Origin of the sequence: Vibrio rumoiensis, assembly GCF_002218045.2 — a bacterium.
Taxonomy (GTDB): domain Bacteria; phylum Pseudomonadota; class Gammaproteobacteria; order Enterobacterales; family Vibrionaceae; genus Vibrio; species Vibrio rumoiensis.
Window position 1 is genome coordinate 2,244,093 of the sequence record NZ_AP018685.1, and the last position, 230,686, is coordinate 2,474,778.

Sequence of the window (230,686 nt, forward strand, 5' to 3'; positions counted from 1 at the left end):
TGCACAACGTGTAATAACGTTATCTCCACATGCGACTGAACTCGCCTATTCCGCAGGCTTAGGCCCGAAACTCGTTGGGGTTAGCCAAGCCAGTGATTACCCATTAGCCGCTCAAAAAATAGAACAAGTCGCTAATTATCAAGGTATCAAATTGGAGCGTATTTTAGCGCTTCAGCCTGACTTAGTGATCGCTTGGAAAAAGAACGCCAGTTCACGAGAACTTGAACAACTAGAGAAATTTGGTATTCCCATATACTACTCATCCATTGATAGCTTAGATGACATATCTAAAAACCTTAGACAACTCAGCCTTTGGGCGAGTGATCCCTCAATTGGTCAGAAAAATGCAGATATCTTCGACGCAACTTTAGAACAACTAAGAGCCCGATATCAGACTCAATCTAAGGTTCGTTACTTTTATCAACTTAGTCAAAAGCCGATGATGTCAGTCACCACACCTAATTGGCCGACCGATATTTTTCATCTCTGTGGTGGGGAGAATATATTGACCGATAATACCGTCGCTTATCCACAAGTTGGCGTTGAGCAAGTCATCGCGCTTAAACCCGATGTAATATTCACACCTCAGGCGGCGACAACAACTGACACTATATGGAAAAATTGGCCACACATTCCCGCTGTAAAAAACAATTTTGTTTGGTCACTTAACCCAGATTGGTCATCACGCCCAACTATGCGTAGCTTAAAAGCAATAAAGCAAGTGTGTGATTACTTTGATCAAGCACGCTCTACGTACGCTAAATAACCATTTGGCGTAAGCGGTTTTTACCAGTAGAATCAGCGCCAACGTTAACCTACATCGATACCGACTAAGAAAACACTTCATGCATATCAGCCTACTGTATTTTTTTGATTTATTCGGCACTGCCATCTTTGCCATTTCAGGAGTACTGCTCGCGGCTCGTTTGAAAATGGACCCTTTTGGTATGGTCGTACTCGCCAGCGTGACCGCTATTGGTGGCGGTTCGATTCGGGATATGATGTTAGGGGCAACTCCCGTTTTTTGGATTATCGATAATAATTATTTATGGGTTATCTTTATTACCTGTTTAGCAACACTATTACTGGTTAGACAACCTAAACAACTACCTTGGTATATTTTGCCAGTATGTGATGCTATTGGCTTGGCAGTATTTGTCGGAATTGGCGTTGAAAAAACATTGTTATTACAAGACTCAATGATGATTGCAGTGATCATGGGAGTCTTAACCGGCTGCGGCGGCGGGATTATTCGAGATATTCTTGCCCGTGAAATTCCGATGGTATTGCGCAGTGAAATCTATGCGACCGCTTGTATTGTCGGAGGAATCATTCACACCCTTGCTTTATATTTTGGCCTATCTTCCCAAGCCGCATTTTTGCTCGGGGTCGTCTCAACATTAAGCATTCGCTTAGCGGCAATACGCTGGCACTTATCTTTGCCAACCTTATCAATGAAAGGATAATCCTTTTAGATAATCGACATCGTAAAGAACGAAAAAGGGAGCACATTAGCTCCCTTTTCATTAGTATCAATCGACAAGATTACTTTATCGTTATACGAGCAAACTTACGCTTACCTACTTGATATACCGAGGTACCCGTTTCTGGTACTAATTTCGTATCTTCAATTTTAGCACCATCAATTTTAGCGGCGCCCTGACGAATCATACGCATTGCATCAGAGGTTGAACCAACTAAACCTGCTTCTTTTAATACATTACCAATAGCAGTGCCAGCTTCAAACTCAAACTCAGGCATTTCATCTGGCATGGCACCTTTTTGGAAACGGTTAATGAACTCTTGCTCAGCGGCATCTGCATCGGCTTCACTGTGGAAACGTGCAATGATTTCTTTCGCCAATAGGATCTTAATATCACGAGGGTTCTTACCCGCTTCAACATCCGCTTTAAATTGTTCTATTTCTTCTAATGGGCGGAATGAAAGCAACTCGTAGTAGCTCCACATTAACACATCAGAAATAGACATGATTTTACCAAACATTTCAGTTGGCGACTCGCTCACACCAATATAGTTATGTGCCGATTTAGACATTTTCTTTTCACCGTCTAAACCAACCAACAAAGGCATCATCAATACCACTTGCGGTTTTTGACCATTGGATTTTTGTAGTTCGCGCCCCATCAATAAATTGAACTTTTGGTCAGTACCGCCAAGCTCAACATCGGTTTCCATCGCAACAGAGTCGTAGCCTTGAAGTAAAGGATACATAAATTCATGAATTGCAATTGGCTGATTGTTTGAGTAACGCTTTTTAAAGTCATCACGCTCAAGCATACGAGCTACCGTTTGATTGGCCGCAAGACGAATCATGCCTTCTGCGCCAAGCTCAGATAACCACTCAGAGTTAAATTGAATTTTGGTTTTTGCAGGATCTAGAATTTTAAAGACTTGCTGCTTATACGTTTCCGCATTCGCCAAAACATCTTCACGAGTCAACGGTGGACGAGTCGTGTTTTTACCCGTTGGATCACCGACCATACCAGTGAAATCACCAATTAAAAAAGTCACTTCGTGGCCCAGCTCTTGGAATGCACGTAACTTGTTTAAAATAACGGTATGACCTAAATGGATATCTGGTGCCGTTGGATCGGCACCAAGTTTAATTCTTAAAGGGCGGCCTTCTTTTAATTTGGCAATCAGTTCTTCTTCTGGAATTAGCTCTTCTACACCACGCTTAATTTCAGCCAGTGCCGCTTCAATACTCGACATTCAGGTTTACTCCCAACAATTCTGTAAAAATACGTATCAGAACATAATACGCAATAGCGCTGTTTTTGGAAACCAGTTAGACTGGTTCATCTTATTTTTCCGAGCAATTTATTGCCTTAATGACAGAATAACTCTTAATAATGCGTGCATTCATCAGTCAATTACCTCTTATTCATAAATCTCTGATCGGTTTGGTCAGTGCTTTAACCGTTATTATTGCGTTTTCTTTGCCTAATATGGACGAGTTAACAACCCATGAGCCGCGTTTACAAATTGGGAAACACTACCCTCTCAGCATTCCAGAAGATATATTAACGCCACAAGGCCCCCCCAAAGTATTTACCGATTGGGAAACCTACACCGTAAAACCAGGTGAAAGCACCGCATTACTTTTTAATCGTATTGGTTTATCAGCTCAACTACTCTATCAACTCGTCTCATCGGATAAACAAATTGAGCAACAACTCACCCGTTTGCGCCCAGGTGATAAACTTATCTTTGGCTTCGATGAAGAGCATCAATTTACCCAATTAATCCGCCCTATCTCGGCTTATGAATCATTTCGTATCTCCAAAGTAAAAGATGGATTCCGCTCTCATATAGAAAAGAAAGAAATTAAAAAACATTTCAACCATTCTGAAGCGACGATTACTTCTAACTTTTGGAACGCGGCAATCACATCAGGTTTAACACCAAATCAAATTATGTCGCTTGCGGGGATTTTTGGTTGGGATATCGACTTTGCTCTCGATATTCGTTCTGGTGATCATTTTGAAGTGTTATTTGAAGAGCAATTTGTTGAAGGTCAAAACATTGGCGGTGGTAACATTCTCGCCGCCGTGTTCACCAACCAAGGTACAACGTTTAAAGCTATTTTAAACCCTGAAGATGGCAACTATTACGACCAAAATGGCCGAGCAATGAAAAAAGCCTTTCTACGCTCACCGATTGATTTTCGTCGAGTTACCTCTAACTTCAACCCAACTCGTCGCCATCCTGTAACAGGGAAAGTCGTGGCTCACCGAGGCACCGATTATGCTGCGCCGGTCGGCACTCCAATTTGGGCTGCTGGTGATGGCATTGTAGAAAAATCAGGCTATAACCAATTTAACGGTAACTACGTGTTTTTACGCCATAGTAGCACCTACATCACCAAGTATTTACACATGAAAAAGCGTTTAGTAAAAACAGGGCAAAGAGTAAAACAAGGTGACACTATTGGCACATTAGGTGGAACCGGGCGAGTAACCGGCCCTCATTTACACTATGAATTCCTCGTCAATGGCGTTCATAAAAATCCAAGGACGGTTGATTTACCTCAGTCTAGGTCTCTCACCGGAGAAAAGAAAACGCGTTTTATTGCTTTAGCAAAACAACAACTGGATAAATTAAAGCAATACGATCATCGCTTAATTGCCCAAGGAAAGTAATAAACGATTTATATCTCAGCTTTTCTATCGAGATAAAAAAGCCCAATTGATGAAGAATCAATTGGGCTTTTATTTGAACTTTATTCTATCAATTCAACAGTCTAAGCATTCAACTTTTGAAAACTACACGCTAAATGATGCACCACAGCCACATGTAGTTGTCGCATTCGGGTTGTTAACGAAGAAACGAGAACCTTCAAGGCCTTCGGTATAATCAACCACACCACCAATTAGGTATTGAAGGCTCATTGGATCAACCACCAATGTAACGCCTTGTTTGACGATCGTGGTATCTCCGTCATTCACGTTCTCATCGAAAGTAAAACCGTATTGGAAACCACTACAACCGCCACCAGTAATATACACGCGCAATTTTAGATCTGGGTTTTCTTCTTCAGAAATCAGCACCTTAACGCGAGACGCTGCAGTGTCAGAAAAAGATAATGGTAATTGCTCATCGCTCATGACGACCTCTCTCATTAGCGTTGTTACCAAGGTATTTACTTGGCACGACGATTGGGTAGAACACACTTCATCATTGAAATGAATTTCAGATAACTTGATTATCTAATACCTGACCTTATCGTTCAAGTATTCATCGTAGGTTAATCAAAATTAAACTATACCTAAGTAACATCAAGGGACGAGTTTCAGCAAGAATAAAACTGGATTGGCTTTTTTCTACTAAAAACTAGATCTTTTCTCCGAAAATTCCCACCATAGCCAAAAACCTCGGTGAAAAAAGTGCAAAACTCGTCAGCTTAGATACAATGCGACTGAAATTATCTCATCTGCTCGAGCTCTGACTTTTCAGCCCATAGAGCAGCAAAGAAATAGCATTATTTAAGGATAGAGCATGAGCAAATCTGCTGAACTATACCAAAAAGCCCAACAAACCATTCCTGGTGGCGTTAACTCTCCGGTAAGAGCCTTTAACGGTGTGGGCGGTGATCCCCTATTTATTGAACGTGCTGATGGTGCATTAATTTTTGATGCCGATGGCAAAGCTTATATTGATTATGTTGGCTCTTGGGGTCCAATGATCCTTGGGCATAATAATTCTGCAATTCGTAATGCAGTGATTAAAGCAGCAGAGCGTGGACTAAGCTTTGGCGCTCCAACCAAAACTGAAATCAAAATGGCAGAATTAGTTTCAGAGATGGTGCCATCGATGGAACAACTTCGCATGGTAAGCTCTGGTACAGAAGCCACCATGAGTGCGATTCGTTTAGCTCGTGGGTTTACCGGTCGAGATAAAATCCTAAAATTTGAAGGTTGCTATCACGGCCATGCAGATAGCTTATTAGTAAAAGCAGGCTCTGGTGCATTGACTCTAGGCCAACCTAGCTCTCCAGGCGTTCCGGCTGATTTTGCTAAGCACACCTTAACCGCCACCTTTAATGATTTAGATTCTGTACGTGCATTATTTGAAGCAAATCCAGAGCAAATCGCTTGTATTATTGTAGAGCCGGTTGCCGGCAACATGAACTGCATCCCGCCAGTTGAAGGTTTCCTAGAAGGTCTACGTGACATTTGTGATGAGCACAAAGCACTACTGATTTTTGATGAAGTCATGACGGGCTTTCGTGTTGCTCAAGGTGGCGCACAGGACTACTACGATATTAAGCCTGATTTAACCACACTAGGTAAAATCATCGGTGGTGGTATGCCTGTCGGTGCTTTCGGTGGTCGTAAAGATGTCATGCAATATATCGCACCAACCGGTCCGGTTTATCAGGCGGGTACTTTATCAGGCAACCCAATCGCAATGGCGGCAGGCCTCGCTTGTTTGAAAGAACTGAAAGGCGAAGAGAATGAAGCTCGTCTGGCTAAGCGAACAAAACAGTTAACCAAAGGCTTAAAGAAAGCCGCTGAAAAGCATGGTATTCCATTTGCCGTTAATCGTGTTGGTGGAATGTTTGGCTTCTTTTTTACCGATCAAAAACACATTACTTGCTACGAAGATGTGACCAAGTGTGATACCGAGCGCTTTAAGCGTTTCTTCCACTTAATGTTAGAGCACGGTATTTATCTTGCTCCTTCAGCATTTGAAGCAAGCTTTATGTCTCTGGCTCACTCATCTCGTGAAATTGAAGCCACACTTGAAGCCGCTGATCGTTGTTTTGCAATTATGGCGCAAGATAAATAAAGCCATATAAAAAACAAAATATGAATAAAGCAAAGGCGTTAGAGTCCATCTAACGCCTTTTTTTGGGGCAATAAAGTTAATCGAATAAAATTAATGCCAATTGACAACAACGAGTATAGCTAATATTGACACTAAAATCGCAAACCATGGAATTGGCTTTTTCGATTTAGTTTTACAGCTCTTTTTATTATCACAACAACCCATATTTACCCCCGTCGCTTTAATAAAAGCAGTGTACCCAAAAATCTTAGATTGATCACACCATCAATTATCGCCATTATAATAACTAAGGTGTTACCCATGACGGTAACAACATACTCCTGATTAATATCACTAAGCAAGGAAGATCCATGCCCAATAAATTCAAGATGACAGCCACACATTGGGTGCTGATCATTGCCCTACTTTGCGCCGCTTATGCCTGTTATTTATTAATCACACCTTATATAAACTCGATTGTTATCGCATTTATTGTTTCGCTATTAACCTTTCCATTACACAATAAATTAAACCAGCGTTGGCCAAACCATCGTAATAGTACCGCTTTTCTTTCCTGCTTATTATTGACCTTTGTGATAGTGCTTCCTTTACTTGCTATTTTTGCATCTATCATTCAGCAAGGGGCTCATTTATCGCAAACGGTTTATACATGGGCTACTCAAGGAGGAATCCAACAAGTACTCGCGGAACCTTACGTAGTAAAAGGGCTCAGCATTATTAATCACTACTTACCATTTGATAATATTGAGCCTCAAGAAATCGCTCAACGAGCCGCCAAATTTGTATCACAATTTGGCTCAACATTGGTATCGGTTGGTGCTGGCATTCTTGGTGATGCAACCAACTTCATCATGAATTTCTTCTTAATGTTATTTGTCTTATTTTTCCTGTTACGCGATCAAGAAAAGCTATTTAATGCTATTCGACACATATTACCTTTCTCTCGTAGCCAAGAAGATCGTCTATTAAGTGAAATTGAGCAAGTTTCAAAATCGGCTGTGTTAGGTTCGTTTTTAACCGCTATAGCACAAGGGATCGTTGGTGGATTAGCTTTTTGGATCGTCGGGTTACCGGGCCTATTTTTAGGCACCATGATTGGTGCCGCCTCGTTTATTCCTGTCGTCGGGACTGCATTGGTATGGGTTCCAGCAGCTGCTTATTTATTTTTCACCGGAGAAATCAGTTGGGCTATTTTCATTGTCGTATGGGGAATTGTGGTCATAGGCTCTATTGATAACCTATTACGTCCATTGTTAATGCAAGGTAGCGCTGGCATGGATACCTTAATGATTTTCTTTGCACTGCTTGGCGGGATTCAATTATTTGGTTTGATTGGGCTGATCTACGGACCACTCATTTTCGCCATTACCATTGTGCTATTTAAAATGTACGAAGAAGAATTTAAGCACTTCCTCAATATGCAGGACAACAGCTAACACTATAAAAATAACATCACACTGTTTCGATTGGTATCCAGGCTTGATTATGCGAAAATCAAGCCTGATTTATTACTAGGTAGAATATTCATGTCCTCGTACACTGCGCCAAGTCAAATTGCACAACGTCAACTCGAATACTTTCACGGCAAGCATGTATTAATTGCTGGTGAAGCTGAAGATTTATTCTGTCTCGAATTGGCCAAGCATTGTGAATCAGTATCCATTTTTACCACTCACTATGGCTATCACAAGCAATTTGAACAACATACGAATATTCAATCTTACTTTGGGGCACAATTAGAACACGACACTAAAGCAGATATGTTGCTGCTATATTGGCCCAAAGCCAAAGCAGAAGCCGAATACTTACTCGCAATGCTAATGGATAAACTTGGCGTTAATACTGAAATTTGTGTTGTTGGAGAAAACCGTTCTGGCGTCAAGAGTATTGAAAAAATGTTTAGCCAATACGGCATTGTCAAAAAATACGATTCAGCCAGACGCTGCTCATTTTATTGGGGTCAGTCCAAAGCCGCTGCAAAACCATTTAAATTAGCTGAATGGTATAAAAGCTACCCTCTCACAATTGGACAAGATACCCTAACAATTAAAAGCTTACCGGGCGTATTCAGCCATGGCGAGTTTGACAAAGGTAGCGAACTGCTCCTAGAAACCCTCCCAAGATTAAAAGGGCGAGTCTTAGATTTTGGTTGCGGAGCTGGTGTGATTGGTTGCGTCATGGCCACTCGAAATCCGAGTATTTCAGTTGAGATGTGTGACATCAGTGCTCTAGCAATTGAATCTAGTAAGGCGACTTTAGAAGCCAATGGACTAAATGGGAAAGTATTTGCCTCCGATATTTATTCCGATATCACTGGAAAATATGATTATTTGATCAGCAACCCCCCTTTCCACTCAGGGTTAGATACCAATTATTCAGCAGCAGAAATGTTACTATCACAAGCACCGCAATATTTATCTCATGCGGGGCAGATGATCATCGTGGCCAATAACTTCTTAAAATACCAATCGATTATCCATAAAGCTTTTGACGAATACCAAACTCTCGATAAAAATACTAAATTCTCGATTTATTCTGCGACAAAAAAATAACATCATTATCACCCCCCAAATAAACATGATGCTTGAATCATCGATTCTCACAGCATCATGTTTTTTATCAACCTTATCCTATCTCTCATTTTGACATTTTCTCGGCATTCATAGTGGTCGATCACCTTTTTTGCTGTCGAAAATCAAGTTTGCTTAACTATTCGCGTATAAAATAGTAAAAAGGTATATCACCTATACTATGACTTCTTTATTAAACCTATCGGCCGTCAAGGTCGTGAATTCATCAGGTTATCTATTCAAAATGGGCCAGCAGTAAAATCATGTTAAAACTTAATAAGACTCATAAATTTCAAAGACTTCAGCACACCTTAATGGTGGCTTTTTTAGTTTTAAGTCTTACGCCTTTAACCATTATCGGCTTGTTTTTCCTTCATTCACATAGCCAAGACCTGCAAGAACAAAGTACCTCATATTTGACATCAGTTCGCGACACGAAAAAACAACAAATTAACGATTATTTAAAATCTAAAGAATCGGAAGTGATGGGCATGGTCCGCTCAGAGCTTGCCTACGCTAGTGGCGGCCGCTTTTACGGCCTGATCAGTGCTTTTAACAAATTAGGCGACACACCAGAACAAGCAAGAGAAAATGCACAGCAGCGTTACATTCCTGGCTCAGGCGATCAGATCAAAACATCGGTACTACCTGATTCTGCTAATTTTGCCAGCACAGAGCGGTATCGATTACTGCACAAACGCTACCATTGGGCATACGTTGATATTTTAAAACGCTCAGATTTCAGCGATATTTTATTAGTCGACTTAGGTGGTGATGTTGCGTATTCCGTCAAAAAGAACGATGAATTTGGTACTAATCTCCTTAATGGTAAATATAAAGACTCAAGCTTAGGGAAAACCTTTAAACAATTAACCGAAACCGTCAAAGAATCTCGTAAAAATAATGAAGACTACACACCTGTTATCCTGTCTGATTTTTCAACAGAAAATGGAGAACAAGTTCTGTGGCTCGGAGCGCCAATCATTCAGCAGGGCTATCTACACAGCTATGCCATGTTTAAGCTACCAAGTACGGCACTAACCAACACGGTAACAGATAACAACAAAGACGTGACTAAGCTTTTAGTCGGTAGCGATAATCAACCAAAAATTCAAGGAATTACGACGGAACAAATTAGTGCAAGTGCTGAGGTGATCAGCAAAGCATTATCAGGTGAAACTTCTGTAGACTCCTTTAGTAATACACTTAATGAAAAAATCATCGCCGCTTATGCGCCAATAAAGATTAAAGGTAAAACGTGGGCATTGGTCATTGAATTGCCAGAAAAAGAAGCCTATTCAAGAGTGGAGCAACTAAAGCATATTTTTTATATCGTGATGCTCATTGGAATCATTGTGGTGTTTATCTGCTCTCACTATTTATCCAATTTCATCACTCTCCCTTTATTAAAATTAACTTGGGTAGCCGAAAGGGTATCAGCCGGTGATCTATCACAAGACATCATTAGCATTGACCGTAAGGATGAAATAGGCCGATTAGCAGCTAGCTTTGCTCGCATGCAACGCTCGATCAAAGATAAAATTGAGTTAATTGGCGATCAAAATACGAAACTAGAAGAGAATATTAAAATCATACGCCAGCAAAATGAAGAATTGCATTTAGCCAACAAATTAAAAGATGAGTTTTTAGCTACGACTTCTCACGAGCTCAGAACACCATTGCATGGCATGGTCGGAATTGCCGAAGCTTTAAATTCTGGGGCAAATGGTCCTATTCCGGCTAATCAAAAGCACCAACTTTCAATTATTATTAATAGTGGCCAACGCTTAGCGACTCTGGTCGATGATTTATTGGATTACCATAAAATGCGTTATGGCAACCTTGATATTCAGACCACCACGGTCGATCTCGCGGCCACAACCCAATTAGTATTAGAGCTATCCAAGCATCTTCTTGGTAGTAAGCCGATTCGTATTATTAACCAAACACCACAAGAGTTGCCTCTAGTATTAGCAGATGCTCAACGTTTAGAACAAGTGCTCTATAACCTCGTGGGTAATGCGATCAAATATACTTCTGAAGGTAAGATCATTATTTCGGCCACCATATTAGAACAAAAAGTTCGAATCCAAGTTGTCGATACAGGGCAAGGTATCCCCGCGGATCAACTAGAGCATATTTTTGAGCCTTTGATTCAAGCGGGTCAAGATGCGAGTCGTTACCGTCAAGGAGCCGGACTAGGGCTATCTATTAGCCGTCAATTGATTGAATTAATGGGTGGAACACTATACGTCAGTAGCCAGCCATTCGTTGGCACTACCTTCAGTTTTTCACTGCCAATAGCCCTGATTTCAGATAATAACTGCGACATTCATGGAATGGTGTAGAAGAGGAAACCAACTGCTGAAAGTGGTACGCTCTTCTCGCCAAAGAAACAAGCGGACTACCATGAATTATCAGCAGTTGACCGAGGGAAGACGATACCAGATTTCTGCCCTTTTAGAACAGGGAATTTCAATTTCTGAAATTGCCAAAACCGTAAAATGTCACCGCTCAACTCTCTATAGAGAGTTGAGACGATGCGGTACAAAAGAACAATATTCACCAGATACAGCCCAGCAACTATCTAGGGCAAAGCGATTAAACGCATCTAAGTATCGAGTACCGCAACAACGTGTCGAATTTATTGAGTTTTTAATAACGCAAGACTGGAGTCCAGAGCAAATATCTCACGTTCTTACTCGTATTGGAGAAAAAGTCAGTCATGAATGGATTTACCGTTTTATTGCCTGCAATAAACGGCAAGGCGGTAAACTGTTTCGTCATTTACGCCAAGGTCATAAACGCTATAGAAGAGGCAAGAAAGATAAAGCTCCCGCAATAAAAAATGCCATTTCAATAGATGAAAGACCCAAAGATGTCGATAATCGTACACGTTTTGGTGATTGGGAAATTGATACAGTTCTTGGTAAACATGGTACGGGCGCTATTGTCACAATCTTAGAGCGAGCCACACGGTTTTATTTAGTAAAAAAAGTGCCTTCAAAATCAGCAGAAGATGTGACCAGAGCGACGATAGACTTATTACGGCCATACAAACGATTTGTTCATACTATAACGGCCGATAATGGCAGAGAATTTGCGGGTCATATGGAAGTAGCACAAGCCTTAGAAACCGATGTGTATTTTGCTCACCCTTATAGTTCTTGGGAGCGCGGTGCTAATGAAAATGCTAATGGCCTGTTGAGACAATATATCAAGAAAGGAACAGATTTACGGTCGGTGAGTGATGATGAAGTTGAGCGAGCCCAACTTCGGATAAATTATCGTCCAAAGAAGTGTTTAGGGTTCAAGCAACCAGCCGTCATTTTTAGCAAAATGATGTTGGCTGCTTGAAATTACAAATGTCGCAGTTCGGAGTTGAATTTGGGGCAAACCAAGCACAAATTAATCATTATCAAAAAGATGATTTACATTCTCACTTTCAAGCGCCTGATGTGCATAACTTTGTCAACATTGACGATTCTTCATTACCTCAGAACCCAGATGGCCCATTGTTAGTGGTTGCCGATGACGAACCCGTTAACCTGCAAATTCTTGATAGTTTCTTACGATTAGAGGGGTATAGAGTTCGTACTGCAACCGATGGAATGACAGCAATACAGCTGATTGAAAAAGAAAAACCAGAGCTAGTGCTTCTTGATGTCATGATGCCTGGAATGAGTGGTTATGAAGCATGCCAAGATATTCGTAAGCAATATGACCATGGCCAATTACCTATTATTTTATTAACGGCTTTAAGTCAAACCAGTGATAGAGTCAAAGGCTTTGATTGCGGGGCCAATGATTACTTAACTAAGCCATTTAATAAGCAAGAACTCGCCGCCCGTATTCGTGCCCACTTAACCGCCAGCAAAGCAGAAATTCGTCGACTTGAAAACGCCCAGCTACAGCAAGAATTACGTATAAGAGAGCAAGTAGAAGCAAGCTTACTTGAGACTCAAGGGCGACTATTAGAACAATTAGAATCCGCTCCTGAAGCAATAATATGTATACGAGAAGATGGCCGAATACGCTTTGCTAATGATTCTGCCGCCAAGCTATTTAAACGTACACCAGAACAACTAAAACGCTCTCAAGCTGATGAAGTTATTGCCCCTAAATACCTTAAGACCACTCAAGAACATTTCTGTGGCGAAATTGACATCTTTATTGATGATAAACGTGAACACATCACAACTGATATTTTAACCCTCCCAGAAGGCTCAGGGCTAAAATACATGTATATTTTTAATGTCGGTGGCGGTGTCAATGCTCAACGCATCGATAATCTAGAAACCGCCATTGAGGCATTATCCAGTTATGCATTTGAAGGCGATAAAAATAAGCTTCAACAACTCAAAGAGCTAGGAGGAAAGTTCACTCGTTTAGCCGATAAAGTGTCACATAAGAGTGAAGATAAACAGCAAATCATGCGTGATATTTTGGTCGACACCATGAATACCGCGCTCGATTATTGGGAGTCGGATACCGGAAAAACCAAGTTTAACTTAGCCGAACAAAGTGGCTTATGGCGTGTATACCTTGATCGTAGCACCTTACAAACGCGTACTTTAGATAAGTACTTAAGAATAGAAACGTTACCTAAAACGCCTCGTTGGCGCACTGTGCTCAATACCATAGACTATATCTTACAGCACACGTCTTCTGAAACGTCTCAACGCCAACACTTATTAATTTGCCGAGATAAACTACAAACCTTAATTACAAGCTAAACGGGATGCCTACAAGACTTAAGCCCACGGTTAACTGCGTGGACTTTTTCTTTTTATTGCTAGAAAGCAACAAATCAATCAGATGACTCTATGTAAATAACAGGATATAGGGCCTTAATCCAAATAAGACTTATGAATCTCCAGCGATGTCTAGTAAGCACTTATACACATCAAATACCAACCTAGATGATAAAAAGCCACTCAATACTGCCACACAATCAACATCAAACCATTTACATTAATGAATATGCCTATTGTGAGATAACCTCTGTCAACTCATCATATTCATTATCCGTAATCAGGGATTCGACAGCTCAAAACTTAATTTACAGTGAAAATAAACCATTTAACAAACGACAAAGATGCGTTGTTTTTTAATCTAATTGATGCTTTTAAAACCATTAACTCTATTTTATTACGGGTAATGCGAACCTACTCACAACAAATTGGCAATATTATTTTTCCATTGAAAACAAAGGGTGAATCTTCAACGTGATCATCATCAACAAATAAACAATGCACAATAAAAAGCATGATAATAAAAAAATAAAAAGATAGTAAGCACTCACACCAACACATAAAAAAAACATACTACGTGAGCATAATCACATTTAAAACCAAAATAAAAAAACACCATTCAGAGTTTATTTTTACGTTTTTGACGTTAAAACCCCTTCTTTTAACGTTTTTGACGAGAATAGAAATTGACGATTTCAACGCTAAGGTGTTTTCTTGTATTGCCAAAGACCTACGGGCCACTCAGAAATACCACATTGAGTGTATAAACTTCACTCTCACTAAAATGAAGCGGTATTGATGAGGTAGGTTTTAAGCGAGTGTTTATCAATTGATGACATTCCTTTTTATTAAGCTAATTACAAAAGCAAAAGTAAGGAACAGCTATGCTTACCAATATCAAGAAAACAGCAATCGCCGCAGCAGTGCTTTCTGTCGCAGCAACTGGTTTTACTTCGATAGCCACTGCAGCAGAACGAAGTGAGCTAACGGTAGTACCAAACTTTTACCCTACATTCGTTCGTAACTTTAACCCATACTTGGGTGCAACCAACCTACATACAACCACAGATTTTATTTACGAACCTTTAGTTGTATTTAATGAAATGCACGGTAATACGCCTGTTATGCGTCTTGCTAAAGATTTCAAAATGTCTGATGACCTAATGACGGTTACTTTCGATATTCGTGAAGGCGTAAAATGGTCTGACGGTCAAAAATTCACAGCTAACGATGTGGTGTACTCTTTCAACCTAGTAAAAAAATACCCAGCACTAGACCAATCAGGCATCAACAAATGGGTAAAAAGTGTTGAGAAAAAAGGTGACTATCAAGTTATCTTCCACCTAACAGAAGCAAACTCAAACGTACCTTACGAAATATCTAAAGTGCCAGTCGTTGCAGAGCACGTATGGAAAGACGTAAAAGATCCAACCAGCTTCACTAACGAAAACCCAGTGGGTACAGGTCCATTTACTGATATTGACACCTTTACTCCACAGCTTTACATCCAATGTCGTAACCCTAATTACTGGGATGCAGACAATCTAGAAGTTGACTGTTTACGTGTCCCACAAATTGCTAACAATGACCAATTACTTGGCAAGATTGTTAACTCTGAACTTGACTGGACATCTTCATTCGTACCAGATATCGATAAAACTTACGCATCAGTAAGCCCTAATCACCACTACTGGTACCCGCCATCAGGTACACAAGCGTTTATGGTTAACTTTGCAGAAAAAGATCCTGCGAAGAAAGAAGCCCTGACTAACGTTGATTTCCGTCGCGCATTCTCTATGGCGCTAGATCGTCAAACGATTATCGACATCGCTTTCTACGGTGGCGGTACACCAAATGATTTCGCTTCAGGTCTAGGTTATGCATTTGAAGCCTGGTCTGATGAGAAAGTTCACAACGAATATAAGAAATACAACACTTATAACGTTGAAGGTGCAAAAGCATTATTGAAGAAAGCTGGCTTCGTAGATAAAGATGGTGATGGGTTTGTCGACACTCCATCTGGTAAGTCTTTCGAACTATTGATTCAATCACCAAATGGTTGGACCGACTTTAACAACACGGTACAGCTTGCGGTTGAACAGTTACAAGATGTTGGTATTAAAGCCAAAGCTCGTACTCCTGAATTTGCGGTTTATAACCAAGCAATGTTAGAGGGTGATTACGACGTCGCTTACACTAACTACTTCCACGGTGCGGATCCATACACTTACTGGAACTCAGCTTACAACTCAGCACTACAAAGCGGTGACGGTATGCCACGTTTTGCTATGCACTTCTTCAAAAATGCAGAGCTAGACAACTTACTCAACAGCTTCTACAAAACAGCGGATAAAGATGAGCAGCTAAACATCGCTCATAAAATCCAGAAGATCATTGCAGAAAACCAAGTAACGATTCCGGTAATGTCTGGTGCATACATGTTCCAGTACAACACCAAGCGCTTTACTGGTTGGTGGAATGAGAAAAACCCGAAAGGTCGTCCAAACATTTGGGCTGGTATTCCAGAGCGTCTACTACAAGTACTAGACCTAAAACCTGTTAAGTAAGATGTAAAAACCTTGCGGTGCACTCAATTCCACTGCTAGCAGTGCACCGCTTTTAAACTCCCCTCTTGATACGAAAATGTATGGCGCTCAGCGTCAGGGGATTTCTTTGTCTGAAATAGACTGCCTGAAACCAGAGTCAGGCCAAAAAATCTGGGAAAGTTAAGGTGTAAGTTATGGGATTTTTCTTAAAACGTTTAGGATTTTATTTTATCGCGCTGGTCGTGGCTGCCACGATTAATTTTGCGATTCCTCGAGCCATGCCAGGTGACCCAGTGACCATGATGTTTGCACATGCCACTGTTCAAGTCACGCCAGAACGTATCGCAGCAATGAAAGAGCTATTAGGCTTTGTCGATGGCGGTATTATCGCGCAATATTTTGCCTACATAAAAAACATTTTTAGCTGGAATTTAGGTACCTCTATCCAGTTTTATCCTCTGTCAGTTGAAAAGCTACTTGGTGGCGCATTTGGTTGGTCACTATTTCTAGCTGGTACTGCGGTTATTTTCTCATTCTCTATCGGTTCAATTCTGGGCATTTTTGCAGCATGGAAACGTGGCAGTAAATACGATGCCTTTATTTCACCAGGAATGTTAGTGATTCAAGCCGTTCCACAAGTGGTTATCGCTATGCTAGCGATGTTCGTATTTGCGGTTGGTTTACGTTGGTTCCCAACTGGTTATGCTTATACAGCAGGTAACACTCCCGACTGGACAAGCTGGCAATTTATCAAAGATGTCGCATGGCACGCTATTTTGCCTCTCTTTTGTGCCTCGGTAGTGCAGATTGGCGGCTTCCTAATCAATATGCGTAACAACATGATTAACCTTCTAAATGAAGATTACATCACGATGGCGAAAGGCAAAGGCCTCAGCGAGAACCGTGTCGTTTTCAACTACGCTGCTCGTAACGCCATGTTACCAAGTGTCACCGCGCTTTCGATGTCATTGGGCATGGCAATCGGTGGTCAGCTTATTGTAGAAATCATTTTTAACTATCCAGGTCTTGGCAGCGTGTTATTTAACGCCATCAATGCTCGTGATTACCAAGTTCTTCAAGGGCAACTTCTTATCATGACCTTATTCATGCTGTTCTTTAACTTACTCGCCGACATGCTGTATGTCGTGCTAGATCCTCGCCTACGTAAGGGAGGCAAATAATCATGAAAGCACTCATAAAATTACTTTCAGGTAACCCGAAAGCCATGTTTGGCGTAGTGATATTGGCCGTTTTCATCCTAATGGCGGTATTTGCTCCATTAATTACTAAGCATGAACCTGACCGTCGTACAGGTAACCCACATGAGTACCCAAGTGTGGTCACTCATATGGCGAAACAAAGCCCAGATGGCTGGATAGCACAGAATCTAGCTAACGATCGTCGCACCATGATCATGTCGAAGAAAGAAGATCATGTTCTAGGCACAACTCGTATGGGTCGTGATGTGTGGTCTCAATTAGCTTATGGCGCTCGAGTTTCTCTCGGTGTGGGTTTTGGCGCAGGCTTAGTGGTGTGTTTCCTCGCAACCATTATTGGTGTTTCAGCTGGCTACTTTGGCGGAAAAATTGATGACACTCTCACTGCTGCGATGAATATCATGCTGGTGATCCCACAATACCCACTGCTATTTGTCCTTGCCGCCTTTATCGGTGAAGCCGGCCCACTAACCATTGCACTGATTATTGGTTGTACTTCTTGGGCTTGGGGCGCAAGGGTTATTCGCTCCCAAACCTTAGCGCTACGTGAGAAAGAATTTGTCAAAGCGGCAGAAGTCTTAGGTGAATCATCATTTCGAATCATTTTCGTGGAAATTCTACCTAACCTAATTTCTATCGTAGGGGCTAGTTTCATCGGTTCAGTGATGTACGCCATCATGATGGAAGCAACGATTTCATTCTTAGGGCTTGGGGATCCAAACACCATCAGCTGGGGCATTATGCTTTATAACGTACAAACCTCTTCAGCCATTTTGGTCGGCGCTTGGTGGGAATTAATTACCCCATGTTTAGCTTTAACCACCTTAGCGGTTGGCCTAGCAATGCTTAACTTTGCAGTTGATGAAGTGGCTAACCCACAGCTTCGATCTCACAAAGGTATGAAGCGCTGGAAGAGGATTGCTGAGCAAGACAAAAAAGCACGCGAGCCTGAATTACCACCGCAAAATGCTGTTTGGAGCGGAGATAAATAATATGACAACGATAAATAACCAAGAACCGCTAATTTCGATTCGCAACCTATGTGTTGACTACATCACGGATGCTGGTGATGTCCGCGCGGTCAATAACGTCAGTTTTGACATTGCTCCAGGCGAAGTATTTGGCCTTGCTGGTGAGTCTGGATGTGGTAAATCCACTGTCGCGTTCTCACTCATGCGTTTACATAAGCCACCAGCATTTATCACCGGTGGTGAAGTGATCTTCAACGGCGAGAATATTTTAAAATACAGCGAGCAACGTATCCAAAGCTTCCGCTGGAGTGAGATGTCAATGGTATTTCAAAGTGCCATGAATGCATTAAATCCAGTGCTACCGATGGAAGAGCAATTTTGCGATGTGATCATGCGTCATACCAATATGACTCGTGAGCAAGCACGCAAACGCGCAGAAGGTCTATTGGAAATTGTTGATATTCATCCAGATCGTCTAGGTGACTACCCTCACCAATTCTCTGGTGGGATGCGTCAACGATTAGTCATTGCGATTGCATTAGCGCTTAATCCTAAAATGATCATCATGGATGAACCAACAACCGCTCTGGATGTTGTGGTTCAACGTGAAATTTTACAGAAAATATACGCGCTGAAAGAAGAGTTTGGTTTCTCAATCTTGTTCATCACCCATGACTTATCCTTAATGGTCGAATTCTCAGATCGAATAGGCATCATGTACTCAGGTGAGCTAATTGAAGTGGCGCCTTCAAAAGAAATTTTAGAGTCGCCGTATCACCCTTACACCAAAGGACTAGGGTCTTCTTTCCCACCATTAACCGGGCCAAAGACTAAGTTGACTGGGATTCCCGGTAACCCACTCAACCTATTAGAAATACCTGAAGGTTGTCGTTTCCAGGCTCGTTGTGAGCGTGTTCATGATACTTGTCGACATATTCCTACTCAATTACGCCAAATTGAACCAGGTCGCTTATCGAACTGCCATTTATATGGTGAGCCGATATTTCAAGCGAAAGTGTAGTTGTGTGACTAACGGCCTAAAGAAAAAGAATTAGCGAGAAGCTGGAGACAATTATGAGCTCATCAAATAAATACGGAAAATTACTGATTGAAGGGAAGAACCTCGTTAAAGATTTTCCAATTACGAGTAATTCACTCAAGCAACCTATGATGCGTGCGATCAATGACGTGTCATTCAAAATGTACAAAAGTCGCGGTTTAGCCGTCGTTGGCGAATCAGGTTCCGGTAAATCCACAACCGCCAAAATGATTGCCAAAATGTACGCGCCAACAGCCGGAATGATTGAATATAAAGGTCGAGATATTCAAGAAATCAAAAAGCGCCAAGACCTTATGCACTATCGCGAAGGGGTTCAAATGGTGTGGCAAGATCCGTTTGGATCGCTAAACCCAACCCACAACATTTTTCATCATATTGCGCGTCCATTGATTATTCATAACAAGGTAAAAAGCAGCAATAAAAAAGAACTGCAAGAACGTGTATACGAATTGCTTGAACAAGTTGGGCTTAACCCAGCGAAAGAAACTGCCGCAAAATTCCCCCACCAACTTTCCGGTGGTCAACGTCAGCGTGTCAACTTAGCACGCAACATTGCGGTGGGTGCTGAAGTGGTATTAGCCGATGAGCCAACCTCTATGCTCGATGTATCGATTCGAGCAGGGGTACTCAACTTGATGGAAGAGATGAAGTTTGAAAAGCAAATGTCGCTGCTTTACATCACCCATGATATCGCCACTGCGCGTTATATTGCGGAAGATCTTTCCGTAATGTACGTCGGTCACATGGTGGAATGGGGCGATACCGATGACATCATTCACGATCCTCAGCACCCTTATACTCAACTACTAGTGTCTGCGGTTCCGGATCCTAAAAAGTCTATTCATGAAAAGTTAAAAGGCAATAAAGGTGAGATACCACTTTGGACTCCAGATTCTGTTGGATGTCCATTTGCAGGGCGTTGTTTACATGCCACTGATAAATGCCGTGAAAAAATGCCAGGCGTCACTCAGTTAGCAGAAAACCACTTTGTTCGCTGTTACCTCTTTGAAGATTAATTCTCTTTTTTAAACTGCATATCAATCTGATAAACAACCGTCAGATTGATATGCCCAAAATCTATTTGAATGTGGTCTGTGCTGGTGATTTTTTATCGTTTCACAGCAACGGCCAGGAGGCTTGAAGCAGATATGCAAATTCTCATCAACCATATTGGTTATTCATGCTTTAGTAGCAAAAATGCGGTCGTACTTGCCTCAAAAACGGATCAATCTGAAATCAAATCCACCACAGTCCAGTTAATTAATGCGGACACTCAACAAGTGGAAGCTCAATTTCCCGTCACGTTCGCCGGCAAGGTAGCACAGTGGCATCAGGGCATTTTTTATCACATCGATTTTTCTCGCTTCTCTAAAGCGGGTCGCTACTTGCTGTCCATCGATTCTGTGCAATCCCATTGTTTTGAGATCCAAAATAATCTTTTAATCAAAAAGACCTTCTCTGATGTATTGCATTACTTTAAGTCTCAGCGTTGCGGTGGCAAGTTTGATAAACAAGATCGCAATGCCCCACTATTAGGCTCTGATAAATCGGCACAACACACCGTTGATGTACATGGCGGTTGGTATGACGCCTCGGGCGATGTCAGTAAATACTTAAGCCATCTTTCGTATGCCAATTACCTAAATCCACAGCAGATTCCGATGGTGGTATGGAATATGCTCAAAGGCTTAAATCTTGCTAAAAGTCACGATGATTTTGCCGCCTTCTCTCAAGTTCGTTTAACCGAAGAGGCCTTGTTTGGCGCTGACTTCTTAGTGCGTATGCAAAGCCCACAAGGTTTCTTCTATATGACGGTATTTGATAAGTGGAGCAAAGATACCGCTCAACGTGAAATCTGCGCCTATGAAACCCAAGAAGGTCATAAAGGTCAAGATTACCAAGCCGGATTCCGTCAAGGTGGCGGCATTGCTATTGCAGCACTCGCAGCGGCATCACGCCTTAATGAATCGGGTGAATACCGTCAGGAAACCTATTTAGATTGCGCGCGCAAAGGTTATCAGCACTTAATCGAACACAATCAACAATATCTTAATGATGGCACTGAAAATATCATCGACGAATATTGTGCCCTACTTGCCAGCGTTGAACTTTATCGTAGCACTCAAGATAGTTTTTACTTATCCGAAGCTCGTCGCTGGTCTCAAGCACTGATTCTACGTCAATGTAGTGATGGTAACTTTGAAAACTTTTGGTCAGCCAACCAAGATGGTTCAAGACCTTATTTTCATGCGGCCGAAGCAGGATTACCAACGATAGCTCTCACTGAATATTTAGCAATTGAAAGCGATGACTCCCTGCGTAAAGCTTGTTTATCGGTCATTGAAAATGCCGTGCGCTTTGAGCTCACCATTAGCCAACAAGTTACGAACCCATTTGGCTACCCTCGTCAGTACGTGAAAGCGGTTGATGGCGATAAACGTGACGCCTTCTTTATTGCTCATCACAATGAATCTGGCTATTGGTGGCAAGGCGAAAATGCACGACTTGGCTCACTTTCTGCCATGGCGAATTTAGTACAGCCTTATCTGCAAGATCCGCAGTTGAAACAGCAATTACAAAGCTATGCTCAGTCCTCACTCGATTGGATTTTAGGTTTGAATCCATACGACATGTGTATGCTCGATGGGCATGGTCACAATAACCCTGATTATCTTCCTGAGCTTGGTTTCTTTAATGCCAAAGGTGGGGTTTGCAACGGCATCACCGCAGGCTTTGATGATGAAGCGGATATTGCGTTTAATCCTGAGCCACAAAAAGATGACATGTTGCAAAACTGGCGTTGGGGCGAACAATGGATCCCACATGGTGCATGGTATTTATTAGCAATCATGGCACAACAATATGCAGTAACAGAATCAGCAATGGAGACCAATGATGAGTGATTTATTGGTCGGTATTGATGGCGGCGGTACATCTTGCCGAGCGCGCATTAGAGACAACCAAGGTCAACTTCTGGGTGAAGGTAAAAGCGGCAGCGCCAATATCTTGCTAGGTGTTGAAGTGGCAATGAGCGCAATCATTGAAGCCATCACGATCGCCGCCCAACAAGCTGGGTTATCCCGTGATGACTTTTCTCGCATGCATCTAGGACTCGCTCTCGCGGCGGCAGAACAAGAAAGTGCGTGGCAACAATTTATGTCACTGCCACACCCTTTCGCCAGTGTGGTACTCAATACCGATGCTTATGGCGCGTGCTTAGGCGCACATCAAGGACAAGATGGCGCGATCATGATCGCTGGCACTGGATCTTGCGGCATTCTATTAACTCAAGGTAAGCAACATGTGGTCGGTGGCCGTGAATTTCCGATTTCCGACTTAGGAGGTGGCGCCATTATGGGACTTAGGCTGATTCAACACAGTCTATTGGTTCAAGATGGTATCTACCCTGCCAGCCCAATAACAGAAGTAGTGATGACACATTTTAAGCATGATATCGATGCTATCGTCACTTGGTCTAAAACCGCTCGTCCATGTGATTATGGCCAATTCTCCCCACAAATTTTTGCCTGTGCTCATCAAGGTGATGTATTTGCAGAAAGCTTACTGACTCAAACCGCTCAAGATATTGAAATGTATTTAAGTGCCCTCGTTCAAAAAGGCGCACAGCGGATCGCATTAATGGGGGGGATCGGAGAACGCATCCAACCTTGGCTTTCAGACACGATTCAAGATTACTTGGTCCCCCCTCAATACGATGCCATCGAGGGGGCATTAATGATGGCATGCCAACCAAAGCACAACTTATTTACATTGAGCTGATGCTGAAATCTGACAACGCAACACGCCTCAAAGGTGAGAAAATGGATTATCGAATTGACCTTGCTGTTCTTGAAGAACAAGAAAATTACACTCGCTTTGGTTTAACCTTACACAATCTCAGCGATAACGATTTGCACGATTGGGCATTGAATGTCAGCTTCCGCCGTTACATTCAACCGGCAAGCTTAACTCAAGGCAATATTATTCAAACGGGAAGCTTCTGCCGCTTCACGCCTCATGACAATCAAAGTTTAACGGCCAATGCCCACTACTATGTCGAATTTGGCTGCCACACTTCCCCTTTCCAACTTTTAGATGATGGATTTGATGATGCTTGTATCCAAACCAACATCGAAGGAAAAATCGAACCATTAGCCGTAATTATCACGCCGGTAACACTCAAATCGGCAAGTAAACAACGCGCTTTCATACCTGAAGTATCGACGAATTTACAAGGTATTATTCCCAAACCACAAAGCTTAACCCCAACTGACGGAAGCTTTGATTTAACTCAGCCTTTAATTTTTCAGTCGCACACCAACCAAGCGAAAAGCGCGCTCAATTGGTTAGCTGGCGAACTCAGCCAAATCTTAAAATCGACAATAAAAATGAGCACCCAAGGCAACCTGTGTTTTGTCATCACCCCCAATTTGTCTGACGGGGCTTACAAGCTAGAAATACAGCCTCAACAAATCATTTTGGAAGCTAACTCTTCAAGTGGTTTTATGTACGCTTGCGCCTCTTTATGGCAATGGATAAGCCACCAAGTTCACAATGGCCAGCGCACACTACCTTGTGTATTAATTGAAGATAAACCTCGATTCTCTCATCGTGGCATGATGCTTGATTGCGCTCGTCACTTCCATAATGTCGATACGGTCAAACGCTTGATCAACCAGTTAGCACAATTGAAGTTTAATGTTTTTCACTGGCACTTAACCGACGATGAAGGCTGGCGTATTGAAATAAAAGCCCTCCCACAACTCACCAAAATCGGCGCATGGCGAGGTCTGGAAACATCTCTTGAACCACAGTATTCCAACTTATCCGGAAAACATGGTGGTTTTTATACTCAAGAAGAAATTAAAGACATCATTCAATACGCCGGTGAGCGCAATATTATAGTGATCCCTGAAATCGATATTCCTGGCCACTGCCGTGCTGCCATTCAATCCTTACCAGAACTTTTGATTGATCCAGAAGATCAATCCGAGTATCGCAGCATTCAATATTACACAGACAACGTCTTATCTCCGGCATTAGAAGGGACTTACACTTTCCTTGATCTCGTATTAGAAGAAGTGGTGCAGTTATTCCCCGCTCCTTTCGTACATATTGGTGCGGATGAAGTACCCGAAGGTGTATGGACTCGTAGCCCGAAATGCCAAGCATTAATGCAGCAACACAACTACCAAGATGCCAAAGAATTACAAGGACATTTATTACGCTACGTTGAAGACAAACTACAGCAGTTAGGCAAACGCATGATTGGTTGGGAAGAAGTACAGCATGGTAATAAAGTCAGCAAAGAGACCATTGTCTGCTCATGGCAAAGCGAAAAAGCCGGGGTGGAATGCGTCACTAAAGGCTTCGATGTGATCTTGCAACCTGCTCAATTTACCTACCTTGATATTGTACAAGATTATCATTGTGAAGAGAAAGGCGTTAACTGGGCCGGCGTTCTTCCTCTTGAGAAAGCTTACCAATACGAACCTTTTTCGGAACTTGCCGAGGACGATCCTCGTCGACAACACATCTTTGGAATTCAATGCGGCCTATGGTGCGAAATTATTGATAGCCAAGAACGCATTGATCACATGCTTTTCCCTCGCCTTCTTGCTCTATCAGAAGCGTGTTGGACAAACAAGAAACACCGCAACTGGGAAGACTTTTTAGCACGTCTCAATGGGCATTTACCCACGATGACTTACCAAGGCATTCAATTTCACCCTTGGTAAACACAAGTTAAAACTCATTCCCACGGTTTATTTTTAAGTAAGGATTACATCATGAAATACGGCTTTTTCGATAACGACAATCGTGAATATGTCATCACACGCCCTGACGTACCGGCGCCATGGACTAATTACCTAGGCACAGAGAAATTCTGTACCGTGATTTCTCATAATGCAGGTGGCTACTCGTTCTACAACTCTCCAGAATATAACCGAGTGACTAAATTCCGCCCAAATGCCAGCTTTGATCGCCCTGGACACTACGTGTATTTACGTGATGATGAAACTGGCGATTACTGGTCTATTTCATGGCAACCCGTGGCAAAAAGCTTAGATGAAGCGAGCTACGAAGTTCGCCACGGTTTGTCGTATTCTAAATTTAAATGTGAATACAACGGCATCAGCGCGACCAAAACCCTGTTCGTTCCTAAAGGAGAAGATGCGGAGGTATGGGATGTGGTGATCAAAAACACCTCTGACAAACCACGTACCATCAGTGCGTTTTCTTTTGTTGAGTTCTCATTTAGCCATATCCAATCAGATAATCAGAACCATCAAATGTCGTTGTATTCCGCAGGTACCACTTATCATGAAGGCGTGATCGAATACGATCTTTATTACAACACCAATGACTTTGAAGGCTTCTACTACTTAGCGTCAACGTTTGATCCTGACTCTTATGATGGTCAACGTGATAGCTTCCTAGGTTTATACCGTGACGAAGCCAACCCAATTGCCGTGGAGCAAGGCCGATGCTCGAATTCGGCACAAACTTGTTATAACCATTGTGGTTCGCTGCATAAACAATTTGTGATCCAACCGGGTAAAGAAGTACGTTTTGCTTTCATTCTTGGCATTGGTAAAGGCAATGGCGACAAACTGCGTACTAAATACCAAGACTTAGCCAACGTGGATGCTGCATTCGCAGGTATTAAAGCCCATTGGGATGAACGTTGCAGCAAATTTCAAGTGAAGTCACCAAACCAAGGTCTTGATACCATGATCAATGCTTGGACACTCTACCAAGCCGAAACTTGTGTGGTGTGGTCACGCTTTGCTTCTTTCATTGAAGTTGGCGGTCGAACCGGTCTTGGTTACCGTGATACTGCGCAAGATGCGATTTCAGTGCCTCACTCTAATCCTGCAATGACTCGTAAACGCTTAGTCGATCTACTACGCGGCCAAGTGAAAGCTGGTTACGGTCTGCACTTATTTGATCCTGACTGGTTTGATCCTGAAAAAGCCGACGTCAAACCATCAAAATCACCAACCGTCGTTCCGACGCCAAGTGATGAAGATAAGATCCACGGCATTGAAGACACCTGTTCAGACGATCACTTATGGCTTGTTCCTACCATCTGTAAATATGTGATGGAGACCGGTGAAGAATCCTTCTTTGATGAGCAAATTCCTTACGCCGATGGCGGAAATGCTTCTGTATATGATCACATGAAAGCGGCGCTCGATTTCTCCGCTGAATACGTGGGTAATACCGGTATTTGTAAAGGGCTACGCGCTGACTGGAACGATTGTTTAAATCTAGGTGGTGGTGAATCATCAATGGTGTCTTTCTTACACTACTGGGCGCTACAAGAATTTATCGATCTCGCCAAATACCTTGGCAAAATGGAAGATGTCAACAAATACACCACCATGGCGGAAGGCGTACGCCAGGCTTGCGAAACTCACTTATGGGATGACGAAGGCGGTTGGTATATCCGCGGCCTAACCAAAGATGGCGACAAGATCGGTACTGCGCAGCAAACTGAAGGTAAGATCCACCTAGAATCAAATACTTTAGCGGTATTATCTGGCGCCGTTTCACAAGAGCGTGGCGAACGTGCCATGGACTCAGTCGATGAACACCTGTATTCACCATACGGCTTGCACTTAAATTCACCGTCCTTCTCTACACCAAACGATGACATTGGTTTTGTCACTCGCGTTTATCAAGGGGTAAAAGAAAACGGCGCGATCTTCTCGCATCCAAACCCTTGGGCATGGGTAGCCGAAGCGAAACTGGGCCGTGGTGATAAAGCCATGAAATTCTACGATGCGCTTAACCCATACAACCAAAATGACATGATTGAAAAACGCATCGCGGAACCTTACTCCTACGTGCAATTTATCATGGGTCGCGATCATCAAGATCACGGACGTGCCAACCATCCATGGTTAACCGGTACTTCGGGTTGGGCTTATTTCGCAGTGACCAACTTTATCCTTGGCGTACGTCTAGGCTTTGATGGTTTAAATATTGATCCTTGTATTCCAACTAACTGGCCAGGCTTTGAAGTCACACGTCAATGGCGCGATGCCACTTTTAATATCAAAGTGGAAAATCCATCAGGCGTCAGTAAAGGCGTCAAATCCATCACGCTCAATGGCGCAACCATTGAAGGCGCGATTCCAGCTCAAGCAGCAGGTAGTGTTAATGATGTTGTAGTGGTGATGGGGTAAAAGTCCCTAGGTCTCGGGTCTCGGGTCTCGGGTCTCGGGTCTCGGGTCTCGGGTCTCGGGTCTCGGGTCTCGGGTCTCGGGTCTCGAAGAAAGCTTAAAAATATTCCGAATTTCAAAGCAACAATTTCGAGTCACAAGTAACGAGCATTCGTTTTTTCGGCTCTTTTAAAAGGATATCAATATGATCAAATTTGGAACCGGCGGTTGGCGCGCCTTTATTGGTGAAGAGTTCACCCAGGCCAACGTGCGACTGGTTGCTCAGGCTGTTGCCAATATCATGCAAAAGGAAAACGTGCTCAATAATGGCTTCGTGATTGGCTATGACCGCCGTTTTTTATCTGATAAAGCAGCCGTTTGGTTTGCCGAAGTATTGGCCGCAAATGGGATAACGGTTAGCTTTATTAATCGCTTTGTCCCAACACCTATTGTCATGTTTCAAAGCAACAAAATGGGGTGCACTTATTCTGCTTGTATTACCGCTTCGCATAACCCAGCCGATTACAACGGCATCAAGGTGTTTATCGAAGGTGGGCGGGATGCCGATGAAGTGATCACCCAAAAGATCGAAGCGCAAATTGCAGAATTGCAAGATAACGATGTTCAGCGTATCGACTTTGAAGACGCATTGTCATCCGGCCAAGTAGTAATCATCAACCCAATGAATGACTTTGTCGACTCAGTGATCAACTTCATTGATATTGAAGCAATCAAAAAAGCCAACTTACGCGTACTGATCGATCCTATGTTTGGCGTCGCAAAAAACGCCCTACAAACCGTATTGATCAATGGCCGTTGTGATGTTGACGTGATCAACGATGGTGAAAACCCATCTTTTGGTGGCTTAATGCCCTCACCGAGTGCCGCGACACTCTACCGCCTAAAACACCTAGTCGCTGCCGAAGGTTACGACATCGGCATTGGTACTGATGGCGATGCTGATCGTTTAGGTATTATTGATGAAAAAGGTAACTTCATTCACCCCAACGAAGTATTGATGTTGCTGTACTACTACTTGCTCGAATACAAAGGTTGGAAAGGCTCTGTGGTGCGCAATATTGCTACCACTCATCTATTGGATAAGATCGCGGCCGATCACGGTGAAAAAAGCTTTGAAGTGCCTGTCGGATTTAAGCACATCAGCAGCCAAATGGAAGCCGATGATTCATTGATTGGCGGTGAAAGTTCAGGTGGTTTAACCATTCGTGGTCATATCAAAGGTAAAGATGGCGTATTTGCCTCTAGCCTGCTGGTAGAACTCATCAGTGTCACCGGCAAAAAGTTGTCAGAAATGCTTGATGAAATCTACGCTCGTTATGGTTATGCCTATACCGCAGAAGGAGACTGCACTTTTAAACCAGCACAAAAAGAAGTGCTGTACAACAAAATCTATGTTGAAAAACAACTACCTGAATTTGAATATGAAGTTGAAAAAGTCAGCTATGAAGATGGCGCAAAAGTGTACTTCAAAAACGGTGGTTGGGTGATTACCCGCTTCTCAGGAACAGAGCCTTTACTGCGTATTTTCTCAGAAATGGAAGATAAAGAAACCGCGGAAAGTGTCGTCGCTCAAATGAAAGCGTTTTTGGCGTTATAGGTATTCGGTTACTAGGTACGAGTTCCTAGTCCCTAGATTTGGAAGAGATCGTGGTGAAAGCTGCGATCTCTTTTTTTCGTTTCTCGACTTTCGGGCGCTGCGCTGCTCGTCACTCGAAAAAGATGAAAAGCCCAAAGCACTTATGAGAGATTAGTAAGCGAGGCGACCTAGCCTTGGCTACCATTAAAAAAACTAATCCATCACATTGATTTTCTTCTTGTGAATTTACTCACATTCTTATTGCTGAAGAGACCATTAAGTTCTAATATCCACGCCAAATTCAGGGTCAATTATTCGCCCATTTTCCTTACTTAAATTTATCGTGGAGAAGATGCATGTCTGCGCCTTTTAGTTTACTTAAACTAACCTTCTTAATCGCTATCTTGGCGGCAGTGGGCCAAATGACGCAAACCATGTATGTACCATCAATGGGTTACATGGCACATGAATTTCATGTCTCTGCAGCGTCGATGCAAGCGGTCATGGCGTGTTATTTGATCCCTTATGGCTTATCACAATTTATCTATGGGCCATTATCGGATCGCTTAGGCCGTCGACCAATTATTTTAGCTGGTTTAATCATCTACGTTGCCGGCTCTATTTTGGCGTTATTTTCTCATAACTTTCATTTATTCTTAGTGGCCAGTTTTATCCAAGGTATGGGCATTGGTTGTGGCGGTGCCATGGCTCGAACATTAAGTCGCGATTGCTTTTCCGGTCCAGAGCTACATAAAGTGAATAGCTTGATCAGCATGTGCCTTATGTTTTCACCATTAATGGCTCCATTATTAGGTGGCTACTTAACGGAAGTGTTTAATTGGCGTAGCAGCTACTTATTTCTCGCGCTATTTAGTATTGGCGTCACCATTATCATGTTCACTCACATGACAGAAACGCTACCTAAAGAAGCGCGTCGTTATGATTCTGTCACGACCAGTTACCGCTATGTGATGGGCAATCGTCAGTTTCAGGGCTACTTATTATGCTTAGTGGCGACGTTTGCCGGTGTGGCATTATTTGAAGCCGCGGCGGGTGTACTGCTCGGCGGTAAGCTAAAACTGCCAGCCACCACGGTTAGCTTGTTATTTATTGTGCCTATCCCTGGTTACTTGCTAGGCGCGGCAATGTCGAGCTGGATTGCAACGCGTCACTCAGAGAAACGAGCGCTTAACTTCGGGTTGGTCGCCATTGCGATTGGTTCTTTGGTGATCTTTATTCCTGGTGTATTTGGCTATACGAACGCGGTAAGTTTAGTCGGTGGCGCAACCATCTATTTCTTAGGGGCTGGCGTACTATTTCCAGCAGCGACGACCGGTGCGATTTCACCTTTCCCGCAACACGCAGGAACGGCAGGTGCATTATTAGGCGGTATTCAAAACTTTGGCGCCGGTATGGCAACATTACTGGCTGCAATGATGCCAGCACAAAATCAACTTCCACTTGGTGCATTGATGCTTGCCATGTCATTACTGGCTGTAATGGGCTTACACAGAGTCAATAAAACTCCACTTCCGCCAGATGCGTTGGGTAGCACACTGTAATCCCCAAAGCTAGATAAAAAGCCGCGTAAGAATCATTCCTTACGCGGCTTTATTTTGAGCTGTCTTTTTGCTAATTGTTGAATTAATTCAGCGCCGGAGAGGAGAACTTAATTCCATCCCAACCATATTGAATAAAGTTACGTATATTCTGATGATCATCATTTTCTGGATGCTCTAATACATCCTGACGATAAAATTTACCGAAACAAGCTAAGGTTTGTGCTTGCGTTAGATTATGCATTTGGGCAAACGCAAAGATCTTACAAGACCCATTATTTTCTCCTGCCTTATTATGCACTTGTCCATTAATAAAATCGGTTGGTGTAAAAGTATAGCTAGCATCGATAGCGGCGATGGTTTGCTCAAATTCAACCGATAATGGCTCTGTCGTCACTTGATGCAAAAATTCCGTTAGTTCCATTGGCGTCTCCTTATATTTAGTCCCAGTTTATGTGACTTCATCCTGATTGCCAACCTTCAACCTTGCCGCAATAAATTCATCCAAGCTATAAAAACTCGCACTAGACTTAATAAATGAAGAACCACTCATAAAGGACAAATGTATGGCTAAAATACTGATTATTGCTGGCGATTTTGTAGAAGATTATGAACTCATGGTGCCTTTTCAAGCACTGTTAATGCTTGGGCACGATGTCAAAGTGGTTTGCCCAGACAAGCAATCCGGCGACACCATAAAGACCGCTATTCATGATTTTGAAGGGGACCAAACCTACACTGAAAAGCCGGGGCACCTATTCGCTCTTAACTATGATTTCTCGCATGCTCGCGGAGAGGATTTTGACGCCTTGCTTATCCCAGGTGGACGAGCACCTGAATATTTAAGGCTTAATGATAAAGTGATCGCCTTAGTTCAACATTTTGCCCAAGCCAACAAGCCGATTGCAGCGGTTTGTCATGGGGCACAGCTACTAGCGGCGGCAAAAGTTATTGATGGAAAACGAATTTCAGCTTACCCCGCTTGCGCGCCAGAAGTGCTGCTTGCCGGAGCCAGTTATGCTGAAATTGAAGTAACCGAGGCTATTACTGACGGGCTCTTTGTCACCGCGCCAGCTTGGCCTGCCCATCCAGCATGGCTAGCACAATTCAATCAATTACTCAGCGACATTTAACACAACTAAGCTTCACTCGCCTTAATAAAAAATAAATAAGCAGCCTAAAGTAACGGTTAGCGCTGCTTAAATCCCCCTTAACTAGTTAAAAAATTAAGGCACCATTGCAATCAACATCAACAGAAACTTTTTGACCGACTTCCAGTAAATGATGAGATTGGCCCAATAAATGGACCCCCTGAACATCCACAACATAACGGCAGTGATCCCCCATAAATTGTTGTTCAAGAACAGGAATGTCACCATCATCATCTTGCTGAAGAAAAATCTGCTGTGGTCTTAATAAAATTTCACAAGCTTTTCCTACTGCTATGGAGTCAGTGCTCACTATCTGCATTTCACCAAGCACAGTATCAAATCGATTTGGCGCGAGCTTTTGAGCAGGCAAATAACAGCCACCACCAAGGAAGTTCGCGACAAACTTACTCGAGGGTTGATAATACAATTGAGCAGCACTCCCAAATTGCTCGATAACCCCATTATTCATGACCGCCATTTTATCCGCAAAAGCGAAAGCCTCTTCACGCGAGTGAGTCACAAATATTGCGGTCACGCCTTGCTTCTTGAAGATACGTCGAATATCGCGGATCAATTCATGACGCACTTGCGTATCGATATTAGAAAAAGGCTCATCCAGCAATAATAAATCCGGTTGACATGCCAAGGAGCGAGCAATCGCCACTCGTTGTTGCTGACCACCAGAAAGCTGATGAGGGTATCTTTCTGCAAGACCAGTTAGATGAACCAGTTGTAGCATATTTTCAATTATCGCCTTTTGTTGCGATTGGCTTTTATCGGTCAAACCAAACGCCACATTTTCAGCCACCGTAAGATGAGGAAATAAGGCATAGTCTTGAAAAATAAGCCCGATATTACGTTCTTCCGGTGGTAGCCAGTACTTACCATCATCAATCACTTTATCATTCAGAATCATCTCACCTGATGATAAGGGTAATAAGCCGGCTATCGCTTTCAATAGCGTAGTTTTACCACACCCACTCGCCCCTAATAAGCAGACAATTTCACCTTGCTTTACTTTCAAGTTAAGCTTTTCTAATACTGCCGGAATAGCTTGATTAGAAGGAGAGTTCGATGAATAACGACACGTTAAGTTATCAATCGTCAAAGCCGTAGTGGCGACATCCAAAGGTTGAGAAGATATTGTCATTTAATGTACCTTTTCTAGTGAACGATTGACTAAAATAAGAGGAATGAGTCCAACTAAGACGAGTAATATTGCAGGTAAAGCAGCCAGCTCTAATTGCTGATCGGAGACGTAGTTATACACATAAGTCGCTAATGTTTCGAAATTGAATGGCCTCAATAAAATCGAAGCATTCAACTCTTTCATGGATTCAATAAAAACCAATAACCCTGCAATCAATGCCCCTCTCATCACTAAAGGAATATGCACACGTTTAAGCATTTGGGTGGTATTGCACCCCATTGTACGAGCCGCCATATCTAAATTGGGAGACACTTTAGCTAGACCACTTTCTACACTCCCAATTGCCACGGCAGCAAATCGAACCGTTAATGCAAAAATCAGAGCAAACATAGTGCCAGAAAAAATAAGTCCTGGTCTTCCCCACTCCATCAGTTTAGCAAGATCATTTACGCTATGATCTAATGTTAATACCGCCACCATAATCCCAATCGCTAACACCGTCCCCGGAACCGCATAACCCAGTGAAGATAAACGCATAGGGAAACTGCTTGAAGTTATCGTTCGATCATCTCCTTGAGCCATTAATCGTTGATAGAAATTCACTAATAAAGCAATCACTACGCAGACCACAGCTACACTAAACGAAACCTTTAGGCTATTGAGGGAATATTCATGAAATTCCAACGTCCAACTACGGTCAAAATAACGACAAGCATAATTAACTAATTGCATAATCGGTAAAACAAAACCTGCCAGAACCAGCCCCCAACACCATATCAGCGCAAAGAGTTTTTTCCAGCCTCGCAAACAATAACGATTATCTTCATGACTAGAAAACTGTGCTTGGAAGTGCTTTTGTTTACGGCGACTATAACGCTCCGCACTGAGTAGTAGGACAACGACCAACAACATGATCGCTGAAATTTTCGCGGCGGCAGTCAGGTTTGAATAACCAAGCCAAGTATCGTACACCGCCGTAGTTAAGGTACTGACAGCAAAGTAGCTCACTGTACCGAAATCCCCCAAGGTTTCCATCGCCACCAAAGAAAGCCCTACTGCAATTGCCGGTCTAGCTAAAGGCAAAGAAACTCTCACAAAACTTTGCCAAGGTGTACATTTTAATAATCTCGCGGATTGTAATAGCGAACTACTTTGTTCCATAAAAGCGGAGCGAGCAAGAAGATAGACGTAAGGGTATAGCACTAAAGCGAGAATAGTCATGGCGCCAGGTAAAGTACGCAAATCTGGAAACCAATACTGTTGTGGCGTCAAATCCAAAGTATTTCTTAACCAAATCTGAATGGGGCCAGCAAAGTCAAACCAATCGGTATAAATGTAGCCGACGATATACCCCGGCATCGCCAATGGTAGAACTAAAGCCCATTGCAACACTTTCTCCCCTGGAAGTCGGCACATTGCCATCAACCAGGCACTTGGCAACCCAAAAACCAACGAAAGGAACATCGTTCCTACTACCAATAAAAATGTATTCCATGTATAGGTAGGTAGAACCGTCGAAAATAAGTGACGAAATAACTCATCACTCTCACCGATAGCGGTATAAAAGATCGCGAGGATCGGCAACACCAGCAAAGCAGCAACACTCCAACTGGCAACTTTCCATGATGAATTATTTTCTTTCATTACGACGACTACATACTCAAACGGAAAAAGGGAAGCCGAGGCCTCCCTAGTAATTAATAAGTAAAGTGGGGATTATAAATCGAACTTAACTTCATCAAGTAACTTAACGGCCGCTTCATGATGAGAGGCAATGTCATCAAGTGATAGCGTATCCGCTTTATATTCGCCCCATGAAGCAACTAATTCAGAAGGCTCAACCCCCGCTTTTACCGGTGATTCAAAATTATCTTTCGCATACATTTGCTGTGCAACATCACCCGATAAAAACTCCATAAGCTTGAGTGCATTCTCTTTATTTGGTGCATATTTTGCCATCGCCATGCCACTGATATTTACGTGAGTGCCAAAAGCTTCCTGACCAGGGAAATTAATGTATACCGCTTCCGCCCAAGCTTTTTGATCTTTATCATTCAGCATTTTACCGAAATAATAACTATTACCTAATGAGTAATCGCATAAACCTTCTTTAATCGCCTGAACTTGACCACGATCGCTGCCTTGGGGTTTACGAGCAAGATTAGACTTAACACCTTCTAACCATTGTTTCGTTTCTACTTCACCGTGATGAGCAATCATCGCTGACACTAAAGAAACATTATAAGGGTGCTTACCTGGGCGAGTACAAATTTTGCCTTTATACTCCGGTTTCGCTAAATCCATATAATCAAAAGATGCAGGCAATTTACCCACACGGTCTTTTGATGAGTACACCACTCGCGCTCGTGTCGTCACGCCAAACCATTCGCCTTCTTTATCTCGATATTGTGCTGGGATATTCTCGTTGATCACATCACTATTAACCGCTTGAACAACCTCTTTATCACTTAACTCAGCTAAACGGCTAATATCAACCGTCAGCACTACATCTGCAGGGCTGTATTCGCCTTCTTGTACTAATTTTTCTGCTAGTCCATCTTTAGCAAACTTCACATTCACTTTAATCCCAGTCTCTTGAGTAAACTCTTTCAACATAGGTTCAACAAGAAATGGTTGACGATACGAGTACACATTGACTTCTTCAGAAGACATCGCCATCGGTGCAAAAGTGGTCGCGGCCACAACAGAGGCAAGTAATAGCTTTTTCATTAAACTCATCCTTAATATGAATATAAATGATAACAATTATCAATGCGCTTTATTATATGGCGACTTGGTTTTAACTCAACTACTGCCACCTCACAAATAACAAAAAACCCCACTCAAATGAGCAGGGCTTTGTAACAAATTATGACCAGATAGCGAAAATACGACTATCAACTGTTCTATAATTATTTCGTTGAGGTAAATTCAGGATAAGCCGCAACACCACAATCGTGCATATCAACACCATCCATTTCTTCTTCTTCGGTCACACGGATACCCATCGTTGCTTTTAAGATTCCCCATACCACAAGGCTTGCAACGAATACCCAAGCAAAGATAACCACAGCACCGTAGATTTGTGCACCAAAGCTCGCATCTGCGTTACTCATAGGTACCATCAACAAGCCAAATACACCACATACACCGTGTACTGAAATGGCACCAACTGGATCATCAATCTTCACCTTATCAAAGAATAAAATGCTAAAGATAACCAACACACCTGCAATGGCACCAATCACTAACGACATAATCGGTGATGGTGATGCTGGGTCCGCAGTAATCGCGACTAAACCGGCTAATGCACCATTGAGGATCATAGTGAGATCCGCTTTACCCCAAATCAGTTTCACAGTAATGAGAGCTGCGACAGCACCCGCTGCAGCTGCAGCGTTAGTGTTTAAGTATACTTGGCCAATAGCTGTTGCATCTGCTGCTGAAGATAATGCTAATTGAGAACCACCATTAAAACCAAACCAACCAAACCAAAGGATAAAGGTACCTAACGTTGCTAATGGCATGTTTGAACCTTGAATTGGATGTACTTCGCCATTTTTACCATATTTACCTTTACGAGCACCAAGTAATACGACACCGGCTAACGCAGCTGCTGCACCCGCTAAGTGAACAATACCAGAGCCCGCAAAATCACTGAAACCAGCCGCTGATAAGAAACCACCGCCCCATGTCCAGTAACCTTCAATTGGATAAATAAAGCCAGTAAGCACAACGCTAAAGATCAAGAAAGTAGACAGCTTCATACGCTCTGCAACCGCACCTGAAACTACCGACATTGCCGTTGCAACAAACACAACTTGGAAGAAGAAGTCTGACGCTAAAGAGTGTGATGCATCATCCGCTTGCGTGCCAATTAAGCCACCAAATGATGGGAATACACCACCTTCGGCATTGCCTACGTACATAATGTTATAACCGACCAATAAGAACATGGTGCAAGCAATACCGAACAGTACGAAGTTTTTGGTTAAGATTTCTGTGGTATTTTTTGAGCGAACTAAACCCGCTTCTAACATAGCAAAACCCGCAGCCATCCACATAACTAGTGCACCAGATATCAGTAAGAAAAAGGTATCTAACGCGTATTTAATTTCTGTCATTTCCATATTGTAATTCTCCAGTCCCTTTATTACTTAAAGTGCTTCATCGTCCATTTCGCCAGTACGGATACGAACCGCTTGTTGAAGGTCAAATACAAAAATTTTGCCATCACCGATTTTTCCGGTTTGCGCCGCTTTCATAATTGCTTCAATCACACGATCCACATTGTCACTTTGCGTGGCAATTTCCACTTTCACTTTAGGTAGGAAATCAACTTGGTATTCAGCGCCACGATACAACTCCGTGTGACCTTTTTGACGTCCAAAACCTTTTACTTCCGATACCGTCATACCTTCAATACCCACATCAGCTAGCGCTTCGCGGACATCATCTAATTTAAACGGTTTGATTATTGCACTAATTAATTTCATCGCATTCCCTCGTCATGATGCATTCCTTTAACATTTACATTGCTTTCAAGTTGCGTGCCAACTTTTTAAGCTATTGATATATATAGACTTGAATGCAAGCGGGGATTTAGGAGGGAAATTAGTCGCACCATTACAGTGCGCTTAATTCACAAGAACGAAGCAGAATAAAAAGAATATAAATAAAGAGAAGAGTAAAAGGTAAGCTAACGAATAAATGCACGCCAAGAATGCAAAACTTGTTCAAAATCTTCAATGCCGCACCAAGATTCACTTTCTTCATCATAAGCAGAAAGATCATCATCAAACTGTTCATCTTCTAAACTTAACAAAAGGTTAGATGAAATGTGAACCTCATTTTGTTCCAAAAATAAGCTCCAATCTTGCCCTAACAACCGCCATTCTTGGTTAATATTTCTTTGTGCACCAACTTGTAGCAAGACATGATCTAACTTGGCAATATCGCTGCCAACTTCTTCAATCAACCAATGACCAATGGCTTCATGTCCAGAGGAGAACACCACACGGTAACTGCCGTCTAATGTGTTTTTCTTAAATTCAAAGTCCATAACGGAACACTTTTTATTGTTTAGGAAGGTATCAATAGTTTACTTGGTAACGATAAAAATTGCGACATAGCGAGTAACGAGTAACGAGTAACGAGTAACGAGTAACGAGTAACGAGTAACGAGTAAATTTTGTAAATAGAGGAAAAGGAGTCAAGATCTCTTTTCTTTCTAAACAAAAAAACCGCTGACTCATCATCAGCGGTTTTATAACATGGCGAGATTAACTCAAGAACTTATGCTGGCCCTTGGAAAATCACGGTATCGGCTTTATCTGTGTAGTGCTTCATCTTATGGAAGTTCAGATAGCGGTATGTATCGGCTGCTGTGGCATTAATTTGCTCAGCATAGCTTAAATACTCTTCTTTAGTCGGAATACGACCAAGAATTGCACCGACTGCGGATAACTCAGCAGACGCTAAGAATACATTTGCACCATTACCCAAGCGGTTCGGGAAGTTACGAGTGGAAGTCGACATCACCGTTGATTTCTCGGCAACTCGCGCTTGGTTCCCCATACATAATGAACACCCTGGCGTTTCAATACGTACCCCAGCACGGCCAAAGATACCGTAGTAACCTTCTTCCGTTAGCTGATCTTTATCCATCTTAGTTGGTGGCGCAACCCATAGGCGAGTATCAAGTTCACCTTTGTGTTTTTCCAGCAACTTACCGGCGGCACGGAAGTGACCGATATTCGTCATACAAGAACCAATGAATACTTCATCAATTTCAGTGCCTTGTACATCAGAAAGTAAACGGGCATCATCCGGATCGTTTGGCGCACAAAGAATAGGTTGGTCAATCTCAGCCAGATCAATTTCAACCACATGAGCATATTCAGCGTCTTTATCAGCGCGCATTAACTCAGGCTTCGCTAACCACTCTTCCATTGCTTTGATACGGCGCTCAATCGTACGAACATCACCGTAACCTTCAGAGATCATCCACTTCAGCATCACGATATTTGAATTTAAGTATTCAGCAATCGATTCTTCTGACAACTTAACGGTACAACCGGCAGCCGAACGTTCAGCTGACGCATCAGAAAGTTCAAATGCTTGTTCAACCGTTAAGTGCTCAAGACCTTCAATCTCGAGTACGCGACCAGAAAATTCATTGATCTTACCGGCTTTTTCAACCGTCAGTAAACCTTGTTGAATGCCGTAGTAAGGAATCGCATGTACTAAATCACGTAAGGTAATACCTGGCTTCATTTCGCCTTTAAAGCGCACCAATACTGACTCAGGCATATCCAATGGCATCACGCCCGTTGCCGCAGCAAACGCCACCAAGCCAGAACCTGCAGGGAATGAAATACCAAGTGGGAAACGTGTATGTGAATCACCACCAGTACCAACCGTATCAGGTAGTAGCATACGGTTTAACCATGAGTGAATGATACCGTCACCTGGGCGAAGTGATACCCCACCACGGTTCATAATAAAATCAGGTAGTGTGTGGTGAGTATTCACATCAACCGGTTTTGGATAAGCAGACGTATGACAGAAAGACTGCATCACAAGATCGGTTGAGAAACCTAGACAAGCCAGATCTTTCAACTCATCACGAGTCATTGGGCCAGTGGTATCTTGCGAGCCTACTGTGGTCATTTTTGGCTCACAGTATGTACCAGGACGAACGCCTTCAACACCGCATGCTTTACCCACCATTTTCTGCGCCAGAGTAAAGCCTTTATCAGAATCCGCTACTGGTACTGGACGACGGAATACATCTGAAGGCTCAAGGCCTAAAGAAGTACGTGCGCGATCCGTTAGACCACGACCGATGATCAATGGAATACGACCACCAGCTCGAACTTCATCGTAAAGTACGTCGGTTTTCAGTTTAAAGGTTGAAATGACTTCATCGGTGCCATGCTTACATACTTTTCCTTCGTGAGGATAAATATCAATCACATCACCCATGTTCATTTTAGAAACATCAAGTTCGATAGGCAGTGCACCCGCATCTTCCATAGTGTTAAAGAAGATTGGCGCAATTTTACCGCCTAGGCAGAAACCACCAGCACGTTTATTCGGTACGTATGGGATATCATGCCCCATAAACCAAAGCACGGAGTTAGTGGCTGATTTACGAGAAGAACCGGTACCCACAACATCACCAACGTAAACTAATGGGTGACCTTTTTCTTCTAATTCTTGAATTTGTTTAATTGGACCAATATTACCCGGTTCGTCAGGGTTAATACCTTCACGCTCATTTTTTAGCATCGCTAATGCATGAAGTGGAATATCAGGACGAGACCATGCATCCGGTGCTGGAGACAGGTCATCAGTATTGGTTTCACCCGTTACCTTAAAGACGGTTAATGTTACTTTATCTTCAAGTTTAGGTTTATTCAGGAACCATTCAGCATCCGCCCATGACTGCATCACTTCCTTAGCGTATTCATTACCTGCTTTCGCTTTTTCTTCCACATCATGGAAAGCATCGAACATCAATAATGTTTGCTTAAGGGCTGTTACTGCAATCGGCGCAAGTAGCTCATCATCTAAAAAGCTCACTAGCGGCTCGATGTTATAACCACCTTGCATTGTGCCTAGTAGTTCAGCGGCTTTTTCGCGAGAAATTAATGGAGATTCAGCTTCGCCTTTCGCGACAGCAGTCAAAAAACCAGCTTTAACATAAGCCGCTTCATCAACACCAGGTGGGATACGATTAACAAACAGGTCAAGAATAAACTCTTCTTCACCTTGAGGTGGATTTTTCAGTAGTTCTACCAAAGCAGCGACCTGCTCTGCGTCTAAAGGTTTTGGGACAATTCCTTCAGCGGCACGCTCTTCGACGTGTTTACGGTAGGCTTCAAGCACGACTCATTCCTCTCTTTGCGGTCTACCCTCTTATGTATGATAAAGAGTAAACATCCTTGGAAATTTGGCTTCCTGCCCATGTTTTATTATGAATTAGTGTTATGGCTGATTCTTAATAATCGAATACGGTCGGAGCCAAAATGTTAGTTGGAGAATAACAAATTTAACCAAAAATTAAAATCTAACGAGTTTGACCAAGCTAGCAAAGTGAAACTAAAGTTGCTGAAAAACTTGGCCAAACACTGCATTTTATTCTATTTAGTCCGTTCAATGAGGTCATAACATTCTCTAGAAAGTTGAACCCACGATTAAATAAACCGATTGATAGCCTTCTTCAGTCTGACCATAAGACAAAATAATTGGCCCGATTGGAGAATCAACCCCGGTGAAAACCGAGCCGGCAAGATACATTGAGTCGGTATCCCATTTTTTATCAGCATCATTCCACACACCGCCATATTCGAGCGAACCACCGAGATAAACGGGTGACTTAAACAAGCCAAAGTCATTATCAAACCATTTATAACGATACACTAAACTGGTATAGGCTTTATTTCGTCCCAATAAGCTATCTCGAGGAATGCCCGATAAATTCAAAAAACCACCGAGCTCTTTAGGATCGATCGGTAAAGTGGAATTATCACTATCAACCACGCCATAATCAAAACGCCCAACTAATGAGTGTTTTTGGTAACTTTTGGCCACCATTAAGGTTGTGGTGACTTCAGTCACTTGATCATCTTCTGCATCATCATACTGATCAAACGAATACAGGTATTCCGCATCAGCGTAGTAACCTTGCGTAGGAAAACTAAAATCATCCAGAGTATCTAACCGGTAGCGTGCGTAAATGCCTTGGCGAGTGTAGTTGGTCTCACCCAATAACGGTAAACCCGTTAAACTGGTATTGCCATCGGTATAACGTATCCCAAAACGCAACTCTTGCCATAACGTTGGCTGATACCCTACCGCTAAGTCACCGACTAATTTCACGTAATCAATGGGAAATGCGTTATCGGTATCCGATAAATGTACGGCACTATCTTCGCTCCCTGTCGAACTCCCAAACCCTTCAGGAACAAAGAAACTCGACTTTTCATCACTGTAGATTCCGGAGACGGATAAAAAGTAATTTTGGTCATAAGACAAGGGGACATATAACTCAAGCCCAAATAATTTATCGGTCCCGATTTCAAGGTTAGAACGCAACTCTGCACCGGTATCCCCTAAGTCGGTAAAATTACTGGTTAAGCCAATAGAATACTTGCTCGAGTTTTTGAAGTTGTCCTCCATAAAGAAACGAAAATCGAGGTAATTTGGCCCCCATTCTTTTTCATTCACTTGAATATTTAAGTCAGTGGTACCGTCACCATTATCTTGATAATCGTAGGAAACTCGCTCAAAACGATCTAACGCATAAAGATCACGAACCTTTTGCTCGATTTCTTCACTGGTATATTCCTCACTACTTTTAATATCTAAACGGTTAAGCAAAAGCTTCTCATTGTAATGACTTTTGTTCTGAATATGGATTTGCTTAATTTCAAGTTCGGCGCCACTTTTCACCATTCTACGTTTCGCGAGCTTTTGAGCTTGGTAAGCAGAATAGTTATCAGCACTGATAGAGAGCTGACTTAATAAACTTTTTTGTGCTTCAGCGGCTTCATAACCAAGTCCATAAGCTTCTGGCATTTGTGAAAAGTCGGTGGTGCTCATCTTACCAACCGCAGGTTTGAGCAATACATCATTAGGGGTTAATAGTAGAGTTTGATCTTGAGTGCTACGACGAACTAAGTAGTTAGATAGCTGGTCACCCACACTCAAAAACGTACTTAATTGCTCTTCGGTTTTATAATCGGTACTGATATCGACCGCAATAATAATATCTGCGCCCATGGAGCGAGCAAGGTCAACTGGCATATTATTAGTAACGCCACCATCAACCAACAACATTCCTTTGTATGGGTAAGGAGGAAGTGCTCCTGGTACAGACATGCTCGCCATCATGGCATCAACAATCTCACCATCTTTAAGAACGACAGGCTCAAGATTAACAATATCAGTAGCAACCGCTCGATAATGTACCGGGAGATCATCAAAGGATTTGAAGGCAGGTAAATTGCCAGTACTTTGGCGCAAGATTTGCAGCATATTCTGCCCTTGAACCACCCCTTTAGGGACTTTGACTTCAAGCCAGCGCAATCCAAGATCGGTATGTAATTGATAGCGGTCGTCATATTCTTTGTCTCGAACACGACGTTCACTACGATTGACTCGGTCGTTATAACCCGTGTTCCAATCAATGCTCTTTATTGTGTCTTGTATTTCTTGGGCGCTCAGACCGAGAGCGTACAAACCACCAACGTAAGATCCCATGCTGGTTCCCGTCACAATATCAACCGGAATATGCATTTCTTCTAACGCTTGCAACACACCAATATGCGCGGCACCTTTTGCACCACCACCAGCAAGCACGACTGCAATCGTAGGACGAGTAGAACCATCAAGCATCACTTCTTGAGCACTAGCAGATAAACACGCGAGTGGGAGCGTCGCTAACCCCAGTAAAAAACGAACAAGTTTCAACAAAACATCCTTATAAATATTGAACCGCTGGTCTTCATATGCCCAAGTAACTTGGGCATATCAACATTTAACCACAACTTATAGAAAATACCGTGATTAAAAATCAAAGAGCGATTTTAACCAGCGAGAAGGGTTGTTTTTACATTGATCTTTTAAATCACCATTAATGTCCCATTGCGGCAATTCAATATCCCCACCACAATCAGGCTGATAACCACCGGCTTGGGTTTGCTCAAAATGAGTTGTCACAATCTTGCTCGGCCACGGCAAGGTTAAACGTTCCGGTGCTCGCTGAGCAAGGTAATTTGCATACGTTCTCAGTGAACCACTTGCCCCCGTTAATTTGGTTGGTTTGTTGTCATCACGCCCCGTCCAAATAGTGACTACTTCTCGGCCATCGACCCCCACAAACCAACTGTCGCGACTATCATTACTGGTACCGGTTTTCGCGGCTAACATTGCCCAACCGTATTGCCCTTGCAATGAGCGGCTTGTTCCTTCGCTGACAACCTTTTTCATAATATAAGTCGTTAACCACGCCGCTTGTTGGGGCACTTGTTGTGAAGCTCGAGGAATACTCTCATATAACACATTACCATCCACATCCATCACGGTTCTTAATGCCGTTAACGGTGCTCTTTTACCTGAATTAGTGATGGTCTGGAACATTTGTGACACTTGATACGGCGTTAACGAATAAGCCCCTAAAAACATCGATGGAACCGGACGGATTTCTTGTTTATCGACCCCTAATTTAGTCAAGGTATCGATGACCGCGGGAATACCAAGCTTCATACCAAGATTAACCGTTGGCACGTTTAACGAGTGCGCCATTGCTTGATACAAAGGGACTTCGCCACGGAATTTACGATCATAATTTTTTGGCGACCATTTCTTACCTTGCTTATTGGTTAACGTAATCGGCTTATCATCAATGGTAGTACCTAGATTGTACTTTTCTGGTTGTGCTAACGCCGTTAAGTACACCGAAGGTTTGGCTAACGATCCAATCTGACGACTCGCGCTTAGTGCACGGTTAAACCCATCAAAGCCACTGTCTCGACCACCGATCATAGCGCGAATTTCACCCGTTTGACGGTCTACCGCAACCACTGCCGTTTGCAAACCTTTCCCCGAACGTTGCTCGAGTTGAGGAAGTGTTTTATTCACCGCTTGCTCAAGATACGTTTGCGAGACTGGATCGAGTGTCGTAAACAAACGTAGCCCTGTATCGGCTTTAAACTTATCACCGACTTTATCTTTGAGTTCACGCTGCAATTGTTCAAAATAAGCCGGCTGACGCTTACCTAAATGAGGATTCTCCTGCAGATCCAGCTCTCGACTCACCGCTTGGCTATATTGTGAAGCCGTTAAGATATTTTGCGTCATCATGAGCTCTAGTACTAAATCACGACGTTCTTTGGTTCGCTCAGGGTGACGAATTGGATTGTAATAGGATGGCCCCTTGACCATACCCACCAACATGGCTAATTGATCAATACGCAACTCTTGCAATGGTTGGCCAAAATAATATCGAGACGCCAAAGCAAAACCGTGGATCGCTTCACCACCATTTTGTCCTAAATACACCTCATTTAAGTAGGCTTCTAAAATTCGATCTTTACTAAATCGGTAATCTAAGATCACGGCGATATAGGCTTCTTTAAACTTACGCCATAAGGTTTTTTCACTGCTTAAGAATAAATTTTTCGCCAATTGCTGAGTTAAGGTACTGCCGCCTTGTACCGCACGGCCTGCGCGTAAATTGACGACAAAAGCACGAGCAATCGCCAGCGGTGACACGCCACCATGTTGATAAAAATCACGGTCTTCGGTCGACAGTAACGCCTCAACCATCGCTTCTGGGAATTGCTCACGCTTTAAGAATAAACGAGTTTCTTGCTTTTGCGCTTCCAGCATTCCCAACATTTTTGGCTCAATGCGTAAAAAACCAAGGTCGGCTTTCGAGTCCAACGATTGAATACGCTTCAAACCACTGTTATCAAAATATAACATCACATGGCGCGCCGGCTCTGGACCGTTTTCAAAAGTAAATGGACGACGGAAAAGCTCAATTTTTGTTGAAGAGGCTGAGTATTCTCCTTCACGCATCGGACTAGATACTTTCCGATAATTTAGGACATCGAGCTCCTGACGTACCTTGGTAATGGTTTGATTGCTTCCAGGCTCCAGGTTCATCACTCTGGCATACACCACGGTTGGCAATTCAAATAGCTGGCCTGAAAAACGTTGGGTCACCACACCATTAAGATAAAACCCCGCTGCGACCATCAATGCAAAAAAGACCAACCCGAGTTTCCAACCAATACTCCACAATTTTTGCAGTAATGATTTCTTCTTGGGTGGTGTTTTACGGCCTCTCGCAGGTCCGGCTTTACGAGGCGACTTAGTGGTTGATTTTGCTGTTGATTTACGACGAGTCGTCGTTGTCTTCTTTGGTGTGTTCAATGTTCTGCCTTTTTCTTTGCAATACCTAATGGTAATGCAACATCCGTGATGGCGGTCTTTCCGCCTGGTAATACGTAACCTGAAATCAGATTATTTAGGAAAATGTCGTTTTGTTTTAGTCGTTGCAACATGGTGAGCAGGATCATCTGGCCAAACATGCTTAGGATACCGTCCTTTCATTTCTTTCTGCACATCTTTATACGAACCTTGCCAAAACCCAGCTAAATCTTGAGTAATTTGTAACGGTCGTTGCGCTGGAGAAAGTAATTCTAACACTAGCTTTTTACGACCTTGAGCAATTAATGGAGAGTCCGATTCCCCGAACACTTCTTGCATACGAACCGATAAAATAGGCTCCGCACCGTCTTGATAGCGGATCGCTTTATTGGTTCCCGTCGGCAAACGATAATGAGTGGGCAACCAACGATCAATCTCTTGATTCAGCGGCCAGCCTAAATAGGATGACAGCGCTTGATACAAAGGAATGTTCTTTATCTTGGCGACACTCTCTATATCTACCATGTAAGGTGCAAGCCATTGTTCGAGATTTGCTAAAAGAATGTCATCGCTCATCACAGGCCAATCTTGCTCTGGCATCCATTCGATACCGTTTCTGATACGATTCAATAGGTTAATACTCACCTCATTCCACGGCAATACAGATAAGCCTTTACGACGAATATAATCTAACATTGCAGCTTGCTTTAGGGCCGGCGCGATATCCGTAATGGCTTGCTTATCTAAAACTAATGCCCCTAGACGACGTTGTTTTTCCGCACGGATCCCCCCCCTCGATTCTTGCCATTGGACATGCTCCAATCTTTCGATTTGCTCAGCAAATATCTGTTCAATTTGTTGCTTCTCGACTCTCACAGCACGAAAGATCTGACTAGACATAGAATGTGTGGAACGCATGATATCGATCGCGACGATCAAGTCATAGTCGACAGGATGTTTATGACTTAAGAAATAGTTCGCCAACACATGGCGCTCATCCATTGTCGCACCGTGACCATTCGCCAGTAAAAACTGCCCCTGTCCACCAGAACGATGTTGAGCAATACGATCAGGAAACGCGAGTGCGGCGCAACTACCAATTAGCTGACTATCCACCAATGTCATATCAAATGGCACACCACAAGATCGACCGATTTGCTGGCAACGACGAGTTAACACGGAAGACTTATAATGGTGGCCTTGACTCCAGCGATGCCAATCATGACTCATATCCAAGCTATTTTTGTCCGGCTCTTCTAACATCGCCAGTGTCGCTAACGCAGTCTGATAATAACGTTCACCTAACTCTTTTGCTCGCAATAACATCGAGGCAAAACGAGGCTCTACACCTAACGATTGACTTTGCAATCCGTGGGAGGTGAGTTGATGGTGAGAATTTAATAACCCTAGCTGTTGAAGTAATCCTTTGGCTTGTTGCAAGTTCGATTGCGGTGGCAGATCTAACCAAGACAACTCATCAGCCTGAGTCGCCCCCCAAAACATCAATTCCATCTGCAAGCTAATTAAGTCGCTATGTAAAATTTCAGCTTGAGGCACTAATGGTTGTTGCTTAAGCGCTTCTTGGCTATACAAACGAATGCAAACTCCCGGTTCCAGTCGCCCTGCTCGCCCTGCACGTTGCTCAGCCGAAGACTGAGCGATCATCGATTGTTCCAGTCGAGTAATGCCGGTTTTAGGTTCAAATTTTGCTACTCGCTCTAACCCCGAATCCATCACCATGCGAATACCTTCAATGGTTAAACTGGTTTCGGCAATATTGGTCGCTAATACCACCTTGCGTCGCCCTTGAACGCTCGGAGCAATCGCTTTTTGTTGCGCTTTCACCTCTAATTGCCCATACAAAGGACACACATCAATTCCTTGCTCCGCCATACCAAGCGCTTCAAGATTAGAAGCCAGTTGACGAATATCGCGCACTCCGGGTAAAAACACCAACATCGAGCCTGATTCTTTTGCCAACCACAACGGGACCAACTGAGTTAACCGTGGCACTAAATATTGATTGGCGGCTAAAGGCGCATAATGGTAGTCAATTGGGAAGCCGCGCCCATCCGATTCGATGTAAGCAGCTTGTGGCAGCAACGTTTTCAACGCTTCATGATCCAAGGTCGCCGACATCACTAAAATTTTCAAATCATCACGCAAGGCTTGTTGTACTTCCAAACAAAAAGCCAACGCGGTATCGGCATGAAGACTACGCTCATGATACTCATCAAAAATCACCAACCCTACCCCAGTAAGTTCAGGATCACTTTGGAGCATGCGCGTCATCACCCCTTCGGTAACAATTTCTAACCGAGTTTGCTGACTTACTTTCGACTCACCTTTCACTCGAAAGCCGACGGTTTGACCAACGGTTTCTCCCAATTGCCTTGCTAAATAATGAGCAATATTTCTGGCCGCTAAGCGACGCGGCTCCATCATGATGATTTTACCTTGTAACCCAATGTCATCGCGGTCTGATTGCAATAACACTTGAGGAAGGTAGGTCGATTTCCCAGCGCCTGGAGCCGCTTTCAAGATCACTTGTGAATGAGTGCCTAACGCCGACAATAAGTCAGCAAGAACAGAAATGATAGGAAGCTGTGACAAGGGTAAATCCTTATGTCATGATGAGTTGGTGACGATTCTACCCAATAAGCTTAATGCCATCAAAATAAAGGCCATCATGATTTTTTCTCCCCCTTTGCAATCTGCCACCTTAATCAAACGCTATAAACGCTTTCTTGCCGATGTCACCTTGCCGAACGGTGACATCAAAACCATACATTGTGCCAATACTGGTGCGATGACAGGTTGCGCGGAGCCGGGTAATCAAGTGTGGTATTCAACATCCGATAACCCTAAAAGGAAATACCCCAACAGCTGGGAATTATCAGTAACTCAACAAGGCGATACTATCTGTATCAATACTGCAAGAGCGAATGGATTGGTTGTCGAAGCCATTGAGCAACAAAAAATCCCTGAGTTGGTTGGGTTTGAGATACTACGTACTGAAGTGAAATATGGCCAAGAAAATAGCCGCATTGATATCTTGTTAGAAGGGTTGCCCGCTGCCCCTGAGCGGCGTTGCTACATTGAAGTCAAAAGCGTGACCTTATTGCAAAACGAACGAGGGATAGGACAAGGGTTCTTTCCAGATGCCGTCACCACTCGCGGACAAAAACACTTACGGGAATTAATAGAGATGGTCGAGTCTGGTCATCGAGCAGTACTTTTTTTCGCTGTTTTGCATTCAGGCATTGAAAAAGTCTCTTGTGCCCACCATATAGACTCAAATTATTCACAACTTTTAAAGCAAGCAAAAGAAGCTGGAGTGGAAGTTCTCTGCTACAAAGCGAAACTATCACCCCAACAAATAGAATTGAGTTCATCCATTGAATTTATTGACTAAACTTTGTTAAAAACAAAATCTTGTTATTCGGATTCACATTCAACAATCTATTTGTTTGCCAAGCAAGATTCTTTCTGCTATATGTACCGCCCTTATTAACCAGCGATTGGTTAAAAAGAGCAAGTAGGAGCGCTGTATGCCAGAACTAACCAAGAAAAAAACGCTAGGCATTCTAGCCATTGCGGGTGTTGAACCATATCAAGAGCAAGCTGGTGAAGAGTACATGTCACCAGAGCAAATGGCTCACTTTACAAAAATTTTAAAAGCATGGCGTGATCAGCTTCATGAAGAAGTGAATCGCACTATGAGCCACATGAAAGACGAAGCTGCAAACTTCCCGGATCCGGTTGACCGTGCATCTCAAGAAGAAGAGTTTAGCTTAGAGTTGCGTAACCGTGACCGCGAGCGTCGTCTTATCAAGAAAATTGAAAAAACACTGCTCAAAATCGAAGACGATGACTTCGGTTTCTGTGAATCTTGCGGCATTGAAATCGGCATTCGTCGTTTAGAAGCAAGACCAACAGCGGATCTTTGTATCGACTGTAAAACCCTCGCAGAGCTAAAAGAAAAGCAAATGCAAGGTTAATAACACCATCAAAACCGCCCCTAAAGTTTAGGGGCGGTTTTTTTGCTATTCATTTTTAGCGAAAATCGGCTTTTGCTTTAGATAGAGAGTTACTTGGGTATATATCATGTCTACCTATATCGGTCGCTTTGCCCCATCCCCTTCCGGACCGCTGCATTTTGGCTCACTTGTCGCCGCTCTTGGCAGCTACTTTCAAGCTAAATCTCATCAAGGACAATGGTTAGTCCGAATTGAAGATCTCGATCCTCCTAGGGAAATGCCGGGGGCTGCAAGCTTAATTCTATCTACGTTAGAACATTATGGTTTGCATTGGGATCAATCCGTGATTTACCAAAGCCAACGCCACCAACGTTATCAAGAGCAAATTGAAACTTGGTTACAATCAGGACGCGCTTATTACTGCCAATGCACTCGTAAACAAATTAAACAATCTGGTGGGTTTTATTTGGGTACTTGCCGAAAAAAAAACATCATCAATAGTGAAAATTGCTCAATACGTCTCAAAGTGGATGATGCCATTGAACAATTCCACGATGAGAAACACGGTATCATCACCATTCCAAAACAATTGGCTGAAGAAGATTTTATTATCAAACGCCGAGATGGGCTCTTTGCCTACAACTTGGCGGTGGTGCTCGATGATATCGACCAGGGCATCACTCAAGTGGTGAGAGGGGCAGATTTAATCGAACCGACGGGACGACAAATCAATCTTTATCGTTATTTACAGCACCCTGAAGTGAGTTATGTTCATTTACCCTTAGCAGTCGATGCCCAAGGCCATAAATTATCCAAGCAAAACCATGCTCCAGCCGTTGATATTAAAAGCCCGAAGCAGACTTTAATGAAAGTAATGTCCTTTTTAGGCTTTACCCTTCCCAAGGATTTTGAGTCGGCCAGTATTGAACAAATGCTCGATTGGGGCACTCGTAATTGGCGCTTAACTCAACTGCCTAATGCACTAACACTAGATTCACCATTCTAAAATTGCTCTACCTAGGCTATCATTGGCGAAATTTTTAGCTTTGCTTTGAATATTTGTTCTCGCTGAAGAATTTACTCATCGCAGCATTACCAACACGACTGAGGTGGGTTATTTTCACTCAAGCTGCTAATTTGTGTCGTAAACTATTTACCAACACAAAATCAGACCAATCGAGCTCAGCGAAGAATAGCTCAAATGGAGACGTTAATCTGAACATTATCACTCGCCAAGAGCATACTATCTCGCGTGCACACATCAGTGACAACGCGCTGAAAGTGCTCTATCGATTACATAATCACGGCTACGATGCTTTTCTTGTGGGTGGAGGAGTACGCGACCTACTACTCGACAAAGAGCCGAAAGATTTTGATATTGCTACCAATGCAACCCCAGAGCAGATTAAGCAACTTTTTCGCAACTGTCGCCTAATTGGTCGTCGATTCCGCTTAGCTCATATCATGTTTGGTCGAGAAATTATTGAAGTGGCGACGTTCCGTGGCCATCATCAAGAACCAGAAAAGAATCAATCAGCACAATCAAAAGAAGGTATGCTGTTACGCGATAATGTTTACGGCACAGTGGAAGAAGATGCGGAGCGTCGTGATTTCACCATCAATGCCATGTATTACAACATTGCCGATTTCAGTATCCATGATTACGCCAATGGCGTGAAAGATCTAAAAGCTGGTGTGATCCGTATGATTGGCGATCCTGAAACTCGTTATCGCGAAGATCCAGTACGCATGATTCGTGCGATTCGCTTTGCGGCTAAATTAGATATGAAGATTGAGCCGAACACCGCCGCTCCCATTAAAGAACTCGCTCATTTAATGACAGGGGTTCCTGCTGCTCGTTTGTTTGAAGAATCCTTAAAACTACTGCAATCAGGTCAAGGTTGGGCAACCTACCAACTGCTGCGTGAGTTTGACTTATTCTCTAGCCTATTCCCTACCGTGGCTCAATACTTCACACCAGAACAAAACTCTGATGTCGAGCAAATGGTAGAAATCGCATTAAAGTCGACAGACAAACGCATTAATGAAGCTAAGCGTATTAACCCAGCCTTTATGTTTGCCGCTTTCTTGTGGTACCCATTACAAAAACGAGCACAAGAGCTTGCGGTTGAACGTAAGCTTAGTCAATACGACGCCATCATGATGGCGAGCAACGATATTTTAGATGATCAAGTTCGTCATTTAGCCATACCACGTCGCCATAGTGCGACCGTTCGTGATATTTGGCAGTTGCAACTTCGACTGACTCGCCGAACTGGCAAGCGTGCATTCCAACTGCTGGAATTAAATAAATTCCGGGCTGGCTTTGATATGCTCGAAATGCGTGGCAAAGTCGAGCAAGGCCAAACCGAAGCACTCGCTTTATGGTGGCAAGAATTCCAGGATGCCCCATCGGTTCATCGCCAAAATATGGTACAAGCGTTAGGTACACAAAAACCTACGGGACGTCGCCGTAAACGCCCAAATGCCAAGAAAAAAAGCACGAAACCAAAGGCTCAAGAATGATCACAGCCTACATCGCTATCGGCAGCAATTTAGCCGATCCAGTTGCACAAGCCAATAGAGCCATTGAAGCTTTACGTCATCACCCCCATATACAACTTATTACTTGCTCATCGTTGTATTCCAGTACGCCGATGGGCCCACAAGATCAGCCCGATTACATCAATGCTGTGGCTGAAATTCAAACCGAACTATCGCCTCTTGAATTACTCGATAACACCCAAGCTATCGAGCAACAACAAGGGCGAGTTCGCAAAGATGAACGTTGGGGTCCAAGAAGTTTAGACCTTGATATTCTTCTTTATGGCGATCAAGTGATAAATAACGAACGTTTAACTGTGCCTCATTACGGCATGAAAGTACGAGAGTTTGTAATTTACCCACTCAATGAAATTGCCCCTAATTTATCCCTCCCGGATGGGACTGAGCTCAAGTCGCTGCTCAACAGCGTCAACCGTAATGGGCTCTCGATTTGGCAAGCTTAAACCGATAAGTTTGTTGTTATAAAGGACTAAATAATGAAAAAAGTATCCATCAACACTTTACTCAAGTGGAAACAGGATGGTCGTAAGTTTGCGACATCAACCGCTTATGACGCTAGCTTTGCTCAGTTGTTTGAACAACAAGAAATGCCATTATTATTAGTTGGTGATTCACTCGGAATGGTATTGCAAGGTGAAGAAAGCACGTTACCAGTGACCATTGAAGATATTGCCTACCACACTCGCTGCGTGCGCGCAGGTAGCCCAAATTGCTTGTTATTATCAGACATGCCATTTATGAGCTACGCCACGCCAGAACAAGCCTGTGAGAATGCTGCAACCTTAATGCGTGCTGGGGCAAATATGGTAAAACTCGAAGGTGGCCGTTGGTTAATTGAAACCGTTAAGCAATTAACGGAACGTTCGGTGCCAGTATGCGCTCACCTTGGCTTAACCCCACAATCAGTCAATATTTTTGGTGGCTTCCGCATTCAAGGACGCGAGCAAGAAAAAGCTCAGCAGATCATTAATGATGCCATTGCATTACAAAATGCTGGCGCTCAGTTGTTAGTGCTTGAATGTGTACCAAGCTCACTGGCCAAGAAAATCACCGAAGAGCTTGATATTCCGGTGATCGGAATTGGCGCAGGCAAAGACACCGATGGTCAAATCTTAGTTATGCACGATATGTTTGGCATTTCAGCCAACTACATGCCTAAATTTTCAAAAAACTTTTTAACCGAAACCGGCAGCATGCAAGCCGCTGTTCAGCAATATATTCAAGATGTTGAAGCTGGGGTATTCCCTAGCCCTGAACATAGCTTTGAATAGTTTTGTGCTGATATAAGTAAGGAACAAGTATGCAAACTTTTGCCGATATTCTCTCATTAAGAGACCAGCTTAAAAACGTACGTCGCGATGGTCGTCGTATTGCTTTTGTCCCGACGATGGGCAACTTACACGAAGGTCACCTTACCTTAGTTCGCAAAGCACGTGAACACGCTGATCTAGTTGTGGTCAGCATTTTTGTTAACCCAATGCAGTTTGAACGTGCTGACGACTTAAATAACTACCCAAGAACATTAGAGGATGATCTTAGTAAATTAAATAGTGAAGGCGTCGATTTTGTCTTCACGCCAACCCCTGAAATCATCTACCCAGAAGGCCTAGATAAACAAACCTTTATCGAAGTACCTGGTTTATCACATATGCTAGAAGGCGCTTCTCGCCCTGGGCATTTTCGTGGTGTCAGCACTATCGTAACCAAGCTATTTAATATCGTACAACCTGATGTCGCTTGCTTTGGGGAAAAAGATTACCAACAGCTTGCAGTGATCCGAAAAATGGTTAGCGATCTTGCGTTAGACATTGATGTGATTGGCGTACCTACAGTTCGTGAATTGGACGGCTTGGCGATGAGTTCACGTAATGGTTTATTAAGCTTAAGCGAGCGTCAAAGAGCTCCCGTATTAGCGAGAACCATGCGTTGGATTGGTAGCCAAATCCGTGGAGGACGTGATGATTATGCCTCGCTCTTAGAAGATGGTAGCGATCAGTTACGTGCGGCAGACCTACAGCCTGATGAAATTTTTATTCGTGATGCTGCTAACTTACAATTACCGACCGAAGAAACCACTCAAGTTGTCATTCTTATGTCGGCTTTCCTAGGTAAAGCGCGCTTAATTGATAATCTCGTGGTTGAGCTGAATCCAAAAAATACTCAAGATAGCGATAATGAAGAAGAATAACCTCTTCGTTCATCTCTGATGTTTAGATAACATTTAGCCATAAAAAAGCCTGAATCATCACTTGATTCAGGCTTTTTCGTTTGTGTGTCTTTATATTAACTGCGTAGCCCGATACCCCGAGAAACCAAATAATAAGCAACACTATATAACGCCACAATAAACACAACTAAAACGCCAAATGAAGTGTAAATACCTACATCAGAAACGCCTAGGAAGCCGTAACGGAAGGCATTCACCATATAAACGATTGGGTTAATTTTCGATACGCCCTGCCAAAATTCAGGCAATAAGCTAATTGAATAAAACACCCCACCAAGATAGGTCAGTGGTGTTAGCACAAAAGTCGGAATAATCGAAATATCATCAAAGGTATCGGCAAATACTGCATTAATCAGTCCACCTAGTGCGAAGACTACTGAGGTAAAAAAGACCGTTGAGATAATGATAAACCAATGATGTACCTGTAAATCGACAAAAAATAGTGACACACCCGTTACCATTGCGCCGACCATTAAACCACGAGCGACCCCGCCCATTACATAACCACAAATTATAATATGATGAGGGACAGGGGCGACTAATAGCTCTTCAATATTCTTTTGAAATTTCGCACTAAAGAAAGAGGAAGCCACATTGGAATAAGAATTGGTGATTACAGACATCATAATCAGACCCGGAACAATATATTCCATATAGGTAAAGCCGTTCATATCACCAATGCGTGAGCCAATTAAATTACCAAAAATAATAAAATACAAGGTCATGGTGATCGCTGGCGGAACGATGGTTTGCACCCAAATACGCATAAAGCGGCGAATTTCTTTGGTGACTAAACTTTTAAAGGCAGTCCAATATAACTCAGCCATTATAGGGTTGCTCCTTGTGCTTGTTTTTTCTCAGCATTTGTCTTTTCACCATTGCGTACAATAGTGACGAATAATTCTTCTAAACGGTTAGCTTTATTGCGCATGGATAATACCTGTACCCCTTGAGCCGATAATTGCTCAAATACTCGGTTTAAACCTTGAGTCTTATCAATTTCAACTTCTAAGCTGTTTGGTGAAAAATGTGTGATATTCGCATCTTCGAGTACAGGCGATTGCTCACAATCTTGTAAATCTAAGATAAAAGTTTCAACGTGCAATTTATTCAATAACGATTTCATTGAGGTATTTTCGATCACTTCACCACGGTTAATAATGCCGATGTTTCGACAGAGCATTTCCGCTTCTTCTAAATAATGCGTGGTGAGAATGATGGTCACCCCTTCTTGGTTTATCTTCTTCAAGAACTCCCACATTGAACGACGAAGTTCAATATCAACGCCTGCGGTTGGCTCATCTAAAATCAACAATTTCGGCTCATGCATTAACGCACGTGCAATCATCAAACGGCGCTTCATCCCACCGGAGAGGTTTCTGGCACGCTCATTACGCTTTTCCCATAGATCAAGCTGTGAGAGGTATTTTTGAGCGCGCTCTTTGGCTAATGACACCGACACGCCATAATAACCAGCTTGCTGCATCACGATTTGCTCAACCGTTTCAAATGGATTGAAATTAAATTCTTGAGGAACTAAGCCTAATTGTTGCTTCGCTTTGACTAAATCAGAATCGATATCATAGCCAAATACTTTGACCTTTCCCGACGACTTATTGACTAAAGAGCTAATCACCCCAATAGTCGTCGATTTGCCTGCTCCATTTGGCCCAAGTAGCGCATAAAAGTCACCTTGTTCAACGTTCAATGAAACGCCTTTCAAAGCTTCAACGCCTCCGGCATAAACTTTACGTAACGCTTGTATTTCTAATGCATACATAATATTTTACCTTGAATTGATGATTTGATCACAAATCGGATTTGCTTTTTATCAGTCTTGTGTATAGTTAGGCAGATCAACGAGGAAGATAATATGCCAGATATTAAACAGTTATTCCAAAATAACTCAACTTGGGCTCAGTCGATAAAATCAGAACGCCCTGAGTTTTTCGCTAAATTAGAAGAATCACAACACCCTGAATATCTATGGATAGGTTGTTCGGATAGTCGAGTTCCCGCAGAACGTCTTACCGGACTCTATTCTGGGGAATTGTTTGTTCACCGCAACGTGGCAAACCAAGTTATTCATACCGATTTAAACTGCTTATCGGTGGTTCAATATGCCGTCGATGTGCTAAAAGTTAAACACATCATTATCTGTGGCCACTACGGCTGTGGCGGTGTTCAAGCTGCAATTGATAATCCAAACCTTGGTCTTATCAATAACTGGTTGCTGCACATTCGCGATCTCTACCTTAAACATCGTAACTGGCTTGCTCAATTTCCAAAAGATGAGTGGGCCAATAAGTTATGTGAAATTAATGTCGCAGAACAAGTTTACCACCTTGGTAACTCTACTGTGCTTCAACAAGCATGGGAACGTGGCCAAAAAGTAGAAATCCACGGTTGGGTATATGGTATTGGTGATGGTGTTCTCAATGACCTAGGTGTTCGATGCCACAGTCGTGAATCCCTTGAAATCTCTCACCAAGCTTCATTGGCTAAAATCCTAAATGAAGATAACCCTGATAAATTAAATATTTAGTCTCGGCATGCCCTATTGCCAAAGTGCTAATCAACAAAAGAGCGACCTATTGGGTCGCTCTTTTTGTTGCCAGTAATAAGAATACTGACTTTTGTTTCTCATCACCAATGATCTTCATTCATAATGAACATCACGGAGGAGAATGATCCATTTATTCTTGAGGTACAACTTTACCGATATAAGGTAAATGACGGTAATTCTGGGCGTAATCAATACCCACACCGACCACAAATTCATCTGGAATCTCAAAACCAATCCATTTAGCATCAACATGCACTTCGCGACGAGAAGGTTTATCAAGCAAAGTACAAATCTCAATCGAATTGGGTTCGCGAATTTCTAAAATTTCACAAACCTTACTTAAAGTATTACCGGTATCGATGATGTCTTCAACCAACAGAACATCTTTACCTTTAATATCATCATCCAAATCTTTTAAAATACGAACATCACGCGAGCTTGTCATGCTATTGCCATAGCTAGAAGCTGTCATAAAGTCGATCTGATGGTTTAAATCAATTGAACGAGATAAGTCAGCCATAAAGACATACGAACCACGCAGCAAGCCAACAATCACCAAATTTTCGGATCCTTGATAATGCTCAGCAATAGATTTGCCTAGCGCTTTCACTCGATCTTGCACGTCCTGTTCAGAGATCATTACTTCTACAGTGTGTTTCATATTTTTCTCAATATTTAGATTTTGTAGCAAAAGAAGTTCTGCATTAAGAGGCAAAACTTTAACGTCAAGCTACCTATTCTAGCACTGCAAGCCGCCAACGTTAACTTTTACCCGTCATAATCTACCTGATGATGGCATTTCAAGCAGATTGACACACCAATCAACAAGGGTAGACTTATTCATATAATAAATATAACAAACCTGACTATAATTATTTTTAGTGCGCTTATCCTATAATTGGAATCATCATACATCCAATGAAAATCGACAGTGATTCGTCGAGTGCGCTCATTCTAGGACTTTATAATGGATATGATAACAAAACGCCCAAGGACTCGGTTAAATCCTGAGAAAAGAAAACAGCAACTGCTCGATATTGGTATCGAAGTATTTGCTCGTCGTGGTATTGGTCGAGGCGGTCATGCTGATATTGCCGAAATCGCTCAAGTCTCTGTCGCGACAGTGTTTAATTACTTCCCTACTCGTGAAGATTTAGTTGATGCAGTATTAAGCGATGTCGAACAACATTTTTCTCGCTTTATCACTGACAACATCAACCCTGACCTTCCAGTCAAAACGAATCTACAAGCATTATCAGTACAATTAATCGATATCGTGCTTGATGATACACAATGGATAAAAATTTGGTTTGAATGGAGTACCTCCACCCGAGAAGATGTTTGGCCACTTTTTGTAGCCACTCACGGTCAGCACCAGAAGTTTTTCAAAGATCTATTTTCTGATGCCATTGAAAAGGGTGAATTATGCAATGACCATAAACCTGGAAACATTTCTAAACTGTTTCATGGCATCTGTTATTCTATTTTTGTCCAAGCTAATCGACGCCCCGACAAAGAATACCTAACTCAACTGGTGACAAGCTTTTTAGATATGCTGTGCATTTATAAAAAATAAACTTCGACACTCATTAATTAAATGAGTCATCGGAAAAAGAAAAAGAGCGGTACAGCACAAAACTGTATCGCTCTTTTTTATCGAGGCTCAATAGATATCGAGCCACAAAAATTACTTCTTACGCTTTACCGCTTTAGCATTTGGAAGGTCAGTAATTGTACCTTCAAATACTTCAGCTGCTAGGCCAACTGATTCATGCAATGTTGGGTGAGCATGAATAGTCAGAGCAAGATCCTCTGCATCACAACCCATTTCAATCGCAAGACCGATTTCACCTAACAATTCACCACCGTTAGTACCGACGATAGCACCACCGATGACACGGTGAGTTTCTTTATCAAAGATAAGCTTAGTCATACCTTCAGCACAATCAGAGGCGATAGCGCGGCCTGATGCAGCCCAAGGGAAAGTAGCCGTTTCGTAGTTGATACCTTCTGCTTTCGCTTCTTTCTCTGTTTTACCAACCCAAGCAACTTCTGGCTCAGTATAAGCAATCGATGGGATCACTTTAGGGTCAAAGTAATGCTTCTTACCCGCAATCACTTCCGCTGCAACGTGACCTTCATGCACACCTTTGTGAGCCAACATTGGTTGACCAACGATATCACCGATAGCATGGATATGAGGAACGTTAGTACGCATTTGCTTATCAACATTGATGAAACCGCGCTCATCTACCTCGATACCTGCTTTTTCAGCATCCATCAGTTTACCGTTTGGTACACGACCAATCGCCACAAGAACGGCATCATAACGCTCAGCTTCTGCTGGAGCTTTTTTGCCTTCCATTGAAACGTAGATACCATCTTCTTTCGCTTCAACTGCCGTTACTTTAGTTTCAAGCATTAGGTTGAATTTATCTTTGATTTGCTTAGTGAATACCTTCACTACGTCTTTATCCGCCGCAGGAATCACTTGATCAAACATTTCAACTACATCGATTTGAGAACCTAGAGAGTGGTACACAGTCCCCATTTCTAGACCGATGATGCCGCCGCCCATAACAAGCAGTTTCTTTGGAACTTCTTTCAGTTCAAGTGCATCCGTAGAATCCCAAATACGTGGATCTTCATGAGGAATAAATGGCAGTTTAATTGGGCGAGAGCCCGCTGCAATAATCGCGTTATCAAAAGTAACTGTTGTTGTTTCTTCACCAACGACTTCTAGCGTGTTTGCACCGGTAAATTTACCGAAACCATTTACAACCGTCACTTTACGCATCTTAGCCATACCAGCAAGGCCGCCAGTAAGCTGAGTAATAACTTTATCTTTCCAAGAACGAATCTTGTTAATGTCAGTTTGCGGTTCGCCAAATACTACGCCGTGAGCGGCCATCGCTTTCGCTTCTTCGATAACTTTAGAAACGTGTAATAGTGCTTTTGATGGAATACAACCCACGTTCAAACAAACACCACCTAAAGTGCTGTAACGTTCAACGATAACGGTTTCCAAACCTAAATCGGCACAACGGAAAGCTGCTGAATAACCAGCAGGACCTGCACCAAGTACCACGACTTGTGCTTTAATTTCTTTGCTCATTTTGACCTCGTTATAGTCATTTTATCCCTGACAAGCTGACGGTTCCCATTAGTACCAATGGCGAATAAACGGGAGTGAATTATCTATTTCAGAATTAAAGCCAGTTTATCGACTTGTTAACGCCCTGAAAAGCGATTCACGTTAGCCTGTGAGCTAGACAACATTCTTTTTTACTTGAGTCATATTACGTGAAAAATCAATAGCGTTTATCCACGTAACAGTAAAATCTTGTTCAAAAAAATAAGGTGGCCGCTGAGCCACCCTACTTAATTTAATTACAGTACCAAACGACGGATGTCAGATAGACAACCGTTTAGGTAAGTAATAAAGCGTGCACCCTCTGCACCATCAATCACACGGTGATCGTAAGATAGAGAAAGTGGAAGCTGTAGGCGTGGTTCAAATTCTTTACCATTCCATACTGGCTTCATTTCAGATTTAGATACCCCAAGGATACCCACTTCTGGTGCGTTAACGATTGGCGTAAACGCAGTACCACCGATACCGCCAAGGCTTGAGATCGTGAAACAACCGCCTTGCATATCAGAAGCCGTCAGTTTACCTGAACGTGCTTTCTTAGAAATAACAGCTAGCTCTTCAGATAATTCGTAGATGCCTTTTTTGTTTACATCTTTGAATACTGGAACCACTAGACCATTCGGCGTATCTACCGCGATACCGACGTTCACGTATTTCTTAAGAATGATGCTTTCGCCATCTTCAGACAGTGAAGAGTTAAACGCTGGGAATGCTTCTAGCGCTTTCGCAACGGCTTTCATGATGAACACAAGTGGAGTGATCTTCATGCCAGTGTCTTTCTTCGCTTCGATTGCGTTTTGCTCTTTACGGAACGCTTCTAGTGCAGTGATATCTGCATTATCCCACTGTGTAACGTGCGGGATCATTACCCAGTTACGGTGCAGGTTAGCGCCAGAGATTTTCTTAATCTTAGACAGTTTCTGTACTTCAGTTTCACCGAACTTGCTGAAATCAACTTTTGGCCAAGGTAGCAGACCAAGTGCGCTACCATCGCCATTGCCAGATGCTGCAGCACCAGACTCTAGACGTTTTAAGGCATCTTTCACGAAGTTTTGTACGTCTTCTTTCAAGATACGGCTCTTACGGCCAGTACCCTTCACTTTCGCTAGGTTAACACCAAACTCACGTGCTAAACGACGAACCACTGGAGAAGCATGAGCGTACTCATTGTTCTCTTGGAAATCATTAGACGCTGGCGCTTGAGCCGCTGCTGGAGCTGGAGTTGAAGCCGGTGCAGGTGCCGCAGCTTGAGCTGGAGCTGCCGCTTGTGGTGCAGGTGCTGCGCCAGCGACTTCAAAGATCATGATCAATGAACCCGTTGATACTTTATCGCCGGCATTGATTTTGATTTCTTTTACTACACCAGCAAATGGTGCTGGAACTTCCATTGATGCTTTGTCGCCTTCAACCGTGATCAAAGATTGCTCTTCTTCAACGGTATCACCAACTGCAACCATCACTTCGGTCACTTCAACTTCATCGCCACCGATATCAGGAACGTTCACTTCTTTTGCAGCTGATGCTGCAGGAGCTGCTGCTTCTTGTGGAGCCGCTACTGCTTGTTCTGCTGCTGGAGCTGAACCAGAGCCTGCCACTTCAAATACCATGATCAGTGAGCCTGTTGTCACTTTATCGCCAGTATTGACTTTAAGTTCTTTAAGCACACCTGCAAAAGGAGCCGGTACTTCCATTGAGGCTTTATCGCCTTCAACCGTCAGTAGAGATTGCTCTTCTTCAATGCTGTCGCCAATTGCCACCATGATCTCAGTGACTTCAACTTCATCACCGCCGATATCTGGAACGTGAACTTCTTTTAGTTCAGAAGCGGCAGGGGCTGCTGCTGGAGCCGCTTCTGCTTTTGGTGCTTCTTGTGCTGGAGCTGCAGCGGCTGCGCCTTCAGCTTCAAAGACCATGATGAATGAACCAGTTGAAACTGAGTCACCTACATTGATTTTAATTTCTTTTACCACGCCCGCTTGTGGAGCAGGTACTTCCATTGAAGCTTTATCGCCTTCAACAGTAATAAGAGACTGTTCTTCTTCAACCTTGTCACCAACGTTTACTAGAATCTCAGTAACTTCAACCTCATCGGCACCAATGTCAGGTACATTAATTTCGATTGTCATTATTCTTTCCTTTTTTGATTGAAGTGCGTAACGCGAAATATACGTTACGCACTGTCATTCTTATGCGTGTAGTGGGTTGATTTTATCTGCGTCGATGTTGAATTTAGCAATCGCTTCAGACACAACTGATTTTTCAATATCACCACGCTTAACTAGCTCAGTTAGAGCAGCAACCACAACATAACCCGCGTTCACTTCGAAGTGACGACGTAGGTTTTCACGGCTATCTGAGCGACCAAAGCCATCAGTACCCAATACTTTGTAAGATTCAGCAGGTACGAATGCACGTACTTGGTCTGCGTAGTTCTTCATGTAGTCCGTTGCCGCAATCGCAGGCTCTGAACCTAGTACTGTTGAGATGTAAGGGACTTTTTGCTCAGCTTCAGGGTGAAGCATGTTGTAACGCTCTACTTCTTGACCGTCACGGGTCAATTCGTTGAATGACGTTACAGAGTAAACATCAGACGCTACGCCGTAATCGTCGCTTAAGATCTGCGCCGCTTTACGAACTTCGTTCATGATAGTACCTGAGCTCATTAACTGTACTTTAGACTTGCTACCTGCGTAAGTTTCTAACTTGTAAATACCACGACGGATGCCTTCTTCAGCGCCTTCTGGCATTGCTGGCATATGGTAGTTTTCGTTCATTACCGTTAGGTAGTAGTAAACGTTCTCTTGCTCACCGTACATGCGACGAATACCGTCTTGCATGATAACCGCCACTTCATAAGCGAACGTTGGATCGTAAGAAATACAGTTTGGAACCGTGTTCGCCATGATGTGCGAATGACCATCTTCGTGCTGTAGACCTTCACCGTTCAATGTTGTACGACCAGCAGTAGCACCTAATAGGAAACCACGAGCTTGTTGGTCGCCCGCCATCCACGCCATGTCGCCCACACGTTGGAAGCCGAACATTGAGTAGTAGATGTAGAACGGAATCATTGGCAAGTTGTTGGTGCTGTATGATGTTGCAGCCGCAACCCATGAAGACATTGCACCTAGCTCATTGATACCTTCTTGTAGAACTTGACCAGAGGTTGCTTCTTTATAGTAAGACACAACACCACGGTCTTCTGGAGTATAAGTTTGGCCATTCGGGTTGTAGATACCGATTTGACGGAACAAACCTTCCATACCGAAAGTACGAGCTTCATCCGCAATGATTGGCACAACATTTTTACCAATACCTTTGTCTTTCAACAAGATGTTTAATGTACGAACAAACGCCATTGTGGTTGAGATATCACGTTTTTGCTCAGTCAGCAGTGCGTCAAACTCACCCAATTCAGGGATTTGTAGCTCTTCAGTAAAGTTAGGTAGACGCTGAGGTGTGTAACCGTGTAGCGCTTTACGACGAGCGTGTAGATATTCGTATTCTTTAGAACCTTCTTCTAGAGTCAGGTAAGGAAGCTCTTTCACTTTCTCATCAGATAGAAGCTCTTGTAGGCCTAGACGGTCACGTAGGTGAAGAACATGTGTCATGTCCATTTTCTTCACTTGGTGCGCAATGTTTTTACCTTCAGCTGCATCACCCATACCGTAACCTTTAACAGTCTTCGCTAGGATAACCGTTGGACGACCTTTGGTGTCTTGCGCGTTTTTGTAAGCGGCATATAGCTTAGAAGACTCATGACCACCACGCTTAAGAGCGAAGATTTCGTCATCTGTCATATCAGCAACAAGTGCTGCAGTTTCAGGGTATTTACCGAAGAAGTGTTCACGTACGTAAGCACCGTCTTTCGATTTGAATGTTTGGTAATCACCATCGATGGTTTCGTTCATCAATTGCAGCAATTTACCTGTTGTATCTTTCGCAAGTAGTGAATCCCAGTTGTTACCCCAGATCACTTTTACAACGTTCCAGCCTGCGCCTTTAAATAGGCCTTCAAGCTCTTGAATGATGCTGCCGTTACCCATAACAGGGCCATCTAGGCGCTGTAGGTTACAGTTGATTAGGAAGCATAGGTTATCCAATTTTTCACGAGCAGCGAAAGAGATCGCACCGCGTGATTCTGGCTCATCCATCTCACCGTCACCTAAGAACGCATATACACGTTGCTCAGAAGTATCTTTCATTCCACGACCGTCAAGGTACTTCAAGAAGCGTGCTTGATAGATAGCCGAAATTGGACCTAAGCCCATAGATACGGTTGGGAACTGCCAGAATTCAGGCATTAATTTAGGATGCGGGTATGAAGGGATACCTTTACCGTCGACTTCTTGACGGAAGTTATCAAGTTGATCTTCAGTTAAACGACCTTCTAGGAAAGCACGAGCGTAGATCCCTGGAGAAATGTGACCTTGATAGTAAACTAAATCGCCACCGTCTTTCTCATTTGGCGCACGGAAGAAGTGGTTGAAACACACTTCGTAGAACGCAGCAGAAGACTGGTAAGAAGCCATATGGCCGCCCAACTCTAAATCTTTCTTCGATGCACGCAATACGATCATGATGGCATTCCAACGAATGATCGAACGAATACGACGCTCTAACGTTGTATCACCAGGATATGCCGGCTCTTGTGCTGCCGGAATGGTGTTTACATAATTGGTATTGATGCCAGTTGGCATGTCTACACCGTCTAAACGAGCTTTATCTAGAACTTGCTCTAGTAGATATTGAGCGCGCTCGACACCTTCTTCACGTACCACTGATTCAAGGGCTTGTAACCAATCTTGAGTTTCCAGTGCATCAACGTCATTATTAATGACTTCAGACATGGCGATCTATCCTTTTGTTGGTTTGACAGATTAACTTTTGCTAGCCAATCTTATGATTCGTTAGCTTGTTGAATTCGGCGCAATGAACGCTCACGACGACTCTCTTCTCGAGTCAAATCCAACAAGGTCTCTTCGATATAAGCCAAATGGGCATGCGATGCTTTACGCGCTTTTTCTGGTTCACGTTCTAAAATCGCTTGCACAATACTGGCGCGGTGATGACTCACCTTTTCTACCACCTCATCACGACGATGAAGTAATTCTAAATTCTGTAATACGTTTTGTTGTAATAAAGGGGCTAGGCTTCGAACAATATGCAATAGCACCACATTGTGAGCCGCTTCAGAAATGGCGATTAACACCGCCATGACTGCGCTTGATTCTTGCGCCACATCTTTATTTTCAATCGCTTTTTCTACTTCTTTTTGACATGAAGAGATTCGTTCAAAATCTTCTTCAGTACCACGCAAGGCGGCAAAGTAAGCAGAAATACCTTCCATTGCATGGCGAGATTCAAGTAAGTCGAGTTGGGTTTCTGAATGCGTCGACAATAACTCTAGCAAAGGATCGGAAAAAGACGTCCATAAGGTGTCTGTAATAAAAGTGCCACCACCTTGTTTACGAGTTAACAAACGCTTAGCTTCTAAACGTTGAATCGCTTCACGAATCGAAGGACGAGACACATCAAATTGTTTTGCTAGTTCTCGCTCCGGTGGCAATTGTTGCCCGGGAGAAAGTGTGCCTTCTAAAATCAGCCGTTCGATTTCCTGTTCAATCACATCGGAAAGCTTTGGCTGACGGATCCTTTGATAAGCCATGATTAATTCGTTTTCTCACTCGTGAATGTAAATTGGTAAGACCAATTACCATGTACAACAAAAATTTTACCGAATGCAAACACAAGTGTCCAGATAAAATTGACCTACATCAAAGAAGCAATAAGCATTAACCGTGCGGTAACAAAATCAAACTAAAACAATAATAAGATTGGTAAGACCATTTAAATAGTCGACATTCAAAATGTCATTTTATGAGGTTAGATAGGGATAATTTGTTAATTATGTGATTTTGATCTCCATTAAAACACCTCTTAAGAGGTAAGAAGAACAAGATTGTTGGTGTGTTTATTACTAACATTTGTTACTAGAAAATGACAGAGTCAGCAATCAAGCTCCTCGACTCAAAGAGGAACTTCTTAGTAAAACGGATAATTTTATTAAAAATGTGAGATCAATCAGAGGCAGGAAAATCGCTGATGGTAAACGGCAAGTCGTTTCATCAATCATTTAATAAACGACGAAAGTAACGCCAATCAAATCCTAAGCCGGGATCGGATTTTCTGAGCGGTGCTATATATTGATGCCCCGTAATTCTTGGTAACGTAATTTCTGGGTATTGCTGCATAAGTAACTTGGTAATCGCAGCTAAAGATTGATATTGCACTTGGCTGTAACTATCTAAATCCGTTCCTTCGAGTTCAATACCAATCGAATAATCATTGCAACGCTCTACTCCAGCAAAGCTCGATTTCCCCGCATGCCAAGCTCTAGCATCAAATGGCACAAACTGAATGATCTCGCCATCACGACGAATAAAGCAATGCGCTGACACGCCCATTTTGTGGATCACTTTAAAAAACGGGTGTTCATTAGGTTCTAGCTGACCAGTAAAGAATTGCTCAACATACGGCCCACCATATTGCCCCGGCGGCAAACTAATATTATGCACCACCAGTAAAGAGATCGGCATTTGCTCAGGACGAGAATCAAAAAATGGTGATGGGACATGTTTAATGTCAGAAAGCCAATGATCAGGGGTGATGTGCATAGTCGGCAACCTTATTTATTCGATGGCGTTATTCTGTAGTAATCAAGGTTTAAGTCAAGGTGGGAAGATCGTTACTCGTTGCTCGGGCGCTACGCTGCTCGTAACTCGAGAAGACCAAAAGATCGAGACACGAGAAGTGAAACGACCTAGAGCGAAGCGCTCGAAAATCGTTTCCCCTTGCAGTATCATACTCGCACTACCAACCTCAACGGATCTTGCCTCATGAAAAGCACTCACGATTCTCAATCTCGTCTGGAATATTTAAAGCAACAACTGCCAACTGAAATCACCCGCATGGTGAGTGATGCGTTAAAGGAAGATCTTGGTGGTACGCTCGATCCAAATGCCGATATTACCGCTAGCTTAATTCCTGCAGAGGCAACGAACACGGCCACTATTATTACCCGTGAACACGGCGTATTTTGTGGAAAAGCTTGGGCTGATGAAGTATTCAAACAACTTGGCGGTCAAGTGAGTATCCAATGGCACGTTCAAGATGGTGATACGGTTGAGCCAAACCAAACGCTTTGTACGCTAACTGGCCCATCACGCGCGCTATTAACTGGCGAGCGCAATGCAATGAACTTTATTCAAACCCTTTCTGGTTGTGCAAGTGTAACCGCAGAGTATGTAAAAGAGCTCGCGGGTACCGATTGTCGATTACTGGATACCCGTAAAACCATTCCCGGTCTACGTAGTGCATTAAAATATGCCGTCACTTGCGGCGGCGGCTTTAATCACCGTATTGGTGTATTTGATGCCTACCTCATTAAAGAAAATCACATTATCGCTTGTGGTGGCATCGAAAAAGCCATTGCTACCGCCAAACAGCTCAACCCTGGTAAACCGGTTGAAGTGGAAACCGAATCTTTAGAAGAATTAGAGCGCGCCATTCGCGCTGGTGCCGACATCGTGATGTTAGATAATTTCACTAAACAAATGATGATTGATGCGGTTGAACTGAATAAACAAATTGGCCAAGAAAATGGTTTAACCACCGGCCAAGCCGCACTGGAAAACTCAGGCAACATTACCCTTGGAACCTTAAATGAATACGCTAAAACCGGCGTAGATTATATTTCGGTTGGCGCACTGACCAAGCATGTTAAAGCCATGGATTTATCGATGAGAATAAAGGATTAGGGTTACTCGTCCCTAGTTTCTAGGAAAAGCAAAGAGAGCGTGGATGGGTTTTGTTTTCGTGTATCGTCTCTCGGGCGCTTTGCTTCTCGTTGCTTGGAAAAGCAGAGGCGAGGTTCGGGAACGCTGCGCTCGGGAGCCGAAAAGATTGTTGCGTGTAAAAACAAAAGCGATCTCGATCCGCTCTTCCTAAAAACTAGGGACCAGGAACTATCTCTCGAGCCTCGAGAAGTGAAACGCCCTAGTTACGAGTTACGAAAATTCCCCGTGACCTCCCTCTCATTCCCCTCCCAAATTTCATACTAAATTCATACTTCCCTTACGTCAGCATATGGTCAAAAAAACACCTCACATCACCCAATAGTTTAATATTGCTCGCAATAAATTGTTTTTCCAATGTAATCAATGACTCAGTTTTCAAACTGGCTCGAATAGGCCGCTATCGACAATTTTCTTTTTTACCGCTCACTCTACTCTTTCCGTGGTAATACCACTCAATTATTCACGGAGATGAAAATGAAACAATTACAACAAGGTAAGAAGAAACTACAAAAAGGTTTTACGCTAATTGAATTGATGATCGTAGTTGCGGTTATCGGTGTGCTGGCGGCGATTGCGATTCCTCAGTATCAAAACTATGTGAAAAAAGCCGCTTTAGGTTCTGCTTTGGCGACGGCAACGGCATTAAAGACCAATGTAGAAGATACAATTGCAATTAAAGGTACATTTCCAAATAACACACTTTCTTTCGCACTTGGAAGTCTTAAGCTAACACCAACCGCATCAGCTGCCGATGGCTCAATCATCGCAACAGTAGATGAGGGTCCTGCACAAAATTCAACTCTAACGTTAGAGCGTGATGCTGATGGTATTTGGACGTGTAAAGTTGAAGGAGATTCAGTCAATGATGAAGTAACTCCATCTGCGTGTGAGTTTTCATCTGGCTCATAACTAAAAATAATTTACATGCTTAAAATTAAAGGCTTCACTTTAATTGAACTAATGATCACCGTGGCGATTATCGGTGTGCTTGCGACGATTGCAATACCTCAGTATCAGCAATATGTTCAAAAAGCCGCTCTCGCCACGGCGATCGGTTCTGCTAATAACTATAAAACCATTGTCGAAGAATACGTCGACTCACATTTTACTTTTCCGCAGATCTCTGCAGCATTTCCACTAGGTTCAATTACTACGGTATCCGGTGCCGTCGGCAACAACGACTTATTGACCCAAATAAATAAAGGTATCGCCAAAGGTACAAAAGTAAGAATGCAACGAGATGCACAAGGTCGCTGGCAATGCCATCACAATAAAACCCACTTAACCGTTCAAGGCTGTGGGTATGATGCCAGTTTGTAGAATGTATTTATTCAAACACCAACGCTTAGTAAGGATGCTATGAACACCAACCTCGCTTCCATATTACGCCAAGCGGAGCTTTTGACTACAGAGCAAGAGCTTATGGTGGTGAGTACGGTTTTAAATGATAAAAAAAGCGTCCCCGTGGCTTGCGTGGACGCTGGTTTTATTTCTAGCGATCAATTGCTAGTTAAGCTTTGCCACTTATTTGCCCTCCCGCAAGCCAACCTTGAACATTACAGCTTTGCTCAAGTGTGTGAACAACTGGGAATGCGCGATTTAATCATTACCCACCAAGTGCTGCCGCTACAAGTGGATTCTCATAGCGTATTACTCGCGGTAGCGGACCCGACCAATACTAATGTGGAGGACGATTTTCGTTTCGCAACCGGTAAACAAATCGAGTTTATTCTTGCCGATTGTAAAGAATTAGAAGGGGCAATTCGCCGTTTGTATGGCCGAGCGGTCAACTCGGATACCACTCAAGGCAAAGATATCACCCAAGATGAACTGGCGAACTTAGTTGAAGTTGGCAGTGACGAAATCCAAGAAACTGAAGATCTCAGCCAAGATGAAGCGCCGGTCAGCCGTTTCATCAACCAAATATTACTCGATGCAGTACGTAAAGGCGCTTCAGATATTCACTTTGAACCTTATGAAGATATCTACCGAGTCCGTTTGCGTTGCGATGGTATGTTAGTTGAAACCAACCGCCCTGCGCCGCATTTAGGTCGACGCCTTGCCGCGAGGATCAAGATCCTATCCAAACTGGATATTGCGGAACGTCGCCTGCCGCAAGATGGACGGATCAAGATCCGACTCAATGCTGATACCGCGATCGATATGAGAGTTTCAACCTTGCCGACATTGTGGGGAGAGAAGATCGTATTGCGCTTACTAGACAGTAGTGCAGCCAATCTTAACATTGATAAGCTCGGTTACAGCGAAGCGCAAAAACAATTATATCTAGATGCCCTGCAACAACCACAAGGCATGATCTTAATGACCGGCCCAACCGGTAGTGGTAAAACCGTTTCGCTTTATACTGGCCTACGAATTCTCAACACTCCCGATAAAAATATATCGACCGCCGAAGACCCGGTCGAAATTAACTTAACCGGCATCAATCAAGTACAAGTCAAACCTAAGATTGGCTTTACCTTCGCAGCGGCTTTAAGAGCTTTTTTACGTCAAGATCCCGATGTAGTGATGGTCGGTGAGATCCGCGATTTAGAGACAGCCGAAATTGCGGTAAAAGCAGCGCAGACTGGCCACTTAGTGCTTTCAACTTTACATACTAACTCTTCTGCCGAAACCGTGGTTCGTCTATCCAATATGGGGATTGAAGCATTTAACTTAGCTTCATCGCTGAGCTTGATCATTGCGCAACGTTTGGCGCGTCGTTTATGCAATCACTGTAAGAAACCCGATGACTTTCCTGAAGTGTTACGTGAAAAATTTCATATCTCGCCCGATGTAGTGATTTATAAATCGTCGAAACAAGGTTGTCCGGAATGCACTGGCGGTTATTCAGGTCGAGTGGGGATTTATGAAGTGATGCCATTTACCACTGAATTGGCCAGTGCTGTCATCAAAAAAGCCTCTGCCAATGACATTGAAATGATCGCGGTAAAACAAGGTATGGCGACGCTACGCCAATCAGGAATAGAAAACTTAAAGCAAGGCGTCACCAGCTTTGCAGAATTGCAGCGTGTGCTGTACTTCTAGCCCCTTATACCAAGAAATTCAATCAATAAACTCGACAAATTTGGAATGCTAAACAAGGACAGAATCTCATGGCACAAGCATCCACTCTCAAAGCACCTGCATTAAAAAACTTTCAATGGCGTGGAGTAAATAGCTCTGGCAAAAAAGTGTCAGGACAAATGTTGGCGATCAACGAAGTTGAGGTGCGCGCTAAACTCAAAGAGCAGCGCGTTCAAATCAAGAAACTCAAACGACGTAGCGTGTCGATCTTTGCCAAAATGAGCCACAAAGTAAAACATAAAGACATTACAGTATTCACTAGACAGTTGGCCACGATGCTTGGCACTGGCGTTCCCATCGTTCAGGCGATCAAATTGATCTCAGATAGCCAACGAAAAGCCGAAATGAAATCGGTACTCTCGCAGATTTGTACTCAAGTAGAAGCCGGTACGCCAATCTCCAAAGCTATGCTCGCCAGTAGCCCTTTCTTTGATGAATTCTATTGTGATCTTGTGGCGACAGGTGAGCAAACCGGTAACTTGGCTGATGTGTTTGATCGTCTTGCGACCTATCGTGAAAAAAGTGAAGAGCTAAGATCAAAAGTAATAAAAGCCATGATCTACCCGGCGATGGTTATTTTAGTTGCCACCAGCGTATCAATTCTGATGTTAACCATGGTGATCCCTGAATTTGAAGCCATGTTTAAGGGCTTTGGCGCCGAACTGCCTTGGTTTACTCAACAAGTGATCAATTTATCTCACTTTATTCAAAGTTATTTATTCATCATGATCCTAGCGCTATTTGGCTTCATCTTTGCAATGAAAGAAGCACGTAAACGATCCTTTACTTTTCGACTTAAAACCAGTCGCTTCGCCTTACAAATGCCAGTATTAGGCGGCGTTTTTTCCAAAGCGGCGATTGCCAAATTTAGCCGCACATTAGCCACCAGCTTTAGTGCCGGTATTCCTATTTTAACGAGTTTATTAACGACCGCTAAAACCTCTGGCAATTTGCATTATCAAGTGGCAATAGAGCAAGTACACAAAGACACCGCCGCGGGCATGCCAATGTACATTGCAATGCGTAACGCCGATGCGTTTCCTGAAATGGTACTGCAAATGGTGATGATAGGTGAAGAGTCCGGTAACCTCGATGATATGCTCAATAAGGTCGCAGCAATTTATGAATTTGAAGTGGATAATACCGTCGATAACCTAGGTAAAATTATTGAACCGGTGATTATTGTGTTCCTTGGTGTTGTAGTAGGCGGTTTAGTTGTGTCACTTTATCTGCCAATCTTTAAGTTAGTTAGTGTATTCTAGAGCCCATATTATTTATTTGTTTATTGGACATTATCGTATCTCATGGTGATCTTTGATTATTACCCAGCTCTCTTTCCAATTGCAGCTGGTATCTTTGGCTTATTAATTGGCAGCTTTTTAAATGTCGTGATCCATCGACTACCTATCATGATGGAGCGAGAGTGGAAGCAAGAGTGCATCGAGTTTTTCCCGCAACTGAAAAAAGATCCAAAAATCAAACAAGAGCTTACCGATCTCAATAAGCCATTTAATCTCAATGTGCCACGTTCACGTTGCCCAAAATGCGATACGCAAATTCGTGCGGTAGATAATATCCCAGTGATAAGTTGGTTAATGCTCAAAGGCAAGTGCCACAAATGCGCTAACCCAATCAGCTTTCGCTATCCAGCTATCGAACTCCTAACCGCTATTTTATGTGTGGTGATCGGTATTCATTTTACTGCCGATTGGTATGGCCTCGCCTTACTGTTTTTCACTTTTACGCTAGTGTCAGCTACCTTTATCGATCTAGATACGATGTTACTACCCGATCAATTGACCCTGCCTTTAATGTGGGCAGGCTTGGCTTTGTCTTTGTTTGAGATTAGCCCAGTATCACTACAAGATGCTGTCATTGGCGCAATGGCGGGTTACCTATGTCTATGGTCCATCTTCTGGGCGTTTAAATTACTTACTGGCAAAGAAGGTATGGGTTACGGTGACTTTAAACTACTGGCTGCGCTCGGAGCTTGGCTCGGTTGGCAACAACTCCCTTTACTCATATTGCTATCTTCTGTCATCGGGTTAATTTTTGGTATTATCCAATTGCGTTTACAAAAGAAAGGGATAGAGAAAGCCTTCCCATTTGGTCCTTACCTCGCGATTGCTGGTTGGTTTTGTCTAATCTGGGGTAATGACTTAACCTCTTGGTATCTCACCAATATGCTAGGAATGTAAGCAATGACCATGGTAGTTGGCTTAACAGGTGGCATTGGCAGCGGTAAAACCACCATTGCCAATCTGTTTCATGATCAATTTGGTATTGAAATTATCGATGCTGATGTCGTAGCAAGAGAAGTTGTCGAACCGGGAACCCGAGGGCTTAATGCCATTGCCGAATATTTTGGTGAGCAGGTATTAACTTCCGAGGGAGAACTTGATCGTGCGGCATTAAGAGAGCGTATTTTTAGCAATGTTGATGAAAAAAAGTGGCTTAATAATTTATTGCACCCTCTTATTCGCCAGAGTATCACTCAGCAACTCTCAAAAGTAAGTTCCGATTACTCTTTATTAGTTGTACCATTGTTAGTTGAAAATAGCTGGCAGCCGATGATCGATAGATTATTAGTGATTGATGTGCAACCTGAAACCCAGATTGCACGCACTCGCCAAAGGGATGGTGTATCCGAAGATCAAGTGCATTCGATCTTAGCCTCTCAAGCATCTCGAGAGGAGCGGTTATCATTTGCTGACGATGTTATTAATAACGATGCGCCATTAAACGAGCAAACAAAACAGAAACTTTTATCTCAAGTCACAGTTTTACACAAAAAGTATCTAGCTTTATCTCATTCATATCTGTGACAATAGTAAAGGAATACTCACCGCAATCTATAACTTGAAGTCATTATGCTCAAATTCGAACACCCACTGACAGAAAAAGTACGAATTTACCTTAGAGTCGAAGCTCTTATGAGGCAACTGCATAACTCTGCTCACTTTGCAGCACCACTCGACTATCAATTATTCTTTCGTTCCTTATTTGATTTAATGGATTTATTTGAACAAATCCATATCAAATCAGAACTCACCAAAGATCTCGATAAAAAGAAACTGACATTTAAAAACTGGGCAAATGTTCCAGGTGTCGATCAGGCGGTACTCTCCGGTGTGTTAAATGACATTGATGAAAACTTCAAAAACTTAATGTCATCAGAACGGTTTGGCCAATCATTAAAAGAAGATCGTTTTTTAAGTACTATTCGACAGCGATTTAGTATTCCTGGTGGCAGTTGTTGCTTTGATCTCCCTTCTCTTCACTTTTGGCTACACCAACCTTTACAAAGGCGTTTAGCGGATGCCACAGTTTGGGTAGAAAAGCTCGCACCACTACACGGAGCATTAGAGCTACTCTTAAAGCTCACCCGAGAAACGGCTCACTACAAACCTCAAATTGCTCGTAATGGATTTTTCCAAAGTGATGCGGATGATGCCAATATTTTACGTCTAGAGATCCCGACAGATCTCAGTATTTACCCAATGATTTCTGGCCATAAAAACCGTTTCGTCATCAAGTTTATAAATTTTGAAACCAGCATGGCTTATAGCCAAGATGTCGAGTTTAAGCTAGCAGTCTGTTAGAATCTGATGATTACTCATATTCTAAATTCAGGTTCCCTTTCAATATGACTCAAGCAACCCCAAAAAAAGTGACTGTCGTAAAATGCCCAACATGCAAAACTGATGTCGTGTGGGGCGAAATTAGTACTTACCGTCCATTTTGCAGTAAGCAGTGCCAGATGATCGATTTTGGTGAATGGGCGGATGAAGAAAAAGCGATTCCTGGTGCGCCAGATATGTCCGATTCAGATGGTTGGTCAGAAGGGTAACGCTTTAAAAAATGGTTTTTAAAGGAGATCACACAAACGTTGTGAGCTCCTTTTTTATTACTCATAAAAAGTGAATTACGAGAATCTAGACTCATTCGTGAAATGAGCTATCACTTTCTCTAATACAGGTTCGTTTGCCTCTGGAAATGTATATTCAGTTAATTGCTCAATCGCGACCCATTTCCCTTCTTGCCCTTCTTTCCCATACGGTTTACCACTAAAACCAGACACGATAAAAAAATCAAAAGTTAAGCTTTTTTCTGGATAGTCGAAATCAAAATGCTCAAACAACGACATCTCGGTAGCGGTAATATCGATCTCTTCTTGTAGCTCGCGGATCAACCCCTGCTCTGCTGATTCACCAACTTCCACCTTTCCACCAGGAAATTCCCAATATCCACCTTTATGCAGCTTTTCAGGACGCTTAGTAATAAAAATTTGGTCTTGCTGCGTATTTAAGATGATTGCCGCGACGATATGTATACGTTTCATGATTATTCCTTTGGCTATTGCCAATAAAAAGGCCGCAATCTCTGCGGCCTAATTGTATTACCCAATGCTAAGGTTAGATTTTACCGTGGCATTGTTTGTACTTTTTGCCAGAACCACATGGACAAGGTTCATTACGTCCCACTTTACGCTCCTCACGAACGCTTGGTTGGTTTGCTGTTTCACCTGACTCATCTTCCATGCCTTCCGCTGATTCATGCTGGAATTGTTGATTACGTGCCGCTTCTTCTGCTTGAATACGACGTTGCTCTTCCATACGGTCAACTTCTTCACGTTGTTGTACTCGCACGCGGCTCAAGGTAGAAATCACATCAAACTTCAAGCTATCTAGTAGTTCACCAAACAGCTCAAACGATTCACGCTTAAACTCTTGCTTTGGATCTTTTTGAGCATAACCACGCAGATGAATACCTTGACGCAAGTGATCCATCGCCGCTAAGTGTTCTTTCCATAAATTATCAAGTGTTTGCAGCATCACTTGGCGCTCAAAGTTACGTAGAACTTCTGGACCAACCGCTTCCTCTTTTTGCTTATAGATAGCATTAGCTTCACTAATTACGCGCTCTAACAGAACTTCTTCATATAACTTGTCATCTTCATCTAACCAAGATTGAATAGGTAATGGCAAGTCAAAATCAGCTTGTAAACGCTCTTCTAAGCCCTTGACATCCCACATTTCATCCAGTGATTGTGGTGGGATATACTGTTCAAATACAGAACTTAAAACATCAGTACGGTTTTGCTCAAGCATTTCACTGATGTCTTCTGCGCTCATCAACTCATCACGAAGTTCATAAACCACTTTGCGCTGGTCATTGGCTACATCATCATAATCAAGCAATTGTTTACGCACATCGAAGTTGCGACCTTCAACCTTACGCTGCGCTTTCTCAATCGAACGAGAGAGCATACGGCTTTCGATTGCCTCACCTTCTTCCATACCGCTTTGGATTAAACCCGCCATACGGTCAGAGGTGAAAATACGTAATAGTGAATCTTCCATAGAAAGGTAGAAACGTGAAGAACCCGCATCACCTTGACGTCCTGAACGGCCACGTAGCTGATTATCAATACGGCGAGATTCATGACGTTCAGTACCAATAATGTGTAAACCGCCAGATTCAAGAACCGCATCATGCACTTTTTGCCACTCAGCTTTAATCTGTGCAATTTGTTCTGCTGTTGCAGGTGAACCTTGAGACTCTTCTAATTTCTCAACTTGGTTTTCCCAGCTACCGCCTAATTTAATATCGGTACCACGACCGGCCATATTCGTTGCAATGGTGACTGCACCAGGTGTACCTGCTTGAGCAACAATTTCAGCCTCTTGTTCATGGAACTTCGCATTCAAAACATTGTGTTTAATTTTTGATGCTTTTAACGCATTCGATAGTAATTCAGATTTTTCTATCGAAACCGTACCAACAAGAATCGGTTGACCATTAGCAACACGCTCTTTGATGTCTTCAATGATCGCATCAAACTTCTCTTTTTCTGTACGATAAACGACATCAGGCATATCAATACGGATCATTGGACGGTTAGTAGGGATCACTACGGTGTCTAAACCGTAGATAGATTGGAATTCGAACGCTTCAGTATCCGCAGTACCTGTCATACCAGAAAGTTTTTCATACAAACGGAAATAGTTCTGGAAAGTAATCGATGCCAAAGTTTGGTTTTCATTTTGAATCTTAACGCCTTCTTTCGCCTCTACAGCTTGATGAAGACCTTCAGACCAACGACGTCCTGGCATGGTACGACCGGTGTGTTCATCAACGATGATCACTTCGCCATCTTTAACGATGTAATCAACGTCTTTTTCAAACAATACATGAGCACGGAGCGCTGCATTGACATGGTGTAATAAGCTAATATTAGCCGGTGAATACAACGTCTCACCCTCTTCCATTAAGCCATTCGTCACCAATAACTCTTCAACGTACTCTTGACCAGTTTCAGTCATGTGTACTTGCTTGGCTTTTTCATCAATGGTGTAGTGCTTGTCGCCACGGTATTCTTCCGTATCTTCTTCATCCTGACGCTCTAGGTAAGGGATCAAAGTATTGATACGAGTATAAAGCTCTGAGCTATCTTCAGCAGGCCCTGAGATAATCAATGGTGTGCGCGCTTCATCGATTAAAATCGAATCGACTTCATCGATTACCGCAAAGAAGCGTTCACGTTGAACACGGTCTTCTGGGCGAAATGCCATATTATCGCGCAGATAATCAAAGCCAAATTCGTTATTTGTGCCATAAAGAATGTCACATTGATAAGCGGCTTTCTTCTCTGCTGGAATCATGTTTGGTACGTTGATACCAACCGTCATGCCTAAAAATTCAAATAATTCACGGTTAGTTTCAGCATCACGCTTAGCTAGGTAATCATTAACCGTAATAACATGAACGCCTTTACCCGCGATACCATTCAAGTATGCAGATAACGTTGCTGTTAACGTTTTACCTTCACCCGTACGCATCTCTGCAATTTTACCTGCATTCAATACCATACCGCCGATAAGCTGAACGTCGAAATGACGCATACCATAGATACGTTTTGATGCTTCACGTACTGTAGCGAAAGCTTCTGGTAATAATTTATCTAAAGACTCACCATTGCTGTAACGTTCACGAAATTCAATGGTTTTATGTTGAAGTTGCTCATCCGTTAATGCTTCATAATCTGGTTCAAAACTATTAATTTGATTAACGATCTTTCTCAGCTGGCGTAACGTTCTATCATTACGGCTGCCGATGACACTGGTCAGTAGCTTAGTTAACATTATTTACGAATCTCTCTTTCTGATCTTTCAGATCTCTGCTTTCAGTTTCTCACACTTTAATACTAAGAATACTGAGTAAATTTGGTCTACTTGTCATATGGTGCCAATAAAGCCCATTTTCAAGACTAAAAAACAAGTGCCTATATAGTATGGGATTATCGCACTATCTTCTATCTACAAACGCCTTTGTTTGCGCTCATCCTCATTATTTTTGATTAAAAATAGTTTTTTTTGACATTAATAACTTCTCATAACGCATAATAATAGTCTTAAGCTTTAATTTGATGAGATGACTTATGCGTGACCACCGTCCAAAACTAACTCAAGATTTAATTGGCAATAACCAGTTAAAAGCATTTTCTCAGCATGTTTCGGAAATTTTATCGATCAATGAAGCTCTTAAATTAATCCTACCGAAAAACTTGTTACCGCACTGCCGAGCTGCAAATGTGCGTCAAAGTCAGTTATTAATAGAAGTGGCTAATGCTTCTTTTCAGATGAAGCTCAATTACGAACGGATTAGAATTTTATCAGAATTAAGGGCCGCAGGATTTTCTCGTTTAGTAGGAATAGAGTTTAAGGTCAACCCAGATCTTTACCGTGGCGAAGCTATAAAAGAACCGAAAAAAAGCTATAAACAACATGCCTTAAGTGAAGAAGCCGCTCAATCTATTTTGATGGTAGCTGACTTTGCACCACCAAAACTAAAGCAAAGAATGGAAAGTTTAGCGAAACTCGCTCAAGTTAATAAAAAGTAAGAAACCAAGTTACTCATAATATTCAGGCACAAAAAAACCAGACTTTTCAGTCTGGTTTTTCTTTATACTCAATATAATATTAAGCTAATACTGTATTCGGCATTACTTCACCAAATGCGACAGGTGAGCCAGCTTCTTCTTCAAAAGTTGCCCATTCCCAAGCTTCTTGGTCTGCTAACACTGCACGTAGTAACTGATTGTTTAAAGCATGGCCTGTTTTATAAGCACGTAACTCACCAACAATGCTATGTCCACACATGTATAAGTCACCAATAGCGTCTAATACTTTATGTGTCACAAATTCATTACTAAAACGTAAACCTTCTTCATTCAAGATGCGATATTCATCAAGAACGATGGCGCAGTCAAAGCTACCACCTAAACATAGGTTCTGTGACTGTAAATATTCGATATCGCGCATAAAACCAAAAGTACGTGCGCGAGAAATATCTTTGATAAATGCCTGAGAAGAGAAATCAAACAACATATGCTGTTGCTCAGAGTCAATGGCAGGATGATCAAATTCAATTTCAAAATCCATACGAAAACCGTTATAAGGTACAAGTTCTGCCCACTTATCACCGTCTTCGATACGAATAGGTTTTTTAATACGAATAAAACGTTTTGGTGCATTTAGAGTTTCGACCCCTGCTGATTGCAGCAAGTATACAAACGGGCTAGCACTACCATCCATAATTGGGATTTCAGGTGCGTCTACCTCGATAATAATATTGTCGATCCCCATACCCGCTAGAGCCGCATTTAAGTGCTCAACGGTAGAAATTCGAATGCCTTCATCGTTCACTAACGCAGTACACAACATAGTGTCGCGTACTGAGTTTGGATCAGAAGGGAAATCCACTGGTGGATTCATATCTGTACGACGATAAATTATACCGGTATTAGCTGGTGCAGGACGTAGCGTAAGCGTGACTTTACGCCCAGAGTGGAGACCCACACCAGTCGTTTTCACCATTTCTTTCAATGTACGTTGTCTGATCATCTAACTTTACCTCTAATTCACGCTATATATCGCAATCAGTATATGACTGGTCAGATATGATATCACATCTTAGACACACTTCAAGTTTTTGTATAAAACTCAATCAGCTTGGTGTCTTAAAAATGCAGGAATATCAAGATAGCCACTATCATTCTCATCTGGCTTCTTCACAGTATTTGAATTACCGTTTGAAGCACTTGAGCTTGATGAACCACTATTTGAAGGTCCTTTATTCGTACGAAGCATCGGTTGTGGTTCTTCTTCTGGTTTTGACGCTTGTACTGGAGCATGTGCTGCAGGTTGAGGCGCAGAAACAGATTTAGTACCACCTTTCACTAAGGTAATATCGGGTTGGTGTGAATGACCAATACCAGTTGCGACAACTGTCACTCGAATCTCATCACTCATATCTGGGTCAAGAGAAGTACCGATAACGACCGTTGCATTATCTGAAGCAAACGCTTTGACTGTATTACCAACCGTTTCGAATTCTTCTAAACGCATGTCGAGGCCAGCTGTAATGTTAACAAGTACGCCACGAGCGCCAGCAAGATCGATATCTTCAAGTAATGGGCTAGAAATAGCGATTTCAGCCGCTTCTTCAGCACGGTCTTCACCCGTTGCAACACCGCTGCCCATCATGGCATGTCCCATTTCAGACATAACGGTACGCACATCGGCGAAATCGACATTCATCATACCAGGACGAGTAATCAGCTCTGCAATACCTTGAACGGCATTACGTAGTACATCATTTGCTTTAGCAAACGCTTCAAGCAATGTGATACCGCGGCCAAGTACTTTCAATAGCTTTTCATTAGGAATGGTGATCAAAGAGTCAACATGCTTTGAAAGTTCCTCAATACCTTGCTCAGCAAAAGCCATACGCTTTTTACCTTCAAAACTAAACGGCTTAGTCACAACTGCAACCGTTAAGATACCAAGTTCTTTAGCCACTTCCGCAATAACAGGGGCCGCACCAGTACCGGTACCTCCACCCATACCAGCAGCAATAAACACCATATCAGCGCCCATGAGTACTGCTTTAATTGCTTCACGATCTTCTAGTGCAGAATCACGGCCAACTTGAGGGTTTGCGCCCGCACCAAGACCTTTAGTGATATCACCACCAATTTGAATAACGTTGCTTACACTTACTTTACGTAGCGCTTGGGCATCTGTATTAACAGTGATGAACTCCACCCCTTCGATGGATTCTCTCACCATGTGTTCTACAGCGTTACCGCCACCGCCACCTACTCCAACGACTTTAATTACAGCATCGTCAGACATTTCCATCATCGGTTCAAACATGTGTTTTCTCCGTTTCTTCCTGTTCGCCTCAGGTTAAAACTCTTTTTGTATCCAATTACGTACCTTTTGAATGAATTCAGCAATTGAGGTCCCAGAGCGTTGCTTTGGAACTGTATGCTGATATTCACCCTCATCATAAAACTGGCTGTCTTTGGCGTAATGTAATAATCCAACCGCCGTTGCATGATATGGCTCTTTAACGTAGTCAGTTAACCCTCTGACTTCTAGGGGTTTACCAATTCTTACTTGATTACGGAATACGCGTTCTGCACATTCCACTAATCCTTCAATTTGTGACGCGCCACCCGTCAATACGATACCGGCAGCTAAATGGTGCTTAATACCATCTTCACGTAGCTTTGCTTGCACAGAATCAATGCTTTGATTAACCATGCCCATAAGCTCAGTATATCGGGGTTCTATCACTTCTGCCAAAGTTTGACGTTGTAAGCTTCGAGAAGGTCGCCCACCGACACTTGGGACATTTACAGTATCATCTTTACTGACTAGTTCACTAAGCGCACAGCCAAATTTTACTTTTATCTCTTCAGCATCGCTGACAGGAGTGCCAAATGCAAAGGCAATATCACTTGTAACGGCATTACCTGCATAAGAAAATACTTTTGTGTGACGTAGCGCACCACCGGTCCAAATAGATAGCTCCATTGTACCAGCGCCAATATCAATGACACAGACGCCTAACTCACGTTCATCATCAGTAATGACAGCATTACTTGACGCTAAACCTGAATAAATTAATTGCTCAACTTTTAAATTACAGCGTTCAACGGCTTTAATGATGTTTCTCGCCATATCATTATGACAAGAAATCAGATGAACACTGGCTTCCATACGAACACCAGATAAACCGAGAGGGTTCTTAATGCCCTCTTGGTAATCAATAGTAAACTCTTGTGGAATAACATGTAAAATACGCTGTTCTTCACCGATTTTTATTGATTTAGCAGTATGAATAACACGGTCCATATCTTCCTGAGAAACTTCTTCCTCAGAAATCGCGCCCATACCTTTTTCTATACGGCTTGCAATATGCTTACCAGAAAGAGAAAGGTAGACGCTGGTTATCTGGCATTCAGCCATTAATTCAGCTTGATCAATCGCGCGCTGTACAGATTTTACAACTGATTCAAGGTCGTTAACCCCGCCTTTATCCATACCGTGAGATGGGCTAGTTCCAGATCCGATGATATTAATTTGTCCATCGGGAAGTACTTCACCAACCAAAGCCGATACGGTAGCGGTGCCGATATCAAGACCAACGACAATGTTTCCTTCTGCGGTCTTCGTCATTTATTTCTCTCTTGTGCTGAATCATCATCTGGAATCCACCCGACGGCGGCTCCAGTATCATATCGAAGATCGATGTAGCTAATTTGCTCAACTTTATCGCCTAAGCGTTTGTAAAGTTCAACAAAACGATTCAAACGGTCTTCACGAGCATCTTTACCAAGCTCTAAGCGAATACCATTATCTAATATTAATTGCCAAGCACGCCTATCGTTTAATACCACCGATGTAATAGTGCGCCCTAGTGGTTTTAATTCTTGAGTACTTTTTTTCCAGACCGATAAGACTTGCTTGCTCGATCCTTCTGGACCATAAAGGTTGACTGTATTTTCACCGGCATCTTCAGGATGACCATTAAATACATTTCCATCTGGATTTAATAATGAATTACCATTCCAAATGGCAATCGCTTTATATTCAACAATATAGACTTTTATTAAGTCAGGCCATTGCTTTCTGATCGAAATTTGTTCAACCCAAGGTAATGTTTGTAACACTTGTTGTAACTGATTGACGTCTTGAGTCATAAATGTCCCAATACGTGGTATATCAGCTAATGCAGTTTGCACTTCTTCAGGGCTAACATGAACTAGGTTACCTTCTACCATAAGGCGAGAAAGAGGCAAACGCTGATCATCAGTCATCCAACTAAATGTAGAATAAATTAAAGCGCCAATAGCAATCACAACCAACAACAAAAACACACCACCAAACCAATGCTGTTTTGATGATGGTGCTTGGGTCGCATTTTCGCTTAAAATTTCTGCAGTGATATTCATAATGAGCAGCTAGACTCTAAATTATTCATTAAACGCCCATAATTAGATGTTAACGACAACGACATCCCTGAAAATAACCACAATTAACAGGGATTATACTGACCCAAGCCCATAGTGCCAATACAACTCGTCGCTATTTTACTCACTAATGACTTTCATTTTGCCAATATTCAGCTGAAAATCGGCTAAATCCTTTGCAACACGGCCTACATCACCCGCACCTTGAGTTAAAACTAAATCATTATCTTCTAATAAATTAGCTAATGTTGATGGTAGTTTATTAGAGGAATCAACAAATATCGGATCAATTTTTCCACGACTCCGGATTGTGCGACATAAAGAACGACTATCTGCACCTGAAATTGGTTTTTCACCCGCAGCATAAACATCTAGCATAATTAAAACGTCGACTTTCTCTAATACATTAGCAAAATCATCATACAAATCACGAGTACGGCTATAACGATGTGGTTGGAAAATCATTACTAAGCGTTTATCTGGCCAGCCCGAACGAGCCGCTTGGATAGTCACATCTACCTCGCTAGGATGATGGCCGTAGTCATCCACTAGCATCGCGTGCCCATTACCTGTATCAAACTCACCTAAATGGTCAAAGCGGCGACCTGTTCCTTGCGTGCTAACTAAAGCTCGAACAATTGCATCATCTGCAATATCATCTTCCGTTGCGACAGCAATCGCAGCAGATGCATTCAAGGCATTGTGCTTACCCGGAATATTAAGCGTAATATCTAAATCCGCTCGACCTTGACGAACAACGGTAAAGTTACCTTGCTGACCTTTTTGGTGATAATTCACAATGCGTACATCCGCATCTTCAGAGAAACCATAAGTGATAACCTGACGGCTTACGCGAGGAATTAATTCTCTCACAACAGGATCATCGACGCACATAATAGCTTGTCCATAGAATGGTAAGTTATGTAAAAAATCAATAAATGTCTGTTTTAAGGTTTCAAAGTCACCGCCATACGTATCCATATGATCGGCCTCAATATTGGTCACAATGCTTACCATTGGCTGCAAGTGTAAGAAAGAGGCGTCACTTTCATCTGCTTCAGCGATTAAATAACGGCTCGAACCTAAACGAGCGTTAGTTCCCGCGCTTTTAACTAAACCACCATTAACAAAAGTAGGATCAAGACCCGCTTCAAAATAAATTTGTGTCACTAAAGCAGTGGTAGTGGTTTTCCCATGAGTACCGGCAACCGCAATACCATGTCGAAAACGCATTAACTCAGCCAGCATTTCAGCGCGACGCACAACCGGAATACGTAATTTTTTAGCCGCAACCAGTTCAGGGTTCTCATTAGAAATGGCGGTTGAGACAACGACCACACTCGCCTGTTGAATATTACTTTCTTGGTGGCCAAAATAAATAGTCGCACCTTTCGCACTCAACCTTTCTGTCACAGGGTTAGAAGCTAAATCGGACCCACTGATATCATAACCTTCGTTAAGCAACACTTCGGCTATACCACTCATCCCTGCGCCACCAATCCCCACAAAGTGAATGCATTTTACGCGGCGCATTTCAGGTACAATTGAACGCAACTCAGATAAGTTAGGGTTTTGTTTTGTTAACATCAATTATTTCTCAATCTTGGCTTACAGCGATAATCGCCGAAGCTACTCGGGTATCGGCATCGGTAATAGCAGCTGCTCGTGCTTTTTCTGCCATTGCTAGTAACTGAGTTCTATCCAGTTTTTGTATATGTTCAATTAAAGCTTGTTCTGTTAAGTCCGGTTGCTCAATCATGAGCGCCGCTCCACACTGAACAAGATGATCAGCATTAAGCGCTTGTTGACGATCTTTATGCATAAATGGAATAAAGATCGCACCGACACCAGCCGCTGAGACTTCAGAAACCGTCAAGGCACCAGAACGACAAACTAATAAATCGGCCCAGGCATAAGCTTGTGCAACATCATCAATAAACTCGGAAACTTCTGCATTGATGACGGCATTATCTTGATAGAGAGACTCAACCATTTGTTGCTGACCTTTACCAGCCTGATGACGAATTTGATAGTCACGACCTAACTGTTTCATCACTGGCGGTAATGTTGTATTTAATATTCTGGCACCTTGGCTTCCACCCATCACCAAAATTCGAATCGGATCATCTCGATTTTCAAAGCGAAGCTTTGGTTCCGCTATATCGACAACATCTTGGCGAACAGGGTTGCCGACAACTTCAGCATTTGGAAACGCACCAGGAAATGCTTGCATAACTCGCTTAGCGATTTTAGACAGCCATTGATTAGTTAAACCTGCAACCGCATTTTGCTCATGCAATACGACAGGAATACCGGAGAGCCAAGCAGCAACACCACCCGGACCACTCACATACCCTCCCATTCCTAGCACCACATCAGGTTGCCAAGCTTTAATATGCTTTCTTGCTTGCATGATGGCGTTGATAATTTGAAACGGTGCTTTGATAAGCTTAGTAATACCTTGACCGCGCAAACCTTTGACATGGATGAAATCGATCTCAATACCATGTTTAGGCACTAATTCTGCCTCCATACGATCAGGCGTCCCCAACCAGCGAATTTCCCAACCTTGCAGTTGTAATTGTTTAGCCACAGCCAAGCCTGGAAAAACATGTCCTCCAGTTCCACCAGCCATCACTAATAAACGTTTAGTTTTTTTCATTATCATCTAATTCTTGTTGAGTTTTCTCTGGTTGCGGTTTCTTTTCGCTTATTGGCTTTGCGGCCAATGACAAAGTCGCCACTCGACGTTCATAATCAATACGCAGTAGCAAAGCTACCGCCGTCATCATGATGATTAAACTTGAGCCACCATAACTAATGAGAGGTAGTGTTAAACCTTTTGTTGGAACGATGGCAGCTGCAGCTCCTACGTTAACTAACGTTTGGAAGGCAAACCAAATACTAATGCTAGTGGCAAGAAAACCACCAAATAAATGACCAGATTCAAGAGATTGTTTTCCTATTGACAACGCCTTGTACACCAAAGCAAAAATCATTAATAACACAAACGTCACGCCAATAAAGCCGAGTTCTTCCCCGACGACCGCAAAGACAAAGTCAGTATGAGCTTCTGGAAGGTATTCCAACTTTTGAATTGAGTTGCCTAACCCTTGTCCAAACAAACCACCACGGCCAAATGCCATGAGTGATTGTGTCAATTGGTAACCACTCCCGAATGGATCTTCAAATGGGTTCATAAATGAAGTCACACGACGAATACGGTATGGTTCAGCGAGAATAAGTAAAACTACTGCGCCGATACCAACTAATAATAAGGAAATAAATTGCTTTAATTTCGCTCCGGCAATAAACAGCATGCCGAATAAAGTGACCAGCATTACAACAACCGTCCCTAAATCCGGTTGAGCGAGTAATAATACGGCCAAGCAACCAAAGACGATAATTGGCTTAATAAAACCACCAAAAAAAGAGGTTTTCACTTCATCATGCTTACGAACTAGATAACTAGACATAAAAATAAACAACGATAGTTTTGCCACTTCAGCTGGTTGTAAGTTAAATAAACCAAGAGGGATCCAACGAGATGCACCATTAACCGAATGCCCAACTAGCAATACCACTAATAGTAAAAACATAGAAAGCAAAAGTAAGTGCATACTATGCTTCATCCATCTATTTAGCGGAATTTGTACAACGACCACGGCCGCACATAAAGCTAAAAATAAGAAAATGGCATGTCGCACCATAAAGTGAAATGGTTCCCCCGTTAAACGGGTACTAATAGGAAAAGAAGCCGACGTTACCATCACCAAACCAATTAACATCAAACCAAATGCTAACCACACCAATTGGCGATCATAAAGTACGTCCGGTGAAGGCTGACGCACCCAACCTTGAAATCCTTTGCCCATATTTTGTACTTTTGTTTTAACCACGGTTAGCCTTTAATTCGATAAATAAGCAATGAGAAAATTATTAGGATGCTAATGCCGCATAATGTTGTGCTAGACGGGTAAATTCATCGCCTCTAGCCATAAAGTTTTTAAATTGATCAAAACTGGCACAAGCTGGTGATAACATCACTAAATCCCCCGGCTTCAATTCAGGATAAATCGATTCAAGTGCCTGTTCCATCGTATCCCAACGTTGTGCAGAAGAGTGTAACGAAACAAACAAATCACCATCTTGACCAAAACAGTGCAATTTAACATTTAAGCCTTGCAACACTGGTGCTAAATCAGAAAAATCCGCCCCTTTGCCAACACCGCCCACCAGCAAATGCAAACACCCAGTTAGTTGTAACCCTGACAATGCAGCAAGTGTGCTCGCAACATTAGTGGCCTTTGAGTCGTTAATCCATTTAATACCGTGATTATCCGCAACTAACTGGCATCGGTGTGTTAGCCCCGTGTAAGTTTTAAGTGCTGGGATGACAGTTGATAAGTCAATGTTTACGGCATCAAGCAATGCCAATGCGACTAAACTGTTAGAAAGGTTATGTCGTCCGACTAAACTCAAATCTTCGACCGCAACAACCGGTTGCCCTTGCTTAGACAGATATTCTTGCGCTTCTAGCCATACCACACCGAAATCTTGCTCATCAAAGCCAAAAGTGACCACTGGAATATCATCTTGCTGAGGATAAGTTTCCGGTTCATTACGATTAACGATGGCCGTTTCTGCATGCAGGAAAATACGTTGTTTTGCCGCTGCATAATCCTCCATCCCTTGATAACGGTCCATATGATCTTCAGAAAGATTTAAATAAGCGGCTGCCGCTAACTTCAGTGAAGAAGTGGTTTCAAGTTGAAAGCTAGACAATTCCAATACATACAAATCAATATCATCAGCTAACAACTCAAGAGCTGGCACGCCAATATTGCCTCCAACACCGACCGTTAATCCTACTGATTTAGCCAGTACCCCGGTTAAATCCGTTACCGTGCTTTTACCATTTGATCCAGTAATAGCAACGACAGGTGCGTTTGCCGCCCAAGCAAATAATTCAATATCACCAACGACAGGAATACTGCGAGCCAGCGCTTGTTGGATTTCAGGTGTCGCAAGAGCAATACCAGGATTCGTTACAATCAGATCCGCGTCTAATAACCAATCGAGTTGCCAACTCCCCGTATGAACCTCAATACTAGAATCAAGTAATTCAACACCAGGTGGTTGAGAACGAGTATCTATAACTTTAATTGACAGCTCTTGAGGTAAGCTCTGTAAATATTTAACGACAGATAAACCTGTCACACCCAAACCAACCACAACGACACGTTGGATTCCTTGCCATTTTGCGAATAATGAGTGTGACATAACATAGTATCCTATAAAAATTAACGAACTTTCAGAGTTGCCAAGCCAATCAGTACTAGTACGATCGAGATTATCCAAAAACGCACGATCACGCGCGGCTCTGGCCAGCCTTTCAATTCATAGTGATGGTGAATCGGCGCCATACGGAAGATGCGCTGACCACGTAATTTATAGGAGCCGACTTGCAAAATAACCGACAAGGTTTCCATCACAAATACCCCACCCATGATCACCAATACAAATTCTTGACGAACCAAAACAGCAATCGTCCCTAAGGCGCCACCAAGTGCTAATGAACCAACATCGCCCATGAACACTTGTGCTGGATAGGTGTTAAACCATAAGAAACCTAACCCTGCCCCGACAATGGCAGTACAAACCACAACTAATTCGCTAGCATAAGGGACATATGGAATATGGAGGTATTCTGAAAAGTTCACATTACTAGTAGCCCAAGCAATGACAGCAAAACCTGCAGAGACTAACACAGTTGGCAAAATCGCCAGTCCGTCCAGGCCATCCGTTAAGTTAACTGCATTACTCGTCCCAACGATGACAAAGTATGTTAAAACGATATACATCAAACCAAGTTGAGGCATCACGTCTTTAAAGAAAGGAACCACCAGCTGCGTTGCTGATGTATCTTTACCCATTGCATATAAAGCAAAGGCAACACCAAACGCAATCACCGACTGCCAGAAATACTTCCAACGAGCAATTAATCCATCGGTATTTTTACGAACGACTTTACGATAATCATCGACAAAACCGACCACACCATAACCAAGTAGTACCGCCATGACGGCCCAAACATAAGGATTAGATAAATCTGCCCATAAAAACACCGTCGCCGTAATAGCAGCCAAGATCATCACACCGCCCATGGTTGGGGTGCCACGTTTGCTAAAGTGAGACTCAGGCCCATCATTACGGACGACTTGGCCAATTTGTAAAAGTTGCAAACGTTGAATTAATTTAGGGCCCATCCAAAGTGATAAACCTAAAGCCGTTAAAATGCTTAAAATGGCTCTAAAAGAGAGGTATTCAAACAATCGGAAAAAGGATAAATATGGCTGTAACAGTTCTGCGAGCCAGATAATCATGCGTAAATCTCCTTCAAAGCAGCAACAACCTGACTCATTTTAGAGCTATTTGCTCCTTTGATCAGTAAAGTATGTTTTTCTTCTGCTTGCATTTCTAGTTGTTGGTTAGGTAAGTGCTGCTTAATAAAATCAATCATAGCGCTATGAGTTGCAAAGTGTTTACCACAAGTCGATAAATCATGCGCTTGCTGGCAAAGCTGGCTAATGATTGCGGTATCCTCGCCAAAAGTGAGGACATAGTCAAAATTATATTGCGCGGCATGTTCGCCGACTTCTTTATGTAAGGCTTGGCTTTCTGCACCGAGCTCAGCCATATAACCTAAAATGAGCCAACGTTTACCTTGATAATTTGCTAATAAATCAACAGCCGCCTTCATCGCAGGAACGCTGGCATTATAACTATCATCAATAATGCGAATTGTATCGGTAAGATCAATCGCTTCAACTCGGCCTTTAACATGGCTTGGCATTTGCAAACCGCTCACGACTTCATCTAATGTTGCGCCAGCTTGAATGGCCATTGCCGCAGCGGCTAAAGCATTACTAATATTATGCTCACCAATCATTGGTAAACACACCGTTTTTTTACCCAAAGGGCACACAAGGATAAATGAAGCTTCTCCACGTTGATTCACCTCGATTTGCTCGGGGTAAAAATCTGCCTCATTATTATTCATCGAAAAAGTAATGACGTTTTTATCTTCCAGAACCGAATGCCAACCAGGCAAGCCATTGCTGTCTAAATTGACAACGGCATAACCACCTGAATCCAGCCCTTGATAAATTTCACCTTTTGCTTTTGCTACGCCTTCAATAGAACCAAAGCCCTCTAGATGTGCAGCGGCAACATTGTTGACTAAAGCAATATCAGGTTGAACCAAACTAGTGGTATAAGCGATTTCACCTTGGTGGTTCGCCCCTAATTCAATTACAGCATAATCATCATTACGTTCACTTCGCAAAAGAGTCAAAGGGACGCCAATCTCATTATTAAAGTTTCCTGCCGTCGCGAGAACTTGCCCCTTTTGTTTTAAAATAGCGGCTAACATTTCTTTGACTGTGGTTTTCCCACAACTACCGGTAAGAGCTAAGGTTTTGGCTGTTGATTGTTGATGCATCCATTGCCCTAACTGGCCCAGCGCTTTTTGGGTATCTTCAACCACCACTTGACTAATATTCAGATCAAGTTTTCTAGAGACTAATAATGCCTTCGCGCCACAATCAAGCGCTTGTTGGCAAAAATCATGGGCATCAAAACGCTCACCAATTAAAGCAATAAATAAAGCGCCCGATTCAACTTGGCGAGTATCGGTAGTCACCGAGATAATCTCGGTATTTTCACCAATAACGGTACCCGATGTTATTTGTGCGAGTTGCTGGAGAGAAAATGGGATCATAACGGTAATCCTAATAAAGCTTGAGCGGTTTCGCGGTCAGAATAATGCACAGTTTTGCCATCGATGATTTGATAATCTTCATGGCCTTTGCCCGCTAATAAAATAATATCGTTCTCACTCGCTTGCTGAAGAGCATACTCACAAGCTTGATAACGGGAGTGGATCACGTGAATGTGTTCAGGATTTATCGCACCTTGCAACATATCGGCAACGATTTGACTGGGATCTTCTGAGCGCGGATTATCATCAGTAATAATGGATTCATCGGCCAGTCGTTCAGAAATCTCGGTCATCATTGGGCGTTTTCCTGTATCACGATCACCGCCACAACCAAAGATTGACCATAATTTCCCTTGGCAATGTACTCTCAATGCCATCAACGCTTTCTCAAGTGCATCTGGTGTGTGTGCATAATCAACGACAATTTTGGCTTGCGCTTTCGGGGACTGAAAAAGCTCCATACGACCAATAACAGGTGTCAATTGAGGAGCCACTTGAACGAGTTGATCTAACTCAAAACCTAGACTTAACAACGTTGCCAATGCCACCAGTAAATTACTGGCATTAAAAGCACCTATTAAAGGCGCCTGAAATTGAGTTTTGCCCCAATCTCCATTGAGCTGCAATGAAATTCCATTATCAGAATAAAGTACTTTATCGGCCCACAAAGATTTATGTGTTGGCACTTTTTCTGGTTTATATAGTGAAATAGAAATGGCATCAGGCAAGCGCTTTAACCATTGCTGGCCAATGGCGTCATCAGCATTGATAATTTTATGCTGACAATCGTGCTGAGAAAATAAACTGAACTTTGCTTCCGCGTACTCTTCCATCGTACCGTGATAATCAAGATGATCACGGCTAAGGTTAGTAAATGCGGCCGCAGCAAAAGGCAACGATTTGACTCGCCCTTGAACTAAACCATGTGAAGACACTTCTAGTGCGGTATATTGCGCGCCTTGTTGTTGTAATTGACTTAATGTTTGTTGAATTTCAATGGCATTACCAGTCGTGTTTGCTGCAGGTTTCAAATCATTAAGAAAGCCATTCCCCGTCGTTCCCATCACAGCGGCTTTTTGACCCACTAAATCGATCCATTGAGCAATTAACTGTGAAATAGTGGTTTTACCATTGGTGCCCGTAATACCAATCAGTTTCATCGGGGAGAATTGATACAAACGTCCCGCTAATAATGAAAGTTGAGATCCAATATTATCTAAATAAATAACAGGGATAGATTCTCGTTTTTCAATGTACTGATCAGGGTGCAGATGATCAGCATCGGCAATAATCGCAATGGCACCTGATGCAATGGCTTTATCAATAAATAAGCGCCCATCGACCGCATGTCCTTTAATCGCAACAAATACATCGCCACTAGATACTTTGCGGCTATCTAGTTGTAAATTATCAACACAGATTGAAAAATCCGCATCCAATTCAATCCAAGGTTGTAATAAATCAGAAAGTAATTTAGCCATAGATTTTATTCTCCGACCTCTGATTCAGGCGTCGCATCCGGTGTGACATTCATAATTTGCAGAGCCCCTTTCATAATTTCAGAAAAAACAGGCCCTGCGACCGAACCACCATAGAACTTATCACCTTGTGGTTCATTCACGACTACAACAAGCGCTAAACGAGGATCACTGATTGGCGCAATACCCGCCGTCAGTGCTACATATTGATCACTATACCCCCCCGCTTTTGCTTTACGGGACGTCCCCGTTTTCGCCCCAACACGATAACCAGGCACTTTAGCTGAACGAGCAGTGCCGCCCTTATGCGTCACTTGCTCAAGCATATTAATAACCTTACGTGCCGCATCCGCATCCGCAGCTCTGAAAGTACGTCCTGGTGTCCCGCCTTTCAAGATATTTAGAGGTTTGTTCACGCCCATATTTCCCAAGGTGGCATAAGCATGAGCCAATTGCAGTGGTGTAACTGAGATACCATAACCAAACGCGAGTGTAGCTTCTTCAAATGGAGACCAACGACGGCGATCAGGGAAAATACCGGTCACTTCACCTGGCAACCTAAGCCCAGAAACGTTGCCAAAGCCAACAGCGCTATACATAGCAAGAATCTCTTTCACATCCATTTTTAATGCAATCGTAGCAATACCAACGTTACTGGATTTCTTCAAAATTGTAGTCAGATCTGCTTTACCTGCCGCCTCTGAATCACGAACTCGGCTACCACCGACTCTCATTATGCCATTACCGGTATCTATGATCGTTTTATCATCAATAATCCCTTTATCTAAACCCGCTAAGATCACAAATGGCTTCATGGTTGAACCCGGCTCAATCGAGTCCGTCAACGCACGGTTACGCATTCTAAAACTTTGTAGCTGATCACGATTATTGGGGTTATAAGAAGGCGCATTGACCATCGCAAGCACATTACCCGTTTTCACATCAATCAGCACCACAGTACCGGATGTTGCTCGGAAATCAGCAACGGCTTGTTTAATCGCACGATATGAAATGGCTTGTAATCGTTGGTCTATTGTTAACTGTAAAGGCTTACCCGGCTCTTGTGTTTTTAAAGAAATGTTTTCGACAACACGACCAAAGCGGTCTTTTCGAATAGTTCGCTTACCCGCTTCACCTGTTAGCCAGTCATCAAAGCTGCGTTCCATGCCCTCAAGACCATGGCCATCAATTCCGGTCACACCAACGACATGAGCACTCACTTCACCCGCGGGATAGAAACGACGAGATTCATCTTTCAAACCAATGCCTGGCAGTTTTAGCTCTTTTACGTATTTAGACATAGCAGGGCTAACTTGGCGTTGTAAGTAAATGAATCGTTTATTTTTATTTTGTTCGATCTTGCGAACTAGACCTTTTTGATCTAATCCAAGAACGTTAGCCAATGCGTACCAACGATCAAGTTCATCTAAACCATTGGCTTTTATAATGGTGGCCGGATCAGCCCACACCGCTTGAACTGGTACACTTACCGCAAGCTGCTCACCATTGCGATCAGAGATAATGCCACGAGCCGTAGCAATCGCTTTAACGCGAACCGAACGCATATCTGCCTGCTGAATTAATTGATCTGGTTCGAACACCTGGATATAAGCAGTTCGAGCCACCAGCACAAAAAGAGCGAGCACAATAAAACCAACAACAAGGTTGTAGCGCCACGAGATCAAAATAGAAGATGTTTGAGTTGAAACCTTTTTATTTACTGGCTTTTTATTTTTCTTCACTGTTTTTTTATTTTCAGGCTTCTTCATTTCAAGTTCACAACCACTTCTTTATCGGAATCAGGACGCTTCATATCAAGATCTTTCACTGCGATTCTCTGAACTCGAGTATGCTCTGCAAGCGCATTCTCTTCCAAAATTAAGTTACGCCACTCACTATCAAGCTTTTCTCTACTTTCTAATAGTTCATCACGTAAAGTAATTTGATGACGAGTGTTATAAGTCGTCAATACCACCGCAATTGAGCTGGCAAAAATAAGAAACAACAATATTAATGGCACCCGACCTACGGAAATAAGATCGTTCCATATGCTACGAATTAAAGTTGGTGGTTGTTTGTTTATCATAACTTTTCAGCAATACGTAATACGGAGCTACGTGAACGAGTATTCACTTCAACTTCTGATTTTGAAGGTTTAATGGCTTTGCCTATTGTTTTCATATTCGCCGAACCAAGCGCCTTAATTTGATCTTCCGTCATCGGAATACCATGAGGTACTTGAGGGCCTTGACTTTCACGGCGCATAAAACGTTTCACCATACGATCTTCTAACGAGTGGAAGCTGATCACCGACAAACGACCTTCTGGCGCTAAAATATTCATCGCCCCTTTGAGGGCAAAGTCGATTTCTTCTAATTCACTGTTAATGTAAATTCGAATGGCTTGAAAGCTGCGCGTCGCAGGATGCTTCTTTTCTTTAAAATTCTTAGGTGCTACATCGGAAATAAGCTTGGCAAGTTGACTGGTTCTCATCAATGGCTCATTTTCAGGGTTTTCGCGATATTCAACTAAACCACGAGCAATACGTCTCGCATGCTTCTCCTCACCAAACTCACGCAGCACCCACGTAATATCATCCAGTTCAGCCTCAGCTAACCATTCAGCAGCGGACTGACCTGTTGTTGGATCCATACGCATATCAAGAGGGCCATCTTTCATGAAGCTGAAGCCACGATCCGCATCATCAAGTTGCGGGGATGACACTCCAAGGTCGAATAATACGCCATCAACCTTACCAACAAGTTGATATTGCTCGGCATAAGATTGAATACCAGAAAAAGGGCCATGGATAATCGTAAAGCGAGGATCGTCGATCTTTTTCGCTTCGGCAATCGCTTGTGGATCTCGGTCGATACTATACAAACGACCTTCAGGCCCTAATTGAGATAAGATTGTTCTGCTATGACCACCACGACCAAACGTGCCGTCAATATAGGTACCATTTGGCTTGATATTCAATCCGTCTATCGATTCATTTAGGAGTACAGAAACGTGTTGAAAGGTATTGGTCATAGGGTTCATTGCTCAATTTAATGTGAAGGGCTTAGGATATTCATGTCGGCCGCGCAACGCAAGAAATCAGCGGATATTATGCGGTTATTTAGCCTAGTTTATGCTAATTCTAGCTAGAATCGTTAACAGCACGTCAAAAGGCCGATATTGGATAAACAAATTCATAAAAAAACCCATCGCAGAAAACTGCAATGGGTTAATTAAAAAGTTGGAGTTGACATCATAAGCCGGGTTCTGTCTCCGCTTGCGCGGCGATAGCCATTCGTCTAGGCCAGCAATCGCTCACTGGCTCAAGCAACCTACCCGCCCCCTTACGCGAGCAACGCAATGTGAGGGCCTATTTGGTCTTGCTTCGGGTGGAGTTTACCTTGCTACGAACTGTTACCAGACGTACGGTGCGCTCTTACCGCACCCTTTCACCCTTACCTGTTCGCTTCTTACTTCCGAAGAAATGAAGAATAGCGTCATCGGCGGTTTTCTCTCTGCTGCACTTGTCGTGAGCTCACGCTCCCCAGGCGTTACCTGGCACCCTGCTCTTTGAAGCCCGGACTTTCCTCCCCTTCGACAGTCTCCCACTCATTTTTACCGAAATAAAAACCAGTAAGGACATCAACGAAGCAGCGACTATCCAGTCAACTCCGACGCGGATTATACGCACCTCACCTTAGAAGACAAGAAATTCAAAGCATTCGGATCCACATTGGCTCATCTCCAACCGGATAACGGTATAAATGCTGCCAATCACCTGTTGCTGAATTAATTTGTTCAACACTGATATGATGGGATAGTTGACCCGCAATGATTAGAAATGTCCCACTTGGATCAAGACAAAATCCTCGAGGAAAATGCTCGGTAGGGCGTTGAAAGCGTAAATAGAGCTCTTTCTTAGAGTAATCGACTTCAAAGCAAGCGAGTGTATTTAAACTACGCTCTGTTACATATAAAAACTGCCCGTTAGCACTTAAAGTGATATCCGCTGCTTTATGCACAAACGTTGAACTTTGATTCATATAGGAAAGTTTTTGAACTTGCAGCCAATCTCTTTGACGCTCTCTGGTGTTAGCTTGATACCATAGGATGTCACCATTTAATTCATTAATGACAAAAAACTGCTCTCCGTCGGGATGAACTGTGATGTGCCTTGGGCCAGCTCCTGCTTCAGTTTGAAAAGTTTGGGCATCGTCAGCATGTAGTTTTCCACGTAAGTCGAGTTGATACCCGCGAATCAAATCATCGCCTAAACATGAGACTAAAATAAAATTATCATTTAGCGCCGCAACACAATGAGCGTTGGTTAAATTATTAATCACTTGATGAGGAGTCTGAGCAATTCCATCAGCTCCCAACCTACAGACACTCACACAATGCCCCGCATAAGAGGCGATCAATAAAAACTGACCACTGGTATCTAAACAACTAGCAGTACCACTTGATGGTAAGGGCGCGCGGCCGATCTGCGTAAGACGACCATCGCTTTCAATTTTATAACTCAGTACTGCAAAGTCTGGTCGTATTGTCGCGTATAAGTACTGCTTATCAGCGCTAATAGTGGTAGGTTGAACCTCACCACCGGTATCAACAACTTGCAATAAATCTAATTCACCATTCAAAGCCATGGTAAACACATGGATCTGATGGCTGACAGGACAGGAAACATAAACAACAGACATATTTATCACCTTAAATACCCAAACGTTAAATTAGTCTAAATTATCTAACCCCCATTTGTATAAGGCATTTTTTTTCAAATTATGTATCTCAGCAACAAGTGCGGCAGCTTTTTTCAGCGGTAATTCTTGAGTCAATATCTTCAACGTTCTCAATGCATCATCTGGTAACGCATCCGCAATTTTATCTTCTCGATAACCATGGATAAGAATGACCATCTCTCCGCGCTTACGGTTATCATCCTCATTTAACCATTCAATAAGCTCACCTAAAGGAGCCCCATAAATGGTTTCAAAGGTTTTGGTTAATTCACGTGCGAGCACGACCTCACGTTCCGGACCAAGAACCGCTAACATATCATCTAAACAATCATTAATACGATGCGGGGATTCGTAAAAGATACAAGTTCGCTCTGCTTTACTAATCTCTAGTAATTTATCTTTACGTCCTTTACTTTTAGCGGGTAGAAAACCTTCAAAGCTAAAACGATCCGACGGCAACCCTGAAGCACTCAATGCAGTGATTACCGCACAGGCTCCAGGTAATGGCACAACTTTTACTCCAGCTTGACGACATTTCGTCACAAGGTGATATCCTGGATCACTAATTAGTGGCGTGCCAGCATCAGAAATTAATGCTATCGACTCTCCTGCTAATACTTTATCAACTAACACTTGTGCTTTTTGCTGCTCATTATGATCATGCAATGCGTATGTCTTAGTTGATATGCCGAAATGAGAGAGTAAACGGCCTGAATGTCTTGTATCTTCAGCCGCAATCAGGTCAACTTGATTTAAAATATCTAATGAACGTTGAGTGATATCGCCTAAATTACCGATGGGTGTAGGAACAATATACAGGGCTGGGCACTCTAAAAGAGCAGTTTTGTTATCTATCATTTGTTTACCGTCACTTGAGCGATTAATATAGAGTCAATCTTTCACAAAAAGAATAAAACGCATGCAAATTATGAATCATAAGAGCTTCAGTGTACCACGCTTATTTACATCCATCGCCTTGATGTTATTAGTATCAGCGTGTTCATCACTTACATCTGAATCAGATAAAGTTGATATTACCGCCCCACCGGCGCAAACCTCACTTGCCTATACCAATAAGGCAAATGAAACTAAACCTTCAACTGAACAGACTGATTTATTCATCATGGCTCTAAAAGCCGCGGTCGTTGAAAAAAATTACGACCAAGGTCAAACCTTACTTAAACGTATCGTACAATTACCATTGAACGATATGCAGCAAGCCGAATGGCAGATGGCAAAAGCTCAAATTACCGCAGCAACGGTTGACTCTGAGACCGCGCTAAAAGAATTGAACTTTAAAGATCAATGGCAGTTAGCTGACATTCAATGGCAAAACTACCGTCAACAACGTGCCAAACTTTTTGAAGATATTCGTGATTATTTCAACGCTGATCGCGAATGGATCGCCTACAAAGAATTTCAACCAGTTAACAAACAAGAATCAACCGATAAACGTATTTGGAATAACTTAGAGCAATACTCTAAAAATGAAATTGTTCAACTCAGTGCTCAACCAAGTGAGAGCGAGTTGAAAGGCTGGTTATACGTAGCAACCCAAATGAAAACGAAGTTAAATAATCCATCAGGTCTTCAAACTGAGTTACAACAATGGTTTGCTCTCAACATTAGCCACCCGATCGTCACTCATACACCTGAAGATGTACAAAAAATATTAGATTTAGATATTTCCACACCTAAAAATGTTGCAGTTTTACTACCTCTATCAGGAAAGTATGAGAAACCTGCAAAATTGATTCGTGATGGATTTATGCATTCTATGACAAATGATGTCGATAAAGACCCTGCACTAAAAATGACTATTTACGATACATCAACTCAAAGCTTACAAGATATTTATAATACATTAAAAGCAAACAACACTGACTTCATCATTGGCCCATTGATCAAAGATAATGTTGATCAATTGCAAGGCATCAATGCTGATTCAATCCCAATGCTTGCGCTTAACTTTCCTGATGAGCTCGAACAAGGGTCACAAGTTTGCTATTTAACCCTATCGCCAGAGCAAGAAGGTGCTCAAGCAGCTAAACATCTATTTGAGTCAGGCTTTAAATACCCTCTCGTTTTAGCACCAAAAGGCAAATTAGGTGAGCGAATTACAGAAGCATTTAACCAAAAATGGAATTCTTTGAGTAATACGAAAACAGCCACAGCACCATTTGGTAATCGCTCTGAGTTACAAAAAAATGTCAAAGATGCATTCGGTTTATCGGATAGCCAAGCTAGAATCAATCAAGTTAAACAAATCACGAATATGGACATGGAAACGGAAGCCCGTAGCCGCAGAGACATTGACTCCGTCTACATCATCGCAAATCGTTCAGAGCTAACATTACTAAAACCATTTATCGAAGTCGCAATTAACCCTGATGCTAAACCACCTAAGTTATTCTCAAACTCTAGTAGTAACAATGGTAAAGCGCGTGCATATCAAGACGTCAGCGGGATTGTATTCAGCGATATTCCAATGCTATTAGATAAAGATAATACCGCGATAAATGAGTATGAAGCTCAATGGCCAAATAGTAGCAATACAGAAAAGCGCTTACATGCACTAGGAATGGATTCATACAGCCTCTTAGCACAGCTCCCAACAATGAAGGTTGTTCAAAGTTATAAATATCAAGGACAAACCGGTATTTTAAGTATCAATGACCAATGTGTTGTTCAACGAGAGTTAAGCTGGGCTGAACATGCCGATTTTCAGTCTAAAGAACAAGAATAATCGAGACGTAGGTTCTCAATATGAAGCTCTGGCCAGCAACTACTTAGCTGGTCAGGGACTTAAATTGATTGATAAAAATATAAATAGCCGCTTTGGCGAAATAGATCTGATCATGAAAGATAAAAACACGATCGTATTTATCGAAGTCAAATATCGGTCTAACCAACGATATGGCCATGCAGCAGAAATGGTTACTTATCAAAAAAGTCAGAAGCTAATAAAAACAGCCATGTTCTGGCTAAATAGACAGTCATTATCAATCGAAAAAACTTCATTTCGTTTTGATGTCATTGCCATTCACCAAAATGGCAACGATATTAATTGGATACAAAATGCAATCACCCAAGGATAAATGATGCTAGAAAGCATTAACGACAGCTTCAAAGAAAGCATTCAAATTCAAATTGCTGCAGCAGAATCGCTACCAGATGCTATTACTCACGCAGCACAGGCGATGGTAAGTAGTTTGCTCAATGGCAATAAAATACTTTGCTGCGGCAATGGTGGCTCAGCAGCCAATGCACAGCAATTCGTATCTTGCCTTTTAAATCGATTTGAAACAGAAAGACCAAGCCTTCCCGCAATGGCACTTACCGCAGATACATCAACGTTGACGGCAATAGCCAATGACTATCACTACCAAGAGATATTCTCAAAACAAGTGAGAGCATTTGGACAAGCTGGAGATGTTCTAATTGCCATTTCAACCAGTGGAAACAGCAGCAACATAATAAAAGCGGTAGAAGCAGCTGTAACACGGGATATGACCATCATTGCATTTACAGGTAAAGATGGTGGCGAGTTAGCTGGCTTGCTAGGAGAATCTGATGTAGAAATACGCATCCCATCTCATCGCACTGCCCGAATTCATGAGGTGCACATGCTGACATTACACTGCCTATGTGACCTCATTGACCAAGTGATCTTCCCATCTCATGAAGGATAAGTATTGTGAAAAAAGCCATCCTCACACTTTGTATCTCTAGCTTATTTCTCACAGGCTGCGTCACAACTCAAAGCAGCCAAGAAGGTGCACAGCAACAGAAGTGGCAAGAAAAAAACATCAAATCAAATATCAATGCATTAAATCAAGCACCTCAATATAAAGGAAAAATAAGAGTAACTTCGGAAGTTAATAATGGTGAAGTACTACTTATGGGTCAAGCAATTGATGATGATAACAAGCAATCTGTTGAAGGTTATGTGCAAAACTTGCAAGGCGTGAAAAAAACTTATAATCAAATTCGTATAGGCCAACCTATCGCATTCGATCAAATAAGTTATGACATATGGTTAACGACTCGAGTAAAAAGTGCCTTATTATCAGAAAATCGTTTAGATAAATACTCTGTAAAAGTGACCACAGAAAATAAAGAAGTCTTTTTAACCGGAAACATCCCAGCAGAAGAAGCGCAAATAGCGGCTGATATTGCAAGAAAGGTGGATGGTGTTACTAAGGTAGTCAAAGCATTCAAATACGTAAACAGCACATCTGATATTAAACAAGAAACCATCAATAAGAATACTGTAGCTACAAGTGACGTTAATTCAGGTGCTAATGATAACTCACAGCTAATAAATGATAACAATATAGATGAGCCGCAAACTATCCGCGAAAATGCATCTCCTATATTTGAAGAGCCTGCACAATCTATCAATGAAGATGATGTTATTCAATAATACTCATTGCGCGTAAATTTGATGGTTCTGCAGTAATATTGCAGATCCATCATGATCCCCTCACGAGTTAAACTTACAATTAAATCGCGAATAAGCAACTTTTCAAAGTATTCACTGGGTACGCAAGTTTAATCAACAATTAAAAGCTGACTTAAAATAAAGACACTTAAATAAACTCAGAAGATGTACAAGGGCTACTACGAACAATCAAAAGAGTCAGAGCCGATCGAATTCTAAAGCAAATACTATAACATCAGCTAGCCTAGGTTAATTTACCTAGGCTTTTTTATTCCTATGAGCACACTCATACGATAATAACTCTCTGTAACCAATCTATTTTAACTTATACATAACCATTTCCCTTGTAGTCATGGACACTATCTATAACGCACTCGATAATCATAAAGATCTCCATTTTCTACAGACGAAAAAAAACCTGATTCTTTCGAATCAGGTTTCTCAAAATAAGTGGCGGAGTGGACGGGACTCGAACCCGCGACCCCCGGCGTGACAGGCCGGTATTCTAACCAACTGAACTACCACTCCGCAGTGTCTATTCAGTATGTTGCAATTTAAAGCCTGGCGATGTCCTACTCTCACATGGGGAAACCCCACACTACCATCGGCGCTACTTCGTTTCACTTCTGAGTTCGGCATGGAATCAGGTGGGTCCAAAGCGCTATGGTCGCCAAGCAAATTCTTTTGTTAAAACATCTCTAGGATGCTTTAACTTAATTCGGAAAGCTGTTTGTTCTCACACTCATTCAAGTATGTCTTATATCTATTCAGTCCAACCAAAACCCTTTAGGTGTTGTATGGTTAAGCCTCACGGGCAATTAGTACAGGTTAGCTCAATGCCTCGCAGCACTTACACACCCTGCCTATCAACGTTCTAGTCTCGAACAACCCTTTAGGACGCTTAAAGCGCCAGGGAAGACTCATCTTAGGGCTCGCTTCGTGCTTAGATGCTTTCAGCACTTATCGATTCCGAACTTAGCTACCGGGCAATGCCATTGGCATGACAACCCGAACACCAGAGGTTCGTCCACTCCGGTCCTCTCGTACTAGGAGCAGCCCCTTCAATCTTCCAACGCCCACGGCGAATAGGGACCGAACTGTCTCACGACGTTCTAAACCCAGCTCGCGTACCACTTTAAATGGCGAACAGCCATACCCTTGGGACCGACTTCAGCCCCAGGATGTGATGAGCCGACATCGAGGTGCCAAACACCGCCGTCGATATGAACTCTTGGGCGGTATCAGCCTGTTATCCCCGGAGTACCTTTTATCCGTTGAGCGATGGCCCTTCCATTCAGAACCACCGGATCACTATGACCTGCTTTCGCACCTGCTCGAATTGTCATTCTCGCAGTCAAGCGGGCTTATGCCATTGCACTAACCACACGATGTCCAACCGTGTTTAGCCCACCTTCGTGCTCCTCCGTTACTCTTTGGGAGGAGACCGCCCCAGTCAAACTACCCACCAGGCACTGTCCTCACCCCAGATAATGGGGCTAAGTTAGAACATCAACACTACAAGGGTGGTATTTCAAGGTTGACTCCACAACCACTGGCGTGATTGCTTCAAAGTCTCCCACCTATCCTACACATGTAGGGTCAATGTTCAGTGCCAAGCTGTAGTAAAGGTTCACGGGGTCTTTCCGTCTAGCCGCGGGTACACTGCATCTTCACAGCGATTTCAATTTCACTGAGTCTCGGGTGGAGACAGCGTGGCCATCATTACGCCATTCGTGCAGGTCGGAACTTACCCGACAAGGAATTTCGCTACCTTAGGACCGTTATAGTTACGGCCGCCGTTTACCGGGGCTTCGATCAAGAGCTTCTCCGAAGATAACCCCATCAATTAACCTTCCGGCACCGGGCAGGCGTCACACCGTATACGTCATCTTACGATTTTGCACAGTGCTGTGTTTTAATAAACAGTTGCAGCCACCTGGTATCTGCGACTCCCGGCAGCTTAGAGAGCAAGTCTCATCACCGCTAGAGCGTACCTTCTCCCGAAGTTACGGTACCATTTTGCCTAGTTCCTTCACCCGAGTTCTCTCAAGCGCCTTGGTATTCTCTACCCGACCACCTGTGTCGGTTTGGGGTACGATTTCTTACAAACTGAAGCTTAGAGGCTTTTCCTGGAAGCATGGCATCAATGACTTCACTACCGTAGTAGCTCGACATCGTGTCTCAGCCTAACAATTTCCCGGATTTACCTAAGAAATTAGCCTACGCACTTGAACCTGGACAACCATCGCCAGGCCCACCTAGCCTTCTCCGTCCCCCCATCGCATTTGTAAGAAGTACGGGAATATTAACCCGTTTCCCATCGACTACGCTTTTCAGCCTCGCCTTAGGGGTCGACTTACCCTGCCCCGATTAACGTTGGACAGGAACCCTTGGTCTTCCGGCGAGGGAGTTTTTCACTCCCTTTATCGTTACTCATGTCAGCATTCGCACTTCTGATACCTCCAGCAAACTTCTCAGTTCACCTTCAACGGCTTACAGAACGCTCCCCTACCCATCATAGTAAACTATGATGCCGCAGCTTCGGTGTATAGCTTAGCCCCGTTACATCTTCCGCGCAGGCCGACTCGACCAGTGAGCTATTACGCTTTCTTTAAATGATGGCTGCTTCTAAGCCAACATCCTGGCTGTCTGAGCCTTCCCACATCGTTTCCCACTTAGCTATACTTTGGGACCTTAGCTGGCGGTCTGGGTTGTTTCCCTCTCCACGACGGACGTTAGCACCCGCCGTGTGTCTCCCGGATATTACTTACTGGTATTCGGAGTTTGCAAAGGGTTGGTAAGTCGGGATGACCCCCTAGCCTTAACAGTGCTCTACCCCCAGTAGTATTCGTCCGAGGCGCTACCTAAATAGCTTTCGGGGAGAACCAGCTATCTCCAGGTTTGATTGGCCTTTCACCCCTAGCCACAAGTCATCCGCTAATTTTTCAACATTAGTCGGTTCGGTCCTCCAATTGATGTTACTCAATCTTCAACCTGCCCATGGCTAGATCACCTGGTTTCGGGTCTATACCTAGCAACTCGACGCCCAGTTAAGACTCGGTTTCCCTACGGCTCCCCTATACGGTTAACCTTGCTACTAAATATAAGTCGCTGACCCATTATACAAAAGGTACGCAGTCACACCACGAAGGTGCTCCTACTGCTTGTACGTACACGGTTTCAGGTTCTATTTCACTCCCCTCACAGGGGTTCTTTTCGCCTTTCCCTCACGGTACTGGTTCACTATCGGTCAATCAGGAGTATTTAGCCTTGGAGGATGGTCCCCCCATGTTCAGACAGGATATCACGTGTCCCGCCTTACTCGTTTTCACTTAGTATACGTTGTCGGTTACGGGGCTATCACCCTGTATCGCGGCACTTTCCAGAGCCTTCACCTGACGTATATAAAGCTTAAGGGCTAATCCAATTTCGCTCGCCGCTACTTTCGGAATCTCGGTTGATTTCTCTTCCTTCGGGTACTTAGATGTTTCAATTCCCCGAGTTCGCCTTATTAACCTATGTATTCAGTTAATAATACGTGCTTATGCACGTGGGTTTCCCCATTCGGAAATCGTAGACTCAAGTGGCTTTTACTGCCTAATCTACGCTTATCGCAAGTTAATACGTCCTTCATCGCCTCTGACTGCCTAGGCATCCACCGTGTACGCTTATTCACTTAACCATACAACCCAAAAGGGTCTTAATGTATGTTCAACTAAATAAGGTTTTAGTTTTTTGACAATTAAGAGGGTAATCTTAATTGTCGTTTGCCGGACTCAATAGAATCAATTGCAAGCAATTGATTTGAATACAAGACACTTGAATGTGTGTTGTTGTGTTTATCACAAGGATAAACATTGAGAACTTTTATTAAGATAAACATTAAAATGTTTATCTAGTCAGCTTTCCAAATTGTTAAAGAGCAAAGAGTTTCTTTCGAAACCATTTTTAAAAACATTCCCTTTTTCAGGAAGTGTGCTTAAAGATGGTATCCCGTAGGGGAGTCGAACCCCTGTTACCGCCGTGAAAGGGCGGTGTCCTAGGCCTCTAGACGAACGGGACACGGACTATGAAAGCATTGGGATGCTTTCAAAACTCTTTTCTATATAAACCTAATCAATCTGTGTGGGTACTCATCAAAAATAATCTTTCGTATAAGGAGGTGATCCAGCCCCAGGTTCCCCTAGGGCTACCTTGTTACGACTTCACCCCAGTCATGAACCACAAAGTGGTAAGCGTCCTCCCGAAGGTTAAACTACCTACTTCTTTTGCAGCCCACTCCCATGGTGTGACGGGCGGTGTGTACAAGGCCCGGGAACGTATTCACCGTGGCATTCTGATCCACGATTACTAGCGATTCCGACTTCATGGAGTCGAGTTGCAGACTCCAATCCGGACTACGACGCACTTTTTGGGATTCGCTCACTATCGCTAGCTTGCTGCCCTCTGTATGCGCCATTGTAGCACGTGTGTAGCCCTACTCGTAAGGGCCATGATGACTTGACGTCGTCCCCACCTTCCTCCGGTTTATCACCGGCAGTCTCCCTGGAGTTCCCGACATTACTCGCTGGCAAACAAGGATAAGGGTTGCGCTCGTTGCGGGACTTAACCCAACATTTCACAACACGAGCTGACGACAGCCATGCAGCACCTGTCTCAGAGTTCCCGAAGGCACCAATCCATCTCTGGAAAGTTCTCTGGATGTCAAGAGTAGGTAAGGTTCTTCGCGTTGCATCGAATTAAACCACATGCTCCACCGCTTGTGCGGGCCCCCGTCAATTCATTTGAGTTTTAATCTTGCGACCGTACTCCCCAGGCGGTCTACTTAACGCGTTAGCTCCGAAAGCCACGGCTCAAGGCCACAACCTCCAAGTAGACATCGTTTACGGCGTGGACTACCAGGGTATCTAATCCTGTTTGCTCCCCACGCTTTCGCATCTGAGTGTCAGTATCTGTCCAGGGGGCCGCCTTCGCCACTGGTATTCCTTCAGATCTCTACGCATTTCACCGCTACACCTGAAATTCTACCCCCCTCTACAGTACTCTAGTTTGCCAGTTTCAAATGACCTTCCGAGGTTGAGCCCCGGGCTTTCACATCTGACTTAACAAACCACCTGCATGCGCTTTACGCCCAGTAATTCCGATTAACGCTCGCACCCTCCGTATTACCGCGGCTGCTGGCACGGAGTTAGCCGGTGCTTCTTCTGTTGCTAACGTCAAGCAACGCAGTTATTAACTACGAAACCTTCCTCACAACTGAAAGTACTTTACAACCCGAAGGCCTTCTTCATACACGCGGCATGGCTGCATCAGGCTTTCGCCCATTGTGCAATATTCCCCACTGCTGCCTCCCGTAGGAGTCTGGGCCGTGTCTCAGTCCCAGTGTGGCTGATCATCCTCTCAGACCAGCTAGGGATCGTCGCCTTGGTGAGCCATTACCTCACCAACTAGCTAATCCCACATAGGCGTATCCAGTAGCGCGAGGCCCGAAGGTCCCCCGCTTTGCTCCGAAGAGGTTATGCGGTATTAGCCATCGTTTCCAATGGTTATCCCCCTCTACTGGGCAACTTCCTATGCATTACTCACCCGTCCGCCGCTCGACGCCGAAGTAGCAAGCTACTTCTCGTTTCCGCTCGACTTGCATGTGTTAGGCCTGCCGCCAGCGTTCAATCTGAGCCATGATCAAACTCTTCAATTTAAGATTTTGTGACTCAACGAATACTGACTTCAAACTACCTAAGTAATTTAAAGCTATTATCATTCCAACAGAATGATAATGAATTGACTGTGCCAATTATTAGTAAACTAATAACTGATTGGTCACTCAGTTCATTGAAATCATTTTGCTTCCTAAGAAGCTATATTGATTATGATCAACGAGTGCCCACACAGATTGATAGGTTTAAATTGTTAAAGAGCATTGCTTTCAACGACTTGCGTCGTAAGCAGGAGGCGTATAATACGTCATCCTAAATGAAAGTCAAGATAGTATTTTCAATTAAAACTACTATTTTTACTTCACTTTTTATTTCAATCTATTTTAGAGAGAAATAGAGCCCGTTGTTTTCAACGGGCTCTTAAAAATAAAGCCTGGCGATGTCCTACTCTCACATGGGGAAACCCCACACTACCATCGGCGCTACTTCGTTTCACTTCTGAGTTCGGCATGGAATCAGGTGGGTCCAAAGCGCTATGGTCGCCAAGCAAATTCTTTTGTTAAAACATCTCTAGGATGCTTTAACTTAATTCGGAAAGCTGTTTGTTCTCACACTCATTCAAGTATGTCTTATATCTATTCAGTCCAACCAAAACCCTTTAGGTGTTGTATGGTTAAGCCTCACGGGCAATTAGTACAGGTTAGCTCAATGCCTCGCAGCACTTACACACCCTGCCTATCAACGTTCTAGTCTCGAACAACCCTTTAGGACGCTTAAAGCGCCAGGGAAGACTCATCTTAGGGCTCGCTTCGTGCTTAGATGCTTTCAGCACTTATCGATTCCGAACTTAGCTACCGGGCAATGCCATTGGCATGACAACCCGAACACCAGAGGTTCGTCCACTCCGGTCCTCTCGTACTAGGAGCAGCCCCCTTCAATCTTCCAACGCCCACGGCAGATAGGGACCGAACTGTCTCACGACGTTCTAAACCCAGCTCGCGTACCACTTTAAATGGCGAACAGCCATACCCTTGGGACCGACTTCAGCCCCAGGATGTGATGAGCCGACATCGAGGTGCCAAACACCGCCGTCGATATGAACTCTTGGGCGGTATCAGCCTGTTATCCCCGGAGTACCTTTTATCCGTTGAGCGATGGCCCTTCCATTCAGAACCACCGGATCACTATGACCTGCTTTCGCACCTGCTCGAATTGTCATTCTCGCAGTCAAGCGGGCTTATGCCATTGCACTAACCACACGATGTCCAACCGTGTTTAGCCCACCTTCGTGCTCCTCCGTTACTCTTTGGGAGGAGACCGCCCCAGTCAAACTACCCACCAGGCACTGTCCTCACCCCAGATAATGGGGCTAAGTTAGAACATCAACACTACAAGGGTGGTATTTCAAGGTTGACTCCACAACCACTGGCGTGATTGCTTCAAAGTCTCCCACCTATCCTACACATGTAGGGTCAATGTTCAGTGCCAAGCTGTAGTAAAGGTTCACGGGGTCTTTCCGTCTAGCCGCGGGTACACTGCATCTTCACAGCGATTTCAATTTCACTGAGTCTCGGGTGGAGACAGCGTGGCCATCATTACGCCATTCGTGCAGGTCGGAACTTACCCGACAAGGAATTTCGCTACCTTAGGACCGTTATAGTTACGGCCGCCGTTTACCGGGGCTTCGATCAAGAGCTTCTCCGAAGATAACCCCATCAATTAACCTTCCGGCACCGGGCAGGCGTCACACCGTATACGTCATCTTACGATTTTGCACAGTGCTGTGTTTTAATAAACAGTTGCAGCCACCTGGTATCTGCGACTCCCGGCAGCAGAGAGCAAGTCTCATCACCGCTAGGAGCGTACCTTCTCGAAGTTACGGTACCATTTTGCCTAGTTCCTTCACCCGAGTTCTCTCAAGCGCCTTGGTATTCTCTACCCGACCACCTGTGTCGGTTTGGGGTACGATTTCTTACAAACTGAAGCTTAGAGGCTTTTCCTGGAAGCATGGCATCAATGACTTCACTACCGTAGTAGCTCGACATCGTGTCTCAGCCTAACAATTTCCCGGATTTACCTAAGAAATTAGCCTACGCACTTGAACCTGGACAACCATCGCCAGGCCCACCTAGCCTTCTCCGTCCCCCCCCATCGCATTTGTAAGAAGTACGGGAATATTAACCCGTTTCCCATCGACTACGCTTTTCAGCCTCGCCTTAGGGGTCGACTTACCCTGCCCCGATTAACGTTGGACAGGAACCCTTGGTCTTCCGGCGAGGGAGTTTTTCACTCCCTTTATCGTTACTCATGTCAGCATTCGCACTTCTGATACCTCCAGCAAACTTCTCAGTTCACCTTCAACGGCTTACAGAACGCTCCCCTACCCATCATAGTAAACTATGATGCCGCAGCTTCGGTGTATAGCTTAGCCCCCGTTACATCTTCCGCGCAGGCCGACTCGACCAGTGAGCTATTACGCTTTCTTTAAATGATGGCTGCTTCTAAGCCAACATCCTGGCTGTCTGAGCCTTCCCACATCGTTTCCCACTTAGCTATACTTTGGGACCTTAGCTGGCGGTCTGGGTTGTTTCCCTCTCCACGACGGACGTTAGCACCCGCCGTGTGTCTCCCGGATATTACTTACTGGTATTCGGAGTTTGCAAAGGGTTGGTAAGTCGGGATGACCCCCTAGCCTTAACAGTGCTCTACCCCCAGTAGTATTCGTCCGAGGCGCTACCTAAATAGCTTTCGGGGAGAACCAGCTATCTCCAGGTTTGATTGGCCTTTCACCTAGCCACAAGTCATCCGCTAATTTTTCAACATTAGTCGGTTCGGTCCTCAATTGATGTTACTCAATCTTCAACCTGCCCATGGCTGAATCACCTGGTTTCGGGTCTATACCTAGCAACTCGACGCCCAGTTAAGACTCGGTTTCCCTACGGCTCCCTATACGGTTAACCTTGCTACTAAATATAAGTCGCTGACCCATTATACAAAGGTACGCAGTCACACCACGAAGGTGCTCCTACTGCTTGTACGTACACGGTTTCAGGTTCTATTTCACTCCCTCACAGGGTTCTTTTCGCCTTTCCCTCACGGTACTGGTTCACTATCGGTCAATCAGGGTATTTAGCCTTGGAGGATGGTCCCCATGTTCAGACAGGATATCACGTGTCCCGCCTTACTCGTTTTCACTTAGTATACGTTGTCGGTTACGGGGCTATCACCCTGTATCGCGGCACTTTCCAGAGCCTTCACCTGACGTATATAAAGCTTAGGGCTAATCAATTTCGCTCGCCGCTACTTTCGGAATCTCGGTTGATTTCTCTTCCTTCGGGTACTTAGATGTTTCAATTCCCCGAGTTCGCCTTATTAACCTATGTATTCAGTTAATAATACGTGCTTATGCACGTGGGTTTCCCCATTCGGAAATCGTAGACTCAAGTGGCTTTTACTGCCTAATCTACGCTTATCGCAAGTTAATACGTCCTTCATCGCCTCTGACTGCCTAGGCATCCACCGTGTACGCTTATTCACTTAACCATACAACCCAAAAGGGTCTTAATGTATGTTCAACTAAATAAGGTTTTAGTTTTTTGACAATTAAGAGGGTAATCTTAATTGTCGTTTGCCGGACTCAATAGAATCAATTGCAAGCAATTGATTTGAATACAAGACACTTGAATGTGTGTTGTTGTGTTTATCACAAGGATAAACATTGAGAACTTTTATTAAGATAAACATTAAATGTTTATCTAGTCAGCTTTCCAAATTGTTAAAGAGCAAGTTTTCTAATGAAAACCATTTTTAAATATTCTGTATAAAAACATTTAAAGATGGTGGAGCTATGCGGGATCGAACCGCAGACCTCCTCGCTGCCAGCGAGGCGCTCTCCCAGCTGAGCTATAGCCCCAACTTTATCTCTTAACTTCTAAACCTAATCAATCTGTGTGGGTACTCATCAAAAATAATCTTCGTATAAGGAGGTGATCCAGCCCCAGGTTCCCCTAGGGCTACCTTGTTACGACTTCACCCCAGTCATGAACCACAAAGTGGTAAGCGTCCTCCCGAAGGTTAAACTACCTACTTCTTTTGCAGCCCACTCCCATGGTGTGACGGGCGGTGTGTACAAGGCCCGGGAACGTATTCACCGTGGCATTCTGATCCACGATTACTAGCGATTCCGACTTCATGGAGTCGAGTTGCAGACTCCAATCCGGACTACGACGCACTTTTTGGGATTCGCTCACTATCGCTAGCTTGCTGCCCTCTGTATGCGCCATTGTAGCACGTGTGTAGCCCTACTCGTAGGGCCATGATGACTTGACGTCGTCCCCACCTTCCTCCGGTTTATCACCGGCAGTCTCCTGGAGTTCCCGACATTACTCGCTGGCAAACAAGGATAAGGGTTGCGCTCGTTGCGGGACTTAACCCAACATTTCACAACACGAGCTGACGACAGCCATGCAGCACCTGTCTCAGAGTTCCCGAAGGCACCAATCCATCTCTGGAAAGTTCTCTGGATGTCAAGAGTAGGTAAGGTTCTTCGCGTTGCATCGAATTAAACCACATGCTCCACCGCTTGTGCGGGCCCCGTCAATTCATTTGAGTTTTAATCTTGCGACCGTACTCCCCAGGCGGTCTACTTAACGCGTTAGCTCCGAAAGCCACGGCTCAAGGCCACAACCTCCAAGTAGACATCGTTTACGGCGTGGACTACCAGGGTATCTAATCCTGTTTGCTCCCCACGCTTTCGCATCTGAGTGTCAGTATCTGTCAGGGGCCGCCTTCGCCACTGGTATTCCTTCAGATCTCTACGCATTTCACCGCTACACCTGAAATTCTACCCCCTCTACAGTACTCTAGTTTGCCAGTTTCAAATGACCTTCCGAGGTTGAGCCCGGGCTTTCACATCTGACTTAACAAACCACCTGCATGCGCTTTACGCCCAGTAATTCCGATTAACGCTCGCACCCTCCGTATTACCGCGGCTGCTGGCACGGAGTTAGCCGGTGCTTCTTCTGTTGCTAACGTCAAGCAACGCAGTTATTAACTACGAAACCTTCCTCACAACTGAAAGTACTTTACAACCCGAAGGCCTTCTTCATACACGCGGCATGGCTGCATCAGGCTTTCGCCCATTGTGCAATATTCCCCACTGCCTCCGTAGGAGTCTGGGCCGTGTCTCAGTCCCAGTGTGGCTGATCATCCTCTCAGACCAGCTAGGGATCGTCGCCTTGGTGAGCCATTACCTCACCAACTAGCTAATCCACATAGGCGTATCCAGTAGCGCGAGGCCGAAGGTCCCCGCTTTGCTCCGAAGAGGTTATGCGGTATTAGCCATCGTTTCCAATGGTTATCCCCTCTACTGGGCAACTTCCTATGCATTACTCACCCGTCCGCCGCTCGACGCCGAAGTAGCAAGCTACTTCTCGTTTCCGCTCGACTTGCATGTGTTAGGCCTGCCGCCAGCGTTCAATCTGAGCCATGATCAAACTCTTCAATTTAAGATTTTGTGACTCAACGAATACTGACTTCAAACTACCTAAGTAATTTAAAGCTATTATCATTCCAACAGAATGATAATGAATTGACTGTTGCCAATTATTAGTAAACTAATAACTGATTGGTCACTCAGTTCATTGAAATCATTTTGCTTCCTAAGAAGCTATATTGATTATGATCAACGAGTGCCCACACAGATTGATAGGTTTAAATTGTTAAAGAGCATTGCTTTCAACGACTTGCGTCGTAAGCAGGAGGCGTATAATACGTCATCCTAAATGAAAGTCAAGATAGTATTTTCAATTAAAACTACTATTTTTACTTCACTTTTTATTTCAATCTATTTTAGAGAATAGAGCCCGTTGTTTTCAACGGGCTCTTAAAATAAACCTGGCGATGTCCTACTCTCACATGGAAACCCCACTACCATCGGCGCTACTTCGTTTCACTTCTGAGTTCGGCATGGAATCAGGTGGGTCCAAAGCGCTATGGTCGCCAAGCAAATTCTTTTGTTAAAACATCTCTAGGATGCTTTAACTTAATTCGGAAAGCTGTTTGTTCTCACACTCATTCAAGTATGTCTTATATCTATTCAGTCCAACCAAAACCCTTTAGGTGTTGTATGGTTAAGCCTCACGGGCAATTAGTACAGGTTAGCTCAATGCCTCGCAGCACTTACACCCTGCCTATCAACGTTCTAGTCTCGAACAACCCTTTAGGACGCTTAAAGCGCCAGGGAAGACTCATCTTAGGGCTCGCTTCGTGCTTAGATGCTTTCAGCACTTATCGATTCCGAACTTAGCTACCGGGCAATGCCATTGGCATGACAACCCGAACACCAGAGGTTCGTCCACTCCGGTCCTCTCGTACTAGGAGCAGCCCCTTCAATCTTCCAACGCCCACGGCGATAGGGACCGAACTGTCTCGACGTTCTAAACCCAGCTCGCGTACCACTTTAAATGGCGAACAGCCATACCCTTGGGACCGACTTCAGCCCAGGATGTGATGAGCCGACATCGAGGTGCCAAACACCGCCGTCGATATGAACTCTTGGGCGGTATCAGCCTGTTATCCCCGGGTACCTTTTATCCGTTGAGCGATGGCCCTTCCATTCAGAACCACCGGATCACTATGACCTGCTTTCGCACCTGCTCGAATTGTCATTCTCGCAGTCAAGCGGGCTTATGCCATTGCACTAACCACACGATGTCCAACCGTGTTTAGCCCACCTTCGTGCTCCTCCGTTACTCTTTGGGAGGAGACCGCTGATCAAACTACCCACCAACTGTCCTCACCCCAGATAATGGGGCTAAGTTAGAACATCAACACTACAAGGGTGGTATTTCAAGGTTGACTCCACAACCACTGGCGTGATTGCTTCAAAGTCTCCCACCTATCCTACACATGTAGGGTCAATGTTCAGTGCCAAGCTGTAGTAAAGGTTCACGGGGTCTTTCCGTCTAGCCGCGGGTACACTGCATCTTCACAGCGATTTCAATTTCACTGAGTCTCGGGTGGAGACAGCGTGGCCATCATTACGCCATTCGTGCAGGTCGGAACTTACCCGACAAGGAATTTCGCTACCTTAGGACCGTTATAGTTACGGCCGCCGTTTACCGGGGCTTCGATCAAGAGCTTCTCCGAAGATAACCCCATCAATTAACCTTCCGGCACCGGGCAGGCGTCACACCGTATACGTCATCTTACGATTTTGCACAGTGCTGTGTTTTTAATAAACAGTTGCAGCCACCTGGTATCTGCGACTCCCGGCAGCTTAGAGAGCAAGTCTCATCACCGCTAGGAGCGTACCTTCTCCCGAAGTTACGGTACCATTTTGCCTAGTTCCTTCACCCGAGTTCTCTCAAGCGCCTTGGTATTCTCTACCCGACCACCTGTGTCGGTTTGAAGTACGATTTCTTACAAACTGAAGCTTAGAGGCTTTCCTGGAAGCATGGCATCAATGACTTCACTACCGTAGTAGCTCGACATCGTGTCTCAGCCTAACAATTTCCCGGATTTACCTAAGAAATTAGCCTACGCGCGAACCTGGACAACCATCGCCAGGCCCACCTAGCCTTCTCCGTCCCCATCGCATTTGTAAGAAGTACGGGAATATTAACCCGTTTCCCATCGACTACGCTTTTCAGCCTCGCCTTGGGGTCGACTTACCCTGCCCCGATTAACGTTGGACAGGAACCCTTGGTCTTCCGGCGAGGAGTTTTCACTCCTTTATCGTTACTCATGTCAGCATTCGCACTTCTGATACCTCCAGCAAACTTCTCAGTTCACCTTCAACGGCTTACAGAACGCTCCCTACATCATAGTAAACTATGATGCCGCAGCTTCGGTGTATAGCTTAGCCCGTTACATCTTCCGCGCAGGCCGACTCGACCAGTGAGCTATTACGCTTTCTTTAAATGATGGCTGCTTCTAAGCCAACATCCTGGCTGTCTGAGCCTTCCCACATCGTTTCCCACTTAGCTATACTTTGGGACCTTAGCTGGCGGTCTGGGTTGTTTCCCTCTCCACGACGGACGTTAGCACCCGCCGTGTGTCTCCCGGATATTACTTACTGGTATTCGGGTTTGCAAAGGGTTGGTAAGTCAGGATGACCCTAGCCTTAACAGTGCTCTACCCCAGTAGTATTCGTCCGAGGCGCTACCTAAATAGCTTTCGGGGAGAACCAGCTATCTCCAGGTTTGATTGGCCTTTCACCTAGCCACAAGTCATCCGCTAATTTTCAACATTAGTCGGTTCGGTCCTCAATTGATGTTACTCAATCTTCAACCTGCCCATGGCTGAATCACCTGGTTTCGGGTCTATACCTAGCAACTCGACGCCCAGTTAAGACTCGGTTTCCCTACGGCTCCCTATACGGTTAACCTTGCTACTAAATATAAGTCGCTGACCCATTATACAAAGGTACGCAGTCACACCACGAAGGTGCTCCTACTGCTTGTACGTACACGGTTTCAGGTTCTATTTCACTCCCCTCACAGGGGTTCTTTTCGCCTTTCCCTCACGGTACTGGTTCACTATCGGTCAGTCAGGAGTATTTAGCCTTGGAGGATGGTCCCCCCATGTTCAGACAGGATATCACGTGTCCCGCCTTACTCGTTTTCACTTAGTATGCGTTGTCGGTTACGGGGCTATCACCCTGTATCGCGGCACTTTCCAGAGCCTTCACCTGACGCATATAAAGCTTAGGCTAATCAATTTCGCTCGCCGCTACTTTCGGAATCTCGGTTGATTTCTCTTCCTTCGGGTACTTAGATGTTTCAATTCCCCGAGTTCGCCTTATTAACCTATGTATTCAGTTAATAATACGTGCTTATGCACGTGGGTTTCCCATTCGGAAATCGTAGACTCAAGTGGCTTTTACTGCCTAATCTACGCTTATCGCAAGTTAATACGTCCTTCATCGCCTCTGACTGCCTAGGCATCCACCGTGTACGCTTATTCACTTAACCATACAACCCAAAGGGTCTTAATGTATGTTCAACTAAATAAGGTTTTAGTTTTTTGACAATTAAGAGGGTAATCTTAATTGTCGTTTGCCGGACTCAATAGAATCAATTGCAAGCAATTGATTTGAATACAAGACACTTGAATGTGTGTTGTTGTGTTTATCACAAGGATAAACATTGAGAACTTTTATTAAGATAAACATTAAAATGTTTATCTAGTCAGCTTTCCAAATTGTTAAAGAGCAAAGAGTTTCTTTCGAAACCATTTTTAAAAACATTCCCTTTTTCAGGAAGTGTGCTTAAAGATGGTATCCCGTAGGGGAGTCGAACCCCTGTTACCGCCGTGAAAGGGCGGTGTCCTAGGCCTCTAGACGAACGGGACACGGACTATGAAAGCATTGGGATGCTTTCAAAACTCTTTTCTATATAAACCTAATCAATCTGTGTGGGTACTCATCAAAAATAATCTTTCGTATAAGGAGGTGATCCAGCCCCAGGTTCCCCTAGGGCTACCTTGTTACGACTTCACTGATCATGAACCACAAAGTGGTAAGCGTCCTCCCGAAGGTTAAACTACCTACTTCTTTGCAGCCCACTCCCATGGTGTGACGGGCGGTGTGTACAAGGCCGGGAACGTATTCACCGTGGCATTCTGATCCACGATTACTAGCGATTCCGACTTCATGGAGTCGAGTTGCAGACTCAATCCGGACTACGACGCACTTTTGGGATTCGCTCACTATCGCTAGCTTGCTGCCCTCTGTATGCGCCATTGCAGCACGTGTAGCCCTACTCGTAAGGGCCATGATGACTTGACGTCGTCCCCACCTTCCTCCGGTTTATCACCGGCAGTCTCCTGGAGTTCCCGACATTACTCGCTGGCAAACAAGGATAAGGGTTGCGCTCGTTGCGGGACTTAACCCAACATTTCACAACACGAGCTGACGACAGCCATGCAGCACCTGTCTCAGAGTTCCCGAAGGCACCAATCCATCTCTGGAAAGTTCTCTGGATGTCAAGAGTAGGTAAGGTTCTTCGCGTTGCATCGAATTAAACCACATGCTCCACCGCTTGTGCGGGCCCCCGTCAATTCATTTGAGTTTTAATCTTGCGACCGTACTCCCCAGGCGGTCTACTTAACGCGTTAGCTCCGAAAGCCACGGCTCAAGGCCACAACCTCCAAGTAGACATCGTTTACGGCGTGGACTACCAGGGTATCTAATCCTGTTTGCTCCCCACGCTTTCGCATCTGAGTGTCAGTATCTGTCCAGGGGGCCGCCTTCGCCACTGGTATTCCTTCAGATCTCTACGCATTTCACCGCTACACCTGAAATTCTACCCCCCTCTACAGTACTCTAGTTTGCCAGTTTCAAATGACCTTCCGAGGTTGAGCCCCGGGCTTTCACATCTGACTTAACAAACCACCTGCATGCGCTTTACGCCCAGTAATTCCGATTAACGCTCGCACCCTCCGTATTACCGCGGCTGCTGGCACGGAGTTAGCCGGTGCTTCTTCTGTTGCTAACGTCAAGCAACGCAGTTATTAACTACGAAACCTTCCTCACAACTGAAAGTACTTTACAACCCGAAGGCCTTCTTCATACACGCGGCATGGCTGCATCAGGCTTTCGCCCATTGTGCAATATTCCCCACTGCTGCCTCCCGTAGGAGTCTGGGCCGTGTCTCAGTCCCAGTGTGGCTGATCATCCTCTCAGACCAGCTAGGGATCGTCGCCTTGGTGAGCCATTACCTCACCAACTAGCTAATCCACATAGGCGTATCCAGTAGCGCGAGGCCGAAGGTCCCCGCTTTGCTCGAAGAGGTTATGCGGTATTAGCCATCGTTTCAATGGTTATCCCCTCTACTGGGCAACTTCCTATGCATTACTCACCCGTCCGCCGCTCGACGCCGAAGTAGCAAGCTACTTCTCGTTTCCGCTCGACTTGCATGTGTTAGGCCTGCCGCCAGCGTTCAATCTGAGCCATGATCAAACTCTTCAATTTAAGATTTTGTGACTCAACGAATACTGACTTCAAACTACCTAAGTAATTTAAAGCTATTATCATTCCAACAGAATGATAATGAATTGACTGTGCCAATTATTAGTAAACTAATAACTGATTGGTCACTCAGTTCATTGAAATCATTTTGCTTCCTAAGAAGCTATATTGATTATGATCAACGAGTGCCCACACAGATTGATAGGTTTAAATTGTTAAAGAGCGTTGTTCTTCGTGACTGCGTCTCGTTGAACAGGGCGGCCATTCTAACGATTTAATTGAGAGTGTCAAACACTTTTTCAATTTAATTTCGTTAACCTTTTTGAGAAGGTCTGAACCGCTTGACTCGTTGCTGCAGCTAGGCTGCGTGCTCCGTGTCAGTGAGGTCGCATTATAGAGACGCAGCTCACATTAGCAAGGCTTTTTTTTGAAAAACTTTAAAAACACGCATTAAGCGTTCATATTTCACCCAAACGCTTATTTATACAACTTTAATCTTAACTTAATAACAAGTTACCCACAGGGTGGAGAGGTTTCTATCAATTTTATATATAAAAGAGGCTCCTTAATCAGGAGCCTCTCTCATTTACATTAGATTAATGGCGGGAGCGATCTTTTATATTCCCGAGCCATCTTGTTGCTGTTCAGGATCATCTTCATGGAGTCCACACTCTCTTTTTAGTCCAAAGAACCGTGTTTCTTCTTCTGACATTCCAGGTTCCCACTTGCGAGTGGTATGCGTATCTCCAACTGAAAGGTATCCTTCCTCCCATAGAGGATGATAGGACAAACCGTTTCTTTCTAGGTATTGATGTATCTCTTTATTACTCCAGTCAATGATAGGTAAAAACTTAAAGACACCATTTTGAACCGCGAGTATAGGTAATCCATTACGGCTATTTGATTGATCACGTCTCAAGCCAGAAAACCAAGTAGATACATTGAGCTCTTTTAATGCACGTCGCATTGGTTCTACTTTATTTATCTTATTGTACTTTTCTATTCCGTCGACACCTTGCTCCCAAAGTTTGCCATAAGAAGCTTCCTGCCAATTAGGGCTTTGTTCAGCTCGGAAAACTTGCAAGTTAAGATTCAGTTTCTCTTTTAACTCGTCAATAAATCGATATGTCTCAGGAAATAGATACCCGGTATCAGTCAATATAACCGGAATATTAGCTTTAGCTTCTGTCGCCAAGTGCAACATCACAGCTGCTTGGATACCGAAACTTGAAGATACGGCAGCTTCACCTGGTAAATTTTCCAGCGCCCATCGAATTCTTTCTTGGGCAGTCATCTCTTCGAGTTGCGCATTAATCTCTGCAAGCTTTAAGCTTTGTTCGACTTTATTAAGATTGACTAGCTCTTCTAAATCAAGACTCTTTTCTTGTGTACTATGCATGGAAGTCCCTCTTCGAGATCACGACCTCTTCTATAATACCAACACGGATGACAAAATCGCCAAACGCTTCTTTTTCGTCACGTTCTTTGGACCAACGAGCCACCAGCCCATCAATCTCTTGTAGAATTTGCTTATCCGTAATGTTCTCTTTATACATCTTAGGAATACGAGTACCACTACGATTACCGCCTAAGTGTAAGTTATAACGCCCAGGGGCTTTGCCAACTAAACCAATCTCAGCCAACATTGCTCGCCCACATCCGTTAGGACAACCTGTGACACGTAAAATAATGTTATCTTCTTTAGGTAACTGGTGTTTTTCTAAAACCCCTTCGACTTCAGTTACAAAAGAGGGAAGGAAACGTTCTGCCTCTGCCATCGCTAATGGACAGGTTGGAAATGCCACACACGCCATTGAGTTTTTACGCTGCTCACTAATAGAAGCATCCATTAACCCATGTGCTACAGCAATACTTTCTATTAGTTCTTTTTGATCTGCTGATACGCCTGCAACAATCAAGTTTTGGTTTGCAGTAATACGGAAGTCACCTTTATGTACTTTTGCTAATTCAGCCATACCAGTCTTAAGTGGTTTACCTGGATAATCTAAAATACGACCATTCTCTATAAACAGAGACAAGTAGTGTTTACCATCAATACCTTCAGACCAACCAATGCGATCACCACGCTCAGTAAACTCATAAGGACGACTTTCTTCAAATTTACTACCAGCGCGTTTTTCAACTTCCGCTTTAAATACATCAATACCAACGCGGTCTAGTGTATATTTAGTTTTGGCATTTTTACGGTTAGAACGGTTGCCCCAATCACGTTGAGTCGTTACCACAGCTTCAGCAAACGCCAAAGTTTGATCGACTGGAATAAAGCCAAAGTCATCTGCACGACGAGGATACGTTGAGGTATCACCATGTGTCATTGCAAGGCCCCCGCCCACCAGTACGTTAAAACCGATTAACTTACCGTCTTCTTCAATTGCTACAAAGTTCAGATCATTGGCATGAACATCGACATCATTCAGTGGTGGAATAGCAATCGTGGTTTTAAATTTACGTGGTAAGTAAGTTCGACCTAAAATAGGTTCTTCCTCTTGTACGGTACTATCGATTTTTTCCGCATCCAACCAAACTTCCGCATAACCTCGAGCATGTGGCAAAAAGTGTTCACTGATTTTCTTTGACCACTCATACGCTTCTTGGTGTACTTCTGATTGATAAGGGTTCGCTGTACATAGCACATTTCGGTTCATATCAGCCGCAGTACCAATCGAGTCAATACCGATCGAATTAAGCGCCTTATGCACCTTCTTAATATTGGGTTTTAAAATACCGTGATATTGAAACGTTTGACGTGTGGTTAAACGAATACTGCCATATAGAGTATGTTCATCAGCCCACTTATCAACACCAAGCCATTGGGTTGGAGTGATCACACCAGCCGGTAAACGCGCACGAACCATTAAAGTATGCAATGGCTCCAGTTTTTGCTTGGCACGCTCAGCTCGGATGTCACGGTCATCTTGTAAATACATGCCGTGGAAACGAATCAATGTAAAGTTGTCGCCTGTCACTGCACCGGTGATGGGGTTTTGTAGATCTTCTGCAATCGTGCCACGTAAAAAATTACTTTCGGCTTTTAAACGCTCACCATCAGAAAGTGGACCTAATACTTCACCTAATACTACTTGTTCTTTCGTGCTCATTAGTACACATCCCTTTGATAACGTTTTGCTTTGCGTAGGTCATTTACAAAAGATTCCGCTTGCTCTCGACCTAGTTTCCCTTGTTCTTGCGTAACTGAAATTAATGCTTCATGAACATCTTTAGCCATACGATTTGCATCGCCACATATATAAACGTATGCACCTTGCTGTAACCATTGCCACACTTCAGCAGCATTTTCTAAAATTCGATCTTGCACATATACTTTCTCAGCCTGATCTCGGCTAAAGGCAACATCTAATTTTGTTAACACACCTGATTTCAAATATTTTTGCCATTCAACTTGGTATAAGAAATCCTGAGTGAAGGTACGATCGCCAAAGAATAACCAGTTTTTACCTTCTGCATCTCGTGCTTCTCGTTCTTGGATAAAACTACGAAATGGCGCGATCCCCGTTCCAGGACCAATCATGATTACAGGGGTATTATCATCTTCTGGCAGCTTGAAGTTATTATTGTGCTCTATAAAGACCTTAACTTTATCGCCTTCTTCCAATCGATGAGTCAGATAATGAGACGCACCACCATAGCGGGTTTCATCACCTTGTTGATATTCAACTAGACCGACGGTTAAATGCACTTCATCCTCCACTTCCGCTTGGCTTGACGCTATCGAATAAAGCCTTGGCGTTAATTTTCGGAATAGTCCAGCAAGCTCTTCTGCCGTAAGTTTGGTTTTCTTTTCTTTTAAAACATCAAGGATCTGAGTATTACCGGCATACTCACGCAGTTTATCTTTATCTTCCACCAGCTTTTGTAGCTTCTTACTACCAGAGAGCTCGGAATACTTTGTGACAAGTTGCGGGTTAGATGCCGTAATTTCAAACTTATTAACCAAAGCGCTATGAATAGAAATACTATCGCCATCCAGTTCGATACTTTCGATTCCAGATAAACTAACTTGATCTAAAATTGCCGCAACGAGATCTGAACTGTTTTCATACCATACACCGAGTGCATCACCAGGTTGATAAGTGATCCCTGAGCCTTCAAGATCTATTTCAATATGTCGAACATCTTTACCTGAATCACGCCCGGTAATCTTCTGGCTTGTCAGTAAACTAGCAGTGTAAGGGGTTTGTTTATTCCATGGGTTTTCTGTATGAGCCGCTTGACCTACAGGTAATTGCACAACTTGAGCATCGCTTGCCGATAGTGTTTCTTTTACTTTTTCTAAAGCTTGTTTACGCCACTCACTGGCTGATGCTTCATAGTCAACATCACAATCAAGACGATCAAGGAAAGCGGTTGCACCAAGCTTGCTTAAATAGTTATCAAAGTCTTTACCAGTTTGGCAGAAAAACTCATAGCTAGAATCACCTAATGCAATAACGGCATATTTTAAGTTCGCTAATTTAGGCGCTTTTTTCGATTGAAGAAATTCATGCAACTCAATGGCATTATCTGGCGCTTCACCTTCACCATTGGTTGAAGCAACAATGATGACATGGGTTTCTTTGGCGAGATTCTTACCTTTGTAGTCACTAGCATCAAATAGTTCTACCGCGATACCATTAGCATCGGCTTCATTCTTTAACGCTTCAGCGACACCTTTGGCATTCCCCGTTTGCGAGGCATAGATAATAGTCAATTTGCCAGCAGGCTCAGCAGCTACTGAAAGTTGAGATTGACTCGCACCTGCGGTTGATGGTTGCCCGGTCTGGCTTAGCCCCCAGAAGTAACCACTCACCCACGCAAGTTGCTGTGGTGATAACTCAGACATAGCCTGCTGCAATTGACCGATTTGCTGATCATTGAGCGGACTAGCCAAAGCTGAAAGATCCTTAAGTAACATGTCACGACATCCTATCTTTTATATAAGCTGAAATGCTCTCAGTTCAAGTGGGAACATTTAGGGATACAATATTATTGCTTCATGACAATAGATTAACGATTCTGATGAATCGCGAGAAAGAATTGATAAGTATGTTTTATAACTTTTTGGAAATAAGGAAGGTGCTAAACAATAAGAGGATAGGAAAATGGCCATTAGACCACTTATTTATAGAAGGCTATTTGTTAGCAATACGAACTTGTTTAAAACCGACATCTAAAGCAGAACGAGAGGCTTCATCAGCATCTTGATAATGACATTCTTGTCCATGCTCATCAGTAAGCAACACTAAGCCACCTCGGTTATGACGAAACTCCACTATCCAGCTCTCCTCTTCAATAGAGGATTCAATAATCGCTTCAATCAATTGCTTATCTTTATATAAGCGGCGAAGTTCTGTCACTGTCATGATGTGTCCTTCCATGTCACCCACAATGCTTACTCATTAATCATGGCGCAAATTTCAGAACTTGCTAGTTTGGATAGTGAATTGCTCTACCTCTATCAAAAAATCAATTAGAGGTAGGCTTATTGTAGTGTTTATAAATATACAGACCGATCAATGCGACAATAATCCAAGGCAGTAATTTTATCACCGCCCCAACCATACTCACTATAAAGGCAAACAGCAGCGCTGCCGCTAAAGCAATAAAGAAAGTCACTATTGTTACACCGGTGAACATCAACATACCGATAAATACGAGAATACAAAGCAGCTCAAACATAAATAGCCCTATTTCATCAAAGTTAGATTATTGCATTTACTTAGTTATGCAGATTACGCGCCAAGTTTCACAAAATTTAAAGCCATAATATTCAATAAGTTAAAATCAACAACAGTAAATACAAAATAAAAAAGGCGGATTTAGCCAATAAAAGGTCAAATCCGCCATCTTAATAAAGAGGGTTATACGTCTAATTCTGCTGGAATTTTTGCGAGTGCAGCTTCAACCACTTCAACCCCTGAACCTGGCTTATGCGCATTCTCACTAATATAGCGTCGCCATTGACGCGCACCTGGCATTGCTTGGAATAAACCTAACATATGGCGAGTGATGTGACCGAGGCTAGCGCCGGCTGCCATTTCTTGTTCAATATAAGGCAGCATTTCTTGGACAACTTGACGGCGTTTTTTTATCGGTTTGTCACAACCAAATATTTTCTGGTCGACCTCTGCTAACAAATACGGATTTTGATAAGCTTCGCGCCCCACCATCACCCCATCAAGATGTTCAAGATGCGTTAATGAATCCTCAATAGTTTTCACGCCACCATTGATCGCAATGGTCAAATGAGGGAAATCTTGCTTGAGTTGGTACGCGCGAGGGTAGTCCAATTCTGGGATTTCACGGTTTTCTTTTGGGCTTAATCCACTCAACCACGCTTTACGAGCATGAATCGTAAATTGATCAACGCCGCCCTGTTCACTCACCATAGAAATAAAGCGAGTTAAAAACTCATAGGAGTCTTGGTCATCAATCCCAATACGTGTTTTTACCGTTACAGGAATATCGACGACTTCACGCATCGCCGACATGCAATCGGCCACCAGTTCAGGCTCCGCCATTAAACACGCGCCAAATTTACCATTTTGTACACGATCAGATGGACAACCGACGTTTAAGTTAATTTCGTCATAGCCACGCTCTTGAGCAAGCTTAGCGCAATGGGCTAAATCAACTGGATTCGAACCACCAAGTTGCAGTGCAATTGGGTGTTCCTGTTGACTAAACTGAAGAAAGTCACCTTTACCATGAATAATTGCCCCCGTTGTTACCATTTCGGTATACAACAGCGTATGCTCAGTTAATAAACGATGGAAATAACGACAGTGACGATCGGTCCAATCGAGCATGGGAGCGATAGAAAAACGTTGCATTGGGTAATTATTCATAATGGTATATGGGATAAATATCTCTGATTTATGTAGCCAAATATTTTACCATAGGCAGCAAAGGCGTACACCAATGAAAAAGAAATAGCGGTGACTCGCTCTATCATTGTTGTATTTAAAAGAAAAAATTAAGGCTAAAAATTTTGAATAAACGTTTAATCCAACAAGTGACTGACCTTTGCCAGCAAAGAGGGGTTCGCCTCACCTCGCAACGTCAACAAGTACTTGAACTTATTTGGCAGCAAAAGGGCTCTTCTACCGCTTATGAATTACTGGATAAACTCAAACAAACCGAACCTCAAGCGAAACCGCCTACTGTCTATCGCGCATTAGAGTTTTTACTTGAACAAGGCTTTATTCATCGTGTGGAGTCGACCAATAGCTTTGTTTCTTGCTGCTTTTTTGATGAGCATGATTGCCATGGTAACAATAAGCATTTTTCACACTTATTAATTTGTGATCAATGTGGTGATGTTAGTGAACTTCAAGATGACGCTTTAGTGGCATTATTGACTAAAAATATTGCTCAACATGGATTTAAGCTAACGAACCATGTCATCGAAACACATGGGATTTGCCGAAACTGTCAATCTGACTAATTTTTCTCATTCTTCATTTCCAAATTCACGCATAAAAAAAGAGAAGCCAATTTGAGCTTCTCTTTTTATATCAGATTCTTAATAACTTAAGCTTTAAACGCTTTAAATGCATTAATTAAACCATTGGTTGAACTATCATGTGAATCAACCGCGTTATTATCCGCTAGCTCTGGTAAAATTTGGTTAGCCAGTTGCTTACCAAGCTCTACACCCCATTGGTCAAAACTAAAGATATTCCAAATCACCCCTTGAACAAAAATCTTATGCTCATACATGGCAATTAGGTTACCTAATGTTTTCGGCGTAATTTGTTTCACCAAAATAGAGTTGGTAGGGCGATTACCTTCAAACACTTTAAAGTTCACTAAATCTTTCACTTCTTCAGGTGTTTTACCTGCTGCTGCAAACTCTGCTTCCACTTGAGCTTTCGACTTACCAAACGCAAGAGCTTCTGTCTGAGCAAAGAAGTTCGACATCAATTTCTGATGATGATCGCCCACTTGGTTATGACTGATCGCCGGTGCGATGAAATCACAAGGGATCAACTTGGTACCTTGGTGGATCAATTGGTAGAAAGCATGTTGACCGTTAGTACCAGGCTCACCCCAAATGATTGGGCCAGTTTGGTAATCAACAGCGTCGCCATTACGATCGACGTATTTACCATTTGACTCCATATTCCCTTGTTGGAAGTAAGCAGCAAAGCGATGTAAATATTGATCGTAAGGTAAGATAGCTTCTGATTCCGCACCATGGAAATTGTTATACCAAATACCAATCAATGCCAAAATTACAGGAATGTTATTTTCAAATTCTGTATTAGCAAAATGATTGTCCATTTCATGCGCCCCTTCCAATAACTCAATAAAGTTATCAAAACCAACGGCAAGACAAATAGACAGACCGATTGCAGACCATAAAGAGTAGCGGCCGCCAACCCAATCCCAGAATTCAAACATGTTATCAGTATCAATACCAAACTCAGAGACTGATTTAGCATTCGTAGAAAGTGCCGCAAAGTGCTTAGCAACGTGAGCAGAATCTTGCGCAGTCGCTAGGAACCAATCACGAGCACTGTGTGCGTTAGTCATCGTTTCTTGCGTCGTAAAGGTTTTTGATGCCACTAAGAATAACGTCGTTTCTGGGTTTAAATTCTTTAGTGTTTCAGCAATATGAGTACCATCAACGTTAGACACAAAGTGCATATTTAAACGCGTTTTATAAGCCGCTAATGCTTCAGACACCATGTAAGGGCCAAGGTCAGAGCCGCCAATACCAATGTTAACCACATCGGTGATTTCTTTACCGGTATAACCTTTCCACTCACCCGATACGATACGGTTAGTGAAGCTTTCCATCTTAGCCAATACCGCATTCACGCCAGGCATCACATCTTCACCATCGACCAAAACAGGTGTATTGCTACGGTTACGTAACGCCGTGTGTAATACTGCACGGCCTTCGGTTTGGTTGATCTTATCACCAGCAAACATAGCTTGAATGGCGGCTTTAAGTTCGGTTTGCTCAGCAAGGGCGAACAAATGAGTGAACGTTTCTGTATCCAACAAGTTTTTAGAGTAGTCGACTAAAATGTCGGAGCCAAATGTTGCAGAAAATTGATTGAAACGGTCAGCATCTTGAGCAAATAAAGCGGCCAGCTCCATATCTTGTGCTGATTCAAAATGCTCTGTCAGCGCTTTCCATGCTGCCGTTGTGGTTGGATTGATATTTTTCAACATTACTCATTCCTGATAAGTCTATTGGATTTACTCAGAACAAAAAACTGAGATGGTTAATTGCCCTGCCCCGATACAAAACAAGCTTAGCCGAATAAATAGGCTCAACTTACAATAATTTTATGACTGAGCATTGTCTCAGTACTTTAGTTTCACTGCCATTAATAGGATTATCGCAGTGATTTATGTGATCGATATTGCGTTACGTCAGTTTAATTAAAAGTCCGCTCTAAAGAAATCATCAAATTCCTTTTCAACAGGCCAATCAATAAAAATCATGATTAGAACGGTTGATTGACCATCACACGGAACATACTTTCTTCATCTCCCCACGCCATTTCAGCGCGAACCACGACACCTTCAACTTGAAAACGTACTGCGCCACCGTAACTTACTTGCATATTTTCATGCAGCTCAGCAAGATCATAGTCATCCGCTACTCGACCAACATCGGTAAATAATACCCATTGCCACCACGGCACATTATACCAATCAAACACTGGCCAGTTTTGCAATGGCTGCCAATCGGGCATCACACGATACTCTAAACTATAGTTAATTGCGGCTCGGCCAGTAAATCGACCTGACGAAAAACCACGTTGACGATATAGTCCACCTAAGCGTACCCCCGCATATTCAGGCGGCCGATGTTTACCATCCGAGCCTTGCTCCCAACTTGGCGTACCGGCAGTATAAAAATCAAAAGCAATAACTTGTTTATTAAACAAATTGCCTAGTGAGCCGATATCAAAGTACTGACTGTTTTGAAACTCCCACGTACTCCATGATTCATCATTTCCTAAATCTGGCGCATAAGTGTAATTGAATATGGTGTGTGAACCTTGCGTGGTATTGCGGGTACTGTCTCGATTATCCCAATCAACACTAAAGGTTGCCCCCCAAGTTGAATCAGCCTCGTCATAATCAATATCATCGAGCTTGCGGGTTTTATAAAATGGTGCAATACCGAGCGTCGTCACCCCACTGTCCCAAGGTGTCATGCCAGTAATGGTACGGCGAGGGGAGTAACTGGCTTTGGCCGCTTGTTCTTTTCCTAAACCAAGAGGTAAAACATATCGAAATTTTGCTTGAATTCGAGACTCTCGGCCGTCGGTTTCAACATAATCATCAAAATCCGAATGATTGCGAGTTGCTTCACCAAGGTAGTAATTGTAATCATTAAATTGAGCTAGGTAGGCATCAGAATCCACTAACCAACGATCGCTCAGTTGATAGTTATACCCTCCCAGGTAAGTCACGTAACTGCCTTTATCTGACACAAATGCCGCACCCAACAATGCCGCTTGCGGTTGACCCACTCCTTTTAATAAACCCGCAGCACCAATTGAGTTACCTATCGAATCAGAAATAAAGCCAAATGGAACCACTTTAAAATCGGAATACCAAGAGTCATCTTTTTTATCATTAGAAGCGGAGTGAGGTTCGTCTGCGTGCACAGTCTCTGAATTTGATTCTTCGGGTTGGGAAATGTGTATATTGGGTTCAGCTTGGATAGTAACGGAATAAAAGCTTGCCATGCCAAAACAAAATAGCAGTTTACATAATGATCGTGCATTTCCTTGCATCAATAGCATTATTTTTTTCATCGTTCGATTAATACTCGTCAGAATAAAGCATAACAACTCGCCCTGTGAGCTTAGTGACTAACTCATAAGCGATGGTGCCGACATGATGAGCCACTTCTTCTGCGGGTAACCCATTCCCCCACAAAACCGCTTCATCTCCAACGCTGTCTTGACTATCTTTACCTAAATCAACGGTTAGCATATCCATTGACACCCGACCAGCCAATGGAACACGACGCCCATTGATCAACACAGGCGTACCATTCGGAGCCGTGCGTGGGTAACCATCGCCATATCCCATCGCCACTACGCCGACTTTGGTATCACTTTGAGCCGTCCAGGTTGCCCCATAACCAACACTCTCGCCCGCCTTCACATCGCGTACTGCGATTAACTGAGAGGTCAATGTCATCACTGGCTCAAAGTTCATCGATGTTGCAATTTTATCTTCGAAAGGGGAAATACCGTACAAGATAATTCCAGGTCTCACCCACTCAAGATGGCTATCCGGCCACGCTAAAATTCCTGACGATGCAGCGATAGAGCGCTCACAGTCTGCTTCTGCTAATTGGGTAAAGAGTGTGATTTGCTGCATGGTCACTGGATTATCTAATTCATCTGCACAGCCAAAGTGACTAATAAAACGTAGCGGTTTTACCACATTAGGGCAGGCATGCAAACGTTGAATAAACACATCAAGCTCTTCAGGGCGAACACCAAGTCGGTGCATCCCCGTATCAATTTTTAGCCACACATCGATCGGAGAAGCCAATGTTGCTTTCTCTAATGCAATTAATTGCTCTTCACAATGTAGTGCCGTATGCAGGTTATTGGCCTGTAAGATAGGCAAATCTGAGTCAGCGTAAAAGCCTTCCAACAGTAGAATAGGTTTGCTAATACCCGCCCTTCTTAGCTCCAAGGCTTCCTCAATTCTTGCCACACCAAAATTATCAGATAAGGATTCAAGCGCTAAAGCAACAGGAACCGAACCATGACCATAGCCATTGGCTTTAACAATTGAAGTAATTTGGCTATTAGGTACCTTAAGCTTAATTTGCTCAAAGTTATGGCGCAATGCCGCTAAATTTATCTTCGCAGTCGCGGCCAAAGTCGGCTTCATGAATATGTGTCCTTGAAATACGGCAGGTGGTATAACCGAAAAAGTAGCTGGCTTACGCCAACCAATCTTACTAATTTTCTTTATTCGTCATCAAAAGCTGGGCCAGCGTAATTATCAAAACGAGAGAACTGCCCTTGGAAGGTTAATCGAACCGAGCCAATGGGACCATTACGTTGCTTACCGATAATGATCTCAGCAATCCCTTTCAGAGCACTATCTGGATGATAAACCTCATCTCGATAGATAAACATAATCAAATCCGCATCCTGCTCTATCGCGCCCGATTCACGTAAATCCGAGTTAATTGGACGTTTATCCGCACGTTGCTCCAAAGAACGGTTAAGCTGAGATAGTGCCACAACGGGTACGTTTAACTCTTTGGCCAGTGCTTTTAGCGAGCGCGAAATCTCAGAAATTTCTAAGGTACGGTTATCTTGCAAACCCGGTACGCGCATCAACTGAAGGTAATCAACCATAATCATTGATAAGCCCCCCGTTTCTCGAGCAATTCGACGCGCGCGTGAACGTAAATCGGTTGGTGTTAGACCTGAACTATCATCGATATACATATTCTTCTTCTGCATCAGAATACCCATGGTCGACGAAATACGGGCCCAGTCTTCATCATCCAATTGGCCTGTACGGATCTTCGTTTGATCGACACGAGATAATGACGCAAGCATACGCATCATCAATTGTTCAGCGGGCATCTCTAGTGAAAATATGAGAACTGGCTTATCTTGATCCATCGCCGCATTTTCACATAAGTTCATCGCAAAGGTCGTTTTACCCATCGAAGGACGAGCGGCCACAATAATTAAATCCGAGCCTTGCAGACCCGCGGTTTTCTTATTGAGATCATTAAAACCAGTTGAAACCCCAGTCACGCCATCTTGAGGAGATTTATATAGCTCTTCGATACGCTCTAAGGTTTTTTCTAAAATATTATCGACGCTTTGAGGACCTTCGCTTTCCGTGGTTCGCTCTTCAGCAATGGCAAAGACTTTACTTTCGGCCATGTCAAGTAAGTCAGCCGAGCTACGCCCTTGCGGATCATAACCAGCATCGGCGATTTCATTGGCAATACCAATAAGGTTACGAACTAACGCTCGCTCACAGACAATATCCGCATAAGCGTTAATATTGGCAGCACTTGGGGTATTTTTGGCAAGATCGGCAAGATAAGCGAAGCCACCGACAGATTCTAACTCTTCTCGTTGTTCGAGATGCTCTGATAAGGTGATAAGATCCAGCGGTTGGTTATTCTCTAAAATGACTTTAATAGCGGCAAAAATAAGGCGATGTGGTCGACTATAGAAATCCTTATCCACCACTTTACCTGAGATCGAATCCCAACGTTCGTTATCGAGTAAAAGTCCACCTAGAACAGATTGCTCTGCCTCAAGTGAGTGAGGAGGTACTTTGAGGGCATCGACTTGAGCGTCTACGATTTTTCGAGGTTTATTTTCTGCCATGGGACCACTTACTTGAAAAATTAAGTCAACTATTATAACTGAGTGTGTGGATTTGTAATCACACTATCGTATAAAAAAAAATTTAACGTTATGATGACGGCAAAATGCAGACATCCTTTATTATCGTCCGCTGTTATTTTATTGAGGTATGGCTCTTAGTGCAAAATCGATTACTACCGCTATTGTATTTAATCATAAGCAGCCAAGCTTATAGTGAAGACTCAATAACCAGTCGCTCAGTGGAAAGTAGCTCGACGGCCAATAGTTCGCTAACGGTACCCAAGGATGATACTCAAACGACATCAACCCCTTCTGAATCTGATCAGCAGGCGAATTCGGATACCGATTCGACAGAGCAAGGACTCACATTCGAACCGACTCCTCCTCCCCCTGAAGAGCCGCCATCGACGACCGAGCAACATGATACCCCTACCTCGTCATCTAACAATGAAGATATTGTCACTACACCATCTGAAAACAAAGATAACGCCGCGTCCGATGACGGTATCGACGAAGAGTTAATTGCCGAGCTTCTCAATGAAGATGACAGCAGTGCTGACGATGAAAAAAAAGATTCGGATACGAAAGACAGCGGAAAAACCGCAGTAAAAAGTAAAACGGCACAAACCAAAAGCACGGAGAGCTCAGTTGGTAGTGCAACCTGGTTGCCTGAAATAGAGTTTGGTTATCGCTCTGAGCAAGGTAACGAAGATGAACGCTCTCTCAATGCCCGCTTAGCCTTGTCTCACATCTCTGGTCGTTTGCGTAATAGCGGTTCAATCAAAATCTACATGAAAAATGAAGATGGAAAAGAAGATGAACGCGATCAAACTTACCAATTACAAAGTGACTATAAAATCAGTCCTAGATTCTATATTTATGGCAACTTTAAAGGCATCGATTCAAAGTACAGTTCCTATTTTCACGATTACACAGTTTCAAGCGGTCTGGGTTACCAGCTCACCAATACTGAAACACTAAAAATAGAAACTGAACTTGGCCCGGGTTATCGCTACCAAGAACCAAATACCGATGAGATAGATGATGACGATCCTATTTTTCCAGACAATGTCGCTGAACCTATTATTCGAGCAAGCTTAACGGCGAATTGGAAGCCGCTCGATAACACGTCTTTCAAATTTGATGGAACGATGGTAAGTGGTTCGAGTAATACCCGTTTCAATACGGAAATTAGTATTATCAACTATATCACCGAAGATATTGCTTTAAAGATCTCACAAAATATCGAACACCTTAGTCGTGTACCCAATAACTTAGAGAAAACAGATACCATATTAACCATCAATATTCTGTATGCACCTAAATAAACAGGCATCCTTTATGGTGATTCCAAGGGATAAGTACAAAGCAAATTCTGACATTTTCCGATTAAGGGCTATACCACATTGAGTGGGTCTACTTTAGATAGCTCCTTAAAACAAACTTAGCCACATTACTTTACGGTCCCTCATCAATTATTACTCGGACAGAATAAACGCATTTTCAAGATATAAAAAAACCGACACTAGGTCGGTTTTTTTATTGTGCTTTTGATACTGACAATTAGCCAGCAGCAACCACTTCAAGTTTAACTTCAGCGAACACTTCAGAATGAAGTTGGATGCTGATTTCAAACTCACCAGTGTTACGTAGTGCACCTTCAGGAAGGCGAACTTCGCTCTTAGCAACTTCAACGCCTGCTGCAGTAATTGCATCAGCGATATCACGAGTACCGATAGAACCAAATAGTTTACCTTCGTCACCCGCTTTAGAAGCGATAACAACTGCTTCTAGTGCGTTAACTTTCTCAGCGCGAGCTTGAGCAGCAGCTAGTTGCTCAGCAACTTTAGCTTCTAATTCAGCGCGACGTGCTTCGAAAACTTCAACGTTAGCTTTAGTAGCCATAACTGCTTTACCCTGTGGGATAAGGAAGTTACGAGCGTAACCAGATTTAACGTTAACTTGGTCGCCAAGGTTGCCTAGGTTACCGATTTTATCAAGTAGAATAACTTGCATTATCTTAGTCCTCTTAAACTTAATTAAACTGCTGCCAATTACTGATGTTTGTCAGTATATGGAAGAAGTGCTAGGTAACGAGAACGCTTGATAGCGCGAGCTAGTTGACGCTGATATTTAGCACTTGTGCCAGTGATACGGCTAGGTACAATTTTACCAGCTTCAGTGATGTAGTTTTTAAGAGTTGCTACGTCTTTGTAATCAATCTCTTGTACGCCTTCTGCAGTGAAACGGCAGAATTTACGACGACGGAAGAAACGAGCCATGGGCTATCTCCTGATCTTAAATTTGAGTAATGTTGTCGGCATGTAACACCAATTTCCCCAAACCATTACGGCCGGTGTGATAAGCGACAAAACCACTTACCTTGATGTGACTACCTAAAACTAAATGTTGAGTTAATTCTTGTGACCCTTGCCCACTCACGACTACCTGCATACGACAATAAACTTGTCTCGGTAAATTCGCTTCTTGTACTGTCGAACGGTGCTCAATACTAAAATGGCAATGAGCGATGCCGGCAGGACTTAGGCTTCTAACCGGAGCTTTAACGACAGTGCCGCTTAACTCCAATCGATTGGTCATCAATGATTACTCAGCTGCTGCTTCTTCTGACTTAGCTTCAGAACGCTCTTCACGACGAGGTGCGCGCTCTTCGCGTGCTTTCATCATGATAGATTGCTCAGTCACTGCAGATTTAGTGCGCATGATCATGTTACGTAGAACTGCATCGTTAAAACGGAAAGCAGTTTCTAACTCATCAATTACAGCTTGCTCAGCTTCAACGTTCATAAGAACGTAGTGTGCTTTGTGCAGTTTGTTGATTGGGTAAGCCATTTGACGACGGCCCCAATCTTCTAAACGGTGGATAGTACCGCCAGCTTCAGTGATAGTGTTAGTGTAACGCTCGATCATGCCAGCAACTTGCTCGCTTTGATCAGGGTGCACCATGAATACGATTTCGTAATGACGCATAGGTTGCTCCTTACGGATTATGAGCTTCCACATGGGCTCGGCCATCCGGAGGAAGCAAGGAACGAAAATAAATTAAGACCGAGATTTCAGGACGGCGAATTGTATAAGACGTAGTCAGAATAGGCAAGAGAAAGATGAAAAAGAAAAAGGGCTTCGTTTCTCGGGTGCTCGTAACTCGAAAAAGCTGAAAGTTAGGGTGCGAGAGCCGAGTGCGCTGCGCTTCGAGTTGCGGGGAAGAGCGTCCCCGCATCTCGGCTCTAGCTTTAACCTAAACGCTGACGAACCGCTTCAAATAAACACACCCCAGTCGCCACCGAGACATTCAAACTTGAAACACTTCCCGCCATTGGGATCTTGATTAAATCATCACAAGTTTCACGAGTGAGACGACGCATACCGTCACCTTCTGCGCCCATGACAATGGCTAGAGGCCCCGTCAATTTTGCTTGGTAAATATCGTGCGTTGCTTCGCCTGCAGTACCTACAAACCAAATACCTTGTTCTTGCAGCGCTCTCATAGTACGAGCAAGGTTCGTCACTCGAACAAATGGTACCGTCTCCGCCGCACCACATGCCACTTTACTCACCGTACCAGTCAAAGGCGCTGATTTATCTTTCGGTACAATCACTGCAGCAACACCAGCTGCATCAGCGTTACGTAAACAAGCACCAAGGTTATGAGGGTCAGTAACACCATCTAAAACCAATAATAAAGGCTGCTCACCTTTCGCTTGGCAAGCAGAAATAATGTCATCTAAATGATGTTCATTTAGCTGTTTAGCCGGCTTAACTTTAGCGATGATACCTTGATGGTTTGCGCCTTGTGCTTTGTCATCTAATGCTTTACGCCCCATTTGTTGCACTGATACACCAAACTTCTGTAGTTGGTTAATCACTGGCATTAGTCGGTCATCTTCACGCCCTTTAAGAACAAATGCTTCCACTAAGCGAGCGGGATCTTTCTCTAACACAGCGTTAATGGCATGGATGCCAAAAATAAATTCGTTACTCATTGTCTACCTTGAGGGTGCCGTCACCCATTATTATGAATGCTGCTCCCGAGTAAATCTGATGAGAGAGCAGCCAAAACTTAAGAACTTTGCTTCATTTTAGCGCGTTTAGAAGCTGATGGCTTACTGCGCTTAGGTTTTGTCCCAGGTTTGCCCGCTGACGCCCCTTTAGGCTTACGAGCTTTTTTCTTTTTCGGTTTATCAGAACGTTCATCCGGTCGCTTAGTTGGCTCCACTAAAGGTTTCGCTTTCTGACCTGGCTTATTGGCTTTGACCGCTTGTTTTTTCTGAGTTAAAGCCTTTTTATCGGCATTCACCGCACGCTTTTTCGCTGTTTTGCCCTTACCTCTCGGTTGGCGTTCCGTTCCGACAATTTCGAAATCAATTTGACGATCATCTAAATTAACGGACAATACTTTCACTTTAACGGAATCACCTAAGCGATAAATCAAACCAGAGCTTTCACCGATTAAACGTTGGCCTAATGGATCAAACTGATAGTAATCATTCGCCAGTGACGAAATATGCACTAGACCATCAATATGCAGATCGCTCAATCGAACAAAGAAACCAAAACCCGTGACATTAGCAATGACACCATCAAGCTCTTCGCCGACATGATCTTGCATGTATTCACATTTTAACCAATCAGACACATCACGAGTAGCATCATCCGCACGACGCTCGGTCATCGAACATTGCTCACCGTAAAAATTCATATCATCAAAGCTGTAGTGATAACCGCCAGTCGGTGTCCAACGATCCGTATTTATCCCTTCATTTTTGGCAATTAAATACTTAATCGCACGATGCAGTAATAAATCAGGATAACGACGAATAGGCGAAGTGAAGTGAGCATAACGCTGGAGTGCTAAACCAAAGTGGCCTGCATTTTCCGCATTATAAACCGCTTGTTTCATCGAACGTAATAGCATGGTTTGAATCAGCTCTTTGTCTGGACGTTCACCAATAGACTTGATCAATTCTGCATAATCGGTAGGGGTTGGCTCAAGCCCACCGGTTAGACTTAAGCCTAGCTCTCCAAGAAAACTTCTAAAACCAGTTAAGCGCTCTTCTCCTGGCGTATCATGCACACGATATAACGCAGGTTCTTTGGCTTTTTCAACAAAAGAAGCTGAGGCGATATTGGCTAAGATCATACATTCTTCAATGATTTTATGCGCATCGTTACGAACTACAGGTTCAATACGATCAATTTTACGCAATTCATTAAAAATAAATTTCGTTTCCGTGCTTTCAAACTCAATAGCACCACGCTTTTCACGCGCGACTTTCAACACGCCATACATTTTGTGCAGCTCTTCCAAATCAGGCACTAGAGCATGATAGCGAGCACGAAGCTCTTCATTACCTTCCAAAATATCCGAAACTTTATTGTAAGTAAGACGAGCATGAGAATTCATGACTGCTTCATAATGCTTATATCCGGATAGCTTTCCTGATGATGATATGGTCATTTCACATACCATACATAGACGGTCAACTTGTGGGTTCAACGAGCATAATCCGTTCGACAACACTTCCGGTAGCATAGGGACAACTTGAGATGGGAAGTACACCGAGTTACCACGGTTAATTGCTTCTTTATCTAGAGCGGTATTGGGGCGAACATAATAACTTACATCGGCAATCGCTACCCATAAACGCCAGCCGCCGCCAGGTTCTGCTCGACAGTAAACTGCATCATCAAAGTCTCGTGCATCTTCACCATCAATCGTCACTAACGGTAAATCACGTAGATCAACGCGGCCTTCTTTAGCCTCTTCAGGAACTTCTTCGCCAAGGTGTTCAACTTGTTTTTCAACGGCTACTGGCCATTGGTCTGGAATTTGGTGAGTATGGATAGCGATTTGAATTTCCATACCCGGCGCCATGTTCTCACCCAGTACTTCAACTATTTTCCCCATCATACCGCGAGAACGTGTTGCTCGAGCCGTTAGCTCAACCACCACTACATTCCCCATGCGAGCACCTTCGCGGAACTCATCTGGAATTAAAATATCTTGGCTAATACGAGAATCATCAGGGACAACAAAAGCATGGCCATCTTCTAAAAAGAAACGGCCAACTAAGTTGGTTTTACGTGCCTCAAGGATCCGAACTAGACGCCCTTCTTTACGACCACGTTTATCTTCACCATTAGGCTGCACAAGAACGTAATCCCCATGGATAACGGTCCGCATTTGATGATGAGGAAGAAGCACATCATTATCTTTACCAACACTACCTTCAGGACGAACCCAACCAAAACCATCACGGTGCCCGATAACCGTACCTTTAATTAAGTCGATTTTTTCCGGTAAGGCATAGCACTGACGACGAGTAAAGATCAGCTCACCATCTCGTTCCATCGCTCTCAAGCGACGGCGCAAACCTTCATATTCATCCTCACCTTTTAAGTTCAGAGCTTCAAACAAATCATTACGATTCATTGGAATATTAGCTTGCTTTAAAAATTCGAGAATAAACTCTCGACTCGGTATTGGATTTTCGTATTTTTCGGATTCACGATCTGCGAAAGGATCAATATGAGTGCGTTCGGACATGACAAACCTGCTTATGTGCGCAAAGTGTAATGATTAGTATATCTGAGTGAGGCGGTAACCTACAGAAATCGTTTGAATATCTTCTTATTATTAAAGCAGATAAAGATGACAAGCGTGTGTTACACGGGGGTAAGAAGTAATAAAAGCTCATCATTGTTATCAAGTAAATCAGCGAGAGTGCATTGATCAAGCTGCTGTAAAAATGCCTCTTTCGCCTTAGCTAACTGCACTTTCAACCGACAAGCAGAGGTAATATGGCACGCGCTTTCAGAGCAATCAATCAACTGTAATGGCTCTAAATCTCTTACGACCTGACCAACAGTAATTAGCTCTGCGGGTTTACCTAAACAAATACCACCATGCTTACCTCGGGTTGCCTGGACGTAACCTAACTGAGCCAATTTATTAATAATCTTAATCAGATGATTTTTCGGTATAGAAAATCGATCGCTCACCATTTGGATATTCGAACGCTCACCACTTGGTAGCGTTGCGAGAAAAAGTAATGATCTGATTCCATAGTCAGTAAAAGCGGTTAATTGCATAGTCACTCCTGATCTCTAATTTCATTATTATAATTATTCGGTTGACTGAAAGATATGTTTAGATAAAAATAAACATACATTTAAAATGCAACTTTAAAGAGTGATGAATATGTTAAGTCAATCAACCATCGATATCGTTAAGTCTACCGCCCCACTCATCGCAGAAGCTGGACCATCAATGACAGCTTACTTTTATGATCGAATGTTCAAGCATCATCCCGAATTAAAAGATGTATTCAATTTAACGCACCAAGACACTGGTCGCCAACGTGAAGCTTTATTCAATGCCGTTTATGGTTATGCGGCCAATATAGATAACATCGAAGTTTTATTACCTGTGGTTGAAAAAATTGCCCAAAAACATACCAGCTTTAACATCACAGCGAAGCAATATGACATCGTTGGCACTCACTTACTTGCTACTATCGATGAGTTAATGAACCCTGGACAAGAAGTACTCGATGCTTGGGCGGAGGCCTATGGGTTACTGGCCACAATATTCATCAATCGTGAAGAAGAAATTTATCAACAAACCGAACAAGAAATCGGCGGTTGGCGTGGCACTCGCGAGTTTAAAGTAATTGATAAAAAAGAAGAAAGTAATGTCATTACCAGTTTCGTATTCGAACCTGTCGATGGACAACCAGTCGTAGGGTACAAACCAGGCCAATACATTGGTATCTACTTAAATTCAGACAAACTTGATAATCAAGAAATTCGTCAATATAGCCTATCAGATGCACCTAACGGACAAACATACCGTATTTCGGTAAAACGAGAAGACAATGGCGTGGCGTCAAATTACCTACACGAGGAAGTCCAAATTGGAGACTGCATTGAATTAGCCCCTCCAGCTGGTGACTTTTTCTTTGCAACGGAAGCAAATAAGCCGGTAGCGCTTATTTCAGCAGGCGTTGGTTTAACCCCGATGCTTTCCATTCTAGAAAGTATCAAACATACGCACACTGCAAGTATCCATTGGCTACACGCAACAGACAACAATGAACGTCATGCATTTAAAGAACATTTATTAAATTGCGTTCAACAGCAAGATAATCTGACTCAGCAAGTTTGGTACAAAGAAGAACAAGGATTGATGGCTCTCTCTCAATGCAATGACAGCATTAATTGGCTAGAAACTGAATTCTATCTATGTGGACCAATCGAATTTATGCAATCTATTGCAAAACAATTAATCGCTCTACAAACGCCGGAAGAGAACATTCACTACGAATGCTTTGGCCCTCATAAAGTTCTGTGATTGATTTATAATGATAATAAAAAAGCCGACAATCATGTCGGCTTTTTTGAACTATCAATTTATTCGTAACCAATTTAACGGCTTATTAAGCGTTAAACGGATGAACCTTAATGATGGTTTCGTTACGATCTGGACCAGTTGAAATAATATCAACGGGTACACCTGTTAGCTCTTCAATACGTTTGATGTAATCTAGAGCCGCTTGTGGAAGCGCATCGATAGATTTAGCACCGAAGGTATTTTCAGTCCAACCTGGCATCGTTTCATAAACAGGTGTCGCTCTTTCAAAATCATCAGCTGACATTGGAGACACTTCTACGATAGAACCGTCATCCATCTTGTAGCTTGTACAGATTTTAATTTCTTCTAAGCCATCAAGTACATCAAGCTTAGTTAGGCAGAAACCAGATAATGAGTTTATTTGAATTGCGCGACGCATCGCAACAGCATCAAACCAACCAGTACGACGTAGACGACCCGTTGTGGCACCGAACTCATGACCAACCGTACCTAAGTGCTTACCAACTGGATCTTGTTTGTCTAATCCATCGTATAACTCAGTCGGGAATGGACCTGAACCTACACGAGTACAGTAAGCTTTAGCGATACCTAAAATGTAACCTAGGTGACGAGGACCAAAACCAGAACCGGCAGCAACACCACCAGCAGTGGTATTTGAAGAAGTTACATAAGGGTAAGTGCCATGGTCGATATCAAGCAATGTACCTTGAGCACCTTCAAACATGATTTTATCACCACGCTTACGCGCAGCATCAAGCTCATCGGTCACATCAATCACAAGTGAAGTCAGCAGTTGTGCATAACCTTTCACTTGCTCAAGTACTTCTTCGTAGTTCACTTCTTCTACTTTGTAGTAGTTCACCAGTTGGAAGTTATGATATTCCATCACTTCTTTTAGTTTTTGCGCGAATGATTCCATGTCGAATAGATCGCCAACACGTAAACCACGACGAGAAACTTTATCTTCGTAAGCGGGACCGATACCGCGACCCGTTGTACCAATCGCTTTTTTACCGCGCGCTAATTCACGAGCTTGGTCTAAAGCAATATGATAAGGAAGAATTAGAGGACAAGCTTCAGAAATGTGTAGGCGTTCACGCACTGGAATGCCACGCTCTTCAAGCGGTTTCATTTCTTTTAATAAAGCGTCAGGTGAAAGAACTACGCCATTACCGATAATGCATTTCACATTTTCGCGTAGAATACCTGATGGAATTAAGTGAAGAACGGTTTTTTCACCATCAATGACTAGAGTGTGACCTGCATTGTGACCGCCTTGATAGCGAACCACATATTTTGCATCTTCAGTTAAAAGGTCAACTATTTTACCTTTACCTTCGTCACCCCATTGGGTGCCCAGAACGACTACATTATTTCCCATCTTTCCAAGTCTGCTTGCTAGTTAAAAAAGGATTCTAGCACAGCCTCATACCTTCTTGCAGTCATTTTTTAGCTGAATTTTTATGCAAATAACTTTTTCGAGAAAAATCCCATTATCTGACAAGCAATTATGGTTATGCATTGCTTTCTATTTACTCATCAATTAACCATCAATAATACCAACATAGCCCCGACAACAATTAACACAGTGCCGATCTGCTTTAGCTGCTTATCTGGTTGTTGAGCCATTTGACTAACCATCTTTCTCCATGCCTTAGGAAAAAGTGCTGGCCCTATGCCTTCAAAAATCAACAATAAACCAATGGCAATAATAAATGCATTCATACCACTCCCCTTAATCATGTCATAGCAGAAACAAGAAAGGCCCAAAGAGGGCCTTTCGAATATTAAGTTAACGGTCAGTAGAAATTATTAGTCTACTTTCGGCCATTACTATCGTTCATGTACTTAAAGAAATCACTTTTAGGATCAAGTACTAACAAATCACTCTTATTACTAAATGATTTTTCATACGCTTTAAGTGAACGTAAGAAACTATAAAACTCTGGTGCTTGCGTATAAGCCTTTGAGTAAATAGACGCCGCTTGAGCATCCGCTTCACCACGCGTAACACGAGCGGTTTTATCTGCCTCAGCGAGAATCTTAGCCACTTCTAATTCAGCTTGAGCTCGAATAATTTCAGCTTTCTCACGACCTTGAGAACGGTGCTTACGAGCAACCGATTCACGTTCAGCACGCATACGACGATAGATAGATTCACTGATCTCATCTGGTAAGTTGATTTTCTTCATTCTGAAGTCAACGACTTCTACCCCGAGATCTTTCATTGCACTGCCACGTGTATCTTCCAATACATCTTGCATGATTTGATCACGCTCACCATCAATCTCAAGTGCTTCTTTCGCAGACTCCGGCAATACTTCGTTATCGTCGATAGAATCAACGGCAACAATATCGCTGCTAGGACCAGAAACAATTTGTTTGATTTCACGAGAACCGATCTCAGAACGCAACACGTCTGTCACTTTACGCTCTAATAGCGTTTCAGCAGTAAGGGTATTACCACCACCAGTTGCGAGGTAGTACTGACCAAAATCACTGATCTTCCATTTCACATAAGTATCAATAATAACGTCTTTTTTCTCTGAGGTCACAAAGCGGTCAGAGCGTCCATCCATAGTTTGGATACGTGCATCTAATGTTTTTACGCTATCAAAGAAAGGCATTTTAACATGTAGACCCGGTGGATAAATCTTAGAGACATCATTGGTGTCTTTAAGCACTCGACCAAAGCGGATCACGATGCCACGCTCACCTTCAGGAATAACAAATACAGACATTAACGTCACCACAATTAAAATGGCGACTAAAGGGATAATTAACTTACGCATGCTTAGAATCTCCCTTGACGTGCAGATGTTGAGTTCGTACCTGAATCTTGAGATTCACTGCTATTTTTCTGATCCAACTGAATACCATCGTAAGTTGGTTGCGATTTATCTTTCGCACGATTTGTCGCACTATTCTTTTGTGATTCAGAAATTAACTTATCAATTGGCAGATATAACATATTGCCTGATGAGTCAGAATCAATCAGCACTTTAGAGCTATGAGAATAAATCTTCTCCATTGAATCGAGATACAAACGGTCACGAGTCACTTTTGGTGCTGCATTATATTCAGGTAGCAGTTTTTCAAACTGAGCAACTTGACCTAATGCTTCATTCACTGTGCGCTCGGTATAACCTTGTGCTTCTTTCTTCAAGCGTTCTGCTCGACCCGTTGCTTTCGGTAAAATTTCATTTTTATATGCTTCAGCTTCACGAATGAAACGCTCTTCATCTTCTCGTGCTGCAATCGCATCATCAAATGCATCTTTTACTTGCTCAGGTGGACGTGACGATTGGAAGTTAACATCAATAACCGTTAAGCCCATATCGTATTTATCAATGATTTGATTCAAGGTTTTTTCGGTTTCTTGACGAATTGCCTGGCGGCCACTAGTCAAAATACTGTCCATTAATGAATCACCAATCACGGCACGTAATGCAGAATCCGTCGCTTGACGTAAACTGTCATCCGCATTGGTTACACGGTATAAATATTTATACGGGTCAGATACACGATATTGCACGCCCATTTCAACCGTTACAACATTCTCATCTTTCGTCAGCATCAAACCAGATGCACGTAAAGAGCGAATCGCTTGTACGTTTACTGGGGTCACTTCATCGATAAAGCGAGGACGCCAGTTTAGACCAGGATCCACAATGCGTTCATATTTACCTAAGCGTAAAACCACACCGCGCTCGGCTTCACCGATAGTGTAGAAACCAGAGAACACCCAAATTAGGATAGCAATAATCGCAATCGCACCGAAGCCCATTGCACTGCCACCACTAAAAGAAGGACCTTTGCCGCCTTTTTTACCAAACTTTCCACCTAGCTTTTGACTCAGTTTATTAAAAACCTCATCTAAATCAGGTGGACCTTGTTCACGACCACCACGATTATTATTCTTACCCCAAGGGTCATTATCGCGGCCGTTATTGTCGTTATTATTTCCAGGCTCATTCCACGCCATTAGAAAGCTCCATCGTATAGATATGACGTTATACCAATCTGTATCATCATGATTGATATCATACTGTAGCAGTGATGTCTGTGACGATAAAGTCACTCATTACTGCCCCTTCTCTTTTCGCTAATCTTAACCAATCAACTTGTTGCATTCGAATATCAATCAGCAAATTGCCTTGTTCATCATAGTCTTCCGCTTGAATTGCATTCAATTGGAAGAATAAACTGCGAATTCGCCCTTGATGCATGGGAGGAATACACAGCTGGTATTGAACAATTTGACTTGCTAATCGCTCAGTCAGCGCAGTAAATAGCAAATCAATGCCTTGCCCTTCCATCGCCGAAACCCAGACAGTACGAGGATTACCTTCATCATCTCGTTCAATTCTTGGCTTCTGACCGTCCATGCTATCAATTTTGTTCATCACTAATAGTGACGGAACTTCATGAGCGTCGATCTCTTCAAGAACTTCATTTACCGCATGGATATTCTCACGAAAACGGTCATCACTTGCATCCACAACATGTAACAAAATGTCTGCTTCTTGTGTTTCTTGCAATGTGGCTTTAAATGCGGCGACGAGATCATGAGGAAGATGGCGGATAAAACCAACGGTGTCGGCTAAAATTGCGCCCCCCACATCCTCTAACTCTATTTTTCGTAGTGTTGGATCAAGAGTCGCAAATAATTGGTCAGCGGCATACACTCCGGCTTCAGTAATACAGTTAAATAATGTGGATTTACCCGCATTGGTATAACCGACTAAAGAAATCGTTGGGATCTCAGCACGTTGACGGGCTTTACGCCCCTGTTCACGTTGTTTTGCCACTTTTGCCAAACGGCGCAAAATGGCCTTAATACGTTCACGTAAAAGACGTCTATCGGTCTCAAGCTGAGTTTCACCCGGCCCTCTTAAACCAATACCACCTTTTTGGCGCTCCAAGTGAGTCCAACCACGAATCAAACGAGTAGAAAGATGGCGTAACTGCGCTAACTCAACTTGCAGCTTACCTTCGTGAGTCCGTGCTCGTTGGGCAAAAATATCAAGAATTAACCCGGTACGGTCGAGCACTCGACATTGGCACAAATACTCCAAGTTTCTCTCTTGTGCTGGGCTTAAGGCATGATTGAAAATGACAATTTCTGCCCCGACAGCTTTAACAGTATCTGCGATTTCTTGTGCTTTACCGGTTCCGACATAGTATTTCGTGTGCGGAGATTGGCGGCTACCTGTTACAACTTGTAGCGATGTGACGCCAGCGGAAGATACCAGCATTTCAAATTCACTGAGATCTTCCCACTCACCTTCTTGTGTGAAGTTGATATGAACAAGTACAGCCTGCTCACCGGCTTCATAACGGTCAAACAAGCAGCCCGCTCCTTAGTTGTTGTTGATTGTTCAAAATTAAATAAATATTAATCTTCAGAATTCTCTTGTTGAGGGCGTTCCGTACGCTCACCTTGTGGGCGTTCTGGTGCATGGTGGCTTACCGCGCGAGCCGGAACAACCGTTGATATCGCATGCTTATAAACCATTTGGTTTACCGTGTTCTTCAATAGGATCACAAATTGATCAAATGACTCAATTTGACCTTGTAGTTTAATGCCATTCACGAGATAGATTGATACTGGGATACGCTCGCGACGTAATGCATTTAAGAACGGGTCTTGTAAAGATTGCCCCTTAGCCATTTTTATATTCCTTATATTTGTTGTTTATTTTATTTTTAGCTAACTTTCTCTTTTTACTAGGCGCCAAAGTGACCCTAAAGTAGAAAATCAAAAGTACTTATACAAAAAGCAGTGCTAATTCTTATCTTTTTAGCCATTTCTCAGCAAAAATAATAAGTAATGCATCAACGAATGAATTCATCCGACTGCTAAAGGTTCTTTTATATCAACGATTTCACCCTTGAAGTCGTCACTTAATATAAAACACTTACAGTATATACCCAAACTTGATCAAGATGCTCGGATCAATCGGTATTTCCTAACATTCTATTACACCATTCTAAGTATGCGAATTGGCATCAATATCACTCGAAATGGTTTTTACGGCTGCGTCGATATCTTCACTATCTAACCAAGTAAGGTCATTCCAACTACGTAACCAGGTAATTTGTCTTTTCGCCAATTGACGTGTGGCGCATACACCGCGAAAGATGGCGTCATCCAATGTACCATTGCCATCTAAATATTCCCACACTTGTCGATACCCTACACAACGAATAGAGGGTAGATCAAGATGAAGATCACCTCTAGCGCGTAATGCTTGCACTTCTTCTTCAAAACCTTCTGCCATCATTTTTTCAAAACGTAATTCAATACGGCGATGTAATTCCGATCGCTCCTTCGGCATAATCGCAAACTGTTTCACCTGATAAGGCAATGCCTCACCTTTTTGTTCAGTCAATTCAGTTAAGGTTTTTCCCGAAATACGAAACACTTCTAATGCACGAGATAAACGCTGTGGATCATTCGGATGAATGCGCTTAGCGGAAACAGGATCTATTTCACTCAATTGTTGATGCAGGACATCCCAGCCTTTTTGTTTCGCTTCTTGCTCAATTTGTTGACGAATTTCAGGATCCGCTGCCGGTAATGGTGATAAGCCTTCAAGCAAGGCTTTGTAGTACAGCATTGTTCCACCAACTAATAACGGTATCTTGCCTTGCGAGACAATCTCATCCATTTGTTGTAAAGCATCTCGCCTAAAATCAGCAGCGGAATAAGCCTCGCTAGGATCGAGAATATCAATCAATCGATGAGGAGCGAGTGCTAATTCTTCAGCGTTAGGCTTCGCAGTACCAATATCCATGCCTTTATAAATTAATGCAGAATCGACACTAATGATCTCGATGGGGTATTTTTGCCTTAATCGAATGGCTAACTCTGTCTTCCCCGATGCGGTTGGGCCCATTAAAAATAAAGCCAGTGGTAATGATTGTTTCATGATTGCAGCGCCGCTATTGATTCAGAAAAGTTCACAGGTTGAATCCAATTGTATTGATTATAAGGCAAATGGTGCCCCCAAATTTGTTCGAGTTCAGCAACTAACTGAATCGCTTCAGAAAGTTTGTAATGTGATTTTGATACTACAATTTTGCTTGTTATCCACTGAACGATCAAGGTCAGATTGCCCGGTTGTTGGCTAGCTAATTCAGCCAGTAAACTCGGTATCAATTGTTGTAAGTTTTGCTGACGTAAAGGTTGTGGCACCCCCATGACCATTACGCTACTTTTCCCTTTCGCGATTAGTTCAATCCCCAACTGTAATAATAGGTTCTGATACGTGGCTAATATTTCAATGTCTCTTCCTGACATTGGAATATTCAAAGGGATCAATAAAGGTTGAGATTTGAGGGACCCTCCTTCTTCCAGACTCAATTGCCCTTGCACACGCAGCGCTTCTGCTTTGTTTAAATCGACTAAATGACAGCAATCCGCACCTTGCATCAATAAATATACATCTTGGATCACCGCTAGCGCTTTACCTAACTCCGTCACATGAACATCTGGATGATCATGCTTTAGCTTAGCGACCTCAGAAGATTGCTCTTCGTTGGTGGTACGATTGTGGTGATCAGACCCCTTTTCAACATCGTGTCCCATATCGCGATTTTCAGGAATACTTGATAAAGGCTCAAATAAAGCTCGATAGGCGTCCGTTTGCTTCTTCTGTACCACGGATGATGGGCGTGATGTTGGGTAAGAGCCTCGAGTATGACTCGATGGAGATCGAGAAGAATCCCATATTTGAGTACTATTCGTTGAACTTACTTGCTCTGGCTGATGCGTTGGTGCTGAGTCTTGAATCGAATAATCGCTAGTATCTCTCATTTGCTCGGTTGCATATGCCGATTTAGACACCGACGGTTTCACCAACTCAATACTCTGAGCCAACGCATCACTTAGCGCCTGATAAATAAAGTCATGCACTAAACGGGCTTGATGAAAACGAACCTCATGTTTAGCAGGGTGCACGTTCACATCCACCTGATGTGGGTCGACTTCAATAAACAGTACATAAGTCGCAAATTGCTCTGGCCTCAATGCCGTTTCATAGCTCTGACGAATGGCATGATTAATTAATTTATCACGCATCATTCGGCCATTAACATAACAATATTGAAGATCGCTTTGACTACGAGCGCCTTCCGGCGTAGTGAGCCATCCTTTAAGTTTCAAGTCATCATGTTCAAGCTTAATAGCAACAGCATGTTCCATAAAACTATTGCCACACACTGCGGCGACTCGTTTCTCAATTTGAATTTCGGTTTTTGCTGCACGATATTGTCGGATCACTTTGCCGTTGTGGCGTAAAGTAATCGACACTGAAAAACAACTCAAAGCAATGCGTTTAAGTAATTCATCAATATGAGAAAACTCTGTCTTTTCAGTACGTAAGAATTTACGGCGAGCGGGCGTATTGAAGAATAAATCAATCACTTCTACTGTAGTGCCAACCGGATGAGCCGCTGGCGTAAGCTGAACCGCCATATCTCTCCCTTCGGCATAAGCGGCCCAAGCTTCAGCTTGAGTTGCTGTGCGAGAGGTTAAGGTTAGACGAGAAACCGAACTAATACTGGCAAGTGCTTCACCACGAAAACCGAGACTCAGAATGGCTTCCAAATCATCGAGAGTATGAATTTTTGAGGTCGCATGACGGCTTAAAGCTAAACCTAATTCATCTTTTTCAATACCGGATCCATTATCTCGAACCCGAATAAGTTTACTGCCACCTTTTTCAATATCGACATCAATTCTCGTCGCGCCAGAGTCAATGCTATTTTCAACTAACTCTTTTACGACCGATGCAGGGCGCTCAACCACTTCACCAGCGGCTATCTGGTTGGCTAAACGAGCGGGTAAAATTTTTATTGCCATAACGCTACTGCACCATTTAACCGATTAAAATTAAGAGCGGGGTTACGATTGAGGTATGGTCAACTTCTGGCCTACCGCTAAACTATCTGATCTTAGATTATTGGCTTTACGAATATCAGAGATACTAACGCCATACTGATCGGCAATTTTCCCTAAAAAGTCGCCACTTTTCACTTGATAAGTCGTTGCTTTGATCGGCACCGTGATTTGCAGTTTTTGCCCTACTTTTAATGTATTAGAACGTAGGTTGTTTTGCTGCTTGATACTATTAACAGAAACCGAATACTGCTGGGCAATCTTCCCTAAATAGTCGCCATTTTTAACAACATGTGTAACCACCTTGCCATTCGACACCGAGTTTCCGCGAGAAGCTGATGAGCCACTACTATTAGATGTGGTACTTGGAGAACTGACTTTCAACTCCTGCCCCACAAATAATGTCGAACTCTTTAGATTATTCCACTTCATAATATTGGAAGTTGTCGTGCCATAATTTTGTGCAATGACAGAAATTGATTCACCACTTTTGACTTTATGAGTCGAACCCGATGGGTGATTCACGACAATCATCCCCTCTGGTGGATTTGCTCTAAAATACTCAACCACAGCATTTGAAATAGCACCCGCTAATTGATTTTGGTGATAATTCTGTACTAATAGTTTTTCTTCTTGTGGATTCGAAATAAATCCGGTTTCCACTAATATGGAAGGAATATCTGGAGACTTTAATACTGCAAGACTGGCATACACTGGCTTAGATGTGTGCATGCGAGTGACTTGTCTCAATTCATGAATGACTTTTAACGCTAATTTATTACCCTCGGTTTGAGAATGACTAAACTGTAAATCTAGGACGGTTTGACTAACGTTTTTATCATTAATATTCTTCGATAATAAAATACCACCGCCACCAAGCAATTCAGATTGCTCTTCTTTTTTTACAACCCAACGACCGATCTCTGTGTTAGCACGACGAGTACTTAAAACAAACACAGAGGCACCACGCGGCCCTGCAGTGGTGTAACTATCCGCATGAATTGAAACCAGCAATAAGGCTTTATTTTTACGAGCGATTTCAGAACGTTTATTCAGATTAACGTAATAGTCTCCGGTACGAGTTAAAACGGCATGAATGTTGGACGTTGCATTTAATTTCGCAGCCACTTTTTTAGCAATGGCGAGCGTGACATGTTTTTCGTACTTACGGGTTGGTCCAATAGAGCCCGGGTCCTCACCACCATGGCCAGGGTCAATCGCCACCACAATTTTTGAAGGCGGGATTGCTCGTGTTGTCACCACAGGTTTCGACGATTTTTCTTTTACGTTGGTAGTCGCGTTAACGGACGCTGTCGTCGCATTATCTTCATGCTTGAAATCCACAACTAAACGGTGACCATATTGCCCATCGGCGGTTGGCGCAAGCGCAAAAATGTCCGGCTTTTGCCCTGACTTCAATTCAAATACTAAACGATAACTTGAAGGCTCTGCTGGACTACTACGACGAATTTTAGTCAGCACAGGACTGTCTTTAATCACAACCGGTAATGTGGTTTTTAGTTGTGTTTGTTTTAAATCCAGGACTAAGCGATCTGGGCCGCTCAAGGTAAAATAACTAAATTTAGCTTCACTTCCCATATCCATCACAACTCGTGTGTCATGGGGAGAAGGCCAAACTCGAATACTATTTAAAGAGTTAGCATTGGCGCTCGACAATGCACCAAGCCATAAAATCATGAGCAGACATAGCGCTCGAAAATAAGAATGCTTCAACACAACTCCAACTTATTTACTAAAGATTGCCCATATTCGTTGTTTGCAGTAATGACAACTTGACGTTGTACATCTACATAACGTAATTCAATATCAAGATCGGCTAATGGAAGCAGACCTTGACCTTTCTCTGGCCATTCAACTAAACAAATAGCATCAGGGGTAAAATAGTCTCGGATCCCCATAAATTCGAGCTCTTCGGGATCCGCAAGACGGTATAAATCAAAATGATAAACCTGCCAATGATCTAACTGATAAGGTTCAACCAAAGTATAAGTTGGACTTTTGACATTCCCATCATGCCCCAATGCTCGAATGAACCCACGGCTAAACGTTGTTTTTCCTGCGCCAAGATCACCATGCAAATAAATGGTCGTTTGCTGAGAGCATAACTTCGCAAGTTGTGTTCCAAGTGCGATAGTCGCAGATTCATCAATTAAAAGCGCTTGTTTTACCGTCTGCTTGGTTGTCATAGAGTTGAGTCATCCGTAAAAAGAAATGGCATATAGCAGTTTATAATCTCATCAATAAAAATAGTAAACTGACTGAGCCTGGCGAGGCAAGGCTCAAGTCTTCTATTATTCTACATATTGCCGTTAAATTCTAAACAAAGTGTCAAAAAGAAATAGAAACCAAGTCAAAATTACGTTATCTGGTGAATAGAGATCGTAGATCCTACTGAATCAGATTCCTAACTCATGCTAGAATTCATCTATAAACCTTACCGAAATAGCCCGCCTAACATGAACTATCAAGAACTTGCGAATAAAATCAAACAATGGGGTCAAGAACTCGGCTTTCAAAAAGTAGGCATCACAGATGTCGATCTTTCTGAACATGAGGTTCAGTTACAGCGCTGGCTTGATGCAGGCTACCATGGTTCGATGGATTGGATGGCTCGGCATGGAATGATGCGAGCTCGGCCTCAAGAACTTCACCCAGGTACTATACGTGTGATTAGTGTCCGTATGGATTACCTTCCTCCTGAAGCACAGTTTGCTTCAAATCTATCGGATCCCACTCAAGCTTATATTAGTCGTTACTCATTAGGTCGCGACTACCATAAATTGATCCGCAACCAGTTAAAAAAACTAGGCCAACGAATTGAAGAAGAAGTGGGCGAATACGGTTATCGACCTTTTGTCGACTCAGCGCCAATTTTAGAGCGTCCCCTCGCACAAAAAGCGGGATTAGGTTGGGCGGGGAAACACTCTCTTATCCTAGATAAGGAAGCGGGATCATGGTTTTTTCTCGGTGAGCTATTAGTCGATATTCCATTACCGATTGATGAGCCTCAAACAAATCAATGTGGGCAGTGTCGCGCCTGTATGACATCTTGCCCGACTGGCGCTATTGTTGACGAAGGCGTGATTGATGCCCGCCTATGTATATCCTATCTCACCATTGAATTAGATGGTGTCATTCCAGAAGAGCTTCGCTCAAAGATAGGCAACCGAATTTATGGTTGTGATGACTGCCAGTTAGTCTGTCCTTGGAACCGAGCTGCCGATGTCACAAACGAACCGAGTTTTCATAGACGTGACATCTTCAATGATGCTGACCTCATCAAGCTATTCCAGTGGAACGAACTTCAATTTTTAAAAAATATGGAGGGCTCTGCTATTCGCCGTATCGGTCATATTCAATGGTTACGTAATATTTCCGTAGCCTTAGGCAATGCACCTTATGAGCCCGCGGTATCTGAAGCATTAAAAGCTCGCCTAGGATTGGACAATAATTTAGACATCCACATTAAATGGGCGCTCAAAGAGCAAAAGAAAAAACGGGATGATATTGCTCTCAATACAGCACGAAATGCTAAGTTAGAAAGGCTAGTCAGAATTATAGGAAAAGGGTTACCAAGGGATGCCTAGTGATACTTATCCCAAAAAAAATTGAAATGTGGAAAAAGTGACAAATGGAAGTGCGTGACAGGGCGTAACAAAAAGTTAAGCACATTCAAAAGAAATGATAAAGATCAAGTAAAAACCACATAAAGATCCTTATTAAGCACTGTTTTTTCATACAGTAAAATAAAATTAACCAATACAAACAACAACTTACATAAAATTCAAGTTATCTGTGATTTAAGTCCACTTTAGATGATCTATTTTAAATTGATTTATATCCGTTTAAAAAACAACTTACACACCAAGTTATCCACAAAATAACTTCTGTGGATAACTTGGTGTGTAAGTTGTTTTTAGCTCAATGATATGTTCTCAGGCAGGGAAAAGCTTAAGATGTTATCTCTTACGAATTGAACTTGGAAATATAAACTGTAGCAAGCAAAGAGCAGAAATCCAGATAAACCAGATTTATTATTGAGCAGTAACATCAATCACTGAATTATAAAGAATAAAAAACGATCTCCAAAGAGATCGTTTTTTATTGGCTTCTTATTTAAAAGAAGTGGAGCGACACACGAGGTTCGAACTCGTGACCTCAACCTTGGCAAGGTTGCGCTCTACCAGCTGAGCTAGTGTCGCATAATAAATCGCTAAGCAGCAATTCATCTTAATGTGGTTGCGGGAGCAGGATTTGAACCTACGACCTTCGGGTTATGAGCCCGACGAGCTACCAAGCTGCTCCATCCCGCGTCCGGATGTCATTGTTAAGTACAATGAGAACTTTACTTTCACAATCCCTTTCCTAAGAAAGAAATTGGAGCGACACACGAGGTTCGAACTCGTGACCTCAACCTTGGCAAGGTTGCGCTCTACCAGCTGAGCTAGTGTCGCATAATAAATCGCTAAAACAGCAATTCATCTTAATGTGGTTGCGGGAGCAGGATTTGAACCTACGACCTTCGGGTTATGAGCCCGACGAGCTACCAAGCTGCTCCATCCCGCGTCCGGATGTCATTGTTAAGTACAATGAGAACTTTACTTTCACAATCCCTTTCCTAAGAAAGAAATTGGAGCGACACACGAGGTTCGAACTCGTGACCTCAACCTTGGCAAGGTTGCGCTCTACCAGCTGAGCTAGTGTCGCATAATAAATCGCTAAAACAGCAATTCATCTTAATGTGGTTGCGGGAGCAGGATTTGAACCTACGACCTTCGGGTTATGAGCCCGACGAGCTACCAAGCTGCTCCATCCCGCGTCCGGATGTCATTGTTAAGTACAATGAGAACTTTACTTTCACAACCCCTTTCCTAAGAAAGAAATTGGAGCGACACACGAGGTTCGAACTCGTGACCTCAACCTTGGCAAGGTTGCGCTCTACCAGCTGAGCTAGTGTCGCATAACAAATCGCTAAAACAGCAATTCATCTTAATGTGGTTGCGGGAGCAGGATTTGAACCTACGACCTTCGGGTTATGAGCCCGACGAGCTACCAAGCTGCTCCATCCCGCGTCCGGATGTCATTGTTAAGTACAATGAGAACTTTACTTTCACAACCCCTTTCCTAAGAAAGAAATTGGAGCGACACACGAGGTTCGAACTCGTGACCTCAACCTTGGCAAGGTTGCGCTCTACCAGCTGAGCTAGTGTCGCTTTGCATTTCTCATGGTAATAAACTTTACACTTCGAGAAATGTGACCCTGAACGTCTTTCGTTGTTCAGGGCTGCGAATTATAAGAGCATTTTTTTTTGATGCAAGTACTACTTTCAAAAAAACGTAAATATCTATCTGATCGATTGAAAATAAATCAATTTGCTTTTTATAACCGCACATTTTGGCAAGTTGTTAAAATTTATTAAATTTTAAACACTCTCGAACGGTAATATTGTAACTCAGCTATCGATTCTCGAATATCATCAAGCGCTAAGTGACTACCTGATTTTGAAAATCCATCTAAAACTTCTGGCTGCCAACGACGGGTCAACTCTTTAATGGTGCTGACATCGACATAACGGTAATGAAAATACTCTTCGAGCTTCGGCATATGTTTATATAAAAAACGGCGATCTTGACCAATACTATTACCACAAATTGGCGATTTACCTTTTGGCACCCATTTTTCTAAAAACTCAACTGTTTGGGCAACGGCTTCATCTTCAGAAATGGTACTCTCTTGAACACGTTTAACTAAACCGCTATTGGTATGAGTATTAGTACACCAGTCATCCATCTTAGAAAGTTCTGACTCTGGTTGATGAATCGCCAGTACAGGCCCTTCAGCAAGAATATTCAACTCGCTATCAGTCACGATGGAAGCTATTTCAATGATTTTGTGTGTTTCAGGATCAAGTCCTGTCATTTCCAAGTCGACCCAAATTAAGTTTTGGTCACTGAAAGACGCATTTGACATAGATCTTTGCCTTTTTTATTCAGAAAAGAGGTATCATACTCTGCTTATATAGAAAGCCAAACACACTGTATGTGAATTTAGAGTATCCAATAGGGAATAAGTATAACCTGTGGCAAAAAAGAAAAAACTCACTAAAGGCCAAGTTCGCCGAGTTCGAACCAATCAAAAAAAACGCCTGACTCAAGAAGATCCCCTTCAATGGGATGAAAACATGTTGGGCAGTATGCAAAAAGGCTTAGTGATCTCACGTTTTGGTCAACATGCTGATATCGAAGACCTTGAAACAGGTGATATTCAACGCTGTAATTTACGCCGCGGAATTGAAAGCCTGGTATCTGGTGATCGCGTTATCTGGCGTCCAGGTCTTGAATCAATGGCAGGCATCTCTGGTGTGGTTGAAGCGGTTGAACCGCGCAGTTCGGTACTTGTCCGCCCTGACTACTATGATGGGGTGAAACCGGTAGCTTCTAACGTCAACCAAATGGTGATCGTATCGTCAGTTCTACCTGAATTGTCATTGAATATTATTGATCGTTATTTGATCGCCGCCGAAACACTCAAAATCGCACCATTAATTGTGTTAAACAAAACAGATTTAATTCCTCAAGGCGAAGAACAGCAATATCGTCAAGCCTTGAGTCACTATCAAAAAATTGGCTATGATGTACTCTTTGTTAGTCGAGAGACGGAAGATGGATTAGCGGAATTACAAGAAGCACTTAAAGATCGTTTAAGTATTTTTGTAGGCCAATCAGGCGTAGGAAAATCGAGTTTAGTCAATGCGTTAATGCCTGAAGTTAAGGTATTAGAAGGCGATGTCTCTGAAAACTCTGGTTTAGGTCAGCACACCACCACGACGGCTCGCTTATATCATTTCCCTAAAGGCGGTGATCTCATCGACTCTCCAGGGGTACGAGAGTTTGGTTTGTGGCACTTAGAACCAGAAGAAGTGACACAAGCGTTTATTGAATTTCGCCCTTACCTTGGCGGCTGTAAGTTCCGTGATTGTAAACACAATGACGATCCAGGCTGCTTACTACGCGAAGCGGTTGAGAAAAACGATATTCCTCGTGTTCGCTTTGAAAACTATCACCGCATCATTGAAAGCATGACAGAAAACAAAGCCAATCGACAATTCTCAAAAAATAAGAAAGATCTATAAACGGTAACCTTAAAATACAACGCTCATGCAAAAGCTGACAATGAGCGTTCTTTTAAGTAAAATCGGCTACCCTTTTCGTAACTCAAACGAAATGTTCAACAAAAACGGATATTCACGTGATAGATAAAATTAAAGTGACTCTGCAATACTGGATCCCACAACACGGCTTAACTCGCCTGATGGGGAAATTGGCCTCAGCCAAAATGGGCAGCCTCACTACCGCCGTCATTCGCTGGTTCATCAAGCAATATAACGTCAATATGGACGATGCTGTCCATTCCGATCCGGCCTACTTTAATAGCTTTAACGAATTTTTTGTTCGTGAATTAAAAGACGGCATTCGTCCGATTGCGGAAGGTAACAGTGTGATCACTCACCCTGCAGATGCTCGTACTAGCCAATTTGGTCCAATTGAAAATGGTCGCTTAATCCAAGCAAAAGGTCATGACTTCTCCGCTCAAGAGCTACTCGGTGGCGATGCAAAATTAGCCGAAGAATTTATCGATGGTGAGTTTGCGACGCTATATTTATCACCAAGTGATTATCACCGCGTTCACATGCCTTGTGATGGCACATTACGTCAAATGATTTATGTTCCTGGCGACCTGTTCTCAGTGAACCCTCTGACGGCGGCGAATGTTCCAAATCTATTTGCTCGTAACGAGCGTGTGGTGTGTATTTTCGACACTGAATTTGGTCCAATGGCGCAAGTTCTCGTAGGTGCAACCATTGTCGGTAGTATCGAAGTTATCTGGGGCGGTACGATTACCCCACCAACCGGCTCTTCCGTGCATCGTTGGAACTATGAAACCACCGGTGATAAAGCGATTCACATCAAAAAAGGCGAAGAAATGGGGCGCTTTAAGCTAGGTTCAACCGTGATTAACCTATTTGCCAAAGATCAGATTCGCTTCGATTCAACCATGGCAGAAGGTGAAAAAACTGTATTAGGTACGCCTTACGCTCATGCATTAAATCACGATTCTAAAGCTTCCGTTGATACCCCATCGATCGAGCAAGAATAAGCGTATCCATTAAAATTGAAATATCAGGGCAGCCATCATTTGGTTGCCCTTTTTTATGCTAATTTACTAGCCAATCACTTCTAAAATATTTTACTATGGCCGCTTAATTCTAGGCTTAAAGGCTACCTCCATTATGTTGATCATTGCTCACCGTGGTGCTCGCTCTACTCACCCAGAAAACACATTAACGGCAATACAAGCCGCGATGGACATGGGATGCAAAGCGATTGAAATAGACGTGCACGAACATGATGGGCAGTTTTGGGTCATTCATGACAAGTGGCTCAACCGCACCACCGATCATATTGGCAAACTGCATTGGATGAGCAGCGAAAAGCTCAAAAAAGTGATAGTTGAGAAAACCGAACCTTTACCGACGCTATTGGATGTATTGAAGCTCGTAAAAGGCCAATGCGCACTCAATATTGAACTCAAAGGCGTCCAACACCTCGACTTACTTTATCTCCATCTGCAATTTGCGACTAAGCAGTGTCAGTTCGGTATCAATCAATTGATCATCTCATCGTTTAATCATGATTGGTTACACCAAATTAAGCAGGATCAACCACAATGGTTGATTGGCGCACTTACCGCTTCCAAAGGCATAGATAAATCCTCTTTTGCTAAAAGCCTAGGTGCCTCTAGCATAAATCTGGATATTGATGTGGTTGATGAAGATTATGTGCAACATGCAAAATCACTTGGTTTACAAGTCTATGTTTATACCGTTAATCGCCTTGAAGACTGGCAATGGTTGGATGAAATAGGAGTGGATGGCGTATTCTGTGATTGTCCAAGTGACGCGATGGCTTTATATCCTCAACCCACAACCTTTCATTGGTAAGCTCCTCATCAAAAGACGTTCAAGGAAGAATGATTAACCATGACTTATGAATGGTTTGCTCTCGCTGCGGCAGCATTGTGGGCAGTATCCAGCTTACTCTCCGCCACTCCTGCTCGCCATTTAGGCTCCTTTGCCTATAGTCGCTGGAGAATGGGCTGTACTGCAGTGATGCTCACTGGTATTGCTTGGCTAGCCGGGGGCTGGGACAGTGTCGACGTAAGCCATATTATTCCAATGGCGTTATCCGGTCTTATCGGTATTTTCATTGGTGATACCGCGCTCTTTGCTTGCATGAACAGAATGGGGCCACGCCAAGCTGGGCTTCTGTTTTCTTGTCATGCGGTACTTTCTGCCATACTCGGTTATTGGCTATTCAATGAAACCCTTGAAGGCCTTGAATTATTCGGCGCTATTCTGGTGTTTTCTGGGGTATTGATTGCAATCATGTTTGGCCGAAAACAAACCAATCGACATACATGGGAAATCGTTCAAGGTAAGTTATCGATCGCGGTTGCTTTAGGATTATTAGCAGCATTTTGCCAAGCGATGGGCGGTATTATTGCCAAACCAGTCATGCAGACTTCCGTTGACCCAATCGCCGCTTCTGCGATTAGGATGATCAGCGCCTTTATTGCTCATTCGGCTCTACGCCTTAGCGGTGCGAGAATCGCTAAACCTTTACAGAATATAAATATAAAAATATTACTCATCACAGCCAGCAACGGCTTTTTGGCTATGGTGCTTGGAATGACGTTTATTTTATATGCCCTACAGAAGGGTAATGTGGGTATGGTCGCCATCTTATCGTCAACAACCCCCATTATGATCTTGCCGATTCTATGGTTATACACAAAACAGCGCCCTTCAGCTTTCGCTTGGATTGGAGCGCTGCTTGCGGTGATCGGTACTTGGCTAGTCGTCAATATTTCCTAATGACAACAGCGGGCAGTATTAAGCCCTAGGAAAGGGAAATGCAGTAACCTGATCAATATGATCCGCACCGATCGCTAACATAATCAAGCGATCAATACCAAGAGCGACGCCTGCACATGCCGGTAATCCTGCCTCTAAGGCTGCAATCAAATGATGATCAATCGGTTGTGCTTGTAGCCCCATTTCGACGCGCTGCTGATTATCTTGTTCAAATCGAGCAAGCTGCTCTTTAGCGTCATCCAACTCATGAAACCCATTCGCTAATTCGATACCTTTAAAGTACACTTCAAAGCGATCCGCGACCCTAGGATCTTCTTGATTAATTCTGGCTAATGCCGCCTGTGACGCTGGAAAGTCGTACACCATTACAGGTACCTTCTGACCAATATGAGGCTCAATACCAATACTAAATAGCAACTGTAGTAAAGTATCACGATTGCTTTCCGCTTCAGCAATATCCGACAAGCCTAATGTGCTCGCAGCGTCCTTCAATTGCCTTAACGTTGACTCTAAAGGGCAAACACCTAATACACGTAGAAAGGCTTGCTGGTAGGTGATTTTGTCGCAAGATTCGCAACTTAGCACTTGCTGCAACAATTCATCCATTTCCGCCATCAAGTCATGATGATCAAATCCCGTACGATACCATTCCAACATCGTAAACTCAGGGTTGTGATAACGGCCATTTTCTTCATTTCGAAACGCTTTATTGATTTGGTAGATTGAACCACTACCCGCCGCCAGTAAGCGCTTCATATGAAACTCTGGACTGGTCATTAAAAATACGCTTTTTCCTGACGCATATTCCGGCCCAATAAACTCGGTTTTAAAGGTGTGTAAATGTACGTCGGTCACGGTGGCATGACTCATGGCTGGCGTATCGACTTCTAAAACCTGCCTTTCAGCAAAGAATTGGCGAATAGATGTAATGATCGAAGCGCGTTGCTTTAATTGAAAAATAGAACAAGAAGGTTGCCAAGACTGCATAAGAAACTCGAAACAAGGGAAAGAGCGCTCAAGTTTAATTAAAGTGATAACGATAACCAAGCCCTACCTTAGTTTGTCTAAAAACAACAATATAAACACGGGCAAAGAAGTGTGAATATCCCCTCTTATTGGTCACTTTCTCCTTAACGAACCGCTCTGTTCAGAATAACTCCCTATCAACTACTACTTTAGAGGAATAAAGTTGCCCATTTACCCCTGTGAGATCAATTTATTTTTGACCATTATTTCCTACACTTATCTCTCACAAAATATATAACTACTATTTTTCCAATCGTGCTCGTGAAACAAAGCTCTTATGGGCACACCTACTCTGGAGGATAACTGTGAAAGTCATAACCACAGATATCGCAGTCATCGGCGCTGGCGGCGCTGGTTTACGTACTGCAATTGCGGCAGCAGAAGCAAACCCTGAACTTGAAGTAGCTTTAATTTCAAAAGTTTACCCAATGCGTTCTCACACGGTTGCTGCCGAAGGCGGTTCAGCGGCAGTTATCAAGGAAGAAGACAGCTTAGATAATCACTTCAACGATACCGTTGGTGGTGGTGACTGGCTATGTGAACAGGATGTTGTTGAATACTTCGTAGCAAACTCAACCCGCGAAATGATCCAAATGGAACAATGGGGTTGCCCGTGGAGTCGTAAAGAAAATGGCGATGTTAACGTTCGTCGTTTTGGTGGCATGAAAATCGAACGTACTTGGTTTGCGGCCGATAAAACCGGCTTCCACATGCTGCACACTCTTTTCCAAACCTCTATCAAATATTCAAACATCAAACGTTTTGATGAGTACTTCGTGGTCGACCTATTAGTTGACGGCGAAGGCGATGAGAAAGAAGCACAAGGTATCGTTGCGATTCACATGTCTGAAGGTGAACTCGTTGCGATCAAAGCAAAATCTGTCGTACTGGCGACCGGTGGTGCAGGTCGTGTTTATAACACCAACACTAACGGCGGTATCGTAACCGGCGATGGCATGGCAATGGCTTACCGTCACGGCGTACCACTACGTGATATGGAATTCGTGCAATACCACCCAACCGGCCTACCAGGCACGGGTATCTTGATGACCGAAGGTTGTCGTGGTGAAGGCGGTATCATCGTCAACAAAAATGGCTACCGTTACTTGCAAGATTACGGCATGGGCCCTGAAACACCAGTTGGCGAGCCGAAGAACAAATACATGGAACTGGGTCCTCGTGACAAAGTTTCTCAAGCGTTCTGGCATGAGCAACAAAAAGGCAACACCATCAAGCACCCACTAGGTGATGTAGTGCATCTTGATCTTCGCCACCTAGGTGAAGAGTATCTACAAGAACGTCTACCGTTTATCTGTGAGCTAGCGAAAGCTTACGTGAACGTTGACCCTGCAAAAGAACCAATTCCAATTCGCCCAACCGTTCACTACACCATGGGTGGTATTGAAACTAACGGTCAATGTGAAACTCGCATTAAAGGTTTATTCGCGGTTGGTGAATGTGCGTCTGTTGGTCTGCACGGTGCTAACCGTCTAGGTTCAAACTCACTGGCAGAATTTGTGGTATTTGGTCGCGTTGCAGGTGAACACGCAGCTGAACGTGCTAAAGAATTCAAAGGCTGGAATGAAGACAACATCAAACGTCAAATTGGCGATGTCGAATCTCGCATTCAAGCGCTATTGGACAATGATGGCACTGAAAGTTGGTCTGATATCCGTACTGAAATGGGTCACACCATGGAAGCCGGTTGCGGTATCTACCGTAAAGAAGATTTAATGCAAACCACGATTGATAAACTGACTGAGCTGAAAGAGCGCTACAAAAAAGTCGGCATTAAAGATAAAGGCAAAGTATTCAACACTGACCTGCTTTACGCTATCGAAGTGGGCTACGGCTTAGAAGTGGCAGAAGCCATGGCACAATCTGCAATTCGTCGTAAAGAGTCTCGCGGTGCACACCAACGTTTAGACGAAGGTTGTACCACTCGTGACGATGAGAACTTCTTGAAGCACACGCTATCTTTCTACCAAGAAGATGCCGCGCCAGTGATTGATTACAGCCCAGTGAAGATCACTAAGTCTCAACCGAAAGCACGCTTATACGGTGCAGCGGCTGATGAAGCTGCCGCAAAAGAAGCCGCTGAACAACAAGCGCAGGAGAAATAATCATGTCTGCGACTCAAACAAGAATTCAGAAAGTTAATATTCTGCGTTATAACCCAGAAACCGATAACGAACCGTACTTACAAACGTTCGACGTGCCTTGTGATGACACTACTTCCATCCTAGATGCGATTGGCTACATCAAAGATCACCTCGACAAAAATCTGTCTTACCGTTGGTCTTGCCGTATGGCAATCTGTGGTTCATGCGGCATCATGGTCGATAACGTACCAATGCTCGCGTGCAAAAGCTTTATGCGTAACTACCCAAATGGCGTAACCATTGAACCTTTGGCTAACTTCCCTATCGAGAAAGATCTTATCGTTGATATGACACCTTTCATCGAACGTTTGGAAGCGATCAAACCATACATCATTGGTAACGATCGTAAACCAGAAGACGGCACCAACAAGCAAACCCCTGAGCAAATGGCGAAATACAAACAATTCGCTGGCTGTATCAACTGTGGTCTTTGCTACGCGGCGTGTCCTCAATTTGGTTTAAACCCTGAGTTCATCGGCCCTGCTGCATTAACATTGGCTCACCGTTACAACTTAGATACTCGTGACAATGGTAAAGCAGAACGTATGAAGCTTATCAACAGTGACAATGGCGCTTGGGGTTGTACTTTTGTCGGTTACTGCTCAAAAGTATGTCCAAAACACGTCGACCCTGCTGCAGCGGTAAACCAAGGGAAAGTGGAATCTTCAATGGATTTCGTGATCTCTATGTTCAAATCTGAGGAGATCTAGAATGAGCAATCGTAAGCCTTACGTTCGTCCTATGAATCGTACTTGGTGGAGCAAGCATCCGTTCTACCGTTTTTACATGGTACGTGAAGCGACGGTACTGCCGTTAATTCTCTTTACCTTGTTCATGCTTTGTGGCCTAGCAAGCTTAGTGAAAGGCCCTGTGGCTTGGATGGAGTGGCAACACTTTATGCAAAACCCATTGGTGATCGCGATTAACATCGTGGCTTTAGCCGGTAGCTTATTCCATGCGGCCACCTTCTTTAGCATGATGCCACAGGTGATGCCAATTAAAGTCGCTGGCAAAAAAGTAGAGCCGAAAATGATTATTGCCGCACAATGGGGCGCAGTTGCTGTGATTTCATTGATTGTATTGGCATTGGTGTAGGAGAGAAGAAATGATTAATCCAAACCCAAGACGTTCCGATGAGCCAATCTGGTGGTCATTATTTGGTGCTGGCGGTACATGGTTTGCCATGATCACACCAGTAACGGTTTTAGTACTGGGTATCTTGATGCCATTAGGCGTATTTGATGCCGGTACGTTTAACTTTGTTCGCGTTCATGCCTTTGCAAGTAGCATTATTGGTGGCCTATTTATTATCGCCTCAATTGCACTACCAATGTGGCATGCTATGCACCGTGTTCACCACGGCATGCACGACCTAAAGTTCCACACCGGGATCCTAGGTAAAATTGCTTGTTACGCAGCGGCCGCGATTGTCTCTGTTCTAGCGATTGCTTATATTTTCTTACTATAAGAAATCTTCGTAACAAAATGAAAAGCCGGCATTTTTGCTGGCTTTTTTTGTTTTAGGAATGAGATTTCAGTGCTCGTAGCTCGGAAGCCTAAAGCCGTACAAAACTCGGAACTCGGTCGCTACTCGTTGCTAGGAAAAGATAAAAGCGTAGAAGAGCCGAGAAGCTAAAAGAGATTGTTGCGTGTAGAAAACTATAAATCGCAGCTCATATTAGCAACAAGTTCTGAGCTTTTTGCTGCTACTCGAAACGAAATGCTCTCGCCACTCGCAACATTTTTCCATCCCAATAAAAATGGGCCACTGATAATTCAGCGGCCCATTTTCATGGGAACGAAAAACGCTTAACTTACTTCATGCTGTCGAGCATGATATTTGCGTTATGTGTAAAAGCATCAATGTAGGTCCCAGCTTCACCATCCGATTCAGTTAATGATTCAGGGTACAGTTCTCCACCCGCTTTAGCGCCGGTCGCTTTTGCTATTTGTTCAACCAATCTTGGATCGGTTTGATTTTCAATAAAATAAGCTTGGATACCTTGTTGCTTAATCTGCTGAATGAGCTGAGCAACTTGGCTGGCACTGGCTTCCGATTCGGTTGAGAAGCCAACAGGAGATAAAAATTCCACTCCATACTCTTGCCCAAAGTAACCAAATGCATCATGGCTGGTTAATACTTTTCTCTTTTCTTGTGGAATAGCAGCAAATGACTTTTTAGCCCAGCTATTTAATTTCTCAAGCTTATTAATGTATGCCTGTCCATGTTGACGGAAATAATCCGCATCTTCCGGAGAAGCTTCAATTAATGCCTCCATCACATTTCGTGCATATTGCTCACCATTTTTAGCACTGTTCCAAGCATGAGGGTCAGTAATGATCTCACCATCCTCATCCATTTTACGCGTGGCGATGCCCTCTGATGCAACAATGATTTTACCTTGATATCCAGAAGCTTGGGCTAATCGTTCCATCCAACCTTCTAAACCTAGCCCACTAATAAAAACCACATCTGAATCTTTAAGTAAGACGCTATCTTGAGGCGTTGGCTCAAATGCATGGGGATCGCCATCAGGGCCGACTAATGACGCGACTTCCACATGCTCACCACCGACTTGCTTAACAATATCGGCTAACACTGAAAAACTTGCCACCGTTTTGACTGTTCCAGCAAAAGCAGCCTGACTTGAAATGAGTAATAATGTAACAACACCTTTAGTCCAACTTTTCATCCTATTTCCTTCTTAATTGCGTTGGGGGTAAACATTTTATAAACAGAAAAGATTCCATATTGAGAACCGAAAAAAACTGAAAATAAAAAGAATAAAGTCGCGACGAGAACAATCGCAGGGCCTGCAGGGATAGATTGGTACCAAGACCAACTTAAACCTAAAATTGAGCTAAAAATGCCGACAACAACTGAAATGAACAGCATTCTTGGTAAGTTATTTGTCCAACAGCGTGCAGAAATCGCAGGCAACATCATGAGTCCCACTGTCATTAACGTGCCTAATACTTGAAATCCGGCAACAAGGTTCATCACAACCAACGCCATAAATAAGGCATGAATAAGAGTGGGGAATCGACTTGAACTCACTTTTAAAAATGAGGAATTAAAAGACTCAAATACGATCGCTCGGTAAAAAACAGCTAAAACAAGTAGGCTGACAGAACTAATCACACCGATGAAAATCAGTGCACGAGAATTGACAGCGAGGAGTGAACCAAATAATAAATGCAATAAATCCACCCCGTTACTACGTAATGAGACAAGCGTTACCCCTAAGGCCAATGAGCCTAGATATAAGCCTGCGAATGCTGAATCTTCATGTAATTTTGTTGCAGAGCTTATCCAACTGGAAATAAGGGCGATACAAAGGCCCGCAATGAACCCCCCTAACCCCATTGCCAGCAAAGACATACCTGCGAATAAATAGCCAATAGCGACACCCGGCAGTACCGCATGAGACAGTGCATCACCAATAAGACTCATTCTGCGTAATAATAAAAAAACGCCTAAAGGAGCCAAGCTTAATGATAGTGATAGGCAAGCTACTAATGAACGGCGCATAAAACCAAATTGAACAAAAGCATCCCATACATGTAATGTCATACTCATGCCTCAACAATGCTTGGTTTGATTTTTTCATTTACCATCAAATGTGGTTCAGCCCACTGAAACGTATCGTGGAAATGAGGCAGTATTTTTTCAGTCTTTCCCCATAAAACGTCGCCGTCTTTCAGCAACAAGAGATCAGAAAAATAGCGATGAACGATATCGGCTTGGTGTAACACGGCAATGATTGTTTTCCCGGCTTGATGTAACTCCATGATCAAGTTCAATAAAACATCTCTCGTTTTAGTATCTATCCCAACAAACGGCTCATCCATCAACATAACGTCACTATTTTGCACCAACATCCGTGCAAACAGCATGCGCTGAAACTGCCCACCAGATAGTTGATCAATCGTCTTATTGGCTAAATCTAAAATTCCGACTTGTTCCATTGCAAGATGAACACGATGACAATGAGTTGCTTTGAGAGCCCTAAACAGGCTTAACTTAGGCCAGCAGCCCATGGAAACGACATCCATCACTTGGATCGGAAAAGAGCGATCAACGTCTGCCAATTGCGGAAGCCAAGACATCGTCATTTCTTTAGAGCCCGGAAAGTGAATATGCCCCTCAAGAGGCTTTTGTACTTGAGCAATTGTCCTCAATAACGTTGATTTTCCGGTTCCATTGAGTCCCATGACCGCCGTTAAACTTCCGGATTGAAAACAACCATTCATTTCTTTCATTAAAGGTTGTTTTTTATATCCAACAACTAAGTTCGTTAAATGAATCATAAAAGCTGCCCCGCCCAATACACCGCACTCCACAGAATAGTTAAAAGCAAAAGGGTTCTTAGCACTCGGTTAATACTTGAATAGTTGGTAGTAGAGGTGTTAACGCGAGAACTTGTAGAGACTTTCATAATCAAACACACTTTGTTACACAATTCGTATGTTATAACATAACAAAAGTAAATTATAAAAGAATTATTCTTCTACAATACTCTTTCCTTTCCTTAATCAATGAAGAAACAATGGAAATCGAGTCGTCTATAGGCAGACTATCTGGCTCGTTTGAGCAAACAGTTTCCCTAGGTTTTCACTTGGGTTGACATCAGCGGGTATAGAGGCCGCATAACTAATTTGTTGAGCGGTAGGATGAGGATGAATAAGCTTTACATGACATTTTTGAGCAAGCTCCGGAGAAAAGCTAACATCGGTGACATCTTTCCAAACCATATCGACATAATAGGTAGGATCATAACTTTGAAGCAGTAACATATGGCCGACGATAGGCACAGGATGCTTGAATTTAATATCAAAAGATAAGATCAATTTCATACCATCTAGTGTGTAGTGGCCTTGAGTCGTTTTGGCAAATGCGTAAGACGTTTTACCATCAGATAGATAGGTTAAATAATGCATGTCATACATATTGATGACCGCCTCTTCCGCCAGAGCTTTTAGCTGCTGTGGAAAATCTTTCGCAGAGCGGTCGACCCCATCAAGAGCATAACTTGACGTCATCGGATCCATTTCCCAACTCATGGATAACTGATGAATCCCCTCTTCATTACCCACAATTTTGGTTTTCATATCGATCCATGAATGAGGGTGCGCCATCACAGGGAGGCTTATAAAGCTTGAAAATACATACAGCGCCACTTTTTTCATGATCAATTTATCCATCCCATGGCTTCTGAAATAAGGAACTTACTTTGATTAAAATAGACTGAAATAGAAGCTAAACTCTCAGTAATGCATGTGTTATATTGTAACAATTAAAGCCAATGTTCGGTAATGAAAAATTTGCTATGAAGTATTTACTCATTTTGATTACATTGATACTTAGCTCTCCTGTTAATGCTCATCCGCATGCTTGGATTAACATGCAGACAACGTTTATAGGCACCCACAAAAACATCAATAAAATCAAAATGCAATGGCAGTACGATCCAATGAGTAGCGCTTATAACCTTGATGGCTTAGACACGTCGGAAGCACATTTATCCTCGACATTAAATCAATTAGCTCATCAGTTAATCAAAAATCTACTTGGCGTTCATTACTATACTTATCTTTATCACGATAAAACGCCTATCCGCTATTTAGAAACCGATAGCGCTCATTTCACTTACGAAAAAAATCGCCTGACACTGAGCTTCCAACTGACTTTAGAAAAACCCATCTCTTTATCGACAACACCAATTACTCTAAAAATATACGAACCGACCTACTATGTAGATATGTCATGGAAAAGCAGTCGTGATATTCATTTTTCCCCTCAACTTCAATCACACTGCCATGCCGATATTGAGCAAGCCAAGCCCACTGCGGAACAAATGATGTACGCCTCGTCTTTACCGGCAGATGTCACTCCCGATCGCCCCTTAGGGCAACTGTTTGCTCAAACGGTTCACCTAACCTGTTTATAAGGTCTATTTATGCAATCCACTCGCACTTCGTCATTAAAGCCAAGTAATAATAGATTGTTCTGGGTTCTTCTGGTTGGCTTTTGTAGCTTCATTTATTTGCTTTATCGTGAATGGCCTTACTTATTAATGCAAAGTATGAGATGGCAAAAAGACATTAATGAAGTCTTAACAAACTCATTAATGGATAGCCAAGCTCATGATATAAAAACCATTCTATATTTTGTCGGGCTGAGTTTTGCCTACGGTATTTTACACTCACTAGGTCCTGGACATGGTAAAGTGATCGTGACGACTTACCTTGCCACTCACCCAACAAAAATAAAAACTAGCTTGATATTGACGGTACTCGCCGCACTAACTCAGGCATTAGTCGCGATCAGTTTAGTCAGTGTATTATTGTGGGGATTCAATGCCTCGATGAAAGAAGTTAATCAACAATCAATCTACTTTATTGATGCCAGCTACCTCATCATGGCTTATTTAGGATTGTCGATTATCTACAGTGCGATCAAACATCATATCCATTCAAACAAACAACAACCTAAAGTAAATTTATCAATCAATAAGATCCAGCTAAGTCCGAGCAATCCCTCTTCAGCGATGTTAAAGCCTCAACAAAATCAGCATCACTTATCACATAAACACGATCAACATTGTGGTTGTGGGCACAAACATTTCGCGAGCGCGGAAGACATCAATCAAGCAACAAACTTAAAACAATACATCACCATCATTCTTGGTATTGGCATGAGGCCATGCACAGGGGCGATTATGGTGCTGCTCTTTTCTCATATCATGGGGTTATATTGGCTGGGCGTGGTAAGCAGCTTCTTAATGGGAGTAGGAACAGCCATCACTATTTCAACCATTGCCTTACTCACCATTTCAGGCAAAAAAATCATCAATATCTATCGCAAACCCAATAAACTGAACACCCGCTATATCTCTTTAGTTGCGAAGTTATTAGCAGGTTTATTACTGATCACTATCGGCTTACTGCTATCACAAAGTCAAACCTATGCGGTTGCACCTTTCCTAAAATAATACGGTATTCTACATTCACAAAAAATGGGCCGCTGAAAATTCAGCGGCCCATTTATCATCTTTTTCTAGAAGCTAGGAACTAGCAACCTAGCATTTTATTTAACACGACCAACGTATTCGCCTGTACGAGTATCCACTTTCACGACTTCACCAATCGCGATGAATAGTGGAACACGAACCACTGCGCCAGTGCTCAATGTTGCAGGCTTGCCGCCCGTACCTTGAGTATCACCCTTAAGGCCAGGGTCTGTTTCTGTTACTTCCAGCTCAACAAAGTTTGGCGGAGTCACAGAGATAGGGTTATCATTCCATAAAGTTAGAGTACAAACGTCATTTTCAACTAACCATTTAGCCGTATCGCCAACTGCTTTTACATCTGCGGCAATTTGCTCAAAGGTTTCGTTGTTCATGAAATGGTAGAATTCACCATCGCTATACAGGTAGCCGAGTTCGACATCAACTACGTCAGCCAGTTCAAAGCTTTCACCTGACTTGAACGTTTTCTCTAACGTTTTTCCAGACAAAAGTTTGCGAAGCTTAACGCGGTTAAACGCTTGCCCTTTACCAGGCTTAACGTATTCATTTTCGATGATTGAGCAAGGCTCATTATCCAACATGAATTTTAAACCGCCTTTGAATTCATTGGTGCTAACTGTCGCCATGATTTCCTCTATATATTCTTCGAGTTCAATTTAATGCCCGATATAATAACCCGAAAAGTCATTTCTGTTGAGCAAAAGTGGCGTAAAACCTCGCCAAATAGCCGACAAAATGATCTAACTCGACAAAATTCTTGGTTAACCGAATTAGCACAGGCGATTTCAGATCCTATGCAACTGCTTGAATTATTGGAAATCGATCCCACGCCGTGGTTATCGGGGTTGAAAGCACGTCAGTTATTTGCCCAACGCGTTCCTAGAAGTTTTGTCGATAGAATGGAAAAAGGCAATCCATACGATCCACTATTGCGCCAAGTATTGCCTTTAAATGAAGAATTTAATGTACATGACGGATATTCAACGGATCCACTTGATGAACAAGATAATGCCTTGCCTGGACTTCTGCACAAATACCGCAGCCGAGTATTAATGATCGTCAAGGGTGGCTGCGCCATTAACTGTCGCTATTGTTTCCGTCGCCACTTTCCATATCAGGACAACAAAGGCAATAAAAGCACATGGCAACAAAACCTCGATTACATTGCCGAGCACCCGGAATTAGATGAAGTGATTTTATCGGGTGGTGACCCGTTAATGGCTAAAGACACCGAATTACAGTGGCTGATTGACAGCATCAGCCAAATTGAACACATCAAAACCTTACGTATTCATAGCCGCTTACCCGTGGTCATTCCCTCAAGAATTACCGATGAATTGTGCCAAATCCTCCATCACACTCACTTAAATGTGGTGATGGTTACACATATTAATCATGCCAACGAAATCAATGATGAACTGGCCACGAGTCTCAATAAGCTACGACAAGTTGGTGTGCACTTACTTAATCAAAGCGTATTATTAAAAGGGATTAACGATTCAGTTGAAGCGCAAGCGGCATTAAGCCACTCCTTATTTAAGGCGGGAGTCTTACCTTATTACTTACACCTTTTAGATAAAGTACAAGGCGCGGCGCATTTTTATGTATCCGATGAAAAAGCACGAGAAATCATCTCGGGATTACTGACGCAAGTTTCAGGGTATCTTGTACCAACGCTCGCAAGAGAAATCGGCGGCGAAGCAAGTAAAACCCCATTAGATCTTTATCTCTCTTAATAAGGCTGATTATGGAATTAGATGACATTTACCGCCGCGATCTCAATCTTTTGATTGCTCTGCGAGTTTTAATTGAAGAAGAAACGGTCAGCAAAGCGGCGCAGCGTCTAAGCCTAAGTCAATCAGCGATGAGCCGAGTGTTAGGCCGCCTACGCGTGCTACTAGATGATCCCTTGTTTACTCGCCAGGGGCAGCGTTTAATTCCTACTCAAAAAGCGTTGGAATTTAATCAATCGCTAACCCAACCTCTCGAAAATATACGCGATATTTTATCTCCTCAAGAATTTGTGCCCCAAGAGTGCAACCAAAAGTTCACCATTGCCACCACCGACTATGCCATGCAAACCATTTTGCCGTTTGCCTTACCGCGTATTTATCAAGAAGCGCCAAATATTCGTTTAGAGTTAATACCATTGCAGCATCAGCATTTAAAAGAACAGCTCACAACTCAAGGCGCAGATATGGCGATTTGCCGCCCAACCTACTCAGTCGATCCGCTCAAAAAAGAACATTTGGGTAAAGTCGGCGTGTTTTGTTTACTCTCACCTAATCACCCCCTCGCCAACGCTGAATTAACTTTGGAAGATTATTTAACCGCCAACCACGCAATGATTGCGATCAGCGATGGCGTGAAAGCACTGATTGACCAAGCATTATCTGGTTATCCTGAACCTAAATGGCTGCTACGGGCTTATCACTTAGAAGCAGCTCTTGCGATGTTAGAAACCGTACCGTTAATTATTACTGTACCTGCAGATTTAGCCTACCTTGTGGCGAAGCGTTATAACCTCCTCATCAAGAAGACGCCTTTCGATTTAACACCATTTGATTACTCGCTCATTTGGCATTCGCGTTGTGACCAATCTTCCGCTCAGCAATGGTTGCGCGGAGTCTTAAAACAAGAATGTGGTAAATTAATTGCGGAAAGGATTGAGGTGATGGGAATAGAGTAAGGGGTTAAAGGTTCCTAATTCCTAGAAAAAGCAAACCGCGCTCCCTTTGGCTTTACACGCTACTCTCAACAAAAACAAAACCGCATCCAAAATAGCATAATTTTTAATCTATGATAAACTTTGTGTGAATAATTAATACAAGGTAAATCCCATGGGACGAACAACAAGTGTCACAATCGGCGAATCACTCAATAGCTTTATTGAACGTATGATACAAACTGGTCGTTACGGCTCAACCAGTGAAGTAATGAGAAGTGCCTTACGTTTGTTGGAGCAACAAGAAAACCAGCAAAATATGCTACGTAATGCGATTGAAGAAGGTGAACAAAGTGGTGAAAGCAACTTATCTTTAAAGCAGATTGCTGCGCAGCGCAAGGCTAAGTTGAGTGTATAAATTATCAAAAAAAGCCGAAGAAGATTTCGGGATAATTTATGAATACACTTGGTTAAATTTTGGTGAAGATCAGGCTGATGACTACACCGATGATATGGAACGCTGCTTACTTATTCTATCTGAAGCACCTTTGCTTGGCCGCGATTACAATGAGATCAAGCAGGGAATAAGAAGACATGATTATAAAAAGCACGCCATTTTCTATCGAATAAGAGAACAGGGTATTTTTATTCTGCGCATTTTACATCAACAAATGAACCCTATGCTTCACCTATAAAAAAGCCAAGCAGCGACTCATGTCAAAGCACCGCAAGGCTTTAAATTTCTGCTTTTTCGAATGACTAGATACGAATAACGTAGCGTCCTAGTCTCGAAGGTTGACCACAATTCGGCCTGTTACTTGACCGTTGGTAATATTGTCCGCGTATTGAGGGACATCTTCTAACTTAATTTCAGTACACGCTTGCTCAAAATAGCTGGCCGGTAGTAGTTCTGATAATGATTTCCACGCAGCAATACGTTTTTCTACAGGGCTGTTAACTGAGTCAACACCTTGTAGGCGCACATTACGTAAAATAAATGGCATGACAGTCGTTGGAAGATCAAATCCACCAGCTAAACCACAAGCTGCAACCACTGAGTTATAATCCATTTGTGCCAATACTTTTGCCAATACTTTGCTGCCGACGGTATCAACCGCACCGGCCCACACTTGTTTTTCAAGTGGACGAGCAGGCTCTTCAAACTCACTGCGTTCAATCACACGCGTTGCGCCCAATTTTTCTAATAATGGGCCATTGGTTTCTAGGCGTCCGGTCACCGCTGCAACTTTATAACCTAACTTGCTCAGTAGCGTGACAGAAACAGAGCCTACACCACCACTGGCACCTGTCACTAAGATCTCACCATCTTCCGGTTTTACGCCAGCATCAAGGATAGCTTGTACGCACAACATTGCAGTAAAACCAGCCGTTCCGACCATCATGGCACTTTTGGCATCTAAACCTTGTGGTAATGGCACTAACCAATCGGCTTTTAAGCGCGCTTTTTCAGCCATGCCGCCCCAATGGTTTTCACCTACGCCCCAGCCAGTTAAAACCACTTTATCGCCTTCAGAATAACGGTCGTCTTGAGACTCTAAAACCGTACCTGCAAAGTCAATACCTGGCACCATTGGGAAGTTACGAATAATTTTGCCTTTACCAGTAACGGCTAAGCCATCTTTGTAATTAATTGAAGAGTAATCCACCGCCACCAATACTTCACCTTCCGGTAATTGGCTTTCATCTAACATTTCGATATTCGCGATTGTACGTTTGTCTTCTTGGTTAAGAACTAAAGCTTTAAACATAACATCTCCAACTTGTTGGTTAGCCGTTCGACTTAATATGCAGGCAGTATAGGTAATAAACCCTAATAAAAATAGTGATAACAACGCATACACACCATGCAAAAATCACATATATTGATAGTAGAAAATGTATTTTTAGCATTAACAATCAACAAAAATCACCTACGATAGAAAGTACTTACCTTAGAGATAAAAAAATATCATCAATAATCAACTAGATCTCTGAATCAAAAATCGTCATATTCCACTTTCTTATCACACCTCTTTTACGATGAATTTCTTTAACATTAATAAGGGCAAATCTCCATCAATGAATCCTGCATGGCTTAATATCGAACCTTTTGATTGGTGGTCTCTGGCTGCCTGCGCAATTAACGGCACATTAATCGGTTTGGAGCGTCAACTTAGGGGAAAACCCGTTGGTATTCGCACCGCGATATTGATCGTTTCCGGTACTTATTTATTTATGGCAATGGCAGTGTCGTTATCGCCTAATACCCTAGATCAAGCCCGAGTATTAGGCCAAATCATTACTGGTGTCGGGTTTTTAGGTGCGGGCGTGATGATGACGATGGATGGTAAAATTCATGGCGTGACTTCCGCGGCGGTGATTTGGGTACTGGCAGCATTAGGATTAATGATTGGACTTGGTCATGAAACACAATCCATTATTTTTACTGCCCTGGCTCTTGGTGTCTTATTAGGTGTCGATAAAGTGGAAAAGAGCTTTCAGAGCTTGCGTCGTGGCGTCCATCAAACCATTCAAAAACGCCGTCGCCCAAAGACCATTAATATGAACCGTGTTATGCAAAAAGAAGAGCAGAGCTCGGAAGATTAATATGTAAAAAAGGTAAGTCTAAACCACTTACCTTTTCTTACTTGTGTGCCAATCTAATGGCAATAAAGCAGCCGTTACAAGTACGAAGAGCTTGTCAAACTATCGCAAAGACGCTCAACTCTGTGGATTAATCGACACTTGATAACCGCTGTGTGCATCACCAACAAAATCGACATAATTTTTAATCGCAGGCAACGCATCATCGACATGATGAGACACATACAACAGTTGACTCAAATTCTCTTCCGCGATCATATTCAAGGTATTCATCACTAGTTTACGATTAATGAAATCTAAGCCTTGATAAGGTTCATCTAAAATCAATAACACAGGTTGCTTAATCAGGGCGCGTCCAATTAATAACAAGCGTTGCTGACCATAATCAAGCTGCTTAAAGCTGATTTTCTCAAACTCGCTCATGTGTAAAATAGCTAACCAATCTTTTGCAGAATCCACCTGCTTTTCGCTGGGCTTTTGATACACCCCTATCGAATCAAAGAACCCGGAAATTAACACTTCCAAGGCACTGCAATTGACTCGATATTGCAAATGCAGTGATGATGAGACAATGCCGATTTGCTCTTTAACTTGCCAAATCGTTTCGCCACTGCCACGAGGTTTGCCAAACAAGGTAATGTCATTACTGTAGCATTGCGGGTGGTCACCTAATATCAACCCCAATAAGGTGCTTTTTCCGCAGCCGTTTGGCCCACGTACTTGCCAATGCTCACCATTATTAATGCGCCAATTTACCTCTTTGAAGATCAAACCATCGGTATATTCAACTTTGCCATTTTTAAGCTCTACCAAAGGATCTGGGTACTTCGCCTGATAACGCTGTCTTTTAATCAATTCAATCACATCCTGGCTACGTTGTTGCGAAAGTGCGTTTAATTGCGCCATAACAGGGTGTGAGTGCCATTCATCGATACTCATTGGCGCACTTAACCGTTGAATCGTATTGCCGTTTTTATCAACTTCGGCGTTAAACATCGCCACATGAGTAATACAACTTGGAATTTCATCTTCACGAGAAGTTATGATCAACAACTGAATGGTCTGAGAAAGCGTTTCGAGTAATTGTGATAATTGTTGTTGATGGGCAATATCGAGCCCGGCGTATGGTTCATCTAAGACCAATAATTCAGGGTCAATCGCCAGCGCTCTAGCCAACATCACTCGGCGCGTCTCCCCAGTAGACAGTTGGCGAAAACCTCTCTGGCGCAAGTGAGTAAGATCGGTCAATTTTAATAAATGATCTAATTGATTGGCTTCGCGGCACACTTCCGACACTAAGGCTTCCACGCTAGAGCCATAATCCAAACGATCCATAAAATCGGTATCATCATCCGCCAGCTCTTTCTCTAATAGAAGCTGTTGCTGATACAAAGACACCCAACCAATGTTCTTAGGAAGCCCCTCCATATGATGCTTCTCAAGCGGGAGATCACCAGTTAATAATCGACCAAGCAATGAACCACAATGACTGTAGGTAGAAAATATCACCCAATGCTGATCCGCCTCCATTGTCCAATCATCAATATACAACCCATAACCACTATCAATTAAACCTGTTATTTGTATCGGCAAAGTAATTCCATCCTTATAAAAACAAACACCAAAAACAGCACGCCAGAACAAAAAAATTAACACAAAAAACACATCATTGAACTATCTTTTATTCATCCTTAAAACGGTGCGATAAATGACAATAAAGATCAAAATTCACTTTTGTCGGATAAGCGACACTTGTTACCAAGTGCCGCTCTCCTAAGAACCGTACGTGCAACTTTCACTGCATACGGCTCAAGCCTCCGCTAAGGCGTATTACGTTACCCAGCAACCTAGATAGCAGTTAAAGCAGGGTCAAACCAAGAGTGACGGCCTTCCTTTTTCGGCTTCCTCTTTGCCAAGTAATCTTGGTAAAGCGGATCGAATGGGGTTGCTGCACTTCTGATTTTTACATGCCTTTTAATCGGCGTTTTCGCTATTTGAATTAGGTTGTAGTGACAGTCCATATTGGCGATTTTCTGCCAACCGTGAAATTGCCACCCACCACTTCTATTCATGTAGTATTTTCGCCTTACCCAGTCTTTTGGTTTAGTGGGATGGCGTCTAACCGCCCATCGCCACAGTAACCAGAAGATTTGATGACCGAGGTAACCGAAAGTGCGCTTTGCAACGCAGTGGCGATAATAGTTCGCCCAACCTTTCAGCTTAGGGTTCAGTAATCTAATGAGATCATTGACTGGCATTGTTGCGTGCTTCTTGATGAGTTCACGCAAGTTACCCAAGAAAGAGAGAACGTTGCTCTTACTCGGTTTGATGAGCAATTTGCCTTTGTACTTCCTGAGGTTAAAACCTAGAAAATCAAAGCCGTCATCTATATGAGTAATGTGTGTTTTCTCTTCAGAGAGTGCCAACCCTCTTTCTTTTAGAAAATCAATCACCCGTGGTTTGACTTCGTTAACAAGAACATCTTTTGACGAACCTGTTATCACAAAATCATCCGCATAACCGATAAAGTTAACTCGTTCTCCCGATTTCTTAGCGACCTCTTTCACGAGCTTTTCTAGGCCCGCAAGCGTCAGTAACATAAGCGTTGGAGAGATAATTCCTCCTTGCGGAGTTCCCTCCGACGTTCGGTAGAACAAGCCCTTATCGATATAGCCAGAGCCTAACCACTGCTTCAGCATCCTTTTGTCTATTTGAACATGTTCAAGTAGCCATTCATGCCCAATCTTGTCAAAGCAAGCTTTAATATCCCCCTCCAAGATCCAGCGACCTGAGCGCTTAAGACACAAGCATTTGAAGCATTGTGCTATTGCGTCAGCCGTGCTGCGATTAGGGCGAAAACCGTAGCTATTTGGATCTGCTATCGTTTCCGATATCGGTTCAAGAGCAAGCAGATAAAGCGCTTGTTGCGCTCGGTCTATCATGCATGGAATACCGAGGGGTCTAAGTTTGCCGTTCTTTTTCGGGATGTAGATACGTCTGAGAGGTTTGGCTCGATAGCATTTACGGTTCAATTGATTAACTGCGGTCATTCGACGAGCATCCGTATTCCAGATGACACCGTCGACTCCAGGTGTGTTACTGCCTTTGTTTTGGGACACTCGCTTCACGGCCAGTAATTTGGCCGATCTCGAGTGCGTTAAGACCCACTGCAAAGCTTTCGCTTTACTGTGTTTTTCCTCTCGGGTTGCTTTTGCAATGCGCATTTGAAGCTTTAACACGTGCGACTCTACGGCCTTCCAATCGATGGATTGCCATTGAGTGCCATTAGGAGAGGCACTAACTTCTGATGAAGTCACCATTTGCGTTTCTCCTTGAATAAAGTTCTTCAAATCATCTTGCAACGGGAGACCAGTTAGAAGTCAGCTCGCTTTCGCGCCAGATATAAACCTGTATCCACTTCATTACAAAGCGGCCTTTGCTTTCTCTAACCTCCTTTACCTGCACACCTATCGGCAATCTTCGCAGACTGCTTTCCCAATGGGAGATATACAGGCTTACCCTGTTCCGTATGTCGCGCAAAATATCAGGTTAGATGCCCACTATAGTGCGGAGAGTACATCGATCACGAAAGGGTACTGTCCAATCCCTTCCCGACTCTCATTGCCATTTTGGCCACAGCGTATTAACCACTTCCGCTGCTTCATCATATAACGCGCCTTACGTGGATTCACTTACGTTCATCATACTGACACCCTAGCACTTACCCAATTCGTGGTTATCAGGAGGAACATCCTCTCACGATTCAGTTCCCACACAGCCTAACGACCGTGTTTCGTTACATTGTCGGATCCGCTGCTTTATTCAGGATCCTAGGGTCATCTGGTGATACAGATGGTGCACTCTTATCGTGGTGAACAACGCTTCATACGACTTCAGGTCGCACGGACATAAATGTTTTAGAACTGGAAATTCAAATTATCTATTCAGATGAGAAAAAGTATTTTCAATTTGCATTCTTCAATATGCAGTCTGGCTGATACAGACTAGTTGGAACTTTGAACGTTTCTAAAGCTATCGAGAAAATTGCTTTATGCTGACCTGTATCCATACTTCTGCATACTCTAATCTAACGTTGTGAATACGTAAAAAATGGAGCCAGTATGATTCTGGCTCCTAGTAAATGAACAAAGTCTTAGTAATTACCAAACTTTCAACCTCGTTCAAAAACTAAATATTGTTATGCTTGTTCCACTTCTGCTTCAACGGCTGATTGTCCCTGTTTTAAGAACGCATACATGACACCTGTTACAATCGTCCCTGCAATAATTGACAAAATGTATAAGCCAACATTGCCAACGGCATTTGGAATCGCTAGAACAAACAGACCTCCATGTGGTGCCATCAAGGTACAACCAAAGAACATAGATAGAGCACCAGCTAAAGCACCACCAGCTATAGTAGAAGGGATTACTCGCATTGGATCTTTCGCAGCAAACGGTATGGCACCTTCAGAGATAAAACACAATCCAAGTAAAAATGAGGCTTTTCCCGCTTCTTGTTCCGTTTTAGTAAATTTGTTCTTAGATAAGTAAGTCGCGAGTCCCATACCAAGAGCAGGCACCATTCCTGCAGCCATGATCGCCGCCATTGGTAAGTATGACTGTGACGCAAGTAATCCGACACCAAATGTATAAGCCGCTTTGTTTACTGGACCACCAAGGTCGAAACATTGCATTGCACCAAGAATTAACCCTAGTAAAACTGCGTTAGCCGACGTCATGCCTGATAAGAAATCGGTCAGCATCGTCATGGTTTGCGCTACAGGTCCTGCTACCAGATAGATCAACATGAGACCAGTAAATAAGCTTGAAATAAGAGGAACAATTAAAATGGGTTTCAGCGCTTCCATACTTTGTGGCAGTACTACTTTTTGTACAACAAATCTTGCTGAATAACCCGCAATAAAACCAGCAATAATTCCGCCAATGAAACCCGCACCACTGCTAGCCGCAATGAACCCTCCGATTAAGCCTGGAGCTAGCCCCGGACGGTCAGCAATAGAAAATGCGATAAACCCGGCTAATACAGGAACCATTAAAGCAAAAGCAGATTTTCCGCCAATCTGCATTAATGCTGCGGCTAATGTTCCTTCCTCTTTAAATGCCTCAATACCAAAAACAAAAGAGAGTGCAATACATAAGCCTCCGGCAACTACGAGTGGAAGCATGTGTGACACACCGGTCATTAAGTGCTTATATACACCGCCTAACTCTATTTTAGTTGACTCGTCTGTCGCCTTAGTCGTTTGGTAGATTTTCCCGTTCTCTAGTGCTAATGCAATAACCTCGTTTGCCTTTTTTAACGCATTCCCAGTACTGGTTTTATACAATTTTTTACCGGAAAAACGGGATAAATCGAGTTCAATATCAGCAGCAACGATAACCACATCCGCTTGATCAATATCCTCCTGCGAAAGTGTATTTTTTGCGCCAACCGATCCACGCGTTTCTACTTTAAGTTCATAACCACTATTTTTGGCAGATAGTTCTAACGCTTCAGCCGCCATAAATGTATGAGCTACACCCGTAGGACAGGCAGTAATAGCAACCATTTTATGTGTCATGTAGGGTACCTTATTTATGTTTTATTCGATTTAACATTCACTTCTTGAATAAGCAGCTGCTTGTTCAAAAAGCTCATGACTCGGTTTAATTCCGGTATATAACTGAAACTGCTCAACGGCTTGAATAGCAAAAACTTCACTACCGGTGATCACGGTTTTATTTATAGATTTTGCAAACTCAACCGCTGGTGTAACAGCAGGGATGGCAACAACATCAAACAGCACTTGCGCATGTTCAATTTCTTGCTCAGAAAAGCAAAGGCTTCCCTCTTCTGGGCCACCACTCATGCCGAGTGGCGTTGCATTAATCAGCAAATCAGCTTCGATGCCTCTCATATCGGCTTGCCATTTGAAACCACACAAATCGGCTAACGCCTTACCGCTCGGCTCATTAATAGCCACGATCACGCCATTGGTGAATCCCAGGTCTCTTAGTGCACACGCCACCGCCTTCGCCATTCCTCCACTGCCTTTTAAAGCAAATGAAAAATCAGTTGGGATCGAGTATTGAGTCAGTAACGTAGAAATAGCGATGTAGTCGGTGTTATACGCTTTGAGATGACCGCCAGTATTAACGATGGTGTTGACGGAATTAATCGCTGCCGCAGAAGGATCGAGCTCATCCACTAATGCTATGACTTCCTCTTTAAATGGCATCGAAATAGCGCAACCACGAAAACTAAGGGCTCTCATCCCTGTTATCACGCCAGCCAGATCTTTACTGGTAAATGCCTTATAGAGATAGTTCAGATCCAATGCATCGTAGAGGTAGTTATGAAAGCGTGTACCAAAGTTAGTAGGTCTTGCAGCTAAAGACATACAAATCGTTGTATCTTTGTTAATTTTTGTGTTCATCAAAACTCTCCATTTCTTTATTCACGAATAGGTAAACCACGGCGAAAATGTATCGATATCTCGAAATGCTCTTTTTCTCACGGTGAGATATACCTTGTTGATGGAGATAGAATGATCTAAATTGAGGTAATTAAAAACTGATGCGTTTAAATTTTTTAAGTTCCTCTTTTATGACTAACAACAGGCTCGAACAACAATATCTCAAACTGCTTAACCACTTTGGTGAAACAAGCGTGTCAATAACGTTACAAGAGCTTTCTGATTACCTTTTCTGTACCAAGCGGCACATGCGAAACCTTTTGATCAAAATGCAAGAGTTCGGGTGGATTGATTGGCAAGGGGAATTTGGGCGTGGGAAACGCTCGACACTAACGCTGTTAAGTAATAAAAACCAATTACTTAGTAAAAAAGCTGAAACCTTAATTGATAAAGGTCGCTTCAATGAAGCGATTGATCTTCTCGGCTCAGACAAACACTTAGTTGCACCATTATTACGCTCAAAACTGGGCTTTAGCATTAACCCTGACAACCAGGTTCTGCGAGTTCCCTACTATCGAACTATGTACAATTTATACCCAGGAACACCTTTACGACGGTCAGAACGTCACCTTATTCGTCAGATCTTCAGTGGATTAACCCGAGTAAAAGAGGAAATAGGTGAAGTAGAAGGAGATTTAGCTCATCATTGGCGCCAGATTACTTCATCTATCTGGCGTTTCTATATAAGGCCTGCGGTTCAATTTCACGATGGCCGTCCATTAACTTGCGACGATATTGTTACCTCTCTTAATCGTGCCCGTAAGCTTGCCCTTTTTTCACATATTGAGCAGATAAAAATCGTCGGACCACATTGTGTAGAATTTGAGCTCAGCGCAGAGGATGATAATTTTCCGCAACTACTGGCAACAGCCTCAGCACTGATACTACCTGCTAACCATGATGAAATAGAGCATTTTGTACGGTCACCAGTTGGTACAGGCCCCTACCAAGTGATACAAAATGACGAACGCCGTTTATGTCTTAAAGCATTTGATGGCTATTTTGGTTTAAGAACTCTGCTTGATCAGGTCGATATCCTGATGTGGCCGAATCTAACCCATCAATCTGATGGAGCAGTCGAAGAGACACAACTATCATTATCAAACAAAGCGAATGCAACCTGGTTGAGTTCAAGTTTGAGTGACAAAGAATATATCGCAGGTGTTGCCTCTGATCTAACTGGTGGCCCTTCTGACCTTTTTGAAGAAATGTTTTTAGAACAAGGTGGATATTTCCTACTCTGCGATAGTCACTCTGAAAAGTGGCAACAACCCGAAAACCGAGTCTGGTTGCAGCAAATTCTTAATCCTTATTCCATATCACAAGAGTTGAATCCTGCTATTCGCTATTTATGGGTGCCAGCAACCAGTTTACTACCCAATTGGTGCCACCGGATTGCACCGATTGACTCAGCTTCCCCTTTTAAGAGCACAGTATCAAACGCTTTGATTCGCTTAGCCTATCATGACCACCATCCTGAGTTTCCAGCTCTCGCCAATGCGATGGCCACCCTACTTAAGCGTAACAATATTGATCTCGAGCTAATTGAGTTACCTTATGAACAGTGGGCACAAGGTGCGGCTGGTAATATTGATATCTGGCTAGGTACCATCAATTTTCCAGTACCAGAAGCCTGGCATGTTGGTGCCTGGCTACTGGGCTCACCGCTGATGCGTAGATCCATTTTTGGCAGAGATAACAACCTGTTGCAGTACTGGCATAATCAATGGCGCAGTGGAGATATAAATTCCGAACATCTTATTTGGCAAGTAGTGCATTCAGGTTGGCTACAGCCACTATTTCACCATTGGATGCGCCTTAAAGGTCCAGCAAACGCTCAGGGTATCCATCTGAATAACTTAGGTTGGTTTGATTTTCGCTCGACTTGGTTTGAGCCAGAAGAGCAATAACTGCCTACCACATACGATCCATATGAGCAAAGTTTGACATATTACTAGACAAATTAATTAAAAAAAATCATGCAAATTTCTGACGAGTAAGTTTATATCTTTGTTGCGCAAACTCGTCTTGGTCGAGTAGACGACACCTGTTACCAAGTGCCGCCCCTCTAAGAACCCAGCGTGCAACTTTCACTGCACTAGGCTCAAGCCTCCACGAAGGCATCGTTTGATACCCAGCAACTTATAAAGCAGTGAGAACAGGTTCGTTCCAAGAGTTACGAGCTTGCCTTTTTGACTTTCTCTTAGCCAAGTATTCTTGGTATTGAGGGTCAAATGGTGTAGCTGCACTTCGGATCTTCACATGTCTCTCAATCGGCACTTTGGCTATTTGGAACAGATTGAATTGGCAATCCATACCCATGATCTTCTGCCAACCGTGAAATTGCCATTGGCCTTTTCGGTTGATGAAGTATTTAAGGGTTACCCAAGTCTTAGATTTTGTCGGGTGGCGCCTTACTGCCCAGTGCCATAATGCATAGAATAGTTTGTGCCCAACATATCCGAATACCTGTTTAGCAACGCAATGACGGTAATAGTTAGCCCATCCCCGTAGTTTTGGATTTATCAGTTTGATAAGATCGTTCACGGGGACTGTAGCGTGCTTTTTGATGAGTTCGCGCAGGTTACTCATGAACAGCAATGTATTGGATTTGCTCGGTTTAATGAGCAATTTCCCTTTGTACTTTCTATGATTGAATCCTAGGAAGTCAAAGCCATTTTCGATATGTGTAACGTGCGTTTTCTCTTCGGACAATGTTAAGCCTCTTTCCGCTAAGAAGTCAGCGATCAACGGTTTGATATCGTTCTCTAACACTTCTTTTGAAGCGCAAGTGACGACGAAGTCGTCGGCGTATCCAATAAAGTTAGCTCTAGCACCCTTTTTGAGTGCAGTAGACTTTATTTGCTGCTCAAGCCCAGCAAGAGTCATTAGCATCAAGGTCGGGGATATAACCCCTCCTTGCGGCGTGCCCTCGTCAGTGCGATAAAACAGCCCTTTATCCATAAAGCCAGACTTTAACCATTGTTCCAACATACGTTTATCAACCGCGATATTGTTTATAAGCCATTGATGCCCGATTTTGTCGAAGCAGGATTTAATGTCTCCTTCAAGAACCCATTTTGCGGATTTCTTCAGAGCCAAACATTTAAAGCACTGATCGACGGCGTCAGCAGCACTACGGTTTGGTCTAAATCCATAGCTGTTTGGGTCGGCATGTGTTTCTGACACTGGCTCCAATGCAAGTAAATGGAGTGCTTGCTGCGCTCTGTCTATCATGCATGGGATACCCAATGGTCTGAGTTTGCCATTCTTTTTGGGGATATAGATACGCTTGAGAGGTTTGGCTTGATAAGCCTTCCGACTCAATTGATTCACGGCTTTCATACGGCGTGTGTCTGTGTTCCAGATGACACCGTCTATTCCTGACGTTTTACTGCCTTTGTTTTGCGATACTCGTTTAACAGCAAGAAGCTTTGCTGAACGCGAGTGAGTCAGTATCCACTGCAATGCTTTCGCCTTGCCATGTTTACCTTCTCGTGTTGCCTTTGCGATACGCATCTGAAGCTTTAATACATGCGATTCAACGGATTTCCAGTCTATCGACTGCCATTGAGCGCTGTCAGGAGAGGCACTAATCTCTTTTGAAATCATCATTTGCATTTCTCCTTGAATGAAGTTCTTCAAATTCTCTCGCAACGTGAGACCAGTCGGAAGTAGGCTCACTTTCGTGATCAGACACAAATCTGTATCTGCATCGTTACAATGCAGCTTTTGCTTTTTCCGACCTCCTGTACCTGCATCACTATCGGCCACAAAGACTTTCCCATAGGGAGTGATACAGGCTTACCCTGTTCCGTATGTTACGTAAAATGTCAACTTAGATGCCCACTCTAGTGCGGAGAATACTCTGATCACGAAAGGCCAATGCCCAACTCCTTTCCGACTCTCGTGCCTTTTGGCTACAGCGTATTAACCACTTCCGCTGCTCATCGATTAACGCACCTTTAATGGATTCACATACGTTCATCATATTGACTCCCTAGCACTTACCCAAATTGTGGTTTTCAGGAGGAACATCCTCTCACGATTCTGTTCCCACTCAGCCTAACGGCCAAATTTTCGTTACATTGTCAGATCCGCTGCTTTATTCAGGATCCTAGGGTCATCTGGTGATACAGATGGTTCACTCTTATCGTGGTGAACAACGCTTCATACGACTTCAGGTCGCACGGGCATTTTCGATTTACAAATAGGGAAAAACTTAAAAATAAGGCGGCCCGGCTAATAACATTTTCAGCAGTAACACAAAGGCGTTTTTGTTCCTGAGCAATCTATTGCTTTCTGTACCATCACGTTGACACGCATCTTGATGTGGGCACAGTGTACTAGAAATTAATATGCCCCGCAGTTAGTCTAATATAAGAAGAAGACATTTGAGTATTGTAATATGAATCCATCCTTTCAAATAATATCAGACTTACATGAAGAATTTTCTGGGATCACGGTCAAAGACCTAGTTAACCCTCAAGCAGATATAGTTATCCTTGCAGGTGATATAACACACGGAGTTGGACTTGCAGAGATTGCATTGACAGCTGCCAAATCAGAACCGCAAATTGAATTTGTTGTTATTGCTGGAAATCATGAGTTTTACCATAAAGACTTTGACTATCTAGATTTTTTAGCTTGCATCCCTCTTTGGAATCAACTGAGTAAAAATCTTCATTTCCTTGAAAATACTTCCATTGTCCTCGATAAATATGACCTTGAAATTTTTGGAGGTATAGGTTGGACAAATTTGCGTGGACTCAATGATGTAAATACTCTTTCACTACAAATGAGACTCAACGATTTCAAATATATTTCCGTGAACAGACAACGATTGACAGCTGCAAAAATGAAAGCATTAAACGCTGAGTTTAGAAGCGCATGTATTAAATCCATGTCTTCTTCATGCTCAAAAAATAAAATTGTTGTAAGCCATTTTCCACAAAGTATGGCTCTCAAACACTCTGAGTTTCCACTAGAACTTTTGACGTATTATTTCTGCTCTGATGATAATGAATTAATTCGTGAGTTATCTAACTTAGGGGTAAAAATCATGCTCAGTGGACACACTCACGACAACTTTGATTCTATGGTGGAAGGGGTGAGACAAATTTCGAACCAAATCGGTTATCCAAATGAAAACAGCTTCAACGACAACCTGCAAAGATCGAAAAAATTGTTTAGCTTACTGATTGATTAGACCACTGTTAAAGTCCTAATAAAAAAGGCTCAAACCTAAGTTTGAGCCTTTTGAAACTAAGTGATTTAACTAACAGATGTTGAGTTAAATGGTTCCGTTGAGTTTAGATGTTCGCTGCCCAGAGGCTAGCACTACATCATGCCACCCATACCGCCCATTCCACCCATGCCGCCCATATCTGGCATTGGAGCCGCATCTTGTGGCTTATCAGTCACCATCGCTTCTGTTGTGATCATTAGACCCGCAACCGATGCTGCAAACTGAAGTGCAGAACGTGTTACTTTAGTTGGATCTAGGATACCCATTGCGATCATGTCGCCATACTCGCCCGTTGCTGCGTTGTAACCGTAGTTACCTTCACCTGCGCGCACATTGTTAGCAACTACTGATTCTTCATCACCAGCATTCTTCGTGATTTGACGAATTGGTGATTCCATTGCGCGAAGGGCTACGCGGATACCCACATTTTGCTCTTCGTTATCACCAACTAAGCCGCTTGCTGCAACAGTCGTTGCTGCACGAATAAGTGCAACACCACCACCAGCAACGATACCTTCTTCAACCGCAGCGCGAGTGGCGTGAAGTGCATCTTCAACACGGTCTTTTTTCTCTTTCATTTCAACTTCAGTGGCTGCGCCAACTTTGATTACCGCAACACCGCCGGCTAGTTTAGCAACACGCTCTTGAAGTTTTTCTTTATCATAGTCAGAGGTTGCATCTTCGATTTGTTGACGAATTTGTGCAACGCGACCTTGAATCATTTCTTCATCACCAGAACCATCAATGATTGTGGTGTTTTCTTTAGTGATAGTCACACGCTTCGCTTGACCAAGATCTTCTAACGTCGCTTTTTCTAACTCTAGGCCGATTTCTTCAGAGATAACCGTACCCGCCGTTAGAACCGCGATGTCTTGTAGCATTGCTTTACGACGATCACCGAAACCAGGTGCTTTCACTGCCGCCACTTTCACGATACCGCGCATGTTGTTCACAACAAGGGTCGCTAGTGCTTCGCCTTCAAGATCTTCTGCGATGATCAATAGTGGGCGAGACGCTTTTGCAACTGCTTCTAGAGTTGGAAGCAATTCACGGATGTTTGAGATTTTCTTATCAACCAAAAGGATAAATGGATTGTCTAAATCCACGCTGCCTGCTTCTTGGTTGTTGATGAAGTAAGGTGATAGGTAGCCGCGATCAAACTGCATACCTTCAACAACATCGAGCTCATCTTGCAGTGCTTGACCTTCTTCAACCGTGATAACACCGTCGCGACCCACTTTTTCCATCGCTTCAGCAATAATCTTACCCACTGAGCTATCAGAGTTAGCAGAGATCGTCGCTACTTGCTCAATTTCAGTGCTGCTTGAACAATCTTTAGACAGCCCTTTTAGCTCTTCAACGGCAGCGACAACCGCTTTGTCGATGCCACGTTTTAGATCCATTGGGTTCATACCCGCCGCAACCGCTTTAAGACCTTCAGTGATGATAGATTGCGCCAGTACTGTCGCGGTAGTTGTACCGTCACCAGCCACATCATTCGCTTGAGAAGCCACTTGCTTCACCATTTGTGCGCCCATGTTTTGGAATTTATCTTCCAATTCAATTTCACGAGCCACAGACACACCATCTTTAGTAATGGTTGGTGCGCCATAAGATTTGTCTAGTACAACGTTACGACCTTTAGGGCCTAAGGTTACTTTTACTGCGTCCGCTAGGATGTTCACACCTTCTAGCATTTTTACGCGAGCGTCATTACCAAATTTTACGTCTTTTGCAGCCATGTTTTTTGTTCCTTATAAAATCTATTGAATGCTTTGGTTTTGAATTCAGAAGTCGACGTTTGCTTACTCAACAATCGCCATGATGTCGTTTTCAGACATGATTAAAACTTCTTTACCATCGATTTTTTCAGACTTAGTGCCATAGCCTTCCGCAAAGATCACAGTATCACCCACTTTTACGTCAAGTGCTTGAACTGTGCCATTTTCTAAAATACGACCTTTGCCGACAGCTAGAACTTTACCGCGTGTTGATTTTTCCGCAGCTGAACCAGTTAATACGATGCCACCAGCAGACTTTGATTCTACTTCTTGGCGCTCAACGATAACTCGGTCATGTAAAGGACGAATGTTCATCTGTGCATCTCTCCTGATTAGATGTTCATAGAAAATTAAAAACACCGATCTAATTCGTATCGGTCTGCTTGAATAGGTTGGGGGGAAAGAGGCAAAACCCAAGGGGGGAGGCGAAAAAAATTGTGATGAAGATCAGAATAAAGGAAGTTACGGGAGCCAAGTACGCTTCGCTCGAGGTCTGAAAAAGAGCCCAAAAGAAATGGCGAGAGTCGGGTGCGCTACGCTCGAGACACGAAAAGCGAGCGAAATCGCTTTTAATCTTTTCGGCTCTCGAGTGAAACGTCCCCTAACCTCTAACCTCGCTTTTAAGCTCCCGAGCGAAGTGTCCCCGTAACCCGGTGCTCGCTTTTCCCCTAGTCACAAGTAACAAAAAACCTTATCCTAACCGCTTCATCACCAGCGAATCATTTCCATGCAAGATAAACATGGCTTATTAACAGGCCCCATTCCCAAGGTATTGCAAACCATGACCCTTCCGATGGTAATAGGGTTACTGGCGATATTAACGTTTAACCTGGTTGATACTTTCTTTATCTCTTTGCTTGGCACTCAAGCTTTGGCTGCCATCAGTTTTACCTTTCCAGTTACGTTTGGTGTCAGTTGCATCACCTTAGGCATCGGCATGGGGCTATCAGCCAATGTGGGGCGTTTGCTCGGTCAAGGCGATACCAGTAATGCCGCGCGCTTTTCGACTCACGGTCTTATTCTCGCCGTATTACTAGTAACGCTCGCCTCTACGCTTGGCTTGCTCACTATAAAGCCGCTATTTCGCATGCTAGGTGCAACCGATGATTTACTTCCATTAATCAACCAGTATATGCAAATCTGGTACTTCACCATTCCGCTGTTAGTCATTCCAATGGCCGGCAACAGTGTGATTCGTTCAACCGGTGATACCAAAACACCTGCAAAAATCATGATGACCGCAGGTCTCATCAATGGCGTGCTCGATCCTTTACTCATCTTTGGATACGGCCCATTTCCTGAACTCGGCATTCAAGGGGCCGCTATTGCCAGTGCGGTCAGTTGGTTTGGCGCTTTATGTGCAGCGTTATTTATCTTAATCAAGCGAGAAAAACTATTAGCGCCGCCACAAATTAAACGAATTTGGCAAGACTGGACACAGATATTAAAAATTGGCACACCGGCGGCTTTTTCGAGCGCAATGAATCCATTATCGGGCGCCGTGTTGATGATGATGCTCGCCAATTTCGGTCATGAAGCGGTGGCAGCTTATGGGGCCGCACAGCGAGTAGAGTCGATGATGATTATTGTATTAATGTCATTGGGTTCCGTACTCACGCCATTCATAGCCCAAAATATCGGAGCCAACAATCAAGAGCGTAGTTTTAGTGCTTTATTTCTTGCCATGAGATTTGCCGTCATCTTCCAGCTTGGCTTATTTATACTCATGGTACCGCTAAGCATGCCCATAGCCTCATTGTTTAGCCAAGAGCAAAGCGTACAAGATTTCTTATGGCATTTTTTGATAGTGGTTCCGATCAGTTATGGCTTTCAAGGTATTGTAATGATGTTAGTCAGTTGCCTAAATGCCATGCATTTACCACTGAAAGCCTTCTTATGGAACTTCTCACGTTTGTTTATTTTTACTTTACCTTGCGCTTGGCTAGGCAGTCGATTAAATGGCGTTGAAGGGTTATTTATTGGGATTGCTGTCGGGAATGTGATGGGTGGGATGTTAGCGTACGGGTATGCATGGAGGATGAGAAGAACAGTAGCGATGGCCTAGTGCGCTTCGCTTCGTGTTGCGGGTAAACACTCTTCCACGCTACACGAAACTCGCAACAGTCTTTATCTTTTCGGCTCCCAAGCGCAACGTCCCCGAAGCCCTACTCAGTTTTAAATCCCCGCTCCATCAACAAGCTTATGGCCGTTACCATTAAAGGCTTGGTCCATATCTTCCGATGGTTTATTACTTTGTGGACGCCCCACGATTTTTGCCGGAACGCCAGCGACCGTAGTGTGAGGGGGAACGGCTTGAAGCACCACAGAACACGAGCCAATTTTCGCGCCTTCACCAACTTCAATATTACCGAGAATTTTCGCGCCAGCACCAATCATTACCCCTTCGCGGATCTTAGGATGACGATCGCCACATTCTTTACCGGTACCGCCTAGCGTGACATCTTGCAAAATAGACACATCATTTTCAACTACGGCCGTTTCACCAATAACGATGCCAGTTGCGTGATCGAGCATGATACCTTGCCCAATGCGTGCAGCCGGGTGGATATCTACCTGACAAGCAACTGAAATTTGGTTTTGTAAGTAAGTGGCTAACGCAAAACGGCCTTGTTTCCATAACCAGTTAGCCACGCGATAACCTTGTAGTGCGTGGTAGCCTTTCAGGTATAAAAGCGGGGTTGAATACATAGATACTGCTGGATCACGATTAACAATCGCGCAAATATCACAAGCCGCACTGTCGGTAATAGAAGGGTCGTCTCTAAACGCTTCTTCGACTACTTCGCGTACCGTCATCGGTGGCATGGTCACCGTTCTCAGCTTATTGGCTAAAATATAGCTTAAAGACGCAGCCAAACTATCGTGATTAATGATGGTCGAGTGATAAAAACTCGCCAGCATCGGCTCTTGCTCCGACTGGGTTCTGGCTTCTTCTACAATCGTATTCCAAACTTTTTGTTTTTGGCAGTGTTTCATATATGTTCCTAGTTACTGATCCCTAGTAAAAAGTTCATCCGAGAGCGGTTCTGCGATCGCTTGCCTTTACTCGAAGAGCGGTTCCTAGTCCCTAGTTTCTTGTCCCTAGGAAGCGTAAACAGGGATCGCTTTGCTGTTACACGCAACTCGAAACCCGCAACACATTACCGCCTTTTCAAATCTCGAACGAAGCGTGCTCGAAGCTCGGCTCTGCTTTTCGCTTTACCCTTCCGCTTTCTTTTGTCTGGCAAGTAAATCTTGCGCTGCAACACGTGCATCTTTTCCTTGATACAGTACTTGATAAATTTGATCAACAATTGGCATTTCAACGCCCATTCGGTTAGCTAATAACCACACCTCTTTGGTATTGCGGTAACCTTCCACCACTTGACCAATTTCAAGTTGAGCGGTATCAACATCCTTACCTTGCCCCAAAGCAAGGCCGAAACGTCGATTACGTGATTGGTTATCGGTACACGTAAGTACTAAATCACCGAGCCCTGCCATTCCCATAAAGGTTTCAGGTTGAGCCCCTAACGCTGCGCCTAAACGACACATTTCCGCAAGACCACGAGTAATTAACGCGGTACGCGCATTGGCACCAAAACCGATGCCATCCGACATACCTGCACCAATCGCAATCACGTTTTTGACCGCGCCGCCTAATTGCATACCCGTGAAGTCATTATTGGCGTAAACACGTAAGGTTTTGCTGCAATGAATGGTGTTTTGAAGATCTTTAACAAATGCTTGATCAGGCGAAGCGACTGCGATCGCGGTTGGCATACCGGCGGCCAATTCTTTAGCAAATGTTGGACCAGAAAGAACGGCAAATGATATATCATCACCTAACACATCATGCGCAACATCTTTTAATAAACGTCCGGTTTCTGGCTCAAGTCCTTTGGTCGCCCAACAAATACGAGTATCGCTACGTAAATGCGGCTTCAAGTCTTTTAACACAACCCCAAACACATGGCTTGGCACGACCACCAACAAATCTCGGCTAGCGGCAACGGCTTTCGACAAATCAGATTCAATAATCAATGACTCAGGAAAATCAATGCCAGGTAAGAATTCTTCATTAGAGCGATCTTGCTCTAAAGCGGCCATATGCGCAGGCTCATGCCCCCACAAAATAACTTTTGAGCCATTACGCGATAAAGCGATGGCTAAAGAAGTACCGTATGAACCAGCACCGATCACTGTCATTACGACATCATTATTGTCTGTAGCATTTGTCATGGTTGTGACCTTTCCGTAATTAATTAAGCGAGTGTCACTCGAACGCCTCGCTCAACAAGTTGTTGAGTGCCAAGTGACCGCTTCCCTAACTAGAAGCGTAACCGCGTCTCCATAAAAACAAAGAGCGAAACACTATATAGTTTCCGCTCTTTTGTTTTTTACTGCAATAGAAGCGAAATTACGCTTCTTGTGGCGCTTGTTCAGCTTGTTGCTGTAGGTAGTTCATGAACAACGCATCAAAGTTAACTGGTGCTAGGTTCAATTGTGGGAACGTCCCTTTAACGACTAGGCTAGAAACGGTTTCACGAGCGTATGGGAATAGGATGTTCGGGCAGAATGCACCTAGGCAATGCGCCAATTGGCCTTGTTCCATGTTCTCAGCAGTGAAAATACCACCTTGTTGAATTTCACATAAGAAAGCGACATCTTCAGCATTCTTAACCGTAACCGTTAAACGTAAAACCACTTCATAAACGTTATCGCCCAATTCACGGCTTTGCGTATCAAGATCTAGCTTCACATCTGGTTCCCAATCTTTTTGGAACATTTGTGGTGAGTTTGGCGCTTCAAAAGAAAGATCTTTTAAGAAGATACGTTGAATTGTGAAGTTTTGTTGTTCTTGAGGTGCTGCTTCAGCCATGAGGAAGTTTCCTTTTAAATTTAAATATAATTTTCGAATCTTGGACGTTTGGTAACTCGAGTGTGGCTTTTATCATCCCTCTCTTGAGAAACAATAACTAGGCTCAAGTGTTTGCTTATTTTTTACCTTTTTTACTTGCTGGTTTATCAGAAACCAAAGGTAAATTATTTTCGTTCCATGCCGTCATACCATTTTTAAGTACGCTTACTTTTTCAAAGCCCGCTTTACTCAATAGATTCGCACTTTCGTGTGATGTTTGACCTGTCTTACACAAAACTATGATTGGGGTTGCTTTGTATTTTTCAATACTAGATAGCGCGCCTGACTTGATTTCTGATGGTAAAATGTGAACTGAGCCCGCAATATGACCACGTTTAAATTCATCATTAGTACGTGTATCAACCACAACACCACCTTCACGGTTTACTAAGTGAGTTAATTCACTTGCACCAATGGTTTTATATTTTGCTGTCGATGACTTAAAGATCGTCCCGATCAATGCGGCTAGCACACCTACCCAAACCAAAGCCAAAATCATGTTTTGTTGAAAAAAATCGATATACTCTTGCATGCCCTACACTCATAAATGCACTAGCTGGGAACATCCACAGCCAAATATTGGAAAGGGCAGAGTATAACGGGCAATATCAGTAAAAGATAGTTACGAGAGCCGAGAGCGCTTCGCTTCGTGACGAGAGTAAAATAAAATCCAAACTCGTTGATTAGGCACCCCGCTGCTCGTGATTTTTTGTTGCGTGATACGTGAACGCTTCGCTCCCTATTGCGAGCAAAGTGATTCCGTGATCGCTTGCTTTATTCGAAACTCGAAACCCGCAACACGTTACCGCCTTTTAATCTCTTCAGCTCTCCAGTAAAACGTCCCCGCCTCTCGGATCGGCTCTACTCTTTTCCACCTATTAAACCCATCGATGAATTCAATTTTCATCTAGACTAATTATTAGGCATAATGCACCCATAGCTTGAAAATTAGCACCAGATAAATGTGACACCGAAGGGATGAGACTCCTTAAATTGATCTTACCCTACAGTTAAGAGCGAAAAGTGTAGTAAAATTACGCTCAATGAGATTCCTATTTTTGTATTTATAAATGAGGTTTGAACATGTCAAATAAGAAGCCAATGGCTCTAGTGATTCTTGATGGTTGGGGTTACCGCGAAGACAACAGCGACAACGCTATCGCAAATGCAAATACGCCAGTGTTAGATGGTTTATTTGCTAACCAACCAAACACCCTAATCTCTGCATCAGGTTTCGATGTTGGTCTACCTGACGGTCAAATGGGTAACTCTGAAGTCGGTCACACTAACATCGGCGCTGGCCGCGTGGTTTATCAAGACCTTACTCGTATTACTAAATCTATTGCTGACGGTGAGTTCAAAGACACGCCAGCACTTGCTAACGCGATTGATAAAGCGGTAGCCGCAGGCAAAGCCGTCCACATCATGGGCCTTATGTCTCCAGGTGGTGTACACAGCCATGAAGACCACATTTACGCAGCCGTACAAATGGCAGCAGAGCGTGGCGCGAAGAAAGTCTACGTTCACGCTTTCCTTGATGGTCGTGATACTCCGCCACGTAGTGCTAAAAACTCACTGCAACGCTTCCAAGATCTATTTGCAGAATTGAACCTAGAAGAAGGCCGTATCGCATCTCTTATTGGTCGCTACTTTGCAATGGATCGTGATAACAACTGGGATCGCGTACAAAAAGCTTACGACTTATTAACCCAAGCTAAAGCAGAATTCACTTTTGACTCTGCAACAGCAGGTCTTGAAGCAGCTTACGCTCGTGAAGAAAATGATGAGTTCGTTCAAGCCACCGAAATCCGTTCTGAAGGCCAAGCTAGCGCCGCTATCGTTGATGGCGATGCCGTGATCTTCATGAACTACCGTGCTGACCGTGCGCGTGAAATCACTCGTACTTTCGTACCTGATTTTAATGACTTTGAGCGTGAAGTTTTCCCAAGCATCGACTTTGTTATGTTGACTCAATACGCAGCAGACATTCCACTACTTTGTGCATTCCCACCGGCATCATTAGAAAACACTTACGGTGAGTGGTTATCTAAATGTGGTAAAACTCAGCTACGTATTTCTGAAACGGAAAAATACGCTCACGTGACTTTCTTCTTCAACGGCGGTAAAGAAAACGAATTTGAAGGTGAAGAACGTCAATTAGTCGCTTCTCCAAAAGTTGCAACTTACGACATGCAGCCAGAAATGAGCGCGCCAGAGCTAACGGATAAACTGGTTGCAGCAATCAAATCTGGTAAGTTCGACACCATCATTTGTAACTACCCGAATGGCGACATGGTTGGTCACACTGGCGTGTATGAAGCAGCAGTAAAAGCGTGTGAAGCCGTTGATGAATGTATTGGTCGTGTTGTAGAAGCAATTAAAGAAGTGGATGGTCAGCTATTAATCACTGCCGACCACGGTAATGCTGAAATGATGATCGACCCTGAAACTGGTGGTGTTCATACTGCGCATACTAACCTTCCAGTGCCACTGGTTTATGTGGGTAGTAAAGATCTTGAATTTAAAGCAGGCGGTAAGCTATCTGATCTCGCGCCAACCATGCTTGAATTAACAGGAATGGAAATCCCTGCAGAAATGACAGGTCAAGTGATTGTCAATCTTAAATAATTGATACAATTCCCCTATCAATTGTATGTTTGTCTGATATATCATTAAACACAATTAGGCTTACATACAATTACTCAAATGCTTTGGGGCAACCTTAATCGTTGCACCAAATTCGCGAAGAGTATTGAACAAGGCCCACTTACATTAAGTGGGTCTAATTCTTGGGAAATGCTCCACTTATGACAATGACTCAATCAAAATTCAATTCAAACGCGCACTCACGTTTTTCGTTTTTTCGATTGATGAACTTTTTCCGTTTACCTTCTTTTTTCACGGTAAACTATCATCATTTTGTCTTCACGCTACTTATCAGTACCGCGGTTCTTACTCCAAGCCTTTCCTATGCCGCGTCAAAGGAAGATCTCAAAGGTGTCTCGGCAGAGATTTCTCGTCAAAAAACGTCACTAACAACACAACAAAAAAAGCTCAATCAATTACAAGGTGAACTTAAAAACCACGAAGTTGCCATCTCAAAACTAGGTCAAGAGATCCGCAGTAACGAACGAGAACTCACACAAGTTCAAGCTAACTTAACCGAATTAAAAGCTCAAACACGCAAGCTAGAGCAAACCAAAAAACAGCAAAAAGACACGCTTGAACAGCTGATAAAAACCTATTACCTCACGAGCCGTAGCAATAACCTGCCACAAATTATTCAAGGTGGCGATGCGGGAAAAAATGATCGCATTAGCCAATACTTTCAACACCTCGCAAAAGCTCGAAGTGAAGCCATAGAAGCCTTGAGCGAAACACAAACTGAACTATCACAAAAAGAACAATTGTTATCACAAGAAGAAAATCGCCAGGCGACACTCCTTGCTGATAAAAAAGCGAAACGCGATGATTTAATCAAGGCACAAAGCCAACGTAAAGGCACCGTCAGTAAGATACAAAGCAACATCCGTAACAATCAAAGCAAGTTGGCCGAATTACGTCGTAATGAAAACCGCCTAAAAGCAGAAATTGCAAAAGCCGCTAAACGTAATATCTCACCAATGAATGGTCTAGCAGCCTATCGCGGTAAGTTACCATGGCCATTAAAAGGCAGCATTCTACATAACTACGGCACTTCACAAAGCGGACAAATTACCTGGAAAGGGATAGTTATTAACGCTAAACAAGGTGAAGCCGTCAAAGCCGTGCATTCAGGAAAAGTGGTCTTTGCTGAATGGCTACGTGGCTATGGATTGGTGCTACTCATCGACCATGGCAAAGGTGATATGACGCTATATGGTTATAACCAAACCTTGCTGAAAAAAGATGGGGATGTGGTTGCCGAAGGAGAAACCATTGCATTGGCAGGTAACACTGGCGGACAAGATAGACCTTCATTGTACTTTGAGATCCGCCGCAATAGTCAGGCGCAGAACCCGAGAAGCTGGTTGAAGTAAAAAATTGTGCGGGGTGCGAGTGCGCTACGCTTCGAGAGCCGAGTAAAAGCCTCTCGCAACAAAAATTGGTCATCCTGAAAAGCGACGAAGGAGCGCAGTTCAAGATCTCCCACAACAACTTGAGCTCAACACGCTGTAGGAGATTCCAAACAGCTCGTCCCTCACTTTTGGAATGACAGGTAGACTTTCAGCTCCCGAGTGAAACGCCCTGTAGGAGAGGAATAAAGTTTCATACTAATTGCTACTACTACGCCCGAATCGAGCTACAGCCGAGTATTAAAGTATCATACTCGTTGTACCTCACTTCTGTCGGATAAGCGACACTTGTTACCAAGTGCCGCTCTCCTAAGAACCGTACGTGCAACTTTCACTGCATACGGCTCAAGCCTCCGCTAAGGCGTATTACGTTACCCAGCAACCTAGATAGCAGTTAAAGCAGGGTCAAACCAAGAGTGACGGCCTTCCTTTTTCGGCTTCCTCTTTGCCAAGTAATCTTGGTAAAGCGGATCGAATGGGGTTGCTGCACTTCTGATTTTTACATGCCTTTTAATCGGCGTTTTCGCTATTTGAATTAGGTTGTAGTGACAGTCCATATTGGCGATTTTCTGCCAACCGTGAAATTGCCACCCACCACTTCTATTCATGTAGTATTTTCGCCTTACCCAGTCTTTTGGTTTAGTGGGATGGCGTCTAACCGCCCATCGCCACAGTAACCAGAAGATTTGATGACCGAGGTAACCGAAAGTGCGCTTTGCAACGCAGTGGCGATAATAGTTCGCCCAACCTTTCAGCTTAGGGTTCAGTAATCTAATGAGATCATTGACTGGCATTGTTGCGTGCTTCTTGATGAGTTCACGCAAGTTACCCAAGAAAGCGAGAACGTTGCTCTTACTCGGTTTGATGAGCAATTTGCCTTTGTACTTCCTGAGGTTAAAACCTAGAAAATCAAAGCCGTCATCTATATGAGTAATGTGTGTTTTCTTCAGAGAGTGCCAACCCTCTTTCTTTTAGAAAATCAATCACCCGTGGTTTGACTTCGTTAACAAGAACATCTTTTGACGAACCTGTTATCACAAAATCATCCGCATAACCGATAAAGTTAACTCGTTCTCCCGATTTCTTAGCGACCTCTTTCACGAGCTTTTCTAGGCCCGCAAGCGTCAGTAACATAAGCGTTGGAGAGATAATTCCTCCTTGCGGAGTTCCCTCCGACGTTCGGTAGAACAAGCCCTTATCGATATAGCCAGAGCCTAACCACTGCTTCAGCATCCTTTTGTCTATTTGAACATGTTCAAGTAGCCATTCATGCCCAATCTTGTCAAAGCAAGCTTTAATATCCCCTCAAGATCCAGCGACCTGAGCGCTTAAGACACAAGCATTTGAAGCATTGTGCTATTGCGTCAGCCGTGCTGCGATTAGGGCGAAAACCGTAGCTATTTGGATCTGCTATCGTTTCCGATATCGGTTCAAGAGCAAGCAGATAAAGCGCTTGTTGCGCTCGGTCTATCATGCATGGAATACCGAGGGGTCTAAGTTTGCCGTTCTTTTTCGGGATGTAGATACGTCTGAGAGGTTTGGCTCGATAGCATTTACGGTTCAATTGATTAACTGCGGTCATTCGACGAGCATCCGTATTCCAGATGACACCGTCGACTCCAGGTGTGTTACTGCCTTTGTTTTGGGACACTCGCTTCACGGCCAGTAATTTGGCCGATCTCGAGTGCGTTAAGACCCACTGCAAAGCTTTCGCTTTACTGTGTTTTCCTCTCGGGTTGCTTTTGCAATGCGCATTTGAAGCTTTAACACGTGCGACTCTACGGCCTTCCAATCGATGGATTGCCATTGAGTGCCATTAGGAGAGGCACTAACTTCTGATGAAGTCACCATTTGCGTTTCTCCTTGAATAAAGTTCTTCAAATCATCTTGCAACGGGAGACCAGTTAGAAGTCAGCTCGCTTTCGCGCCAGATATAAACCTGTATCCACTTCATTACAAAGCGGCCTTTGCTTTCTCTAACCTCCTTTACCTGCACACCTATCGGCAATCTTCGCAGACTGCTTTCCCAATGGGAGATATACAGGCTTACCCTGTTCCGTATGTCGCGCAAAATATCAGGTTAGATGCCCACTATAGTGCGGAGAGTACATCGATCACGAAAGGGTACTGTCCAATCCCTTCCCGACTCTCATTGCCATTTTGGCCACAGCGTATTAACCACTTCCGCTGCTTCATCATATAACGCGCCTTACGTGGATTCACTTACGTTCATCATACTGACACCCTAGCACTTACCCAATTCGTGGTTATCAGGAGGAACATCCTCTCACGATTCAGTTCCCACACAGCCTAACGACCGTGTTTCGTTACATTGTCGGATCCGCTGCTTTATTCAGGATCCTAGGGTCATCTGGTGATACAGATGGTGCACTCTTATCGTGGTGAACAACGCTTCATACGACTTCAGGTCGCACGGACAGGAACGTGTTAGTGGTTTTGCTAAATTAGTGAAGTACGGATTAGGTGGGGTATGGCTAACCGCTACGTCCAGCTCTTCTCTTGGTCATTACATGAGTTTAATGGCTGAATATCAGACGGTTATTGTTGCTGCTATAAGTGCTTTATCTAAAGTAGGTTGGTATGGCGCTTAAAACAGACGTTAAATGGCTTCGGATTATGATGGAAAAAATAGACGCTAGATTGACCTAGCTGGAAAACCAGCGCCTTAAGTAATCTAGTAGATTCCAGGTCGCACGTCTGGCGGAACATCACTTTCTTCACTGTACGAAAGCTCATCAAGGTAAAGTCTTTTAAAGTCCTGTAGAACTGCGACCGATATCTTGGTTGAGAATTTTGCCGAAGCAACCACATTCATGCCAGCAGCGGATAAAATAGTGGCGTAATTATCGAGGCACCCCTGTGCTTCTGCCAAATCAGCCGTAGGATCAACTAGCCCTAGCATTTGAACTTTGTACTGTTCATTTTCCTTTAAATCTCTATCGGGGTGTATGTTTACATATACACCAAGAAAGTCACCAACCAGTGCTTTTTCTTTTTTGCGAGATGGTTTGCTTTTCTTTTTCCGCTCAGCGGCAATCATATCGTTGAATTGGGTAGGCAGCGCAGGTTTAGTGTAGTGAGAGCCTAACCAGTCGACAAAACTGCTTTTATCATATTCTTGAAAAGTTAAATTCTCATTTCGCGGAATATCTAGTAGCATCTCTTTGGGGATAAAGATCTTTTCTAATATATTGATACGAACACTGTGCTCTAACAAGGCGACACTGTTGTTGCCATCACCATCACCATCTTGAGATTCGACCAATGAATTGTAACGAGTATCCAGTTCACGAGGATGTTTGTTAAATTCTTTGCTTCTATCTCTAGAGGCAATATAGTAAGCAACGGCTAGTTGTACAGTGTTGACGTTTGCATTTGCTATGTTGCATGACTGAGTTGCGATGATTAAAACAAAATCAAGAGCTGCTAATTCGTTGGGGTCTACATCAATACACGTACCTGCAAAGATTAGAGGAAGACTGTGATCTTTCTCAATTATGGAGCCTTGTAGCCAACCTCTATCTTCTAATCGTTTTCCAACAGATTGCGTCATTATGCAAACGGATCCTCTAAATCATCTTCGCCTAGATGGGCAATATGCAATGATGCACCTTGAAACATTACCATGTCCTGATCAAGCTCTTTCTCGGATAACAATTCCAGTAAAGAAGAGCCTGATTGCCCTTTTAGAAACAAAGTATCTCTATCGGATCTGAAACCTCTACTTGTCCATTTAGAAGCAATATTGTTTAGCTCTAATATTCGTTTCGCTTTGCTTCGGTTTGGTCGATTTAAACCGTTCATCCAATTGTGAACAGTTTTTCTAGCTGAACCCACAACTTCAGCTAGCTGTTCATTTGTTAAATCGAATGTGCTTTTCACTTGGTTCAAACGTGACGAAAAATCAACTTCGGTAGGTTTTGGAGTAGCCTCCTTTTGAACATCAAACTTGCAGATGTTTCTTCCTTTAACTAAAACGCCACCACTAGCGTTTGTTGCAATGAACTCCCAAGCGTAGTCAGCATCACCAGACAAAGTAGTTGGTTGTACTTGTACGATTTTAAAAGTTTCTCGCAGACCTTTTTGGCGAGCGAAGGCAGTAACAGATGCTCTTGAAGCACTGTCACTCAGAATTTGCTTGTTGATAACATAATGATCAACTGCTGCATATCCTGAATCTACTTGAGCTACGACCATACATTTTCCCTTGCATATTCGGAGGTTATATTCCAGAAAGCCTGACGAGAAGTCTCGTGAAGCTTATGCAATGATGACACTATTGAATCAACATTGAAATCTTTTTGATTTTCGTCGTCGTGCCAAAAATGATCAAAGTCTAAAATAACTCGAACTGAGGTCTCAGGATCTGGTTTGATTTCAATAAATTTATGATGCATCAGTTCTTCGAAGACAACCATGTTAGTCATACCAGTCACGCTGCGGACAACTAACATTGAGTCGTCAACTTGAATTGCTGTCTCTGATTTGTGAGATGCTTTTAAACCTAAGCTTGCTAGCTCAGGAGTGAAAAATACGGACTGTGTATCAAACATTTCAACAAGACCTTCATCACTGTCTGGCACTGGTGATTTAATGCAATCAGAAAAACGAAGACCGAGTCTAGAATAAAGAGCAGGATTAATCGTTTCGGACAACACTGATAAAAGCATTTTGCATCTGTCAGCAAAACCTTCGAATCGGTCGTAGTCCTTCGTAACGAATACCAATCTATCAGGTGATAGCAAAACGTGACTCATCTTGTCTTTCGTTGAAAATATGTACTTGTGAACAGTTTCTACAGAAATACCTGAGTGAGCTACGTTTACAGCCTGTTCTGAATCTCGGGCGAATAGAGGGTAATCATGGCGAACTTTGTCTTGAATCTGTGGAATGTATTGTTCCAAGTTCAAGACTGATGAGAATCGAACTTCAACCAACACGCAAACCAACGGGTGGTTATTTAACTTTTTGAATTCTTGCATAAAATCGCCTTAGCAATACCTGTTTCCAGAAAGCTTTTTAATAGTAGTATCATAAATATAGTACACACTTTACTCTATGCGGCTCTAAATTACACACGTTTTTACACATATTTTTACACACTAGTGAGCCATCTTTGATTCTGGAGTTAGCGCTTATGTAATTTATGAGGGTAAAGCTGTGTATGTACTTGCCAAGGAATATTAAAATTGCGATGCCATGTGACTCAGCCAAAAGAGGTGCCACCATGTGGTTTCCTTGCTTTTTCCGTGGGTCCATTCAGCCCAAAAAAGCAATAATCTGTATATAACACCAGTGCTGATTGATTAGAGTAAACCGAGTCTTTCACAATAAGTTCGGCATGAGAAAAAGTAGTGTAAATCACCTCGATGTGGCTGGAGTGATTGGGAGCTGCTGACACAGAATGGGGCAAGAATACGTTAGCGATGCTCGTGAAGGCATACCTTTAAATAAAATGCCGCTCTGAGGCGTTGTATATTAGAAAACTATAAAGCAACTAAGCTCTCAATGTTATTGTTCTAAAATCTGTAATCATTTAAAGGCCAAACTACACCTCTTTCAAATGATTGCATGTCCGTATTTAAACTCGGCGCATCTAGCTCGTATGGAATTGCGCCCAAATATCCATTGGAAAATCTCCTAACAATATAACCACTAAGGTCTTTCTTATAATCGGTAGGTATGCACTGAGGCCATACACCACATAACAGCATTAAGTTAAACGATAAGTAGTGTCTGTCATAATTTGCACTTTCATATGAAATGGAAAGAGAGAGACCGTTCCCGTACTTGACCTGAATTTGTACTAGTTGACCATTCATCTTCAAACGAAAGTTCCCAAGTAAAAATATCAAACAGAAAACAAAGTCACGGAAGCGTAGTTCGTTTCTAGACTCTATCTCATGGTCAATCCCAACTAGCGCAAAGATAGCACATAAACTATCCTTCACTTCGTCAAGAACGCCAATCCCGCTATTTCGTTGTTTCGGCAGATCTGCTCCATCAAAAGTTTTTAGAGTATTTTCATCAAAAAAATCAATGACATCTTGGAATGAACTAATCACAAGACCTCGGTCTTTTTCATCCGGATGTGCTAAAAAATCACCAAGTTCACGAAAGATACTTCCTTTAGGTGTGTAATCTCTAGCTAATACGATAAACATAGCAGTATCATCTTGATCAAAAGATCTATTAATGAATTTGCCATAGAACCGTTCAATATGATGATGTGTGTATTTATTCATTTCAGCCACAAACCTAACAGATGTTTTTTCAGTCTATATGGATTAGATATTATGGGTCAAACTAAGGACAGGTAAAGCGACGTTGACTATCGTTTCAAACACGCCTTGGAGCATTTTTGATTCTGGTGATTAATTCCGAAACACAAACATACTGGTTCACAGATCATCAATATCAACGTCAATTTCTGGGGAGTTTTCTCTTTGCTTAACTAGTTCTCGGTCTTGTTCATCTTCCTCAAATTCAATTCGGGAAGAGTCAAAAACATCACGTCGTTCAACTAGAAAATCGCTACCAGCCTTATCCGCATCTTCCGAATAAGCCCCCCAATCTTTTTCACTTGTAGTCGCGAGTCCATCGGAGTGTGCAGTATGACTTGTTAAACCTTCTAAAAGGTCTTTTTCTGACAACCGTTTTTTACTCATAACTTACTTCTCGATTCAAAAATGACATTAGATAATTTATAGCATAGTGAGCAGCTAGAAATTAGCTCAGAAACAAGGAAAGGGGCAGAACCTTCTTAAAGCCATAACATCCGTAATCACAAAAGGCAGCGTACCGATTGGAGAACGCTGCCTTTTAGTATGACACTTTAATAATTAGTAACTTTATTCTACTCACACACGTCCCCGTACCCCGGCTCTGCTCTTATATTTTCACACGACACGAAACACGCCACTCGTCATATCTTTTCAGATCAGCGCTTAAATCTCTTCGCCATTACCTCAACAAACTTCTCAACCTTCTCTATTGGTAGGCGATTAATTCCTGCTGCCGCACGACGCCCGCCACCATTCGCAAATTGATTACACACCTCATCCGCCCCTTCTCGACGGTTTAACGGCGCGCGAACACTCACGGTATAATCGCTTTCACTTTCATTAAGGGTTAATACGGCAAACGCTTTGTCTGGATTGTTGTTGACCAGTTGATTGCCAAAGTCACCACTTATTCTTCTCGCCCAAGCTTTATTAGGCAATAAGAAGACGTCGTAATCTGGAGTTTCAATCATGGGTTTACTGTCTGCAAGCTGAGCAAGATCTTGCTGGTAACCGGCTTTTAATTGATAAAAAATCGATGAGGAATCTTCGAGTAAATCAAATGGATCTACATAACTGAGTAGTGTTTGAAAAAGCTCAACTGGAGCGATATGAAGATCATCTAAACTCGCACCATAACCATTGTAATTAATTAAAGTGCCTAGCTCTTTTAGGAACGCAGTTTGCGATGCTAACAAACCACTTTGGTTGGCCAACGCCAAAGCTCGTTTCGTCATATTGTCGCCAAACGCCCCAGCAATAGCCCAAGTTTGAAACTGCCCTTTTAAATGCTGATTAATCAATAAGCTAGTGCAGGTTTCTGCATCAAGATTAATAAGAGAGGTGAGGTAAGAAGATTGAGGAATATCACCACTTTGATGATGATCGCAATAAAAGATAGGAATGTGTTGTTCAAGCAGAGAGTTAAGCGCAGTAATATTTTTTTGTAGAGAGATATCTAAGACCGTTACGGATGTCGCATCTCCCTTTTCAACCACTTGGGAAAGCAATTGAATATCACGCTTTACACCCGTAATTAATCGACTGATTTTAGGATCAGCCAAACGCAACTGAAGCAATGCGATAATGCCATCCGCATCACCGTTAAAAACATCGTAATGCATGAAAATCCTTTTTAACACAGTTCCGGGAGCCGAGTGCGCTTCGCTTCGAGAGCCAAGTTATCGCGAGCTTTTAGCTCCTCGGCTCCCAAAATGAAACATCCTTGCAACCCGCTGTGCTTTTAGATTTTAATCCGAACCAAACAAATCGCGGGTATAGACTTTATCTGCAACATCGGCCAATTCTTCAACCATGCGGTTAGACACAATCACATCCGAGACTTGTTTAAATTCTTCAAAATCACGAATCACACGAGAACGGAAGAAATCGTCCTCTTTCAATACTGGCTCATACACTACAACTTCAATGCCTTTCGCTTTCAAACGTTTCATAATCCCTTGAATGCTCGACGCTCGGAAGTTATCTGAGCCTGCTTTCATGATCAGACGATAGATACCCACGACTTTCGGGTTGCGCTTAATAATCGAATCCGCCACAAAATCTTTACGAGTGCGGTTCGCATCCACAATCGCACCAATAATATTATTCGGTACTGAGTCATAGTTGGCGAGAAGTTGCTTAGTATCTTTCGGTAAACAATAGCCACCGTAACCAAAAGATGGGTTGTTATAGTGGTTACCAATACGAGGATCTAAACCAACACCTTCAATAATCTGACGTGCATTTAGGCCATTCGCTTCGGCGTAAGAATCGAGCTCATTGAAATAAGCAACACGCAACGCAAGATAAGTGTTCGAGAACAACTTCACTGCCTCAGCTTCAGTCGAATCAGTAAACAACACATCAATATTGTCTTTAACCGCACCTTCTACCAATAAATTAGCAAAGACTTGAGCTCGTTCAGATTGCTCACCGACAATGATGCGAGATGGGTATAAATTGTCGTATAACGCACGACCTTCACGTAAAAACTCAGGTGAAAACATAATATTTTCACACTGCATTTCTTGCTTAATTTTCGCGGTATAACCCACTGGTACTGTCGATTTGATCACCATGACCGCATCAGGATTAATGGCCATCACATCACGAATCACCGCTTCAACCGATGACGTATTAAAGTAATTGGTTTGTGGGTCATAATCGGTTGGGGTGGCAATTACAACAAACTCAGCGCCTTGATAAGCAGCTTGTTTATCCAATGTCGCAGTCAGATTTAATTCTTTTTCTGCTAAAAACTGCTCAATTTCCGCATCAGCAATAGGAGATTGACGATTGTTAATCATTTCCACTTTTTCAGGAATGATATCGACTGCTACCACTTCATGGTGTTGCGATAGTAGGACGGCATTGGAAAGGCCTACATAGCCTGTACCTGCAATGGCGATTTTCATAATGTAACTCACTACTTAAAAATTAATGAAAGACTGAATTGGCGCTAGAGTACATTAAATGATCATTGAACTCTATGATCGAAGATTATCTTCATTGACCGCTTTTATTTAAAGATGTAGTTTTTACTTCGATATGGTTAGTTTCTAAATTAAACCAAGATCTTAACATAGCTGTGACTCGCCAAATATAAGATAACAATAAAGCATATATAATGAATAAAGCTAGGAATGAGAAAAACATTATAGACTCTGAAATATGTTGAGCTTCACCATAAAGACCAAACCCTGCGCATAATGAGGCAAAGAAACATATCGCTAATAACGTTTGACGAGAAGTAAGCCCTAAACGTTGGCAAATATGGTGTAAATGTTCTCGATCTGGCTTAAATGGAGAGTCACCACGTCGAATACGACGGATCATAATCGCAGCCATATCCATCAAAGGAATAGCAACAAACCATAATGCAGTGACAGGTCTAATTGAAACTCTTCCTTCAATTTGGCTCATACACATTAAAGACCAAACCACAATAAAACCTATCATCATGCTGCCAGCGTCACCCATAAAAATTTTACGCTGACGGCCTAATAGCCCAAGATTAAATAAAACATAAGGCAACATAATAATGATAAGAACTAAACAAATATAAGCATCGTTTAGATATCCTTCGACAGCAAGCAGCAGCCCCATTGCGCCAAAGGTTACAATAGATAACCCACCTAATAAGCCATCAATACCATCCACCATATTAAAGGCATTAATCAAGCCTATCACTGCAAAAACAGTCACTATATAGCCAAACCAATCAAGATGAATATCACCAACCCCAAGAATATCACCTAAAGAATGAAGTTTCACATCAGCAAAAATCATCATTGCTAATGCTAATCCGCCCTGAACTGCAAAACGAATTTTAAAATCAACATCATATTTATCATCAAGTACACCAACCACAAGTAAAATAACCATCGCGGAGCAAAGATGATAGGGGTAAGTAAAGCTTGATGGATTAACTAAAATATACAGTAAAAAAGTGATGCTAATGGCAATACCGCCAACGAGAGGTATCGCCCCGCTATGATTTTTTCGAGCATTAGGTACATCAACTAACTGGATTCTTTTCGCTAAACTTCTTAACGCATAGAGGAGACTCAAGGAAAATGTAAATATGATGAGCAGTTCAAGTGTAATATACAGCAAAATTTCATCCTTAAAATTGAGTCTATTTTTGGTAAGTTGCTGGCACCACAATGATTAAGCAATCGACATACCAAGCAAAATGAATACATTCATTCATTTCTTGCATGAATATGATACATAAAAAACTCGTTTTTAGTTAAAAAAAAAGTAGCTAAGGAGCAAAAAATCAACAACAGACCTATAAGGGGAGTATCTGTTAGAAGCATTTGAACATTGCAACTCTCATTAAAGCGTTACGCTTATTTATTTATAAATACACATGGAGTATCATCGAAATGTCTCAAAGTACTCACCTTAATGCAAGTTAACATTTTATTAACCCAAGTAAGGTATAAGCATTATCAAAAATGTTGATAATGCATAATTGTGAATGTTTTTTAACCATTTCATCTTCACATCAAATGAAACAATGGATTGTATGAATATATCAAAAAAGCCGTTATCTTTACTGTTGGTTAGCCTTGTGCTGTCTGGTTGTACTATGCCAGGTTCTCACCTTAGCTTGTCAGGAAAAAATGTCATTGAACCAGAAACCTCTTCAAATTCTGATGAAAATAAATCAGAAGATGATCTTTCAAGTAGAGTCAACGTCTATAAGTTATCACCAAGTACAGTCATCGGATTTAAATCACCTGAAGTAGCTTCTCGTAGTAATCCCTCATTAGATGAACAGGTAGCAAAATATAATTATTACATTGGCCCTGGCGATATTCTCAATATTACTATTTGGGATCACCCTGAGTTAACAATACCTGCCGGCTCTTATCGTAGTTCAAGTGAATCTGGTAACTGGGTACATTCTGATGGTACGATTTTTTATCCTTATATTGGTACTGTTCATGTAGAAGGGAAAACTGTCACTCAAATCCGTGATGAAATAGCGACTCGTCTAGCTAAATACATAGAAAGTCCTCAAGTTGATGTCAACGTCGCGGCATTTCGAGCTCAAAAAGCTTACGTTACTGGTGAGATAAAACAGCCAGGTCAACAGCCTATCACTAACGTCCCTATGACTATTCTCGATGCTATTAACCGCTCCGGTGGGCTAAGCGCTGATGCTGATTGGCGAAATATAACGTTAACCAGAAAAGGACAAGAAGAAAGCATCTCCCTTTATGCTTTAATGCAACGAGGTGACTTAACTCAAAACCGATTACTCCAAAACGGCGATATCATTCATGTTCCCCGTAATGACAACCAAAAAGTGTTTGTTATGGGAGAGGTCAATGATCCCCAATTACTGCGTATCGATCGCGCTGGCATGAGTTTAACTGAAGCATTAAGCAGTGTTGGTGGAATTAACCAGCTTGATGCGGATGCAACCGGAGTCTTTGTTATTCGCTCAATCAAGCAACCGACTACAACGGCAAACTCAAATGTAAAATCAGAGGTTAATGCATCCACATCCAGTGAAAGTAGTAAAGAGCAAAAGCCAGCACCTATTGCCAATATCTATCAACTTGATATTAAAGATGCAACTGCGCTAGTGATCGGCACCGAATTTGAAATGCAACCTTACGATATTGTGTATGTAACGGCAGCACCAATTACCCGATGGAATCGCGTAATTATGAAATTACTCCCAACCATCAATGGATTTAATAACCTATCTGAAGGCTTAAATTACTATACAGACTTAAAGTAATAGACCGACTTAAAGTAATGTTGATAAAAATGAGTGACTATCACACAACAATAACGTTCAATGTGTGATAGTCGTTCTTATTCCACTGGTTGTATGAAAGGAATAACATGTTTAACAAAATACTGGTAGTTTGCGTAGGCAATATATGCCGCTCTCCAACGGGAGAACGCCTGCTAAAAAAAGAGCTACCCCATAAACAAATAGCATCAGCAGGGATAGCAACAGAGAAAAGCGGTTTATCTGGCAAACCGGCAGATGAAACAGCCAGCACCTTAGCGGCAGAGCATCATGTTTCATTGGATAACCACACCGCGCAGCAATTAACTCGAGAACTTTGCCGTGACTACGATCTTATTTTAGTCATGGAAAAAGGACATATTGACGCTGTCAGCAAGATAGCACCAGAAGTTCGCGGTAAGACTTTATTATTTGGAGAGTGGATTGGAAGAAAAGACATTCCGGATCCATACAAAAAAAGTCGAGAAGCTTTTGAATATGCATTTACATTAATCGAACAAGCCTCGGTCGCCTGGGCGAAAAGATTAAAATAGTAACCATGATTTAAGCACTTTAGCCAAGTTATTTAGGTACTTGGGTATAAATCATACACAAACACTTTACTTTATAGCCTTTGGGATCAAGATGACTGTAAATAACAGCACACACAAAGAAAGCTCAGGCCATGCATCCTCTCACAGTGATGTGATTGATCTTGGTAAACTATTTGGCATTTTATTAGACCATCGTTGGTTTATTATCATCACCACCTTCATTTTTGCGGTTTTAGGTGTGAGCTATGCTTTATTAGCCACTCCGATTTATAAAACAGATGCCTTGATCCAAGTCGAGCAAAAAAGTACGGGTCTACCTGCACTTAATAGTGAAATGACGGATCTGTTTGATACAGAATCACCCGCGGCTACAGAAATTGAAATTTTAAAATCTCGTATGGTATTGGGTGAAACCGTTGATAACCTTAATCTCACTACCGTAGCTTCTGGCAACTATTTCCCTATTGTAGGTAAAGGGTTATCTCGAATATTCGGAGATTCTCAGCATATTCAAATTAGTCGATTTGATGTTCCAGATATGACAGAACCTCAGGCTTATACACTTACCGTCACAGCTCAATCCGTTGGTTCGTTTGTTCTTAGTGATGAAAATAACAACATAATTTTAGAAGGGAAGGTCGGCGAACTAGCTCAAGGCAATGACTACTCTTTATTTGTAACCAATATAGAAGCTGATGATAATGATAGCTTTACTATCAGAAAAATTAGCCGTTTAGATGCGATACAAAATTTACAAAATGATCTTGCCGTTAGTGAGCGAGGTAAGCAAACAGGGATACTGCAACTGTCTCTTACAGGTGAAAACCGTGTTGATATTCAAGCTATATTAAACGATATTAGCCAAAACTACTTTATGCAAAACGTGGCACGCAACTCAGCAGAAGCTGAAAGCAGCTTGGCCTTTCTAAAGAAACACTTACCATCCGTTAAAGAGCAACTTAATGATGCAGAAGACAAATTAAATCAATACCGCCAAACTAATGAATCAGTCGACCTCAACATGGAAGCCCAATCCACGTTAGACGTAATGGTTTCATTAGAATCTCAATTAAATGAACTGACATTTAAAGAAAGCGATATTTCAAAGCTTTACACCAAAAACCACCCTGCTTACCAATCCTTATTGTCAAAAAGAAAAACTTTATTGACCGAAAAAGCACGTTTAGATAAACGCATAGAAAAGTTGCCGAAAACACAGCGTGAAATTTTACGAATGACACGTGATGTTGAAGTAAACCAACAAATTTATATTCAGCTCCTCAACAAAGTACAAGAACTCAACATCGTTAAGGCGAGCACCGTTGGTAATGTTCGCATTATCGATGGCGCACAAAGTTTTACTCAAGCGGTCAAGCCTAAAAAGCCGTTAATTGCTGTTCTTGCTACTTTACTTGGTGGGATGATTTCTGTAGCACTGGTGCTACTAAAAACCGCGATGCACCGTGGGATTGAATCACCGGATGAAATAGAAGATATTGGCCTACCTGTTTATGCCTCTATTCCTCTTTCATCCTGGCAAGTAAATACAGAGAAAAAAAGAGAAAAGAGGAAGGGAAACCTTCCTATCGAGCAATCGATTCTATCCATCGCAAACCCTACCGATATCTCTGTTGAAGCTTTGAGAAGCCTCAGAACTAGCCTTCACTTTGCCATGATGGAAGCTAAAAATAATATTTTAATGATATCAGGACCCGGCCCGTCACTGGGCAAGTCATTTATTTCAACAAATATCGCAACCGTCATAGCTCAATCAAGTCAAAAGACTTTAATCATTGGTGCCGATATGCGTAAAGGGCATATCCACAAAACATTTGACTGCAAAGTAAGTCCAGGTCTTTCTGAGTATCTCAGTGGCCAGGTTGAGATGAATGAGATTATTCAATCATTAACTATTGATAATTTAGATTGCATTACCCGCGGAGATATACCACCAAATCCTTCTGAGTTATTGATGCATCCTCGCTTTAAAGCTTTACTTGATTGGTGCTCTGAAAATTATGATTTTGTATTAGTCGACACTCCTCCTATTCTCGCCGTTACAGATGCAGCAATTATTGGACAACATGTTGGTACAACGCTAATGGTTGGACGATTTGATAAAACGACAGTCAAAGAAACAACGATTGCATTACAACGCTTTGAGCAAAATGGTATTAACGTTAAAGGATTTATTCTTAATGCCATGGAAGCAAAAGCGGCCACTGCTTATGGTGGTTACGGTTACTATCACTATGAATACAAAAGCGACACCACAAAATAGCGCAATTTTTGCTTAAAACCCCTCGCTGGTTTACTCATTTGAGTAAACCAGCCCCTACTCCCCACTCATTCATATCGCAAATAAATAAAAACTTAATAACATTGTGGCACTTTGATTATTTACAAACCACCTACAAATGAAATATGGTAGTGTGTAAGTGAAACTGTGTGCTGATCCAAGGGATGGCTTCTCTTATGATGGGCAATCATTAAATTAATTATTTTATTTATGAGGTAAGGATGAAAAATCATAAAGCAAAGATACTCTCACTGTGTATTGCAAGTGCTCTTTTATATGGCTGTGGTAGTGATAGTGATGACTCAGGTTCAAATACAAGCGCCATGGAAGTTCAAGCTTATGATGGACCAGTAAGAAATATGATCCCTAGCGCTATTTGTGATGATGGCACAACAGTAACAGGTGATGCGACGGATGATAATGGTTTAACGGATCTAACCGGGTACGATCCAGAGAACTGCACCTTAACCTTTACAGGCAATAATGATGCTGTTGATATGGAAAATGGTCGAGACATGTCTGGTGTTAAATACTCAGCACCAAAAGGCTTATTTTCTCGTGATGGAAGTGCTACTTTATCGCCTCTCACCACTTTAATTGACAAAGAATTAGATGGAGCGGCTTATGACGAGTCAACCGCTAGCGATATCTTATTGAGCCTTGGTTTAGATGAAATCGCCAACAATGGTATTTCTATTAAAGAACTTCTTTCTGAGACCGAGTCATCAGTTGCAAAATTAAAAAAGAATAGCCCAACCCTTTTCTCTAAACTTGCTGCTACTAAAATGATTTTATCTGATGCAGTAAGCGCTCTGCCTGATGCGGATCCAACCAAAATTGCAGCTGTGACCAAAAAGTTATCAGAAATCTTGGTTAAAAATATGCCTAACTTCCCGCTTGATGATTCAGGAAAAGAAAAGGTTGTTAACTTAAAAGAAAAACTCAAAAATTCTGACTTTGTAGAAAAAGTTCAGTCTGATCAAATTTCAGAAGATGATGTTAAGCAAGCGCTAGAAGAGAATACTGCCGCTGCAACAAAACCTGAGCCTACCGATCCTGATACACCTGCAACAGGCGGTGGTGGTACTGGCGGTACAGGAAGCACTGGTACAGGTGCATAATCCTTTAAGTTAAAACCATCTGAATTAACGCCGCTAATGAAAAATATTTAGCGGCGTTTATTTATCTGCATAATAACTACAAGGATAGAATGCTGTCATGCAGACGAGAAAAAAAGCGTCATCTATAACCACTACCATTGCTCTAACACTCATATCACCAGCGATCTTTGCTAGTACAGCCGTTGATAATTTATCGTCACACCAAAGTTTCACCGGGTTAACGAATACGCCAAATGCGCAAGTTTTAGATACCGGTAAATTTAACTTGTACTACGGACAAGGTGTTCCTTATAAACAAGGTATTGGTGAACTCGATAACTGGGTTGGAAGCTTCGGGGTATTTCCAGGTCTGGAAGTGGCTGGCCGAGTAGTCACACAAACCTACGATTGTAATATTTATACAGAATCTAATTGCGGTATTCGTGATTTATCCGCGTCAGCCAAATACCAACTCCCATTCATTTATGACTATACGGGCTTTAACTTAGCCATTGGTGCTCAAGATATGGGAGGAGCAGCCAATAACTTCCAAACAACTTACATTGTTGCGGATAAAAGTTTTGAGTTTTTACCATTACGGTTCAGTGCCGGTTATAGCCAATCAAAAATTGAATCAGGGATCATGGATGGCCCTTTTGGTGGTATCGAGTTCCAGCCGTTTTCATTTATTCAATTAACAGGCGAATATGATGCCACGGAATTTAACTCTAGCGTTAAAGCGATGACACCAAAAGGTTGGCTTCCTCATGACATTCAAGCAAGTGTCAATTATCAAGTCTATACAACACGAGAAGATACCGACCATAATATCTGGGGGGCGAATATCACTGTACCGGTCATGGGATACTCTGATACCCAACCCTACACCACCACAAAAAATAAACCGACACCTCAGGATTTACTAAGCTCAGAACTGACTCACTCGGAACTTTCTAGTTTAACGACGCTGACAAGAAAGCTACAACAAGAGGGTTTTCTCAATATTCAAATAGGTAAAGTCCAAGATCGCATAGTTATTGCCTTAGAAAACAGACGTTATAACCGAAACCAAATCGATGGTGCCGGGGTTGCCTTAGGTATTATAACAACCAACGCCGGTGAATCGCTAAAACACAACTTAGAGATCAATACTGAAGACACCGATATTGATCTTATTATGTTAGCGAATGGTATACCGATGCTATCCATCACAACCGAAGCTAAATGCTACCAAGAGTTCTTATTATCAGGCATTGCATGTAAACAGCTGAAAATATCAACGGATAATCTCACCGCTAAATTAGATGCAGCTCAATGGCAACATCATAAAATCAATAATGGTTTAGGTCGAACGCAAGTTATCGTTTCCCCAGCAGCTCGTTATTCCTTAGCAACGGAATACGGCGTTTTAGATTACTCCGTCGCACTCGCAACCAATGTTTACATTCCTTTATGGAAAGGATTTGCTGCCGACGTTCGCTACCTTCTTCCGATTGATAACAGCGATGATTATGAAGATGGCAAAATCTGGGGAAATAATCAGTTTGACAATGAAATCGATCGAGCGGTTCTTCACCAAGCCTTTAGATTGCCATTTAATATGATGACGCAATTCTCTGCGGGCTATATTTATGGCGGTTATCTTGGAGGCGCTAACGAAACCACTTGGTATTCTCCTGAAGGTTACCACTCTTTAAGTTTCCAAGTGAGTGAGTTCACTTACAAAGATGACTATGATGAGTATGGTAATTCAATGGATAATAAAGGGACGGTTTTGGGTAGCTATACCCTCTCGATTCCTCAATACAATTGGCAATTTGAAGTCACTGCCGGTGAGTTCTGGGAGGGTGATAGAGGAATACAAGCCACCACAAATCATTGGTTAGGTGATGTGAAAGTGTTTGCCTCTTATCTTAATAGTGAAAATGAACAATTCGTCACAGCCGGCGTATCGTTCCCACTGACATTCTGGCGAGATATGAAACCGGGTTATGTGCAGGTGAGGGGTACTGATGAGTTTTCTCTATCTGCGCAAACTCGCGTAGGCGAAACCCATAATCAGCTCAATACTGGTCTAGGATCAAAGTTAAGCTTCCAACATGATCTTTCAAGACAGTACTATAGCAGAAGCCGACTTACACCAAGTTACTTTAATAGCAATGTAGAACGTTTAAGAAATGCGTATTTGAAGTATTTGGCTATTTAATAGATCTGCCCCTCCCAATGTTAATAACACAACGGCGGGGCTAATCCACTTTTCACTTACGAAAGCTTGAAAGGAGTATTGTTGTCGGAGCGAATTAATGTTTGAAACTTTTTCATCTTTCGAGCCTAATTCATTTGGTCATTTTTTTTTCAAATGACGCTTGTCCCAACGATAAGCATAATAGAGCATTAGACCACCACCGATAAATAAAAAAGATAAGCCAATTAATAAAGGAACAAAACCTGCAGACAAATTAATTTGAATCACGAGACATCTCCTTTAATTATAAAAATAAACCATCTGTCATATTATAACCAATCCCTCTCTATCCACATAATTTAATGACTTAGTAGCGTTCTTTACCTACATGAGAGATAAAGTGTATAAGTTCAGACTAGATCTGATACTTCAATTTGAAAAGTTGAGTGTTAGTCACTTTGATTAAAGGTGTTTAATCATTCATCAAAAACAACAAGAGGTAACTCTCATGCTTCATACTAGCAATCTACCGCTTGCTAGCGATAGCTTTTCCTGTGTACTTATTTCGCATGAGGCCTTAGCTAACTAAGGCGACCTCACTGATGAAAGCTTAAAGCAATTATCTAAGATTTATTCCTCTCTGGAGAGAATTTACGCACCTTACTCAGAGCTCATACACTGCAGTGCAAAATAGTGTTTACCATCACTACTTTTGAGATGCATAACACTTGTTTTTTTATCAAATCCAATCCAAGTTCCATCTGACAGAAACCTTAAGATTTCATTCAAAGCCTGAACATTAATCGATATACTGATATCGTCGTCAAACCATGGTGTTGGTATGGTCAACACATCACTGGCTTGTATTGTTCCCTTATGTATCGCTATATGAATTTGTGTAGGCTCTTGGTGGCTATACTGCAATTTGAGCTTATTTTTTTCATTTGATTCCGTTATATCTAAACGGATTAGTGATTCTAATAAATACGTAGGGCGATCGACTTCTACAAATCGGTCAAATACCCGTAATTGTCGCTCTCTGGATTCCCGGTCAAAATTAGGTAATATCACTTTAAAACTACAAAACCACCCTAAATTCCTTACAATCAGTCTATCACCATGCAACTCTAATGTGACGGTGTTCTTTACTTGAGTGAGTATGCCAATTAAATAACTTAAATGATCCGCATTTAAATGGCACCGTCCTACTTGCCCAATTGAACGGTCGACCTCTACCTCATAACTCATTAAAATTTGTCCCTTCCCTGATAAAATTTTCATTATCTTGTTTTCATCGGTACTGTTGTCATTGCTATCAAGCCCGAAAACAAATGACGTAAATTCATCATTATTCACATTTGAAAACGATACATTGTTTATCGCTTTGATATGTTTTAAATATTCTAACAATACAGATGATTTTATGCTTAGAGAATGTATTGGCGGCTCTTGGTCAAAGTAATACTGATTGTGACTCTCATTCGAGGAACTTGGCACAGTTAATGAGTATTTAACATCATTCACGGGAATAAAATCTGCCGATGATAGCTCCCCAAACAAATCCCCTTGATCGGCTCTCGATTCATAGACCGACTTTAATTGGAATTTATCATGCTTTATCTGTATCAGTTGTATGTGACCATCAAATGAGATCAGCTTATCAATAAGTGAGTAAAAACTTTTGGCTGGCACTTCGATACTTATATCAGCCGTTATTGTTGAATCAATAATTGACCAGGTATAACCGGCATGTACACCGGATAAACACCCAATATGATTCGATATATGGAGCTCACTTTTATACGGTTTAAAAGTTAATAACAAATTGCAAAATTCATTATCAACCAATGCAGTAGCAATGAACTTAATAAACTTATGTCGACCATTTTTATCTAATATCACCCATGACCCAGCCATCATAGAGCCTCCTTGTGAGTGAGAAGGTTCATGCTGTCTATCAGACCGTTACCATCATTCGCCCTAGTGGCATTAAACTGTACATACGAATGATATGCTTGGATGTGCTGAGCGATAGCTAAGAAATTGTCCCACAAAGGCCAGCGATAATTATAGGGCCTTAACGACGCCTTTAAACACTTATCATCTGCGATAACCCAATGCACAGAGTGACCTTTGTGTTCAATAAGATCCTGCCAGTGTTGAGCCTCTTTTGACTTCAAATCATCACTGATGATTTTGACAGTTAACCCACTCATTCCAAGGCTTTCATAAAACACAAGAATACTTCGAAGATCAGATTTCTTAGATATCGCTTTATCGTGAATAAAATAGCGTAAAAATTTCATAGATTGAGCTGAAAGGCGCTTAAATCTGTCCCTATCTTGATAAGAAATCGAATTAAGTCGCTGACACAAACGCAGCCAGGGCGCTCGTTGGTTCACTTTAATACTAATTGTCTCAGGAATAGTCGAGGCTTGTTGACACCAATCAAGTAAACTATTGTGAACGGCCTTATCGTGAACACCTTGCTGCAACCAACTGATTTGATAAACAAAATCAGAAAACATCAGGCCACTTTGAATATTCAACGGCCTATCCAACACTTTAGGAGCTAAGACTTTGAAGCACTGTTTATTCGGAAGCTTGCGTTGAACAAATTCCGTTACCCCCTGTAATAAAAGCAAAACTTTCTCAGGATTATCTTCACATGGTGAGCTTAGAGATTTAACGAGTTCGTAACCATAATTAGAATCGCTCGTCCACTGCACAAGTAATGACTTTGAGAGCGGACGCTCTATTGATGAAATCTGCCATTCAACCCAATCAATCAGATGTAAGTAAACCCCAAACATCGTTGATGGACTTGCATGTCCAATCTTGTCACTCACCCAATCCAATATAGGAAAATAAGAAGACAAAGGCTGATTAAATGACTTGAAATACTCCTTAACTTGATCTCGTTTTTCTTTAGAAAATAAGGCATGTTTTAGAAAATACGGGACTGTTTCCATTGGTAAATCGAAGCTAATCAATGACAACAAAATCACCCAATTATTGGCTGCGCAGTGTCGAAAGGTATGAGTAACAATGCGTGGATCTTGACAATGTTGACGACAATGCCCTATAAACTGATTTTCCAGCTTTTGATAGATAGTTCTTCCTCCATCCTCACTCCAAGACTGAAAAAGATAAGCTTGCTCATCGTGTCGCTGAGCTACTTGCTCACAATGTTCAATACATAGCGTCAAAGCATCATCTGGAAATAAAAATAACGGAATTTTACGAACCGCATGAAACGTCTTGCGTTTTTTTTCATCGGTTATATACAGCATTCCGGTATCGCAATAGATATCACGGCATTTTAAATGAAGGGCTTCATCTTCACGAAGACCTGCGTAATAACACAGTATCATGAACACGATAAGCTCCCTTTCGAGTCCCCCTTTACCTTGCAGGAAACTTTGACAGCATTCATCGAACATGAGAGGAGGAAGGTAATTAACTCGTACCTTCCCTGAGGCATTGACCAAATCAAAGATGTCTAAATCAATGGCTGGAAACCCATTATATTTTAAACAATACCGTAAGAAGCGTGCGACCGTATATTGGCTATTAATATCCTCAAAGTGATCAATTCCAATCTGACAAGCTTGAGTAAATGTTTCAAGATCAGTTTCCAGTATGGATAAATCAGACCAAGCATGTTTTATGAAGGTTTTGATACGAGAGTGATAGGTCAGCAAAGAGCTTATCGCTAGCTTTGTTTTCCATGCAGAGCCATGGATGAATAAAGATATGAGCCAATCAACCAATAATCGGCTTCGCCATGAAAGTTGTTTATTAGACAGCGCTATCACCTCTTTCTTCGCCTCAGAAAAAGCTAAGGATTTTCTCGTTTCTTTAGGATCGACTTCTCGGTAACGCTGCAATATATCAAGTAGTTGAGTATGGTATTGTGCCTCGTGAACAAATATTGAATCCGCTGTTTTCACGTTACTTTTCTCACCGCTAGTCTGTATCACATACTCAATGCCAGCCCCTTTCTTATACTCAACTGAGTCATTAAGATATTTATGTTCAATGAGTTGGCCCTGATTTCAGATAATAACTGCGACATTCATGGAATGGTGTAGAAGAGGAAACCAACTGCTGAAAGTGGTACGCTCTTCTCGCCAAAGAAACAAGCGGACTACCATGAATTATCAGCAGTTGACCGAGGGAAGACGATACCAGATTTCTGCCCTTTTAGAACAGGGAATTTCAATTTCTGAAATTGCCAAAACCGTAAAATGTCACCGCTCAACTCTCTATAGAGAGTTGAGACGATGCGGTACAAAAGAACAATATTCACCAGATACAGCCCAGCAACTATCTAGGGCAAAGCGATTAAACGCATCTAAGTATCGAGTACCGCAACAACGTGTCGAATTTATTGAGTTTTTAATAACGCAAGACTGGAGTCCAGAGCAAATATCTCACGTTCTTACTCGTATTGGAGAAAAAGTCAGTCATGAATGGATTTACCGTTTTATTGCCTGCAATAAACGGCAAGGCGGTAAACTGTTTCGTCATTTACGCCAAGGTCATAAACGCTATAGAAGAGGCAAGAAAGATAAAGCTCCCGCAATAAAAAATGCCATTTCAATAGATGAAAGACCCAAAGATGTCGATAATCGTACACGTTTTGGTGATTGGGAAATTGATACAGTTCTTGGTAAACATGGTACGGGCGCTATTGTCACAATCTTAGAGCGAGCCACACGGTTTTATTTAGTAAAAAAAGTGCCTTCAAAATCAGCAGAAGATGTGACCAGAGCGACGATAGACTTATTACGGCCATACAAACGATTTGTTCATACTATAACGGCCGATAATGGCAGAGAATTTGCGGGTCATATGGAAGTAGCACAAGCCTTAGAAACCGATGTGTATTTTGCTCACCCTTATAGTTCTTGGGAGCGCGGTGCTAATGAAAATGCTAATGGCCTGTTGAGACAATATATCAAGAAAGGAACAGATTTACGGTCGGTGAGTGATGATGAAGTTGAGCGAGCCCAACTTCGGATAAATTATCGTCCAAAGAAGTGTTTAGGGTTCAAGCAACCAGCCGTCATTTTTAGCAAAATGATGTTGGCTGCTTGAAATTACAAATGTCGCAGTTCGGAGTTGAATTTGGGGCTATCTCTATAATCATGATGTTTGACGATTTGCCCTGTCATTGCCCGAATAAATGACACTTCATCTAGTGCATGGTTATATCGCCATAAGTTTTGCAATCCAACGCTATGGTGGAGCAAACCAATGCTTTTCAGTACAGCAGACTCTTTTGTAGCGAAATGCCCATCAAGGATCTCTTTGTTAACTGAGCCACAAGCGCTTACAACCCACAAATTTAATGCACTTTTAACCCACTTGTTGAGCTTCGACTCCGTTAAGGTTTTAACACTGGCACACAAGGGTAGTAATGATTTCCATGCGAGTAATGACGTTCCATGCAGGTAAAGCCTGCGGTGACTAGTTGGTAAATACACGCTAATGACGGCCAAGTCGGCAATTGAAGCAGCCGTATCATGATGAACCACCATCAATTCGTACAATTCATTTAGCTTTGTTAAACCCGTTTTATAAGCCACCATCAACAAAAGCTGTCCTGCGTAAGCAGAAGGCTTTTCTATGGCTCCATTCGATAGGTGATTTTCTTTTATTAACACGGGCTCCTTCGACTTTTCATGTAACTGTTCAACTAACATCTCAATGAAATAAACAGGCAACTGATTGGTATGAAACACCGGTTTTTCTCGAGGCAAAGGCATACGAACTACAGGAGCAATTAACGTATTACGATGCTGAACATGCTCTTCAAATAAACCATCTAAAATGGCGGTGGTCATTTCAAGCTCCGCTCGGCTTTGCACCGCTAACGAAAGTGGCTTGCTTTGAGATGAAATGGCTGAATCTGACTTCAAACGCTTTTCATCAAGCAATGCAGGACACTGGCTATCGATACGAGTGAGTACAGTAAGCACCGCGTCTTTATGAAGTTTTGAAGGAAAAGGAAGACGATTTTCAAAAAAATTGACCCATTCATGAAATAACATATCGTCCCTCCTCTGTAATTTTCTCTAGGCTATCAATGATTTCCTTGTCAGTCCTGGTATTAAAAAGCGTTGAAAACTCGCGCTCTAACACTCCTCTTTGTCTCTCTGCTAGTTGAGGGATAGACGAAAGCTGATAAGACGATAAAGGACTTTGTCCCCGTTCAAAGTGGTTCATTAAGACATTCAATTCCGTTTGCGAAAAATCATTGTCATGCTTGGTGTTCGCCCCTTCAAACACAGTTCGTGCAGAGACATGCCGGAAAGTACCAGGTTCTAAATCGCTGAGATAAAGCTTAAATAAACGTGCGACTTGTTTTGGTTCTAATGGACACCAATACTCACCATCAAAAACCGTTACAACGGGTTGCTTTTGCCGATCTTGTGAAGATGTACTCATAAGCTGAAAAGCTGATTGAAAACGCCAGTAAGCCATAACGAGCACTTTTAACGAGTCGCTTAATATCAATAGCCGCCATTCATCTTCATGATGACTCCGCTTATCTTGCACCGTCCATACCCCAATCTCATGTGCACAATTTTTCATGCAAGGGTATGGCGATTTTACCGGACGGAGGCTAAGTTCAGTGGCGCACCGAATGTGTACATACAAGGCTGATATTTCGCTATATTGAGATAAACACTTGGCTACCGCTGAGCTTTGTTGAATGGTTTGGCTAGCATAACCATAAAGGGCGCTCTGTAGTCTTTCAGTCGCGTGATGGCTTAACTGCAACAATCTTTCAAATACACGCTGATGGACTTCTTTACGCAGTGTGATCGCAGAGCCAAATTGATCGTGATAGGTTTCGTGATTTATTGTCGAGAATGCACTTTCAGAGTTCCATTCCAGTAGTTCCTTTCTGCCTAGAGCTTCTAAAAATTTATACCAAGAACGATGAATAATATTTGGCATGGCTTCGAGTTCAGCATTGATATAGTGCATCTGAACACTGCCTTGCTCAGATAAATAATCCAGTAAGACATGTGGAATTTTATCACCACAAAATCGATGGAATGTCTGAAACAACCGACTAACCGTCACTTTAAAAGGAAATATATGTTTAGATTTAGATAACCGCTCTCTTAACCATTTTTTGTGATCTTCTTCTGTGATCTGAAAAGATTCTAATAACGCTATCTTATGGCGCTTTTGTGCAGGAAGATCTTGCAAAATCAGCTGAAAAAGTGATTGTATTGGCCAAGGTAATGGTAGCTCTAAGGTCCCTTTTAAAACGGTTTGTGAAGAATAATATTGCTTCGAACCAAGCGGGGTTGCTTGCCTTTAAACAGATCACAGGGCAAGAGTAAACAGCAACTCCTGACGTTGCTTACGCTCATAAACAATTTGTTTGGGCATTTTGGAACTAGACTCTTTCGCTTTTCGGTTGATCAGAACCCAAGCGAAATCTTTAATTCCAAGTACTTTGAGAAAAAACAAGAACCAATGTTTTCTCTGAGTTTTATCTAAACTTTTAAGTTCCCTCTCATTAGCTCTGGTGCGTTGTAGTTTAACCAAGTAGAAAACTCATCGACGGTTAAAACCTGGTTATCCATGGGTAGTCTTTTGTTCGCCCGTCGATAAGCATTTGCCATCCCTGCTGCTTCAAGGTGAAATTTTAATCTCGCTTGCTTAGTCGTGAGCTCTTCTTTATTGATAGCCGTTGAGGCTGCTTCTTCAGCTATTGATATGGCTTGCTCTGAATACTCTCCATCGATATCGGTTGGAGTCTGTATGTTGACCTCATACCCATCTATCATCATATTTCTCTGATGCTGATTAATAGCCTGATAAATGGGTCGGTTCTGATTGCGAATAGTTTTCGGTTTTACCTGAAAATACCCAGCCAAATCAACCAATTCTGGGTTTGCTTGGCAAAGGCGGAATAGTTCATTTAGCGAAGCGTCCTTCAAGACGGATAAAGACACTTTTTTCCAAATTGAAGGCAGATTTTGTCGAGCTTTATCAAAATCTAAGCACATTCGGTAATTCAGTTCTGCGCCGTACTCTTTTAACCTTGCCAACAATAGAAGCCACCATTGCACATCCGGCTGTTCGAGCAAAGATAAAACTTGCTGATGAACTAAAGACGCTTTGAGCTCCTCACGATTAAATACAATGAGTAGCAAGGTCGAAAATAGTGGGTAATGAGTAAGATAAGAATGCAGATCCGATCTTTTAATATACAAACTGTGGGTATTTACCACTCCCTCACTTTCTAATGAAGACGACTGCGATACATAACGATGAAAATGACTAAACTTATCTATCGTAAAGGCCATTTTTTTATTAATACGCTCTTCAAGCACATTACTGCTGTCAGATATCCCTGTGACGACTTGGTGCCATTTTTTCAATACTTGATATGAGGAACTTCTTGATAATAAATCAGAGGTTAAAGGGCATAGGTCATTTACGGCTTTAACACCTTCTCGCCAACTCGCAAGAGTTATAGAAAAATCATCTATTTTTGATTCTGTTAAATAAGCATAAAAGCCTTCACAGAAAAACGACAAATCCTGATTTTTTAACTTAGTCGCTTCATTACTCATGTTCACCACCCGAATTCTCAACAGATTGAACAAAAAGATCTGGTATATGCGAAGTCAGCGAATCCCATGAGAAGTCCGTGTCCAGATAACTGTTTAGAGCTAAATCTTCATCTAGTTTTTCATTGTTCTGCAAGCTAGAAGCAAACGACTCAATCTCTCGGCTTTCTCTCGATAACGTAGAGCGATTACATCCTAGTACTTTGGCGTAATCTGATTGGGACATGAGGGGATGGTAATTAAATGCTTCCTGCCAATATTTTTCCAAACCATATAGAGCTTTTGATCCATAAGACGAACTTGCCTTGAAATAAAGGTGGTCAACAATACGTGTTTGGATCTCATCCAGTGTTTTCGCCTTACCAAGGATAGCAACCTCACATTGGCAATCGGGCTCTACTTGGCTCAACAACTCCAACTCTGAAAGTGACTCTAACGCATACATTTCTCTTTTATGTACCAGTACTTTTACGGGAAATATGCTCCGCTTGATCCTGACGATCAATTCATCACATCCAACCTTCCTATGGCATCGCATTAAATAATTCGCCTGCTCAGGATCTGGATTCAGAGGGGCTAAACGTACTACTTTTGAAATGAATATCGATTCAACTGCTATTTTATCAACCATGTCACTCTCTCTTTTTTCATTCTCTATATGCTAGATGTGCAAAAAAAAAATTTCGGACATAAAAACCCCCAATAAAAATGTTACGAAATATTTCAAGAAATTAGAGAGTGACGAAAAAACAAGGAAAAGACAGAGAAAGGAAGAGCAATAAAATAAATTAAAATCAATAACTTAAAAAACTTAAAACTATCATAGGTTAAATGTAACCATGAGGTTTTAGTGAAGACTTGCAATAAAAAAAACACGGGTAGGATGGAAGGGTAAGTAAAAAAGCAGTTGAGACAAAGGGGATGCCCCCCCTCTGCCTCGTACTAGCTACTAAAGCGTTTAACCCAGTCAAGCCAGTGTGAGTATTTTACCGAACTCCATTTGGCAAAGACAACTCTAAATAATGGAGATTTGATATGGCGAATTACCGTATCCGACCAAATGGCATCATTCAGTATGATCTACATGTATTTGGCATCCGCTTTCGCGAAACGTCAAAAATGCCGGCCACCCCAAAAAACATCAAGATAGCTAAAGCGACAGTGAAGCAAATAAATGCTGAGCTTGAACTTAATACGTTTGAATACCGTGATTTTTTTCCTAACAGTAAAAAAGTCGCCAAATTTGAGGCACTGCGTCGTGAAAAAAGCCCAGATATGCTTTACCCCTATTTCGATGATTACGCCTGTGAATGGATTGAACGTCAAACTCATCGATGGTCTAGCTCTTACACCAAAGCCATCTCAGGGGATATTCAACGCTACCTTATCCCATTTTTTGGCAATACATTGATTAATGAAATCACCTTAAAACAAGTTGAATATTTTCGAGAATCTTTGGCCAATAAAGAAAAATCAGACGGTTGTCCCTTACTTAGCACGAAAAGAGTTAATGCACTCGTTGGCCCTTTAATTTCGATCATTAGTGTTGCCTCTGAAGAGCTGAAATTTGACTATCCATTTCGACGCTATAAACGATTACGAGAAACGGTTGCTGAATCTAGCCCATTAACCAAAAAGCAACTACAAAGCTTTATGGAGCATGTGGATCCACAATGGTATGACTACTATTTAGTTCGCTTTTATACCGGTATGAGAAGCTGTGAGATCCATGGGCTTCAAGTCAAGCATTTGGCCTTTGAGCATAGACTTATAAAAATTCGACAAAACTGGGTTCAAGGAAAATTCTCAGATGTGAAGACCCCAAAATCTCGTCGAGAAATAAAAATGAATGAGCAGGTATATCAGGCCTTGAAAAGAGTGGTTGAAACCAAGAATCATCAAGATGATATGGTGTTTACCGACTTAAAAGATCGCCCTTTAAGCTGTCATTATGTGGCGAGAAATATCTGGTATCCGACATTAGAAAAAGCAGGATTGGAAAGACGTCGTCCTTATGAAACAAGGCATACTGCTGCGGTACTACATATGGCGGCACTTGAAAACCCAGTTTATATCTCACGAATGTTAGGACACAGCAACACTAAGATGCTGTTTGATATTTATGCGCCTTATGTCATCAATGCGACAGGTAGGGATGGTTCAGCTTTTGCGCAATTGATGGCGGAGGAATAAATGATGGATAAAGTACAGCTCACCACTTTAAAACAACAAATATCGAAATTAAAAGAAAGATTGAATATAGACGCTTCCGATATAAATCTTATCGATAAAATTTCTTTAGGGCTACTAAATGTAGACATACAAGCTATTTGGTGGGGCTCAGAAGGATCTTTTTTAAATAACCCGAATCCATTATTACAAGATGAATTATCAATTTATGCTCAACGTACTTGGCAACGTTGGCGAACACAACCGCCGATGCTAGCACTCCTATTTGATAGCATAAACATATACCATCATCCTGAAGTTACGTATCAATGGGATCTAAAATTACATCAGCAATACCCTGAGTTGTCATTGGTAAAATATTGGTTAGCCTCCGTGAATGTAACCCATCGAGAGGTACACACTAATCAAGCTGACTTATGGTTCAAACACCTAAAACTGACACATTCACTCTTATTAGCACAGCATCAACAAACCCTAAACCCAGGTTGTCTTGTTGGTTATGCAGAAAATAGAGTTGTGATAGTGGATTTAGAAAAACGAAAATGCGTCATCGCAAGTCAAGATGCATTTACAACCTTCCAATCCAGTGGGATGACGTTTATACATTATCCATACCCAACTTAATCACTAAATTCTGATGAGCTTGAACAGAATTCAAGCTCATCAGCATCTTGCGAAGAAGATATATTATAGTCCGTTGGCTAAATCCGCTTACTAACAAAAAACACTTACGGTTCAAGTAATTCGTCAGCAGAATCAGCACATGAGGCTATAGCTTGACTTCGCTCAAGAAATCAACGTTTAAAAACGATAGAGCAGCCACAGTCCCTCATTAATAGCTCAATTGTGTACGTTAAAACAGAGAACAAAAGAGCGTCTAAGCACGCATCATCAATACCCGCATCAGAAAGGCTGAACAAAATAAGTGAAGTTATTCGAACCTTGTTGAGAGGCTCTTTTTTAAAAGGATATTCAGGAGGAAGTAAAGTGATCGCACCAACACTATCCTTACCAACTTCTTTTAGGAGATCAAATGGTTGCTTTGAGGGGGTATTATACCGTGCAACGATTATATCTCTAACTTGAAGGCTATCAGGTAAGAGATTATCAATAAACTATAACGTTTAAACTGATGGATGTTTAAACGTAGGAACTTTGAAACCAATGAGGGCGAGATGAGCTGTAGAGAAAGTCATTGCTGACGATAGTACCTCATTCATTTCGAACCTCAAGGCTTATTGCGATGGCTGTTCAAGAAGCAATGGATTGTGCAATTATTATCAATTGTAACAAGTGCCCTGAAGTGAACTTAGAACGTTCGTATATAGATAGTTGAAGACTAAAGTATACTAAAAAAGAAATTTATCGGTTTTTAGAAATTGAAAATCCGAGTTACCAACCAAGATATAATGACAACTTTAAGTTACACAGCTTGATGAAACTGAACTTTATGAGTAGTATGATACACATAATAATTTAGAGGTTGTTATGGAATCACTAACGATACAAGCCTACATACTCGGAATATGGTCTGATATTGCACAAATTACTTTCCCTAAAAGTGATCAAGGTAATTTCGTCACGACAGAGATTCACTATCAAAAAGAGTATGCACTCGCTCACTTCGAGAAAGATGACATGCATGCCGTTTCAATTAATTACCCAGTTAATTTCTTCTTTGATGATATGGGCCGTTCGGGTTGGTTGAGATTTCTTGACGACATTATGCCAAGCGGTGCAAGTCGAGGTTTTTGGGTCAAACAGCTTGATATTGAAGATCTCTCTATTGAACAGCAAAATTTCATTCTGTTGAAATATGGCACTATCTCCCCTGTCGGTAACCTGAGAATAAAAGAATCTTTACCTATGCGAACTGAAAAATCAGATTCGCTCTTGTTTGCAATTAGTGATGTTATCGACCGAGCCAGTGATTTCTTAGATTATGCCCAAGAAAGAGGAGCAGCGGCTGGCGGTGCAACCGGTGCTGGTGGTGAAGCACCCAAATTATTACTACGTTGTTCTAACGACGGTAAAATCTGGATTGATAGTTTTCAAGACGATATAACAAATCAAGATTTACACTATTTAGTAAAATATCCTAGAGGTGCTCGGGGGCAAATAGACTGCAATATTTTACGCGCTGAATTTTATTATTACCATGAACTAACAAACCTAGGCATCGATACCATTCCTATTGAATCTATGCGCTTAGAAGAAGGTACAAATTACCCCTCTCTTTGGCTACCAAGATTCGATATCTATATTGATAAAGAGCGGAATATTCAGCGCTATTCTATGGAATCTGTTTACTCCATTTTGAATAAAGGGCCTGGCAGCCTTCTCGACCATGAAGAAACTATTCGGGAGCTGATTTGTAAAATCATGAATAGTCATATGGTTACCGAGCAGGGATTTCAATTTGATGTTCAAGGTTTTGTCATTGAATGGGTAAAGCGAGACTTGCTCAATATTCTATTTGGTAATAGTGACAATCATGGAAGAAACACCTCCTTCATTAAAGGCGACGGTTATATCAAACTCGCTCCAATTTATGACTTTGCACCAATGAAAGCCGACCCTGATGGCATACCAAGAACAACCAAATGGAAATCACCATTAGAAGTCGGTGGTGAATATGATTTTGATGGTATAGCAAGTTCATTATCAGATTTAGTCTCTAAAGAAACCTTATTAAGTGAACTTAAAGAAGTAGCTAAAAACTGCCTTACTTTAAAAGAAAGGTTAGAAGAAAGTGGCGTACCAAAGCAAATTTTAGATATGCCAGCCATTGGCATGGATTTCATTACTATAAAATTGAAAAAATGGGGGCTGGTATGAGTACTAACAAAAAAAATATCGATGGTTCAAGTGATTCGTCAGTAGAATCAGCACATGAGGCTATAGCTCGACTTCGCTCAAGAAATCAACGTTTAAAAACGATAGAGCAGCTACAATCCCCCATTAATAGCTCAATTGAGTACGTTGAAACAGAGAAAAAGAGAGCGTCTAAACACGCACCATCAATACCTGCATCAGAAAGGCAGTACAAAATAAGTGAAGTTATTCGAACCTTATTAATGGGTGAGCTAACACAAGGACAAGCCCTTAAAGAGCTTCGGATCAATGTATTAGGTGTCAAACAAGATACATTCGCCAAAATGGTTGGTGTTTCAAGAAAAACCATATCTGAGATAGAGAACGACCGTGGAGTTTTTAAAACAGATATTCTTGATAAAGCGTTTAAGCCCTTCGGACTAAAAGTAGGGTTAATACCAGTTTCGAATAGCTTATTGAATTCCGTATTAAGTAATCATAATGAATGATATTGAGAATGTAATACTTCGAATCAAATTGTTATTGGCCTTCCGGTAGCTCTACTTGGTTTATATGTTTTGAATAGACGATCTGGGTCAATCGCTGAGCGATCATTCTATGCTGAGTTATGATGTGAGAATATATCTGGATCCTCGTTAATGTTTGCAGAGCCTGACCAACCTTCTAACCATGGCTTTGTTTCTTAAATCAGGGAACTAATGCTTAAAGCTACGAGCAGATCAGATCATCTAAGTTCACTCACATACTTAGATCAATGCCAAAGCCTCGCTACAGAACAACTAACTGGGAACAATATAAACAAGTGTTTGGCGTGGTCGAGGCTTATTGAGTTTCGTGAAGGGCGATAGTTTCGTTAGGGAATTATATTAAACAGCTTCGCAATAATTCCTAATGTTAAGAAAATTCTAAAAGTTGCAACCTCCGACATGTCGGACTTTCTTTATTGGGGGCAAACAATGTATATTTAACGCTTACGGTTGCTCTGTAGTTAACAAACGTCTTCATTTTTGTGGCTTGTAGAACTACATAAGGTCTATGGCACTTGAAAACAACCCCTGAGTAGATCCCGTTCCCCTTTCCCTATTCCTGCTTTTTTTGCCAGTTCTTCCCATCGTGAAACGGCAGTGGCTACTTTTTGATAAATATCATGAGCTTTCTTAGCGTCCAATTGAAAGTATTCTGCGACTTCAAAGGCTAGTTCAACCTCAAGAGCATTGCTCACTTCATCGATGTTTAGGTGCAAACCTGTAGCATTCGGGGTAGGGTTAATGTCATACGCTGGCGATAATCGCCAACCTGCCGTATCAAAAATGAAACCGTGGTTACGTAGATGATCGTCGCTATTGGAAACCATAATATTGAATAGCATACGTACCCAAAGCTGCTCTAGGTCTTCTTGTGTA

At 42.7% G+C, this 230,686-nt stretch carries 178 protein-coding genes, 13 tRNA genes, 9 rRNA genes, 1 other RNA gene and 5 pseudogenes (2 of these 206 only partly in view); 79 read left to right on the forward strand and 127 right to left on the reverse strand.

The annotated features are described in order from the left end of the window. Both VRUMOI_RS10265 and VRUMOI_RS10270 read left to right on the forward strand, forming a co-directional pair. Positions 1-766: the 3' portion of a helical backbone metal receptor gene (locus VRUMOI_RS10265; RefSeq protein WP_089139174.1), read on the forward strand. 86 nt of this gene lie to the left of the window's left edge; the window shows 766 of its 852 coding nt (coding positions 87-852); its start codon lies beyond the left edge, outside the window; it ends in the stop codon at positions 764-766. A gap of 79 nt (positions 767-845) precedes the next feature. After that, positions 846-1,466, forward strand: coding sequence for a TRIC cation channel family protein (locus VRUMOI_RS10270; RefSeq protein WP_089139175.1), 621 nt, complete (start codon positions 846-848; stop codon positions 1,464-1,466). Positions 1,467-1,545: 79 nt separating this feature from the next. On the opposite strand, the gene tyrS is transcribed toward VRUMOI_RS10270, so the two are convergent. Continuing rightward, a complete protein-coding gene (gene tyrS, locus VRUMOI_RS10275; protein WP_089139176.1) occupies positions 1,546-2,733 on the reverse strand; it encodes a tyrosine--tRNA ligase in 1,188 nt (395 codons plus the stop codon). 140 nt (positions 2,734-2,873) lie between these two features. Here tyrS and VRUMOI_RS10280 point away from each other — a divergent pair, with 140 nt between their 5' ends. After that, positions 2,874-4,163 (forward strand): peptidoglycan DD-metalloendopeptidase family protein, encoded by a 1,290-nt coding sequence (locus tag VRUMOI_RS10280; protein WP_089139177.1) that lies wholly within the window; start codon positions 2,874-2,876, stop codon positions 4,161-4,163. Between the two features lie 123 nt (positions 4,164-4,286). On the opposite strand, the gene erpA is transcribed toward VRUMOI_RS10280, so the two are convergent. Beyond that, positions 4,287-4,628, reverse strand: a complete 342-nt coding sequence (gene erpA / locus VRUMOI_RS10285; protein WP_089139178.1) for an iron-sulfur cluster insertion protein ErpA — start codon at positions 4,626-4,628, stop codon at positions 4,287-4,289. A 391-nt stretch (positions 4,629-5,019) separates the two neighbouring features. On the opposite strand from erpA, the gene hemL reads away from it, so the two are divergent. The 17 genes and pseudogenes from hemL (at position 5,020) to emrD (ending at position 30,760) form a co-directional block, all read left to right on the forward strand. Then, positions 5,020-6,312 carry a glutamate-1-semialdehyde 2,1-aminomutase gene (gene hemL, locus VRUMOI_RS10290; RefSeq protein ID WP_089139179.1) on the forward strand — a complete coding sequence of 431 codons (1,293 nt, stop codon included), beginning with the start codon at positions 5,020-5,022 and terminating at the stop codon, positions 6,310-6,312. A gap of 350 nt (positions 6,313-6,662) precedes the next feature. Next, on the forward strand, positions 6,663-7,748 hold the full coding sequence (locus VRUMOI_RS10300; protein ID WP_089139180.1) for an AI-2E family transporter: 1,086 nt from the start codon (positions 6,663-6,665) through the stop codon (positions 7,746-7,748). Positions 7,749-7,838: 90 nt separating this feature from the next. Beyond that, positions 7,839-8,864 (forward strand): 16S rRNA (guanine(1207)-N(2))-methyltransferase RsmC, encoded by a 1,026-nt coding sequence (rsmC, locus tag VRUMOI_RS10305; protein WP_089139181.1) that lies wholly within the window; start codon positions 7,839-7,841, stop codon positions 8,862-8,864. A 281-nt stretch (positions 8,865-9,145) separates the two neighbouring features. Beyond that, positions 9,146-11,188, forward strand: a pseudogene (locus VRUMOI_RS10310) (ATP-binding protein); the annotation flags it as partial. A gap of 103 nt (positions 11,189-11,291) precedes the next feature. Then, positions 11,292-12,239, forward strand: coding sequence for an IS30 family transposase (locus VRUMOI_RS10315; protein WP_110410617.1), 948 nt, complete (start codon positions 11,292-11,294; stop codon positions 12,237-12,239). Positions 12,240-12,316: 77 nt separating this feature from the next. After that, a pseudogene (locus tag VRUMOI_RS10320) lies at positions 12,317-13,618 on the forward strand (response regulator); the annotation flags it as partial. Between the two features lie 902 nt (positions 13,619-14,520). Then, the gene (locus VRUMOI_RS10325; protein ID WP_089138484.1) at positions 14,521-16,203 is read left to right on the forward strand and encodes an ABC transporter substrate-binding protein; all 1,683 of its coding nucleotides are present in this window, start codon (positions 14,521-14,523) and stop codon (positions 16,201-16,203) included. A 173-nt stretch (positions 16,204-16,376) separates the two neighbouring features. Next, complete coding sequence (locus tag VRUMOI_RS10330; protein WP_089138483.1) at positions 16,377-17,363, forward strand: ABC transporter permease; 987 nt, start codon at positions 16,377-16,379, stop codon at positions 17,361-17,363. A gap of 2 nt (positions 17,364-17,365) precedes the next feature. Continuing rightward, positions 17,366-18,391, forward strand: coding sequence for an ABC transporter permease (locus VRUMOI_RS10335; RefSeq protein ID WP_089138482.1), 1,026 nt, complete (start codon positions 17,366-17,368; stop codon positions 18,389-18,391). A 1-nt stretch (position 18,392) separates the two neighbouring features. Next, positions 18,393-19,391, forward strand: coding sequence for an ABC transporter ATP-binding protein (locus VRUMOI_RS10340; protein WP_089138481.1), 999 nt, complete (start codon positions 18,393-18,395; stop codon positions 19,389-19,391). Positions 19,392-19,444: 53 nt separating this feature from the next. Further along, positions 19,445-20,446, forward strand: coding sequence for an ABC transporter ATP-binding protein (locus tag VRUMOI_RS10345; protein ID WP_089138480.1), 1,002 nt, complete (start codon positions 19,445-19,447; stop codon positions 20,444-20,446). Between the two features lie 132 nt (positions 20,447-20,578). Next, a complete protein-coding gene (locus VRUMOI_RS10350) occupies positions 20,579-22,333 on the forward strand; it encodes a glycoside hydrolase family 9 protein (RefSeq protein WP_089138479.1) in 1,755 nt (584 codons plus the stop codon). Beyond that, positions 22,326-23,210 carry an N-acetylglucosamine kinase gene (locus VRUMOI_RS10355; RefSeq protein WP_089138478.1) on the forward strand — a complete coding sequence of 295 codons (885 nt, stop codon included), beginning with the start codon at positions 22,326-22,328 and terminating at the stop codon, positions 23,208-23,210. Before VRUMOI_RS10350 ends, VRUMOI_RS10355 begins: the two co-directional genes overlap by 8 nt. A 41-nt stretch (positions 23,211-23,251) precedes the next feature. Continuing rightward, positions 23,252-25,168, forward strand: coding sequence for a beta-N-acetylhexosaminidase (locus tag VRUMOI_RS10360; protein ID WP_089138488.1), 1,917 nt, complete (start codon positions 23,252-23,254; stop codon positions 25,166-25,168). 51 nt (positions 25,169-25,219) lie between these two features. Further along, positions 25,220-27,625, forward strand: coding sequence for a GH36-type glycosyl hydrolase domain-containing protein (locus VRUMOI_RS10365; RefSeq protein ID WP_089138477.1), 2,406 nt, complete (start codon positions 25,220-25,222; stop codon positions 27,623-27,625). Positions 27,626-27,806: 181 nt separating this feature from the next. Beyond that, positions 27,807-29,219: a phosphoglucomutase/phosphomannomutase family protein gene (locus VRUMOI_RS10370; RefSeq protein ID WP_089138476.1), complete on the forward strand. Its 1,413-nt coding sequence runs from the start codon at positions 27,807-27,809 to the stop codon at positions 29,217-29,219. A gap of 335 nt (positions 29,220-29,554) precedes the next feature. Further along, on the forward strand, positions 29,555-30,760 hold the full coding sequence (gene emrD, locus VRUMOI_RS10375; RefSeq protein ID WP_089138475.1) for a multidrug efflux MFS transporter EmrD: 1,206 nt from the start codon (positions 29,555-29,557) through the stop codon (positions 30,758-30,760). An 82-nt stretch (positions 30,761-30,842) separates the two neighbouring features. On the opposite strand, the gene VRUMOI_RS10380 is transcribed toward emrD, so the two are convergent. Continuing rightward, the gene (locus VRUMOI_RS10380) at positions 30,843-31,181 is read right to left on the reverse strand and encodes a HopJ type III effector protein (protein ID WP_089138474.1); all 339 of its coding nucleotides are present in this window, start codon (positions 31,179-31,181) and stop codon (positions 30,843-30,845) included. Between the two features lie 142 nt (positions 31,182-31,323). Here VRUMOI_RS10380 and VRUMOI_RS10385 point away from each other — a divergent pair, with 142 nt between their 5' ends. Beyond that, positions 31,324-31,890, forward strand: a complete 567-nt coding sequence (locus VRUMOI_RS10385) for a DJ-1/PfpI family protein (protein WP_089138473.1) — start codon at positions 31,324-31,326, stop codon at positions 31,888-31,890. Between the two features lie 85 nt (positions 31,891-31,975). Here VRUMOI_RS10385 and VRUMOI_RS10390 read toward each other — a convergent pair whose 3' ends face one another. The 10 genes from VRUMOI_RS10390 to hrpB all read right to left on the reverse strand — a co-directional run bounded on the left by VRUMOI_RS10390 (position 31,976) and on the right by hrpB (position 48,616). Beyond that, positions 31,976-33,058 (reverse strand): ABC transporter ATP-binding protein, encoded by a 1,083-nt coding sequence (locus VRUMOI_RS10390; RefSeq protein WP_089138472.1) that lies wholly within the window; start codon positions 33,056-33,058, stop codon positions 31,976-31,978. Next, positions 33,059-34,702 carry an ABC transporter permease gene (locus tag VRUMOI_RS10395; RefSeq protein WP_089138471.1) on the reverse strand — a complete coding sequence of 548 codons (1,644 nt, stop codon included), beginning with the start codon at positions 34,700-34,702 and terminating at the stop codon, positions 33,059-33,061. A 72-nt stretch (positions 34,703-34,774) separates the two neighbouring features. Next, positions 34,775-35,788: a Fe(3+) ABC transporter substrate-binding protein gene (locus VRUMOI_RS10400; protein ID WP_089138470.1), complete on the reverse strand. Its 1,014-nt coding sequence runs from the start codon at positions 35,786-35,788 to the stop codon at positions 34,775-34,777. A 182-nt stretch (positions 35,789-35,970) separates the two neighbouring features. Further along, on the reverse strand, positions 35,971-37,188 hold the full coding sequence (locus VRUMOI_RS10405; protein WP_089138469.1) for an ammonium transporter: 1,218 nt from the start codon (positions 37,186-37,188) through the stop codon (positions 35,971-35,973). Positions 37,189-37,215: 27 nt separating this feature from the next. Continuing rightward, positions 37,216-37,554 carry a P-II family nitrogen regulator gene (gene glnK / locus VRUMOI_RS10410; protein WP_027696300.1) on the reverse strand — a complete coding sequence of 113 codons (339 nt, stop codon included), beginning with the start codon at positions 37,552-37,554 and terminating at the stop codon, positions 37,216-37,218. Between the two features lie 203 nt (positions 37,555-37,757). Next, a complete protein-coding gene (locus VRUMOI_RS10415) occupies positions 37,758-38,120 on the reverse strand; it encodes a YacL family protein (RefSeq protein WP_089138468.1) in 363 nt (120 codons plus the stop codon). Positions 38,121-38,353: 233 nt separating this feature from the next. Continuing rightward, positions 38,354-40,951, reverse strand: a complete 2,598-nt coding sequence (acnB, locus tag VRUMOI_RS10420; protein WP_089138467.1) for a bifunctional aconitate hydratase 2/2-methylisocitrate dehydratase — start codon at positions 40,949-40,951, stop codon at positions 38,354-38,356. Between the two features lie 288 nt (positions 40,952-41,239). After that, the gene (locus VRUMOI_RS10425) at positions 41,240-43,516 is read right to left on the reverse strand and encodes a patatin-like phospholipase family protein (protein ID WP_408646271.1); all 2,277 of its coding nucleotides are present in this window, start codon (positions 43,514-43,516) and stop codon (positions 41,240-41,242) included. Between the two features lie 117 nt (positions 43,517-43,633). Continuing rightward, positions 43,634-46,006, reverse strand: a complete 2,373-nt coding sequence (gene mrcB / locus VRUMOI_RS10430; protein ID WP_089138466.1) for a penicillin-binding protein 1B — start codon at positions 46,004-46,006, stop codon at positions 43,634-43,636. Between the two features lie 90 nt (positions 46,007-46,096). Beyond that, positions 46,097-48,616 (reverse strand): ATP-dependent helicase HrpB, encoded by a 2,520-nt coding sequence (gene hrpB / locus VRUMOI_RS10435; RefSeq protein WP_089138465.1) that lies wholly within the window; start codon positions 48,614-48,616, stop codon positions 46,097-46,099. 76 nt (positions 48,617-48,692) lie between these two features. On the opposite strand from hrpB, the gene sfsA reads away from it, so the two are divergent. The 7 genes from sfsA (at position 48,693) to panC (ending at position 54,736) form a co-directional block, all read left to right on the forward strand. Further along, positions 48,693-49,418 (forward strand): DNA/RNA nuclease SfsA, encoded by a 726-nt coding sequence (gene sfsA / locus VRUMOI_RS10440; RefSeq protein ID WP_089138486.1) that lies wholly within the window; start codon positions 48,693-48,695, stop codon positions 49,416-49,418. A 136-nt stretch (positions 49,419-49,554) separates the two neighbouring features. Continuing rightward, complete coding sequence (gene dksA / locus VRUMOI_RS10445; protein WP_089138464.1) at positions 49,555-50,004, forward strand: RNA polymerase-binding protein DksA; 450 nt, start codon at positions 49,555-49,557, stop codon at positions 50,002-50,004. A gap of 106 nt (positions 50,005-50,110) precedes the next feature. Further along, positions 50,111-50,989 (forward strand): tRNA glutamyl-Q(34) synthetase GluQRS, encoded by an 879-nt coding sequence (gluQRS, locus tag VRUMOI_RS10450; RefSeq protein WP_089138463.1) that lies wholly within the window; start codon positions 50,111-50,113, stop codon positions 50,987-50,989. Positions 50,990-51,120: 131 nt separating this feature from the next. After that, positions 51,121-52,509, forward strand: a complete 1,389-nt coding sequence (gene pcnB / locus VRUMOI_RS10455; protein ID WP_089138462.1) for a polynucleotide adenylyltransferase PcnB — start codon at positions 51,121-51,123, stop codon at positions 52,507-52,509. After that, positions 52,506-52,991 (forward strand): 2-amino-4-hydroxy-6-hydroxymethyldihydropteridine diphosphokinase, encoded by a 486-nt coding sequence (gene folK / locus VRUMOI_RS10460; RefSeq protein ID WP_089138461.1) that lies wholly within the window; start codon positions 52,506-52,508, stop codon positions 52,989-52,991. The genes pcnB and folK overlap by 4 nt, the downstream gene beginning before the upstream one ends. A gap of 33 nt (positions 52,992-53,024) precedes the next feature. Next, on the forward strand, positions 53,025-53,819 hold the full coding sequence (panB, locus tag VRUMOI_RS10465) for a 3-methyl-2-oxobutanoate hydroxymethyltransferase (RefSeq protein WP_089138460.1): 795 nt from the start codon (positions 53,025-53,027) through the stop codon (positions 53,817-53,819). A gap of 29 nt (positions 53,820-53,848) precedes the next feature. After that, the gene (gene panC / locus VRUMOI_RS10470; protein WP_089138459.1) at positions 53,849-54,736 is read left to right on the forward strand and encodes a pantoate--beta-alanine ligase; all 888 of its coding nucleotides are present in this window, start codon (positions 53,849-53,851) and stop codon (positions 54,734-54,736) included. Between the two features lie 95 nt (positions 54,737-54,831). Here the strand turns inward: panC and VRUMOI_RS10475 are convergent, their stop codons facing one another. Together VRUMOI_RS10475 and VRUMOI_RS10480 are read right to left on the reverse strand one after the other, a co-directional pair. Continuing rightward, complete coding sequence (locus VRUMOI_RS10475) at positions 54,832-55,602, reverse strand: ABC transporter permease (RefSeq protein WP_089138458.1); 771 nt, start codon at positions 55,600-55,602, stop codon at positions 54,832-54,834. Beyond that, complete coding sequence (locus tag VRUMOI_RS10480) at positions 55,602-56,555, reverse strand: ABC transporter ATP-binding protein (protein WP_089138457.1); 954 nt, start codon at positions 56,553-56,555, stop codon at positions 55,602-55,604. Before VRUMOI_RS10480 ends, VRUMOI_RS10475 begins: the two co-directional genes overlap by 1 nt. 93 nt (positions 56,556-56,648) lie before the next feature. Here VRUMOI_RS10480 and can point away from each other — a divergent pair, with 93 nt between their 5' ends. Continuing rightward, complete coding sequence (gene can / locus VRUMOI_RS10485) at positions 56,649-57,320, forward strand: carbonate dehydratase (protein WP_089138456.1); 672 nt, start codon at positions 56,649-56,651, stop codon at positions 57,318-57,320. A gap of 151 nt (positions 57,321-57,471) precedes the next feature. Here can and hpt read toward each other — a convergent pair whose 3' ends face one another. After that, complete coding sequence (hpt, locus tag VRUMOI_RS10490; RefSeq protein ID WP_089138455.1) at positions 57,472-58,002, reverse strand: hypoxanthine phosphoribosyltransferase; 531 nt, start codon at positions 58,000-58,002, stop codon at positions 57,472-57,474. A 306-nt stretch (positions 58,003-58,308) separates the two neighbouring features. Between hpt and VRUMOI_RS10495 the strand changes: the two genes are divergently transcribed. Beyond that, positions 58,309-58,917, forward strand: coding sequence for a TetR/AcrR family transcriptional regulator (locus VRUMOI_RS10495; RefSeq protein WP_089138454.1), 609 nt, complete (start codon positions 58,309-58,311; stop codon positions 58,915-58,917). A gap of 111 nt (positions 58,918-59,028) precedes the next feature. On the opposite strand, the gene lpdA is transcribed toward VRUMOI_RS10495, so the two are convergent. From lpdA to ampD, 5 genes are all read right to left on the reverse strand, one after another. Further along, entirely contained in the window at positions 59,029-60,456 is a 1,428-nt protein-coding gene (gene lpdA, locus VRUMOI_RS10500) for a dihydrolipoyl dehydrogenase (protein WP_089138453.1), read from the reverse strand. A 275-nt stretch (positions 60,457-60,731) separates the two neighbouring features. After that, positions 60,732-62,621: a pyruvate dehydrogenase complex dihydrolipoyllysine-residue acetyltransferase gene (gene aceF / locus VRUMOI_RS10505; protein WP_089138452.1), complete on the reverse strand. Its 1,890-nt coding sequence runs from the start codon at positions 62,619-62,621 to the stop codon at positions 60,732-60,734. 60 nt (positions 62,622-62,681) lie between these two features. Beyond that, on the reverse strand, positions 62,682-65,345 hold the full coding sequence (gene aceE / locus VRUMOI_RS10510; RefSeq protein WP_089138451.1) for a pyruvate dehydrogenase (acetyl-transferring), homodimeric type: 2,664 nt from the start codon (positions 65,343-65,345) through the stop codon (positions 62,682-62,684). Positions 65,346-65,395: 50 nt separating this feature from the next. Continuing rightward, the gene (pdhR, locus tag VRUMOI_RS10515) at positions 65,396-66,163 is read right to left on the reverse strand and encodes a pyruvate dehydrogenase complex transcriptional repressor PdhR (protein ID WP_089138450.1); all 768 of its coding nucleotides are present in this window, start codon (positions 66,161-66,163) and stop codon (positions 65,396-65,398) included. 460 nt (positions 66,164-66,623) lie between these two features. After that, positions 66,624-67,172: a 1,6-anhydro-N-acetylmuramyl-L-alanine amidase AmpD gene (ampD, locus tag VRUMOI_RS10520; RefSeq protein WP_089138449.1), complete on the reverse strand. Its 549-nt coding sequence runs from the start codon at positions 67,170-67,172 to the stop codon at positions 66,624-66,626. 222 nt (positions 67,173-67,394) lie between these two features. On the opposite strand from ampD, the gene nadC reads away from it, so the two are divergent. The 9 genes from nadC (at position 67,395) to yacG (ending at position 75,291) form a co-directional block, all read left to right on the forward strand. After that, positions 67,395-68,315 (forward strand): carboxylating nicotinate-nucleotide diphosphorylase, encoded by a 921-nt coding sequence (gene nadC, locus VRUMOI_RS10525; RefSeq protein ID WP_089138448.1) that lies wholly within the window; start codon positions 67,395-67,397, stop codon positions 68,313-68,315. Between the two features lie 513 nt (positions 68,316-68,828). After that, positions 68,829-69,263, forward strand: coding sequence for a pilin (locus VRUMOI_RS10530; protein ID WP_089138447.1), 435 nt, complete (start codon positions 68,829-68,831; stop codon positions 69,261-69,263). Positions 69,264-69,278: 15 nt separating this feature from the next. Beyond that, on the forward strand, positions 69,279-69,674 hold the full coding sequence (locus tag VRUMOI_RS19600; RefSeq protein ID WP_089138446.1) for a pilin: 396 nt from the start codon (positions 69,279-69,281) through the stop codon (positions 69,672-69,674). 39 nt (positions 69,675-69,713) lie between these two features. Further along, complete coding sequence (gene pilB / locus VRUMOI_RS10540) at positions 69,714-71,402, forward strand: type IV-A pilus assembly ATPase PilB (protein WP_089138445.1); 1,689 nt, start codon at positions 69,714-69,716, stop codon at positions 71,400-71,402. Positions 71,403-71,470: 68 nt separating this feature from the next. Then, a complete protein-coding gene (locus VRUMOI_RS10545) occupies positions 71,471-72,703 on the forward strand; it encodes a type II secretion system F family protein (RefSeq protein WP_089138444.1) in 1,233 nt (410 codons plus the stop codon). 42 nt (positions 72,704-72,745) lie between these two features. After that, on the forward strand, positions 72,746-73,639 hold the full coding sequence (locus VRUMOI_RS10550) for a prepilin peptidase (RefSeq protein WP_089138443.1): 894 nt from the start codon (positions 72,746-72,748) through the stop codon (positions 73,637-73,639). Between the two features lie 3 nt (positions 73,640-73,642). Continuing rightward, positions 73,643-74,266, forward strand: a complete 624-nt coding sequence (gene coaE / locus VRUMOI_RS10555; RefSeq protein WP_089138442.1) for a dephospho-CoA kinase — start codon at positions 73,643-73,645, stop codon at positions 74,264-74,266. 45 nt (positions 74,267-74,311) lie between these two features. Beyond that, positions 74,312-75,043, forward strand: a complete 732-nt coding sequence (gene zapD / locus VRUMOI_RS10560; protein WP_089138441.1) for a cell division protein ZapD — start codon at positions 74,312-74,314, stop codon at positions 75,041-75,043. Positions 75,044-75,087: 44 nt separating this feature from the next. Further along, complete coding sequence (gene yacG, locus VRUMOI_RS10565; RefSeq protein ID WP_089138440.1) at positions 75,088-75,291, forward strand: DNA gyrase inhibitor YacG; 204 nt, start codon at positions 75,088-75,090, stop codon at positions 75,289-75,291. 75 nt (positions 75,292-75,366) lie between these two features. On the opposite strand, the gene mutT is transcribed toward yacG, so the two are convergent. Both mutT and secA read right to left on the reverse strand, forming a co-directional pair. Beyond that, entirely contained in the window at positions 75,367-75,783 is a 417-nt protein-coding gene (gene mutT, locus VRUMOI_RS10570) for an 8-oxo-dGTP diphosphatase MutT (RefSeq protein WP_089138439.1), read from the reverse strand. Between the two features lie 73 nt (positions 75,784-75,856). Continuing rightward, positions 75,857-78,586: a preprotein translocase subunit SecA gene (gene secA, locus VRUMOI_RS10575; protein WP_089138438.1), complete on the reverse strand. Its 2,730-nt coding sequence runs from the start codon at positions 78,584-78,586 to the stop codon at positions 75,857-75,859. A gap of 296 nt (positions 78,587-78,882) precedes the next feature. Between secA and VRUMOI_RS10580 the strand changes: the two genes are divergently transcribed. Continuing rightward, complete coding sequence (locus VRUMOI_RS10580) at positions 78,883-79,344, forward strand: DUF721 domain-containing protein (protein WP_089138437.1); 462 nt, start codon at positions 78,883-78,885, stop codon at positions 79,342-79,344. Positions 79,345-79,423: 79 nt separating this feature from the next. Here VRUMOI_RS10580 and lpxC read toward each other — a convergent pair whose 3' ends face one another. The 17 genes from lpxC to rsmI all read right to left on the reverse strand — a co-directional run bounded on the left by lpxC (position 79,424) and on the right by rsmI (position 98,627). Further along, positions 79,424-80,347 (reverse strand): UDP-3-O-acyl-N-acetylglucosamine deacetylase, encoded by a 924-nt coding sequence (lpxC, locus tag VRUMOI_RS10585; RefSeq protein WP_089138436.1) that lies wholly within the window; start codon positions 80,345-80,347, stop codon positions 79,424-79,426. A gap of 99 nt (positions 80,348-80,446) precedes the next feature. After that, positions 80,447-81,661, reverse strand: a complete 1,215-nt coding sequence (gene ftsZ, locus VRUMOI_RS10590; RefSeq protein ID WP_089138435.1) for a cell division protein FtsZ — start codon at positions 81,659-81,661, stop codon at positions 80,447-80,449. 33 nt (positions 81,662-81,694) lie between these two features. Next, a complete protein-coding gene (gene ftsA / locus VRUMOI_RS10595; protein ID WP_089138434.1) occupies positions 81,695-82,972 on the reverse strand; it encodes a cell division protein FtsA in 1,278 nt (425 codons plus the stop codon). Next, on the reverse strand, positions 82,969-83,748 hold the full coding sequence (locus VRUMOI_RS10600) for a cell division protein FtsQ/DivIB (RefSeq protein WP_089138433.1): 780 nt from the start codon (positions 83,746-83,748) through the stop codon (positions 82,969-82,971). Before VRUMOI_RS10600 ends, ftsA begins: the two co-directional genes overlap by 4 nt. A gap of 138 nt (positions 83,749-83,886) precedes the next feature. After that, positions 83,887-85,353, reverse strand: coding sequence for a UDP-N-acetylmuramate--L-alanine ligase (murC, locus tag VRUMOI_RS10605; RefSeq protein WP_089138432.1), 1,467 nt, complete (start codon positions 85,351-85,353; stop codon positions 83,887-83,889). A 10-nt stretch (positions 85,354-85,363) separates the two neighbouring features. Then, positions 85,364-86,428, reverse strand: a complete 1,065-nt coding sequence (gene murG / locus VRUMOI_RS10610; protein ID WP_089138431.1) for an undecaprenyldiphospho-muramoylpentapeptide beta-N-acetylglucosaminyltransferase — start codon at positions 86,426-86,428, stop codon at positions 85,364-85,366. Beyond that, positions 86,415-87,641, reverse strand: a complete 1,227-nt coding sequence (gene ftsW, locus VRUMOI_RS10615; RefSeq protein WP_089138430.1) for a cell division protein FtsW — start codon at positions 87,639-87,641, stop codon at positions 86,415-86,417. Before ftsW ends, murG begins: the two co-directional genes overlap by 14 nt. Positions 87,642-87,705: 64 nt before the next feature. After that, positions 87,706-89,049, reverse strand: coding sequence for a UDP-N-acetylmuramoyl-L-alanine--D-glutamate ligase (murD, locus tag VRUMOI_RS10620; RefSeq protein WP_089138429.1), 1,344 nt, complete (start codon positions 89,047-89,049; stop codon positions 87,706-87,708). 20 nt (positions 89,050-89,069) lie between these two features. After that, positions 89,070-90,152, reverse strand: coding sequence for a phospho-N-acetylmuramoyl-pentapeptide-transferase (mraY, locus tag VRUMOI_RS10625; RefSeq protein WP_089138428.1), 1,083 nt, complete (start codon positions 90,150-90,152; stop codon positions 89,070-89,072). Continuing rightward, the gene (murF, locus tag VRUMOI_RS10630; protein ID WP_089138427.1) at positions 90,149-91,549 is read right to left on the reverse strand and encodes a UDP-N-acetylmuramoyl-tripeptide--D-alanyl-D-alanine ligase; all 1,401 of its coding nucleotides are present in this window, start codon (positions 91,547-91,549) and stop codon (positions 90,149-90,151) included. Before murF ends, mraY begins: the two co-directional genes overlap by 4 nt. After that, positions 91,546-93,030: a UDP-N-acetylmuramoyl-L-alanyl-D-glutamate--2,6-diaminopimelate ligase gene (gene murE / locus VRUMOI_RS10635; RefSeq protein ID WP_089138426.1), complete on the reverse strand. Its 1,485-nt coding sequence runs from the start codon at positions 93,028-93,030 to the stop codon at positions 91,546-91,548. The genes murF and murE overlap by 4 nt, the downstream gene beginning before the upstream one ends. Before the next feature lie 5 nt (positions 93,031-93,035). Further along, entirely contained in the window at positions 93,036-94,796 is a 1,761-nt protein-coding gene (locus VRUMOI_RS10640) for a penicillin-binding transpeptidase domain-containing protein (protein WP_089138425.1), read from the reverse strand. Beyond that, positions 94,793-95,113, reverse strand: a complete 321-nt coding sequence (gene ftsL / locus VRUMOI_RS10645; RefSeq protein WP_089138424.1) for a cell division protein FtsL — start codon at positions 95,111-95,113, stop codon at positions 94,793-94,795. Before ftsL ends, VRUMOI_RS10640 begins: the two co-directional genes overlap by 4 nt. Then, positions 95,110-96,060: a 16S rRNA (cytosine(1402)-N(4))-methyltransferase RsmH gene (gene rsmH, locus VRUMOI_RS10650; protein ID WP_089138423.1), complete on the reverse strand. Its 951-nt coding sequence runs from the start codon at positions 96,058-96,060 to the stop codon at positions 95,110-95,112. The genes ftsL and rsmH overlap by 4 nt, the downstream gene beginning before the upstream one ends. Before the next feature lie 206 nt (positions 96,061-96,266). Continuing rightward, an RNA gene (rnpB, locus tag VRUMOI_RS10655) (RNase P RNA component class A) lies at positions 96,267-96,700 on the reverse strand. A 40-nt stretch (positions 96,701-96,740) separates the two neighbouring features. Continuing rightward, on the reverse strand, positions 96,741-97,730 hold the full coding sequence (locus VRUMOI_RS10660) for a beta-propeller fold lactonase family protein (RefSeq protein ID WP_089138422.1): 990 nt from the start codon (positions 97,728-97,730) through the stop codon (positions 96,741-96,743). 30 nt (positions 97,731-97,760) lie between these two features. After that, positions 97,761-98,627, reverse strand: coding sequence for a 16S rRNA (cytidine(1402)-2'-O)-methyltransferase (gene rsmI, locus VRUMOI_RS10665; RefSeq protein WP_089138421.1), 867 nt, complete (start codon positions 98,625-98,627; stop codon positions 97,761-97,763). 61 nt (positions 98,628-98,688) lie between these two features. Between rsmI and VRUMOI_RS10670 the strand changes: the two genes are divergently transcribed. The 4 genes from VRUMOI_RS10670 to VRUMOI_RS10685 are packed head-to-tail and all read left to right on the forward strand — an operon-like array spanning position 98,689 to position 102,195. Further along, positions 98,689-100,515: a penicillin-binding protein activator gene (locus VRUMOI_RS10670; protein ID WP_089138420.1), complete on the forward strand. Its 1,827-nt coding sequence runs from the start codon at positions 98,689-98,691 to the stop codon at positions 100,513-100,515. Continuing rightward, positions 100,484-100,867, forward strand: a complete 384-nt coding sequence (locus VRUMOI_RS10675) for a YraN family protein (RefSeq protein ID WP_089138419.1) — start codon at positions 100,484-100,486, stop codon at positions 100,865-100,867. The genes VRUMOI_RS10670 and VRUMOI_RS10675 overlap by 32 nt, the downstream gene beginning before the upstream one ends. Before the next feature lie 3 nt (positions 100,868-100,870). After that, on the forward strand, positions 100,871-101,461 hold the full coding sequence (locus tag VRUMOI_RS10680) for a phosphoheptose isomerase (protein WP_089138485.1): 591 nt from the start codon (positions 100,871-100,873) through the stop codon (positions 101,459-101,461). Positions 101,462-101,466: 5 nt separating this feature from the next. After that, the gene (locus VRUMOI_RS10685; RefSeq protein WP_089138418.1) at positions 101,467-102,195 is read left to right on the forward strand and encodes a BON domain-containing protein; all 729 of its coding nucleotides are present in this window, start codon (positions 101,467-101,469) and stop codon (positions 102,193-102,195) included. 469 nt (positions 102,196-102,664) lie between these two features. On the opposite strand, the gene VRUMOI_RS10690 is transcribed toward VRUMOI_RS10685, so the two are convergent. The 19 genes from VRUMOI_RS10690 to dusA all read right to left on the reverse strand — a co-directional run bounded on the left by VRUMOI_RS10690 (position 102,665) and on the right by dusA (position 125,708). After that, positions 102,665-102,741: transfer RNA gene (locus tag VRUMOI_RS10690), tRNA-Asp, on the reverse strand. Positions 102,742-102,772: 31 nt separating this feature from the next. Continuing rightward, positions 102,773-102,888, reverse strand: a 5S ribosomal RNA gene (gene rrf / locus VRUMOI_RS10695). Between the two features lie 122 nt (positions 102,889-103,010). Further along, positions 103,011-105,895, reverse strand: a 23S ribosomal RNA gene (locus tag VRUMOI_RS10700). A gap of 304 nt (positions 105,896-106,199) precedes the next feature. Continuing rightward, positions 106,200-106,275: transfer RNA gene (locus VRUMOI_RS10705), tRNA-Glu, on the reverse strand. A gap of 93 nt (positions 106,276-106,368) precedes the next feature. Beyond that, a 16S ribosomal RNA gene (locus tag VRUMOI_RS10710) occupies positions 106,369-107,911 on the reverse strand. 390 nt (positions 107,912-108,301) lie between these two features. After that, positions 108,302-108,417: ribosomal RNA gene (gene rrf, locus VRUMOI_RS10715) — 5S ribosomal RNA — on the reverse strand. A gap of 122 nt (positions 108,418-108,539) precedes the next feature. Beyond that, positions 108,540-111,413, reverse strand: a 23S ribosomal RNA gene (locus tag VRUMOI_RS10720). A gap of 294 nt (positions 111,414-111,707) precedes the next feature. After that, a tRNA-Ala gene (locus VRUMOI_RS10725) sits at positions 111,708-111,783 on the reverse strand. A 66-nt stretch (positions 111,784-111,849) separates the two neighbouring features. Further along, a 16S ribosomal RNA gene (locus VRUMOI_RS10730) occupies positions 111,850-113,377 on the reverse strand. A gap of 386 nt (positions 113,378-113,763) precedes the next feature. Further along, positions 113,764-113,875, reverse strand: a 5S ribosomal RNA gene (gene rrf, locus VRUMOI_RS10735). 122 nt (positions 113,876-113,997) lie between these two features. Then, positions 113,998-116,845: ribosomal RNA gene (locus tag VRUMOI_RS10740) — 23S ribosomal RNA — on the reverse strand. A 303-nt stretch (positions 116,846-117,148) separates the two neighbouring features. After that, a tRNA-Glu gene (locus VRUMOI_RS10745) sits at positions 117,149-117,224 on the reverse strand. Between the two features lie 93 nt (positions 117,225-117,317). Beyond that, positions 117,318-118,845: ribosomal RNA gene (locus VRUMOI_RS10750) — 16S ribosomal RNA — on the reverse strand. Together the 16S, 23S and 5S rRNA genes with 4 tRNA genes alongside form the textbook arrangement of a ribosomal RNA operon. A 613-nt stretch (positions 118,846-119,458) precedes the next feature. Next, positions 119,459-120,241: a phosphoadenylyl-sulfate reductase gene (locus tag VRUMOI_RS10755; RefSeq protein ID WP_089139097.1), complete on the reverse strand. Its 783-nt coding sequence runs from the start codon at positions 120,239-120,241 to the stop codon at positions 119,459-119,461. Further along, entirely contained in the window at positions 120,234-121,961 is a 1,728-nt protein-coding gene (gene cysI / locus VRUMOI_RS10760; protein ID WP_089139098.1) for an assimilatory sulfite reductase (NADPH) hemoprotein subunit, read from the reverse strand. The genes VRUMOI_RS10755 and cysI overlap by 8 nt, the downstream gene beginning before the upstream one ends. Next, positions 121,961-123,775: an assimilatory sulfite reductase (NADPH) flavoprotein subunit gene (locus VRUMOI_RS10765; RefSeq protein WP_089139099.1), complete on the reverse strand. Its 1,815-nt coding sequence runs from the start codon at positions 123,773-123,775 to the stop codon at positions 121,961-121,963. The genes cysI and VRUMOI_RS10765 overlap by 1 nt, the downstream gene beginning before the upstream one ends. Positions 123,776-123,992: 217 nt before the next feature. After that, complete coding sequence (locus VRUMOI_RS10770) at positions 123,993-124,223, reverse strand: hypothetical protein (protein ID WP_089139100.1); 231 nt, start codon at positions 124,221-124,223, stop codon at positions 123,993-123,995. A 103-nt stretch (positions 124,224-124,326) separates the two neighbouring features. Further along, on the reverse strand, positions 124,327-124,539 hold the full coding sequence (locus VRUMOI_RS10775) for an envelope stress response protein PspG (RefSeq protein WP_089139101.1): 213 nt from the start codon (positions 124,537-124,539) through the stop codon (positions 124,327-124,329). Positions 124,540-124,721: 182 nt separating this feature from the next. After that, positions 124,722-125,708: a tRNA dihydrouridine(20/20a) synthase DusA gene (dusA, locus tag VRUMOI_RS10780; protein WP_089139102.1), complete on the reverse strand. Its 987-nt coding sequence runs from the start codon at positions 125,706-125,708 to the stop codon at positions 124,722-124,724. Positions 125,709-125,848: 140 nt separating this feature from the next. On the opposite strand from dusA, the gene zur reads away from it, so the two are divergent. Next, positions 125,849-126,307, forward strand: a complete 459-nt coding sequence (gene zur, locus VRUMOI_RS10785) for a zinc uptake transcriptional repressor Zur (protein WP_394608085.1) — start codon at positions 125,849-125,851, stop codon at positions 126,305-126,307. A gap of 86 nt (positions 126,308-126,393) precedes the next feature. Here zur and pgi read toward each other — a convergent pair whose 3' ends face one another. From pgi to VRUMOI_RS10805, 4 genes are all read right to left on the reverse strand, one after another. Then, the gene (gene pgi, locus VRUMOI_RS10790) at positions 126,394-128,046 is read right to left on the reverse strand and encodes a glucose-6-phosphate isomerase (RefSeq protein WP_089139104.1); all 1,653 of its coding nucleotides are present in this window, start codon (positions 128,044-128,046) and stop codon (positions 126,394-126,396) included. Between the two features lie 278 nt (positions 128,047-128,324). Beyond that, positions 128,325-129,650: a BamA/TamA family outer membrane protein gene (locus VRUMOI_RS10795; protein WP_231897451.1), complete on the reverse strand. Its 1,326-nt coding sequence runs from the start codon at positions 129,648-129,650 to the stop codon at positions 128,325-128,327. Between the two features lie 7 nt (positions 129,651-129,657). Then, positions 129,658-130,749: an alanine racemase gene (gene alr / locus VRUMOI_RS10800; protein WP_089139106.1), complete on the reverse strand. Its 1,092-nt coding sequence runs from the start codon at positions 130,747-130,749 to the stop codon at positions 129,658-129,660. Between the two features lie 80 nt (positions 130,750-130,829). Then, entirely contained in the window at positions 130,830-132,224 is a 1,395-nt protein-coding gene (locus VRUMOI_RS10805) for a replicative DNA helicase (RefSeq protein WP_089139107.1), read from the reverse strand. Positions 132,225-132,382: 158 nt separating this feature from the next. Here VRUMOI_RS10805 and VRUMOI_RS10810 point away from each other — a divergent pair, with 158 nt between their 5' ends. Continuing rightward, positions 132,383-133,552: a DUF481 domain-containing protein gene (locus VRUMOI_RS10810; protein WP_231897452.1), complete on the forward strand. Its 1,170-nt coding sequence runs from the start codon at positions 132,383-132,385 to the stop codon at positions 133,550-133,552. A gap of 235 nt (positions 133,553-133,787) precedes the next feature. Here VRUMOI_RS10810 and rplI read toward each other — a convergent pair whose 3' ends face one another. From rplI to nsrR, 7 genes are all read right to left on the reverse strand, one after another. After that, a complete protein-coding gene (gene rplI, locus VRUMOI_RS10815) occupies positions 133,788-134,240 on the reverse strand; it encodes a 50S ribosomal protein L9 (RefSeq protein ID WP_089139109.1) in 453 nt (150 codons plus the stop codon). Positions 134,241-134,278: 38 nt separating this feature from the next. Further along, positions 134,279-134,506: a 30S ribosomal protein S18 gene (rpsR, locus tag VRUMOI_RS10820; protein WP_000090472.1), complete on the reverse strand. Its 228-nt coding sequence runs from the start codon at positions 134,504-134,506 to the stop codon at positions 134,279-134,281. A 16-nt stretch (positions 134,507-134,522) separates the two neighbouring features. Then, positions 134,523-134,825: a primosomal replication protein N gene (gene priB, locus VRUMOI_RS10825; protein ID WP_089139110.1), complete on the reverse strand. Its 303-nt coding sequence runs from the start codon at positions 134,823-134,825 to the stop codon at positions 134,523-134,525. A gap of 6 nt (positions 134,826-134,831) precedes the next feature. After that, positions 134,832-135,215 (reverse strand): 30S ribosomal protein S6, encoded by a 384-nt coding sequence (gene rpsF, locus VRUMOI_RS10830; RefSeq protein ID WP_089139111.1) that lies wholly within the window; start codon positions 135,213-135,215, stop codon positions 134,832-134,834. 263 nt (positions 135,216-135,478) lie between these two features. Then, positions 135,479-136,228: a 23S rRNA (guanosine(2251)-2'-O)-methyltransferase RlmB gene (rlmB, locus tag VRUMOI_RS10835; RefSeq protein WP_089139112.1), complete on the reverse strand. Its 750-nt coding sequence runs from the start codon at positions 136,226-136,228 to the stop codon at positions 135,479-135,481. 77 nt (positions 136,229-136,305) lie between these two features. Further along, positions 136,306-138,792 (reverse strand): ribonuclease R, encoded by a 2,487-nt coding sequence (rnr, locus tag VRUMOI_RS10840; protein WP_089139113.1) that lies wholly within the window; start codon positions 138,790-138,792, stop codon positions 136,306-136,308. A gap of 119 nt (positions 138,793-138,911) precedes the next feature. After that, positions 138,912-139,337, reverse strand: coding sequence for a nitric oxide-sensing transcriptional repressor NsrR (nsrR, locus tag VRUMOI_RS10845; protein WP_089139114.1), 426 nt, complete (start codon positions 139,335-139,337; stop codon positions 138,912-138,914). A gap of 109 nt (positions 139,338-139,446) precedes the next feature. Between nsrR and hmpA the strand changes: the two genes are divergently transcribed. Continuing rightward, on the forward strand, positions 139,447-140,598 hold the full coding sequence (gene hmpA, locus VRUMOI_RS10850; protein ID WP_089139115.1) for an NO-inducible flavohemoprotein: 1,152 nt from the start codon (positions 139,447-139,449) through the stop codon (positions 140,596-140,598). 85 nt (positions 140,599-140,683) lie between these two features. Here the strand turns inward: hmpA and VRUMOI_RS10855 are convergent, their stop codons facing one another. The 10 genes from VRUMOI_RS10855 to tsaE form a co-directional block, all read right to left on the reverse strand. Then, the gene (locus tag VRUMOI_RS10855; RefSeq protein WP_089139116.1) at positions 140,684-142,000 is read right to left on the reverse strand and encodes an adenylosuccinate synthase; all 1,317 of its coding nucleotides are present in this window, start codon (positions 141,998-142,000) and stop codon (positions 140,684-140,686) included. 158 nt (positions 142,001-142,158) lie between these two features. Continuing rightward, positions 142,159-142,344, reverse strand: coding sequence for a DUF2065 domain-containing protein (locus VRUMOI_RS10860; protein ID WP_089139117.1), 186 nt, complete (start codon positions 142,342-142,344; stop codon positions 142,159-142,161). Between the two features lie 92 nt (positions 142,345-142,436). Further along, positions 142,437-143,411, reverse strand: a complete 975-nt coding sequence (gene hflC, locus VRUMOI_RS10865) for a protease modulator HflC (RefSeq protein ID WP_089139118.1) — start codon at positions 143,409-143,411, stop codon at positions 142,437-142,439. Positions 143,412-143,413: 2 nt separating this feature from the next. Further along, positions 143,414-144,604 carry an FtsH protease activity modulator HflK gene (gene hflK, locus VRUMOI_RS10870; RefSeq protein WP_089139119.1) on the reverse strand — a complete coding sequence of 397 codons (1,191 nt, stop codon included), beginning with the start codon at positions 144,602-144,604 and terminating at the stop codon, positions 143,414-143,416. A gap of 58 nt (positions 144,605-144,662) precedes the next feature. Next, positions 144,663-145,970: a ribosome rescue GTPase HflX gene (gene hflX, locus VRUMOI_RS10875; protein WP_089139120.1), complete on the reverse strand. Its 1,308-nt coding sequence runs from the start codon at positions 145,968-145,970 to the stop codon at positions 144,663-144,665. A gap of 47 nt (positions 145,971-146,017) precedes the next feature. Then, positions 146,018-146,293 (reverse strand): RNA chaperone Hfq, encoded by a 276-nt coding sequence (gene hfq, locus VRUMOI_RS10880; RefSeq protein WP_089139121.1) that lies wholly within the window; start codon positions 146,291-146,293, stop codon positions 146,018-146,020. Between the two features lie 319 nt (positions 146,294-146,612). Beyond that, positions 146,613-147,554, reverse strand: coding sequence for a tRNA (adenosine(37)-N6)-dimethylallyltransferase MiaA (miaA, locus tag VRUMOI_RS10885; RefSeq protein ID WP_089139122.1), 942 nt, complete (start codon positions 147,552-147,554; stop codon positions 146,613-146,615). Next, positions 147,551-149,488: a DNA mismatch repair endonuclease MutL gene (gene mutL, locus VRUMOI_RS10890; protein ID WP_089139123.1), complete on the reverse strand. Its 1,938-nt coding sequence runs from the start codon at positions 149,486-149,488 to the stop codon at positions 147,551-147,553. Before mutL ends, miaA begins: the two co-directional genes overlap by 4 nt. A gap of 42 nt (positions 149,489-149,530) precedes the next feature. Beyond that, positions 149,531-151,222 carry a LysM peptidoglycan-binding domain-containing protein gene (locus tag VRUMOI_RS10895; protein ID WP_089139146.1) on the reverse strand — a complete coding sequence of 564 codons (1,692 nt, stop codon included), beginning with the start codon at positions 151,220-151,222 and terminating at the stop codon, positions 149,531-149,533. A 32-nt stretch (positions 151,223-151,254) separates the two neighbouring features. Beyond that, positions 151,255-151,731: a tRNA (adenosine(37)-N6)-threonylcarbamoyltransferase complex ATPase subunit type 1 TsaE gene (tsaE, locus tag VRUMOI_RS10900; protein ID WP_089139124.1), complete on the reverse strand. Its 477-nt coding sequence runs from the start codon at positions 151,729-151,731 to the stop codon at positions 151,255-151,257. A gap of 270 nt (positions 151,732-152,001) precedes the next feature. Between tsaE and queG the strand changes: the two genes are divergently transcribed. Continuing rightward, positions 152,002-153,132 (forward strand): tRNA epoxyqueuosine(34) reductase QueG, encoded by a 1,131-nt coding sequence (gene queG, locus VRUMOI_RS10905; protein ID WP_089139147.1) that lies wholly within the window; start codon positions 152,002-152,004, stop codon positions 153,130-153,132. A gap of 539 nt (positions 153,133-153,671) precedes the next feature. On the opposite strand, the gene VRUMOI_RS10910 is transcribed toward queG, so the two are convergent. The 10 genes from VRUMOI_RS10910 to orn all read right to left on the reverse strand — a co-directional run bounded on the left by VRUMOI_RS10910 (position 153,672) and on the right by orn (position 155,516). Next, positions 153,672-153,747, reverse strand: a tRNA-Gly gene (locus tag VRUMOI_RS10910). A 34-nt stretch (positions 153,748-153,781) separates the two neighbouring features. Further along, a tRNA-Met gene (locus tag VRUMOI_RS10915) sits at positions 153,782-153,858 on the reverse strand. A 65-nt stretch (positions 153,859-153,923) separates the two neighbouring features. Then, positions 153,924-153,999: transfer RNA gene (locus VRUMOI_RS10920), tRNA-Gly, on the reverse strand. Positions 154,000-154,034: 35 nt separating this feature from the next. Next, positions 154,035-154,111: transfer RNA gene (locus VRUMOI_RS10925), tRNA-Met, on the reverse strand. A gap of 65 nt (positions 154,112-154,176) precedes the next feature. Next, positions 154,177-154,252 (reverse strand) — tRNA-Gly (locus VRUMOI_RS10930). 35 nt (positions 154,253-154,287) lie between these two features. Next, positions 154,288-154,364 (reverse strand) — tRNA-Met (locus VRUMOI_RS10935). Positions 154,365-154,429: 65 nt separating this feature from the next. Continuing rightward, positions 154,430-154,505, reverse strand: a tRNA-Gly gene (locus tag VRUMOI_RS10940). A 35-nt stretch (positions 154,506-154,540) separates the two neighbouring features. Then, positions 154,541-154,617 (reverse strand) — tRNA-Met (locus tag VRUMOI_RS10945). A gap of 65 nt (positions 154,618-154,682) precedes the next feature. Then, positions 154,683-154,758 (reverse strand) — tRNA-Gly (locus VRUMOI_RS10950). A gap of 203 nt (positions 154,759-154,961) precedes the next feature. Further along, entirely contained in the window at positions 154,962-155,516 is a 555-nt protein-coding gene (orn, locus tag VRUMOI_RS10955) for an oligoribonuclease (RefSeq protein ID WP_089139125.1), read from the reverse strand. A gap of 109 nt (positions 155,517-155,625) precedes the next feature. Between orn and rsgA the strand changes: the two genes are divergently transcribed. The 4 genes from rsgA (at position 155,626) to VRUMOI_RS10975 (ending at position 159,480) form a co-directional block, all read left to right on the forward strand. Next, positions 155,626-156,678, forward strand: a complete 1,053-nt coding sequence (gene rsgA / locus VRUMOI_RS10960; protein ID WP_089139126.1) for a small ribosomal subunit biogenesis GTPase RsgA — start codon at positions 155,626-155,628, stop codon at positions 156,676-156,678. A 119-nt stretch (positions 156,679-156,797) separates the two neighbouring features. Beyond that, positions 156,798-157,703, forward strand: a complete 906-nt coding sequence (gene asd / locus VRUMOI_RS10965; protein WP_089139148.1) for an archaetidylserine decarboxylase — start codon at positions 156,798-156,800, stop codon at positions 157,701-157,703. Positions 157,704-157,836: 133 nt separating this feature from the next. Further along, complete coding sequence (locus VRUMOI_RS10970) at positions 157,837-158,547, forward strand: glycerophosphodiester phosphodiesterase (protein ID WP_089139127.1); 711 nt, start codon at positions 157,837-157,839, stop codon at positions 158,545-158,547. 39 nt (positions 158,548-158,586) lie between these two features. Next, positions 158,587-159,480, forward strand: coding sequence for a DMT family transporter (locus VRUMOI_RS10975; protein ID WP_089139128.1), 894 nt, complete (start codon positions 158,587-158,589; stop codon positions 159,478-159,480). An 18-nt stretch (positions 159,481-159,498) separates the two neighbouring features. On the opposite strand, the gene epmA is transcribed toward VRUMOI_RS10975, so the two are convergent. Next, a complete protein-coding gene (gene epmA / locus VRUMOI_RS10980) occupies positions 159,499-160,467 on the reverse strand; it encodes an elongation factor P--(R)-beta-lysine ligase (RefSeq protein WP_089139149.1) in 969 nt (322 codons plus the stop codon). A 344-nt stretch (positions 160,468-160,811) separates the two neighbouring features. Here epmA and frdA point away from each other — a divergent pair, with 344 nt between their 5' ends. The 4 genes from frdA to frdD are packed head-to-tail and all read left to right on the forward strand — an operon-like array spanning position 160,812 to position 164,136. Further along, on the forward strand, positions 160,812-162,629 hold the full coding sequence (gene frdA, locus VRUMOI_RS10985) for a fumarate reductase (quinol) flavoprotein subunit (protein ID WP_089139129.1): 1,818 nt from the start codon (positions 160,812-160,814) through the stop codon (positions 162,627-162,629). A 2-nt stretch (positions 162,630-162,631) separates the two neighbouring features. Continuing rightward, positions 162,632-163,378: a succinate dehydrogenase/fumarate reductase iron-sulfur subunit gene (locus VRUMOI_RS10990; RefSeq protein WP_089139130.1), complete on the forward strand. Its 747-nt coding sequence runs from the start codon at positions 162,632-162,634 to the stop codon at positions 163,376-163,378. A gap of 1 nt (position 163,379) precedes the next feature. Then, positions 163,380-163,763 carry a fumarate reductase subunit FrdC gene (frdC, locus tag VRUMOI_RS10995; RefSeq protein WP_089139131.1) on the forward strand — a complete coding sequence of 128 codons (384 nt, stop codon included), beginning with the start codon at positions 163,380-163,382 and terminating at the stop codon, positions 163,761-163,763. Positions 163,764-163,773: 10 nt separating this feature from the next. After that, entirely contained in the window at positions 163,774-164,136 is a 363-nt protein-coding gene (frdD, locus tag VRUMOI_RS11000; RefSeq protein WP_089139132.1) for a fumarate reductase subunit FrdD, read from the forward strand. A 346-nt stretch (positions 164,137-164,482) separates the two neighbouring features. Here frdD and VRUMOI_RS11005 read toward each other — a convergent pair whose 3' ends face one another. From VRUMOI_RS11005 to VRUMOI_RS11020, 4 genes are all read right to left on the reverse strand, one after another. Then, positions 164,483-165,361 carry a metal ABC transporter solute-binding protein, Zn/Mn family gene (locus VRUMOI_RS11005; RefSeq protein ID WP_089139133.1) on the reverse strand — a complete coding sequence of 293 codons (879 nt, stop codon included), beginning with the start codon at positions 165,359-165,361 and terminating at the stop codon, positions 164,483-164,485. Beyond that, entirely contained in the window at positions 165,358-166,242 is an 885-nt protein-coding gene (locus VRUMOI_RS11010; RefSeq protein ID WP_089139134.1) for a metal ABC transporter permease, read from the reverse strand. Before VRUMOI_RS11010 ends, VRUMOI_RS11005 begins: the two co-directional genes overlap by 4 nt. Before the next feature lie 2 nt (positions 166,243-166,244). Continuing rightward, complete coding sequence (locus VRUMOI_RS11015; RefSeq protein WP_162598365.1) at positions 166,245-166,979, reverse strand: metal ABC transporter ATP-binding protein; 735 nt, start codon at positions 166,977-166,979, stop codon at positions 166,245-166,247. Positions 166,980-167,234: 255 nt separating this feature from the next. Next, the gene (locus VRUMOI_RS11020) at positions 167,235-167,873 is read right to left on the reverse strand and encodes a DUF1007 family protein (protein WP_089139136.1); all 639 of its coding nucleotides are present in this window, start codon (positions 167,871-167,873) and stop codon (positions 167,235-167,237) included. A gap of 125 nt (positions 167,874-167,998) precedes the next feature. On the opposite strand from VRUMOI_RS11020, the gene VRUMOI_RS11025 reads away from it, so the two are divergent. Beyond that, a complete protein-coding gene (locus tag VRUMOI_RS11025; protein ID WP_162598366.1) occupies positions 167,999-168,619 on the forward strand; it encodes a DUF1007 family protein in 621 nt (206 codons plus the stop codon). Positions 168,620-168,628: 9 nt separating this feature from the next. After that, positions 168,629-169,663, forward strand: a complete 1,035-nt coding sequence (locus VRUMOI_RS11030) for a nickel/cobalt transporter (RefSeq protein ID WP_089139138.1) — start codon at positions 168,629-168,631, stop codon at positions 169,661-169,663. A gap of 95 nt (positions 169,664-169,758) precedes the next feature. Here the strand turns inward: VRUMOI_RS11030 and efp are convergent, their stop codons facing one another. Beyond that, entirely contained in the window at positions 169,759-170,325 is a 567-nt protein-coding gene (gene efp / locus VRUMOI_RS11035; RefSeq protein ID WP_089139139.1) for an elongation factor P, read from the reverse strand. A gap of 33 nt (positions 170,326-170,358) precedes the next feature. Here efp and epmB point away from each other — a divergent pair, with 33 nt between their 5' ends. From epmB to VRUMOI_RS11055, 4 genes are all read left to right on the forward strand, one after another. Then, positions 170,359-171,435: an EF-P beta-lysylation protein EpmB gene (gene epmB / locus VRUMOI_RS11040; protein WP_089139140.1), complete on the forward strand. Its 1,077-nt coding sequence runs from the start codon at positions 170,359-170,361 to the stop codon at positions 171,433-171,435. Positions 171,436-171,446: 11 nt separating this feature from the next. Beyond that, a complete protein-coding gene (locus tag VRUMOI_RS11045) occupies positions 171,447-172,388 on the forward strand; it encodes a LysR family transcriptional regulator (RefSeq protein WP_089139141.1) in 942 nt (313 codons plus the stop codon). Positions 172,389-172,539: 151 nt separating this feature from the next. Next, entirely contained in the window at positions 172,540-172,782 is a 243-nt protein-coding gene (locus VRUMOI_RS11050; protein ID WP_089139142.1) for a type II toxin-antitoxin system ParD family antitoxin, read from the forward strand. Next, on the forward strand, positions 172,775-173,059 hold the full coding sequence (locus VRUMOI_RS11055; protein WP_089139143.1) for a type II toxin-antitoxin system RelE/ParE family toxin: 285 nt from the start codon (positions 172,775-172,777) through the stop codon (positions 173,057-173,059). Before VRUMOI_RS11050 ends, VRUMOI_RS11055 begins: the two co-directional genes overlap by 8 nt. A gap of 87 nt (positions 173,060-173,146) precedes the next feature. Here VRUMOI_RS11055 and acuI read toward each other — a convergent pair whose 3' ends face one another. Further along, positions 173,147-174,133, reverse strand: a complete 987-nt coding sequence (gene acuI / locus VRUMOI_RS11060; RefSeq protein ID WP_089139144.1) for an acrylyl-CoA reductase (NADPH) — start codon at positions 174,131-174,133, stop codon at positions 173,147-173,149. 310 nt (positions 174,134-174,443) lie between these two features. On the opposite strand from acuI, the gene VRUMOI_RS11065 reads away from it, so the two are divergent. After that, positions 174,444-174,971, forward strand: a complete 528-nt coding sequence (locus VRUMOI_RS11065; protein ID WP_089139145.1) for an MgtC/SapB family protein — start codon at positions 174,444-174,446, stop codon at positions 174,969-174,971. 114 nt (positions 174,972-175,085) lie between these two features. Here the strand turns inward: VRUMOI_RS11065 and VRUMOI_RS11070 are convergent, their stop codons facing one another. The 5 genes and pseudogenes from VRUMOI_RS11070 to VRUMOI_RS11085 form a co-directional block, all read right to left on the reverse strand. After that, positions 175,086-176,561: an ATP-binding cassette domain-containing protein gene (locus tag VRUMOI_RS11070; protein ID WP_408646227.1), complete on the reverse strand. Its 1,476-nt coding sequence runs from the start codon at positions 176,559-176,561 to the stop codon at positions 175,086-175,088. A 254-nt stretch (positions 176,562-176,815) separates the two neighbouring features. Then, positions 176,816-178,288 carry a group II intron reverse transcriptase/maturase gene (gene ltrA / locus VRUMOI_RS11075; protein ID WP_110410654.1) on the reverse strand — a complete coding sequence of 491 codons (1,473 nt, stop codon included), beginning with the start codon at positions 178,286-178,288 and terminating at the stop codon, positions 176,816-176,818. A gap of 878 nt (positions 178,289-179,166) precedes the next feature. Continuing rightward, positions 179,167-180,270 (reverse strand): fructose-specific PTS transporter subunit EIIC, encoded by a 1,104-nt coding sequence (locus tag VRUMOI_RS11080; RefSeq protein ID WP_408646272.1) that lies wholly within the window; start codon positions 180,268-180,270, stop codon positions 179,167-179,169. 5 nt (positions 180,271-180,275) lie between these two features. After that, a pseudogene (locus VRUMOI_RS19720) lies at positions 180,276-180,543 on the reverse strand (PTS fructose transporter subunit IIB); the annotation flags it as partial. A 39-nt stretch (positions 180,544-180,582) separates the two neighbouring features. Further along, a complete protein-coding gene (locus VRUMOI_RS11085) occupies positions 180,583-181,407 on the reverse strand; it encodes a shikimate 5-dehydrogenase (RefSeq protein ID WP_089139865.1) in 825 nt (274 codons plus the stop codon). A gap of 170 nt (positions 181,408-181,577) precedes the next feature. Here VRUMOI_RS11085 and VRUMOI_RS11090 point away from each other — a divergent pair, with 170 nt between their 5' ends. Next, positions 181,578-183,356, forward strand: coding sequence for an SgrR family transcriptional regulator (locus VRUMOI_RS11090; protein WP_089139875.1), 1,779 nt, complete (start codon positions 181,578-181,580; stop codon positions 183,354-183,356). Between the two features lie 232 nt (positions 183,357-183,588). Here VRUMOI_RS11090 and ltrA (VRUMOI_RS11100) read toward each other — a convergent pair whose 3' ends face one another. Continuing rightward, a complete protein-coding gene (ltrA, locus tag VRUMOI_RS11100) occupies positions 183,589-185,061 on the reverse strand; it encodes a group II intron reverse transcriptase/maturase (RefSeq protein ID WP_089139866.1) in 1,473 nt (490 codons plus the stop codon). Between the two features lie 793 nt (positions 185,062-185,854). Between ltrA (VRUMOI_RS11100) and VRUMOI_RS11105 the strand changes: the two genes are divergently transcribed. Further along, positions 185,855-186,655 carry a metallophosphoesterase gene (locus tag VRUMOI_RS11105; protein ID WP_089139867.1) on the forward strand — a complete coding sequence of 267 codons (801 nt, stop codon included), beginning with the start codon at positions 185,855-185,857 and terminating at the stop codon, positions 186,653-186,655. A gap of 131 nt (positions 186,656-186,786) precedes the next feature. Here VRUMOI_RS11105 and groL read toward each other — a convergent pair whose 3' ends face one another. Continuing rightward, complete coding sequence (gene groL, locus VRUMOI_RS11110; RefSeq protein ID WP_089139868.1) at positions 186,787-188,436, reverse strand: chaperonin GroEL; 1,650 nt, start codon at positions 188,434-188,436, stop codon at positions 186,787-186,789. Between the two features lie 63 nt (positions 188,437-188,499). Continuing rightward, a complete protein-coding gene (locus VRUMOI_RS11115) occupies positions 188,500-188,790 on the reverse strand; it encodes a co-chaperone GroES (RefSeq protein ID WP_027697946.1) in 291 nt (96 codons plus the stop codon). Positions 188,791-189,202: 412 nt separating this feature from the next. On the opposite strand from VRUMOI_RS11115, the gene VRUMOI_RS11120 reads away from it, so the two are divergent. After that, positions 189,203-190,540, forward strand: coding sequence for an MATE family efflux transporter (locus tag VRUMOI_RS11120; RefSeq protein WP_174208803.1), 1,338 nt, complete (start codon positions 189,203-189,205; stop codon positions 190,538-190,540). 110 nt (positions 190,541-190,650) lie between these two features. Here the strand turns inward: VRUMOI_RS11120 and cysE are convergent, their stop codons facing one another. The 4 genes from cysE to VRUMOI_RS11140 form a co-directional block, all read right to left on the reverse strand. Next, positions 190,651-191,472, reverse strand: coding sequence for a serine O-acetyltransferase (gene cysE / locus VRUMOI_RS11125; RefSeq protein ID WP_089139870.1), 822 nt, complete (start codon positions 191,470-191,472; stop codon positions 190,651-190,653). A gap of 222 nt (positions 191,473-191,694) precedes the next feature. Continuing rightward, positions 191,695-192,717, reverse strand: coding sequence for an NAD(P)H-dependent glycerol-3-phosphate dehydrogenase (gene gpsA, locus VRUMOI_RS11130; RefSeq protein ID WP_089139871.1), 1,023 nt, complete (start codon positions 192,715-192,717; stop codon positions 191,695-191,697). A gap of 178 nt (positions 192,718-192,895) precedes the next feature. Continuing rightward, the gene (gene secB / locus VRUMOI_RS11135) at positions 192,896-193,357 is read right to left on the reverse strand and encodes a protein-export chaperone SecB (protein WP_089139872.1); all 462 of its coding nucleotides are present in this window, start codon (positions 193,355-193,357) and stop codon (positions 192,896-192,898) included. A 115-nt stretch (positions 193,358-193,472) separates the two neighbouring features. Further along, the gene (locus VRUMOI_RS11140) at positions 193,473-193,928 is read right to left on the reverse strand and encodes a rhodanese-like domain-containing protein (RefSeq protein ID WP_089139873.1); all 456 of its coding nucleotides are present in this window, start codon (positions 193,926-193,928) and stop codon (positions 193,473-193,475) included. A gap of 551 nt (positions 193,929-194,479) precedes the next feature. Between VRUMOI_RS11140 and gpmM the strand changes: the two genes are divergently transcribed. Further along, a complete protein-coding gene (gene gpmM, locus VRUMOI_RS11145) occupies positions 194,480-196,024 on the forward strand; it encodes a 2,3-bisphosphoglycerate-independent phosphoglycerate mutase (protein ID WP_089139874.1) in 1,545 nt (514 codons plus the stop codon). Between the two features lie 242 nt (positions 196,025-196,266). Beyond that, positions 196,267-197,415, forward strand: a complete 1,149-nt coding sequence (locus tag VRUMOI_RS11150; RefSeq protein WP_089139876.1) for a murein hydrolase activator EnvC family protein — start codon at positions 196,267-196,269, stop codon at positions 197,413-197,415. Between the two features lie 419 nt (positions 197,416-197,834). Here VRUMOI_RS11150 and ltrA (VRUMOI_RS19725) read toward each other — a convergent pair. Further along, positions 197,835-199,302 (reverse strand): annotated as a pseudogene (gene ltrA / locus VRUMOI_RS19725) (group II intron reverse transcriptase/maturase). A gap of 617 nt (positions 199,303-199,919) precedes the next feature. On the opposite strand from ltrA (VRUMOI_RS19725), the gene VRUMOI_RS19235 reads away from it, so the two are divergent. Continuing rightward, the gene (locus VRUMOI_RS19235; RefSeq protein ID WP_162598321.1) at positions 199,920-200,063 is read left to right on the forward strand and encodes a hypothetical protein; all 144 of its coding nucleotides are present in this window, start codon (positions 199,920-199,922) and stop codon (positions 200,061-200,063) included. 83 nt (positions 200,064-200,146) lie between these two features. Here VRUMOI_RS19235 and VRUMOI_RS11160 read toward each other — a convergent pair whose 3' ends face one another. The 8 genes from VRUMOI_RS11160 to wecA form a co-directional block, all read right to left on the reverse strand. Further along, positions 200,147-201,025 carry a hypothetical protein gene (locus tag VRUMOI_RS11160; protein WP_089139849.1) on the reverse strand — a complete coding sequence of 293 codons (879 nt, stop codon included), beginning with the start codon at positions 201,023-201,025 and terminating at the stop codon, positions 200,147-200,149. Continuing rightward, a complete protein-coding gene (locus VRUMOI_RS11165) occupies positions 201,025-201,669 on the reverse strand; it encodes a helix-turn-helix domain-containing protein (RefSeq protein ID WP_089139850.1) in 645 nt (214 codons plus the stop codon). Before VRUMOI_RS11165 ends, VRUMOI_RS11160 begins: the two co-directional genes overlap by 1 nt. Beyond that, complete coding sequence (locus tag VRUMOI_RS11170; RefSeq protein WP_089139851.1) at positions 201,660-202,454, reverse strand: TIGR04255 family protein; 795 nt, start codon at positions 202,452-202,454, stop codon at positions 201,660-201,662. The genes VRUMOI_RS11165 and VRUMOI_RS11170 overlap by 10 nt, the downstream gene beginning before the upstream one ends. Positions 202,455-202,991: 537 nt before the next feature. Then, positions 202,992-203,717 carry a hypothetical protein gene (locus VRUMOI_RS11175; protein ID WP_089139852.1) on the reverse strand — a complete coding sequence of 242 codons (726 nt, stop codon included), beginning with the start codon at positions 203,715-203,717 and terminating at the stop codon, positions 202,992-202,994. A gap of 156 nt (positions 203,718-203,873) precedes the next feature. Then, a complete protein-coding gene (locus VRUMOI_RS11180) occupies positions 203,874-204,140 on the reverse strand; it encodes a hypothetical protein (protein WP_089139853.1) in 267 nt (88 codons plus the stop codon). 272 nt (positions 204,141-204,412) lie between these two features. After that, the gene (locus tag VRUMOI_RS11185) at positions 204,413-205,378 is read right to left on the reverse strand and encodes a DHH family phosphoesterase (RefSeq protein WP_089139854.1); all 966 of its coding nucleotides are present in this window, start codon (positions 205,376-205,378) and stop codon (positions 204,413-204,415) included. Positions 205,379-205,504: 126 nt separating this feature from the next. Then, positions 205,505-206,671, reverse strand: coding sequence for a nucleotide sugar dehydrogenase (locus tag VRUMOI_RS11190; protein WP_089139855.1), 1,167 nt, complete (start codon positions 206,669-206,671; stop codon positions 205,505-205,507). 91 nt (positions 206,672-206,762) lie between these two features. Then, entirely contained in the window at positions 206,763-207,872 is a 1,110-nt protein-coding gene (gene wecA, locus VRUMOI_RS11195) for a UDP-N-acetylglucosamine--undecaprenyl-phosphate N-acetylglucosaminephosphotransferase (RefSeq protein ID WP_231897455.1), read from the reverse strand. A 418-nt stretch (positions 207,873-208,290) separates the two neighbouring features. Here wecA and VRUMOI_RS11200 point away from each other — a divergent pair, with 418 nt between their 5' ends. From VRUMOI_RS11200 to VRUMOI_RS11220, 5 genes are all read left to right on the forward strand, one after another. Continuing rightward, positions 208,291-209,517 carry a polysaccharide export protein gene (locus VRUMOI_RS11200; protein ID WP_089139856.1) on the forward strand — a complete coding sequence of 409 codons (1,227 nt, stop codon included), beginning with the start codon at positions 208,291-208,293 and terminating at the stop codon, positions 209,515-209,517. A 107-nt stretch (positions 209,518-209,624) separates the two neighbouring features. Further along, a complete protein-coding gene (locus VRUMOI_RS11205; protein WP_089139857.1) occupies positions 209,625-210,068 on the forward strand; it encodes an arsenate reductase/protein-tyrosine-phosphatase family protein in 444 nt (147 codons plus the stop codon). Positions 210,069-210,159: 91 nt separating this feature from the next. Next, complete coding sequence (locus tag VRUMOI_RS11210) at positions 210,160-212,349, forward strand: polysaccharide biosynthesis tyrosine autokinase (RefSeq protein WP_089139858.1); 2,190 nt, start codon at positions 210,160-210,162, stop codon at positions 212,347-212,349. Positions 212,350-212,588: 239 nt separating this feature from the next. After that, positions 212,589-213,488, forward strand: a complete 900-nt coding sequence (locus tag VRUMOI_RS11215; RefSeq protein WP_089139859.1) for a hypothetical protein — start codon at positions 212,589-212,591, stop codon at positions 213,486-213,488. 97 nt (positions 213,489-213,585) lie between these two features. After that, positions 213,586-215,673: a YjbH domain-containing protein gene (locus tag VRUMOI_RS11220; RefSeq protein ID WP_089139860.1), complete on the forward strand. Its 2,088-nt coding sequence runs from the start codon at positions 213,586-213,588 to the stop codon at positions 215,671-215,673. Between the two features lie 138 nt (positions 215,674-215,811). Here VRUMOI_RS11220 and VRUMOI_RS19615 read toward each other — a convergent pair whose 3' ends face one another. The 3 genes from VRUMOI_RS19615 to VRUMOI_RS11230 form a co-directional block, all read right to left on the reverse strand. After that, positions 215,812-215,940, reverse strand: coding sequence for a hypothetical protein (locus VRUMOI_RS19615; RefSeq protein ID WP_269459971.1), 129 nt, complete (start codon positions 215,938-215,940; stop codon positions 215,812-215,814). 372 nt (positions 215,941-216,312) lie between these two features. Beyond that, on the reverse strand, positions 216,313-217,572 hold the full coding sequence (locus VRUMOI_RS11225) for a hypothetical protein (RefSeq protein WP_089139861.1): 1,260 nt from the start codon (positions 217,570-217,572) through the stop codon (positions 216,313-216,315). Next, the gene (locus tag VRUMOI_RS11230; RefSeq protein WP_162598367.1) at positions 217,569-219,605 is read right to left on the reverse strand and encodes a site-specific integrase; all 2,037 of its coding nucleotides are present in this window, start codon (positions 219,603-219,605) and stop codon (positions 217,569-217,571) included. The genes VRUMOI_RS11225 and VRUMOI_RS11230 overlap by 4 nt, the downstream gene beginning before the upstream one ends. Before the next feature lie 202 nt (positions 219,606-219,807). Here VRUMOI_RS11230 and VRUMOI_RS11235 point away from each other — a divergent pair, with 202 nt between their 5' ends. Continuing rightward, positions 219,808-220,755 (forward strand): IS30 family transposase, encoded by a 948-nt coding sequence (locus tag VRUMOI_RS11235; RefSeq protein WP_110410617.1) that lies wholly within the window; start codon positions 219,808-219,810, stop codon positions 220,753-220,755. A 2-nt stretch (positions 220,756-220,757) separates the two neighbouring features. Here the strand turns inward: VRUMOI_RS11235 and VRUMOI_RS11240 are convergent, their stop codons facing one another. From VRUMOI_RS11240 to VRUMOI_RS11255, 4 genes are all read right to left on the reverse strand, one after another. Continuing rightward, positions 220,758-221,711 carry a hypothetical protein gene (locus VRUMOI_RS11240; RefSeq protein ID WP_110410655.1) on the reverse strand — a complete coding sequence of 318 codons (954 nt, stop codon included), beginning with the start codon at positions 221,709-221,711 and terminating at the stop codon, positions 220,758-220,760. After that, positions 221,698-222,738: a hypothetical protein gene (locus VRUMOI_RS11245; protein WP_162598368.1), complete on the reverse strand. Its 1,041-nt coding sequence runs from the start codon at positions 222,736-222,738 to the stop codon at positions 221,698-221,700. The genes VRUMOI_RS11240 and VRUMOI_RS11245 overlap by 14 nt, the downstream gene beginning before the upstream one ends. A 437-nt stretch (positions 222,739-223,175) precedes the next feature. Continuing rightward, entirely contained in the window at positions 223,176-224,261 is a 1,086-nt protein-coding gene (locus VRUMOI_RS11250; protein ID WP_110410657.1) for a hypothetical protein, read from the reverse strand. Further along, positions 224,254-224,889 carry a hypothetical protein gene (locus tag VRUMOI_RS11255; RefSeq protein ID WP_089139634.1) on the reverse strand — a complete coding sequence of 212 codons (636 nt, stop codon included), beginning with the start codon at positions 224,887-224,889 and terminating at the stop codon, positions 224,254-224,256. The genes VRUMOI_RS11250 and VRUMOI_RS11255 overlap by 8 nt, the downstream gene beginning before the upstream one ends. Positions 224,890-225,293: 404 nt before the next feature. Between VRUMOI_RS11255 and VRUMOI_RS11260 the strand changes: the two genes are divergently transcribed. Next, positions 225,294-226,451, forward strand: a complete 1,158-nt coding sequence (locus tag VRUMOI_RS11260) for a site-specific integrase (protein WP_110410658.1) — start codon at positions 225,294-225,296, stop codon at positions 226,449-226,451. Beyond that, positions 226,452-227,072: a hypothetical protein gene (locus tag VRUMOI_RS11265; protein WP_089139632.1), complete on the forward strand. Its 621-nt coding sequence runs from the start codon at positions 226,452-226,454 to the stop codon at positions 227,070-227,072. It begins immediately after the preceding gene. Positions 227,073-227,425: 353 nt separating this feature from the next. Here VRUMOI_RS11265 and VRUMOI_RS19515 read toward each other — a convergent pair. Then, positions 227,426-227,563 (reverse strand): annotated as a pseudogene (locus tag VRUMOI_RS19515) (HipA N-terminal domain-containing protein); the annotation flags it as partial. A gap of 373 nt (positions 227,564-227,936) precedes the next feature. On the opposite strand from VRUMOI_RS19515, the gene VRUMOI_RS11275 reads away from it, so the two are divergent. Together VRUMOI_RS11275 and VRUMOI_RS11280 are read left to right on the forward strand one after the other, a co-directional pair. Continuing rightward, on the forward strand, positions 227,937-229,286 hold the full coding sequence (locus VRUMOI_RS11275; RefSeq protein ID WP_089139631.1) for a type II toxin-antitoxin system HipA family toxin: 1,350 nt from the start codon (positions 227,937-227,939) through the stop codon (positions 229,284-229,286). Then, entirely contained in the window at positions 229,283-229,771 is a 489-nt protein-coding gene (locus VRUMOI_RS11280) for a helix-turn-helix transcriptional regulator (RefSeq protein ID WP_089139630.1), read from the forward strand. Before VRUMOI_RS11275 ends, VRUMOI_RS11280 begins: the two co-directional genes overlap by 4 nt. 545 nt (positions 229,772-230,316) lie before the next feature. Here VRUMOI_RS11280 and VRUMOI_RS11285 read toward each other — a convergent pair. Continuing rightward, a protein-coding gene (locus VRUMOI_RS11285; protein WP_089139629.1) for a type II toxin-antitoxin system HipA family toxin crosses the window boundary here: on the reverse strand, positions 230,317-230,686 show its 3' end. It continues 872 nt past the right edge of the window; the window shows 370 of its 1,242 coding nt (coding positions 873-1,242); its start codon lies beyond the right edge, outside the window; the stop codon is at positions 230,317-230,319.

Coding starts and splice junctions, on each gene's coding strand:
- VRUMOI_RS10600 (WP_089138433.1), bottom strand. CDS start 83,748: ATGAATATCACTGCAGAAATTTTAAGCGAAAATGCGACCCAAGCACCA.
- VRUMOI_RS11045 (WP_089139141.1), top strand. CDS start 171,447: ATGGAATTAGATGACATTTACCGCCGCGATCTCAATCTTTTGATTGCT.
- VRUMOI_RS11210 (WP_089139858.1), top strand. CDS start 210,160: ATGACTGTAAATAACAGCACACACAAAGAAAGCTCAGGCCATGCATCC.
- VRUMOI_RS11220 (WP_089139860.1), top strand. CDS start 213,586: ATGCAGACGAGAAAAAAAGCGTCATCTATAACCACTACCATTGCTCTA.
- VRUMOI_RS10855 (WP_089139116.1), bottom strand. CDS start 142,000: ATGGGAAATAATGTAGTCGTTCTGGGCACCCAATGGGGTGACGAAGGT.
- priB (WP_089139110.1), bottom strand. CDS start 134,825: ATGACCAATCGATTGGAGTTAAGCGGCACTGTCGTTAAAGCTCCGGTT.
- VRUMOI_RS10355 (WP_089138478.1), top strand. CDS start 22,326: ATGAGTGATTTATTGGTCGGTATTGATGGCGGCGGTACATCTTGCCGA.
- mutL (WP_089139123.1), bottom strand. CDS start 149,488: ATGGCAATAAAAATTTTACCCGCTCGTTTAGCCAACCAGATAGCCGCT.
- VRUMOI_RS10330 (WP_089138483.1), top strand. CDS start 16,377: ATGGGATTTTTCTTAAAACGTTTAGGATTTTATTTTATCGCGCTGGTC.
- VRUMOI_RS10495 (WP_089138454.1), top strand. CDS start 58,309: ATGGATATGATAACAAAACGCCCAAGGACTCGGTTAAATCCTGAGAAA.
- VRUMOI_RS10340 (WP_089138481.1), top strand. CDS start 18,393: ATGACAACGATAAATAACCAAGAACCGCTAATTTCGATTCGCAACCTA.
- VRUMOI_RS11190 (WP_089139855.1), bottom strand. CDS start 206,671: ATGAAAATCGCCATTGCAGGTACAGGCTATGTAGGCCTTTCCAATGCC.
- VRUMOI_RS11115 (WP_027697946.1), bottom strand. CDS start 188,790: ATGAACATTCGTCCTTTACATGACCGAGTTATCGTTGAGCGCCAAGAA.
- VRUMOI_RS10775 (WP_089139101.1), bottom strand. CDS start 124,539: ATGTTTGAGCTGCTTTGTATTCTCGTATTTATCGGTATGTTGATGTTC.
- VRUMOI_RS10385 (WP_089138473.1), top strand. CDS start 31,324: ATGGCTAAAATACTGATTATTGCTGGCGATTTTGTAGAAGATTATGAA.
- panC (WP_089138459.1), top strand. CDS start 53,849: ATGCAAACTTTTGCCGATATTCTCTCATTAAGAGACCAGCTTAAAAAC.
- hfq (WP_089139121.1), bottom strand. CDS start 146,293: ATGGCTAAGGGGCAATCTTTACAAGACCCGTTCTTAAATGCATTACGT.
- VRUMOI_RS11180 (WP_089139853.1), bottom strand. CDS start 204,140: ATGAGTAAAAAACGGTTGTCAGAAAAAGACCTTTTAGAAGGTTTAACA.
- rpsR (WP_000090472.1), bottom strand. CDS start 134,506: ATGGCTCGTTTCTTCCGTCGTCGTAAATTCTGCCGTTTCACTGCAGAA.
- gluQRS (WP_089138463.1), top strand. CDS start 50,111: ATGTCTACCTATATCGGTCGCTTTGCCCCATCCCCTTCCGGACCGCTG.
- ltrA (WP_110410654.1), bottom strand. CDS start 178,288: ATGGTGACTTCATCAGAAGTTAGTGCCTCTCCTAATGGCACTCAATGG.
- murE (WP_089138426.1), bottom strand. CDS start 93,030: ATGGCTAAATTACTTTCTGATTTATTACAACCTTGGATTGAATTGGAT.
- VRUMOI_RS10805 (WP_089139107.1), bottom strand. CDS start 132,224: ATGGCAGAAAATAAACCTCGAAAAATCGTAGACGCTCAAGTCGATGCC.
- VRUMOI_RS11275 (WP_089139631.1), top strand. CDS start 227,937: ATGGAATCACTAACGATACAAGCCTACATACTCGGAATATGGTCTGAT.
- hemL (WP_089139179.1), top strand. CDS start 5,020: ATGAGCAAATCTGCTGAACTATACCAAAAAGCCCAACAAACCATTCCT.
- VRUMOI_RS10580 (WP_089138437.1), top strand. CDS start 78,883: ATGCGTGACCACCGTCCAAAACTAACTCAAGATTTAATTGGCAATAAC.
- ftsW (WP_089138430.1), bottom strand. CDS start 87,641: ATGGGCAAAGGATTTCAAGGTTGGGTGCGTCAGCCTTCACCGGACGTA.
- lpxC (WP_089138436.1), bottom strand. CDS start 80,347: ATGATCAGACAACGTACATTGAAAGAAATGGTGAAAACGACTGGTGTG.
- VRUMOI_RS10480 (WP_089138457.1), bottom strand. CDS start 56,555: ATGTATGCATTAGAAATACAAGCGTTACGTAAAGTTTATGCCGGAGGC.
- gpmM (WP_089139874.1), top strand. CDS start 194,480: ATGTCAAATAAGAAGCCAATGGCTCTAGTGATTCTTGATGGTTGGGGT.
- erpA (WP_089139178.1), bottom strand. CDS start 4,628: ATGAGCGATGAGCAATTACCATTATCTTTTTCTGACACTGCAGCGTCT.
- VRUMOI_RS11120 (WP_174208803.1), top strand. CDS start 189,203: ATGCAAGATAAACATGGCTTATTAACAGGCCCCATTCCCAAGGTATTG.
- VRUMOI_RS10350 (WP_089138479.1), top strand. CDS start 20,579: ATGCAAATTCTCATCAACCATATTGGTTATTCATGCTTTAGTAGCAAA.
- secA (WP_089138438.1), bottom strand. CDS start 78,586: ATGTTAACTAAGCTACTGACCAGTGTCATCGGCAGCCGTAATGATAGA.
- VRUMOI_RS11235 (WP_110410617.1), top strand. CDS start 219,808: ATGAATTATCAGCAGTTGACCGAGGGAAGACGATACCAGATTTCTGCC.
- coaE (WP_089138442.1), top strand. CDS start 73,643: ATGACCATGGTAGTTGGCTTAACAGGTGGCATTGGCAGCGGTAAAACC.
- rlmB (WP_089139112.1), bottom strand. CDS start 136,228: ATGAGTAACGAATTTATTTTTGGCATCCATGCCATTAACGCTGTGTTA.
- VRUMOI_RS11200 (WP_089139856.1), top strand. CDS start 208,291: ATGAATATATCAAAAAAGCCGTTATCTTTACTGTTGGTTAGCCTTGTG.
- nadC (WP_089138448.1), top strand. CDS start 67,395: ATGAAAAGCACTCACGATTCTCAATCTCGTCTGGAATATTTAAAGCAA.
- VRUMOI_RS11160 (WP_089139849.1), bottom strand. CDS start 201,025: ATGACGCAATCTGTTGGAAAACGATTAGAAGATAGAGGTTGGCTACAA.
- VRUMOI_RS10895 (WP_089139146.1), bottom strand. CDS start 151,222: ATGATTTTATGGCTTGGTGCATTGTCGAGCGCCAATGCTAACTCTTTA.
- VRUMOI_RS11215 (WP_089139859.1), top strand. CDS start 212,589: ATGAAAAATCATAAAGCAAAGATACTCTCACTGTGTATTGCAAGTGCT.
- VRUMOI_RS11010 (WP_089139134.1), bottom strand. CDS start 166,242: ATGACATTACATGTATGGGATGCTTTTGTTCAATTTGGTTTTATGCGC.
- epmA (WP_089139149.1), bottom strand. CDS start 160,467: ATGCAGTCTTGGCAACCTTCTTGTTCTATTTTTCAATTAAAGCAACGC.
- hmpA (WP_089139115.1), top strand. CDS start 139,447: ATGTTAAGTCAATCAACCATCGATATCGTTAAGTCTACCGCCCCACTC.
- rnr (WP_089139113.1), bottom strand. CDS start 138,792: ATGTCCGAACGCACTCATATTGATCCTTTCGCAGATCGTGAATCCGAA.
- tsaE (WP_089139124.1), bottom strand. CDS start 151,731: ATGACAACCAAGCAGACGGTAAAACAAGCGCTTTTAATTGATGAATCT.
- VRUMOI_RS11240 (WP_110410655.1), bottom strand. CDS start 221,711: ATGTTATTTCATGAATGGGTCAATTTTTTTGAAAATCGTCTTCCTTTT.
- lpdA (WP_089138453.1), bottom strand. CDS start 60,456: ATGAGCAAAGAAATTAAAGCACAAGTCGTGGTACTTGGTGCAGGTCCT.
- VRUMOI_RS10335 (WP_089138482.1), top strand. CDS start 17,366: ATGAAAGCACTCATAAAATTACTTTCAGGTAACCCGAAAGCCATGTTT.
- VRUMOI_RS10640 (WP_089138425.1), bottom strand. CDS start 94,796: ATGAAGAAGCCTGAAAATAAAAAAACAGTGAAGAAAAATAAAAAGCCA.
- panB (WP_089138460.1), top strand. CDS start 53,025: ATGAAAAAAGTATCCATCAACACTTTACTCAAGTGGAAACAGGATGGT.
- VRUMOI_RS10755 (WP_089139097.1), bottom strand. CDS start 120,241: ATGCATAGTACACAAGAAAAGAGTCTTGATTTAGAAGAGCTAGTCAAT.
- zapD (WP_089138441.1), top strand. CDS start 74,312: ATGCTCAAATTCGAACACCCACTGACAGAAAAAGTACGAATTTACCTT.
- VRUMOI_RS10315 (WP_110410617.1), top strand. CDS start 11,292: ATGAATTATCAGCAGTTGACCGAGGGAAGACGATACCAGATTTCTGCC.
- murG (WP_089138431.1), bottom strand. CDS start 86,428: ATGAAAAAAACTAAACGTTTATTAGTGATGGCTGGTGGAACTGGAGGA.
- cysI (WP_089139098.1), bottom strand. CDS start 121,961: ATGAGCACGAAAGAACAAGTAGTATTAGGTGAAGTATTAGGTCCACTT.
- VRUMOI_RS11090 (WP_089139875.1), top strand. CDS start 181,578: ATGACTAACAACAGGCTCGAACAACAATATCTCAAACTGCTTAACCAC.
- VRUMOI_RS11205 (WP_089139857.1), top strand. CDS start 209,625: ATGTTTAACAAAATACTGGTAGTTTGCGTAGGCAATATATGCCGCTCT.
- VRUMOI_RS11085 (WP_089139865.1), bottom strand. CDS start 181,407: ATGAACACAAAAATTAACAAAGATACAACGATTTGTATGTCTTTAGCT.
- VRUMOI_RS11280 (WP_089139630.1), top strand. CDS start 229,283: ATGAGTACTAACAAAAAAAATATCGATGGTTCAAGTGATTCGTCAGTA.
- VRUMOI_RS11260 (WP_110410658.1), top strand. CDS start 225,294: ATGGCGAATTACCGTATCCGACCAAATGGCATCATTCAGTATGATCTA.
- VRUMOI_RS11020 (WP_089139136.1), bottom strand. CDS start 167,873: ATGGATAAATTGATCATGAAAAAAGTGGCGCTGTATGTATTTTCAAGC.
- sfsA (WP_089138486.1), top strand. CDS start 48,693: ATGATTTTTTCTCCCCCTTTGCAATCTGCCACCTTAATCAAACGCTAT.
- ltrA (WP_089139866.1), bottom strand. CDS start 185,061: ATGATGATTTCAAAAGAGATTAGTGCCTCTCCTGACAGCGCTCAATGG.
- murD (WP_089138429.1), bottom strand. CDS start 89,049: ATGTCACACTCATTATTCGCAAAATGGCAAGGAATCCAACGTGTCGTT.
- ftsL (WP_089138424.1), bottom strand. CDS start 95,113: ATGATAAACAAACAACCACCAACTTTAATTCGTAGCATATGGAACGAT.
- rplI (WP_089139109.1), bottom strand. CDS start 134,240: ATGCAAGTTATTCTACTTGATAAAATCGGTAACCTAGGCAACCTTGGC.
- mutT (WP_089138439.1), bottom strand. CDS start 75,783: ATGAAACGTATACATATCGTCGCGGCAATCATCTTAAATACGCAGCAA.
- pgi (WP_089139104.1), bottom strand. CDS start 128,046: ATGTTGAAAAATATCAATCCAACCACAACGGCAGCATGGAAAGCGCTG.
- miaA (WP_089139122.1), bottom strand. CDS start 147,554: ATGAAACAATCATTACCACTGGCTTTATTTTTAATGGGCCCAACCGCA.
- VRUMOI_RS10345 (WP_089138480.1), top strand. CDS start 19,445: ATGAGCTCATCAAATAAATACGGAAAATTACTGATTGAAGGGAAGAAC.
- VRUMOI_RS11025 (WP_162598366.1), top strand. CDS start 167,999: ATGAAGTATTTACTCATTTTGATTACATTGATACTTAGCTCTCCTGTT.
- VRUMOI_RS10325 (WP_089138484.1), top strand. CDS start 14,521: ATGCTTACCAATATCAAGAAAACAGCAATCGCCGCAGCAGTGCTTTCT.
- pdhR (WP_089138450.1), bottom strand. CDS start 66,163: ATGGCTTATCAAAGGATCCGTCAGCCAAAGCTTTCCGATGTGATTGAA.
- ampD (WP_089138449.1), bottom strand. CDS start 67,172: ATGCACATCACCCCTGATCATTGGCTTTCTGACATTAAACATGTCCCA.
- VRUMOI_RS10405 (WP_089138469.1), bottom strand. CDS start 37,188: ATGGAAATGACAGAAATTAAATACGCGTTAGATACCTTTTTCTTACTG.
- rsmC (WP_089139181.1), top strand. CDS start 7,839: ATGTCCTCGTACACTGCGCCAAGTCAAATTGCACAACGTCAACTCGAA.
- VRUMOI_RS10970 (WP_089139127.1), top strand. CDS start 157,837: ATGTTGATCATTGCTCACCGTGGTGCTCGCTCTACTCACCCAGAAAAC.
- VRUMOI_RS11050 (WP_089139142.1), top strand. CDS start 172,540: ATGGGACGAACAACAAGTGTCACAATCGGCGAATCACTCAATAGCTTT.
- yacG (WP_089138440.1), top strand. CDS start 75,088: ATGACTCAAGCAACCCCAAAAAAAGTGACTGTCGTAAAATGCCCAACA.
- glnK (WP_027696300.1), bottom strand. CDS start 37,554: ATGAAATTAATTAGTGCAATAATCAAACCGTTTAAATTAGATGATGTC.
- VRUMOI_RS11165 (WP_089139850.1), bottom strand. CDS start 201,669: ATGGTCGTAGCTCAAGTAGATTCAGGATATGCAGCAGTTGATCATTAT.
- VRUMOI_RS10300 (WP_089139180.1), top strand. CDS start 6,663: ATGCCCAATAAATTCAAGATGACAGCCACACATTGGGTGCTGATCATT.
- VRUMOI_RS11255 (WP_089139634.1), bottom strand. CDS start 224,889: ATGGTTGATAAAATAGCAGTTGAATCGATATTCATTTCAAAAGTAGTA.
- frdD (WP_089139132.1), top strand. CDS start 163,774: ATGATTAATCCAAACCCAAGACGTTCCGATGAGCCAATCTGGTGGTCA.
- VRUMOI_RS10395 (WP_089138471.1), bottom strand. CDS start 34,702: ATGAAAGAAAATAATTCATCATGGAAAGTTGCCAGTTGGAGTGTTGCT.
- queG (WP_089139147.1), top strand. CDS start 152,002: ATGAACTATCAAGAACTTGCGAATAAAATCAAACAATGGGGTCAAGAA.
- VRUMOI_RS10975 (WP_089139128.1), top strand. CDS start 158,587: ATGACTTATGAATGGTTTGCTCTCGCTGCGGCAGCATTGTGGGCAGTA.
- hpt (WP_089138455.1), bottom strand. CDS start 58,002: ATGAAACACACTGTAGAAGTAATGATCTCTGAACAGGACGTGCAAGAT.
- tyrS (WP_089139176.1), bottom strand. CDS start 2,733: ATGTCGAGTATTGAAGCGGCACTGGCTGAAATTAAGCGTGGTGTAGAA.
- acuI (WP_089139144.1), bottom strand. CDS start 174,133: ATGTTTAAAGCTTTAGTTCTTAACCAAGAAGACAAACGTACAATCGCG.
- VRUMOI_RS10475 (WP_089138458.1), bottom strand. CDS start 55,602: ATGGCTGAGTTATATTGGACTGCCTTTAAAAGTTTAGTCACCAAAGAA.
- VRUMOI_RS11030 (WP_089139138.1), top strand. CDS start 168,629: ATGCAATCCACTCGCACTTCGTCATTAAAGCCAAGTAATAATAGATTG.
- VRUMOI_RS10370 (WP_089138476.1), top strand. CDS start 27,807: ATGATCAAATTTGGAACCGGCGGTTGGCGCGCCTTTATTGGTGAAGAG.
- VRUMOI_RS11105 (WP_089139867.1), top strand. CDS start 185,855: ATGAATCCATCCTTTCAAATAATATCAGACTTACATGAAGAATTTTCT.
- VRUMOI_RS11175 (WP_089139852.1), bottom strand. CDS start 203,717: ATGAATAAATACACACATCATCATATTGAACGGTTCTATGGCAAATTC.
- secB (WP_089139872.1), bottom strand. CDS start 193,357: ATGGCTGAAGCAGCACCTCAAGAACAACAAAACTTCACAATTCAACGT.
- alr (WP_089139106.1), bottom strand. CDS start 130,749: ATGAAGCCGACTTTGGCCGCGACTGCGAAGATAAATTTAGCGGCATTG.
- VRUMOI_RS10550 (WP_089138443.1), top strand. CDS start 72,746: ATGGTGATCTTTGATTATTACCCAGCTCTCTTTCCAATTGCAGCTGGT.
- murC (WP_089138432.1), bottom strand. CDS start 85,353: ATGTTAACAAAACAAAACCCTAACTTATCTGAGTTGCGTTCAATTGTA.
- VRUMOI_RS11225 (WP_089139861.1), bottom strand. CDS start 217,572: ATGATGGCTGGGTCATGGGTGATATTAGATAAAAATGGTCGACATAAG.
- dusA (WP_089139102.1), bottom strand. CDS start 125,708: ATGAATAATTACCCAATGCAACGTTTTTCTATCGCTCCCATGCTCGAT.
- orn (WP_089139125.1), bottom strand. CDS start 155,516: ATGTCAAATGCGTCTTTCAGTGACCAAAACTTAATTTGGGTCGACTTG.
- VRUMOI_RS11015 (WP_162598365.1), bottom strand. CDS start 166,979: ATGATTCATTTAACGAACTTAGTTGTTGGATATAAAAAACAACCTTTA.
- VRUMOI_RS10765 (WP_089139099.1), bottom strand. CDS start 123,775: ATGTTACTTAAGGATCTTTCAGCTTTGGCTAGTCCGCTCAATGATCAG.
- VRUMOI_RS10660 (WP_089138422.1), bottom strand. CDS start 97,730: ATGTCTGTTGTTTATGTTTCCTGTCCTGTCAGCCATCAGATCCATGTG.
- VRUMOI_RS10400 (WP_089138470.1), bottom strand. CDS start 35,788: ATGAAAAAGCTATTACTTGCCTCTGTTGTGGCCGCGACCACTTTTGCA.
- ftsZ (WP_089138435.1), bottom strand. CDS start 81,661: ATGTTTGAACCGATGATGGAAATGTCTGACGATGCTGTAATTAAAGTC.
- VRUMOI_RS10530 (WP_089138447.1), top strand. CDS start 68,829: ATGAAACAATTACAACAAGGTAAGAAGAAACTACAAAAAGGTTTTACG.
- gpsA (WP_089139871.1), bottom strand. CDS start 192,717: ATGACAAATGCTACAGACAATAATGATGTCGTAATGACAGTGATCGGT.
- VRUMOI_RS11185 (WP_089139854.1), bottom strand. CDS start 205,378: ATGCATTACGATGTTTTTAACGGTGATGCGGATGGCATTATCGCATTG.
- folK (WP_089138461.1), top strand. CDS start 52,506: ATGATCACAGCCTACATCGCTATCGGCAGCAATTTAGCCGATCCAGTT.
- VRUMOI_RS11170 (WP_089139851.1), bottom strand. CDS start 202,454: ATGCAAGAATTCAAAAAGTTAAATAACCACCCGTTGGTTTGCGTGTTG.
- VRUMOI_RS10390 (WP_089138472.1), bottom strand. CDS start 33,058: ATGACAATATCTTCTCAACCTTTGGATGTCGCCACTACGGCTTTGACG.
- VRUMOI_RS11065 (WP_089139145.1), top strand. CDS start 174,444: ATGAATCCTGCATGGCTTAATATCGAACCTTTTGATTGGTGGTCTCTG.
- rsmI (WP_089138421.1), bottom strand. CDS start 98,627: ATGATAGATAACAAAACTGCTCTTTTAGAGTGCCCAGCCCTGTATATT.
- ftsA (WP_089138434.1), bottom strand. CDS start 82,972: ATGACGAAGACCGCAGAAGGAAACATTGTCGTTGGTCTTGATATCGGC.
- aceE (WP_089138451.1), bottom strand. CDS start 65,345: ATGTCTGAAGTCATTAATAATGACGTTGATGCACTGGAAACTCAAGAT.
- VRUMOI_RS10795 (WP_231897451.1), bottom strand. CDS start 129,650: ATGAAAAAAATAATGCTATTGATGCAAGGAAATGCACGATCATTATGT.
- VRUMOI_RS10360 (WP_089138488.1), top strand. CDS start 23,252: ATGGATTATCGAATTGACCTTGCTGTTCTTGAAGAACAAGAAAATTAC.
- VRUMOI_RS10770 (WP_089139100.1), bottom strand. CDS start 124,223: ATGACAGTGACAGAACTTCGCCGCTTATATAAAGATAAGCAATTGATT.
- groL (WP_089139868.1), bottom strand. CDS start 188,436: ATGGCTGCAAAAGACGTAAAATTTGGTAATGACGCTCGCGTAAAAATG.
- VRUMOI_RS10415 (WP_089138468.1), bottom strand. CDS start 38,120: ATGGACTTTGAATTTAAGAAAAACACATTAGACGGCAGTTACCGTGTG.
- hflC (WP_089139118.1), bottom strand. CDS start 143,411: ATGCGTAAGTTAATTATCCCTTTAGTCGCCATTTTAATTGTGGTGACG.
- epmB (WP_089139140.1), top strand. CDS start 170,359: ATGCCCGATATAATAACCCGAAAAGTCATTTCTGTTGAGCAAAAGTGG.
- VRUMOI_RS10675 (WP_089138419.1), top strand. CDS start 100,484: ATGCCGATTTTCAGTCTAAAGAACAAGAATAATCGAGACGTAGGTTCT.
- VRUMOI_RS11265 (WP_089139632.1), top strand. CDS start 226,452: ATGATGGATAAAGTACAGCTCACCACTTTAAAACAACAAATATCGAAA.
- VRUMOI_RS11250 (WP_110410657.1), bottom strand. CDS start 224,261: ATGAGTAATGAAGCGACTAAGTTAAAAAATCAGGATTTGTCGTTTTTC.
- frdC (WP_089139131.1), top strand. CDS start 163,380: ATGAGCAATCGTAAGCCTTACGTTCGTCCTATGAATCGTACTTGGTGG.
- VRUMOI_RS10545 (WP_089138444.1), top strand. CDS start 71,471: ATGGCACAAGCATCCACTCTCAAAGCACCTGCATTAAAAAACTTTCAA.
- VRUMOI_RS10270 (WP_089139175.1), top strand. CDS start 846: ATGCATATCAGCCTACTGTATTTTTTTGATTTATTCGGCACTGCCATC.
- VRUMOI_RS10380 (WP_089138474.1), bottom strand. CDS start 31,181: ATGGAACTAACGGAATTTTTGCATCAAGTGACGACAGAGCCATTATCG.
- emrD (WP_089138475.1), top strand. CDS start 29,555: ATGTCTGCGCCTTTTAGTTTACTTAAACTAACCTTCTTAATCGCTATC.
- pilB (WP_089138445.1), top strand. CDS start 69,714: ATGAACACCAACCTCGCTTCCATATTACGCCAAGCGGAGCTTTTGACT.
- VRUMOI_RS10280 (WP_089139177.1), top strand. CDS start 2,874: ATGCGTGCATTCATCAGTCAATTACCTCTTATTCATAAATCTCTGATC.
- VRUMOI_RS10365 (WP_089138477.1), top strand. CDS start 25,220: ATGAAATACGGCTTTTTCGATAACGACAATCGTGAATATGTCATCACA.
- VRUMOI_RS19600 (WP_089138446.1), top strand. CDS start 69,279: ATGCTTAAAATTAAAGGCTTCACTTTAATTGAACTAATGATCACCGTG.
- VRUMOI_RS10680 (WP_089138485.1), top strand. CDS start 100,871: ATGCTAGAAAGCATTAACGACAGCTTCAAAGAAAGCATTCAAATTCAA.
- efp (WP_089139139.1), bottom strand. CDS start 170,325: ATGGCGACAGTTAGCACCAATGAATTCAAAGGCGGTTTAAAATTCATG.
- VRUMOI_RS11005 (WP_089139133.1), bottom strand. CDS start 165,361: ATGAAAAGTTGGACTAAAGGTGTTGTTACATTATTACTCATTTCAAGT.
- can (WP_089138456.1), top strand. CDS start 56,649: ATGCCAGATATTAAACAGTTATTCCAAAATAACTCAACTTGGGCTCAG.
- dksA (WP_089138464.1), top strand. CDS start 49,555: ATGCCAGAACTAACCAAGAAAAAAACGCTAGGCATTCTAGCCATTGCG.
- murF (WP_089138427.1), bottom strand. CDS start 91,549: ATGATCCCATTTTCTCTCCAGCAACTCGCACAAATAACATCGGGTACC.
- cysE (WP_089139870.1), bottom strand. CDS start 191,472: ATGAAACACTGCCAAAAACAAAAAGTTTGGAATACGATTGTAGAAGAA.
- rsmH (WP_089138423.1), bottom strand. CDS start 96,060: ATGACCAATACCTTTCAACACGTTTCTGTACTCCTAAATGAATCGATA.
- rpsF (WP_089139111.1), bottom strand. CDS start 135,215: ATGCGTCATTACGAAATCGTATTCATGGTGCACCCTGATCAAAGCGAG.
- mraY (WP_089138428.1), bottom strand. CDS start 90,152: ATGATTATCTGGCTCGCAGAACTGTTACAGCCATATTTATCCTTTTTC.
- VRUMOI_RS10670 (WP_089138420.1), top strand. CDS start 98,689: ATGCAAATTATGAATCATAAGAGCTTCAGTGTACCACGCTTATTTACA.
- nsrR (WP_089139114.1), bottom strand. CDS start 139,337: ATGCAATTAACCGCTTTTACTGACTATGGAATCAGATCATTACTTTTT.
- hflK (WP_089139119.1), bottom strand. CDS start 144,604: ATGGCGTGGAATGAGCCTGGAAATAATAACGACAATAACGGCCGCGAT.
- VRUMOI_RS11150 (WP_089139876.1), top strand. CDS start 196,267: ATGAACTTTTTCCGTTTACCTTCTTTTTTCACGGTAAACTATCATCAT.
- VRUMOI_RS10990 (WP_089139130.1), top strand. CDS start 162,632: ATGTCTGCGACTCAAACAAGAATTCAGAAAGTTAATATTCTGCGTTAT.
- aceF (WP_089138452.1), bottom strand. CDS start 62,621: ATGACAATCGAAATTAATGTACCTGACATTGGTGCCGATGAGGTTGAA.
- VRUMOI_RS11140 (WP_089139873.1), bottom strand. CDS start 193,928: ATGCAAGAGTATATCGATTTTTTTCAACAAAACATGATTTTGGCTTTG.
- VRUMOI_RS10860 (WP_089139117.1), bottom strand. CDS start 142,344: ATGAATGCATTTATTATTGCCATTGGTTTATTGTTGATTTTTGAAGGC.